Below are 193,713 nucleotides of genomic sequence, written 5' to 3' on the forward strand. Positions count from 1 at the left end.
GTGCCCGACGTCGCCCGCCGGTGCGGCGAGTGGTGGTACTCCAGCAGGGTGGTGGTGTTCGAGTCGACGACGAGACGGACGGAGCCGCCGTCACCGCCGTCGCCGCCGTCGGGCCCCGCCAGGGGCTTGAACTTCTCGCGACGGATCGAGGCACAGCCGTTCCCGCCGTTGCCTCCGACGGCGTGGAGCACCACCCGGTCCACGAAGCTGGCCATGTCTTGATCCTCTCAGGTACTGCTCGGGCGAGCGGCCCGGGGCCGCTCATGAAAAGGCGTAAGGGGGCGCACCGTCACCGGTGCGCCCCCCTTACGCGGAAGCCGGTACTTCCCGGCTCAGGCCTCGACAGTCACGATGTCGACGACCTTGCGGCCACGACGCGTGCCGAACTGCACGGCGCCGGCGTCGAGGGCGAACAGGGTGTCGTCCTTGCCGCGGCCCACGTTGCTGCCGGGGTGGAAGTGGGTGCCGCGCTGGCGGACGATGATCTCGCCGGCCTTGACGACCTGGCCACCGAAGCGCTTCACGCCGAGGCGCTGGGCGTTGGAGTCACGACCGTTGCGCGAGGAGCTCGCGCCCTTCTTGTGTGCCATCTGAAGAACCTGTCTTTCGGGACGAAGGAGAATCTGTATCGCACGCGGGCCCGTCGAGACGCGCCCGCAGCGGGAGTCACTTGATGCCGGTGACCTTCAGGCGGGTCAGCGACTGGCGGTGACCCTGGCGCTTGCGGTAGCCGGTCTTGTTCTTGTACTTGAGGATCGTGATCTTGGGACCCTTCTCGTCCCGCACGACCTCAGCGGTGACCTTGACCTTCGCGAGCTTCTTCGCGTCGGTGGTCACCTTCTCCCCGTCCACGAGCAGCAGGGCCGGGAGCTCGACGGTCTCACCGGGCGCCGACTGGACACGGTCCATGACGACGATGCTTCCGACGGACACCTTCTCCTGGCGGCCACCGGCCTTGACGATCGCGTACACCACGTTCAACTCATCTCTCTAGTCTTGGCGTGCGCGCACGACGGGATCCACCGGCTTCGCTGAGACTCGCTCCGCCGCGGCGGTCGAGTGCGGTGCGCCATGGGCACGCAGGACGGGTGCGCAGACAGCACACCGAAGAACCAGGTTACGCGATGCCCCTTGCGGGGACAAACCAGCGGCGGCGTGGCCTTGCCCACGCCCGGAACCATATCGGCCCGGCCATGAACTGACCTCTCGGAAACCAAGCAGAATTCACCCGTCTGCTAGCGTGCATGACTGTTTTTTGACCGAGACTTCGTCGCCGCACGAGAGGAACCTCCGATGGCGAGCCGCAAGAGCACCGGCAAACCGACCGCCCATCCCGCACTCCTGCCCGGTCTGGGCGTCGAGAGCACCCGCAACAGATTCGGTACGAGCTGGGGCGTGTTCGCCTTCGCGGCCGTCCTGGTCGCAGGTGTGATCATCTGGGGTGCCGCCGCGCCCGACAGCCTCGCCGCGGCGTCCGGCGCCGGCCTGGCCTGGGTCTCCGGATCGTTCGGCTGGTTGTTCGGCCTGCTCACGTGCGCCGTCTTCCTCTTCATGATGTGGCTCGGCTTCGGCCGCTACCGCGCCATCCGGCTCGGCCAGGACGGCGAGAAGCCGGAGTTCTCCACGGGTTCCTGGCTGGCGATGCTGTTCTCCGCCGGGATCGGGATCGGCCTGCTGTTCTACGGCCCGTACGAGCCCATGACCTACTTCCTCGACCTGCCGCCGGCGTACGAGAGCCTCGACCCGGGCAGCAACCCGGCCATGCACGCCGCCCTGGTGCAGACGCTGTTCCACTGGGGGCCCATGGCGTGGGCCTACTACGCGCTGGTCGGCGGCGCCGTGGCCTACGCCGCCTACCGCAAGGGCCGCAGCCCGCTGATCTCCTCGCTGCTGGAGCCCATCTTCGGCGAGCGCACCAAGGGCTGGCTGGGTGCCGTCGTCGACTCGTTCGCGATCATCGTGACGCTGTTCGGCGTCGCGGTCTCGCTCGGGATCGGCGCGCTCCAGATCGGGCGCGGCGTCGAGATCGTCGCGGGGACCGGGCCGCTCGGCAACGGCGCGATCATCGGCATCATCGCCCTGCTCTCGATCGCGTTCATCGTGTCGGCGGTGTCGGGGGTGAAGCGCGGCATCCGCGCCCTGTCGAACATCAACATGGCGGTGGCCGGGCTGCTCGGCGTCTTCGTCTTCGTCGTCGGGCCGACGGCGTTCCTCCTCAACCTGCTCCAGGGCACCTTCATGCAGTTCGTCGGCGACTCGTTCCGGCTGATGGCGCAGACGGCGGCCACCGCACCCGACGCGCAGGCGTTCATGGACACCTGGACCACGTACTACTGGGCATGGTGGGTCTCGTGGACGCCCTTCGTGGGCCTGTTCATCGCCCGCATCAGCCGGGGCCGCACCCTGCGCGAGTTCGTCACGACCGTGATCGTGACGCCGAGCGTCGTGTGCCTGGTGTGGTTCACGGTGCTGGGCGGCACGTCGATGTGGATGGAGCAGGCGAACGGGGCGCTGAGCTCGGCCGAGTCGCCGCAGGACATGCTGTTCGCCCTGCTCCACGAGCTGCCCGCCGGCACCTTCACGTCGATCGTCGCGATGATCTCGATCGTCATCTTCTTCGTGACGAGCGCCGACTCCGGGTCGATCGTCATGGCCAGCCTGTCCCAGCGCGGCAACCCGAACCCGAGCCCCTGGGTCACGATCACCTGGGGCGTCGCGCTGGCGGCCATCGCCGCCGTCCTGCTCGTGGGTGGCGGGTCGGTGGCGCTGAACGGACTGCAGAGCCTGGTCATCATCACCGCACTGCCGTTCGCCCTGGTGGTGGTCCTCGTGATGGTCGCGTGGGGCAAGGACCTCGCCCGCGACCCGCTCACGCTGCGGCGCCGGTACGCCCGCGAGGCGATCGTGCAGGGCGTGCGCACGGGCATCGAGGAGCACGGCGACGACTTCGTCGTGGGCGTGGTGCGCACCGAGGGCGCCGACAAGGGTGCCGGCGCGTGGCTCGACTCGGACGACCCCGCGCTCACCGCCTGGTACCAGCCGGAGCAGGTCACGGTCACCGAGGGTTCTCGCGACGCCGGGGAGCCGGAGCCGGTGGGCTCCCGCTGAGCCGCCTGCCCGCCCCGGGGTAGCGCACCTGGCGACCCCGGAGCGTCTGTGCCTACCCTGGCAGCAGGTGATCCTGATGGTCTCTGAGCCGGCAGCCGAGCACGACGACATAGGGCGGGCGATGCGGGCGGTGCCCCGCCGGGACTTCCTGCCCCGGTCCCAGCGTCCGTTCGCCGGCCAGGACCGTCCGCTGCCGATCGGGCGGGGCCAGACGTCCTCGCAGCCCTCCACGGTCGCGGCGATGCTCCGCCTGCTGCGCGTCCCGCTGGGCGCACGGGTGCTCGACGTCGGCGCGGGCTCCGGCTGGAGCACCGCGCTCCTGGCCTTCCTGACCGGCCCGCAGGGCGGCGTGCTCGGCGTGGAGCGGGACGAACGGCTGGCGGCGTGGGGCGCCGCGAACGTGGAGCGCACCGGCATGAGCTGGGCGCAGGTGGTGCAGGCGGAGCCGGGCGTGCTCGGCATGCCGCGGGAGCACGGGTGGGACCGGATCCTGGTGTCGGCGTCGGCCCCGGCGCTGCCGCGCGCCCTGGTGTCGCAGGTCGGGTACGGCGGCCGCATGGTCATCCCCGTACAGACGTCGCTCCTGCTCATCGAGCGCCTGCCCGACGGCCGCACCCGGGCCACCGACCACGGGGGCTACCGGTTCGTGCCCCTGATCGAGGACTGAACGAAGACCGCTGGGCTCAAGCCACGGCAAAGACAACGCCTTGAACTCTCCTCGGAGCGTCCACAACTGCCTCGCGCGACCACAACCTACGGTCCCGTAGGCTCAAGGAATCTGCACGATGGGCGGTACCGTCCGACTCCACGGCTGGGAAGTCGACTCCGAGCACGTGAGGACCCCATGCCCCGACCCGCCCCCTCCGTCCGTGACGGTTTCCGCCCGACCCGGCCTCGCGATCCCGACGGCGTAGCCGCGACCAGCACGTACACCGCTCTGGCCCGGACGGTGCGCGAGGCCGGCCTGCTCCGCCGCGCCCACGGCTACTACGCATGGACGCTCGGCGCCCTCGGGGTGGCGCTCGGCGGCATCGCCACCGGCTTCGTGCTTCTCGGCGACTCATGGCTGCAGCTACTGATCGCCGCGGCGCTCGGGCTGGTGCTGACACAGTTCGCCTTCGTGGCGCACGAGGCGTCGCACCGCCAGGTCTTCGAGTCCGGCCCCCGCAACGACTGCCTCGGCCGGCTGCTCGCCAACGTCGTGGTCGGCATCAGCTACACGTGGTGGATGAGCAAGCACAACCGGCACCACGCCAATCCCAACAAGATGGGCAAGGACCCGGACATCGAGAACGACACCATCGCGTTCACGGAGGACGGCGTGCGACAGCATCGCGGCGTGAAGCGATGGATCAACCGCTACCAGGGCTGGCTGTTCTTTCCGCTGCTCACGCTGGAGGGCGTGAACCTGCACGTCACGTCCGTCCGGTCTCTGCTGGCGGGCGGACCGGACACGCTCCGGACCCGACTGCGCGAGCTCGGGACCATCGCGCTCCGGCTCGCCGCCTACGTCGCGGTCCTGTTCTGGGCGCTCCCGCCAGGCCTGGCCTTCTCGTTCCTCGGTGTGCAGCTGGCGGTGTTCGGTGTCTACATGGGGGCGTCGTTCGCGCCGAACCACAAGGGCATGGCCGTCATCCCCGCGGACAGCCGGCTCGACTTCCTGTCCAAGCAGGTGCTGACCTCCCGCAACATTCGCGGCGGCCGCGTCATGAACGTCCTCATGGGCGGGCTGAACTTCCAGATCGAGCACCACCTGTTCCCGAGCATGCCCCGGCCGCACCTCATCCGGACCGCCGAGATCGTCCGGGAGCACTGCGCGACCGTCGGCATGCCCTACACCGAGACGAGCCTGGCGCAGTCCTACCTGATCGTGGTCGCATACCTGAACCGCGTCGGCCTCGCGGCACGCGACCCGTTCGACTGCCCGCAGTACCGGCTGATGCGCTAGGTCCGGACCGCCGTGGCATGCCTCCGGCAGCGCGCCTCGTAGGACTCGGCCCCACCGACGTGGGCTGCGACCGGCACGAGCGCACCACCCGGGCGGACGGCGTCGTCGCCGGGCGGTGCGGGTGCGTCCTGGATCCGGACGTGGAACGCGGCGTCCGCGCCGCAGACCGAGCAGACGGCGGTGAGCTTCTCGACCGACTCCGCGAGCGCCATGAGCTCGGGCAGAGGCGAGAAGGGCTGGCCGTCGAAGGTGACCGACAGCCCCGCGACGACCACCACGAGGCCGCGGTCGGCGAGGTCCGTGGCCACGGGAACGAGCCCGGCGCCGAAGAACTGCGCCTCGTCGATCGCGACGAGCTCGACCGGCTCGCCGCCGTCCGCGGTCCCGTCCGGGCTCGGGGCTCCGGTCGCCAGGAGCGCGGGGATCTCCGCGGCGTCCGACACGGTGCGGGACGGCAGCCCGGCCCCGGAGTGCGACGTCACCCGCCCGCTCCCCCGCCGGGTGTCGAGGGCGTGGCTCACGACGAGCACGCCGCGCCGCGCGATGCGGGCGCGGCGCACCCGGCGCAGCAGCTCCTCCGACTTGCCCGCGAACATGGGACCCGCGATGACCTCGAGGCGCCCGGCGCCCAGACCGTCCGTCATGAGCGCCAGTCAAGCACCCCGGGCCAGGGGTCACAGCACGCGCGCCACCCCCGGCACCCGACGGAGCAGGTGAGCGGCCAGCCAGCACAGGGGTACCGACAGGACGAGCAGGACGAGGAACTTGACGCCTGCGGGCGCCGTCAGCGGCGCGAGCAGCACCGCGACGCCGACCAGCACGAGCGCGTGGACCACGTACACCGCGAAGGCGTTCCGTGCCGCGAACCTCGCCCATGCCGGCTGCCCGGAGAACTTCTCCCGGAAGAGGACCAGCAGGCCCACGATCATGCTGACCGCGAAGACGCTCTCGGCGAGGCTCGCGCCCACCTGGGCGAGCATGCCCGCGCGGGGCGCCGTCGCGAGGGCCACCGTGCCGAGCGCCGGACCGACGGCGGCGACTGCGACGATCAGCGCGACCCGGCCCTGGCGCGCCGTGAGGCCCGTGAGCCACCCGCGGCGCGACGCCAGCACCCCGACCACGAAGAGGATCACGTACTGGGGCAGGTAGGCCGGGGTCGGCAGGCCGCCGAGCTCCCAGTAGGTGCCGGTCGGTACGGCGAGCCGCCACAGGAACGCGGCGACGGTCAGCACCCCGACGAGGACCGCGATGCCGCGGAGGCTCACCGGGCGCCCGGCGACGGCACCGGTCCCGGCCGGGAGGGATGCGCGCGAGCGAGCGCGGAGCGCGCGGAAGGCCGCGTAGGCGAGCGACATGACGAGCAGCACCTCGACGAACCACAGCGGGCCCGGGTCGCCCACGGTGAACCAGAAGTGCAGGAAGGTCTCGCCCTCGGCGCGCGCCGCCGGCCACTGCGGCAGGGACAGGACCGGCCGCGCCACCAGCAGGAAGGCGACGAGCGGCACACCGAGCCGGATCACCCGGTCCCGGGCGAAGGCACCGGGGCCCTTGCGGTCGACCGAGCCGGCGACGAACAGGCCGGAGAGCAGGAAGAAGGCGCCCATGAACCAGAACTGGTTCACGATCACGAACAGCATGAGCGCGATGCCGGACGGGCTGGTGCTCGGCTCCGCCCAGTACCAGACCGGCAGGGCGCCGTAGGTGACGGCGCAGTGGTGCGCGATCACCAGCACCGTCAGCAGCACGCGCAGGTTGTCGATGTATCCCAGCCGGGTGGTGGGTGGTGCGGTGGTGGTCGTCGTCATCACGGCTCCGTCGTCCGGGGATCTCCTGGATCCTGGTTCGGTGGTTCATTACTCGACTAATGAACCATAGAACGTCGACGGTCCGCAAGGAAGTTCTCGCCCGGACACACGAAACGAGGGCCGCCACCGGATGGTGGCGACCCTCGTCGGGATCAGGTCAGAGGCCGAACAGCCTCGCCCAGAAGCCCTTCTTCTGCTCAGGCGACCTCGTCGCCAGCTCCTTTGGGCGGTTCCGGCTGCCCGGTGCCGGAGCCCCCCTCCGGCGTGTCGTCGGTCGTCGGTCGCACGTCGTCGGACGCGCGCGAGGGCGGGTCGGCGGGCGCACCGTCAGATGCTTCCGCGGGAGCGGCTGCCGAGGCCGAACCAGCCGCGGGGAGCTGGATCTCGTCCAGGGTGGCGGGACCCTCCGGGGCCGGTTCCTTCGGCTCGTGCGCGTGCTGCGCCGCGGCGGCGATGGTCGCGAGCGTGGCCTTGACGGCCTCCCGCGCCTCGGACCGCTCCTCGGGAAGGCTGGCGACCGGGGCGGCGGGCTCCTGCGCCGACGCCTTCTCCTTGCCCCGCTTGCGGCGCGCCCGCGCGGAACGCGGGCCCTCCTCGGAGGACGCCACCGAGGCAGCGGCCGAGCCGCCCGCCGACTTCTCGATCGGCTCCTCGTGCACGATGAACCCGCGGCCCTTGCAGTGCTCGCAGGTCTCGGAGAACGCCTCGACCAGGCCCTGGCCCACGCGCTTGCGCGTCATCTGGACCAGGCCCAGCGACGTCACCTCGGCGACCTGGTGCTTGGTGCGGTCCCGGCCCAGGCACTCGACCAGGCGACGCAGCACCAGGTCCCGGTTGGACTCGAGCACCATGTCGATGAAGTCGATGACGATGATGCCGCCGATGTCGCGCAGGCGCAGCTGCCGCACGATCTCCTCGGCCGCCTCGAGGTTGTTCCGCGTCACGGTCTCCTCGAGCGTGCCGCCCGCACCGGTGAACTTGCCGGTGTTGACGTCCACGACGGTCATGGCCTCGGTGCGGTCGATGACCAGCGAGCCGCCCGAGGGCAGCCAGACCTTGCGGTCCATACCCTTGGCGAGCTGCTCGTCCACCCGGTGCACCGTGAACACGTCGGTGTTCTCGACCCACTTGGACACGCGCTCGCGCAGGTCCGGGGCGAGCTCCTCGACGTAGTGCGCGATCTCGTCCCACGCGCCCTCGCCCTGCACCACCAGCGACGAGAAGTCGTCGTTGAAGATGTCGCGGACCACGCGGATCGCCATGTCCGGCTCACCCTGCAGCAGGGCCGGGGCGGACGCCTTCTTGGCCTTGGCCTGGATGGCGTCCCACTGGCCCTGCAGCCGCTCGACGTCGGCGCGCAGCTCGTCCTCGCTGGCCCCCTCCGCGGCGGTGCGCACGATGACGCCCGCACCGTCCGGCACGACCTCGCGCAGGATCTTCTTGAGGCGCGACCGCTCGGTGTCGGGCAGCTTGCGGCTGATGCCGGTCATGCCGCCGCCCGGCACGAACACCAGGTACCGGCCCGCCAGCGTGATCTGGCTCGTCAGGCGGGCACCCTTGTGGCCGATCGGGTCCTTGGTGACCTGCACCAGCACGGAGTCGCCCGACTTCAGCGCCTGCTCGATCCGGCGTGGCTGACCCTCCAGGCCGGCCGCGTCCCAGTTGACCTCGCCCGCGTACAGCACGGCGTTGCGGCCCTTGCCGACGTCGACGAACGCCGCCTCCATCGAGGGCAGCACGTTCTGCACGCGGCCCAGGTACACGTTCCCGGCCATGGACGCCTGCGACTGCTGCGAGACGTAGTGCTCCACGAGCACGCCGTCCTCCAGCACCGCGATCTGCGTGCGGCCGTTCTTCTCGCGCACGATCATCGACCGCTGCACCGACTCGCGGCGGGCCAGGAACTCGGCCTCGGTGATGATCTGGCGACGGCGGCCGTGGTCGCGGCCCTCGCGACGCCGCTGCTTCTTGGCCTCCAGGCGCGTGGAGCCCTTGAGCGCGGTGACCTCGTCGCTGCGGCTGGACCGCGCGGCAGCCGCCTCGGCACGCTCGCCACGGGTCCCCCGGCGGCGCCGGCGACGACGGCGGCTGCCACCGTCACCCTCCGCGGCGTCCTGCGCGTCGTCCTCGCCGTCGGCGTCCGTGTCGACGTCCTCGTCGGAGGACGCCTGCGCGCCCTCGTCCTGGTCGTCGTCCTGGTCCTCGTCGGCGGAGTCATCCTGGTCGTCCCCGCGTCCGGCGCGGCCACCGCGCCGGCCGCGCCCACCCCGGCGACGACGACGGCGCGACGGGCGCACCTCCTCGTCGTCGTACTCCTCGAAGTCCTCCGGGGCGAGCTCCTCGAGCTCGACACCCTCGGCGACGAGCTCCTCCTCGATGGCGCCGACCTCGTCGACGGCCGCGGCGTCGTCCTCGCTCAGCTCCGCGGCGACGAACTGCGGCGCCGCCGGGACGCTCGGCGCGACGGCGGTCGCGTCGCCCGCGGGCTCGGCGCTCTCCTGCGCGGCGGCCTCGGGCTCGGGACGGGTCGCCGGGTCGGCGCTCGGACCCGTACCGCGGACGGCTCGGCGCGAACCGGACCGGCGGGTCCGGGGCTCGGCGGGCGCCTGCGCCGCCTCGGCGGCCTGCTCGACCTGCTCGGCGACGGCCTCGGCCGCCGGGGCGGCCGGCGCCTCGGGAGCAGGCTCGGCCGGACGCTCGGCGGTGCGGGGCACCGGACGGGCGAACTGCGGCGTCAGGTCCTGCGGACGCGGCGGGCCGGCGGGGGCCTGCGCACGCCGCGAACGGCGTGCGGCGGAGTCGTCCGGCGCCTGGAACAGCAGCGCCGTGGTGGCCAGGCGCGGCACGCGCGTGCCCGAGGTGGTCGCCGCGGGCGACACCGGGGCCTGCGCGGCCGGGGCCTCGGAGGCCTGGGCGGGCTCGGCGGCCTGCGTGGTCTCGGCCGGGGTCGAGGTGGCACGACGGCTGCGGCGCGCGCGGCCCTTCGGGGCCTGCTCCGCGGGCGCGTCCGCCACGGTCTCCTCGGTCGCGACGGCGCGCGGGGCGGACTCCTCCGGCGCGGGCTCGGCGACCTGGTCGGCGGTCTCCGCGACCGGCTCGGTCACCGGCTCCGCAGCCTTGCGCCGCGAGCGACCGCGCTTGGGCGCCGCCTCGGCCTCGGCCTCGGGTGCGGCGTCGGCCGGCTCCGCCTTCCGGCGGGTGCGCCGGCGGGGCGCGGCTTCGGACTCCTGCGCCGGGCCACCGGGCAGCACGATGTCGTCGAGGCTCGCGACCTCACGCACGGGCGCCTCGGCGGGGGCAGCGGGCTCCGGCAGCACGATGTCGGCCGGTCCGGGCGCGTCGGCGCCCTGCTCGTCAACAGGCTCGTCAACGGGCTCGTCAACGGGCTCGTCGACGGGGGCGGCGGGCTCGGCCTCAACCTCGGCAGCCTCGGCCTCGACAACGGCGGCAGGCTCGGCGGGAGCGGCAGGCTCTGCTCCGGCAGGCTCCGCCGGCTGCGTCCCGGCAGTGAGATCCGTCTCATCCGGGGCGACGGTCCCGGCCGGGGCGGACTGCTCGTCCGCCGTCGGGCCGGCGTCCACGACGGGTGCCGGGGAGGAGACGCCGCGCGTGGCGCGGCGACGCGGACGCTTGGTGGCGGTCTCGCCGGCTGCCGGGGCCGCGGGCGCGGCCACCGCTGCGGTACCGCCCGTGGTCACCGGCTGGGCCTCGGCCGGGGCCGAGGAGGTGTCGGACGAGCCGACGACGATGGGGCCGGCACTGGCCGTGGAGACCACGGACCGGGTGGCCCGACGACGCGGGCGCTTCACCGGCGCGCTGTCCGCCGGGGCCTCCCCACCAGTGGTGACCTGGGCGTTCGCCTCAGGTGCGTCGTGATCATCCTGTGACCCGATGGTCGAACCGGTGGTGCTGGAAGGCGTCACGTGAGGTGCTCCTGTAGCCGGCGCCCGCTCCACACCACGCGGACCGCCAGGCGGTCGGTCGTCCGGCGATGCGTCGCGGCGAAGCGGCACACCCGAACGGAAGTCTTGGCTGCGGCCCTCTGCCCGTCGTCTTCGCGGACGCCTGCCACCACGTTCTGTCGTGACAGCGGCACCGCGTGCGGATCACGGGCAGTGCTGGACTCTGCAGGCCACGCAGGGATGTGGGCCCGCGCGGGTTCGACCAGTATCGCACAGGAGGCGGCACCCGCCCTGCCTGGACCAAAGCGTGGTTCAACAGCGTGTACAGTTCCTTGTGAAGACATTCACAAGCGACGGAATCACCCCGCGGCGGCGCGCGGACCTGCTCGATCAGGCCTAGCGTCCCCAGGGACAGAGCCGTTCGAACACCTCACAGGAGCCCGGAGTGGAAGCCCTCGACCTGGCACGCTGGCAGTTCGGCATCACCACCGTCTATCACTTCATCTTCGTGCCGCTGACGATCGGCCTGGCGCCCCTCGTGGCGATCATGCAGACGGCGTGGGTCCGCACCGGGAACGAGCGCTGGCTGCGGCTGACCAAGTTCTTCGGCAAGCTCTTCCTGATCAACTTCGCGCTCGGCGTGGTCACCGGCATCGTGCAGGAGTTCCAGTTCGGCATGAACTGGAGCGAGTACTCGCGGTTCGTCGGTGACGTGTTCGGCGCCCCGCTCGCCATGGAGGCGCTGGCCGCCTTCTTCGTGGAGTCGACGTTCCTGGGCCTGTGGATCTTCGGCTGGGACCGCCTGAACAAGAAGGTGCACCTGGCGTGCATCTGGGCCGTGGCGGTCGCCGTGAACCTGTCCGCCTTCTTCATCCTGGCCGCCAACTCCTGGATGCAGCACCCCGTGGGCGCCCGGTACAACCCCGAGACCGGCCGCGCCGAGATGGAGTCGATCTGGGCCATCCTCGCCAACAACACGCTGTGGGCCGCGTTCCCGCACGCCGTCGCGGCCGCGTTCCTGACCGCGGGGACGTTCGTGGCCGGGATCGCCGCCTGGTGGATGGTGCGCCTGGCCCGGACCAGGCGGCCGGAGAACGTGGAGCTGGCGCGCGACGTCTACCGCCCGGCCGTGGTGCTGGGCACCGTGGTCATGCTGGTCGCCGGCGTCGGCGTCGCGCTGACGGGTGACGCCCAGGGCAAGCTGATGTTCGAGCAGCAGCCCGGCAAGATGGCCTCCGCCGAGGCCCTGTGCGAGGGCGAGGAGGCCGCCAACTTCTCGATCCTCACCATCGGCGACCTGTCCAACTCCTGCGAGGGCGTGCGGCACATCCTGGAGGTGCCCGGCCTGGCCAGCTACCTCGGCACCGGCCACTTCTCCGGCCCGGACAGCTTCCTGCCCGGTGTCAACGACGTGCAGCAGGAGTACTCCGAGCGGTACGGCGAGACCGACGACGCCGGCAACGCCATCTCCTACACCCCGAACCTCGCCGTCACCTACTGGAGCTTCCGGCTGATGATCGGCTTCGCCGCCGGGTCGGCGCTGCTCGCCCTGGCCGCCCTCTGGTTCACGCGCGGCGGCCGGGTCAGCGACAACACGTGGCTCGCCCGCATCGGTATCGCGGCGATCCCGACGCCGTTCCTCGCGTCGTCGTTCGGGTGGATCTTCACCGAGATGGGGCGCCAGCCCTGGGTGGTGGCGCCCAACCCGACCGGCATCGACCAGATCCGGCTGCTCACCATGCGGGGCGTCTCCGAGGTGGTGAGCCCCGGCATGGTGCTCACCTCGATGATCGTGTTCACCCTGCTCTACGGCGTGCTCGCCGTGGTCTGGTACCGGCTCATCCACCGCTACGCGATCGAGGGCGTCCCCGCCACGGTGCGCGACGAGTCCCCCGAGGCGGCGGACGACGACACCGACCGGCCGCTCTCGTTCGCCTACTGACCCCTCTGACCTCCGCCAGAACCAAGACTGACAAAGGACATGGCCGTGGATCTCGCGCTCGTGTGGTTCCTCATCATCGCGGTCCTGTGGACCGGATACCTCGTGCTGGAGGGCTTCGACTTCGGCGTCGGCATGCTGATGTCGTTGCTGCCCCGGGGTGACGGCGCGCACCGGGAGAAGGAGCGGCGCGTGCTGGTCAACAGCATCGGGCCCGTGTGGGACGGCAACGAGGTGTGGCTGCTCACCGCGGGCGGCGCCACCTTCGCGGCGTTCCCGGAGTGGTACGCCACCCTGTTCTCCGGCTTCTACCTGCCGCTGCTGCTCATCCTGGTGGCGCTCATCGTCCGGGGCGTCGCCTTCGAGTACCGCGGCAAGATCGCGGACGCCGTCTGGGCACGCCGCTGCGACGTCGCGATCCAGGTCGGGTCCTGGGTGCCCGCCGTGCTCTGGGGCGTGGCGTTCGCCAACCTCGTGCGCGGCGTGCAGCTCGACGAGGCGCACCAGTATGTAGGCGGGTTCTGGGCCCTGATCAACCCGTTCTCGCTGCTCGGCGGCGCCACCACGCTCGTGCTCTTCCTGCTGCACGGCTCGGTGTTCGTCGCCCTCAAGACGGACGGCGAGATCCGGGCGCGCGCCCGGCGGTTCGCCGGCGTGCTGTCGGTCGGTGCCCTGCTGGTGGCCGGCGGCTGGGCCCTGTGGGCGCAGCTCGCGTTCTCCGTCACCTGGACCTGGGCCGCCGTGGTGGTCGCCGCGCTGGCCCTGGTCGGCGTCGTGCTGACCAACCGCGTGGGTCGCGAGGGCTGGGCGTTCGGCCTGTCCGCCGTGACGATCGTCGCCGCCGTCGTGCTGATCTTCGGGTCCATGTTCCCGGACGTCATGCCCGGGCTGGACGGCGGCCCGTCGCTGAGCATCGCCGAGGCGGCGTCCACCCCGTACACCCTCACCGTCATGACCTGGGTCGCCGTGGTGCTCACCCCGCTGGTGATCCTCTACCAGGGCTGGACCTACTGGGTGTTCCGGCGCCGGCTGACCGTGGACCACATCCCCGCGCCGGCCGGGCTGACCTGGAAGAAGATCAAGGAGTCGGCCTTCTAGGCCGAGGAGCACGCGTGAAACCCCTGGACCCCCGGCTGCTGCGGCAGGTGCGGGCCGCCCGCTGGTACGTGGCGCTCACCGTCGGGCTCGGCATCGCCGCGGCCGCACTGATCGTGGCGCAGGCCCTCCTGATCGCGGCGTTGCTGACGCCCGTGGTGCGTGGGGACGGCGTGTCCGGCCCTCTGCTGGTGCGCACCTTCGCCGGGCTGGCGCTCGTCGTCGGCGGTCGGGCCGCCGTCGCCTGGGCGCAGGAGCGCTACGCGCTGCGCGCCGCCGCCCGGACCGTCGCCGAGCTGCGGCGGGCGGTGGTCGAGGCGTGGGCGCTGCGCGGGCCACGGGCGGCCTGGCCGACGGCGGGGAACGCGGCCGGCGCGGCCAGCCCGGAGGCCGAGGTCGCGACCCTCGCGACGCGCGGGCTCGACGTGCTGGAACCGTACCTGGTGCGCTACGTGCCGCAGCTCGTGCTGACGGCGCTGCTCACCCCGGCGCTCGTCGTCGTGGTGCTGGGCCTGGACTGGGTCTCGGCGCTGATCGCGATCGTGACCCTGCCGCTCGTGCCCGTGTTCATGGTGCTGGTGGGGCGCCTGACGGCCGGGACGTCGGAGCGGCGCCTCGCCACCGTGGAGCGGCTCGGTGCCCAGGTGCTCGATCTCGTCGCCGGGCTGCCGACCCTGCGCGCCTTCGGCCGGTCGGCCGGCCCGGCCGAGCGCGTGCGCGCCCTGGGCGACGCCTCCCGCAAGGCCACGATGGGCACCCTCCGGGTCGCGTTCCTGTCCTCGATGGTGCTCGAGCTGCTGACCACGCTGTCGGTCGCGATCATCGCCGTCGGCGTCGGGCTGCGGCTCGTCGAGGGGGCCATGGACCTGCAGCCGGCGCTGGCGGTGCTCGTGCTCGCGCCCGAGGTGTACCTGCCGCTGCGGCGGGTGGGCGCCGAGTTCCACGCGTCGGTCGACGGGATGGCGGCCGTGGACCGGGCGTTCACGTTGCTCGGGCCGCATCCGTCGGTGGCGGTCACGGAACGCCCAGCCGCCCGAGGCCGTTCCCGGTCGGCGGGCGGCACGCTGGTGCTGGACGGGGTGTCGGTGCAGGCCCCCGGACGCGGCGTGGTCGCGCCCGCCGGGCTGTCGGCGCGGATCCCCCTGGGCGACGGCCGGCCGGGCAGCGGCCGGGTCGTCGCCCTGCGCGGACCGAGCGGGTCGGGCAAGTCGACCGCGGTGCTCGCCGTCCTGGGCCTGCTCACGCCCGACGCCGGGCGGGTCGGCGTGGTACCGGACGGGCACGACGACGGTGCGCTCCGCGACCTCGCCGCCCTCCCCCCGGACGACCTCGACGAGTGGTGGTCCGGCCTCACCTGGGTGCCCCAGCGGCCGGCGCTCCCCCCGGGGCGGCTCCGCGACGTCGTCCGGGACGGCCTGCCCCACCCCGTCGACGACCGGGTGCTCGCCGACGCCGCGCGCCGGACGGGGCTGGACGCCGTCGTCGGCGCCCTGCCCGAGGGGTGGGACACGCGGGTCGGGCTCGGTGGCGTGGGACTGTCCGTGGGCCAGCGGCAGCGCGTCGCGCTCACGTCCGCGCTGCTCGACGACGCCGCCGACCGGCCGCTGGTGGTCCTCGACGAGCCGACCGCGCACCTCGACGCCCGCGGGGAGCAGACCGTGCTCGACACGGTGCGGGCCTGGCGGGACGCCGGCCGGACCGTGCTCGTCGTCGCGCACCGGGCGTCGCTGCTGGCCCTGGCGGACCAGGTGATCGACGTGCACGCGGCGGCGGAGCCGACCGCGGACCGGGCGACGGCCGTCCCCGCCGCGCGCCCGGCGACCGACGGGAGGACACCGTGAACGCTCCGGCGACCCGCGACCGGCCCCGCACCGGCTCCCCGCTGCGGGGCGCGGGGAACGATCCGCTGCGCCGCGTCCTGCCGCTGCTGGAGATCCGCCCGGGCAAGGTCGCCGCGGCGATCGCGCTCGGCGTGCTCACCCTGGGCTGCGCCATCGGGCTCGCCGCGGCCGCCGCCTGGCTCGTGGCGCGCGCGTCGCAGATGCCGCCGGTGCTCACGCTCTCGGTGGCGGTGGTGTCCGTGCGGGCCTTCGGCATCGGACGTGGCGTGCTGCGCTACTGCGAGCGCCTCGCGTCGCACGACGTCGCCCTGCGGGGCATGGCCGCCCTGCGCGCCAACCTGTACGCGCGGCTCGCCGCCGACGACCGCCCGGTCACGGTGCGGCGTGGCGAGCTGCTGGCACGGATCGGCCAGGACGTCGACGACGTGGGCGACGTCGTGGTGCGCGCGCTGGTGCCGGCCGGGGTCGCGGTGGTGACGTCGCTCGGTTCCGTGGTGCTGCTGGGTGTGCTGCTGCCTGCCGCGGGGGCGGCGCTGGCGGTGTGCCTGGTCCTCGCGGGGATCGTGACGCCGTGGCTGGCGGCCCGTGCGGCCGCCCGGACCGAGGTGCGGGGTGCGGCGGCCCGCGGCGAGGTGACCGCGCTGGCCCTGGAGCTCCTGGAGCAGTCGGCGCAGCTGCGCGTCGCCGGCCGGTTCGGCGCGCGGCTGCGCGACCTGGACGCCGCGGACGCGCGCCTGTCCGCCGTGTCGGACGACGGCGCCCGCACCTCCGGGCTCGCCGCCGGGCTGGGGGCGCTGGCGCAGGGGCTGGCGGTGCTCGCGTCGCTGGCGTTCGGCATCCCGGCGGCCCTGGCCGGGACGCTGTCGCCCGAGGCGCTGACCGTCGTGGTGCTGACGCCGCTGGCCGTCTTCGAGGCGACGGCGGGTCTGCCCGCCGCGGCGGTCCAGCTGCACCGGTCGCGTGCGGCAGCAGGCCGGCTGGTCGCGCTGCTGCCGGCAGACCCGGGTGCCGGCGGGTCACGGACGGAGGTGGGCACGGACGCGTCCGGCGCACCCGCCGACCACGACGACGACCGCCGGCTGCTCGTGCTCGACGACGTCGCCGCGGGCTGGCCCGGCGCGGACGGGCTGCCGCGCGCCGCGGTGGCCGGCGTGTCCCTCGCGCTGGAGCCGGGGTCGGTCGTGGCGCTGGCCGGCCCGTCCGGCGTCGGCAAGACGACCCTCCTGATGACGGCGGCACGTCTGGTCCCGCCGGTCGCCGGGGCGGTCGGCGGACGGTCGGGCGCGGGCCTGTTCGTCGCCGAGGACGGGCACCTGTTCGACACCACCGTGCTGGAGAACCTGCGGGTCGCGCGGGGTGACGTGACCCCCGAGGAGGCCCGCGCTGCGCTCGACGCCGTCGGGCTGGGTGCGTGGCTCGCGGCGCTCCCCCGGGGCCTGGAGACGGTGGTCGGCACGGACGCGGCCGCGGTGTCGGGTGGGGAGCGGCGGCGGCTCCTGGTGGCGCGTGCCCTCCTGGCGCCGGCCCGGGTGCTGCTCGTGGACGAGCCGGCGGAGCACCTGGACGGCGACACGGCGGACGCCCTGGTCCGCGCGGTCGCGGCGCACGCCCGCGCGACCGACCGGGCGGTGCTGCTGGCGACCCACCGGCTCAGCCCGCTGGCGGTCGCGGACGAGGTGCTGTTCCTGGGGCGCGGCGCGGGCGGAGGCGTGCCGGGGCCGGCCGACGTCGTCGCACGGGGCCGCCACGAGGACCTGCTCGCCTCGGATCCGGCGTACGGCTGGGCGGCCGCGCAGGAGCGGTGACCCATGGTCACCGTGCCTGGTGCTGCGCGTCGTGCGCCGGGGATCAGGAAGCCGGCAAGCTCTTGTCGAACTTCTTCGCGCGCTGCTCGTACCCCAGCCGCTCGTAGAAGGCGTGCGCGCCCTCGCGCCGGAACGCGGAGGACACCGTGATCCGGACACAGCCGTGGGCGAGCGCCCAGTCCTCGACGGTCGCCACGAGCGCCCGCCCGGCGCCGGTGCCGCGCCGTGTCTCGTCGACCACGAGGGCGGTCAGCTCAGCCACGGGCGCGTCGAGCTCGAACGGACTGCGGACGTGGCCCGCGGCGAACCCGGCCACCGCACCGGACGGGTCCTCCACAGCCACCCAGGCCGCGTCGTACGGGCTCCCGGCCACGCGCGCGAACCGGGCGTCGAGATCAGCGGCGGTCGTGGGGTACCCGAGCTGGCCGAGCAGCGGGGCGACCGCGGGTGAGTCGGCCGGGACGGCGCGTCGGATCTGCACGCCTCATCGTAGGCGGCGTCATCGTGGACGGCCTCAGCCGTCGCCCAGCAGCGCCATCGCCGCCGCCCGGCCGGGGATGCCGCTCACCCCGCCGCCGCGCCGGGCGCCCGCACCCGCCAGCAGCACCCGGCGGTGCTCCGTCTCGACGCCCCACCGCCCGGCGTCGTCGGCGGACTCGGCGAACGGCCAGGCCAGGTCGCGGTGGAAGATGTGCCCGCCGGGCAGCCCGACGTCGCCCTCCAGGTCCACCGGGGTGCGCACCTCCAGGCAGGGCACGCCGTCGGCGTCGTGCGCCAGGACGTCCTCGACCGGTTCGGCCAGCACCGAGTTCAGCGAGGCGAGGGTGGCCGCGAGGGCCCGCTCGCGGGCCCCGTCGGGATCGGCGCGGAAGAGCCGGGCGGGCATGTGCAGCCCGAACAGCGTGATGGTCTGCGCCTCGGTCGCGGCCAGGTCCGGGCCGAGGATCGACCGGTCGGACAGCGTGTGGCAGTAGATCTCGCTCGGCGGCAGGTCGGGCACCCGGCCCGCGGCGGCCTGCGCGTACGCCGTCTGGAGCTGGGTGAGGGACTCGTTGACGTGCAGCGTGCCGCTGAACGCCGCGACCGGGTCCACGCCGTCGCGCAGGCGGGGCAGCCGGTCGAGCAGCATGTTCACCTTGAGCTGCGCGCCCTCGGGGTACGCCGGGGACGTGGTGGCCCCCGCCACGTCCCGCCCGTCGGCCGTGCCCCGGCCGGCAGCGGCCAGGAGCCGGTCGAGCTCGGCCGGCGCACACCCGGCGAGCAGGTGCCCGGCGGTCACGCCCCGGGTGCGCCCGTCGGCGCCGGTCCAGGTGACCTCCACGCCGGTGGCCCCGGGGTCGACGGCGGTGACCGTCGCCGAGGTGACGATCGTGGCGCCGGCGGACACGGCGGCGTCGCGCAGGGCGCCCGAGACGGCGCCCATGCCGCCCACCGGCACGTCCCAGTCGCCGGTCCCGTTGCCGATCACGTGGTACAGGAAGCACCGGTTCTGGCGCAGGGACGCCTCGTCGATGTCGGCGAAGGTGCCGATGAGGCCGTCGGTGGCGGCGATGCCGCGGACCACGTCGTCGGCGAAGGTGCGCCGCAGCAGCGCGCCGAGCGGCTCCTCGAACAGGGCTCGCCAGGCCTCCTCGCCCACGCCGTCGACCACGAGGTCCCGCACGGCCGAGCGTGTGAGCAGGGGTTCGGTGAGCGTCGGCGCGAGGCGGCGGGCGACCTCGGCGGTCGTCGCGTAGAAGCGGCCCCACGCCTCGAAGTCCGCGTCGGCTCCGGTCAGGCTCCGGAACGAGGCCCGCGTGGCGGCGTCGTCCCCCGTATCGACGAGGAGGCCGCCGTCGGCCACGGGCGTGTAGGAGGACCAGCGCCGCCGCCGCAGCGTGACCGGCAGCCCGAGCTCGGTGACCACGCGCCGCGGCAGCAGCGAGACCAGGTAGGAGTAGCGCGACAGGCGCGCGTCGACACCCGCGAAGGGGCGGGCCGAGACGGCGGCGCCGCCCACGTGGTCGGCGCGCTCCAGGACGAGCACCGACCGTCCGCTGCGAGCGGCGTACGCCGCGGCGGTGAGGCCGTTGTGCCCGCCGCCCACGACGACGGCGTCGTACCGGGAGTGCAGGCGCGGGGACGCGGTGGGATCGACCATGGCGGACATGGTGACACGGAACTCATTGCCAAGAGAGTTCCATCACAGGACGGTATGTGACCTAATCGTGACATTTGCCAGGGACCCCGGTACGGTCGGTCTCACCTCTCCAGAAGCGGGGAGGTCCAGGTCCGGACGCCGAGCCCTGTCACCGGACCTGAGCAGCTACGACGTGACAGGGGCGGGGGAACCAGGTAAGCCGGGCACGCGAGTGTCCTCGGGGTGAAGCCTCGTACGAGGCCGGGTGATCGAACTCCCCATCCGAACCCGACAGCTCACCTCGTAGGCGTCCGAGGAGATCACTGGTGACCGTACTCACCGACCGCACCCACGACTGGGCGGACGACCAGGCAGACCGTCCCGCCAGCCGGGGTCGGCACCGCGCCGAGGGCCCCGCTCTCACCCCCTTCACCGCACTCACCCAGACCGCCGCCGAGAATGCCGCCCGCACGGGCGCCATCGCGGTCGTCACCTCCGGCATGCTGGCCTCGGTCTTCACCCAGACCGCCCACACCGCGCCCGCCGAGTCGCACACCCAGGCCACGCTCGCGAACGCCACGCCGGTCAGCAACACCGTCGACACCACGATCTCGGCCGGCCTGGCCGAGAACCTGGTCACCAAGGTCAAGGTCACGCAGAACGCCGACTTCTGGGCCGAGAGCGGCCGCGTGTCGGTGACCCCGTACGCCGAGACCGAGGAAGGCATCGCCGAGGCGAAGGCGAAGGCCGAGGCCGAGGCACGCGCCAAGGCCGAGGCGGAGGCCAAGGCCCGCGCCGAGGCCGAGGCCGCCGCCGCGGCGGAAGCAGCGGCCGCCGCCGCAGCCGCTGCGGAGGCCGAGGCGGAGGCCGCTGCGGCAGCAGCCGTGGAGGCCGAGGCGGAGGCCGCTGCGGCAGCAGCCGTGGAGAGCTCCGCCGACCTGGGCCAGCAGGCCGTCAACCTGGCCCTCGAGTACGTGGGCGTGCCCTACGTGTGGGGCGGAGCCTCCCCCAGTGGCTTCGACTGCTCCGGGCTCATCCAGTACGTCTACGCGCAGCTCGGGATCGACCTCCCGCACAGCTCGAGCTCGATGGCGACCGTGGGCTACCAGGTCTCCGCCGCCGAGGCGCAGCCCGGTGACATCGTCTGGACGTCCGGCCACGTCTCCCTCTACGCGGGCGACGGCATGGTGGTCGAGGCCCAGCAGGAGGGCGTCCCCGTGCACTACACGGAGATGTGGCAGAACAACCCGGTCTACATCCGGGTGACGGGCTGACCCTCCCGGTCCCGGAACGCCCGCCTGGTCCCCCGGCCCGGCGGGCGTTCCGCGTCGTGGGTGCACACCCGCGCCCGTCCGGTAACGTCCCCGGCGTGAAGATCCTCGTACCGGACGTACCGTTCGACCTCGACTTCCCGTCCCGCCTGCCCGACGGCGGAGCCTCCTTCGCGCCCGGCGGCCCCGACAGCGTGGTCGCCTACGCGATGAACGAGCCGGTCCCCGAGGAACACACCGACGCCGACGTGCTGGTCACCTGGTCCAGCCCGCCGAAGGTCGTCGCCGACGCCGCCCGCCGGCTCACCCGCGTGCGCTGGGTGCAGACCCTGACCGCGGGGCCGGACGTCGTGCTCCGAGCCGGGTTCGCGCCCGACGTCGTCGTCTCCTCGGGCCAGTCGCTGCACGACGACACCGTGGCCGAGCACGCCCTCGCCCTGATCCTGGCCACCGTGCGCCGCATCGACGTCTCGCTCGCCGCCCAGCAGGAGCACCGCTGGGCCAAGGAGATCACGTTCGCCCAGGCCGACCCGGTCACCGGCCGCGAGTACACGCTCGACGAGGCACGGGTGACGATCTGGGGCTTCGGCTCGATCGCCCTGCGGCTCGCCCCGCTGCTGACCGCGCTCGGTGCCCAGGTCACCGGCGTCGCCTCCCGTGCCGGTGAGCGCGCCGGGTACCCGGTGGTCGGAGCAGACGGTCTGGAGGCCCAGCTCGCCGAGACCGACCTGCTGGTCTCGCTGCTGCCCGCCCTGCCCACCACCCGGTACATCCTCGACGCCCGCCTGCTGGGCCTGCTCCCGCCGACCGCGCGGTTCGTGAACGTGGGCCGGGGCGCGACCGTCGACGAGGCCGCCCTGGAGGACGCGCTGCGCTCCGGGCGGCTCGCCGGTGCCGCCCTGGACGTCATGGAGACCGAGCCGCTGCCCGCGGACTCGCCGCTGTGGGACGTGCCGAACCTGATCCTCACCCCGCACGTGGCGGGCGGGCGCCCCCGGCGAGCGGCTCAGTTCCTGGCCGACCAGCTCACGGCCTGGCGGGCGGGCAGCCCGATCCGCAACGTGACGGCGCGATAGCGCGGGGTGGCTCGACGGGGCGGGGCGGGGCGGGGCAGAGCGGGGGGCAAGGTGACGGGGCGGGGCCCGTGGCGTCGGAGCGGGCCCAAGGCGTCGGAGCGGGCCCAAGGCCACGGGGCGGGCCCAAGGCGACGGGGCGGGCCCAAGGCGACGGGGCGGGCCCAAGGCGACGGGGCGGGCCCAAGGCGACGGGGCGGCAGGCACGGGCGGACGCGCTCGACGCTCCCCGCCGAGTCCGGCGCGCTCGACGCTCCCGGCCGGGCGGGTGTGGCAGGAGGTGCGCTTCTACCCAGCGATTAGGCCCAGAAACGGCAATGATTCTGGGCACAATCGCTGGGTAGAAGCGCACTCTCTGCGTTCGGGCGTCATCTCGGCGTCTCTGCCGTTCAGGCGTTATCTCGGCGTGCGGGGGCGGGGCTGGCAGACGGGGCACGTGAACGACGACCGGTTCATGAACGGGTCACGGCGGATCAGCGCGCCGCAGCGGCGGCACTCCGCGTTCTCCCGGCCGTACACGGCCAGCGACCGGTCGAAGTAACCGGACTGCCCGTTGACGTTGACGTACAGGTCGTCGAAGCTCGTGCCGCCCTGGGCCAGCGCCTCGCGCATCACCTCGGCCGCCGCGTCCAGCACCCGGCGCACGTCCGCGGCCCGGAGCCGGTCGGTCGCACGCGCCCAGTGCACCTGTGCGCGCCACAGCGCCTCGTCGGCGTAGATGTTGCCCACGCCGGACACGACCGTCTGGTCCAGGAGCGCGCGCTTGATCTGTGTCCGACGCCGGCGCACCCGCCGGACCAGGCTGTTCAGGTCGAGGTTCGGGTCCAGCAGGTCGCGGGCGATGTGCGCCACGGGCTCCGGGAGCAGCGGGAGGTCCGAACCGTGACCGGCCGGGGCGGATGTGATCGACGGAGCGGGCAGGGCAGACGCTCCGGCCACGGCCGAGGCGACGGGCGAGGCGACAGCCGAGGCGACGGGCGAGGTGACGGGTGAGGCCGCTCCGTCCGGCACGAGATCCTGGACGCTCAGGTGCCCGAACGTGCGCTGATCGACGAAGTCGAGGTAGCGCGCCCCGGACGGCGCGCCGGTCAGGTGCAGGCGGACGCGCAGGTGCGGGTGCCGCCAGTCGTCGGCCGGGGTGGCACCGTCCGGGCCGACGGCGGCGTCGCCCGGCGTGGGGTCGCCGGTCGTCGCCCCGCGCACGAGGAGCTGACCCGACATGCCCAGGTGCGCCAGCAGTGCAGCGGCCGGCAGCGCGGTCTGCAGCGTGGTCGGGAGCGCACGCCCAGCGTCGGCCGGGGCGCTCGCCTGGATGCCCGGCCCGGCCGCACAGTCCCCCGGCCCGGCCGCACGGTCCCCTGGCCCGGGGAGCTCCAGCGGCAACCACAGGAACTTGCCGCGGCGCACCGCCGCTGCCAGGCGCCGGCCCACGAGCTGGTCGCGGAACGAGCCGGGGCCGCCGTCGTGCCGGCGGACGCTGTACTCGCGGAACACCTCGACGTCGCGCACGACGGCGCCGACCACCAGGCGGTCGAGGCCGTCCCGGACGGTCTCGACCTCGGGAAGCTCAGGCACCGGCGGCCGACGCCTTGCTGCCGGACGTGTCCCCGGACCCCGGGAGGGGGAACTTCTGGAGCAGCGCCCGGTAGGTCTCCTCGGCAGCGCCCTGCTCCGCGTGCTTCTTCGCGGACCCGGAACCGGAGCCGTAGGTGACCCCGTCGATCACGACCGTCGAGTGGAAGATCCGGGCGTGCTCGGGTCCCTCGAACGTGGCGACGTACTCCGGTGCGCCGAGGCCGCGCTCGGCGGACGCCTCCTGGAGCGACGTCTTCCAGTCGAGCCCGGCGCCCAGGCCCGCCGCGACGTCGAGCGTCGCGTCCACGAGCCGGTGCACGAGCGCGCGCGACGTCTCCAGGCCGTGCGACAGGTAGGTGGCACCGATCAGGGCCTCGACCGTGTCGGACAGGATCGAGTCCTTCTCGAAGCCGCGCGTGCGGATCTCACCCTTGCCGAGCAGCACGTACTTGCCCAGGCCCAGGGTGCGCGCGACGGCGGCCAGCGCGCGCTGCGACACCGTCGCCGCCCGCATGCGCGCCAGATCGCCCTCGGAGAGGTCCGGGTGACGCCGGTAGAGCGCCTCGGTGACCACGAGCCCCAGCACGGTGTCGCCCAGGAACTCCAGGCGTTCGTTCGTGGGGATGCCACCGGCCTCGTGCGCGAACGACCGGTGGGTCAGTGCCAGCACAAGAAGCTCGGGGTCCAGATGGACCCCGAGCTTCTCGAGCAGCGCGGTAGGTTCCGGCCGTGCCGGCGACGTCCCGCCCTTGGCCACGTCAGCCCGCGTGAACGGTCTTCAGGGCGTCGCGGTAGGTGCGACCCTTGTAGGTGCCGCACGTGGGGCACGCGGTGTGCGGCAGCTTGTTGCCCTGGCACTGCGGGCAGGTGGTGAGGGTCGCTGCGGTGGTCTTCCACTGCGAGCGACGCGCACGGGTGTTGCTGCGCGACATCTTGCGCTTCGGAACAGCCACGGCTAGCTCTCTTTCGTCTCGTCCGACACGCTCGTAGATTCGAGCATGCTCTGCAGCGCCGACCAACGAGGGTCGACTACGTCATGGTGATGACCGGGGTCGTCGGCCAGACGCGCTCCGCACTCGGAGCACAGGCCCGGGCAGTCCTCCCGGCACAACGGTTGAAATGGTAGTGCAGTGACGACCGAATCCCGAAGCGGAGGCTCCAGGTCGGCCAGATCGTCCTCCAGGACGGACTCCTCGTCCTGGACCTCGTCGTCCCCCGCCTCGGCCGACGCGGCGGCCTTCTCGGGGTAGGCGAACAGCTCGGTGACGTCGACGACGGTCTCGTACGAGATCGGGTCGAGGCAGCGGCTGCACTCCCCCTGGACCGTGCCGCGGACCGTCCCGGAGACCAGGACGCCCTCCATCACGGCCTCGAGCCGGAGGTCCAGCTCAAGGTCGGAACCCTCCGGGATGCCGATCACGGCGGTGCCGAGGTCGGCAGGTGCCTGCACGGTCGCGGTGTGCGTCCGTGACGTTCCGGGACGCCGAGACAGTTCGTGCGTGTCGAGCACGAGCGGCGAGTTCGGTTCGCGGGAAATGGCAGGCTCCGAGGAAGACGGTTGTCCGGGCGGACGGGGAAGGGGGTGGACCGGCGCGCAACCGCACGCCAGGGACCAAAAGCCAATCCTACGACATCGGGCGAGCGGCACGCGCACCGTGCGGGGTGACAGCCCTCACGACCCGGCGGGCGAGACCCCCAGCGCGGACCGCAGCGCGTCCACGACCCCGGCGGGCACCAGGTCGTCGACCGGTCCGCCGTGCCGCACGATGTCCTTCACCAGCGACGACGCGATGTGCGCGTACCGCTGATCACCCGGCAGGAAGATCGTCTCCACACCGGACAGGTGCCGGTTCATCAGGGCCATCGGCTGCTCGGCGTCGAAGTCCGCGCCGCCGCGCAGCCCCTTGACCACGGCGACCGCCCCGGCCTCCCGGCAGAAGTCGACCAGCAGTCCGGGCACGACGGCGACCCGCACCCGCGCCATCGCCGGATCCGTCTGCGCTGCGCCGTGCACCGCGGCGCGCACGAGCGAGGCGCGCGTCTCCAGGTCCAGCAGCCCGGACTTGCCGGGGTTCTTCGCGATGCCGACCACGACGTCGTCGAACATCGTGGCGGCGCGGCGCACCACGTCGAGGTGGCCGAGGGTGATGGGGTCGAAGGACCCGGGGCAGACGACGGTGGTCACGCGCTCACGCTATCCGACGGATCCGCGGGGCCGGCGTCCGGGACCTCCGGCTCCGCGTAGTACACGACCGTCTCGCCGTAGTCCTTGCGGGCGAACCGCTCCAGACCGTCGGGCCAGGCCGGTTCCGGCGTCCGGGTCGACCGCTCCACGACCACCACCGCGCCGTCGGCCAGGACGCCGGGCACGGCCAGGTGTGCGAGCACGACGGCGAGCGCGTCCTCACCGAGGTCGTAGGGCGGGTCGAGGAAGACGAGGTCGAGCCCGGGGCCTGCAGCCCGCCCCGGCCCGGCGAGCGCCGCCGCGAACCGCTCGGCGGTGTCGGTGACGACGCGCACGCCGGTCAGGCCGAGCGTGGCGACGTTCCGGCGGGCGACGTCGGTCGCGGGGCGGGCGCTGTCCACGAGGGTCACCGTGGCCGCGCCGCGGCTGGCGGCCTCCAGCCCGAGCGCGCCCGAGCCGGCGTAGAGGTCGAGCACCCGGGCGCCGTCGAGCACGTCGAGGTGCTCCAGGCGGGAGAAGACGGCCTCGCGGACCCGGTCGCTGGTCGGCCGGGTGCCCTTCGCGGGCACCGCGATCGACCGCCCGCCGACCACCCCCGCCACGATCCTGCTCACGCCCCCGACCCTAACCCGCCCCCGGCACCGTTGAGTGCGGGATATTCGCCCCTCCGGCACGCGAAGAAGGGCGAATGTCCCGCACTCAACGGTCGTGTCGGGTCAGGAAGAGGGGGTGTCGATGCGGGCCAGGATCGGGAGGTGATCGCTCGGGGTGCGGGGCAGGGCGCGGGTCTCCGTGACCGTGGCGCCGCGGGCGAGCACGTGATCGATCTGCACCACCGGGAAGGTCGCCGGGTAGGTGAGCTCGAAGCCCGTGGTCGGCGCGGTGACGAGGTTGGTCAGAGGCGCGATCGCGTCGTCGGCGAGCACGGCGTTGAGGTCGCCCGCGACGAGCACCGCCTCGCTCTCCTCGGCGGCCACGGCGTTCGCGAGCTGCAGCGCGCTCGCGTTGCGCAGCCCGGTCTCGAACCCGCCGCTCCCGAACCGGACCGACGGGAGGTGCGCCACGAACAGCGTGACGGCGGCATCCTCGCGCCGGATCACCACGCGCAGGCACCGGTCCCAGGTCGCCTCGACACCCTCGGGCCGGATGTCCACGGGGGTCGCGTCACGCAGCGGGTACCGCGACCAGACGCCGACGGTGCCCTGCGTCTCGTGGTGGGGCAGCGCCTCCCCGAACGCGCGCGTGTACTGCTCGGCCGTCTCCCGGGAGACCTCGGTGAGGGTCACGACGTCGGGTTCGGCGGCGAGCAGCACCTCGGCCGTGCCCGCCACGTCGGTGTTGGTGTCGCTCGCGTTGTGCTGCACCACCGTCAGGTCCGCGGGGGCCGGCTCCGGCGGACGGATCTGTGGCAGGAAGACCCAGATCCAGGCGACGAGCGGCAGCAGGACGACGAGGATCGCGAGCGCCGACCGCCGCACCAGGGCGGCGAGGATGCCCAGCGGTACGGCGAGCCCGAGCCAGGGCAGGAAGGTCTGGACCAGGCTGCCGAGGTTTCCCCACCGGTTGGGCACGAGCTCGTGGCCCAGCAGCAGCGCCGCCACCAGCACGGATCCGAGCGCCAGCAGCCTGCCACGCTGCCACGCGGTCTTCGCGGGCCTGTCGCTGTGTATCGCATGCCTCGCGTCGACCGTCATCGGCGGGGACTCTATCGTTTGCCTGTTTCGAACGTAAGGCGTGGGTCATCCCTTTCACCCGGTCCTCACGTGCGTTCCAGGAACTCCTCCTGGTCCTCGTCGAGCTGTGCCCGGATCGCGGCGGCGAGCTCCGGGAACTCCGTCAGATCGGGCGACGCCCGCACGACGTCGGTGGCCGCGGTGCGGGCCTCCTCGATGAGCCCGGCGTCCTTGACCACCCGCAGGAGCCGCAGGGAGCTCGCCCGGCCGGACTGGGCGGCCCCGAGCACGTCGCCCTCGCTGCGCAGCTCCAGGTCCAGGTTCGCGAGCTTGAAGCCGTCGGTGGTCTGGGTCATCGCCTCCAGGCGCGCGAAGGCCGGCGTGCCCGGCTCGGCGTCGGACACGAGGAGGCACAGGCCCGGGTCGGTGCCACGGCCCACGCGGCCACGGAGCTGGTGGAGCTGGGAGATGCCGAACCGGTCGGCGTCGAAGATGACCATCGCCGTGGCCTCGGGGACGTCCACGCCCACCTCGACCACGGTGGTCGAGACGAGCACGGGCGCCTCGCCGGAGGCGAACGCGGCCATGGCCGCGTCCTTCTGGTCGGGTGGCATCTGCCCGTGCAGGACGCCGATCTCGACGCCGGCCAGCTCGGGCCGCGAGCGCAGCTCCTCGACCACCTCGAGCACGGCGCGCAGCGGGGGCCGGTCGGCGGCGCCGTCGGTGCCCGGGTCCGCCGGGTCGAGGAACTCGGGCACGTCGTCGAAGTCCTTCGCCGCGGCCCGGCCGCTCACGCCGGCGGCGCCCGCCTGGTCCTCGTCCGGGTGGATCCGCGCGCACACGACGTAGGCGCGGCGGCCGGCGTCGACCTCCTCGCGGACGCGCGCCCAGGTGCGGTCGGTCCAGCGCACGTTGCGGGCCGGGACGGCGACGGTGGTGATGCCCGCGCGGCCGGCCGGCACCTCGGTGAGGGACGACGTCTCGAGGTCGCCGAACACGGTCATCGCCACGGTCCGCGGGATGGGCGTGGCGGTCATGACCAGCAGGTGCGGCGACACGCGCCCCTTGGCCCGCAGCGCGTCCCGCTGCTCGACGCCGAACCGGTGCTGCTCGTCTACGACCACGAGCCCGAGGTCGGCGAACTGGACGTGCTCCGACAGCAGCGCGTGCGTGCCGACCACGATCCCGGCCTCCCCGCTCGCGGCCTGCAGCAGCGCCTCCTTGCGCGCCTTCGCGCCCAGCGAGCCGGTCAGCAGCGCCACGCGGGTGCTCGCGCCCGTGCGTTCCGCGCCGAACAGCGTGCCGCCCTCCGCCAGGGGACCGAGGAGGGTGCGCAGGGTCCGGGCGTGCTGCGCGGCCAGCACCTCGGTGGGTGCGAGCAGCGCGGCCTGGCCGCCGGCGTCGACCACCTGGAGCATGGCGCGCAGCGCGACCACCGTCTTGCCGCTGCCCACCTCACCCTGGAGCAGGCGGTGCATGGGGCGGGGGTCGGCGAGCTCGGCGGCGATCTCCTGCCCCACGGAGCGCTGGCCGTCGGTGAGCGTGAACGGCAGCGACGCGTCGAAGTCGGCCAGGAGGCCGGGTGTGCCCGCGGGCAGCGGCGGGCGGGCGGTGGCGTCCTCGGCCGCCGTGCGCGCGCGGCGCTGCGCGAGCGCCGCCTGCAGCACGAACGCCTCCTCGAACCGCATCCGGTGCCGCGCCTGGTAGGCCTCCTCCATGGTCGCGGGCCGGTGCAGGCTGCGCAGGGCCGCGGCCCGGCCGGGCAGGCCATGGCGTTCCCGGACCTCGTCGGGCACCGGGTCGGGCACGTCGGCATCGGTCAGGGTGTCCAGCACGACCCGCAGGGCGCCCTGGATCTTCCAGCTCGGGATGCCGGCCGCCGCCGGGTAGATCGGGATCGGCTTGGTGGCGTGCTCCAGGAGAGCCTCGTCGCTGTCGAGGTCGGACTCCTCCCCCATGAGCGTGAAGTCCGGGTGCGTGAGCTGGCGTGTGCCCCGGTAGAGCCCGACGGTGCCCGTGAACAGGCCCTTCGCGCCGGGCACGAGCCGCTTCTCGTGGCTGTAGAGCGAGCCGCGGTGCTTGCCGAAGAAGGTGAGCGAGAGCCGGCTGGTCCCGTCCGTCACGACCACCTCCATCAGCGCCCCGTTGCGGTTGCGCATGGGCCGCACGGTCGCCTGCTCGACCTTGGCCAGGATGGTCACGTGCTCACCGACCTGGAGGGCCGCGATGTCCTCCAGCGCACCCGGGTCCGCGTACCGGCGCGGGTAGTGCCCGAGCAGGTCGCCCACGGTGCGCAGCCCGAGCTTGCCCAGCGCCGTCGCGGTGCGCTTGTCGAACGCGCACTCCAACCGCTCCTCCACCCGTGCGGTCATGCGTCCCCCTCCGTCTCCTGCCCGACGCCGGACTCCACGCCCAGGCGTACGCCGTCGCCCGGGAGGCCGGTCGCCAGCACCACGAGCTCGGCGTCCGGTGCGCGCCCGGCGAGCGTCGCCGCGAGACGCTCGGGCAGGTCGTCCGGGACGCCGGCGTCCAGCAGAGCCGTCACGACCGTGGTCGCGGGGCCGGCCGCACCGTGCAGGACGCCGGTCGCACCGTCGGCTCCCGCCGTCACCACGACGAGCCCGTCGAGCGCGTCGGTCACCACCCTGCGCGCGTCGACGCCGGGGTCGGCCGGCGCGCCGAACGGCAGCACCGTCCCGAGGGCCGCGAGCGCCACCACGGCGTGCACGTCCGACGGCGTCGTCACGGCCACCACCTCGTCGACGTCGAACGGCGTGCCCGCGCCGGCCGCCACCGCATCGGCCGCCACCGCATCGGCCCTCGCTGCATCGGCCGCCGCCGTGTCCGCGACGCCGGGCGTCCGTTCGCCCGCGGGCGCCGCCCCCGGCCCGAGGAACAGCACCCGCCGCGCGCCGGTCGACCCGGCGGCCCGCCCCACGTCGTCGGGCGTCAACGGCTCCACCACGGCCTCGACCCCGCCCGTCAGCAGCACGACGGCGCCGGCCCGCGCCAGCTCCGCCGCCAGCGACGGGGCCGCGGTGGCCGCGACCACGCCCCACTCGTGCTGCCCGGCCGCCTCCAGGTGCCGCACGTGCACCTGGGCGAGCGTCCCCGCGCGACCGGCGGCCGCCGCGACGGCGAGCGCGGCGTCGAGGCGGTCGGTGTGGACGTGCGCCTGCCACACACCCGTGCCCGTGCCGGCGTCCCCGCCGACCACGACCACCGAGTCGCCCACCTCGGCGAGCGCGGTGCGCAGCCCGGCCGCCACGGACTCCGGACCGTCGCCGACCGGGCCTGTGAGCACGAACATCAGCTCCAGCGCGCCGGTGCCGTGCGGTGCGCCGTGCGGCTCCGCGGGCCGGGGCACGGGGAGCCCCGCGGCGGCGTCCAGCAGCTCGTCCAGGTTCACGGTGTCCATGCTGCCGCCCGCCACTGACACTCCGGCGGGCGCCGGCTCCGCCCCGGGAGCGGCCGGCCGCCCGGACACCGCCGCCACCAGCGCGTCGAGCACGAGGACCAGGCCGAGCGCCCCGGCGTCGAGCACGCCCGCCGTCCGCAGGGCGTCGAGCTCGTCCCGGCTCGACCGGGCTGCGGCCCGGGCCGCGGCCGCCGCTGCGGCCACGGCGGCGGTGTCCCCGCCCGCGCCGCTGCCAGGCCCGGCCTCCGGCCCGCGCACGGCGCCGGCCGCTGCGTCCCCCGCTGTGTCCGCTGCGACGTCCGGCGCCACACCGAGTGCGGCGTCCGCCGTCACACTCGCCGTCACACTCGCCGCCGCATCCGCCGCCGCATCCGCCGCCGCATCCGCCGCCGCATCCGCCGCCGCATCCGCCGCCGCATCCGCCGCCGCATCCGCCGCGGTGAGGATGGTCCCCTCGGCCGGCCGCTCGACCGCGGACCGCGCGGACACCGCGGCCCGCCGGAGCAGGTCGGCGGCGTCGCCCCCGCGCCGTGCGGCGACCGCCAGCCCGCGCAGCCACTCGCTGAGGATCACGCCGGAGTTGCCGCGGGCGCCCAGCAGGGCCGCCCGCGCGAGCGTCGCCAGGAGCTCCGGTCCGCTCGCGTCCGCGGGCGCACGCTCGACGGCTCGCTCCCCCTCCCGCAGGGTCAGGTAGAGGTTGGTGCCGGTGTCGGCGTCCGCCACAGGGAAGACGTTGACCTGGTCGATCGCGCCGCGCTCACGCCGCAGGGCCGCGGTCGCGCCGCGGGTCCAGGAACGCACCACTGCCGGGTCGTCGAGACGGACGCCGGCGGGGAACGGCCCGGGTCCGGTCGCCCTGCTGCCGCTGTCGACGTCGGTCACGCTCTGCCCTCCTGGACGTGGCACGGGACGGGCCGCGCGCGGGCACGGCACCGGACGCCCCCGGGCACCTGCCCGCGGACGGATCCCACCGTACCCAGCGGCCGGGGCACTCGCGTGCGACGATCCACAGCCCCGTCCGGCGCCAGGTGTGACGCACCACCTCGGCGCTACGGTTTGAGGGCCCGGCCCGCGATCGGGTACTCTGTCGAAGTTGCCTGGTCGGCCGAGAAGCGTTGTTCGCTCCGAGGTGTCCGGGCGTCCCCCTTAGACCATCCATCACGTCGTGCTGTCGTTCTGCACAGGCGTGCACGACATTCAGGAGACACCGTGGCTGCCAACTGCGACGTCTGCGGCAAGGGCCCGGGCTTCGGGCACAGCGTTTCGCACTCCCACATCCGCACCAAGCGCCGCTGGAACCCGAACATCCAGCGCGTCCGCGCGATCGTGGGCGGTACCCCGAAGCGTGTCAACGTGTGCACCTCCTGCCTCAAGGCCGGCAAGGTCACGCGTAAGGTCTCGGCCTGACGCTGCCGCAGCCGGGTCGCTGACGCGATCCGCACAGCTTTTCCCGAAGACGCCCACCCGGAACGCCTGGTGGGCGTCTTCGGCGTTCCCGTAACCTTAAATCTGGACCCAAGAGGTGGTTGCGCCGGCCACCACCGGGTGAAAAGGTGAGGTCATGATGGCACCGGAAGACGTGACCATCCGCCCAGCGACACGAACCGACGCCGAGGCCATCGCCCGCGTCGACATCGCGTCCTGGCGTGGTGCTTACTCCGAGATCCTGTCCGACTCCTACCTGGCGTCGCTCGACGTCACGCAGCGCGCCGGCCAGTGGACCTCCGCCGTCGGCGCGCGCGACACGACGGTGCTGGTCGCCGAGGACGAGCAGGGCACGGTCGGCTTCACGAGCGTGGGACCGTGCCGCGACGAGGACGCCGACCCGGGCGACCTCGAGATCTACGCCATCTACCTGCATCCGCGCGCCTGGGGCAGCGGCGTGGCCCGCGACCTGATGCGCACGGTGCTCGACGGGCTGGCCCCGGGCACCGTCGTGAGCCTCTGGATCCTGGAGGGCAACGAGCGCGCCCAGCACTTCTACCGCCGCCACGGCTTCCAGCACGACGGCACGGAGCGCATCGACGACATCGGCGGCCGCCCGCTCAAGCAGCTCCGCTTCCGCAAGGGCTGAGGTCGGCACGCTCCTGGCGAGGTCGGCACCTTGCTTCGAAGTCGGCACAGGCCTGTACCGATCTCGGTGCAAAGTGCCGACCTCGCCAGGATGGTGCCGATCTCACGCCCGGAAGTGGTCCCAGCCCGGGGTCGCCGTCGGTGCCTCGCCACCGATCGTGACGTCCCCGATCACAGCGGACCCGGCCACAGCAGACCCGGCCACAGCAGACCCGGCCACAGCAGACCCGGCCACAGCAGACCCGGCCACAGCAGACCCGGCCGCAGCAGACCCGGTCACAGCAGACCCGGCCGCAGCAGACCCGGCCGCAGCAGACCCGGGATCCAGCACCCGGCCGACGGCGGTCCAGCCCGCCGGCAGCACCGTCCCGGCCGGGAACGTCGCGAGCAGCCCGTGGTCCTCCCCACCGGACCAGACCCACGCGTCGGTCAGCCCGTCGACGTCCGAGCGCCCCGGACCCCACCCCGGGTCGCCCAGCCCCGTGGCGGCCGCGACGGCGCGCGCCGCCGACCGCAGCTCCGCCCGGCCCGCGGGGAACGCGTCCGGGTCGAGGTCGAGCCGGACACCGCTCGCCCGGGCCACCCGGCCGGCGTCCCGCAGCAGGCCGTCCGAGACGTCGAGCATCGCCGTGGCCCCCGCCCGGGCGGCCGCGATGCCCGCGGCGAGCGGCGGGTCCGGCCGCAGGTACGCGGCGACCAGCCGCTCCCAGGCGTCCTCGAGCACCACGCCGTCGGTGACCTCCAGCGGCGCCGGCGACAGCGGGGCCTGCACCAGCCCGGCCTCCAGGAGCGCCAGCCCCGCAGCGGACCAGCCCTGCACCCCGGCGTGCGCGACGACGTCGCCCGGCCGGGCCCCGGACCGCAGCACCGGCGCCCGCTCCTCCAGGTCACCGTGCACCGTCACGCTCACCATCAGGCAGGGTCCGCCCGCGAGGTCCCCGCCCACGGCCCCCGCCCCGACCGGTGCACAGCCGTCCGCCAGGCCCCGGGCCAGGCCGGTCACCCACTCCAGGTCGGTGTCCCCGGGCACCACCAGCGACGTGACCAGCGCGGTGGGTCGCGCGCCCATCGCCGCGACGTCGGCGAGGTTCTGCGCGGCGGCCCGGCGTCCGACGTCGTACCCCGTGGACCAGCGGGCGCGGAAGTGCCGGTCCTCGACGAGCACGTCGGTCGAGACGACGAACCGGCCGTCGGGCGCCGCGAGCACCGCGGCGTCGTCGCCCGGGCCGACCAGCGTGGCATCGCCCCGGGGCAGCAGGGGCACGATGTGCTCGAGGATCTGCTCCTCGGAGAGGTCACGGACGCGGAGTGTGGGGGCACCGTTCACTGGTAGACCATAAGGGACGTCCACCATCGGGGGCCGGGTAACGTATCTCCGTGCCTGCCGCCCGATTCCTCGCCGCATCGACCGCCGCCGTCCTCACCGTCGTGGCGCTGGCGGGGTGTGCGCGGACCATCGGCGTGGAGGCGGCGCCGCACGCCGCGGACCCGAAGTGCGCGGAGGTCATGCTCGCCGTGCCGGACGAGCTGGGCGGCGATCTGCCCAAGGTTCCCACGGACTCCCAGGCCACGGCGGCCTGGGGCGAGCCCGGCGGCGCGGTCACCATGCGGTGCGGCGTGGCCCAGCTCGGCCCGTCGGCCGACTGCCAGCACGTGGACTCCGGCGACGGGACCGCCGTCGACTGGATCGTCACGACCGACGACAAGGGCACGTGGTCGTTCGTCACCTACGGCCGCGAGCCCGCGGTCGAGGTGGTCGTGCCGCCGGCGGTCACCGAGGACCACTCGACGTCGTTCATCGCGGACCTCGCATCGGCCGTCACGCAGGTACCTGCCACGAAGGAGTGTCAGTGAGCCCAGCACCAGCCCCCACCGTCCCGCCCGTCCAGTCGCGGCGCGAGCGGCTGCGCGACGAGCTGCGCCGCGACGTGCTCGCCGCGGCCCGCCACCAGCTCGCCGGGCAGCACGGCCTGAGCAAGCTCACGATGGCCGCCGTCGCCAAGGAGGTCGGCGTCACGCCGCCCGCGCTGTACCGGCACTTCGAGAACCGGCAGGACGTCATCGCCCAGCTCTGCGCGCTCATCGTCGAGGAGGTGCTGGACCAGCTCGGCGCCGCCGTCGCGCGGCAGGAGCCGGGGGACGTCGCGGCCGCGCTCGTGGCCTCCTCGCGGGTGTCCCTCGACTGGGCGGTCCGCAACCCGGCCGAGTTCGACCTGATCATCGGCTCCGGCATCCGCGCGGAGCTGCCGGACGGCACCACCAGCCACACCCTCCAGCGCCGCATGGCCGAGATGGTCGGGGGCCACTACGTACCGCTGTTCCGCACGCTCGCGGCGTCGGGCGTGCCGCACCCGGCCGACGACGACATCGACCCCGCGCTGGCCGACCAGGTGCGCCGGTACCGGGACGCGGTGGGCGGGCCGGACCTGCCGCTCGGCGTCGCGCACCTGATGGTCACGGCCTGGCGGCAGGTCTACGGGCTGCAGTGCATGGCCGTGTACGGGCACCAGGAGTTCGCGTTCGGCGACCACGTGGCGCTGCACGAGGACATGGTCTCCGCGCTGCTGGCGCAGATGGGGCTGGACCCGCACCCGACGGTGCGCTGACCCGCGCTCACCGCACCATCGAGTCCTTGCCGGCCTCCATGGTGTGCAGCGCGTCGGCGTTCGTGATGAGCAGAACCGTGCCGCTGTAGGAGATCGACGGGTCCTTCATCGCCGCGCTCACCAGCTCCGCCAGCGCCGCCAGGTGCCGGGAGTCGTGCGCGCAGAGACGGTGCACGTGCTGCGAGGCGGTGACCATCTGCAGGGCGAACACCGGGTACTTCCACACCGGCTTCCAGAACCCGGTCCGCTGCCACAGGCGGGCCGCGGGCCACGCCGCGCCCGCGCACGCCATCGCGAGCGCCGCCTCCCACGGGATGCCGTCCGCCCCTGCCATCCGCAGCAGCAGGACCACCACCGCGACGATGCCGAACGGGTACGCGACCTGGTTGGCCCAGGCGCCGATGGGCTGCGGCTTGGCCACGCCGATCACCTCGAGCCGCATGACGTTGCCGAGCGCGAACGAGGTCAGCCCGACGGTGAGCACACCGTTCGCGACCCGTACCTCACGTACCGCGTACTTGTAGCGCGGCTCGCCCAGCATCCTGCCTCCTCAGCGCCCCGCCGGAGGGTCCCGGCCGTGGTCAGAGGCAGGGTACAGGCGATCAGCGCAGGCCGGTGGGCCGTTCGAGGGCGAGCTGGACGAGCTCGTCGATCAGCTCCGGATAGCTCATCCCGGAGGCCTGCCACATGCGCGGGTACATCGAGTACCGCGTGAAGCCCGGCATGGTGTTGATCTCGTTGACGACCACCCGCTCGTCCGGCGTGACGAACACGTCCACGCGGGCCAGCCCTTCGGCGTCGACCGCCTCGAACGTGCGCACGGCGATCTCCTGGACCTCCTTGGTGAGGTGGTCCGGCAGGTCGGCGGGGCAGCTCAGCTCCACCGCGGACTCGTCGAAGTACTTGGACTCGTAGTCGTAGAAGTCCTTGGACTCGTCGGTGACCACGATCTCGCCCGGCAGGGACGCGCGGGCCCGCTCGCCGTGGCGCCCGCCGAGCACCGAGCACTCGATCTCCCGGCCGACGATCGCGGCCTCGACGATCACCTTCGGGTCGTGCCGGCGGGCCTCCTCGACGGCGGCGGGCAGGTCGTCGAGCGTGTCCACCCGGGTCACGCCGAGCGACGACCCGGCGCGGGCCGGCTTGACGAACACGGGCAGGCCCAGCGCCTCGACGGAGCGCAGCACGTCGTCGTGCCGCCGCTCCCAGTCGCCCGGCTTGATCACCGCCCAGGGGCCGACGGGCAGGCCCTGCGCGCCGAGCACCATCTTCATGAAGTGCTTGTCCATGCCGACGGCGGAGGCCAGCACGCCGGACCCGACGTACCGGGCGTCGGCCAGCTCCAGCAGGCCCTGGAGGGTGCCGTCCTCGCCGTACGGGCCGTGCAGCAGCGGGAACACGACGTCGACGTCCGCGAGGGCGGACGGCACCTGGCCCGGTTCCATGACGCGCAGCGCGGAGTCGCCGACGGTCAGCGGGAGCACCACCTCGGCCGCGGACGCCGGGACCTCCGCGGCCTGGCCCTCGGTGATCGCCCAGCGCTCGGGCTCGTCGGCCGCGATGACCCACTGCCCCTGCGACGTGATGCCCACGGGCACCACGTCGTACTTCGAGCGGTCGATCGCGCCCAGCACGCCGCCGGCGGTGGCCACGGAGATGCCGTGCTCCCCGGAGCGCCCGCCGAACAGGATCACCACGCGGGTCCGCCCGGCGGCGTCGGGCGTGCCGGCGGCCGGCGTGCGGTCGTCGGCCGGCGCCGGCACGAGGGACTCGCCGTCCCCCACGGAGGCTGGTTCGGTGTGCTGCGACATCGCGCCGAGACTACCGGAACCGGCTATCCCGCGGTCGCCCGGAGGTCCTTGCGCAGGATCTTGCCGGACGCCGACTTCGGCACCGCCTCGATGAACTCCACCGCGCGCACCTTCTTGTACGGGGCCACCTGCCCGGCGACGAACGCGACGACGTCGGCCTCCGTCAGCGTCGCCCCCGGCGCGGTCACCACGAAGGCCTTCGGGATCTCACCGGCCTCCTCGTCGGGTACGCCGATCACCGCCGCGTCGGCGATCCCGGGGTGCGTCAGCAGCAGCGCCTCCAGCTCGGCGGGCGGCACCTGGTAGCCCTTGTACTTGATGAGCTCCTTGAGCCGGTCGACCACCCGGAACACACCGCCGGCGTCGACCGTCACGATGTCGCCCGTGTGCAGGAACCCGTCCGGTTCCAGGGTGTCCGCCGTCGCCTGCGGGTTGCCGAGGTACCCGCGCATCACGTTGGGCCCGCGGCACAGCAGCTCACCCGGGTCGGAGACGCCCTGCGCCGGCTGGTCGATCTCCGTGCCGGTGGCCGGGTCGACGATCCGCGCCTCCATGCCCGCCACGAGCAGGCCGACAGCGCCCGGCGAGATGTCCGGGCGGTCGAACGGGATGCAGTGCGAGACCGGCGACATCTCCGTCATGCCGTAACCCTGCAGCACCCGGACGCCGAGCCGGTCGGCGACCGCCGCCGCGAGCTTCTCGTCCAGCGGCGCGGCGCCCGACAGCACGGCCCGCACGCTGCTCGTGTCGTGCTCGCCGACCAGCGGGTGCTTGGCCAGGGCGAGCGCGATGGGTGGCGCCACGAACAGGAAGGTCGCCCGGTGCTCCTGGATCACCCCCAGGTACTGCCCCAGGTCGAACCGCGGGAGGGTCACCAGCCGCGCGCGGGTGCGCAGGGCCAGGTTGAGCAGCACCGTCATCCCGTAGATGTGGAAGAACGGCAGCACGCACGGCACCACGTCGTCCCGGCCGACGCCGATGGCCAGCGTCTGCGCCACGTTCGCCACGAGGTTGGTGTGGGTGAGCATGACGCCTTTGGGCCGGCCCGTGGTGCCCGACGAGTACGGCAGGACGGCGAGGTGGGTGGCGGGGTCGAACGACACGTCCGGGGCGGGGTGCGGATCGGCCAGGAGGTCGGCCAGGGAGAGGTGACCGTCGGCGCCGTCGAGCACCACGATCTGGTCGTCGCCCAGGCCGGCGCCCCGGGCCCCGGCGCCGCCCGCCGCGAGCAGCGCCGAGACGGTGATCAGGAGCCGCGCACCGGAGTCGGCGAGCTGCTTGGTCACCTCGGGGGCGCTGGCCAGGGCGTTCACGGTGGTCACGGTGACCCCGGCCCGCAGCAGGCCGTGGAACACGGTCACGTACGCGGGCACGTTCGGCGCGTGCAGGGCCACGACGTCACCGACGCCGAGACCGCGGGCCGCCACCGCGCCCGCCACCGCGTCGATCTGGGCCAGGAGCGAGCGGAACGTCGTGACCGACCCGCTGACGCCGTCGACCACCGCCACCCGGTCCTGGTCCTCGGGAGTGATGTCACCGAACAGGTACTCGTGGACGCTGACGGACGGGATCTCCACGTCGGGCAGCGGGCTGCGGACAACCATCTTCGGTCTCCTTGCGGTCGGGGCGCCGGACCTCGTCGTCCGGCGCACGAGCATGACGCACCAGCATGACGCACGAGCATTGTCGCGGCAGACGGCGCCGCGCGCACGGACCGGCGCCCGGCGTCGCCCCCGCGGTCGGGCCGCCGGTGCCGGCGGACCGGCCGCGGTGACGGGCCGTCAAGCCCGGAACGCCGCGAGCAGCACCGGCACCAGCCGGCCCCACGACGGCGCCGCCGCGTACCGGGTCAGGGCCCGGCCCGTCTCGGTGCCGCTGCGGGAACCGCTGAACCACGGCGGCTTCGGGAAGAGCGAGAGCTCGCCGCGCAGCACGCTGCGCGGGAACGGCCGGAACGGGCCGGTCAGGACGGTCCGCTCCGGCCCGGACAGCAGGTGCCCGTTGTGCACCACGTCGATGCCGGAGCCGACGTCGGCGAGCGTGTGCCCCGGGTACGCGCCCCAGGTGGCACCCGGCAGCAGGAAGCTCACGCCCGTCCACGCGTTGATCGCGACGGTGCCGTAGCGCAGGTCGGCGATCAGCCCGTCGAACGCCGGGCCCATCGCCCGGCGGTCCTGCGGCCGCACGACGACGTTGGCGCCGAGCGTCCCGGACAGGGAGTCGTTGGCGAGGCCGACGGCCGCGCGCAGGAACTCGGCCCCGTGTCCCGGCACCTCGATCCACGCCAGGACGGCCGCGAAGTACTCGTCGGTGCAGGCCGGGTCGCCCGGCTCGACCCGGGTCAGGATCCGGCCGGCCAGGTGCTCCGCCCGCGGGTGGGCGTCCCGGGCCCGGGCCACCTTCGCGTCCGTGCCCGGGTACCAGGGGTCGCGGGCGGGCATCCGCGCCAGGGCGGCCCGCAGCTCCGCGAGGAAGTCGTCCTTCTGCGCCCAGTCGGCCGACAGCACGACCACCTGGCCCGCCACGCAGTTGTGCCCGGCGTTGTGCAGGCGCATGGACACCAGGTGCTCGGCCTGGAACCGCAGGTCGGCAGCGCTCCAGCGGCCCGGCACCACGATCATCGGGGCCACGCCGCCCAGCTCGCTCGTGATCGGCACCGTCAGCTGCGGGTCGCCCGCGGCGCGGCGCCGCCCGGCCTCCTCGCCGGTGCCCCACACGATGGCGTCGTGCGTGCCGGCGGACCCGGTGACGTGCACCTTGTCGATGCCGTCGTGCCGCGTGAGGTAGGCGCCGACGGCGGCGTCGCCCGTGACCACCCGCACCACCCCCGCCTCGACCAGGGGCGCGAGCGCCGCACGGTAGACGTCCAGCAGGCCGTCGAACGTGGGGTTGAGCTTGACCAGCGAGGCGCGGTTGTGCGCGACGAGCTCGTAGAACGCGTCGAGCGGGGCGATGGACGAGATGTTGCCCGCACCGAGCACCAGCCCGACGCCGCCGTACTCCCCCACCTTGCCCGCACCCAGGCCGGCCTCGGCCCGCACCTGACGTCCGGGCACGCCCGGCGGCATCCACACCTCGGCCCGGAAGCCGTTGAACAGCACCCACTCCTGGGCGGTGCGCGGCAGCACCCGCACCGCCACCCGGTTGCCCGGGGCCACGCCGACGTGCAACCCGTCGAGCGGGGAACCGCCGGCCGCGAGCGCCTCGTAGGACCGCGCGTAGGCGGCGGCGCTCTCCAGGGCACCGTACGGGCCGGTCATCCACTCCTCGCCCGCGTAGGGGGCGGACGGCTCGATCTGCTTGGCCTCGACCGCGGCGGCCACCCAGTCCTGGGCGGCACCGGCGATCGACGCGTGGACCCTGCGGAACAGCGCGGCGCGGTCTGCGACCGGGGTGTGCGCCCACCGTTCGGCACCGACCTTGAGCTCCTCGACGGCCCGGTCGAGGTCGCGCCGTGTGCCGGCCTGCGTGTCGGTCACGCTCATCTGCTGTCTCCTTCGACCGCGGTCTCACTGACGCGTGCTCCAATAGTTCGCGGGCCCAGCCTAGAGGGCGGGACGGGTCGAGGGCGACACCGGCCGGCACACTTCCCGGCGGGAATTTCCACGCCGGGCATTGCGCACCGGGGCTAGCCTCATGGGGTGACTTTTCTCCTGTCCGAGGAACTGCTCGCCGGCATGCGGGACCGCGCCGGCGACTACGACCGCGACAACGCCTTCTTCGCCGAGGACCTGGCCGACCTCCAGGCCGCGGGCTACCTCGGCGCGATGGTCCCCACGGCCCTCGGTGGTTCGGGCCGCACCCTGCACGAGACCGCCCGCGAGCAGGCGCGCCTCGCCGCCCACGCGCCGGCGACCGCGCTGGCCGTGAACATGCACCACGTATGGGTGGGCGTGGGCCGCTACCTGCACGACCGCGGCGACTCGTCGCTGGACTGGCTGCTGGCGGAGGCCGCGGCGGGCGAGGTGTTCGGCTTCGGCTACTCCGAGCCGGGCAACGACCTGGTGCTGCTCGGCTCGCGCACCGAGGCCCGGCCCGACGGCGTGGGTGGGTACACGTTCCACGGCCGCAAGATCTTCACGTCCAACTCCCCCGCCTGGACGCGGCTGGGCGTGCTGGGCCTGGAGGCGCCGGACGGCAAGGGCGGGGACCCCCGGCTCGTGCACGCCTTCGTGACCCGCGACGGTGGCGGGTTCGAGATCCTCGACGACTGGGACACGATCGGCATGCGTGCGTCCCAGTCGCGCACCACGATGCTCGACGGCGCCCACGCGCCGGCCGCCCGGGTGCTGCGCCTGCTGCCGCCCGGGCCGTCGCTGGACCCGTACGTGCTCGGCATCTTCACCTCGTTCGAGGTGCTGCTGTCGTCGGTGTACGCGGGCATCGCGGACCGGGCGCTGGAGCTCGCCGTCGATGCCGCGCGGCGCCGCACGTCGATGAAGACCGGCACGGCGTACGCGCAGGACCCCGACGTGCGGCGGCGGATCGCCGACATGGCGCTCGCGCAGGACGCCGTCTGGCTGCAGATCGACGGGATCACGCGCGACCTGGACGCCTCGGCGGCGGATCCCGCCCTGGACCGCGGCGCGGGCTGGTTCCGGGCGACCGCCGGGCTGAAGGTGCGCGTCACCGAGGCGGCGCGCGAGATCGTGGACCAGGCGATCCGGGTCTCGGGCGGCTCCACCTACTTCAACGGCTCGGAGCTGGGCCGGCTGTACCGCGACGTGCTGGCGGGGATCTTCCACCCCTCCAGCGACGACTCGGCGCACGCGACGGTGGCGCAGTCGCTGCTGGGCCCGCTGGACTGACGGGTCAGGCGCGCAGCGCCCGGTCCAGGTCCACCCAGAGGTCCTCCACGTCCTCGATGCCCACCGACAGGCGCAGCAGGTCCTCCGGGACCGTCGTCGCCTCCGTGCCCCACCGGCGGCGGCGCTCCAGCATCGACTCCACGCCACCGAGCGAGGTCGCGGGGAGCCACAGGCGCACGGCGTCGACGACGGCGTCGGCCCGCGCCGCGACGTCGTCGGCACTCCCGGGCCGGGGCCGGGGGCGGACGCCGATGATGGCGCCGAACCCGGTCATCTGGGCCTTCGCACGCTCGTGCCCGGGGTCGCCGGGCAGGGAAGGGTGCCGCACCTCGGCGACCTCGGGGTGGTCCGCGAGGCGCCGGGCCAGCTCGGCGGCGTTGGTCTGGGCCCGCTCGAAGCGCAGCGCCAGGGTGCGCAGGCCACGTAGCGCGAGCCAGGCCTCGAAGGGTCCGGCGATGGCGCCGTGCAGCGTGCGGTGGTCGCGCAGGGTCGCGGCCAGGGCGGCGTCCCGCGTGACGAGCGCACCGAGCACCACGTCGGAGTGGCCCGCCAGGTACTTGGTCACCGAGTGCAGCACCACGTCCGCGCCGTGCTCCAGCGGGCGCTGGCCCAGCGGGGTCGCGAAGGTGTTGTCGACCACCGAGCGCACACCGGCCGCGCGGGCCGCGCCGAGCACGGCGGGCAGGTCCGCCACCTCCAGCATCGGGTTGGTGGGCGACTCGACCAGCAGCAGGTCCGCGCCGTCGAGGGCCGCGACCACGGCGTCCGTGTCCGCGATGTCGACGTACCGCAGGGTCACGCCGTGCCGCTCGGAGATCTGCCGCGCCAGCACCATGCCCGCCTGGTAGGCGTGGCGGGGCAGCACGAGCGTGCCGCCGTCGGGCACCAGCGAGAAGGCCGCGGCGACGGCGGCCATCCCGGACGAGAACAGGATCGCGGTGGCGGCGGCGCCCGGCCCGGACGCATCGCCGTCCGCCCGGCGGGCCGTCCCGGCACCGCCGTCCTCCAGTGCGGCGAGCGCCTCCTCGAACGGGTGCCAGGCGTCGTTGTCCCCGCGCGCGTACGACAGCTCGTCCGGGGTGACCACGCCGCGCGAGACGTACGTCGAGTTCATCGGCACGGACGGGTTGACGTGACCGCCCTGCTCGCGGGCCGGGCGTCCGGCGGCGACGGCGATCGTGGCGGGGGCGAGGGTGCCGGGCTCAGGGGTGGTGCTCATGGTCCGGAGAATACGGCCGCCCCGAGCCCGGCGCCCCGGCCGTCCGCGAGGCGATCCGGCGGGGTCGGGCCCGCAGGCCACCCGGACGCGTCATGCGCCCGACACCCGCGGCTGCCGGACGCGGCGGACCACCAGGGACATCAGCGCCGCTCCGGCGCAGAGGGCGCCCGCGCCGTACCAGACCGCGTCGTACGAACCCGTCGTGTCGCGCACCAGGCCGCCCGCGTAGGCCACCACCCCGGCGCCGACCTGGTGCGCGGCGAGCACCCAGCCGAAGACGATCGGCGCGTCCTCGCCGTAGAACTCGCGGCACAGGGCGAGCGTGGGCGGCACGGTCGCCACCCAGTCGAGCCCGTAGAACACGATGAAGAAGACCATCGGCATCTCCACGTGCGGGGCCATGAGCGAGGGCAGGAACAGCAGCGCCACACCTCGCAGCGTGTAGTACACGCCCAGCAGGACGCGCGGGGAGTACCGGTCGGTCAGCCAGCCGGAGCCGATGGTGCCGATCACGTCCACGACGCCGATCACCGCGAGCAGGCTCGCGGCCACCGTGATGGGCATGCCGTGGTCGTGCGCGCCGGGCACGAAGTGGGTGCGGACCAGCCCGTTCGTCGTCGCGCCGCAGATCGCGAAGGCGCCGGCGAGCAGCCAGAACGGTCCGGTGCGGGCGGCGTCGAACAGGGCGGTGACGGCGCGGCGGGCCGCGCCACGCGTGGGCGCGGGCTTGGGCGCGTACGTGCCGCCGTAGGGCGCCAGCCCCATGTCCGCGGGGTGGTCGCGCAGCAGGAAGAGCACGAGCGGGATCGCGACGAGCGCGGCGATGGCCACCGTGACCGACGCCGGCCGCCAGCCCTGGTTCTCCACGATCCACGCGAGCAGGGGCAGGAACACGAGCTGGCCCGACGCCGTGGCCGCCGTGAGCACGCCGCTGACCAGGCCGCGCCGGGCCACGAACCAGCGGCCCGTGACGGTGGCCGTGAACGCGAGCGCCATGCTGCCGCTGCCCACGCCGACCAGGAGGCCCCAGCCGAGCACGAACTGCCAGGGCTCCGACATCCACACGGTCGACAGGGCGCCGCCGGTGATGACCACGAGCGCGAGGCTCACCACGGGGCGCATGCCGAACCGGTCCATCAGGGCGGCGGCGAACGGCGCCGTCAGCCCGTACAGCACGGACTGGAGGCCGACCGCGAACCCGATAGTGGCGCGCGACCAGCCGAGCTCCGCGTGCAGCGGGTCCACGAACAGGCCGGGCGCCGCGGTGAAGGCCGCGGCGCACATGACGGTCACGAAGCTGACCAGGGCCACCCACCAGGCCGGGTGGATGCGGGGCGCGGGGCGCGGCGGCTGCGGGGCGTTCCGGCCCGCATGTGCGGGGACGTCTGTCTGGGTCACGGCATCAGCATGCTGTGACCTCTGCGCGCGGAACAGTGGCCCGAAGGACACGCATCGATAGGTTCGGGCCATATGCTGGGGCCATGGCCCAGAGCACCCTGTCCCCGGCGCCACGCCGGCACCGCGTCGCGGTCCTGATCCGCCCCGGCTTCATCCCGTTCGAGCTGGGCATCCCGCACCGCATCTTCGGCATCGCGCGCGACGCCGGGCACCGGCCCCTGTACGACGTGGTGACCTGCACACCCGGCGGCCCGGGCCTGGTGCGGTCGGACTCCGACGTGCTGGTCCACGTGGAACACGGGCCCGAGGTCCTGGAGACGGCCGACACGGTGGTGGTCCCGGCGTCGCACACCACGGGACCGGACGGCGCGGACCCGGCCGCCGGGGACGCGGGGCTGACGCCCGAGCTCGCCACGGCGCTCGCCCGGATCCGGCCGGGCGCACGGCTCATGTCCATCTGCACGGGCGCCTTCGTGCTCGCGGCCGCCGGGCTGCTGGACGGCCGCCCCGCCACGACGCACTGGCTGGAGAGCGACCGCTTCCGGCGGCTCTACCCGCGCGTACGGCTCGACCCCGACGTCCTGTACACGGACGACGGCGACGTGCTCACCTCGGCGGGCGTGGCCTCCGGCGTCGACCTCTGCCTGCACGTGGTGCGGCGTGACCATGGCACCGCGGTCGCCCAGGACGTCGCCCGGCGCACGGTGGTGCCGCCGCACCGCGACGGCGGCCAGGCGCAGTACGTCCGGCGGCCCCTGCCGGGACCTGTCCGGTCCGCCGGCGCCGGGACGGACGGCGCCGACGCGGGCACCGTGGCCACCCGCGCCTGGGCGCTGGACCGCCTGGAGCAGCCCCTCACCCTGGCCGCGATGGCCCGGCACGCGGCGATGTCGGTGCGCACCTTCACCCGCCGGTTCCGGGACGAGACCGGCGAGAGCCCCGCCCAGTGGCTCACCCGGCAGCGCGTGGAGCACGCCCGGACCCTGCTGGAGACCACGGCCCTGCCGGTCGAGCAGGTGGCCCGGCGCTGCGGGTTCGGCACGGCCCAGTCGCTGCGGGCCCACGTGCAGGCGGCGCTCGGGGTGACGCCGTCGGCCTACCGCCGCACGTTCCGTCGCGAGGGGGACGCCGCGGCGTGAACCGGCGGCGGGGTGGCGGTGCAGAGGTGACCGATCCGTGACCACCTCCGGCGCACGTCAGGACCTACGCTGGAGCCATGGGACGAGCCGGACTCCGCACTGCCCTGACAGCCGCAGTCGCCGCGCTGCTCCTGGCCGGCTGCACCGGCACCACCGAACCTGACCGGGGAACGGACGGGTCCGAGCCGGCGCCCGTCGCCTCGGTCCCGCCATCGGACGACGGCACACCGGACGACAGCGAGCCGGACGACGGCACGAGCGACGACGGCGCCGGCGCACCGGGCGACGGCACGCCCGACCCGACCGCCCCAGCGACGGAGACCGCGGCGGGCCCGCCCTTCGCCGCCGACACCCGGCCGGACACCGCGGAGCCCACGGGCGAGGGCGAGACGTTCCTGTCCGTCACGGACGTCCGCGTGGCCCGGCACGACGGCTACGACCGCGTGGTGTTCGACCTGGACGGCACGGGCAGCGGCAGGCCCGGCTGGCGCGTCGAGTACGTCGACGAGGCGACGGACGACGGATCCGGCCACGCCGTGCAGGTGGACGGCGACGCGATCCTGCGGGTGTCCCTGTCGGGCACCGCGGCCCCGACGGACAGCGGCGTCGAGGAGTTCGCCGGCGACCGCATCGAGCCGGAGGACACGGAGTCGGTGGACGAGGTCGTGTACCGCTACTGGTTCGAGGGGTACACGACGGCGTTCCTGGGCATCGACGAGGGCGAGCGGCCGTTCCGGGTGTTCCTCCTGGAGAACCCGACGCGCGTCGTGGTCGACGTCCGGCACTGACGGGTCAGCCCGCGACCTCCGACTTCTTGGGCCGTGCCAGCAGCGTGGCCGCCAGGTCGGACAGCGGCAGGGTGCCCGCCAGCACGTCCACGACACCGGCCGTGATGGGCATCTCGACGTCGTGCGCCCGGGCCAGCTCCAGCACCGACTGGGACGACTTGACGCCCTCGGCGGTGCCGCCGGTCGCCTCGATGGCCTCGGCGAGCGTGAGGCCCTCGCCGATGTGCTTGCCGAGCCGGTGGTTGCGGGACAGCGGCGACGCGCACGTCGCGGTCAGGTCGCCCATGCCGGCCAGCCCGGCGAACGTGGCGGCGTCGGCCCCGAGCGCGAGGCCCAGGCGCGTGATCTCCACGAGGCCGCGCGTGATGAGCGTGGCGAGCGTGTTCCAGCCGAAGCCCTGGCCCTGGGCCATGCCCGCCGCGAGCGCGATGATGTTCTTCACGGCACCGCACAGCTCCACGCCCACCACGTCGGTGTTGGTGTAGGGGCGGAAGTAGCCGGTCGAGCAGGCGTCGGCCACGAGCTGGGCCGTGGCCTCGCTGCGCGAGGCGACCACGGTCGCCGTCGGCTGCCGCGCCGCGATCTCGGGCGCCAGGTTGGGCCCGGAGACGACGGCGACACGCTCGTCCGGCAGCTCCAGCACCTCGGCCATCACCTGGCTCATGCGCTTGTCGGTGCCGAGCTCGACGCCCTTCATCAGGGAGACCACCACGGCGTCGGGCTCCACCAGGTCCTTCATCGACTCCAGCGTCGCGCGCGCGACCTGGGACGGGACCGAGACCACCACGACCGACGCGCCCTTGAGCGCCACGGCGGCGTCGGTGGTGCCCCGCATGGCGGGCAGCTGCACGCCCGGCAGGTACTTCTCGTTGCGGTGCGTGCGGTCGACGGCGTCGAGCACGGCGGTGTCGCGGCCCCAGAGGGTGACGTCGCAGCCGGCGTCGGCCAGGACCATCGCGAAGGTGGTGCCCATCGAGCCCGCGCCGAGCACGGCGACCCGGGGCTGGGCCTGCGTCGGGGCGCTCACGGGCGCTCCACCGGCGGGTAGGTGGTCATCTTGGCCTCGTAGTCGGGGTGCTTGCGCAGGTCGAACCGGGGACGCGGGGCCTTCTCGCCGCGGATCTGCTCCAGCTCGGCGGTGATGCCGTCCATGATGCGGCTCGTGGCCTCACGCAGCGTGGCGGTGTCCTGCGGCAGGTCGTACAGGTCGCTGAGGTCGACGGGCGGGCCGGTGCGGATGGTCACCTTCTTGCGCGGCCAGGGCCAGCGCGGCATGCCGTACCGGGGCATGATCTCCGTGACGCCCCACTGGGCGATCGGGAGCACCGGGAGCCGGGTGGTGAGCGCGATGCGGGCTACGCCGGTCTTGCCCTCCATGGGCCAGTAGTCGGGGTCCCGGGTCAGCGTGCCCTCCGGCAGGATGGCCACGCACGCGCCGTCACCGAGCTGGCTGGCGGCCTCCTGGAGCGACTCCGTGGCCTTCGTGGAGTCCCGGTCGACCGGGATCATCTTGGTGCCCCGCAGCGCCCAGCCGGTCAGCGGCGAGGTGAACAGCCCGCGCTTGGCGAGGATGCGCGGCTCGCGGCCGTTGTCGAAGAGGTAGTGCGCCAGGGTCAGTGCGTCGAGCTCCGTGACGTGGTTCGCCGCGGCGATGAACCCGCCCGTGGCCGGGAAGTTCTCCCCTTCCCCGCCCTTCCAGTCGTACTTGCACAGCGAGAACATCAGGTTCCGCACGAGGAACGCTATGAAGCGGTACATGCGGGACTCAGGACGAGGTGTCGACACGGCCGAAAGAATACTCGGCCGCGCCGACACCCCGTGCCGGGTCAGCCGCGGGTGACGTCCGCGCCCAGGGCCTCCAGCTTGTCCTGGAAGTTCTCGTAGCCGCGGTCGATGAGGCCGATGCCGCGCACCGTGGACCGGCCCTTGGCGGCCAGCGCCGCGATGAGGTGGGAGAACCCGCCCCGCAGGTCGGGCACCTCGATGTCGGCGGCCGACAGCGGCGTGGGGCCGGAGACGACGGCGGAGTGGTGGAAGTTGCGCTGACCGAACCGGCAGTCGCGCCCGCCCAGGCACTCCTTGTAGACCTGGATCGTGGCGCCCATCTTGCGCAGGGCGTCGGTGAAGCCGAACCGGTTCTCGTACACGGTCTCGTGCACGATCGACAGGCCGGTGGCCTGCGTGAGCGCGACGACGAGCGGCTGCTGCCAGTCCGTCATGAAGCCGGGGTGGACGTCGGTCTCCAGCACGATCGACTTGAGGTCGCCACCGGCGTGCCAGAAGCGGATGCCGTCGTCCTGCACCTCGAACCGGCCACCGACCTTCCGGAAGGTGTTCAGGAAGGTCATCATCTCGGGCTGGGTGGCGCCCTTGACGGTGATGTCGCCGCCGGTGGCCAGCGCAGCGGAGGCCCAGGAGGCGGTCTCGATGCGGTCGTTCAGCGCCGTGTGCGTGTAGCCCTCGAGGCGGTCGACGCCCTCGATGCGGATCACGCGGTCGGTGTCCACCGAGATGATGGCGCCCATCTTCTGCAGCACCGCGATGAGGTCCATGATCTCGGGCTCGATGGCCGCGCCCGAGAGCTCGGTGATGCCGTCCGCGCGGACCGCCGTCAGCAGCGTCTGCTCGGTGGCGCCCACCGACGGGTACGGCAGCGAGATCTTGGTGCCCTGCAGGCGACGCGGCGCGCGCAGGTGGATGCCGTTGGGCCGCTTGTCCACGACGGCGCCGAACTGGCGCAGGATGTCGAGGTGGTAGTTGATGGGCCGGTCGCCGATGCGGCAGCCGCCCAGGTCCGGGATGAACGCCTCGCCGAGGCGGTGCAGCAGCGGCCCGCAGAACAGGATCGGGATGCGGCTCGAGCCGGCGTGGGCGTCGATGTCGGCCACGTGGGCCGCCTCGACGTTGGACGGGTCGAGGTCGAGGATGCCGGCGTCGGTGTCGTACTTGACGTTGACACCGTGCAGGTCCAGGAGCCCCGAGACCACCTTGACGTCACGGATCTGCGGCACGTTCCGCAGCACACTCGGCGTCTCCCCCAGGAGGGAGGCCACCATGGACTTCGACACGAAGTTCTTTGCGCCTCGAACGGTGATGGTCCCGGTCAACGGGTTGCCGCCGTTCACATACAGCAGATCGTTCATATCCTCGTCGTCGTCTCGTTCGTTCGTTCCGATGATGGGTTTCCTGGCGGAGCCTCCGGGGGCGCCCGGTCGATCCTGCCCCTCGCCGCCGGTCGTGCCAACAGGCGCACGTGCGGGAGTATTCACCGTTCACTACACCTTCACTCGCGCCGCACGCCCGCGCAGTTCGACACGCCGCCGCGCCCCGTCAAGACCCCATCCATAGAATGAGACGGGGTTCCCGGATCGCGGACAGGTGCTTAGTGTCCAGAGCATGAGCACCGCATCATCGAGCGCCGGGACCGCCGCCGGCGAGCAGGATCCGCCAGCTGGGAACTCCCGCGGCCGCGTCGTCGTCGCCTCCCTCATCGGCACGTCGATCGAGTTCTACGACTTCTACATCTACGCGACGGCGGCCTCGCTGGTCTTCCCCGCGCTGTTCTTCCCGAACGCCGAGGACCCGACCACGCAGCTCCTGTCGTCGTTCGCCGTGTTCGGCGTCGCGTTCGTGGCGCGGCCGCTGGGCTCGGTGCTGTTCGGCCACTTCGGCGACCGCATCGGCCGCAAGGCGACCCTCGTGGCGTCGCTGCTCACCATGGGTGTCGCGACGGTACTCATCGGGCTCATCCCCGCCGCGTCCACCCCTGGCTGGTCGGTCGCGGCCCCGGCCGTGCTGGTGCTCGCCCGGTTCTGCCAGGGCCTGGGGCTGGGCGGCGAGTGGAGCGGCGCCGCGCTGCTGGCCACCGAGAACGCGCCGCAGGGCAAGCGCGCCGTCTACGGCACGTTCCCGCAGCTGGGCGCGCCGATCGGCTTCATCCTGGCCAACACGGTGTTCATCGCCCTGTCGAGCGCGCTGACGCCCGAGCAGTTCGCGAGCTGGGGCTGGCGCATCCCGTTCCTCGCCTCCGCGATCCTCGTGATCGTGGGCCTGTGGGTGCGCCTGTCGCTCCTGGAGACCCCCGCCTTCCGCAAGGTGCTGGAGGCCGAGGCGGTCAGCAAGGTGCCGGTGGCGCGCGTGTTCCGCAGCTCGTGGAAGCAGATCGTGTCCGGCACGTTCATCATGCTGGCCACGTACGTGCTGTTCTACCTGATGACGACGTTCACGCTGAACTACGGCGTCGCGCCGACCGCACCCACCGACGGCTCCCCCGCCGGCCTGGGCTACGAGAAGATCGACTTCCTGTGGATGCTGATCCTCGGCGTCGTGTTCTTCGGGGTCTTCACGCTGCTGTCCGGGCCCATGGCCGAGCGGTTCGGCCGCCGCAAGCACCTCATCTGGGTGACCGTCGCGATCATCGTGTTCGGCGGGCTGTTCGTGCCGCTGTTCGCCGGGGGCACGTTCGGCGTGCAGACGCTCCTCATCCTGGGCTTCACGCTCATGGGCCTCACGTTCGGCCCGATGGCCGCCGTCCTGCCCGAGCTGTTCCCCGCCAACGTGCGGTACACGGGTTCGGGCATCGCCTACAACCTGTCCTCGGTGCTGGGCGCGGCCGTGGCCCCGTTCATCGCCGTGTGGCTCTGGGCCGGCGCGGACGGCTCCCCCGTGCTGGTGGGCGTGTACCTGTCCGCCATGGCGGCCATCACCCTGGTCGCCCTGCTCCTGGAGCGCGAGACCCGCGACGTCGCCTACGCGGACAACGTCTCGGCCTGATCACCCCGCCGACGACGGCCCGCCGCACTGGTTCATCCCGGGGCGGCGGGCCGTCGCCGTGCGCAGGCCCACCACCGTGCACCCGACCGCCGACACCTCTAGGCTGTTCTACGTCGAACTGCCCGGGCAGCCAAAAGGCCCGCCGGTGGAGACCGACGGACCCAGTGGAACCGCTCGAACGGAGTGACCTGCCTCCGCCTTCGAGAAATACGCTAACCCGCCTCGGATGCCTGCACAAGATGACAACCGCTGCTGTCGCTCCGCTCTCGATCACTCGGTGGATCAGTCCGGCACGCTTCGCACCGTACGAGCGTGCGGCCTCCGGGAACGTGCGGCACGCCGTGCGCCTCTACGACTGGAACCGCGAGCTGTCGGGCGCTGTCTACGAGCTGCTTCACATGTTCGAGGTCGCTCTGCGGAACGCCATGGACGAGCAGCTCTGCGTCTGGAGCGCGCAGCAGCCGCGCTCCCACGGCATGGACCTTCATTCCGGAGCCTGGCTCCTCGACCCCGCCCCGCTCCTGAACCGCCTGACACGGAACGGGCAGGACATCCACAAGGCACGACGCCGAGCCACAGCCAGTTCGCAGTCCTGGCAACCGGTCCGCCAAGTGACCCACTCGGACGTACTCGCCCAGCTCTCCCTGGGGACGTGGCGCTACCTCCTGCCCAACCGGGACGCGGGACGGCAGCACCTCTGGGACGACGCGCTGCGGCACGCGTTCCCAAACCTGGGCGCACCCCCGCGAGTACTCACGGCGAAGGTTCACGACATCCATCTCCTCCGCAACCGGGTGGCGCACCTTGAGCCGCTGCTCCGCACCCAGGTGGTGCGTGCCCGCCTGACCGACGTGCTCACGGTGCTCCGAGCGATCGACACCGTGCCCGAGCAATGGGCAGCCGGACACCAGCGGGTGTCCCAGGTGCTCAAGGCACGCCCGCACTGAGCTAGCGTGGGCGGGTGGAGATCGGCGCGCTCGTGGCAGCCTGTGCAGCCGTTCTCGTCGGAGCCGGGCTGCAGCGGGTGGCCGGGATGGGGCTCGGGCTGGTGGCCGCGCCCGTGCTCACGGTCCTGCTCGGCGCGTCGGTGGGCGTGCTGGTCAGCAACGTCGCCGCCATCGTCACGGCGCTGTTGATCCTGCGGGCGCTGCGCGACGGCGTGGACTGGCGGCGCGTGATCACGATCCTGCCGCTGATGCTCGTCGGCTCGGTGCTCGGCGCGCTCACCGTCCGGGAGGCCGACACCGCCTGGCTGGACGTCATCGTCGGCGGCTCCGTGCTGGTCGCTCTCGCCGCCTCGGCGCTGCTGCGCCGGCGGGTGCGGATCACGGGCCGTCCCGTCGCCGTCCTCACCGGGCTGGCCGCGGGCTTCATGAACACGACGTCGGGCGTGGCGGCCCCCGCGTGGACCGCGTACGCGCTGGCCACCCGCTGGGAGCACCGGTCCTTCGCCGCGACGATGCAGCCGCTGCTCGTCGTCATGAACACCATGTCGGTGCTCACCAAGCTCGGGCTCGGCGCCATCCCCGCCGGGTCGGCCCCCGCGTGGTGGGTGTGGCCCGTGCTCCTGGCGGCGGTGCTCGCAGGCGTGGCGCTCGGCGCGTCCCTGGCCCGGCGTGTGCCGTCGCGCGTGGCATCGCGCATCGCGACCACCGTGGCCGTGGCCGGTGCGGTGACGGCGCTGGTGCGCGGCCTGCTCGGCCTCTGAGCTTTGGCCGCTCCGGCGCCGGTCCTCTTCGGTGTCAGTCCGCCTCGACGTCAGTCCTCCTCGGCGAACACCACGTCCCGCCTGCGGCGCACCATCGGCAGCACCGCCACCACCAGCGCCAGCACCGCCAGCCCGAGCAGCGCCGCCGAGATGGGCCGCGTGAGGAACACCGTCGGGTCGCCGTGCGAGATGAGCAGCGCCCGGCGCAGGTGGTTCTCCAGCAGCGGCCCCAGCACGAACCCCAGCAGCAGGGGCGCGGGCTCGCAGCCACAGCGCACGAGCACGAACCCGCCCACCCCGAGCACCGCCATGACCAGCACGTGGAACGGGTTCTGGTCGATCGCGTAGGTGCCGATGCACGCGAACGCGATGATCGCGGGGAACATGACCGAGTACGGCACGTCGAGCAGCTTCACCCACATGCGGATCAGGGGCAGGTTCAGCACCACGAGCAGCAGGTTCCCGATGAACATGGACGCGATGAGGCCCCAGACCAGCTCCGGCTGGGCCGTCATCACGCCCGGCCCGGGCTGGATGCCCTGGATGATCAGGGCGCTGAGCAGCAGCGCCATCACAGGGTGCGCCGGCAGCCCCAGGGCGAGCAGCGGGACGAACGACGTCTGCGCCGCCGCGTTGTTCGCCGACTCCGGCCCGGTGACGCCCTCGATCGCACCCCGCCCGAACTCGTGCGGGCGCTTCGAGACCCGCTTCTCCACCGCGTACGCCCCGTACGCGGCCAGCACGTGCCCGCCGCCCGGCAGCACGCCGAGCACCGAGCCCAGCCCCGTCGCGCGCAGCACGGGGCCGACCATCCGGCGCCGGTCCTCCCGGGTGGGCCACAGGTTCTCGACCCTGGCAGCCACCCGCACGCGGGTGCGGGGGTCGTGCAGGTTCTTCAGGATCTCGGCGATGCCGAACACCGCCACCGCGACGGACACGAAGCTCAGCCCGTCCCACAGCTCGCGCACGCCGAACGTGAAACGTGGCACCGCCGTGTACAGGTCCTGACCGATGGTGCCGAGCAGGATGCCGAGCACGATCATCGCGAGCGCCTTGAGCGCGGACCCGCTGGCCAGTGCGATGGACGCCACGAGGCCCAGCACCACCACCGCGAACATCTCGGCGGAACCGAAGGTGAGCGCCGCGGCCGCGAGCGGACCTGCGGCGGCCGCCAGCACGAACGTGCCGACGACGCCCGCGAAGAAGGAGCCGAGCGCCGCGGCGGCGAGCGCCACGCCGGCCCGCCCCTGCCGGGCCATGGGGTGGCCGTCGATCGCCGTCACGGCCGACGACGACTCCCCCGGGATGTTCAGCAGGATCGCGGTGGTGGAGCCGCCGTACTGCGCCCCGTAGTAGATGCCGGCGAGCATGATGATGGCCGACACCGGGTCGTCGAACCCGAAGGTCAGCGGCAGCAGGAGGGCGATGGACGCCGTCGGGCCGATGCCGGGCAGCACCCCGACGGCCGTGCCGAGCGCCACCCCGAGCAGGCAGAACAGCACGTTGTGCACGGCCAGCGCCTCGGAGAAGCCGAGCGCGAGGTTGTCCAGGAGATCCATGCTCACCCACCCAGCCAGTCGCCGAACAGCGGCAGGCGCAGCTGCAGCGCCAGCACGAAGACCACCCAGCACAGGGCGGTCAGGCCCACCGCGATCACGAGGGTCCGGCGCCAGGAGACGCCGTCGCGCGCGAGGGCCGCGAGCAGCACCGCCCCGAACGTGGCCGGGAGCACGCCCAGACCGTCGACGGTCAGCGCGAAGAAGACGATCGCCCCGGAGATCGCCGCGATCGGCCGCCACTCCAGGCCGGCGAGCGGGCGCGGGTCGGGCTGGTCGGCGGCGTCGGGTGCCGGGGTGTCCGGTGCGTCCGGGGCGACGTACGCCTTGACGACGCACGCCACCCCGAGCAGCGCCAGGAGCAGGCCCAGGGCGAGCGGCAGGTAGCCGGGCCCCATGTCGAGCAGGTCGCCCAGCTCGTAACCGAGCGCGCCCACTGCGAACGCCGCCCCGAGAACCACGAAGATCAGGCCCGCGACGAGGTCCCCCGTCGATCGGGGCCGCAGCGTGCGGATCTCAGCCTCCCTGCGTGCCGATGACGTCGGACCAGGTCGCGATCTGCTCGGTCAGCAGCTCGGTGTGCGCCTCGGGGGTGGCCCGGTCGAGCTCCACGGGCGTGGTGCCGAGCCCCGCCATCTGGTCGATGACCGACTGGTCCGCCAGGGCGGTCTGGAGCGCCGCGGTGAGCTTCTCCACGACCTCGTCGGGCGTCCCGGCCGGCACGTACAGGCCGTGCCACACCGACACCGCGATGTCGGGCTGCCCGGCCTCGGCCGTGGTGGGCAGGTCGGGCAGGGCGTCGATCCGCTCCGGCGTCGTGACGGCGTACGCCTTGACGGTGCCCTCCGTGATCTGGGTCGTCGTGTTGGTGGTCTGGTCGCACATGAAGTCGACCTGCTTGCCCACCAGGTCCTCCATGGCCGGGCCGGTGCCGTCGTAGGGCACCACGGTGACCTCGACCCCGAGCGCGCTCGTCAGGAGGCGTCCGCACAGGTCGGAGGCGGCGCCCTCGCCGGCCGTGGCCATCGTGACCTCGCTCTCGTGCTCCTGGACGTAGGTCACGAAGTCCTCGAGGGTGTCGGGCTCGAAGTCGCTGCGGGCGATGATCGTCATGGGCACCTCGGTGACCAGGCCGACCGTCCTGAAGTCCGCGACCGGGTCGTACGCCAGCGCGTCGCCGTAGAGGGCGGGCGCCGTGGACATCCCGATGTGGTGCATGAGCACGGTGTACCCGTCGGGGTCCTCCGCGGCGACCTGCCCGGCGGCGACCGTGCCGCCCGCGCCCTCGACGATCTGGACGCCCAGCTCCTGCGCCATGGGCTCGGCGATCATGCGGGTCACGGTGTCGGTGGGGCCGCCGGCGGCGAAGGGGACGACGATCTCGACGTCATCCTCCGGGTACGCGGCCGGGTCGGCGCCCGACGAGCAGGCGGCGAGGGTGAGACTCAGGCCGGCCAGCGCACCGAGGTACGCGGCTGCCTTCCGGGGTCCGGGGGTCATGTCCGTCTCCGATCATCGTTGATCCGGTAGAGGTGGGGCTTGGCCGTGCGGGTGAGATCCGGTCGAGACCGTGACAGTACCGCCGCGCATGTGACGTGCGCCACAAGGTTTCGACGGCTTGACCGAACGGTGACCTGGGTGCACGAGCGCGCCAAGGCCCGCGCGCACCACCGGCACCGGGCTCAGCCGGGCTCAGCCGGGCTCAGGCGGACCCTGACCCGCCGGAGTCAGGCCGGGTGCTCGTCCGGCACCCGTTCCAGCACCGCCCGGGCCGGCCGGTCCGCGTCGTACCGCACGGCCACCTCGTCGCCGACCGCGTGCGCGGCGCCCCAGCCGAGCTCGGTGAACGTCTGCTCGCCCGCGAACGGGTGACGCCAGGTGACGGTGGTCGCGGTGCGCGGACGGCCGTTCAGCACGACCTTGCCCGCGCGCTCCACCGTGGTCACGGTGCCCGTCGCCCGCTCCCCCGTCCGGGCCAGCCGGTTCCGCGCCGCCGCACGTGACCGGAGAACGACCAGCACGCCGCCCACCGCACACAGCACCAGGGCCACCAGGCCGAAGACGGTCTCCAGCCAGTACGCGTAGCCCTCCTGGAGCCGGGCCTCGTCCGGGGCCCCGGGGTCGTAGAGCACGGTGACCCGTTCCCCGACGTCGTACGCCGGCGGGCTGGTGCCCGTCCTGCCGGTGACGGTGTGCTCCTGCCCGCCCACCTCGTAGGCCACCACGGGGTGGTAGACGGAGCGTGTCCGGCCGTCGCCGTCGCGACTGAGGTCCTCGTCCAGCCCGACGACGACGCCGTCGGCGGGCCGTGCGCTCGCCAGGAACTCCGCGGTGCCGGCCGCCAGGACCCCGGCGGCCGTACCGAACACCGCCCCCATCGCGAGCAGGCCGATGCCGACGAGGAGCAGGATCCGGGATCTCACGGGGGTATCGAACCACGCCGCCGGGCGGGACGTCCCGGGACGCACGGGCGTCCGGACGCCGGGACCAAGGACCCTGCGGCGGCGACGCGCCGGCCGCCGCCTCAGGACTCCGCGGCCTCCGCCAGCAGCGCCTCGCGGTTGGCCCGGACGAACGCCTTCAGCGAGGCCGGTACGAGGTTGACGCCGGCGAGCGCCGCGTCGTCGCGCAGGTCGACGTGCTCGACGTCGTAGGTGCCCCGGACCGGCTCCTGGAACTCCGGGCCGGACCGCAGCGCCAGGTCCATCGAGACCAGGCGTGCCAGGAAGTAGTGGTGCACCGCGACGCCCGCGTCCTTGGGCTGCGAGGTGAGGAACACCTGCCGGACGATCTTCGCCGTCGCGCCGAGCTCCTCCAGGAGCTCCCGGTGCAGACCGTCCTCGACCGAGGTGTCGGTGGGCTCCACGCCGCCGCCGGGCGTGACCCAGTAGGGTGCCCGGCCCGGGACGGTCCGCCGCATCAGCACGAGCCGGCCGTCCTCGTCGAGCAGGAGTGCCCGGGCGCCGCGCCGCACCACCACGGCGGGTACCGCCGCCGGAGCCTCGTCGACCACGGGCGCCTGGCGCAGGTACCCCTCGAACAGGGGGCCGCCGGCCGCGTCGAGGGTGGCCCGGGCCACCTCGACCATCGCGTCGTCGTCGTACCGGGCGGCCACCCAGCGGCCCGCGTACCCCGGGTCCCACGCGCGCAGCTCGCGCAGCAGCCACTTGCCGCCACCGTCCCACCGCCCGGCGGCCGCCAGGGCGAGGTGCCCGACCCGTTCCCACAGCACCGACCGCACCACGTCCGCCTCGCCGATGTCGCGCGCGTACGCCAGGTCGTCCAGCAGATCGGTGACGCCGTACCGGGCGTCCTCCAGCACCGCCTCCGACGCCGGACCCGGGCCCGCCTCGACCAGCTCGCGGCACTCGGCCTGGAGCCCGGCCACGAGGTCCGGGTCACCCGCCACCGGCACGCCCAGGGCGATCATCCGGGCCAGCGTCGGCTTGCGGCGGGCCGTCTCGTTGGCGATGAACCAGCGGTGCCCGGCCTCCGTGTTCACGAACAGCTCCACGGGCCAGCCCCGCCAGCGGACGGCGTCACGGTGCCCCACGGCGTCGTCCGGCACGCACACCACGATGTCCAGGTCGGAGCCCGCCGTCCGGGACCCGGGGTCGAGCACGCTCCCGCCCAGGAGCGCCCACCGGGCGTCGGGATAACGGCCGGCGATCAGGGCGGCAGCATCAGCGACGGGGTCCACATCCGCCATCCTTGCGCACGATGCCGGACCTACACATTCGTTTCCGTGAACCCCGGCCCTCGGTCTCGTGAACCCCCGTCCACGATCGGACGAACCGTGCCCGTCACGTGCCCGTCACGCCGTGCGCGTGCGCTCGTAGTGGCGGCGGGCCTTCATGCGGTTGCCGCACAGCGCCATCGAGCACCACCGTGCCCGGTTCGGCTTGCTGTGGTCGACGAGGAACCGCGCGCACTCGGTGTTGGCGCACGGGCGCAGGCGCCCGGGGCTGTCCCGGCGCACCGCGTCCCAGGCCAGCACGGCCCGGACGGCGGGACGGCGCGCCTCGGCCACGTCGACCTCCCACCCGACGCCGTCGTCCGTGAGGGCCGGGCGCCGCCGGACGCCGTCGAGCAGCGGGGCGAGCGCCGCGACCTGCTGCTCGCCCCGCACCAGCGCCTGGAGCACGCCACGGGCCTCGGCCGTGGCCCGCCGCTCGGCGGCCGTGCCCGTGCCGCCGCGGGCACGCAGCCACGCCGCGTCCAGCTCGTCGCGCGGTTCGCCGTCGACCACGGGCGTGGTGTTGAGCAGGTCGAGCAGGAACGTCTCGTCGTTCGTCACACCTAACCTCCAAACCTCACTTGACAGGTTACACGACGATCTGCTGTCGTTCTAACCACCAAACCAATCGAAAGAGGTTAGAGATGGGCGCCGTCCACCACCGCTGGGCCACCGTCGCCGGACAACGGCTCTTCTACCGGGAGGCAGGCTCGGCCGACGCGCCCGTGATCGTGCTGCTGCACGGGTTCCCGGCGGGCTCGCACATGTTCCGCGAGCTGATCCCCCGGCTCGCGGACCGGTACCACGTCATCGCCCCCGACCACCTCGGGTTCGGCCTGTCCGACGCCCCGCCGGCCGACCAGGTCGACTACACGTTCGACCTGCTCACGGACCTGACCCAGGGGCTGCTGGCGCAGCTCGGCGTCAGGCGGTTCGCGATCTACGTGCAGGACTACGGCGCGCCCGTCGGCTGGCGCCTCGCGCTGCGCGACCCGGGGTCCGTCACCGCGATCGTCACCCAGAGCGGCAACGGCTACGAGGAGGGCTTCGTCGAGGAGTTCTGGCGCCCCGTCCGGGACTACTGGCGCGAGCGGACGCCGGAGACCGAGGCCGGGGTGCGCGGCGCACTCACCCTGGAGGCGATCCGCTGGCAGTACCTGACGGGCGAACCCGACCCGACGCTCGTCAGCCCGGACACGTGGCACCACGACCACGCGCTGGTGTCCCGCCCGGGCAACGACGCGGTGCAGCTCGCCCTGTTCGGCGACTACGCGAGCAACCCGCCCCTGTATCCGCGGCTGCACGCCTACCTGCGCGAGAGCGGCGTGCCGGTGCTCGCGGTGTGGGGCCGGGGCGACGAGATCTTCGCACCCGCCGGCGCGGAGGCGTTCGCACGGGACGCGCACGACGCGGAGGTCCACCTGCTCGACGGCGGGCACTTCCTGCTGGAGAGCGCCGGCGCCGAGGTGGCGGACCTGATGCTGGACTTCCTGGGGCGCCGGCTCACCCCGGCGTCCTGACGGGCCGCCCGCGTCGGGGACGGCGGCCTCGCCGTCAGGACGGCAGTGTGTCCGTCAGGACGGCGGCGTCGCCGGCCCGTAGAGCGCCGCGGGCGCACCGGTCACGAGCGCCCAGTACCGGTCGCCGTAGGACCAGTGCCACCACTCGGTCGGGTAGTTGACCATCCCGGCCGAGCCCAGGGCGTGGGCCAGCACGCCCCGCAGCGCCCGGGCCTCGGGCGAGATGTCCGGCGCGTCGAAGTAGCAGCGGCCGCCGGACTGCTCCGGGGTGGCGTCGATCGGCGTGCCCATGTCGAGGGGGCCGTCGGCGTCGGCCAGCGTGAGGTCCGTGGCGGCGCCCGCCACGTGCGGCGCCACGGCGATCGGCGAGACGAAGCGGCTGGTCAGGATCTCGAGCCGGTCGGCGTCGATGCCCGGGTGCTCGGCGGTCACCTCGGCGGCGTAGGTGTCGATGATGCGCTGCTGGTCGTCCGGGTGCCGGTGTCCCTCGACGACCTCCAGGTGCAGCCCGTCCGGCAGGAGGCCCTGCGCCCGCCGCAGCCGGGTGGCGACGCTCGCGCGGACCAGGGCGCCGGCCGGGCCGAAGCTCTCGTCGAGCACCACCAGGGGCTCGTCGGACTCCTCGACCGGGATCCGGGACACGCGCGAGTCGGACAGCAGGACGATCTCGCCGTCGCCACCGGGTGCGGGGAGCGTCGCGACGCGCGGCGTCTCCTGGCCCGAGGGAGCGGCGGGCAGGCTGGAGGTCATGAGACTCCTGACAGGTCGGTGCAGGCGCGGAGCCCGTCGTAGTTGTGCCGGGCCAGGTCGGCCCGCCAGCCGGTGAGCACCTCGGGCTGGCCGGTGCTCGTCATCACCGTCGGGACGAACTCGGAGTCGACCACCTCGCGCCCCTGCACGGTCAGCCGCAGCACCCCGGCCCGGGCGCTGTACGGCTCGTCCAGGCCTTCGCTGTACCAGAGGAAGTTGCCCAGCCCGTACGCCACGTAGGCGCCGTCGAGGTAGCCCGCGCCCTGGAGCACGTGGGCGTGCGAGCCCACGATGATGTCGGCGCCCGCGTCGACCAGGCCGCGGGCGAACTCGGCCTGGCGGCCGGTCGGGCAGGCGTCGTACTCCGCGCCCCAGTGCGGCAGCACGACCACGAGGTCGCTGTCCGCCCGCGCCTCGCGCACCGCCGCGTAGGCCCGCTCGGTGTCGAACGCCATCGCCATGCCGGCCCGGTCCGGGGTGGCCGCCCACTCCTCGGCGAGGTCGTCGACCTGGCTGAACGCGAGGATCGCGACGTCGACGCCCTGGACGGTCCGGTGCACGGCCGCGTACGCCGCGTCGGCGTCCGGCCCCACCCCGACGGTGGTCAGCCCGCCCGCGGCGGCCTTGCGTACGGTGTCGGCCAGACCGGGCAGCCCGTAGTCCATGGTGTGGTTGTTGGCCAGGCTGACCACGTCGACGCCCGCCTCCGTCAGCGCGGGCACCGCGGCGTCCGGCGCCCGGAAGAGGTAGTTCTTGTCCTCGGGCACGCCCCGGGACGTGATCGGGGTCTCCAGGTTGAGCAGGGTGAGGTCGCCGTCCGAGAGCTCGTCGGCCACCGGACCGAACGCGGTGGCCGGGTCGTCCAGCAGCTCGGCCACGCGGTCCTCGAAGTGCGCGTCCCCCGCGAACGTCAGGGTGATCTCGGGCGGTTCAGCGGGTTCGGTGCCTGCCGACGCCGTGGCGCAGCCCGCCAGGGCCAGCAGCGTGGCACCCGCCACGAGCGCGGCCGCCGGACGGGCGGTCCGTCGTGCGGTCATCGGTCCACCTCCGAGAGAACGGGCGCGGGGTCCGGGACGGTGGGCGCCGAGCCCGCGCCGCCGCGCGGCCGCAGGCGCCGGGTCACCACCTCCACGAGCGCCGTGTCCACCACGCCGCACAGCACGACGACGGCGGTGAGCACCAGCGGCTCCAGCACCGCCACGGCGTACTGCGCGCCCTGCCCCACGTACCCGAGCCGGGCCAGCGCAGCGTGGTCGACGAGCGCGAGCACCGGGATCTGCACCAGGTAGATCGCCACGGCGGCGGTGCCCACGCGGGTCAGCCCGCGGTGGCCGAACCGGCCCGCGGAGATCCGCGCGACCAGGGTCAGGGCGAACGGCAGCACCGCGAGCCCCGCCACCACGACGGCCAGGTCGTCGGGGAAGCGCGGGACGCCCAGCACCGAGGCGCCCACGAGGGCGACGGCACCGCGCTGCACCAGCGCCCGCCGGTCGGCCGTCTCCGCGAGGCGGTCGGCCACCGCGCCCAGCCGCAGGCCGGCCAGCAGGAAGACCAGGAAGGTGACCGCCGGGGTCAGCAGCGTGAGCGCGGCGAGGCCCGCGACCACGACGGCCGTCGGCAGCCGCCAGGTCAGCCGCGCCACGAGGGGGGCCAGGGCGAGCGACCAGAGCAGCGAGTACTCGGGCGGGGGCAGCAGCACGAGCGGGACGATCTCGGGCAGGCCCCGGGCCGGGATGCCGGTGAAGCCGGAGTTGAACTGGCGCAGCACGACGAGCGTGAACCCCAGCCACGCGACGTGCGCGACGAGCAGCGGCAGCGTCCAGCCGAGCAGCAGGCGCCGCCAGCTCCCGATGGCCGGCTGCTCCACCGCCCGGCCCAGCGAGGTGAGCAGCAGCGGCAGCCCGAGCACGCCCAGGACGGCGCCCAGCCACCACCACACGACGGGGACGGGCAGGTCGATCACCCACGCCACCTGCAGGTAGTGACGCTCGACGAGGAAGGCGACGACGACGGCGACCACGCCGACGGCCGCGCTGGCGGTCCGGGTCACTGCTGCGGCTCGTATCGCCGGGGCACGCGCTGGCCGATGCCGGTCAGGATGTCGTTCGTGTTGGTGCCCGCCCAGCGCGCCCAGTCGTGCACCGTGGGCTCGCCGTGGTCCCCGGGACCGAACATGACGGCCACGTCGCCCGCACGCACGGGCAGGTCGCCGACGTCGAGCACCACCTGGTCCATGGCCACCCGGCCCGCGACCGGGCAGCGCACCCCGTTGAGCTGGAACTCCGCCACGCCGGCCGCCTGCCGCGGGACGCCGTCGGCGAACCCGAGCGGCACGAGCGCGAGGGTCGTCTCGGCGCTGGTCACGTAGTCGAGGCCGTAGTTGACGCCGGTGCCCGCCGGGACGCGCTTGGTGAGCACCACCTGGGCGCGCACCGTCATCGCGGGGCGCAGGCCGTGGCTCACCCCGGCCACGGGCTCGACGCCGTACAGGCCGATGCCGACCCGCTGGAGGTCGAACCGGCTCTCCGGCAGGCGCAGCGCCGCCGCGGAGTTGGCCACGTGGACGATCTCCGGGTCGAGCCCGGCGTCGGCCGCCAGCCGGCGTGCGACGTCGAAGGACAGGAGCTGCTCCGGGAGCCCGTTCATCTCCGGCTCCTCGGCGCTGGCCAGGTGCGACCAGATGCCGCGCACCCGCACCGCGCCCTCCCGGTGCAGCAGGCTGGCGCGCTCGAAGAGCGGCTGCCAGTCCTCGGCGCGGGCACCGCCGCGGGACATGCCCGTGTCGAGCTTGAGGTGCACGTTCGCGACGTGCAGGGTGGCCCGCGCCGCCTCGGCGACCGTCTCCAGCGCCTCGGTGGTGGCCACCGACACGTCGATCCCGGCCAGGAGCACCTTCTCGAAGGTCTCGGTCGGCGGGTACAGCCAGACCAGCATGGGGGCGGTGATGCCGTCGGCCCGCAGGGCGAGCGCCTCGGTGGGGCTGGACACGCCCAGCCAGGTGGCGCCGCCCGCCAGGGCGGCCTTCGCCGCCCGGGTCGCGCCGTGGCCGAACCCGTTGGCCTTGACGATCGCCATGACGTCGGCCCCGGTGCGGGAGACGAAGGTGCGCGCGTTGTGCGCGATGGCGTCCAGGTCGACCACCGCCTCCGCCATCACGTCCATCGGCCGGGAGATCGCGTCCGTCGCCCGAGGCGGGGAGGTCGGTACTTGCACGGCGGCACCCTTCCGGAGGTTTCTGCTCACACTCCAGTCCGTTCAGTGTTCGTCGCAGTGATCAGACGGGGAGCAGGTGCCCGATCTTCGGTGTCAGCGAGAGTCACAGAGTCTAGGGTATTTTCTCCGGTGAGCCGTGAACCGGGCAGTACGTCGCCTTGAGGTCGAGCGGTGCCTTGCACGAGGATCCGGGCCCGGGGCGCCCACGCGCGCCCCGTCGTGCGCGGCCGCCGAGGCCGTGGTCGCGTGACCGGACATGTCCCGAGATTGAGAGACCGATGCCGAGAAGAACCCGTGTCGTCGTGCTGTTCGGCGGACGCAACACCGAGCACGAGGTCTCGTGCCGCTCCGCCGCCAGCGTGGTGCAGCACCTCGATCGCAACCGCTACGAGGTGGTGCCGATCCGCATCACGACCACGGGGCACTGGGTGGTGGGCGCGGACGCCGGCCCGGCCGACGTGGACGACGCCGCCCTGCGCGCGATGACGCCGGAGCCCGCCGTGCTGCCCAGCGTGGTGGAGAGCCTCGCGCGCGCCATCGACGCGGTGCGCGACGCGGACGTGGTGCTGCCGATCCTGCACGGGCCGTTCGGGGAGGACGGCACGGTGCAGAGCGTGCTGGAGCTCGCCGGCGTCCCGTACATGGGCAGCGGCGTGCTCGCGAGCGCCACCAGCATGGACAAGGACTTCACCAAGCGGGTGCTCTCGACGCGCGGCATCCCCGTCGCGCCGGGTGCGGTGCTGCGGACGGCGGACGACGAGCTGTCGCCGCAGGACATGGAGCGCATCGGCCTGCCCGCCTTCGTCAAGCCGTCGCGCGGTGGCTCCAGCGTGGGTGTGACCCGCCTGGACGACTGGGCCCAGCTCCCGGCCGCGCTGGAGACGGCGCGCGAGAGCGACACCAAGGTGCTGGTCGAGGCGGCCGTCCCCGGGCGGGAGATCGACCTCGGCGTGCTGGAGCTCCCGGACGGCCGGCTGCTGACCAGCCCGCCCCTGGAGATCAAGGTGGTCGACGACCACGGCTGGTTCGACTACGAGGCCAAGTACGAGGCGGGCCACACCGACTTCGTGGTGCCGGCCGACCTGGACCCGCGCATCGGCGACCAGCTCGCCGCCGTGGCGGTCGAGGTGTTCCGCGAGCTGGGCTGCTCCGGCCTGCTCCGCGTGGACTTCTTCCTGCCCGAGGTGGACGGCGAGGTGGTCCCCACGGTCAACGAGGTGAACACCATCCCCGGCCTGACCTCCATGTCGCAGTTCCCGCGGATGTGGAAGGCCGTGGGCACCGAGTACCCGGAGCTGCTGGACATCCTGATCGACACGGCGCGGGCACGGGGGCCGGTCCCCGCCATCCTGTCGTGAGCGCACCCGGTCAGGCCGCGGAGACCATCCCGATCCCGGTGGTGGCCCCCGCGGCCGCGAGCAAGAAGCCGCGGGCGGGGTGGGCCGACGTCGCCAAGGGTGTCTGCATCCTGCTCGTCGTGCTGTGGCACGTGATCATGAAGATGTACCTGGCGATCGACTGGCACCTGCCGGTGCCGCTGCCGGGCCTGTGGGGTGCGTTCGGCGACATGCTGCTGCCGCTGCGCATGCCGGTGTTCTTCATGATCTCCGGCATGTTCGCGCTGTCGGCGACGGCGCGGCCGTGGTCGGTGGTGGCGCGCAGCCGGATCGCGCGGTTCTACTACCTCTACCTGCTGTGGTTCGTGGTGCACACCACGGTGCTGTCGATGGTCCCGGACTTCGACACGCTGTCCGCCCGCAACGCCCTGGACGTGCTGGAGCAGATCACCATCACGCCCACCAACCTCTGGTACCTCCTGGCGCTGGCGGTGTACTTCGTCATCGCCAAGGTGACTCGGAAGCTGCCCACCTGGGCGGTACTCGTGCCCGCGCTGGCCCTGTCGGCGATCGCCTCGGCGGGCCTGCTGGACGCGCCCGGCAACCGCGGCCAGCTCTACCAGAACCTGTTCTTCTTCCTGCTCGGCCTCCGGTTCCGGCCCCTGGTCGAACGCTGGGCCCAGGTCACCAAGCTCTGGCACCTCCTGGTGGGCGGGGCCGTCTACGTCGTGCTCATGGTGGCCATCCAGGTGCTGGACGCCAAGTACGTGTTCGGCGTGTGGCCGGCGATCTGCCTGTTCGCGGTGGCCCTCGGCGTCGCCGCCGCCGTTCAGCTCGACCGTCTGCGCCGGGTGGGCCCGCTGCTCGCCCGGCTCGGTCAGCAGACGCTGCCGATCTACGTGATGCACATGCCGCTGCTGGCGCTGGTGGCGGCGGCCCTGGTGGGCCCGTTCTCCGCGGCGGGCACCGGCGTGCAGCTCGTGCTGGCGGTGGTGCTGCCGATCGTGCTGGTGGCTTTGCTGGTCAGCGTCTGCCTCACGCTGCACTCGTGGCTGATGGACGCGGGCGCGACCTGGCTCTTCGACCTGCCGACGTTCGGCCGGGCGGGTCGTCGCGGGTCTCCCGCCACCACGGCGGGTTCGCCGGCACCGGTGGCTGCCGGCCCTGGTGCCGCGGGTACGTCCTGAACGGAAACCCTCACCACGCTCGGCGGCGATCTCCTGCGTGAGGTGCGCCGCCGAGCGGCGGGACCGGGTGGCTCGGGTCCTGGCCATCGGCCAGGCATGTCGAGGAGACGTCCCGGGACGCGAGACCAACGTCCCGCGCATCAGGGCCGTCCGTCCCTGCCCTGACGGCGCCGGACGGCGCACCCTGCGGTCAGGTGACCTGATCCGTCCCCGGGGAGGTGCGCCATGTCCGTCACCCGCACGTTCGTCCGAGCGCTGGCCGCGCTCGGCGGCAGCCTGGCGCTCGTCCTCGCCGGGTTCACGGCCCCGGCGTCGGCCGAGCCCGAGACGCCGATCGTCTACCCGTCCGGCTCGACCGTGACGCGCGCGAACCGCCTCGGCTTCGACGCGTGCACCGCACCGTCGCTCGCCACGCTGAACGCGTGGAAGGGCACGTCGCCCTACACGGCGGTGAACATCTACTTCGGCGGCAACAACCGCGGCTGCGCGCAGCCGAACCTGACCGCCGCGTGGGTGCGGGACGCGACGGCGGCGGGGTGGCGGCTGCTGCCCACCTACTTCGGGTACCAGCCGTCGTGCATGTTCGGCGACAAGCCGAACCGCTACTACCCGTCCAACGCCACCGCCCGGGGCAGCTCCGACGCAGCGGACGCCGTCGCCAAGGCCCAGAACCTCGGCCTGCTGCCGGGCAGCGGCCTGTACGCCGACGTCGAGCACTACGACCGCACCGACTCCGGCTGCCGCACCGCGGTGCGCCGGTACGTCTCGGCGTGGACGAAGTCCCTGCACGCGGCGGGCTACGTGGCCGGCGTCTACGTGCACCAGGACTCGGGGCTGCGTGACCTGTCCGAGTCGTACAACTGGACCTCCTACGCCCGCCCGGACGCGGTGTGGATGGCCCGGTGGGACGGCAACAGCTCGCTGACCGGCTGGCCGACGGCGCCCAACTGGCAGTGGGGCGCCGCCCAGCGCGCCAAGCAGTTCCAGGGCGACCACGACGAGACCTGGGGCGGCGTCACGCTCAACGTGGACTCCGACGCGATCAAGGCGCCCGTGGCGTCGGTCGCCCGCGCCTACGAGGTGACGAGCAGCAGCGCGCTGACGGCGCGTACGGGGCCGCGCACCACCGCCACCGCCGTACGCACCTACGCCCCGGGCGCCACGCTCCCCGTGGTGTGCCAGACCGTCGGGCAGCAGGTCGGCACGACGACGGTGTGGGACCGGCTCACCACGGGCGCGTGGGTCACGGACTACTTCGTCTCGACGCCGTCGAACACGGGCTTCTCCCCCGAGGTGCCGCGCTGCACCTATCCCGGGCAGGTGACCACGGACTCGCTCAACGCCCGGACGGGACCCGGGGCGTCGTACCCGACCACGGGCAGCCCGCTGCGGCGCGGGGCGCTGGCGGCGGTGATGTGCCAGAAGTCGGGCAGCCGGGTGGGGACGACGTCGGTGTGGGACCGGCTGGCCGACGGGCGGTGGGTGAGCGACTACTACGTGTCGAACCGGTCGAACACGAGCTGGAGCGTGCCCGTGCCGCGGTGCTGGTGAGGGGTTCTGTGCCGAGGCGGCCACGGCTCTGGGCAGTGCCGGGGCGTCGGTGCGGCGACGACGTCGTCGTCGGAGTGGTGGCGTCGACGCCGTCGGAGTGGTGGCGGCGGCGTCGGAGTGGTGACGCCGACGTCGGAGTGGTGGCGGCGGCGTCCGGGCTGCTCGGTGAGGGGCGGACGTCGTGCCCGCCCCTCACGCGGGGTCAGAGCACGCGGATGAACGTCGGGTTGGACTGCCAGATCTGCGTGTACCGGACGGTCTGGCCCGGGACGGGCGCCTCGATCTGCATGCCGTCGCCGGCGTAGATCGCGATGTGCCCGGGCGACCAGATCAGGTCGCCCGGCTGCGCGTCGGACCAGGACACCACGGGGCCGGCGTACCGCTGCTCGGACGACGTCCGGGGCAGGTCGATGCCGACCTGGGCGTACACGTAGGACGTGAACCCGGAGCAGTCCATGCCCGCGGGCGTCGAACCGCCCCACACGTAGGGCACGCCGAGGTACCGCATGCCGATGGACACCACGGCGGCGCCCGCCGCCTTGGCCTCAGCGGCCGCCTGCGCCTCGGCCTCGGCGGCGAGCTCCGCCTGGTACGCCTCGTTCTCGGCCGCGGAGACCACCGAGACGGCCGCGCTCTCGACCTTCAGCTCCGCGTCGGTGGCGACCGTGACGACGGGTGCGGCGGCGACGGCCTGCTTGGCCTGGTCGGCCAGGGCGTTGATGTCCGCCGTGTTGAGAGCGCCCTGGACGGGGCTGCCGGCCAGCTCCGTGGCCGGGGCGGCGTGGGCCGGCGCCGCGACCAGGGAGAGCAGCACGCCGGAACCGGCCGCGGCCACCACGGCCGTGCGGCCGGCGATCGCGCCGGCCTGCTCGGTGGCGGCTCGGGCGACGTCGGCCAGGAGGGGGCGGCGCGCCGCCCGGTGACGACCCCGGCCGCTCGCGGCCGGGTGGGGGTTGAAGCTGGGCTCCATGAAGGCTGGGACCTTTCGGATCGGGGTAGAACCACGGGCGCGGCCTGGGATCAGGGCGCGCGTGACCGGCCGACACCGGGTGTGGGCGTGGCGTCGGCGGGTGGGGTGGTCTACGTCCGGGAGATCCCGAGGGCGTGGAGCGACGGGGCGGCCGAGAGGACGGCGTAACCGGTCGCGCGGGCCTGGTGAGGTGCTGGGGCGGGCAGCAGCCAGCGTGGGGCGGGGTTGGTCGCCGCGGTCACGTCGAGGGCGAGGGACGCCGTCCGCTCGTAGCGGGCGGAGGTCGGGCGGTCCTCGGCGCAGTCGCTGGGGTCGTGGCCGTGGCCGTGGTGGCCGGGCGTCGTTCCGTGGTGAGCGGCGGGTGGCGCGTGGTGGGCCCTGGTGTGCTGGGCGGCCGTCGGGTCCTGGGCGGGCGTCGCGTGGTGGGCGGACGTCGCTTGCTGGCTCGACATCACGGGCTGGCTCGACGTCGCGTGGTGCGCGACGGAGGCGGCCGGGTGGGCGTGTCCCGCGTCGGGGTGGATGCCGCACAGCACCTGGACGCCCAGGACGGTGAGCACGAAGGCCATGACCGCCAGGACACCCGTGATCTCTCGCCGGGGCGCGGCGAGCAGCGGGCGGGGGTGGCGTGTCGGGTTCATTCCAAGCGGAAGGGTAACGGAACGGAGTCGGTGGTGGGTGGTGCCGCGGTGATGACGGTGGGCGGTGCGGTCGGGTAGCGGCTCAGCCCTCCTGCCAGCCCCGAACGCGGTGCACGACAGCGGTCTTCGGGTAGCCGCCGCCCGGCGAGCCGATCTCGAACAGGTCGACCATGAGGAACAGCGGGTACCGCGGGCTCTGCGGGATACGGCGCAGCACGGTGCCCTCGCAGCCGATCACGGTCTCCCCCGCACCCCAGATCGCCGTCCACGTATGGGGCCGGGTGGCGTCGAAGGGCAGCGCGACCTCGGCCATGTCGGTGGTCAGGCCCGGGTCGTGGTGCGCCTTGAGGCCGGTGCGGGCGGTGGTGGTCGCACCGATCGCGGCGGCGTCGATCTCGACGACGCAGACCTCGCCGGACGCGCGCTCGTCGTCGTGCTCGGTGCCCACGAGCCAGGCGGCCAGCATGCAGCCGGGGTCACGGCTGGCGCTGACCGTGAGGTCGACCCGTCCGGCCGACGGTGCCCAGAGCAGGCGCGTCGGCGTCGGCGTGCGGACCACGAGGCCGTCGTCCCGGTGCCGGTGGGTGCCCCTCGGCGAGCCGACGGGACCCGAGAACGTACCGGTCTGCAGGTTGGAGACGCGTAGCGGGGCGTCCTCGGGGCGCCAGTCCGGCTGGTCGGCCTCGATGCGGAGCTCCAGGCCATGCGGGGTCGTGCGGTAGCGGGCGGCGGAGCGGTCGGGGGTGGTCCAGTGCGGGAGGTAGTGCGGCACCCAGAGCGCGGGGTCGGGGCCGGCGGCGAAGTCGTCGTCGACGTCGGGGGCGCGGTGGGGTGGGGCGGGTAGCGGGGTCATGTGGTCTGTGCCCATGCGGGCCGCACGGACTGATGGATTGCACCCATGGTCGGCCGACGAGTGCGTCGTGCAGGTATCGCTGCGGTAGAACTGGTCACGCACGGCCTCCTGGCAGTCGGAACTGTGGTCCTAGCAGCGTCCGGGATCACGACGCGGTGAACGGTCGACATGCCGAGCACTGTGGCAGGACCGAGACGTTCACTCCGGTCTATCAGCCGAAGGGTACGAGACGGGCGCGGCTCGACTGGTGACGGACCGTTCAGTCTCGCGCATGCGCGGGCGATGCTCGAATGCGAGCGGGAGGCCTTCGACAGCGGTGTCGAATGAGGTGCAGGTGATGCAACAGCCGGTGCTCAGGCCATCGAGGCACGACAAGCAGATGCGGCGGTCCGACGCGCCTGGTGCGCAGCGCGCACCAGGCGCCTCTGCAGAGCAGCTTGCAGGCGACGTACGCCGGGACGCCGAACCAGCAGCCGCAGCTCGATCCAGAAGCCTGAATCGCAACCACCGAGATGACCCACCAGCAGCTGGACGGACGGGTCACGACCCGCGCCGCCCTCGGCTGCGAACGGCCGAGCCGCCGCCGGATCAAGGCAATGGGCCAGGATGCCCGGAAGCACCCGCCCGAACGGGCACGTACGGGTGAATCGCGAAGTTTGCGATGCGCAACCAGGACGTGCCCGGCTAGCCTAACCAGACATTTCTCCCGCGCACCTGCGTGCGCCACGCCGGAAGGGCCGACGATGCCCACGATCACGTTCCAGCCCGTCCTCCGGGACATCAAAGACATCCTCAAGTCCGACTACTACGAGATCCCACGGTTCCAGCGCCCGTATTCATGGGGGCAGGAGCACCTCGAAGAATTCTGGACTGACGTAGTCGATAACAACGACGACGGATACTTCATCGGCCCGATGGTTGCGTACAAGACTCAACGTGACACATTCCAGATTGTCGACGGACAGCAGCGAATAACAACACTGACGCTGATGCTCTGCGCCTTGCGCGACGCCTTCATCAGAGTAGGCAGGATCGATCTCGCTGACGGCGTGACGAAGTACATCGAGCGCACCGACGACGACAATATCGAGCATTACGTACTCAAGTCGGAACCAGCGGGACTCTTCCTTGCCTCACAAGTCCAGGTGCGCGCACCACGAACGGTCACCGCACCGTCAAACGAAGATCAGGCAAACATTAAGCGGGCCTTCACGGACATCACGAAGCGGCTCACGCTAGAGTTTCCCGACACCGCTCCCGAGGAGCGTCTCGAGGACGACCACGGATACATCGCCAAACTGAAGATGATCAGAGATCGCGTCCTGGCTCTCCAGGTCATCTGGATCGTGCTCGACAACATCGACGACGCGTACATGATATTCGAGACGCTCAATTCACGGGGCCGCGATCTCGATGTCGTTGACCTCTTGAAGAACCATCTGATGTCGCAGCTCAAGGCGGAGAATGGCGACCTGGACCTACCCGCTCAGCAATGGCGCGAGATGCGAGAGACTCTGGCAGGTCCGGGCAACGGCGTAAATCCTAACGCATACATCCTGCACTGGTGGCTGTCCCGTAATGCATATGTCTCAGAGCGCAAGCTCTTCCGTCGGATCAAGGACGACGGGTTCGGAAGCGCGAGCACGGTCGAGACGATCGATGCCCTGGTCGAGGAGGCCGTGCTGTATGCACGGATCGCTAATCCGACCGGTTGGTCGTGCTCGCCGGAGGAACGCGAGGTCAAAGACTCGCTGGTGGCACTCGAGACATTTGGAGTAAGACAACCCCGTCCACTCCTCCTCGCCCTTCTTCGTTCACACAAAGAAGGGCTCATCAAGTTGAAAAAGCTCCGACAGGCGCTCACGTCCGTCGAGCACTTCCACTTCGTGACAACCGCGGTCGTCGGTGTCAGCAGCACAGGCGGACAGAGCCAGATGTACGCAAGGTATGCACGCGAGTTAGCGTCAACGTCAAATCCTCAGGACGCAGGCCTGATCGTCGACAAGCTCGCAAAGCAGCTGCGCTCCTCGATTTCTGCCGCGACGACGTTCGAGACAGAGTTTGAGCGAGTACTGAACTTCACCGAAAAGTCGCCCCGCGCCAAGCGGCTCGTCCAATACACGCTACGCAAGATGCACGACGCTGCAGGCCTCCATCCTGCGCTTGACCACGGAAAGTGCAACATCGAACACATCGCTCCACAGAGCAATGGCGACCCCTGGGTTGGGATGATCGGTAACCTGCTGTGGCTGGACGAGAAAGTAAATAGCGGGCTGGGCAACTTGCCGTTCACCGAGAAGAGGGCAGTCCTAGGGGGGTACTCGACTCTGTACGACGTCGCCGACATCATCGCCGAGCGAACGTGGGGCGAGCACGAAGTCAGGGCTCGGACCAAGCGTATGGCGAAGCGCGCCTACGAAGAGGTGTGGAAGTTCTAGCCGCGAGCTCGTTGGCATTCAGTCAGCAATGTATCCACCTCTGGCCTTCTGCCCTTGCACCGTGCTCCTGTGCGCCGAAGCCAGGTTCACTGTGCAAGCGTCAGAGGGTCTGGGGTAGGTGGCATACCCAGCGCGCCGATCAGGAGCGGCCCCCTGCTGCCGGAGACGTCCCATCGCACGAGACTGGACACGTAGACCTGTGCACGGGCGATTCACGACAGCGAGCGGCTGCGGACAAGCTCCTCGACAAGGTCAGCCGCACTAGTGCTGGGCTCGTGCTCCCAAACTCGCAGGACCTCCCACCCGAGGGCATTGAGCGCCTGATTGGTGTCAGCATCACGGGCAGCATTGGCGGCGAGCTTCTCCCGCCACCACGTGGAGTTCGATCGAGGCCTCGTGCCGTGCTCTGGACAGCCATGCCAGAAGCAGCCGTCTACGAATACGGCGACCCTTACCCTCGTAAACGCGACGTCGATCGACCTGCGACGCTGGCCCGGCACCGGAAACGCTACGCGATATCGGAGCCCTCGCGCGTGGAGCTCCTGGCGCAATGCGATCTCGGGCGCCGTGTCACGACGCCTCGCCCGCGACATCCGCGCAGAGACGTTCGTCGAAGACGACCCCGGGTGTGCCGAGACGCGTTGAGGTACGAGCGTGTATCCAGCGACCGGCACATCATCCTGTGGCATGCCAGCCATTAGGCCTGCGGCTCAATTGACTGGGCCTTCGCCTGGCCTCGAAGAACAGCCTCGGCGACCTTCCCTCGAAGGTCGCCCCCAGTCTCGGCCATCGTCTTACGGACAGCGTCGACGACAAGTTGCCCTCTCTCGTCAAGCTCGAGGAACCATGCATCCCGTTCGATCTGCGCCGCCAGCGCCTGTGCAACGATCCCGCTGTTGACGCCATTGCCGAGCTGCTTCCAGGTGGCGGCTTCCTTCTGACCAGCCCAGGAGAACTCCATCGGGAGCCCCTGTAGGAGCGCACCCTCCTGAATCGTCAGACGGCGCTTGAGCGGCCCGATGATCGGCGTCTGAGAGATCGCGACGAGAGCTGGCAGATGCGTCAGACGCTTGACACGCAGACCTGACGGACGCATCGAGATCACACAGTCGCGGATCGACTGAGCCTGCTGCGCCTGCCACTCCAACTTCTGACGAGACTCGGGGAAGCCTCGCGTGACGCCCAGCCATCTTGCGGTCCACTTCGAGTCGAAGGCGCGAAGCCGGTCGAACAGCTGGTAGTTGTTGGTGAGGTGGCTGACCTTCCACGCCATGCCTTCTGCCTTGCGGAGTTCCTCAGCCCGTTCGGCTTCGCTCGTCGTCCACATGTTTGCCCAGATCGGGAACCCTGGCAGTTCCTTCGCGACGCGCCCCTCGGCGTCAGCCTCGTGCGCGAGCATCTCGCGGGCCTTCTGGACGAAGGCGTCCCAGTGGTCGATCCAGGTCCATTCTGCCGGCGACACACTCGGCCCGCCGACGTTGTCTTTGTCGAGCGGAAGGTCCTCCATGAGGTCCCACTCGCGTGTCATCTTGATGTGGTCCAGGGAGATCGGCTCGACCTCGTCCAGCGGGTTCGGCAGTACGATCTTCTCGCTCTTGATCACGTCCGCCCCGGCAGCGGTCAAGTGCTCAGGCGCGACGCGCGTCGCCGCGATGAACACTCGGTCCCTGGTCTGCGGGTGCCCTCCGAACTCGGGCGCGACCTTGACTGGAGACAGCACGGCAGCGGTGTGGCTCACGCGGTAGCCCCGCGTACGCAACCTGTCGATGATGATGTCCCACTCGTGCGTGTGACGCGGTCCCGCCAGGTTCCTGACGTTTTCCAGCAGCACAACGGCCGGCTTCCGGTCTTCGACGATGCGCATGATGTCGAAGAACAGGGTGCCTCGAGTCTCGTCCATACCGCGCTGCGCGCCAGACTTGGAGAACGGTTGGCAGGGAAAGCCCGCTACCAAGACGTCATGGTCAGGGACGTCCACCTCGCTCGCGCTCTGGGTATCGATCGTGATGTCGCCCTTGTGATTCCGGCCGAGCGGCTTCGTCCCCCAGTTGGCTTCGTAGACACGTTGCGCTGCGGGGTCGATCTCCACCGCATACACGCACTCGCCGCCCATCGCGTCGAGCACAGCGTGAAACCCGCCGATGCCGGCGAACAGGTCGATGTACTTGAAGGCCGGCTTCACGGGCTGGTCGTCGTTCACGGGCGCTCCGTCGATGGGCTCTGGTTCGAACACGTGTTTAGCTAACCTCATCTAGCGCCCGAGCGCAAGCACCGCCGCGGGGTTGTCGTGAGGACGGCGCCAAGTCTCCCACGATCCCGCCCCCACCGCGCCTGTGCCAGGCTGGTCACGTGACCGAAGCCACCACCTTCAACCCAGCGGCGTCGATCCCCGAGGCAAGCGCGCGCATGTTCGCCCTCAGCGCCGCTCAAGACGCTGGAACACGAGGTCCCAAACGATCTCTCGTGGCGCTTGCTCAGAGCCTCGGACTCGACGTGGACCTGGCAGCAGTCAACGCCGAACTGGGAGGACAGATTGCCCAAGCACTCGACGCTGACTGGCACGCCGACGTCGACTACCGCGATCTCCAGATCACCTTGGTCGGCATGAACCGTCTGCTGCGTGCAGCGACCGAAAATCTCGCGGCGCTGTCGCACGCTGCCACCGTGTCCTCGAACGCGACCGCCGCCCAGGTCCTCAAGGCCTTCTCCGGCTTCAAGCCCGCCCAGCGCAAGCAGGAGGCTGTGAACCGGCTCTCCGACCTAGCCGGCGTCGAGCGGGACACGCTGGGTCCCGGCGGCAAGGAGCACATCTGGACGCTGCAAGATCTCGCCCGCCGTCTTGCCCCACACCTCCTCGATCGGAAGCTGACCAAGCACGAGCTCGCCGCTGCCCTGTGCGCGGACTTCGGTGTGCCGTGGATCGACACAGCAGGCTCGACCGGCGCAAGCATCACGCTCGAAGGACTGAACCTGCTGCTGGCCGGGGCCGAGCGTCGGGCAAACGTCGCCTCGTCTGCATGGACCACCGCCGAAGAAGAAGCCGCAGCCTTGGTCCGTGTCCTTCGAGACGGACTGCCTGCGCGCTGGGACGGCAAGGACTGCATCCAATGGATGCGCGACAACGGCTCCACGCAGTGGCGTCAGATGGAATGGGCCGGCTTCTACTTCGAGGAGAAGGCCCGCGAGCTCTTGAACGAGGCATATCCCACACCCCCTGTCGGCGGACCGCGCACCCGGTTCGGCAACACAGTCTTCGATTACGCCTCACCGACGCGTGTCTGGGATGCGAAAGCGCACACTTCCAAGACCACCAGCGTCCCGTCAGACGGGCAACCACCTCGACGTGCCAGCGCTGGCATGTGGCTCAATGACTCACGGGCTGTGCGCAAGTGCGTCGAGGAGCAAGGACTTGGATTTCTGATCATCGACGGTCTGGCTGGCCTCGACACACTGGGGACGTTCCGAGCCTGGCACAAGGAATACGCTGAGTCAGACGGACGCCCGCTCAGCGGATATGTCGCGAGCACGGGCACGTCTCGCCCCCGCAAGGCCACCTGGGCCCCTCTGCACCTGCAGGCCATCTGGATCGAGAACATGCTCGAGCTCGATGCAGGCATTGCTGCCGGCTGGATCTTCCAGAAGAGCCAGCCTCATTGGGGTGCTGCGGAATCTCGACGCAAGCGCAACGACAAGTTCCAGGCCAGGCCAAGCCTGGCCGCGGACTGGCAGGTCGCGTCGCACTCGTGGGAAGCACCCGCCTGAGGTCCCCTCGCAGAGACTCCGGGATTACCTACCGCTCGTCGACAACTCCGTTGATCTCGACAGCACTCTTCTCCCACCGGCGGACGGCGGCGTTGGAGACGCCGAGGTTCCTCAGCCACTGGGCGTACGACCGCGTAAACCGGTCCACGAACTGAGGCGCCACCCAGGGATGGCTCCACAAGAAGCACAGATCGAGCAGCTCCTGCACCGACGTGACGATCTTGATCAGGGTGTTGTGGCGCTCGGTCAGTACAGGCTCGAGATGACGCAGGTGGTCGTTGCCGCGTCCGAGCGCGAAGTAGATCGCTCGGGTGTAGTTGAGGCGGTCCAAGGTTTCGACGAAGGCAGCTACCTCGGACTCAGAGACGTCGTTGCGGTGCTTGGCCTCGCCGATGAAGGAAGGTTCGCCCCCGTCGATGACCTGCACGTCACCAGGCCACCGGAAGCTCGGGTCGTGGATATCCCCGGAACGCACTGAATCACCGAAGGCAGTTGCCAGCGCGGCGGTCAGGAGCGCTTGGCACCGACGCCCGTCCTCACCGGCGTCCTTGAGGAAGCCTTCCAATGCGCCGATGAGGGCCTCACGCTTGAGCCCGACCAGCTCACCCCCCGTCCGCGCACTGTGGGCCCCGAACTCGTTCTCGGTGATCGCAATGCGCAACAGGGCCGCAAGCGCTTCCTGCGCCTCGTCGGGCGCAAGTGCAGACACGGCGGTCAACAGCCCCTCGAGGATCCTGTAGTCCTCGTCGCCCGCGCCTACCGTGGGATCGAACCGTGCCTTGTCCACCCACGGGTTGTTGTTGAACGGCGCGCGCTTGAGCCCTCGTAGGTCGAAACCCTTCCCAGCCAGCGCGTCACCGACGGAGCGGGTTAGGCCGTTCGCGTCGTACCCGCCGCGGCCGGCCTTCGCCTTGATAGAGAACACGTCGGCATCGGCCGTCTGTGCCCTGGCGGTAAGCGCAGCGAGGTAGAACGCGAAGTCCGTCTTCCGACGAAACCCGTAGGCGGTGATCGCGTTCGCGGTCCACTCAGCGCTCAACGACTGCTCGGATCGAGCGCGCTCGGCCGCGGCCAGAACCACCGCCCGCGTCGCTTCCTTTCGGAACACCAGGCTCCCATGCTCTGTCACGCGCACGGCCTGAGGCAGCCCGCCGTCCACAGACCGCAACTCTTCAGCCGACATGCCGCCCCTTCAGACAAGACTCAGGCCAGCGGCCCGGGACACGTCACCATACCCGCAGGTCAGCTGTAGGAACCCGTCGACCACGTCTTGCGTCATGGCCTCACGGCTCCAGACCGAGCAGCCATGCGGCGATCTCGCCGACGCCGTCGGCCGTCAGCCCGACAGACGACTCGACCTGGAACAGCAGCGCAGGCCCAGGATGCTCCAGCTCGACGAACCAGCGGTCCGTCTCCGTGATGACGTCGTCGACCCACACGAACGGCCGGCCTGCCGCGACCCGGACCAGGGCACGTGTCTTCCACCCCAGACCGTTCGGGTCACCCTCGTCGTAGGGCGGCAGGTCCGCGACCGCCAGCTCCGGTAGCCCGACTCGTGGTGCGATCACCTCGTTCGCGTCGCCCATCCAGGCTGTCGCCCACACCAGGTCGCAGGCCAGACCCAGCAGGAGCGGACCGAGAGCCGGATCGATGAAGCCAAGCTCCGGGCGCGGCGCGTCGGGGTCCTCAGGCCTGCCGTCGCGAGGCAGAGGCAGCATCCCCGGCCCGCCGAACGGCAAAAGGGTTCCGTCGACATCAAGGAACAGCAGCGGGTGGGAAGCAGTCACGCCCGCACGATAGCGGTCCACAAACGGCGGGCGGCATCTGGCGCCCCTGCCTTGGACGGAGCTCACGGATGCCATGCCAGTACGTCGAGGGCGAGACTGAGCCCCTGCGATGACGGGCCCCAGCGTTCAGCCAGCCGCCCAGTCGACAGCACCTCGGTAGACACCGTCCTCATCGACAAGGGTGGCGAAGTCACTGAGATCGGCGTTGGCGAGCACGAGGTCGGCCTCCACCTCGAACACGCCCTGTGGTGCGACGCGGAAAGTGTCGAGGTAGGTCTCGGAGTCGTCCCACAAGTCGACCACCAGGAGAGTGCCATCGGCCATGGACTGACTGTCTGCCACGAACGCGAACGAGTCGACCTCGACCAGCCCGGTCAGACGATCGGGCTGAACGCCCGCGAGCCGGGGGTCATCGATGACGAGCAACCGCGCGGCGTAGGTGGGATCCGGGCCTACCTGTTGACGTGCTTCGGCCAGCACCTGCGCGAAGCGCTCGTCGTCGGTGTAGTCGGTTCTCACCAGCGCCCCTGATAGATCAAGCTCATCGGCGGGCGGCGCGATCTTCGGATGGTGGTTCACGACAGGCACGATAGGCGGGCCGGCCATGACACCCAAGGATGTCCACTCGCTGCGCGACTATCGGCCGGGTTCCCGCCGGCCGCGGCCGGATCAGGCCCGCCACACCCCACTGACCGCGATCACCACCCCGATCAGCGCCAGCGCCCCGTAGAACGGCAAGATCGACCACGACTGCCAGACGCTCCACCCAGGCAGCCAGGGCCGCCCCGCACCCGACGGCCGACCTGGCCGCGCCGCCCCACCGACTCCGGTGGGGTCCAACGAGAAGGCCTTGACCGGCGCAGCGCCCCGCGCGACGGCGTCGTAGAGCCGCCGGTACTCCCGCTCCACCCGCAGATAGTTGGCGTCGATGAACATCAGCAGGAGCACCGTAGCCAGCCCGAGCAGTGCCAGGCCTGCCGACCGTTCGGTCACGCCGAACCCGTACAGAGCGGTGACCACGGGGAGCAGCCACGTCTTCACGTTCGCCGAGGCGCCGGCCATGCGAGTCACGACGGCCTCGATGAGCTCGAGATGCTTGCGACGGTCCTCACCGCTCGGCCCGTCACCCACGGCCACCCCGGTCCGGCATGCCTCGCGCAGCAGCGACCACATCTCGTCTTTCTCGGCCTCCGAGTAGTTCGTCTCCGCCGGCCAGATGCGTCCCATCGCATCACCGGCCCGTCGCGGCACGAGGTGCACGTGCAGGTGGAACACCGTCTGCGACGCGACCGCACCGTTCGACTGGATGACGTTGAGGCCCTCGGGGTCCAGGGCCTTCCGCACGACGCCGGCGAGCCGCACGCAGACCCGCCCGAGGTAGGCGGCCTCGCTCTCGTCCAGCGCCCAGATGTCGGGCACGTGACGGCGCGGGACGACCATGACATGCCCGACGACCGCAGGCTTGGTCGGGAAGAAGGCCACTACCCGTTCGTCCTCGTAGATCACGCGGGCGTCAGGATCGTCCCCGCGCACGATCCTGCAGAACGAGCAGCCGTCGGACGTCGTCAAGGTCGGCACCTCTCCGCGCAGGACAGGGCGCGGCCTCACCGCCGACCGCGTCCCGGATGTCACCTTCGTGACGATCCTTCCAGAATGTTCGCATCGCGGAAACAAACTCCATCGATGGTGGCGCCGGGCGATGCCGGTCAGGGAGGATGACGGGCACCAGGCATCTCCACCCAGGTCAGAGGAGTGCGATGACGCGGGACGTGTACCAGCTCGCCGAGGTCTTCAACGAGTCGAAGGCGTCGGGCATCACGTACGTAGCGCCGGCCGAAGCACAACGGCTCAAAGGTTCGCTCCTGACGCCGGGCAAGCACGTCACGCTGGTCGGACCGTCCGGCAGCGGCAAGTCGACAGTCGCCACGCGGGCACTCGAGGCGGCCGGGTTCGACCCCGGCCGGGTCCTCTCCTTCAGCGCGCGGGCCCATACCGAGACACAGAACCTCTTCACCGTCCTCGGCGCCGAGCTCGGCGTCGGGCGGACGGCGAAGGCGGTAGAGCCGAGGCTGCGGGAGCTCGACCTGATCAAGATCGAGGACGTCCACCGCCTCTCGCTCAAGGCACGCACCCAGCTCGCCGAGCGCCTCAAGCTCTGGCACGAGAGCGACATCCGCGTGTTCATGATCGGGATCGCGAAGACGAGCGAGGCCATCCTCGGCCACGACCCGGAGCTCGCGATCCGGAACGACACCTGGCACCTGGGCACGCAGAGCGACACGTTCATGGACGCGCTCATGACGCAGGGGGAGCACGCCCTCAACATCCGGTTCGACGAGGCGACCCGTGGTGCGGCCATCAGGGCCGCCAGGGGGTCGCCGTCGATCTTCCAGGCGATCTGCCGGGCAGCCTGTGTCGAGGCCGACGTGATGTGGACGGCTCCGGAGCCGCGGCAGGTCGCCATCGACCTCGCCGGCATCACGTCGCGGATCGCCAAGCAGTTCGACGGTCGCTACATCCGCAGTCTCGTCCACCTGACACAGGGGCGGCGTTCTGTCCATAACGTCTACTTCAAGCTCGTCCAGCGCGCCGCGGCCGGCCCGGGATTCCGCACCACCTACAAGGAGCTGGAGGCCGCGATCGTCGGAACCGCCGACCCGGCCGACAGAGGCCGGGTCAGGAGTGCGTTCAACCGCGCCGTCGACGTCCTCCCGGATCTGATCGAGACGAGCGGCCTGGACGAGACCCTCACCTACGAGCACCGGACCCTGCGGATCGACGACCCGGCCTTCCGCTTCTACCTCGACCACCTCGACCTCACCCAGGTGAGCTCCGAGATGGTCCCCCGCCGGTCCAGGTACAAGTACGACGTGGCCGTGTCATTCGCGGGGAACGACCGGTCGATCGTCGAGAAGTTCGTCGAGGTGCTCGAGGAACGGCACATCAAGGTCTTCTACGACTACAACCAACAGGCGGAGCTCTGGGGGAAGGACCTGCGCCGCGGGCTCGCTCAGATCTACGGGGAGCAGGCACAGCTCATGATCATCTGCCTGTCCGACGACTACCCCGAGCGCGACTGGACGACGTTCGAGTTCGAGGTCGGCAGGAACGCGGCGAACAAGCGGACCGAGGACTACCTGCTGCCCCTCGTCGTTGGAAATCGGCCACCCATCACGGGGCTGCCAGCGACCTACGGCTTCCTCAGCCTGCAGGACCTGCCGATGGAGAAGGTGGCGGACTTCGTGGAGGAGAAGCTCGCCGCGGGCGGGGAGATCTCCCCGAGCGCCCTGCGGCTACGACGGGCACCCTGACATCGGCGAGCCGGTGACAGCCGATCGATCCTGAGCCGTCCGCGAACGGCCGGGAGGCTGCGCGACAAGACATGAGGCTCAGAGGACTGACGTGATGTGGCACACGCCGGAGCGCTATCGTCAGCGCGTGTCGTCGCGCCGCGAGTTCCATGTCGTTCGCCCCGAGCTGCCGAGTCCGATCAAGGTCGCAGCGATCTGCTCGGTACTGCTCGCCGCCGGAGCCGGGATCATCGTCTGGGTCTCTCTCGACCCCCAGGGATCCCTGTGGCCGGCGTCGGCACAGCGCGTGATGGCATACGTCATCGCGGCCCTCCTCGTCGTCGTCGGCATCGCTGTACTTCTTCTTGACAGGAAGCGACGGCGACGTGTGCCGGACCAGGCGCCCGAGCTCGTGCTCGACGAGCAAGGATTCACTGCATGGGGCGGCCTCCGGGTCCGATGGCTCGATGTCGCCTCCTGGGAGGTGTTCCACCACAACACGACCTATGACGACGATGTCCCGGAAGGCCATCCCGACTACACCGGCCCGATGCAGATCGACGAGTTCCTCATCCTCGTCCACGTCGACCACCCCGAGGCGCTCCTGCGCCGGCTCGCCCCCGATGTCCGTGCCGCCTACGAGGACGACGCCTTCGGCGACGACGAACGTTTTCCTACACCGATCAGGATCGGGGCCGACGGCCTGGACGCTCCCACCGACGAGGTCATCGCCGAGTTCGAGCGCTACAGCAAGACACCGCCACGTTCCCGGTGACAGAGCGGTTGCCCCACATCGTGCTCAGCGCTGCACGCACGCTCACCGCGCTCTGAACGACTCCGCTTGGTCCCGTCGACAGGACGCGGCCCCAGGGTGTGACCTGGCTGACGATGACGGCGTCGACGGCAACCGAGAACATAGCCTGTCTCCGGACGACGCCGGCACAGCCCACGCCCGAAGGAGCACCACGATGTACGACGAGTGCCGAGGACCGGCATGATCGACCCGCTCGTCGCGACCTTCGCAATCCTGGCGCTGGCGGTGCTCGGCTTCGCGACCAACCGGATACCGCTCGTGATCGTGGCGATGTTCGTCCCGGTGGCGCTGTGGGCCACGGGCGTGCTGCCGCTGGACGAGGCGCTGAGCGGGTTCAGCGACCCGGTCGTCCTGTTCATCGCGACCCTGTTCGTGCTGAGTGAAGCGTTGGCGACGACCGGGATCACCGCGTGGATCGGGATGCAGCTCGAACGGTGCTCGACGCTCGGGCGTACCGGCCTGCTCGCGACGATGGTCGGCGGGACGGCGCTGCTCGCCGCCGTCATCAGCATCAACGGGGCGGTCGCCGCTCTGCTGCCGGTCGCCGTCGTCGCCGCCGCGGGGGCCGGCGTCGTGCCCTCGAAGATGCTGATCCCCGTGGCGTTCGCAGCGAGCGCCGGGTCGATGCTGACGCTGACCGGCACCCCGGTGAACGTCATCGTCTCGGAGCTCGCCGCCGAGTCGGGCGGCCGGGAGTTCGGGTACTTCGAGTTCGCGCTGGTGGGACTCCCGCTCGTCCTTGTCACCATGCTCCTCGTGGTCACCCTCGGCGACCGCCTCCTGCCGGAGCGCGCTCCGGAGCGACTGGTCGACGTCGCAGGCGACCCCCACGAACGGGTGCGCTCGTGGCAGGAGAGCTACGCCGCGGAGCTCGACGCGGGCCGGCTCTTCACGGACTCCGCCGGGGTGGTGGAGGTGCTCATCGCGCCGCGCTCGACCCTGATCGGCCGCCGGGTCAGCCCGGGGATGACCACGCGGGACGAGAACCTCGTCGTCGTCGCGCTGCGCCGGGCGACCGACACGCCGAGCGGTTCGTCGTCGTCGGCCCCGCTGCCGCTGCAGGCCGGTGACTCCGTGCTGGTGCGCGGACCGTGGGACGCGCTGCACCGGTACACGCAGTCGCCGGACGTCATCGCCGTGGAGGCTTCGCAGAGCCTGCAGCGCAGCGTGCCGCTCGGGGCCGGCTGGAAGCGGTGCCTCGGGGTGCTGGTCGCGGCGATCGCGCTGCTGGCGACGGGCGCCGTGCCACCGGTGGTCGTCGGGCTGCTGGCGGCGGGGGCGCTCGTGCTGCTGCGGGTGATCACCGTGCCCCAGGGGCTGCGTGCGGTGTCCTGGGACACAGTGATCCTCATCGCGGCGCTGATCCCGTTGTCGGCGGCGTTCGTGTCGTCCGGTGCGGCGGACATGCTGGCCGAGCTGCTGATGCGGTTCACCGGGAGTGCGTCGCCGCACCTCGCGCTGCTGGCGCTGTGCGCGCTCACGCTGGTGCTGGGGCAGTTCATCTCGAACGTGGCGACGGTGCTGGTCATGGCGCCGGTCGCGGTGTCCTTCGCCCAGACGCTGGACGTGAGCGTGCAGCCGTTCATGACGGCCCTCGCGGTGGTGGGGGCCGCCGCGTTCCTGACGCCGATCGCGACGCCTGTGAACCTGATGGTGCTGCAGCCCGGGGGTTACCGGTTCGGGGACTACTGGCGGCTCGGGTTGCCGCTCGCGCTGCTCTTTCTCGTGGCGGCGGTGTGGTACGTGCCGGTGGTGTGGCCGTTCTGAGCGGCCGCTGCCGGGCCCTCGCTACTCAACGCCACTCCGCCGCCCCATGCCATGTCGTCGGTTGGACTCGCCGTGCGTGCATCCGGACTCGGGCCCCGCAGCGTCCACCACTCTCTTGAGCTCGTCCGCACCGTTGGTACCGGTGGGCGATCCCTGTTGACCACTCCCCCAACAGGTCAGCAGTAGGCCCGCTCTCCCGGTGGCTCCTGCTCACGGCGCCAGAACGTCGGACGCCACCAGTACAGGTCGGTCGAGTCGTTCGGCCACGGACTGGCCTTGACACCCCGAGGCTCGAACGAGTCGATGGCCAGGTCGATCGGTCGCCACACCGCCTCGACCGGCTCGTCGTCGGCCGGCTGGTGCACCAGGCTGGTGAACCGGGACTCCATCGCGCCCAGTTCGACGTACGTCTGCTGCGCCTCGATCAGCGACGGACGGTTCGCCCCGCCTGCCCAGTCGGGCCAGCGCAGCTGGACGGCGTCGTCCTCCCAAAAGCAGATTCCGCAGATGTCGTACGAGCCGGGTGGTTCGTCGAACACCAGATGCCCGCAGCACGGGCACGGGAACCGGACACTCATCGGTACTCCGCGACGACAACGATCGTCCCGACGATGTTCGCGTTGAGCTCGTCCATCAGAACCGTGATCGAGTCACTCTCGACGGCACCGCTCATGGATCTCGGTGACGAGCGCCCGTTCTCGCGCATTCGCGTCACCGTCTACCGCCGCCACCCGACTGGCAGCAGACGCAATGTCGCTCAGATCGCCCGGCTCGGCATCGACACGCTTCCACACCTCCTCGGGGTCGACATCCACGAGACGGGCGAGCCGGTCGTCAACGACGTCGTGCTGCTCCCGCACGAGCCGAACCAGGTGCCGCATCAGGAGGGCTTCGCCGTCGGAGATCTTGCCATCGGCCCGGACCACGAGCCACGCGACCCACAGCATCAACTCTGGGTGCTCGGTCCGCTCGGTCAGTGCCTCGGCGACCTCGATCACCCGCGCCTCGTTCCGAAAAGTCGCCTGCGCGTGCCGGCCCGCGACCAGGGTGGTGTATCTGTTCAGGAGCGCTGCGAGCGGGACGCCGACCAGCGGGATGCCGATCTTGATGACGTTTCGCTGGAGCAGGTACTTTCCGACGACTGGCAGCCCCCTCGCGGCGTGAAGCACAGGTCCTGAGAAGAACTTCTTGACCAGGGGGCGGACCACAGCGGGCACCGCTTTGAGGGCGGTACCGCTGACCGCTTCACCCCCCTTGATCGTGAAGGCCACGCGGATCAGCTTCCACATGTCCTCGGGATCAGGCAGGTCGAGCGGGACGCGGTACAGAACAGCGATGTCGTAGGCCAGACGAAGCTGGAGCTGCGAGAGATAGACGACGTCGACCATGACGGTCGCGAAAGCGGCCGGTACGGTCAACGGTGAAGCCCCTCCAGCGCTTCCGATGGTTGCGGCGACCGCTCCCGTGTATGCGCTGGCGGAGAGCCCGCCCTCGATGGCCGCGTAGCGGGCGGCCATCTTGATCCGCTGATCCACGATGGCGTCAGCAGGGACGCCCTCGTACTTCTCCTGGAAGTACCGCCAGTCGACCTTCTCGGTGTACGTGCTCAGGGCATGCCGGAGCAGTCGGACGAACCATCCGCCCGACTTGATCTCGGTGAGGCTGAGCCCGGACACGAACTCTCGGAGCTCGTCGCGCTCCTGCTCGACAGCGGCCCGGGCCGCCGCTTCGTCGGCTCCCGGATCGTCTCCGAGGCCGTCCGGGACGGCGTCGTCCTGGCCTGCGTCGTCATCTCCGCCTGGCCGGGAGACGAACCCTTTGATCTTGTCTGCTGTGTCGGTCAGGGCTCTTCCGCCCTCGTCCCCAACGCTCGCCACCAGGCCCCTCACCTTGCCGACCGTTCGAGCAAGTGGCGTTGCCGCCGCTGAAACTCTTCCGCCGTTCTCGGTTCCCACGTGGCTACTTCTCCTGTCTCTGCCCCGCACCGAGCTCTTCGGTCGGGTCAGCGAGAGAACGATCCTGACAGACGGCCCAAGTCGTGCGGAACCTGTCGAAAGGGTGAGCCAATGGACGCCACTTCGTCGTGGCCCGCAGACCACAAGAGACCCGGTAGGTTGCGCGTCGTGAACCCTGACGGAGCCCGCGATCAGCTGGCCGAGGCAATCTGCCTGTTCCGCGACGAGAGCCGCCCCGCGACCCGTGAGGCGCTCGTCGACGCAGCAGTTCAGGCGCTGGTCGCCGGCCTTGATTCTCCGGCGCTGGCGGAACTCGCCGGACGGTACCCGGATGACCCGTGGTCAGTCCTCGATCAGACGGTCGACGCCGTCGTGCACGAGCTCGAACTGGCAGTGCCCACGGTCGAGCAGGCGCACCTGGTGCTGTTGCGACGTCGGCTCGAGGCGCTGCTCGACGGGAAGCTCACTGCGCGCGAGCTGACGGCTTGGGCTCATGCGGAGTTCGGTCATGAGGGCATCGACGCTGCTCAGCCGTTCGTCACGGCCCACGAGGAATACGACACCGAATATAGCCATCGTTCCACCGGTGAAATCGACGCGTGGGTTCGGAATCAGGCCCGGGCCGCTGTCGGGCCTTTGGGTACAGGGCTAGGTGCGGTACCGGACATGGAGTCTTCCGAAACGTTCCCGCTGGCGGTCATACGAGGTGACGACGTCGAAGAGGCATGGCTACTGACCATGGTCGAGCATGATGACGGCTACATGCTGCGCCTGGAAGATCCGGGCGGATCGATCTGGGACGTGGCAGACGTCGACGCCTGGCTAGCCCTGAGAGCGCTGCGCGGGATCCTGGACCCGCTCGGTCTACGACTGTGCTGCCAGGGGGCCCGGGTCGACGCCCGCGTCTCGGGGATGAGTGGCTCGATGTCAGGTGGGCGGCTCGCTTACATCCTGCGTTCCTGGCGTGCGCCACGAAGCCGGGACCTCGTCGACATCTTTGACCCCGCACCCTCGCGAAAGATCGGGACAGTCTCCGAACAGGACCTGCACTTCGAACGCTGGCTCGCTCGGACCTGGATGCGGATCTTGTAGCACACATTTTCGCCACCACGCCACGCACGAATGGTCTAGCTTGCCCTTTCACGATGCCCCGGCACCGGGGCATGCCGCCATCTGCTGCACGCGTTGAGAAAGTCCGTCGACGCGCAGCGGCCGTCGTCGTCCATCAGGCAGCTCCACAGCGCGGCACTGAACAGGGCGACCAACTCGGCGCGGTGTCCCGGAACGTACTCGTCGGCCCAGCCAGCCAGCAAGTCGAGGAAGCCTCGCAGATCGCCCTCGACATCGACCATCCGTTCACGCATCTCTGCTTCGGACGTGTCGATCTGCCCCGCCTCGGGACGTTCGTCGTCGACATGCAGCCGGAGAACGCCGTCGCCGATGCGCTCGGCGGAGGGGCTCGGGTCGTGTCCGTGGAAGCCCCAGACGCGCCCACCAGCGAGGAAGTCGTGGACGCACGACAGGATGTCGAGGTCCGCGCAGCATCCCGGCAGGACTACCACTCCGGTCCGACTGTCGGTGATGCGCAACCCACCGTCCACGGAGGGAACGTCATTCTCTGGGTGCCGGGTTGCGAGGGCCAGGCTCACGTACTCCTCGGGTGTGCGAGCCTTCGTGGCTGACTGGAAGTACAAGCTCGACAGGAATGCCTCCACCGTGGCCCCGACCTCGGCCTCGAGCATCTCTCCGGAGGCACGAAGGTACGGACCGCCGGCGGATACCTGCGTCGGCCACAGGTCGAAGTCGGCAGACGCGTGGACCTCGAAGACCACTTCCACGGTCAGCGGCATCGATCCCGCCGTCACCGCATCCCTTCTTCCGTCAGGGTGGCCCGCACGGTGACCGGACGTACGAACGCCTTGTCGCGAGGCGACAGGTCACCGACGGGAGCGGCTGCGCGCAGGATGACGTCGAGCGCAGCGTCGACGTCGGACAGGTAGATCCCTGACGCCCATGCCGCGTTGGCTTCGATCACCACGAGCCGGTCGTCGAGCATCCCGACATCCACGACGATCGCCGACGGCAACGTCTCAACCACCTCGCCGATCAGCGCGGCCGCAGCGGGGATGAGCTCGGCAGGCAAGGGCCCGAGATGCAAGCGGCCGTGGACTGCGTACTGGCTGGAGGCGTGCATCATCCCGTCCAAAACGTGGAGCCGGAATTCCGCGGCAAAGGAGACGATCTCGGCCACCAGGACGAGCGTGTCCGGGTCGACGGCATCGACACCGGGTAGGCGGGTACCGTCGGTGTAGACCATGGCCCGCAACGTCTTGTCGTTCGGAGCTTTGACGAACGCCGGGTAACGCAGGGCCCAGGCGTCTCGGATCGGCATCGCGGTGATGGTTCGTCCGACGACGTCGTACGGCAGGTCCGCGAGCCAGGCCGGCGGTGCTTCGAGGCACGCTATGCCAGAAGCCGGTGCGACCACGTCGGCGAACGTCGGGCCGGCATGGAGGTGGTCAGCTGCCAGGGCTTCGGGGAGGTGGACCGCCGCAGGTTGCACCGTCGTCAGGCCACGCGCGTCGGCGGTCGCGCGGACAGCCTCCGCGGACGCCGTCAGGCGAGAAGGAAACAGCATGGTCCGAGACACCCGCCGAGGATGTCACATCGCGAGGTCTGGGCACCCGTTCTTTCAGCGCCGAAGCGCGCAGGACCGCTCGCAGAAATCTGGCCACCTCGGTCTGTTGGGCTGCTGGACCCGTCAGCGAGCCTGGCGTATCAGGCCCGTGCCGGTGCTGACGGCGCCACAGAAAGCACTCGCACGACGTCGCTGATCCCCTCCGCCTCCGCGTCTGCGTGCTCCCAGTGGGGATAACGCGTCGACGCGTCCTCGAGGATTGCCCGCTGCAACGTGACTGCCTGCCATCCGATGCGACGCACCGCGGACGTTACATGCCCTCGGATCTTGAACTGCCCGACGGCGACGCCAACCGCCGTCTGCGCCGTCGACTGAACGAAATGGTCATCGGCACCGGCGGCACAGGCCCAAGCACGAGCCGCGTCAGAGTCTGCAGACCAAAGGTGGGCTGATGGCGGATACCCGTATCCGGCAAGCGTGTCGATCAGGAACTGCGGCACGCCGTCATCCTGGCCACCTGTTGTGTGCCACTCCTCAAGCGCGCCCAGGATGTCGCTGCCGTTGTCATTGCCGAACGGCGCAAACTCGTCAGCCCCGTCGTAGAACGACTCAGGCGCGACCGCAACGAACGCCGGATGACTGTTTTCTCGCGTACGCCCTCCGACGTACACGCCGTGCACTCGCCACCATGCTCCGCTCCGCACGGCGCCGAGCGTAACAGCGGGGGGACGTCAGGCCGGGTCCGGAACGAGCCCAAGTGATGCGTTGGGGTGCTACGCCCCCGTGTCGATCACGACCACGATCGCTGTTGGCGTCCCGGCGGCGTCGAGTTCCAGCTGCACGGGAAACTCACCGTCACCGACTGACGTCATCGCCATCATGATGTCGGCGCCGCCGACCGAGATCGTGCCCGCCTCATGCTCGTCCGCGCGGACCTTGGCCATCACCTGCCAGTGGTGCGAATGCGGCCGGAAGTCGAAGTTGAACATCACCTGCCTGCTCGATCGCCGGCGCGACTCCAGATCGCGCGCGCGGTCCAGCGCGTCCTGGAACGGCAGGTCCACCCAGCCGTAGCCGACGTCGCCCGGGTCAGTCAGGCGCGGGGCGTCGAGCTCGACTGCGAGCTGCGCCTCGTCCCGACCCCAGAACACGACGTCGACCAGGCCATCTATCGAGTCCTCGTGCACCCACGAGCTGAGTGCGTCGGCGTCGCCGATCACGAGGCGGGCATGATCGACGCGCAGGTCGCCGAGCTCCCGGGTCTGGGCGGTCGATGCAGTGCTGAGCACGATGCGGATCTGTGTCCAGCCCCAGTCACCGGCGGTCGCGGTCACGCGAAACGCGCTGCTGGTGGAGATACCGCCGACGGAGATCACCGGCACACCGAAGTTCAGGAAGCTGTGGTCACCGCTGGTGATCGCGTGCCGAACCCGTTCACGATGCGGGACCTGGTACGGCATGGTCTGTAGGCCGGCATCGAGCCCCGCCTTCTTGCTGTGCTTGGCGAACGCGTCGGTGATCTCCTCGACGCCGTGGGCCGGGACGTCATAGAGCCTGGTCCCGGGCTGCCGGCCGAACGAACGTGCCGCGGCGCTCGCATCGGGTCCGACGATCTCCATGTCCGCGGCGGGACCCGGCCGCGCCGGGACGTCCTCGGGACGACGGTCACCCGACCACAGGCTGAGGTAGCCGCCATCGGTCAGCACGAGCTGGCCCGAAGGGCAGGTGATCTTGCCGAGTTCAACGACGTCAGCCATGTGCCGGGAGTCTAGGGCTCATCGCGGTGTCCCCAGGCTTCCAGGTGCGAGCCACTCGACGTCCCAGCCGTCCTCCGTCATGCCAAGCTCGAATTCACTCACGTCGGCGAACCACCAGTCGCCGATCGTGGTCAGAGAGCCGGGTTGCCCCTCGCAGATGATCGCGATGATCGAGCCGCTCTCGTCCGCCTCGGCAACGACGAACTTGCCCCGGTACGGGCCGGCCGTAAAGCGGGCGTCTCGCCGACTCGTCGAACTCGTTGCGTGGATCGACATGTTCCTACTGCTTCGCACTCTGCGTGGGGGCGTCTTGACCGACCGCGCGGTCACGGAACGCCTGGAAGTCGGCCCATCGCTGCCGCCGTCCTCGATGAAATCACCGGACGAGCAGTCGAACGCACGACATCCGAGCACGCGCGCGGTCTCGCGGATCACCTGGACGGCGTCGTCCCCGCCACCGCGCACGTGCAACATGATGGACTCGACCGGGTCCTTACGACCGATGTTGAACTCGATTACGCAGCCCGGGCGCACGAGGTCGCCCCACGTCGGGTCGCTCAGGTTCAGGTCCGCGAACGTGACCTGCAGCCGGTCGAGGATCTCCGCGACCGACCCGAGTGGCGCCGGGTCGTAGTCGTGCGGGATCTCCTCGATCGTGACCCCGGATGGTGCGTTGAACAGGCTGATGTCCCAGCTCATCGTGCAGTTCCTTGTCGATCTCTCACAAACGACTCGCACCGTAGCGGCACCCACTGACATTCAGACCTCTCGCTCGCCTCGTCAGAGCACGTCTCCGGACGCTCGCGACACACCTACGTGGCAGACCGAACGGCTCGAAAGGAGACCCCATGCCGCACCACGACATCACTCCCACGCGCGACGCTCGCCTCGTCACCCTGGCCGACGCCGCCGAGCACTTCCACGTATCGGTCAAGACGCTGCGCCGCCGTATCGCCGACGGCACGATCACCGGCTACCGCCTGGGCCGCCTGATCCGGGTCGACCTCAACGAACTGACGCAGCGCCTCGTCGTCACAATCCCATCGGCCCGTTCGGTGTGAATCCGCACCGAAAGATGCTTGGCCGCTGAGGCTCGCCCTTGCCGCCCTGGTGCCAATGGAACGAGTTGGACAAGCTCTTCGGACACCCTGAGGATTGCGTGGTGCAGATCAAGGTGTGGTACTCCGACTGGCAACTGCAGTGCTGTGGTGCGCCCTTCGCTGTGGGAGATGACATCGAGTGGGGGATCTCCCATGGCGGTCACGATGAGGTCCTGGAGGACATCTTCGACGAGACAGTGGCAGCCCAGTGCTTCGGCAGCGAAGAGCACCACAGCGATGTCGCCGAGACGATCCAGGGAACAGTGATTGCGATAGCAGTTGTGCGTGCACAGCTCAAGCAATCGGTGAACGATCCTCGGACGTACTTCGCCGCGCCAGGGACCGGAACTGCCGATCCGGCGCAGCGAGCCCACGGCCGTGAAGGCAACCGTGGCGATCACCACCTCTTCGGGTACCTGGTGGACATCGATGTCGCGAGCAAGGGCGCTTAGCACCCTCGCTCGTGCCATCGGGCCTGATCAGTGCCCAGTCATGTCAGCCGACGTCATGACCCCCGCTCTTGATGCGTGCTTCCTCCAGCCGGATCTCCTCCCCCGCCGTCACACTCATCCGCGCAGCGAGCTCGATGTCTCGGGCCATCGTCGCCTTCTGGTACCGCAGCACCACGGTCACATCGGAGTGCCCGCCAAGTCGCATGAGCTCGGCGAGCGTGGCACCCTCCTGGGCGATTCGGGTCAGCCCTGTGTGCCGCAGGTCGTGGAACCGATAGCCGTCAGGCAACCCCGCGACGACACCCCGAGCACCCGCCCAGATGCCGTTCCATCGCGACGCCGACAGGTACTGGCTACCCCGCGCACCACCGGCGCCGTCCGCCCCCGCCCCACGTGCTGGTCGAGGTGCTCCCGCAGCCGCTCGATCATGAGCGGAGGCACGGCCATGGACCGGCGGCCGCTGTCCGACTTGGGATCGGTGAGCTTGCCCGTACTCCCGTTCTTCTGCCGCCGCACGTACAGAGTCGCCGCGGTCCGGTCGCTGTTCCAGACGATGTCGTGTCGCTGCAGCCCCAGTACCTCCCCACGTCGCAGCTGGCACCACGCCGCGAACAGCACGGCGATCCGCCAGGGCTGAGGTACAGCCTCGTAGAGCGCATCGACCTGAGTCGGCGTGGCGACGTCGTCCTCCGGCGTGTGGGAGTCGTCGTGCCGCACGGACTTGCGGGTCGGTGTCGGCACGTCCGGCATCTTCCCAAGCAGCCCGTCACGCACCGCCGCCCGGAGGATCATCTTCAGCACGTCGACAGCGTCGCCCGCGATGCCATTGTGCTTGGCGTCCTCCTTGAGCACCGAGGGCATGGCGACGAGCTCGATCACGAGAGTGCGCACCCGCTCCGTGTCGATCTCCCGGACCTTCATGTCCCCGAGCGGGGCCATGAGGTAGTTGCGCACCCGCCCTCGGTACGCGAGCACGGTGCCCGGCCGGCGGAGCTTGCCGCCCTTGCCTGGCTCCGTCGCGATGCGCTCCAGCCACCGCTCGGCGTACTCGCGGAACGTCACGTCCCGCGCGGCTGCAGCCTCGGCGGCGGCCCGACGCCGTCGGACGGCCTCTGCGGGCGGGAGCCACTCCCCTCGGCTGATCGCCGCGTGCACCCCGTTGAGCCACTCGCGAGCGTCGCCCTTGGCGAGGAACGTCAGCGGCTTGTCGTCCTCGGTCCGCGCCGAGTAGGTCTTGTCGTCCGGCCCCGTGTAGCGGGCCTGCCACCGCTTCGAGGGCAGCCTCCGCAGGCTCCCCCACGCCTCGCGACGCTGCCTGGCCGTCGTATCGTTCCTGGTCATTCCCATCGGTCAACCTCCTGGTTCGTGTCCGTCGTCGTGCCATCCCCGTGCCATAAGTGGCGGCAATTTCGGACCGTTCACGTCCATAGGTGTCCACGACACCCCAGGACGCAAAGAGGCCCGAATCCGCGGAGTTCCGCGGATCCGGGCCTCTGACCAGGCCGACCGCCCAAAGGCGGCCGAGCGACCAACTAGAAGTTGATCATGTGCCCCGCAAGCCCATGAATCGACTCCTGCACCGACTCCGACAGCGTCGGGTGCGTGTGCACGTTCCGCGCCACCTCGTCCGCCGTCAGGTCCCACTTCTGCGCCAGCGTGAGCTCCGGCAGCAGCTCGGAAACATCCGGCCCGATCAGGTGCCCGCCGAGCAGCTCGTTGTACTTGGCGTCGGCCACGAGCTTGACGAAGCCGGTGGTGTCGCCCAGGCCGTGCGCCTTGCCGTTGGCCATGGTCGGGAACGAGGCGACCTTGACGTCGTAACCCTCGTCGCGGGCCTGCTGCTCGGTGAGGCCGAACGAGGCCACCTGCGGCGAGCAGAACGTCGCGCGCGGCATCATGCGGTAGTCGCCCAGCGTCTGGGTCTCGGCCCCGGCGATGGTCTCGGCGGCCACGACGCCCTGCGCCTCCGCGACGTGCGCCAGCATGAGCTTGGCGGTGACGTCACCGATGGCGTAGATGTGCGGCACGTTGGTGCGCATGTAGTCGTCGATGTCGATGGCACCGCGGTCGGTGAGCTGCACGCCCGTGTTCTCCAGGCCGAACCCGCTGACGTTGGGCGCGAAGCCGACGGCCATGAGCACCTTGTCGACCACGAGCTCGCCCGGCTTGTCGTCCTTGACGCCCTTGTACGAGACGGTCACCGACGAGCCGTTGTCCTTGACGGTCTGCACGGCGGTCGAGGTCAGGATGTTCACGCCGAGCTTCTTGTACTGCTTGGCGATCTCCTTGGAGACGTCCGCGTCCTCGTTCGGCAGCGCACGGTCGAGGAACTCGATGATCGTGACGTCCACGCCGTAGTTCTTCAGCACGTAGCCGAACTCCATGCCGATGGCGCCGGCGCCGACGATGGCGATCGACTTGGGCAGGTCGCGCGTGAGGATCTGCTTCTCGTAGGTGACCACGTTGTCCGAGAGCTCGACGCCGGGCAGCAGGCGCACCTGCGAACCGGTCGCGATGATCACGTTGTCGAAGGTCACGGTCTCGCTGCCGCCCTTGTTGAGGGCCACCTCGATGGTGTTGGCGTCGCGGAAGGTGCCGCGGCCGTCGTACTCGGTGATCTTGTTCTTCTTCATCAGGAAGTGGACGCCCTTGACGCGGCCGTCCGCGACGGTTCGCGAGCGGTCCCAGGCCTTCCCGAAGTCGAACGAGACGTCCCCGGCCATGCCGAAGAAGTCCTTCTGGTGGGTGAAGATGTGGGCCAGCTCGGCGTTGCGGAGCAGAGCCTTGGAGGGGATGCAGCCCACGTTGAGGCAGACACCACCCCAGTACTTCTCCTCGATGATCGCGACGGACTTGCCGAGCTGGGCAGCGCGGATGGCGGCAACGTAGCCGCCGGGGCCCGCGCCGAGGAGAACGACGTCGTAGTGGGAAGCCATGGGTCAAGGGTATTAGGGCGCGCCAATCGTGGTGACGTGACGTCGGTCTCGTTGTCCGGACGTGCCCCGACCTGCGTCAGCGCACGCTGTCGACGCCCTTGTTCGCCAGGGCGTCGGCCCGCTCGTTGCCCGGGTCTCCGGCGTGGCCCTTGACCCAGACCCAGCTCACCTGGTGCTCGGCCACCTCGGCGTCGAGCGCCTGCCAGAGGTCCACGTTCTTGACGGGCTGCTTGCTGGCCGTCTTCCAGCCGTTGCGCTTCCAGCCCGCGATCCAGGTCTTCATCCCGTTCATCACGTACGACGAGTCGACGTGGATGATCACGGTGCTCGGCCGCGTGAGCGCACGCAGGGCCTCGACCACGGCGGTGAGCTCCATGCGGTTGTTGGTGGTGACCTTCTCGCCGCCGAACAGCTCCTTCTCGTGCTCGCCGAAGCGCAGCAGCGCGCCCCAGCCGCCCAGGCCGGGGTTGCCCTTGCACGCGCCGTCGGTCCACATCTCGACGGTGCCCCGCAAGGGGGTCGTGCTCTCGCTCACGCTGGTGCCGTTCTTCTCGGCGGTGCTGGTCACGGCCTCACCCTAACCGTGTCAGTGGTGCCGCGTAGCGTGGTGGCAGACGTCGGAGGACCAGCCCCAGGCCAACGGAGGAACAGCATGAAGTTCGGGTTCATCAGCAGCTTCGGCACGATCGACCAGCACGTCGCGCTCGCCCGCGAGACCGAGGAGCACGGCTGGGACGGCTTCTTCACCTGGGACGCGATCAGCATGGACGGCGAGTGGGCCATGCCGGTCTACGACCCGTTCGCGGTGCTGGCCGCCGCGGCGACGGTGACGGAGCGCATCAGCCTCGGCGCCATGGTCTTCGCGGTCCCCCGGCACCGGCCGTGGGAGCTCGCGCAGCGCGCCCTCACGGTGGACCGTCTGTCGGGCGGCCGCCTCGTGCTGCCGGTCGGCGTGGGCGTGCCCGACGACCGCGGCTTCACCTCGGTCCCCGGGCAGAGCACGGACCTGAAGAACCGCGCGGCCCTGCTGGACGAGACGCTGGAGTGGCTCGAACGCTCCTGGTCCGGGGAGGACTTCGAGTTCGACGGCGCCCATCTCACCACCGGCCCGTTCCGGTTCCCGGAACGACCCGTCAACGGCCGCATCCCGGTGTGGCCGGTCGGCGTCTGGGACGCGGAGCGGCCGCCCGCCCGAAACCTGCGGCGCACGCTGAGCTGGGACGGCATCGTCCCGCAGCTGCGCGGCAGCGCGGACGACCTGACGGTGGACGACATCGCCGGCCTGGTCGCCTGGCTCACCGAGCACCGGTCCGAGGTGGAGCGGCACGGCGGTACCGACCGGCCCTTCGAGGTGATCCTGCAGGGCAAGCTGTCGGCCGACCGCGAGGAGGCAGCCAAGCAGGCCCGTGCCATGGCCGACGCCGGGGTCACGTGGTGGATCGACTCCTGGTGGGACCCCCAGAGCGACACCCCGGAGGGGCTGCTGGAGAAGGTGCGCCAGGGACCGCCGAGCCTCTGAGGTCGACAACGGCAGGGCAGCTCGCAGAACAAGCAGCCCGTAGAACAAACAGGTCGAGCCTGCCCGGACCCAAAGGCCCCGACAGGCTCGACCAGCAGCAGACGCTCGGCTCCGGGCGACAGCAGCCGCCCCGCCGTCAGACCGGCCGCGCCGCCTCGATCTCCACCGACGGCAGGTGCCGCGCCGGCAGCGTCTTGGGCCGCCACGCCGCACGGGTCTGCTCGAACGCGGTGATGTCGGCCTCGTTCTGCAGGGTGAGGCCGATGTCGTCGAGCCCCTCCATGAGCCGCCAGCGCGTGTAGTCGTCGATCTGGAACGGCACCGTGACGTCGTCGGCCGTGGCGGTCTTGGCCTCCAGGTCGACGGTCACCTCCGTGCCCGGCTTGGTCTCCAGGATCTTCCAGAGGATCTCGATGTCCTCGGGCGAGACGATGCCCGTGACCAGGCCCTGCTTGCCCGAGTTGCCGCGGAAGATGTCGGCGAACCGCGAGGACAGCACGACGCGGAAGCCGTAGTCCTTGAGCGCCCAGACGGCGTGCTCACGCGAGGAGCCGGTGCCGAAGTCGGGGCCGGCCACGAGCACGGAGCCCGCGGAGTAGGCGTCCTGGTTGAGCACGAACGACGGGTCGCCGCGCCACGCGGCGAACAGCGCGTCCTCGAACCCGGTGCGCGTGACCCGCTTGAGGTACACGGCGGGGATGATCTGGTCGGTGTCCACGTTGCTGCGCCGCAGCGGGACGCCGACGCCGGTGTGGGTGGTGAACTTCTCCATGGTCAGCAGTCCTCTCAGCGCGCGACGGGCAGCGGCAGGTCGACGACGACGGTCTCGCCCAGCGGCGACGCCCCCACACCGTCGAGCGGCGTGCCGTCGAAGGTGGTGATGTCGACGTCCTCGGGCAGGTCCAGGTCGCCCACGCTGGACAGGGTGCCCCGGATCGCCGTGGCGGCGGCGACCAGCGGCGAGACCAGGTGTGTGCGCCCGCCCTTGCCCTGGCGGCCCTCGAAGTTGCGGTTCGACGTGGAGGCCGACCGCTCCCCCGGCGCGAGCTGGTCGGGGTTCATGCCCAGGCACATGGAGCACCCGGCGTTGCGCCACTCGGCGCCGAACTCCTTGAAGATCACGTCGAGGCCCTCGGCCTCGGCCTGCAGCCGCACGCGCGCCGACGACGGCACCACGAGCACCCGCACGTCGCTCGCCTTCTCGCGGCCCTTGACGACCTTGGCCACCGACCGCAGGTCCTCGATGCGGCCGTTGGTGCATGAGCCGATGAACACGGTGTCGACCTTGATGTCGCGCAGCGGAGTACCGGCGTCCAGGCCCATGTACTCCAGGGCCCGCTCGGCGGCGACGCGCTCGGACTCGTCCGAGATCTCGGCGGGCACCGGCACGGCCGCCGACAGCGGCAGGCCCTGGCCAGGGTTGGTGCCCCAGGTGACGAACGGCTCCAGGTCGGCCGCCTCCAGCACCACCTCGGCGTCGAACTGCGCGTCGTCGTCCGACCGCAGGGTCTTCCAGTACTCGACCGCCTCGTCCCAGTCCGCGCCCTCGGGCGCGTGCGGGCGGCCCTTGAGGTACTCGAAGGTGGTCTCGTCCGGCGCGATCATGCCGGCGCGGGCGCCGGCCTCGATCGACATGTTGCAGATGGTCATGCGGGCCTCCATGGACAGCGCCCGGATGGCCTCGCCGCGGTACTCGAGCACGTAGCCCTGCCCGCCGCCGGTGCCGATCTTGGCGATGATCGCCAGGATGATGTCCTTGGACGTGGTGCCCGCGGGCAGCGTGCCGTTGACGGTGATCGCCATGGTCTTGAACGGCGCCAGCGGCAGCGTCTGGGTCGCGAGCACGTGCTCCACCTCGGACGTGCCGATACCGAACGCGAGCGCGCCGAACGCGCCGTGCGTCGAGGTGTGCGAGTCGCCGCACACGACGGTCAGGCCCGGCATGGTCAGGCCGAGCTGCGGCCCCACCTGGTGCACGATGCCCTGGTCGGCGTCGCCGAGGCTGTGCAGGCGGACGCCGAACTCCTTGGCGTTGGCGCGCAGCGTCTCGATCTGCGTGCGGCTCGTCGCGTCGGCGATCGGCCGGTCGATGTCGAGCGTGGGGGTGTTGTGGTCCTCGGTGGCAATCGTGAGGTCGGGCCGCCGTACCTGACGCCCGGCGAGGCGGAGCCCCTCGAACGCCTGCGGGCTCGTGACCTCGTGCACCAGGTGCAGGTCGATGTAGAGAAGATCGGGCGAGCCGCCCTCGCCCCGGCGCACCAGGTGCGCTTCCCAGACCTTCTCTGCCAGCGTGCCGGCCATGGCGGTTCGCCTCCTCATCAGAAACAACTTCGGGCCTCGACTTGCAATCTCACGTTCCGAGACGGCAATATCGCGGTATGGACGATACTAGCGGAGTCGGCGTCTTGGACAAGGCGGCGTCCGTCCTCGGGGCACTCGAGGCCGGTCCGGCCACCCTGGCGCAGCTCGTCTCCTCCACCGGCCTGGCTCGCCCGACGGCGCACCGCCTGGCGGTGGCCCTGGAGCACCACCGTCTCGTGGCACGGGACATGCAGGGCCGTTTCGTACTGGGCCCGCGCCTCAACGAGCTGGCCACCGCAGCGGGTGAGGACCGCCTCCTGGCGGCCGCGAACCCGGTGCTCATCGCGCTGCGCGACCACACGGGCGAGAGCGCACAGCTCTACCGCCGGCAGGGCGACCACCGCGTGTGCGTCGCCGCCGCCGAGCGCCCGGTGGGTCTGCGCGACTCCATCCCCGTGGGGGCCACGCTCAGCATGAGCGCGGGCTCCGCGGCGCACGTCCTGCTCGCCTGGGAGGAGCCGGACCGGCTGCACCGCGGCCTGCGCGACGCCACCTTCACGGCGACCATCCTCTCCGGCGTCCGACGCCGTGGCTGGGCCCAGTCCGTCTCGGAACGTGAGCTGGGCGTGGCGTCGGTGTCGGCGCCCGTGCGGGGCCCGTCGGGCCGGGTCGTGGCCGCCGTCAGCGTGTCCGGACCCGTCGAGCGGCTCTCCCGCCAGCCCGGCCGGCTGCACTCGGCCGCCGTCGTCGCCGCGGCGAACAAGCTGACCGAGGTGCTGCACCGCTCCGGCGAGTGACGACGGCTCCCGACCGCTCGCGGTGCACACGGGGTGTGCGGTCCGTGAGCGGTCGGTGAGCGTTGGCCCGCCACGCCGAGGCTGGTGATTCCCCAGGTCCCGCCTGTGTCAGTAGTGTCACCCGGGACGTGTGCACACCGGGTGCGCACGCACCTACGTCGGAGGAATCTGATGCCGCCTAAGGTGAGACTCATCATCATCTGGGTCGTGGTGATCTTCTTGCTCTACTCGGTCATCAACGACCCCGAGCGCTCCGCCGACGTCGTGCTCGCCCTCTGGGACGTGATCTGGGGTGCCATCGCGAACATCGGCACCTTCTTCGAGGAGCTCTTCACCGGGTCGATCGGCCGGTGACCGCGTAGGGTCGGCGACGAGAATTCCGACCGCATCCTCCGGGGAGGCCGCCATGAGCACGACAGCGGACTTCGTCCCGAACCGTGCCCTGCGGCGGTACATCCTGGCGGACGAGCGCATCGTCGTCGCCACCCACCGGCACTGGGCCAAGCTCTGGGAACCCATCCTCACCACCGCCGGTGCGTTCGTCCTGGCCCTGGCGCTCCTGGTCGCCGTGGACCCGAACGTCCGCGACGACATGGGGTGGGTGTGGCTGCCGTTCCTCGTCCTGGGGGCGCGGCTGCTCTACAAGTGGCTGGACTGGCGGGCCGAGTGGTTCGTCATGACCGACCGCCGCCTGCTGCTGCTCGACGGGTTCCTGGTGCACCGGGTGGCGATGATGCCGTCCGAGAAGGTGACCGACCTCGGCTACGAGCGCACCCCGATGGGCCAGCTCCTGGGCTACGGCACCTTCATCTTCGAGACGGCGGGGCAGGACCAGGCCCTGGACCGGGTCACGTGGATCCCCCGGCCCGACTCGCGGTACCGCCTGATCATCGCGAACCTCTTTCACCCGGACGCCGCTGACGCCGAGGCCGCCGCCCAGGGCGGTCCCGCCGCGGCGGCACCGGCCGCACCGCCGGTGGAGGTACCGCCCACCACCCCGCCGCCCGCGCTCATGCCGCGGATCGGACGGCGCAGCAACCCGCCGACGCAGCGCATCGAGCTGCCGGTCGCCCGGATCGAGAGCGGCGTCGCGGACACGCCCGCGGACACCACTGCCGATGACGAGAACCTCCGGCCGACGGCGGGCGGGCTGCCGGGCATGACCGGCGCGCCGGCGTACGGGGCACCGGGCGGGGCGTCCGCCGGGGCGGCAGCGTCCGGCACCTTCGGGGGCACGACGCCGGGCGGCTCGGACCCCGCGCCCGGCACGCCCCGTGACGGCGCCCACCGCGACGCAAGCCACCGCGATGCAGGTCACCGTGATGCCGGCCACCACGACGGCGGCCATGTACCCGGCGGCCCCACCGCCGCCACGGACGACCCGGAGCTGCGCCCCAAGCCCTTCATCGAGGGCGGCGACCCCAAGATCCGCTGAGTCCCGCCCGGCCCGACGGGGCGAACGTAGGGTCGATCGCCCCATGAGGCACCAGAAGGCGACGAGCCCGACGTTCGCCCGCAGATGCCTGCCACGGTCGCCACATCGGGTGCGCGCAGGAGACGTCGCCACATCGGGTGCGCGCCGGAGACACCGCACCGGAGACACGAAGAAGGCCCGGTCCGCGTGAGACCGAGCCTTCTTGCTGTACCCCCAGCGGGATTTGAACCCGCGTTACCGCCGTGAGAGGGCGGCGTCCTAGGCCGCTAGACGATGGGGGCCTGAACTGATCCGCCGGCCGGAGCCGGAAGACCTGCGTACCCCCAGCGGGATTTGAACCCGCGTTACCGCCGTGAGAGGGCGGCGTCCTAGGCCGCTAGACGATGGGGGCCTGAACTGTTACTGCAACGTGCGCTGGGGTACCAGGACTCGAACCTAGACTAAGTGGACCAGAACCACTCGTGCTGCCAATTACACCATACCCCATGGGGGTAACGGCCCCGAGATGCACCTGTCTCCGACAGGCGTTCCGTGGACCCCTTACCGCTGGAGAACATTACCTGACCTCGGACGGTGCGCAAAACGCAATGGGCGTGCCGTCCGTCACCCGCGCGTGTCCCGGTCCGGTCCGGGCCCCGTCACCGCGGTCGAGCGGCCGCCGGACCGTAGCCGAGCGCCGCCGGGAGCTCGGCCAGCGTCCGGATGACCAGCACGCCCGCTGCCCGCAGAGCCTCCGGATCCTGCGGGTCCCGGCCGCCGTCGGAGGGCCCGCCGTATCCGGGACCACGCCGGTGTCCCGCCCGGTCCAGCCAGACGCCCGTCAGGCCGGCCTCGCGGGCCGCCAGGGCGTCCACGGTGGGCTCGTCGCCCACGTACGCGGTCCGCACCGGATCGGTCCCCAGCAGGCGGGCACCCTCGAGGAACACCCGGGGGTCGGGCTTGCCGAAGCCCAGCGTGTCGACGCCCACCAGGACCGGCAGGTCGGCCAGGCCCGCGAGCTTCAGCTTGCGCTCCCGCAGCTCGGTGGCGGCATTGGTCACGACGCCGACGCGCAGGCCCGCCGCGACGGCGTCGTCGACCGCAGCACGGGCGTCGTCGTGCGCCGTCCACGACCGCTCGAAGGTGCCCCAGAACAGGGCGTCCCAGGCCTCGAACGTCGCGGCCGTCACGGACGGGCCGCCGAACGTCTCGTGCAGCCGCACCGCGCGGTACCGGCGCTGCGTGTCGTGGTCCAGCTCGCCGCGCGTGTAGCGGGCGTAGTAGCCGCCCGGGTCGGTGCGCCAGTGCGCCAGGATCTCCGGGTCGCGCTCGGGCAGCACGTGCGGCAGGTACTCGGCCCGGATCGCCTCCAGGGCCACCGCGAAGGCGCCCTTGGTGTCGACGAGGGTGTCGTCGACGTCGAACAGGATCCCGTCCGTGGTCATGCCGTGCCTCCGTTCACCGGACCGGCGGCCGGCCCCGCGGTCGTGACTGCTGCCGGGGTGGGTACCGGACCCGCCACGGGCCGTGGCGCCGGGTCGACGACCACCACGGCGGGATCCCGGCGTCGCGCCCACCACAGCACCACCGCCGTGGTGACGAGCGTGACGCAGATGCTGACCGCGCCCTCGGCCGGAGCCACCTCGGTGATCAGGAGCGACTCCGCGAAGCCGTCGTAGGCGATGGCCAGCCCGAAGGCCAGCAGGTTGTTCGCCACGTGCAGGGCGACCGCGAGCTCCAGCCCGCCCGTGCGCCAGACGACCAGGCTCGCGACCAGGCCGAACACGAGCCGGTCCGCGAAGAGCCAGGGGCTCTGCGCACCGTGCGCCAGCGCGAACAGCACCGCGGTCACCACGGCGGGCACGACGACGGCGAGCCACCGCCACCGCAGCAGGCTGCCGAGCCACTGCGACGCCCAGCCGCGGAAGAAGTACTCCTCCCCCGCGGCCTGCAGCGGTGTGGTCAGCAGGATCACCAGGCTGAGCGCCAGCCAGCCCGACGCCGGCGTCAGGGGCCACAGGCCGTCGTCGGACCCCGGGGAGGCGTCGCCGGCCAGACCGAGCTGCGACACGAGGACGCTGCCCGCCAGCGTGAGCGGCACCAGGAGCAGCAACGACACCCCCAGGCCGCCGAGCAGCAGGCGCCAGCGCACCCGGCCCAGCACCGACGACACCAGGCCCGCGCGCCCGGACTGCGCCCAGGTCGCCACCAGGGCGACCGGGATGCCGAGCGCGAGCCCGAGGTTGGTCACCAGCATGCCCGCCGGCGAGACGAGAAAGGCGTCCGACGCCGGGTCCGGCAGCTGCGCGCCCACCGCCTGGGCGAGCACGAACCCGAGCGTGGCCAGGAGCACCATCCCGAAGACCACCACCCCGGAGCCCGCGACCGCGAGCAGCCCGAGCAACGGACGCCACCACCGGTACCACGGTCCCCGCAGGGCCTGCGGGTACTCGCGCGGTCCCGTGGCCGCGACGGGCGGCTCCCAGACCGACGGCGTCGGCGCAGGTGGTTCGGGTGAGGGCGGCGCGGCGTCAGGTCTCATGGCGTCGGTCACGTCTCACACGCTACAACGTGGGTGAACTGGGGGTTCGCGGGGACATCGGACCGGCCCGGGCAGGCGCGTCGCGTGCCCGGGCCGTGGCGTCACTCGGCGGTGGCGGGCACCTCGGCGTCGGACGGCGTCGCCGCCTGAGCGAGGCGGGCCAGCGCCGCGTCGATCCGCACGAGCGTGCGCTCGCGACCCAGCACCTCCAGCGACTCGAACAGGGGCAGACCGATCCGGCGACCGGTCACGGCGACCCGGACCGGGGCCTGCGCCTTGCCCAGCTTCATGCCGTGCGCCTCGCCGACCGTGGTCACGGTGTCCTTGAGCGCCTCGGCCTCCCAGGCGACGTCGGCGAGGGCGGCGCGGACGTCCGTGAGGAGCCCGGCGGCGCCCGTCTTCATGGCCTTGTTCCAGGAGTCCTCGTCGATGATCGGGGCGTCCAGGAACAGGAAGTCCACGTTGTTCGTGATCTCGGACAGCAGTGCGACCCGGGAGTGGGCGAGCGGCGCGACGGCGTCGAACACCTTCTGGTCGAACTGCTCCGGGGCCCACGGGGCGGCCGGGGCCTGGAGCCACGGCGCGCAGGCGGCGGCGAAGTCCTCGACGCTCAGGGCGCGGATGTACTCGCCGTTGAAGGCGGTGAGCTTCTTGACGTCGAAGAACGCCGAGGAGGAGTTGATGTCCTCGACGCGGAACCGGCGCACCAGCTCGTCGAACGGCAGGATCTCCTCGTCGTTGCCCGGCGCCCAGCCGAGCAGCATCAGGTAGTTGACCATCGCGTCGGGCAGGATGCCCTCGGCCAGGTAGTCCTCCAGCGCCACCTTGTCGCGGCGCTTGGAGAGCTTCTGCCGCTTCTCGTTGACGATCACCGGCATGTGCGCCCACTGCGGCGGTGTGTGGCCCAGCGCCTCCCACAGCAGCTGCTGCTTCGGGGTGTTGGGCAGGTGTTCCTCGGCGCGCATGACGAGCGTGATGTTCTCGTCGATGTCGTCCACCACGTTGGCCAGCAGGAACACCGGGGAGCCGTTGCCGCGAGCGATGACGAAGTCCTCGAGGTTGGCGTTCGGGAACGTCGGGTTGCCGCGGATCAGGTCGACGACCTGGGTCTCGCCCTCGTCGGGCGTGCGGAACCGCAGCGCCCGACCCGCGGCGTACTCCAGGCCGCGGTCGCGGCAGAACCCGTCGTAGCCGGTCTGCTGGTTGCCCGTGCGCGCGATCAGGGCATCCCGCGTGCAGTCGCAGTAGTACGCCTTGCCCTCGGTGAACAGCCGCTGGGCAGCATCCTTCTGGATGCCCGCGTTCTCGGACTGGTAGTACGGGCCCTCGAACGCCGGGTCGTCCTTGCGGATCCCCAGCGCCTCCATGGCCGACAGGATGCCGTCCACCCACTCGGGCTGGTTGCGCGAGGCGTCGGTGTCCTCGATGCGCAGCACGAAGGTGCCGCCCTGCTGCTTCGCCACGGCCCAGTTGAACAGGGCGGAGCGCGCACCACCGACGTGGAACATGCCGGTCGGGGACGGCGCGAAGCGGACACGGGTCGAAGAGCTGCCAGGAGCGGGAGATGTCACGCCCCAAGCCTAGGCCCACCACCGGCCCTGAGCCGCGGCCACGGTCACCCCGCCTCGTTCCGTGCGGCGACCACCCGGTCCCGTCGGCCCAGAACCAGCAGCCCGACGGCATAGCCCAGCCAGGCCGGTACCGACGCGACGGCGGAGCCTGTCACGTACAGGAGGTTCCATCCCTCGTCGTCAGGGGGCAGCGACGCCGCGACGAGGGCATAGGCAACCGTCGCGGTGACGACGGCCAGAACGCAGGCCGCGCCCAGCACGGCCCAGGCGTTGCGCACGCGCAGCAACCGGAGCAGGCCCGCCGCGGCGAGGATCAGCACGAGTACCCCGGCGGTCACCGCGAGCGCCGTCAGGAGGGCGATCCCTACCGTGGCGAGCGAGAGGTTGCCGGCCGTCATGAGCGGCAGCAGCACTGCTGCGGTGATCGCGAAGGCCGCGGGTGTCAGGACCAGGAACCGCCGGATCGTCTCCATGCGTCCATGGTGCGCGCGGGAGGCCCGAACCGGCCACGAATGTGCTCGCCGGGGCGCCCGCCACCCGCGTCGCCTACTTCGGTGCCAGCACCGAAGGCTTCACCGGACGATCCCGCCCGGTCATGCTCCTCCGACACGGGTCCGGGCCAGAGCCACGAGCTCCGTGAGGTCCGGGTCGGGGAGGGCGTCGGCGGGCCACCAGCGCACGTCGAGCGACTCGTCGGAGACCACGGCCTCGGCGCCCGGCGCCGCGACGGCGACGAACCGGACGTCGAGGTGGTGCACGGGCCGGTCGGGGTCGCCGGTGCCCGGCCGGCAGAACGGTACGACGTGCTCGTCCAGGTGCACGGCCACCGGGTCCACGGTCAGCGCGAGGCCCGACTCCTCGCGTGCCTCGCGCTGCGCCGCACCCGCCAGCGTGCGGTCCCCGGGTTCCAGGTGCCCGCCGAGCTGGAACCACCGCTGGGCCTTGGCGTGGAGGGTGAGCAGCACGTGGGCGCCGTCGTGGGAGAGCACGACGGCCGACGCCGTCAGGTGGTCCGGCACCGACTCCCGGAGCACCCCGGCGCCCGGGTGCGTCGCGGGGTCGTGGGCCTCGAGGTGGCGCACGTACCGGACGCGGAGCCGTTCCTGCTCAGGCGTCGGCGCCGGCCAGCCGCGCAGCGCCTGCAGCGCGTCGGCACGCAGGGCGTCGCCGGGCACGACCGGACCAAGCACGACCGGACCAAGCACGACCGGACCAAGCACGACCGGGCCAAGCACGGCCGGGTCAGGTACGGCCGGGCCAGGTACAGCCGGGCCGCCGTGCACGGGTGCCTCCGTCACGTCAGTTCCGCCGCAGCACCGGGTTGGACAGCACGCCGAGCCCCTCGACCTCGCACTCGACGCGGTCGCCGTGGTCGATGGTGCCGACGCCCGCGGGCGTGCCGGTGAGGATGACGTCGCCGGGCAGCAGGGTCATCGCCTCGGAGATGTAGGACACGAGGAACGGCACGTCGAACACCATGTCGCGGGTGCGGCCGTCCTGGCGCAGGTCGCCGTTGACGCGCGAGCGCACCCCGACGTCCTCCGGGTTCACGTCGGTGTCGATCCAGGGTCCCAGCGGGCACGACGTGTCGAAGCCCTTGGCCCGGGCCCACTGTCCGTCGGTGCGCTGGGCGTCCCGCGCGGTGACGTCGTTCGCGACGGTGTAGCCCAGCACGTAGGACGGCGCGTTCTCGGGCGTGACGTCCTTGCACACCTTGGAGATGACGACGGCGAGCTCGGCCTCGTAGGAGACCTCCTGCGTGAAGTCGGGCAGGACGATCGGGTCGTCCGGTCCGACGACCGCCGTGTTGGGCTTGAAGAACAGCAGCGGCGTGCTCGGCACGTCGTTGCCCAGCTCCTTGGCGTGGTCCACGTAGTTGCGGCCCACGCACACCACCTTGGAGCGCGGGATCACCGGGGCGAGCAGCCGGACGCCGTCGCCCAGCTCGATGCGCTCGCCGGTCGGCATGGCCGGCATGTAGAGGGGGTCGCCACCCAGCACGGCGAGGAAGGTCTTGCTGCCCTCCTGCTGGACGAGGGCGAAGCGGGGGTCGTCTCCGGTGGTGAATCTCGCGATACGCACGGGCTCAGGGTATGCCGACGCCACGGTGGGCGGCGCGCACGCGGTGCTCAGGGGCACCTCAGGGATGGTTCAGGGCCTCGGCCCAGGTGATCCCCGATGCCCGGGACCCGTGCCGGTCCCTAGCGTGTCGCACGAGACGCCCGGCCGTGGCGGCGGGGCACCGACGAGGGGCTCGTGACGATGATCGACCGGACCAGGACGCGACGACCGGCGGGCGTGCGCGGCGTGCTCGTGACGGCGGCGGTGGCCGTGCTCGCGGTGGCACCCGCGCTCCCGGCGGGGGCGACCGTCCCGGCCGCGGCCACCAGCCGCGCGGATGCCCTCACCTCGAACGACGAGGCGGTCGACCGGGCGGTGGACGACGGTCTCGACGAGTACGTCCGGGTTCACCGGACCCCGGGCCTGGCGCTGGTGACCCTCGTGGGCGGCGAGGTCCGGGTCCGCGTGCACGGCGTGACCGGGGACGGCGCACCTGTCGACGAGAACACGCCGATGCGCATCGGCTCGATGACCAAGGCGTTCACGGCGCTGGCCGTGCTGCAGCAGGTCGACGCGGGCCGGCTGGCGCTCGACGACGCGGTCGCCGAGGTGCTCCCGGAGCTGCGCCTGGCCGACGAGCGCTACCGCGACATCACGGTGGAGCACCTGCTCACCCACCGGTCGGGCCTGGCCGCGACGGACCTGGAGTACTCGGCCGACCCGGCGCGCAGCGCCGCCGAGACCGTCGCCCGGCTGTCCGGCGAGGAGCTGGCGAGCGACCCCGGCACGGTCACCCTGTACAGCAACGCGGGCTATGACGTGCTGGCGCGCCTCGTGGAGCGGACGGCAGGCGTCGCCTTCGACGAGTACCTGGCCGAGCAGGTACTGACGCCGCTCGGCATGGACGCCACCCTGGTCACGAGCCGGTGCGACGTGTCGCCCGCCGGCCTCGCCCGGGGTTTCTCGCTCCTGGGCCCCGTGCGGGTCGCCGTGCCGGAGCTGCCGCAGGCCTGCACGGGCAGCGGCGGCATCGTGTCCACCGCGCACGACATGGCGGCCTGGCTGCGGTTCCAGGTCGGGGACGGCACGACCCCGGACGGCGAGCGCCTGCTGCGCCCGGAGAGCTTTCGTGCCTTCCACGACGTGCCCACGGACCCCGCCGGCTACGGGTTCGGCTGGCACGGCACGGCGTCCGACGGGGAGACCGCCCCGCTCGTCGGGCACGGCGGCACGCTCGCGACGTTCGCGTCCGGCATCGAGTTCTCCCCCGTGACGGGCACCGGCGCCGTCGTGCTCGCGAACGCGGCCGGGGACCCGATGGCGCTGACGCACGACGCGATCGTGGCGGCCGACGGCGGCACGCCCCGCGGCACCACGAACCCGTTCGACCCGTTCAACGCGGTGGTCGTCGGCATCGCCGCGCTGGTCCTGGTGGCCGGGGCCGTGGTGGTCGGGCGCGCCCGTCGCTGGGCCGCACGCCGTTCCCTGACGTCACGGGGCAGGATCACACTGCGACTGCTCCCGCTGGCGCTGTTCCTCCTGCTCGGCCTGGCGCTGCCGTGGCTCGGGGCAACGCTCATGGGCCTGACGGATCCCGCCGCGGCGTACCGGGTCGTGCTCTGGCTCTACCCCGCCGTCGTGCTGCTCGGCGCGGCGATCGCGCTTGCCGCGGGCGCCGGGCTGCTCGCCCGGCTCGCACGGCTGCGGGCCGCACGGCGTGGCACCGCACCGCACAGCACCGCCCGGCCCGACGACACCGGGGTCAGGCCCGCGCCAGCACCTCGCCGTTGAGCACCGCGAACCAGCCGTCCGGGGCGGCGGCCCACTCCCGCCAGCCCTGGGCGAGCTGTTCGAGGGCGACGTCGTCCGCGAGCGCCGAGTCCTTGGCCTGGACGGCGAAGTTCGACTCGGTGCACCGCTCGGCCCACAGGCCGCCCCACCAGGTGCGGTCGTCGGGGGTGGCGTAGCACCAGACGCTGGCGCCGGGTTCGATCGTGGCGGGGTCGAAGCCGGCGTCGCGCACCCAGGAGGCGAGGCGGCGTCCGGCGTCGGGCTCGAAGCCGTAGGTGTGCGTGACCTCGTGGTAGAGCATGTTCCACTCGGTGAGCTCCGGGGACTGGGGGTACCAGGCCATCGCGGCGTAGTCGGCGTCGCGGACGGCGACGAACCCGCCGGGCTTGGCGACGCGCCTCATCTCGCGCAGGGCCGCCACCGGGTCGGAGAGGTGCTGCAGGAGCTGGTGGGCGAACACGACGTCGAACGAGTCGTCCTCGAAGGGGAGCTCGTAGGCGTTGGCGTGCTCGAAGGTGATGTTCTTCGTGCCGTGGGCGTCGGCGAGCCCGCGGGCCGACTCCAGCACGTCGTCGGACGCGTCGACGCCGACGACGCTGCCCTGGGTGAGGCGTTCCGCGAGGTCGACGGTGACGGTGCCGGGGCCGCAGCCCACGTCGAGCAGCGTCATGTCGGACAGGAGGTGCGGCAGCAGGAACGCGGCGGAGTTGGCCGCCGTCCGCCGTCGGTGGGAACGCAGCACGGACTCGTGGTGCCCGTGGGTGTAGGACTCGGACTCCTTGGTCAGGTCCTTCACCGCGCCGGGGTTGTTCTGGTCCTGGCCGCTGAGGCGGGACAGGCTGCTCGGCGCGTCCACGGCGTCGATGGGGTCGGTCCCGGCGGGCTGGTCGGCGCCGCGCGCGGCGTCCGGGGCCGGGCCGGGGACGGGCTCGCTCGTGGTGCCGCCGTACGGGTGGCGGGGCGTGTCGCTGCGGGCCGAGTGGTACTCGTTGGCGCTGCCGGTCATGGCGGCACTGTATGTGCGGGGTGCGGGCGCGCACACCTGCGTTCTCATCCCTCGGGACGGCTGTCCGCCGGCCGGGCGGGCGGCGTGGCCGCGCGCGCCGCGGACGACGACGCGGAAGGATGCCCGCATGTCCACGATCGCTCAGCCGTCCGACCGGTCTGCCGCGACCCCGGTCCGGGCCTCGCACCCGGGGCGCCGCCCGCTCGACCGGGTGGGCCGCAACCTGCTCGGCGGGCCGGACCGGGTGACCGGGGCGGACCTTGCCCGGGGCATCGCGGTGCTCGGCATGTTCGCAGCGCACGTCGGCATCACCTCGGCGGACCTCGGTACTCCGGAGGGCTGGCTGGGCCTGGCGCACGGTCGCTCCTCGATCCTGTTCGCGACCGTCGCGGGCCTGTCCCTGGCGCTGGTCACCGGTGGTTCGGCGCCGCTGGCGGGCACGGCGCTGCGCACCGCTCGCGGCCGGATCCTGGTGCGGGTCGTGCTGCTGCTGGCGCTGGTCGCCGTGCTGGACCTGTTCGGCACGCGGGTGCTGCTCATCCTCGGCTTCTACGCCGCGTACTTCGTGCTGGCGCTGCCCTTCCTGCGGGTACCACCCGCGCGGCTCGCGGCGACGGCGGTGCTGATCGCCGTGATCGGGCCGTTCCTCGTGTACTACGGGCCCGAAGCCCTGGCCCGGGCCGGGCTCCGCGCGCCGCACGACGGGTCCGGGGCCGCGACCGACTTCCTCCTCACCGGCCACTACCCGGCGCTGGTCTGGATGGCGTACGTGCTCGCCGGGCTCGCCGTGGGGCGCAGCGACCTGCGGTCGCCCACGCTGCAGCTCGGCCTGGTCGCGGGCGGGTTCGGGCTGGCCGCGATCTGCTCGCTCGCGTCGTCGGTGCTGGTGGCCGGGGCCGGGGGCACGGCCACGATCGAGGGGCAGGTCGCCGTCACGTCGTCCGCGTACGTGACGCCCGCGCCCGGCTGGTCCGACCCGTGGCCGCCGCTGGCCGGCCTCTACCTGGAGGGGCCGCACGACGACACGATGTTCGAGGCCCTGGGATCGGGCGGGTTCGCGCTCGGGGTGCTGGGCCTGTGCCTGCTGCTGGGCCGCGTGGTCGACGGCGGCGCCCGGCCGGGCGGCGCTGAGGGCGCAGGGGGTGCGGGCGGCGCGGGGTGGTTCGGCCGGGCCGCGCGGTGGGTGGTGCTCGTGGTGGTGACGCCGCTGGCCGCCGTCGGCGCGCTGGCGCTGACCATCTACTCCGCGCAGATCATCGCGATCTGGTGGTGGACCCGCACCTACTGGGACCTGCTCGATCCCCCGACGAACGAGCCGCTCGGCTGGATGGTGCTGATCAGCCTCGTGGTGGCGACGCTGTGGCGGGCGCTGCTGGGACGCGGGCCGCTGGAGCGGCTGTTCGCCGCGGTCGCCCGGAAGGTGTTCCCCGGGGGGACGGGTCACTCCGGGTAGACGTTGTCTACGCGGAGTGACCCGTCCCCGCGGGGGACACCGGGTCAGAGAGACCGCCGGACCGCACGCGACGCCCCCGGGTCACGCGTGCGGCCCAGGTCAGAGGTCGACCTGCCCCGCGATGGTGGTCACGGTGTCGCCGCCCACCCACACCGCACCGTCGGGCAGCTTCTCGACGTGCACGCGCCCGGCGCGCCGCAGCACCGTCCCCTGCGCGGCCACGTACGACGCCGGCAGCACGTCACCGGCGAGCCACTGCCCGAGGCCCGCGTTGAGGCTGCCGGTCACGGGGTCCTCCCCGTCCCCGAGCGACGGCGCGAAGGCCCGCACCTCGACGGCGGGGGCGTCGGCCGCCTGCGGGCCGGCGTGGTCACCGTCCCCGACCGGGTACGCACCGACCACGCCGACCTTGAGGTCCCCCATCGCGACGTGGTCCGGTTCGAGCGCGAGCACCGCGGCGGCGTCGCGGAGCTGGACCGCGACCCAGCCGGGGCCGTTGTCGACCCAGGCCGAACGGACGACGTCGGCCGGCTCGATGCGCAGGGCGCGCGCGATCCGGGCGAGGTCGGCGTCGTCGACCGGCCCCGAGCGCGCCAGCGGCGGCGCCGCGAACGCGAGGCGCTGCCCGTCGCCGACCACATCGCGCCGCAGCCGCACCAGGCCCACGCCGCACTCCTGGACCACCTCCGGACCGCCGGGGACGCCGCCGGACTCCAGCCACGCGTGCGCGGTGCCGAGCGTGGGGTGCCCCGCGAACGGCAGCTCGCCGCCCGGGGTCCAGATCCGCACGCGGTAGTCGGCGCCGCCCGCGCGCCCCCCGGGCGTCGGGGCGAGCAGGAACGTGGTCTCGGACAGGTTGGTCCAGCGGGCGAAGGCGGCCATCTGCTCGTCGGTGAGCCCGTCGGCGTCGTGCACGACGGCGACGGGATTACCGCCGACCGGCAGCGGCGAGAAGACGTTGACCTGGTGAAAGGCGCGGTTCATGCGGCTCACGCTACCGACCCGGTCAGGCCGGGAAGATCTCGTCGAGCTCCGCGAGGTCGTCCGCCGTCGGCGTCCACGTCCAGGCCTGGGCGTTGGCACGCACCTGCTCCGGCCGGGTGGCGCCGGCGATCACCGAGGACACCTCGGGCCGGGACAGCAACCACGAGAACGCCACGACCGTCTCGGTGGTCCCGCGCTCCCGGCAGAACGCCGCGAACCGGTCCAGTGCCGCCCACGGCGCCGTCTCCAGCAGGTGCCGCTTCTCGTTCACGAGGCGCGTGCCGTCGGGCCGGGCACCGCCGGAGTACTTGCCCGTCAGCAGGCCGTCGGCCAGGGGGAAGTACGGCAGGAAGCCGATGCCGTACGCCCGCGCGGCCGGCAGCACCTCCCGCTCGACGCCGCGGGCCAGCAGCGAGTACCGGTCCTGCGCGGAGACGAACCGCGTGCCGCCGGCGGCCCGGGCCACGTGCTCGGCGTCCGCCATCTGCCAGCCGGGGAGGTTGGAGTGGCCCACGTAGCGCACCTTGCCGGCGCGGACGAGGTCGTCGAGCGCGGCGAGCGTCTCGTCCACCGGGGTCTGCGGGTCGGGCGTGTGCAGCTGGTAGAGGTCGATCCAGTCCGTGCCGAGCCGGCGCAGCGAGGCCTCCGCGGCCCGCACCACGTACCGCCGCGAGCCGCGCGCCCCGAAGTCGGCGCCGTTCACGCCGCGCATGTCGAGGCCGAACTTCGTGGCCACCAGCACGTCGTCGCGGCGTCCCTTCAGCGCGGCACCGAGCAGCTCCTCCGACAGCCCGGGGCGCGCACCGTAGCGGTCGGCGGTGTCGAAGAAGGTCACGCCCGCGTCGATGGCGGCGTCGACCACGGCGGTCGCGCCCTCCTGCGTGGCGGTGGCGGTGCCGGTACGGCCCAGGTTGTTGCACCCGAGACCGATCACCGGGACGGACAGGCCGGAGCGCCCGAGACGGCGCAGGGGAAGGTCGGACATGGTCGCACCCTACGTCGGCGGGCGGGGCGGACGTCGCCGCCGCCTTACCCTGGAGCGGTGACCACAGTCCTCGGCGAGACGGCCGCTCCCGGTGCGCACGACGCCGTCGCGCACCCGGGCGAGCCGGCGACCACGCGGATGCTGCTGCCCGAGGAGTGGGCGCCGCGGGCCGCCGCGCACGCCGAACGGGCCGACGCCCTCACGGCCGTGTGGCGCGAGGCCCGGGCAGCCGGGCGCAAGCACGCGATCGAGGACTTCCTGTTCACCTACTACCCCACCCGGGTCACGCACCTGCGGCGCTGGCACCCGGGGGCGGGCATCGCCCTGCGGCTGCCGGGCACCCACCCGTCGGCCGACGACGCCGCCGGCCGGGCCGAGACCGACCCGGACGACCGCACGGCCTGGCGCTGGCACACCGTCCTCGACGCCGCACCCGACGCCGCGGCCGTCGTCATGCTCGACGTCGGCGCCTTCCTCGCCGACCGCGGCGACACCGTCCGCTACGTGCGGGACCTGCTGTCGGCGACGGCGTCGCGTCCCGGCACGTTCGGCTGCTTCGGGCTGCACGAGTGGGCGATGGTCTACCGCGACCGCGAGGCGGGTCGCGACCACCGGCACCCGCTGCCGCTCCGGCTGGGCCACGCCGGGACCGACGCCGTGGTCGAGGCGAACCCGGTGCGGTGCTCGCACTTCGACGCGTTCCGGTTCTTCACGCCGGAGGCGACCGGGCGCAACCTGCTGCAGCCGACGCGCGCCACGCAGGTGGGCCTGGAACAGCCGGGCTGCCTGCACGCCACCATGGACCTGTACAAGTGGTGCCTCAAGCTCGGCCCCGCCGTCCCGGGCGACCTGCTGCTCGACGCGTTCGAGCTGGCCCGCGACGTCCGCTGGACCGACATGGCCGCCTCGCCGTACGACGTGTCGGAGTACGGCGTGGCCGCCGTCCCGATCGAGACGCCGCAGGGCAAGGCGGAGTACGTGCGGCGGCAGCGGGCGTTCGCCGAGCGGTCGGCGCTGCTCCGTGCGCGTCTCCTCGACGTCTGCACCACGCTGCTCGCCGCAAGCCCGGCCGGATAGCTCTCCGGACACGGTGCGGGACCGGGCCGCACCCCACGCGGGAGCACCGTCGTCCACGACGCTCCGCATCGATCACGAACCGGCCACGTAGGTACGTAGTTGCCCTACTTGTCCCCTGCCCACGCGGGTTTCTAGCGTCAGAGGGTCCGACCCGAACACTCAGGAGCACTCCAGGAAACATCCAACTTCACACCCGAGGTGAGCCCCATGAGAATCACCGCACCGCGCACATCCGCCACCAGGGTCCTGCTCGGCGTCCTCGCCGTCGTGGCCCTGACCCTGACGGCGCTGGTCGCCGCACCGAGCTCCATGACACCCCGGGCCGAGGCCCACGGCTGGGTGGTCTCGCCGCCGAGCCGCCAGGACCACTGCGCCAAGCGGACCGTGAGCTGGACCTGCAACGGCGTCGAGTGGGAACCGCAGAGCGTGGAGGCCCCCAAGGGCTCGATGCTCTGCTCCGGCGGCAGCCGGTTCACCACCCTCGACAACAGCTCCCTGGCCTGGCCGCGCACCACCATCGGCAGCACCCACACGTTCCAGTGGACGCTGACGGCGTTCCACCGCACGGCGAGCTGGGAGTACTTCGTGGACGGCCGGCTCTTCAAGACGGTGAACGACAACGGGGCCACGCCACCGCCCACCGTCACGCACACGCTGACGGGCCTGCCCGCGGGCAACCACACGATCCTCGCGCGCTGGAACGTGTACGACACCGCGATGGCGTTCTACGCCTGCATGGACGTGAACGTCGGCGGCACCGCGAGCACGGGCGGCCACCTGGCCGCCAGCCCGCTCTGATCCCACCTGCACCCAGCGGCGAGGTCGTGACCCCACGGCCTCGCCGTCGTGCTGCCGGGCGGGTCCCGGATACGGGGAAGCGCGTACGAATTCACCCTCATTGTCAGCAAAGCTGACATTTCCTAGGTTCGATGCCACCGATATTTCACCCGCTCGCCGACGGAGGCATCACCGTGAACCGTGCACGCACCGCAAGCCCGCCCAGCCGTCTCCTGCTGTCCGCGCTCGCCGCCCTCGCGCTCGCGGCGGCGTTCCTCGTCGCCGCGCCCGGCGCCCTCCTGCCGCAGGCGCAGGCGCACGGCTGGATCACCAACCCGCCCAGCCGCGCCGACCACTGCGCCACGGGCACCGTCAGCTTCGACTGCGGCGGCCTGCAGTACGAGCCCCAGAGCGTCGAGGCCCCGAAGGGCTCCATGGAGTGCTCGGGCGGCAGCGGCTTCACCGTCGTCGACGACGACTCGCTCGCCTGGCCCCGCACCACCGTGGGCAGCGAGGTCACGTTCCGCTGGCAGATCACCGCCCGGCACTCGACGTCCACCTGGGAGTACTTCGTGGACGGTCAGCCGTTCAAGACCGTGGACGACGGCGGCGCCCAGCCCGGCGCGACCGTCGAGCACACCCTCAGCGGCCTGCCCGCCGGTGACCACACCGTGTTCGCCCGCTGGAACATCGCCGACACCGTGAACGCGTTCTACCAGTGCGTCGACATCACCGTGGGCGGCGCTGCCGCGGCCGGCCCCGTGGCACCGCAGGGCCTGCCGGGCATCCTGGCCGCACCGGGCGTCCGCAGCGCGGTCTGACGCCGCTCCGACACCCCTCTGACACCGTGGGAGACCACGGGACCGTGTCGGCCGGTGCCCTCGGCCACCACGAACCAGGAGCACTTTTTCACCCGCTCCGTGGGACGATGGTGGGGTGTCGAGCGCACTGGTCGGCATCGGTCCGACTCCCGTCGAGGTACCGCCCGTCGTACACACCCTGGCCGCACGGCTCCGGTCCGGGGCGGCGGTCGTTCCCGTGTGGCGCAACGAGTACGGCGGCCTGACGGTCCGGCTGGGCTCGATCCCGGCCCCGCCCCGCACCACGAGCTCGTACCTCAAGTGGGTCCCGGACGACTCCGCCTGCCCCGACCCTCTCGCCGAGGCCGACCGGCTCGTCTGGGCCAGCTCGTTCACCCGCGTGCCCCACGTGCTCGACGCGGGCCGTGACGCGCACGGCTCCTGGCTGCTCACCGCGGCCGTCGAGGCCGACGGCGACGTCGCGACGTCCGCCGTCGAACCGCGCTGGCGGGCCTACGCCGAGCGGGCGGCGATCGCGATCGGCGTGGGGCTGCGCCGCTTCCACGACGCTCTCCCCACCGACACCTGCCCCTTCGTCCGGACGGCGCGGATGCGTGTCGACGCCCTCACCACGGACGAGACCGCACCCCTCGCCCATGCCGAACGCGCCACGATCAGCGCCGCCCTGGGCGACCCGCCGCCCGTCGACCGGCTGGTGGTGTGCCACGGCGACGCCACCGTGCCGAACACCCTCCTGGACCAGGTCGGCCGGTTCGCCGCCCACGTCGACGTCGGGGACCTGGGCGTGGGCGACCGGTGGTCCGACATCGCGGTCACCACGCGCAGCGTCACCCGGCGCTACGGCGCAGGGCTGGAGCCGCTCGTGCTCGCCGCCTACGGCGTCGCCCCGGACCGCGAGCGCACCACCTACTACCGCGCCCTGTGGGACGCGGAAGAAGCGGTCCGCGCCCGCCGCACGCCCCCCGACCACCAGCCCGCCGGCCGCTAGGCGACCGATGCCGCCCGGTCCGCGCGCCGGGAGTCGTAGACCCGGTGCATGAGCAGCTCGATCGGGCCGCGTGGCCAGCGGCGCAGCCACAGCGGCGCCGCGATCATCAGCACCGCGGAGATGCCCGCCCAGAGCGCCACGACCTGCCAGGTGGCACCGCCGGCGAGCCCGAGACCCCAGTCGTAGCAGAGCACCGACGCGAGCACGTTCTGGAGCACGTAGCAGGACAGCGCCGTCCGCCCCACGGCCTCGACCCCGCGGCGCAGCAGGCCCGGCGCCCGGCCGGCCCGCACGCGCCCTACCAGGGTGGTGCCGAGCGCGAGGATGCCCACCGCGACGAGCGGCGGCACCAGGTAACGGTCCACGAGCACCCAGTCGGGCCCCGCCCACGTGGTCAGGGCGTTGAGCGGCACCCCGGCACCCAGCCCGGCCCACGCGAGCCGGCGGCGCAGGCGCGCACCCTCCGGGGTCGAGGTGAACAGGCCCGCGCGCACGAGGCGGGAGCCCACGACGAACAGCACCAGGGCCGAGGGGACGATGAACAGCAGCTCGATGCGGAAGACGGCGGCGTGCTCCAGCCGCACCAGCACCTGCTCCGGCCAGCTCGCGGTCGACGGGAGGGGCACGGCCCCTGCTTCCCCGGATGCGGGCCCGGCCGTCACCAGGAGCGCGGTGACACCGGCGATCACCAGCACGTAGACGGCGGCCACGGCGGTGCTCCAGGCCCGCACCACCCGGTCGGAACGCCCGATGAGGTAGGCGGCCAGCACGGACGCGATGGCGTACCCCATGAGCACGTCGAACTCGAAGACGAGCACGTAGTGCAGCAGGCCCTCGACGAACAGGATCGCCGCCCGCAGCCCGTACCGGCCCGGCCACCGCAGCCCGCGCCGGACCATGGACCGGTACTGGAGCTCCAGCCCCACGCCGAACAGCAGGGTGAGCAGCCCGAGGAACTTCCCGTTGGACAGTGCCTGCAGCGCCGTCCGGACCGGGTCGTCCGTCACGAACCCGCCGGAGAACAGCGCGGCAGGCCCGCCCGGCATCGTGAACAGCCAGATGTTGCTGGCGAGGGTGCCGAGGATGGCCACCCCGCGCAGGACGTCGAGGGCGGCGATCCGGCCGCCGCCGGGACCGCCCGGCGCAGCGACGGGTGCTGTGCTCGCCGAGTTGCTCGCCGAGGTGCTCGCTGAGGTGTGTGCGGACATGGTCCGACCCTGCCGGTGCCCGGCCCTCGCCCGCGTCGGCCGTCCGGGCGATCTCTGGTCCGCGGCGTACATCCTTTGACGGACCCGCCCCGACGCCGGCCAAGGAGCCGGGGCACCCGCCGCACCGGCACCGCACGACACCGCACGACACGACACCGCCCGGCACCGCCCGGAGCGAAATCAGATCGTGGCCGCACCGCCCGGTCTGCGACGCTGGGCCCATGACGATCCCGACCGAGCCGGTGGCGGTGCCCGATCTCGTCCGTGAGCTCGCCGGTGCCGGTGAGCTCACCCTGGCCTGGCGCAACGAGCTGGGTGGCCTCACGTTCCGCGTCGACCCGCCGGACCCGGCCGAACCCGTCACGTTCGTGAAGTGGTCACCCCGCACGGACCGCGCCCTGACCGAGTGGATCGACCTCGTCGAGGAGGCGGCGCGCATGCGCTGGGCGGAGCCGTGGACCACCGTGCCGCACGTCCTGGAGGCCGGCAGCGACGGCGAGGTGGACTGGCTCGTGACCACCGCCCTCGACGCCCGCTCCGCCGTCGACCCGCGGTGGCTGGCCGAACCCGAGACCGCCGCCCGTGCCATCGGCGTGGGCCTGCGGGCCATGCACGACGCCCTGCCGGTCGACCGGTGCCCGTGGACCTGGAGCATCGAGGACCGGATCGCGGTCGCGGAGGACCGGGCGGCCAGGGGGCACGCGGCCGCCGGCTGGTCGGCCGAGGCCCGTGCCCGCCTGGCGGACGCGCCGGACCACGACCGGCTGGTGGTCTGCCACGGCGACGCCTGCGCTCCCAACACCCTGCTTGCCGACGACGGCACCTGGTTCGGCCACGTCGACCTCGGGTCCCTGGGCGTGGCCGACCGCTGGGCCGACCTCGCGGTCGCGACCTACAGCCTGGGCTGGAACTACGGCCCCGGCTACGACCACCTGGTCTACGAGGGGTACGGCATCGACGAGGACCCCGAGCGTGTCGCCTGGTACCGCATGCTCTGGGACCTGGGATGACGGACGCCGCGACCCTCCTGGTCGTCACGGGGCCGCCCGGCTCGGGCAAGTCGACGGTGTCCGCGGCCCTGGCCGAGCTGTGGGAGCCGAGCGCGCTCGTGGAGGGCGACGCCTTCTTCACGTTCCTGCGCCGCGGCTACGTCTCGCCCTGGCTGCCCGGGTCGCACGCCCAGAACGACACGACGACCCGTGCGGCCGCCGCGGCGGCCGGCACCTTCGCGCGTGGCGGCATCCACGTGGTGTACGACGGCGTGATCGGCCCGTGGTTCCTGCCCGGCTTCGCGGCCCTGACCGGGCTGGCGGCGATCGACTACGTGGTGCTGCTGCCGCCCGTGGAGACCTGCCTGCACCGGGTGGCCACGCGCACCGGGCACGGGTTCACCGACCTGGGGGCCGCCCGGCACATGCACGAGGAGTTCGCCCGGGCCACGGCCCGGATCGCACCGGGCACGGCGCCACCCGCCGACGACGACGCACCCGACGCCACGCCCGACGCCACATCCGCCGGCACCACATCCGCCGGCACCACGCCCGGCGTCGTCCTCACCGACCTCCCGGACGACGTCGCCGGGGTGGCCGAGGCGATCCGCGCCGCCGTGGCGTCCGGGGCGACGCGCTACACCGTGGCGGGCTGACCCGCCCGGTCTGCCTGCCGCGCCCGGTGGGCGGCCTGGGCGTTGCGGTTGCCGCACGTCGTGGAGCAGTAGCGGCGGGACCGGTTCCGGGAGAGGTCCAGGACGATCCCCGCGCAGTCGTCGTCGGCGCAGACGGCGAGGCGGGAGTGCTCGTCCTCGCGGACGACGTCGATCATCGCCATCGCGGTCTCCACCAGGACGCGGGTGGCGAGCGGGGCGTCGGCCGGTACCGCGTGGACGTGCCAGTCCTCCGGCGGGTGGCGCACGAGCCGGGGCACCGCACCGGCGTCGGCCAGCATGTCGTTGACCAGGCCGGCGGCCACGTCCCGGTCGGCCAGCAGGAGCTCGCGCAGGCGCGGCTGGAGGGCCAGGACGTCGCGCAGCTCGGCCTCGGTGCCGTCGTGCCGCCCGGTGTAGCCGTGCCGCGTGAAGAACGCGTCGAGGTCGGCCACCGTCGTGACGGTGACCGGTGGCTCGGCGGCGTTCACGAGCGCGACGGCGGCCTGCAGCGACTCCTCGGTGTCATGAGCGAAAACCACGTTGACACATTACCCCGTCACCCCTAGCGTCAGGACCCATGGGCGCAGTGACACCTGACACCGGCGGGTCGGCAGCGACCGACCCCCTGGCGGCCGGAGCGGGCAGGACCGGAGCGGGCACGATCGGAGCGGGCGCAGCCGGAGCAACCGTGGCCGGAGCAGGCACGACCCCTGCCCGCCGCCTGACGTCCGGGCTGGTGCTCGCGGGGGTCTCCGCCGCGGCGTTCAGCCTCTCCGGGGTGTTCGCCAGCGGGCTGCTCGACACCGGCTGGAGCCCCGGCGCCATGGTCCTGGCGCGCGTGGCGATCGCGGCCCTCGTGGTGCTGCCGCTCGGCATCGTCTCGCTGCGGGGCGACTGGGGACCGGTGCGGCGCAACCTGGGGCTCATCGCGGTCTACGGCGCGGTGTCCGTCGCGGGCTGCCAGTTCGCGTACTTCTCCGCCGTCCAGTACATGCCCGTCGGGCCCGCCCTGCTGATCGAGTACACGGCACCGGCCGCGGTGGTGCTCTGGTTCTGGCTGCGGCACGGCCAGCGCCCGACGGTCGCCACCGTGCTCGGCACGCTCCTGGCCGCCGTCGGGCTGGTGCTCGTGCTGGACCTGGCCACCGGTGCGGGTGCCGGGGCCACCGATCCGGCCGGCGTGGCCTGGGCCCTGGTGGCGATGCTCGGCGTCTCGACGTACTTCGTCATCAACGCGAACGCGGAGACCGGCCTGCCGCCGCTCGCGCTGGCCGCCGGTGGCCTGACGACGGCGACCCTCGCCCTCGGCCTGCTCGGCGCCACGGGCCTGATGCCGCTGGACTACAGCACGGCGGCGCCCGTCTACGCGGGCACGGCCGTGCCGTGGTGGCTGCCCGTGATCGGCCTCGGCGTCGTGACGGCGGCGCTCGCCTACGTGGCCGGCATCGCGGCGGGCCGCCTGCTCGGCCCGCGGCTGTCCTCCTTCGTGGGGCTGTTCGAGGTGGTCGCCGCGATCGGCTTCGCCTGGCTGCTGCTGGGCGAGCTGCCCCGGCCGGTCCAGCTCGTCGGCGGCGTGCTGATCCTCGCGGGGGTGGTGGCGGTCCAGGCGGGCGAGAAGCGCACGCGCGGCGACCGGCCCGCCGGCTGACCGCCGACCTCACCCACCCCCGCACCCGCCTGCAAGAATGGGCGGACCATGACGGCGCCCTCCTCGACCACCGCGACCACCTTCTCCTCGACCAGCCAGCCGGGTACCCCGAAGCCCGCCGGCACCCTGATCCCGTACCTGCCCGCACCCACGGGCAAGGACCCGGACCCGGACGTCCTGTTCGAGAGCTTCGGCGAGTGGGCCGCCGCGGGCGGGCGCGCGCTCTACCCGCACCAGGAGGAGGCGCTCCTGGAGGTCATGACGGGCTCCCACGTGATCCTCGCGACGCCCACGGGGTCCGGGAAGTCGATGGTGGCCATGGGTGCCCAGTTCGCCGCGCTCGCGGCGCACCGGTCGGGCCGGGGCGGCCGCACGTACTACACCGCGCCGCTGAAGGCGCTGGTCAGCGAGAAGTTCTTCGACCTGGTGGCCGCGTTCGGCTCGAAGAACGTGGGCATGATGACGGGCGACTCCGCCGTCAACCCGGACGCCCCGATCATCTGCTGCACCGCGGAGATCCTGGCGAACCTCGCGCTGCGCCGGGGCAACGGCGACGGCGGACGGGGCGCGGACGCCGACGAGGACGCCGTCGCGCAGGTCGTCATGGACGAGTTCCACTACTACGGCGACCCGCAGCGCGGCTGGGCGTGGCAGGTGCCGCTGCTGGAGCTCAAGGACACCCAGTTCATCCTGATGAGCGCCACGCTCGGTGACACGACCCGCCTGCGGGAGGACCTCGAGGAGCGCACCGGCCGGCCGGTGGCCGAGGTAGCGGGCGCCGAGCGCCCGGTCCCGCTCACGTTCTCCTACGTGGTCGAGCCGCTCACCGAGGTGATCCAGGAGCTGGTGACCACGCACCGCGCCCCGGTCTACGTGGTCCACTTCACGCAGAAGGACGCCGTCGACCGCGCGCAGTCGCTGCTGTCGATGAACGTGGCGAGCAAGTCGGAGAAGGAGGCCATCGTCGCGGAGATGGGCGCCTTCCGCTTCGGCACCGGGTTCGGCAAGATCCTGAGCAAGTTCCTGCGGCACGGCGTGGGCGTGCACCACGCCGGGATGCTGCCCAAGTACCGCCGGCTCGTGGAGCGCCTGACGCAGAAGGGCCTGCTCAAGGTCGTGTGCGGCACCGACACGCTCGGCGTCGGCATCAACGTGCCGATCCGCACGGTCCTGCTGACCAGCCTCGTCAAGTTCGACGGCGAGCGCATGCGCCACCTGAGCGCCCGTGAGTTCCACCAGATCGCCGGGCGGGCGGGCCGCGCCGGGTACGACACGGTGGGCGAGGTGCTGGTCATGGCGCCCGAGCACGTCATCGAGAACCGCAAGATGCTGGCCAAGGCCGGTGACGACCCGAAGAAGCTCAAGAAGGTGGTGCGCAAGAAGGCGCCGTCGGGCAGCGTGAACTGGACGGACGCCACCTTCGAGCGCCTGCGCGACGCCGATCCCGAGCCGCTGGTCTCCCAGTTCCGCGTGAACCACGCGATGGTGCTCAACGTGCTGGCCCGCGCGTCGGCGGGCACCACCGACCCCGTCGACGCCATGCGCCACCTGCTGACCGCGAACCACGACACGGAGACGCAGCAGGCCGAGCACGTACGCCAGGCGTTCCGGATCTACCGTTCGCTGCGGGTCGCGGGCGTGGTCGAGAAGGTCCGCGTGCCCGACGCCGCCGGCACCCTGCGCCCGTCGGCCCGCCTCATGGTCGACCTGCCGCGCGACTTCGCGCTCAACCAGCCGCTGTCGCCGTTCGCCCTGGCGGCCATGGACCTGCTCGACGTCGAGAGCCCGACGCACGCGCTCGACGTCGTCTCCGTGATCGAGGCGACCCTGGACGACCCTCGCCAGGTGCTCATGGGTCAGCAGAACAAGGCCCGCGGCGAGGCCGTGGCCGCGATGAAGGCCGAGGGCATCGAGTACGAGGAGCGGATGGAGCTGCTGGAGGAGGTCACGTGGCCCAAGCCGCTGGCCGACCTGCTGGAGCCCGCGTTCCAGGCCTACCGCCGCAGCAACCCGTGGGTGGCCGACCACGAGCTCTCCCCCAAGTCGGTGGTGCGGGACATGGTCGAGAAGGCCATGACGTTCGCCGAGACGGTGAGCGTGTACGGGCTGGAGCGCACTGAGGGCGTGGTGCTGCGCTACCTCGCCGACGCCTACCGGGCCGTGCGCCAGGTGGTGCCCGAGGAGCACCGCACCGAGGAGGTGCAGGAGATCGTCGAGTGGCTCGGCGAGCTGGTGCGCGGCGTCGACTCGTCGTTGCTCGACGAGTGGGAGCGCTTGGCCAACCCCGTGGACGACGATGCCGACCTCGTGACCGACGGCGAGCTGGCCGACGCCGGGGCCGAGGCACCCGCCCGGCCCGTCACCGGCAACCCGCGCGCGTTCCGCCGGCTGGTGCGCAACGCGATGTTCCGCCGCGTCGAGCTCGCCGCCCGCGAGTCCTACCCGGCGCTGGCGGCGCTGGGCGGCGGATGGGACGCCGACGCCTGGGCGGACGCCCTGGACCCGCTGTTCGAGGAGCAGGGCGACGACGCGATCGGGATCGGCCCCCAGGCTCGCTCGGCCGCGCTGCTGACCATCCTGGAGCCGGGCGCGGAGCTGCCGGGCGCCGCCACGCAGGACGGCGGCCGCGTGGAACCCGGCACCTGGTGGGTACGACAGGTGCTCGACGACGCCGACGCGCACCGCGACTGGGCGATCACCGCGCAGGTCGACCTGGCGGCGAGCGACGAGGCGGGCGAGGTCGTGCTGACGGTTCTGGACGTGGGTCAGATCTGAATTTGCCGATCATTTACCTTTTTCCGGGATTGGCGTAAACTCCTTTTATTAGAGTTCCGGTCAGCAGTGCCACCGGCGCTGCCTGGACACAGGAGTGCCAATGACGACGCACCTGCGAACGCTCGGCCACCTCACCCTCGGCTTCCTCGCCTCGCTCGCCCTCGTCGCCACCGCGACACCGGCCACCGCAGCGGCCCTGCCCGCCGCACCCCTGCCCACCGTGCCGCTGTCCACCGCGGCCCTCTCCACCACACCGTTGCCCGCCGACGGTCCCGGCGTCGGGACGCCCTGGGTCGTCACGCTCGGCGACTCGTACATCTCCGGGGAGGCCGGCCGCTGGGCCGGCGCCTCCAACAGCGACTACCGCCGCGCCGACGCCCTGGGCCCCACCGCCTACTTCGACAACCCCGGCGGCACCGGCGAGCTCATCCCCCGCTGCCACCGTGCGTCCTCCGCCGAGGCCTACATCGGCGGAGGGACCAACGGCCTCAACCTCGCCTGCAGCGGGGCGACGACCGCCACCTCGGCCGGCTCCCCCTTCAAGCCCGGCATCGACTTCTACTCCAGCGGCGGGAACAAGGGTCAGGCCCTCCTGCTGCAGGAGGCCGCCGCCACCCGGAACGTCAGCATGGTCGTGGTCTCGATCGGCGGCAACGACTTCGAGTTCGCGAGCGTCGTCCAGACCTGCGTGGTCAACTTCCTCACCTCGCCGTCCTGGTGGAAGAACTACTGCCACGACGACAGCTCGGTCGCGGCCAACTTCACCGCCGCGAACGTCGCCGCCGTCCGCGCCCGGGTCACCACGGCGCTGCGGAACGTCGCGACCGCCATGAGCAACGCCGGCTACCGCACCGACCAGTGGACCCTCGTGGTCCAGACCTACCCGTCGCCCGTGCCGGACGGGTCCGGGTTCCGGTACGCCGAGTCCGGGTACACCCGCCAGTCCGTCGGCGGCTGCGGCCTCTGGAACCGGGACGCCGACTGGGCCAACTCCACGGCGCTGCCCACCATCAACGGGGCGCTGCTGGGCGCGGCCTCCGACGTCGGGCTGCCGAACGTCCGCACCCTCGACATGACGCACGCGTTCGACGGCCGACGGCTGTGCGAGACCGGCGTCGGGCTGTACGAGGAGGTGGGCCTGCCCGACTGGCGGTCGGCGGGCGCCGTCGACCGGACCGAGTGGGTCAACCAGATCCGGACGGTCACCACGATCGGCGACTCGCCGTACTACGTCCAGGAGTCGCTGCACCCGAGCTACTGGGGACAGCTCGCCATGCGCAACTGCCTGCGGCAGGTCTGGAACGGCGGAGCCCCGCGCAGCGGGAGCTGCACGGTCGGCAACCTCGGGACGGCCCGGCTCACGGCGTCGGGCGAGCCGGCGATGGTCCTGGGGCCGCTCGACCAGGGGTGAGCCGACGGCGGCCGGGTGTCAGGCGAGCAGGCCCACCAGCCCGCGCGTCAGGGTGGCCAGGCCACCCACGTAGGCGAGCACCACCAGCACCTTGCGGGTGGCACTCGCCGACACCCGGCCCGCCAGCAGCTCCCCCGCCCAGACCCCGCCGGCCAGGGCGGCGCCCACGACCAGCCACTCCCACCAGTCGAGCGGCGGCAGCACGACGTCGGCCACGGTCACCTTCGCGACGATCGCCGCCACCGCGTTGGTCATGAAGAAGGGCTGGGCGGTCGCGGCGAACGCCCGGGGATCCCACCGGTCGAGCACCGAGTAGACCGCCAGGGGCGGGCCGCCGATGCCGGCGGCCACGCTGCCGAACCCGCTCGCGACACCGGTCAGCAGCAGCGGCCAGCGGGCGCGCTCCGCGAACGGCCGGCGAGCGCCCCGCAGCCGGTTGGTGACCAGGGCGAGCGTCATCGCCACGACGATGACCAGCCCGACCACCAGCTCCAGCGCGGCCGAGCTCGCGTCGCGCATCAGGTACGCGGCGGGCACGCTGGTGGTGACCGACGTCGCGACCAGCCACCCGTAACGGCGCCAGTCGATGTGGGGGAGCATGCGCCAGAGCACCACGAGCGCCATCACCGCGCCGACGACGTTGACGAACAGGACGCCCTCCCGCGCCCCGAGGAGCAGGACGATGAACGGGCCGGCGACGAGCCCGAACCCCATCCCGGCGACGCGTTGCAGGGAGCCCCCGACGAGGATGGCGAGGACGAGGAGTACGAGCACGCCCCCCACGCTAACGGCGTAGATTCCGACCGGGTTGGCCGGGTTTCACCCGCCCGGCGGGTCCGCACCACGAAATTGCTGCGCCCCTGGCCCGCCCGCGCGGCACAATCGCGTCGTGGCCAAGAACTCGAAGTCCGCCCGCGCCAGCCACGGGACGCCAGCCGTGGTGGCCCTGGAGAAGTCCGGGCTGCCGCACACGCTGCACCCGTACGAGCACGACCCCGCCAGCGACCTCGGCTTCGGCCTGGAGGCGGCCCGCGCCATCGGGGTCGATCCGCCCCAGGTGTTCAAGACGCTGCTCGCCGACGTCGACGGCAAGCTCGTGGTGGGCATCGTGCCGGTGGACCGCAAGCTGGACCTCAAGGCCCTGGCCCGCGCGGCGGGCGGCAAGAAGGCGGCGATGGCCGAGCCCGCGGCGGCCGAGCGCGCCACCGGCTACGTGGTGGGCGGCATCTCGCCGCTGGGACAGAAGACGCGGCACACGACGGTGCTGGACGAGTCGGCGCAGGCGTACGACGTGGTCTACGTGTCCGGGGGCCGACGCGGGCTCGACGTCGGCCTCGCCCCGGCCGACCTGCTGACCCTCACGGGCGGGACGACGGCGCCGATCGCCCGCGACTGAGGGCGCGGGCGGGCGCCGACGGCGCAGGGCCCGACAGCGCTGCGCCCGACAGCGCTGGGCCCGACAGCGCTGCGCCCGACAGCGCTGCGCCCGACAGCGGCCGTGGCCGACGGCGCCGGCGGCGCTGGGCCGAGCGCCGCCGGCGACGGGCTCAGGCCGCCGCGCCCTGCTTCCGGTACGTCGGCAGCAGGGCGTCGCTGGAGACGATCTGCTTGCCGAGCGGCATCAGCGACACCGGGATGAGCTTGAGGTTGGCCCAGGCCATCGGGATGCCGATGATCGAGATGACCAGCGGGATCGCGGTGACGACGTGGCCCAGGGCCAGCCACCAGCCCGCGACGATCACCCAGATCACGTTGCCGATGAGCGCGAACGCGCCGGAGCGGGGGTGCTCCACCACCTCACGCCCGAACGGCCACAGGGCGTACCCCGCGATGCGGAAGGACGCGATGCCGAACGGGATGGTGACGATGAGCAGGCAGCAGATGATCCCCGCGAGCATGTAGCCGACCCACAGCCCGAACCCCGCGAAGATGACCCAGATGATGTTCAGCAGCGTCTTCATGGTTGCATCCTTCCGCAGACCGGGAGGCTCGCGGTACCAGGAACCCCCCTGAACCGACCCTGAACCTCCCGCGGCGGACACGCCACCCGGGGTACCGACGGGCCGAAATAGACTCGCCCCGTGCCCGAGCAGCTGCAGTCCCCCTCCTCCGTCGTCGGCCGTCTCGCCGTCGTCCGCGAACGGATCGCCGCCGCCGCGCGCGCCGCCGGGCGGGAGCCCGGCGAGGTGCGGCTGCTGGTCGCGACCAAGACGCAGCCGGCGGAGGCCGTGCTGGAGGTGCTGACGGCGGGCGTGGACCTGATCGGCGAGAACCGCGTGCAGGAGCTCGTCGCGAAGGCGCCGGCGGTCGCGGACCAGGTCGCGGACGGCACGCTTCAGGTCCACATGATCGGTCACCTGCAGCGCAACAAGATCAACCAGGTGCTGGCCACCGCCACGGGCCTGGAGACGCTCGACTCGCTCGACCTCGCCCGGGCAATCTCGGACCGGCGCGTGCGCGACGGCCGCACGCTCGACGTGATGGTGCAGGTCAACGTCACGGGTGAGGCGAGCAAGTCCGGCGTCGGGCCCGAGGACGCCGTCGCGCTCGCCACCGCCGTCGCCGCCCTGCCGGGCCTGCGGCTGACGGGCTTCATGACCATCGGCGCGCACCTGGAGGGTGCGACCGAGCAGACGGTCCGGGCCGGCTTCGCCCGGCTGCGCGCCATCCGTGACGAGGTCGTGGCGTCGGCCGCCCCGGGCACCTCGGCCGCGCAGGAGCTCTCGATGGGCATGACGAACGACCTGGAGCTGGCCGTGGCGGAGGGTGCAACCGTGGTGCGTGTGGGTACGGCGGTCTTCGGCCCCCGCCCGCCCCTCTGACCGCGGCCCCGGCGGTCAGGGTCGGCAGCTCCACTCGGTCGGCAACTCCGCTCGAGGTCGGCAACTCCGCTCGAGGTCGGCAACTCCGCTCGAGGTCGGCAGTTTGCGTCGAGGTCGGCAGCTCCGCCTGAGGTCGGCAGCTCCACTCGAGGTCGGCAGCTCCACTCGAGGTCGGCAGCTCCACTCGAGGTCGGCAGCTCCACCCGAGGTCGGCAGCTCCACCCGAGGTCGGCAGCTCCACCCGAGGTCGGCAGCTCCACTCGAGGTCGGCAGTTTGCTTCGAGGTCGGCACAGGCCTGTACCGACCTCGACGCAAACTGCCGACCTCGCAGGAAAGTCACGACCTCACAGGGCAGGCACGACCTCGCGCGCACGCGCCTACCGAGACGTGCCTACCGAGACAGGCCTACCGAGCAGCAGGACGGGGTCAGCGCGGGGTGACGCCCAGGCGGGAGAGGGCCTCGCGGACCGACGGGGTGCCGAAGCTGCCCGGGGCGGGCGCGAGCGCCGCGAACGCCGCCGAGCGGTCGACGCCCGCGACCAGCATCACGAGGGCGGCCCGCAGGTCGCCGTCGGTCGCGGCCAGGGCGTTCTCGCAGACGTCCGGCTCCAGGTCGGTGGCCTGCGTGAGCAGGCGGACCAGGCGACGGCGCAGCTTGGCGTTGGTGGCGAGCACCTCGACCATGAGGTTCGAGTAGGTCTTGCCCAGCCGCACCATCACCGCGGTCGAGAAGGTGTTCAGCACCATCTTCTGGGCGGTGCCGGCCTTCATGCGGGTGGACCCCGTGATGGCCTCCGGCCCCGTGTTCACCAGGATGGGCACGTCGGCCTTCGGCGCCAGGGCCGCGAACGGGTTGGACGCGAGCAGCACGGTCCGCGACCCGCGCGAGCGGCCCATGTCGAGCGCGCCACCGACGTACGGGGTGTTGCCGCTGGCCGCGATGCCGAACACCATGTCGGCGGGCCCCACGTCGGCGACGAGCGCGGCACCGGCGGCGCCGTCGTCCTCGGCGCCCTCGACGGCCTTCTTGAAGGCGCCGAGGCCGCCCGCCAGGTGCGGCACGAACATCTCCTCGCCCACGCCGTAGGTGGGCAGCAGCTCGGCGGCGTCGAGCAGGCCCATGCGGCCCGAGGTGCCCGAACCGACGTAGTGCACGCGCCCGCCGGCCCGGATGCCCTCCACGGCCAGGTCGACCGCCTCGACGATGCGCGGGTGCGCCGCGCGGACGGCGGCGATCACCGCGGCGTCCTCGTCGGTGATCATGCGCACCATGTCCGCCGTGGAGACCACGTCGATGTCACGGGTGCGCGGGTTGCGCTCCTCGGTGGGTGAGACCGGGCGTGGCGCCGACTGTGCGTGCCGTTGGAATCCCGCCTCCGCGATCATCGGCGTGCCCCTTTCCCTCGCTGATCCTGTGCTCTGTCTCGCTGTGTCCGTAGTTCATCGCCCCTGGAGGCGCGCGACGGCGGCCGCCGCGTTCGCACGACCCGTCCCGCACGCCACCACGACCGCCGGCCCCCCGTCACGCAGCCTCCCGAACCAGTCCTCGACCGGTCCCGGAAGGCCCGTGTGGACCGCGACGAGGTCCGGCCGCACGGCCCAGAGCTGTTCCAGCCGGGCCCGTTCGGCCGAACCCGGGACGGGTTCACGGGTGATCACGACGAGTGGTTCGCGGCGCGGTGCCGTGTTGGACAAGTGTCCAGGAAATTCTGCACCACGTTCGAGCCTGCTTCTGTCGAGATCCGCCGATACACCGTACCGGGTGAATCGGGCAATAAGCACGGCAAGTCCGCGTTCATCCAGGCCGAGTTCTGCGGGCATCTCCCCGGCAGGGCTCTGACCAGGGATGACACCCGCGGACGAATCGTCGGCGGCACGCAGGTCGCCCGTCTCCGGCGGGTCCGCGGCTCCCTCGGCACCGCTCTCCAGATCACCCTCGGCGGGGAGCTCCTGGGCTCCCGGCCAGGCCGCCGCGAGCGCCGACTGCACGTGCCGCGCCGTGCGACCCGCCGCGTGGTCCAGCCGGGTCCGCAGGTCCACGACGTCGGGCGACGCGTCGGGCGGCAGCGGCACCGGGCCGGCGCCCCGCACGTGCACGACGACGTCCGCGATCCGCGCGCCGACCTCGGCCAGCTCCGCGAGAGCCGCCCGGGCGGGGGCGGTTCCCGTCGTCGTCCCTGCCGCCGCCCGACGGCCGCGGACGTCCGCCGCCAGTGCCCGGTTCCGGCCCGCGGACTCCTCCAGGCGCTCGACGGTCAGCCGGCCGGATGCGACGGCGGCGGTGAGCGCGTCGTACGCCTCGGTGTAGAGGGCCGGGTCCAGGCCGAGGCAGAGCAGGTCGGCGCCGGCCTCGACGGCGCGCACCGCGGCCTCCCCCACCGTGCCGGTGAGCCGGCGCAGGGCGCCCATGTCGAGCGCGTCGGTGACGACCGGCCCGTCGTGGCCGAGCTCGCGCAGCAGCCGCGTGGCAGCGGGTTCGACGGAGGCGGGCGCGGGCCCGATCGCGGGGAAGAGCACATGGGCGGTCATGACGGCGTCGAGCCGGGACTGGTCGCGCGGCCCGGCTCCGGGAGCCTGGCCGCCGTCGGTGCACAGGGCGCGCGCGAACGGGACGAGGTCCCGCTCCCGGACGACGGCGAGGGGCGCGTCCACGACGGGCAGCCCGATGTGGGAGTCCACGGTGGTGGCGCCGTGCCCGGGGAAGTGCTTGCCGCACACGCCGACGCCGGCGCTGCGCACGCCGCGGGCGAAGGCGATGCCGTGCTGCGCGACGACCTCGGGCGTGGTCCCGAAGGCCCGCACGCCGACCACGGGGTTGTCGGGCTCGGACACGACGTCGAGCACCGGGCCGAGCAGCAGGTCGACACCGGTGGCCGCCAGCAGCCGGCCCAGTGCACGCCCGGCGTCGAGCGAGACGGCGGGCCCGCCGGGGTGGACGCCGAGCGCGGCCGCCCCGGGCAGCGAGGACCCGCTCGCGGCCTCCAGGCGCGACACGTCGCCGCCCTCCTCGTCGACGGCGACGAGCAGGTCGGGCGAGATCGCGTGCAGCACCGCGGAGAGCGCCGCGGTGGTCTCGACGTCCGGCGTGTTCCGGGCGAAGTAGACGACACCGGCCAGGCCGGCGCGGGCGGCGTCGGCCAGCCAGCCGGGGACGTGCCCGCCGGGGCTCTCGAAGCCCGGCAGGAGCACGCCGTTCACGGCCCGCTCGAGGCGGCCGCCGGGCTCCGCGCTCATGCCTTCACGGCCCCCGAGGTCAGACCGGAGGCGAGGCGCCGCTGGACCAGCACGAAGAAGATCATCACGGGCACGGTGATGATCGTGGAGGCCGCCATGATGGCGCCCCAGTCGTTGGCGTGGATGCCGAAGAACGACCGCAGCCCGATCGCCACGGTGTAGCTCTCGGTGGCACCGCCGAGCATCGTCATGGCGAAGATGAACTCGTTCCACGCCGTGATGAAGCCGAAGATGCTGGTGGCCACGAGCCCGGGCGCCACGAGCGGCAGCAGGACCGACCAGAACATGCGGCCCCAGCTCGCGCCGTCGAGGTAGGCGGCCTCCTCCAGCTCGACGGGGACGGCCGCGACGAACCCGCGCAGCATCCAGATCCCGAACGGCACCGCGAGCGCCACGTAGACCACGACGAGGCCGAGCAGGGTGCCGAGCAGCTGGAGGTCGCGCACCTGGACGAACAGGGGGATGACGAGCGCCTCCAGGGGCACCATCTGCACGATCAGCACGAGCATGAGGATCTGGGTGCGCATGCGGAACCGGAAGCGGGCCACCGCGACGGACGCCAGCAGCGCGAGCAGCGACGAGACGAGCACGGTGCCGAGCGCCACGAGCAGCGAGTTGCGCAGGAACGTGCCGAACCCGCCCTCGGTGAGCACGAACGTGTAGTGGTCGAGGGTGGGCTCGGCCGGCCAGAAGCTGCTGGTGTGCCCGGCCTGCGCGTCGAGCGAGCTGTTCAGCATCCAGTAGACGGGGAACAGCGTGAACACGAGCAGGAGGGCGACCAGCACCCCCTTGGTGACCTGGCGCAGCGGGGACCGTCGTGCGCTCATCGTTCCTCCTCCGCCAGCACGGTGCGGACGTAGACCGCGGTGATCGCGAGCAGCAGCAGCGTGAGCAGCACGGCGATGGCCGAGCCGAACCCGTACCGGTTCTGCCCGAACGACTCGACGTACGACCACACGCCGAGGTTCAGCACCGACCGGTTCGACCCGGCGCCGCCGGGCATGAGGTACACCTGCGCGAACACCTTGAAGTCCCAGATGGTCGACAGGATGATCACGACGGCGAACACCTGCCGCAGCTGCGGCACGATGATGGAGAAGAACCGCCGGAACGAGCCTGCGCCGTCCATCTCGGCGGCCTCCAGCATCTCCTTGGGCACGCCGAGCAGGCCGGCGAGCACGGTCACCGCGACGAACGGGAAGCCGTGGTGGATCACGTTGAGCAGCACGATCGCGTAGAAGGTCCACCGGCCCGTGAACCAGTTGGTGGGGTCGTCCAGGAGCCCGAGGTTCATCAGGGTGTCGTTGAAGACGCCGCGGTCGGCGTCGAAGATCCAGACCCAGACGTACGTGCCGGTGACGGCGGGCATGGCCCAGGCCGCCATGATCGCGCTGGAGGTCACGGTGCGCCAGAACGTGCCCAGGGAGGCGAGCAGCACCGCGACGGCCGTGCCGAACGCGACCGTGCCGGCCACGGACAGCACCGCGAAGCCCACGGTGTTGGGCAGCACCACGGTCCACAGCTCGGGGGCGGTCAGGATCTCGGTGTAGTTCCGCAGGCCGATCCAGTTCGGTTCGCCCGTGGTGATCTCGCGCAGGCCGTAGTCCTGCAGGGAGAACAGGAACACCCGCACCAGCGGCCACAGCAGCAGCACCGCCAGGACGAGCAGGGCGGGGGCGAGCAGCAGCCAGGGCCGCGCGGCGGCGGCCCTGGCCCTGCCCGACCAGCTACCCGACCGCCCGCCGGCGGTCCTGCGGGCCGCCGGGCCGGCCCCCGTCGGGACCGGCCGCGGCGTGGGTGGGGCCGACGCCGTCATCCAGCGCCGTTCAGCACGTTCGTCATCTCCTCCGCCGCGGCGGCCGACGCCGTGGCGACGTCCGACTCCCCGGAGAGGATCGACTGCATCATCGTGCTCGTCGTCAGCTTCGCCTGCACCGCGCCGTAGGTGGGGGCCGCGGGCACGGACGCGCCGCCGTCCACGAACTGCTCGGCGAACGGCGCCACCAGCGGGTCGGTGCTCGCCAGGGTCTCGTCCAGCAGCGACACCTGGCCCGGGAAGTACCCGGACTGCTCGGCCCACTGCTGTGCGAACTCGCCGGTCGTCATCATCTCGATGAACGTCCAGGCGAGGTCCTTGTCCTGCGCCGTCTCGAACATGCTCAGGTGCGAGCCGCCCAGCACCGACGGCGCGATGCCGCCGTCCTGCCCCGGGATCGGCACGGCGGCGAACTTGCCCTCCATGTCGGCGTTGGCCTCGACGATCGCGCCGGGGGTCCACGAGCCCATGACGGCCATGCCCACGTCGCCCGCGGCGAACGCGTCCAGCACGTCCGTCTCGCGCCACGTCGTGGCTCCGGTCGACGAGTAGCCGCCCTCGGTGGCCAGGCCCGTCCAGAACTCGATGCCCTCCTGCGACTCCGGGCTGTCCAGGCCGGACGTCCAGGTGTCGCCGTCCAGCGTCGCGACCTCACCGCCCGCGCCCCAGACCCACGGGTACACCGTGAACTCGGCGTCGCCGGGTACCGCGACCGCGATCTTGTCGGGGAACTCCTCCTTGAGCCCCGCGGCCGCCGCCTCCAGCTCGTCCCACGTGGTGGGCGGCTCGACGCCGGCCTGCTCGAACATCTCCGTGTTGTACACGAGCGAGCGCACGCCGGCGTACCAGGGCATGCCGTAGAGCTGCTCGTCGTACGTGCCCGCCTCGACCAGGCCCTCGACCAGGTCGTCGGTGACCCCGGCCTCGTCCACGTACTCGTCGAGCGGAGCGAGCGCGCCGGCGTCGGCGAACTCGGGGGTCCAGGTGGTGCCGGTCTCCGCGACGTCGGGGGTGGTGCCACCCGCGATGGAGGTGACGAACCGGTCGTGGGCGTCGCCCCACTCCACGAACTCCACGTCGAGCGTCGCGCCGGTCTCCTCCTCGAACGCCGCGGCGACGTCGTCGAAGAACGCGTCGGCGTCGGGGTTGGTGCCCTGCATGATCCAGACGCTGAGGGAACCGTCGCCCTCGGTGTCCCCGCCGCTACCGCCGCCGCACGCCGCCACCGTGGCCGCGAGAAGCACCGCGCCCGTGGCCGCTGCCACCGGCCGCCGCATCGCTCGATTCATCGTTCGGCTTCCTTTCGCTCGGTGCCGCGAGAGTAGCCAGGTGATATTTCTGAGAAATGAACTTCCCAATACGCGGCATTGCGTGGAGATTACTGACGCACTGATGTATCTGCTAGGGGTGTTACCAAACCGTGATTGCCCATCATGGCACGGTCTGTCCGTACCGGCCCTAGGGCACGCGCGCCGTCCATTCCGGGGTGCCGAACTTCGACTCGACGAGCTTGTCCGCCAGCTCCCACTCCCGCGTCGTGACCTCTCCGGTGACCGTCCGGTACCGCGCCCGGAACGCGGCCTCCAGCGCGTCGATGACCTCTGCCCGGCCCAGCCCGGTCTGCGAGCGCAGCGGGTCCACGCGCTTGTTCGCGCTGCGGGTGCCCTTGTCGCTGAGCTTCTCGCGACCGATCCGCAGCACCTCGGTCATCTTCGTGGCGTCCATGTCGTACGCCATGGTCGCGTGGTGCAGCACGGCGCCCCCGGCGAGCCGCTTCTGGGCGGCGCCGGCGATCTTGCCGGCGGGCGAGGCGATGTCGTTGAGCGGCACGTAGGTGGCGTCGATCCCGAGCCCGTGCAGGGCGCCGATCACCCAGTCGTCCAGGAAGGCGTAGGACCGCTCGAAGCTGAGCCCGTCCACGAGCGAGCCCGGCACGTACAGCGAGTAGGAGATGGTGTTGCCAGGCTCCATGAACATGGCGCCACCGCCGGAGATCCGCCGGATCACGCGGGCCCCGTGCCGTGCCGCGCCCTCGGTGTCGACCTCGTTGCGCAGGGACTGGAACGAGCCGATGATGACGGCGGACTCGTCCCACTCCCAGAACCGCAGGGTGGGCCCACGGCGGCCGGCGCCCAGCTCCTCGGTCAGGACCTGGTCGAGCGCCACGTTGAGCAGGGGCGAGACCGCGGGGGTCCGGATCACCTCGAACTCGTGGTCCTCCCAGGCGGTCGCACGGCCGAGCGCCCGCCGGGTGGCCACGGCCACGGCGTCGGCGTCGAACCCGACGGCGGTGGCCCCCTCGAGGGCACCCCGCACGGCCTCGGCGAGCTGGGCCTTGGAGGCGTCCGCGGGCATCCCGTCGAGCGCCTCCCCCATGGCCTCCAGCGCCTCGTCGGGCTCGAGGAAGAAGTCTCCGCTCACCCGCGTCCCGGCCAGCCGCCCGGCGGCCAGACCGGTCTCGACACGAACCAGCTTTCCCGATGGAACCTTGTACTCTCCGCGCACGTGTTCACAGTAGGCGACGGTGCCTGCGGTGTCCGACGCCGGTCCCCGCCTTAGGTACGGAAGGTGGGGTTCCCGGCGTCGGGCACATCCGGACTTTTGGCGAGAAGGCACCGCAGATCAGGCCAGAATTTACTCCTTTCTTTAGACAACCTTGCCCTGGTTTCGTGTCAGAATGACCGGGTGTCCGAACTCGCACTGGGTATTGATGAGACGGCGGTCGACGCCTGGGTCGTCGCGCTCGACGTAGGCGGCAGCGGCTCGCGCCTGGTCGCCGAGTTCGGCAACTCCGTGAACCCCGAGCGCATCAGCCTGAACGGCCGCGCCGTCAAGGTGAACCACCGGGGCAGCGACGCCCCGGCGGTCGTCGCCTCCCTGTGCCAGTCGTTCAACGCGTGGGCCGCCCGGATGGGCGTGGACGGCATGAGCGACGGCAGCACCGCGCCCGTCGCGTCCGCCGCCGTCGGCATCACCGGCCTGACCTCGCTGGTCGAGAAGCCGCTCGAGGTGCACGACATCCTCGCCCGCGAGCTGCGGACCAACCGCACCGCCGTCGCCGGTGACGCGCTCACCGCCCACCTGGGCGCGCTGCGCGGCCGCGCGGGTGCCGTGCTCTCCGTGGGCACGGGCGCCGTCGCGTTCGGGTACGACGGCGTGAGCCGCTGGCGCCGCGCCGACGGCTGGGGCCACCTGCTGGGTGACCTGGGCGCCGGTGTGTGGGTCGGCGGCGAGGCCCTGCGCGCGGCGGGCCGCTACCACGACGGCGCCAGCCGTGGTGGCTCGAAGCGCCTGCTGGACGCCGCGGTCGCCAAGTTCGGCCTCATCGAGAGCTGGCCCAACCAGTTCTACAAGAACACCCAGCGCGCCCGGCAGCTCGCCTCGATGGCCCCGGAGGTCATCATCGCGGCCGCCGAGGGGGACGGCGTCTCGATCCGCATCCTGGAGGAGGCGGGCCGGCACCTCGCCGACACGCTGTCCAGCGCCCTGGGTCGCGGCATCCCGCCCCTGGCGTCCACGACCGGCCGCCTGGTGCAGGAGGAGTCGCCGCTGACGGTGTCGCTCACCAAGCACCTCTCGGAGGACCGGCCGGACGTGTCGCTCGTGCCGAGCGGTGGCACGCCGCTGGACGGTGCGCTCCACCTGGCCCGCCGCCTGCGCGACACCCCGCAGTCGGTGGCCGGCTTCCGGCCGTGGCTCACCGTCCGCGTGGACGGTCACCACACGCTGCGCGAGTCCGCCGAGGACGCGAACGCGAACGACATCCTCACTGCGGAGCTGTCGGCCACCGAGCTGCCGGGTGACGACTTTCAGTGACGCCGAGCCGTCGGCTGCCTCCTTCACACCCCGTTGTGCCCGAATCCCCGGTACGGGTGTATGTTCCGAGCCCTAGGCCTACCACCCGATCTGCGGGAGATGCGACATGACAGGTGACGTTCTCGTCCGACTCAGGCGCGCACTGCCGACGCTGCGCCCAGCGGAGGCGCGTGTGGCGCAGACGGTGCTCGACGACCCGAACACGGTCGTCGCCTCGACCATCACCGAGCTCGCCGGTCACGCCGACACGTCACAGGCCACCGTGGTGCGGTTCTGCCGCGCCGTCGGCTACGCGGGCTACCCCGAGTTCCGGATCGACCTGGCGCAGGCGACCAGCCGGCGCGAGGTGGAGATGGAGCGGTCCGGTATCGCCGAGGGCGAGATCAACCAGACCGACGACATCGAGGCCGTCGTCTCCAAGATCGCGTTCCACGAGGCGCGGACCATCGAGGAGACGGCCCGCATGATCGACACCGCGGCGATCGAGCGCGTGGCCGTGGCCATCTCGGAGGCCAAGCGGGTCGACGTGTACGGCGTGGGCTCCTCCAACCTCGCCGCCGCGGACCTGGCGATGAAGCTGCAGCGCATCGGCGTCTTCGTGTTCAGCTCCCCCGACCCGCACCAGCAGCTGGCCTCCTCGGCGCTGCTCGAGCCGGGCAACGTCGCCGTGGCCGTCTCGCACTCGGGCCAGACGCGCGAGACCAACCAGGCCCTGGAGATCGCGCGCCGGCGCGGCGCGCTGACGGCAGCCATCACCAACTTCCCCGACGCCCCGATCGGCCTGGTGTCCGACGTGGTGCTGGCCACCACGGCACGCGAGACGCAGTTCCGGGTGGGCGCCATGTCCAGCCGCATCGCGCAGCTCACCGTGGTGGACTACCTGTTCGTCCGCGTCGCCCAGCGCACGTACGACCGGTCCTCGGCCGCGATCCGCGCCACCTACGAGGCCGTCCGCGACCCGCAGCTCCACGTCGGCGCCGCCAAGCTGGACCGCCCGGCCGCCGTCTGACCACGTCGCCGAGAACAGAACGGTGGGGGGGGCGGGGCCCCCCCGGGGGGGGGGGGCCCCCCGCGGGGGGGGGGGCGGGCGGCCCCCCCCCCGGGGGGGGCCCCCCCCCCGCCCCCCCCCGCGGAGCGTAGCCCCCCGGGGCCCCCCCCCCCCCGCCGGGCGCGGGCCGGGGGGGGGGGGGGGGGGGGGGGCGCGGGGGGCGCCCCCCCCCCCCCCCCCCCCCCCCCCCCCCCCCCCCCCCCGCCCGGTCCAGGTCACCGGCCAGGGCGGCCCCGGAGGCCGCCTGGGCGAGGCCGAGCCGCAGGACGAGGGGCGCCCCGGACGTGCGGCCGTTCTTCAGGAGCCACTCGACGATCGTGGTGTGCAGTCCCGGGTCCCACAGCTCGGAGGCGAGCACGACCGCGAGCGCCGGGTGCCGGGTCCAGAGCGCCCCGTCGGCACCGTCGAACGCCTCGCGCAGCAGCGGGACGGCGGCCCGGTGGCCCTCCCGGGCCAGGACGGCCAGGGCGTCCAGCACGTCGGGCTGCCGGGCCGGTGCCGACGTCGCCTGCGCGGCGCGCAGCACCCGGTCGGTCGCCCCGCCGGCCCGGCCGACGAGCAGGCTCGTCTCCAGGGCGTCCAGGTAGCTCGCGCGCGACCGTGCGGGGTCGACGGCCGCGAGGCGGGTGGCGGCGCGCAGCATGTGTGCGGTCCCGTCCCCGTCGCCCACTCGGGCGAGCGCGATCCGGCCGCGCATCAGGTCTGTCTCGGCGCGTCGGGACTCGTCCAGGTGGCGGTCGTCGATGGTGCCCAGCAGCTCCGCGGCGCGGTCCGGTGCACCCGCGTCGAGCTGTGCGGCCACCGCGGCCAGCGTGCGGACGGTGCGGGGGCCGGGTTCCGGGGTCAGCTCGGCCGCTCGCTCGAGGAACGCAGCGGTGGCCGCGACGCCGCCCCGGGTCCGCGCCCGGGAGGCGGAACGTTCCAGGGCGGCGGCGAGCCCGGCGTCGGGTGCCACGGCCGCCTGCGCTCCGTGCCAGGCGTGGCGGTCCGGGTCGGTGCCGGCGTCGGTGACGTCGGCGAGGAGGCGGTGTGCCAGCCGTCGTCGGGCCGGCTCTGCCGTGTCGTAGGCGACGGCGCGGGCCAGGGGGTGGTGGAAGCGGACGCGGGTGCCGAGCTCCACCAGCCCGGTGGCGGCAGCGGCGTCGGCGGCGGTCTCGACATCGAGGCCGTGGGCCTCGGCGGCGGGCCACAGCAGTGCGGGGTCACCGGTCGGGTCGGCCGCGGCGATCGTCAGGAGCATCCGGGCGTCGTCCGGGAGGCGGGCGAGCGATGCCGCGTAGCTCCGTTCGACGCGGCTGCGGGCGGTGGCGCCGTCGGGCGGTGCGAACCCGCCGGCACGGGGCAGCGTGAGGAGTGCGAGCGGGTTGCCGCGGGCCTCGACCAGGAGCCGGTCACGGACGCGTTCGTCGAGCACCTCGTGGCTCAGCGTCGTGAGCAGAGCCGTCGCGTCGGCGTCACCGAGCGGGCCGACGTCGAGGCCGGGCAGCACGCCCAGCCCGGTCGGCTCCTCGGGCAGGCGTACGGCGAGGACGAGCGTGACGGGCTCGGCGGAGATCCTCCGTGCGACGAACGTGAGCGCGCGGGAGGAGTCCGCGTCGAGCCACTGGGCGTCGTCGACCAGGCACAGCAGGGGCTGCCGGCCGGCGGCGGCCGACAGGAGGCCGAGCGCGGCCAGGCCGACGTGGAACGGGTCCGGCGGCGCCGTGCCGAGGCCGAAGGCACCCGCGAGCGCTTCGCGGTGCGGCGCGGGCAGCTCGGACAGGTGGCCGAGCAGGGGGTGGCAGAGCTGGTGCAGCGCGGCGAAGGGCAGCCCGGCCTCGTGCTGCACCCCGGAGACCCGGAGCACGCGGGATCCCGCGGCCGTCCGGCCGGCGTGCTCGAGCAGGGCGCTCTTGCCGATGCCTGCCTCGCCGCGCAGCACGAGGGTCCCGCCCCGCCCGGCTCCCGCCGCGTCGATCAGCTCGTCGAGCCGTCGTCGCTCCGTCTCGCGGCCGACCAGCGGCCGGCGTGCGGGTGCCGCCGACGTTCGCATGTGCGTAGGTTATCGGCCGCCGCGGACTGGTCGACGCCGAGGGCGGCGACCGCGGGAGGCGTGGTCCACCACCCGGCCCTGCGCCGCCGATGTCCGAATAGTGAGAGCAATCGCCCAGGCTCTGGTCAGGCCGGGAACTCGCGCCTATACCTCGCCCTCGCCAGGAGAACCGGCCACGACGCGAGGAGCTCGCCATGACCGCACCACACCAGCGATCGGACGCCCCGATACCCCACCACCCCGGTGCCTCGGCCACGAGCCGGGGCGCCCTCACCGCCACCGTGACCGCCACCGTGGCGGCCCTGGTGCTGCTCGCCTCGGGCTGCGCCGTCGGCGCGCAGGCGGACGACGACGCCGCCGGAACCCTCTCCCTCGACGCCGAGCTGCCCACCGAGGTCCCCCCGGGCACCACGCTCGCGATCGGCGACCCCACGACGCAGAAGGCGTTCGAGCTGGCCGGCGACGAGATCGACTCGGACTTCGACTTCGAGATCGAGTGGGCCAACATCTCCGGCGGCCCGCAGACGGTCGAGGCGTTCAACGCGGGTGTCCTCGACATCGGCTCCGTCGCCGAGATCCCGCCGATCCACGCGGCCTGGACCGGTCTCGACGTGCAGGTCTACGCCTCCCAGTACCGGGAGGACTGGGCGGATCACCCCGTCTACGAGCTCGCCGGCGCTCCCGGTGTCGAGCTCGACGACCTGTCGGACCTGCGCGGCAGGCGCATCGCGTTCAGCCCCGGGCAGGCCCAGGGCGCGCTCGTGCTGAAGGCCCTGCGGTCGGCCGGCCTCGACCAGGACGACGTCGAGCTGGTGGAGCTCCCGTCCACCGGCGACGTGTATCCCACCGCGCTGGCCGCGGGCGAGATCGACGTGGCCCCCGTCGGCGGCACCGCGCTGCTGCGCTACCTCGACAAGTACGCCGCCGACGGCGCGACGTCCCTGCGCCACGGTCTGCGGGACGACCCCAGCCACCTCTACGGCCCCACCGACGTGGTGCGCGACCCCGCCAAGGCGGCCGCGCTGCGCCAGTACGTCGCCGCGTGGGCCCAGGCGCGGGTCTGGATCTACGAGCACCCCGACATCTGGAAGGAGAAGTACTACATCGAGGACCAGGGGCTGACCGAGGACGACGCTCAGTACCTCGTGGACACGGCGGCGCGGCCCGAGGTGCCGTCCGACCTCACGGCTGGCATCGAGCGCACCCAGGACACGATCGACCTGCTCGCCGCCGAGCTCGACCGGCCGGAGCTGCGGGCCGCCGATCTCTTCGACGAGCGGTTCGGGCCCGTCGCCGGGGAGTCCGCCGAGCAGGCCTGGAGCGCGTCATGACCGCCGTGGTCCAGGCCGGCCGGGCCACCGTGCCTCGTGCGGCGGGCGGGCCCGCGGCCGACGTCCGCCCGCAGGTCCGCCGGCTCGGCCTGCGCACGCCGGTCCCCCTGGCCGCGGGCTCAGGCGTCGCACTGCTCCTGGCGGTCTGGGCCGTCGGCTCGGCCACCGGTCTGGTCGACCCGCGGGTGCTGTCGGCCCCGTGGACGGTCGTGACCACCGGCGTCGGCCTCGCGGTCGACGGCAACCTGCTGGAGAACCTCGGCGTCTCGCTGGCCCGGGCCGCGCAGGGCCTGCTCTGGGGAGTGCTGGCGGGCGTCGTCCTGGCGCTGGTCTCTGGCCTGAGCCGCGCCGGTGAGGCGCTGCTGGACGGTCCGATCCAGGTCAAGCGCGCCGTCCCGAACCTGGCCCTGCTGCCGCTGCTCATCCTGTGGTTCGGCATCGGCGAGGAGATGAAGGTCGTCACGATCGCGCTCGGCGTGTTCATCCCCGTCTACATCCACACCCACAACGGGCTGCGGTCCATCGACAAGCGGTACGTCGAGCTCGCCGAGACCCTCCGCCTGGGGCGCCGGCAGTTCGTCACGCGCGTCGTCCTGCCCGGCGCGCTGCCCGGCTTCCTGCTCGGGCTGCGCTTCGCGGTGACGGGCTCGCTGCTCGCGCTCGTCGTGGTCGAGCAGGTCAACGGCACCGCCGGCATCGGCTACATGATGGAGCTCGCGCGCACCTACGGGCAGACCGAGGTCATCGTGGTGGGCCTCGTGGTCTACGGCGTCCTGGGCTACACCGCGGACTGGAGCGTCCGCCTGCTGCAGAGGAGGGCGCTGACATGGCGACGCACGCTGGAGGACTGAGCGCGGCCGTGGCCGGGCGGCCCACCGGGGCGAGGCACCCCGCCGTCGTCGTGCGCGACCTGGTACGGACCTACGGGACGCCCGCCGGTGTGCTCGACGGGCTCGACCTGGAGATCGCCGAGGGTGAGTTCGTCGCGATCCTCGGCCGGTCCGGGTCCGGCAAGAGCACGCTGCTGCGGGCGCTCGCAGGGCTCGACCACGACGTCCGGGGATCGGGCGAGGTCCAGGTGCCCCGCAACGTCTCGGTCGTCTTCCAGGACTCGCGGCTGCTGCCCTGGGCACGGGTGCTCGACAACGTCGTGCTCGGCCACGAGGCCCCGCCGGCCCGGGCCCGCGACGCCGGCCGCGCGGCGCTGGCCGAGGTGGGGCTCGCCGGGCGGGAGCGGGCCTGGCCCAACGAGCTGTCCGGTGGCGAGCAGCAGCGCGTGTCGTTGGCGAGGTCACTGGCCCGCAGCCCGGAGCTCCTGCTCGCCGACGAGCCGTTCGGCGCGCTGGACGCCCTGACCCGGCTGCGCATGCACGACCTGCTGCGCGACCTGCTGCGGCGGCACCGGCCCACGGTGCTGATGGTCACCCATGACGTCGACGAGGCGATCGTGCTGGCCGACCGCGTGGTCGTCCTCGACCAGGGACGGATCGTGCTGGAGCGCCGCACCCCGCCCGCCGGCCCGCGCACCGCTCCGCACACCGCTCCGCACCCCGCCCCGGCCGACGACGTCGACCAGGGACCGCACCGCACCCTGCGGGCCGAGCTGCTCGGCGCGCTCGGCCTGGACCGAGAGGACACCCCATGACCGCGAACCACCGCCCCGGACGGCTCCACCTCAACGCGTTCCTCATGAGCAGCGGCCACCACGAGGCGTCCTGGCGCCTCCCGGAGACCGGACCCGACGCCACCGGCCACGACATCGCCCACCTGCGCCGGCTCGCGCAGATCGCCGAGGCGGGACGGCTCGACTCGATCTTCTTCGCCGACGGGCCGGGGCTGCAGGGCGACGTCGGACGGCGCCCGTCGGGCACGCTCGACCCGCTCATCGTGCTCACCGCCCTCGCGGCGGCCACCGAGCGGATCGGGCTCGTCGCGACGGCGTCGACCACGTATAACTCGCCCTACAACCTGGCGCGGCGGTTCGCGTCGATCGACCACGTGTCCGCGGGCCGCGTGGGCTGGAACGTGGTCACGACCGCCGGCCCGGACATCGCCCGGAACTTCGGGCTGGACGACCAGCCCGCGCACGCCGAGCGCTACGCGCGCGCGGCGGAGTTCCTGGAGGTGGCCCTCAAGCTCTGGGACTCGTGGGAGGACGACGCCATCGTCGCCGACAAGGCGGCGGGCGTCTGGGCCGACAACGCCAAGATCCACCCGCCGCAGCACGTGGGCCGGTACTTCTCGGTCGCCGGGGCGCTCAACGTCCCGCGGTCGCCGCAGGGCCGGCCACTGATCGTGCAGGCCGGGTCGTCGCAGGACGGCAAGGACCTGGCGGCCCGGTACGCAGAGGCCGTCTTCACCGCGCACCAGACGCTCGGCGACGCCCAGGCGTTCTACCGGGACCTCAAGGCGCGCGTCGTCGCGGCAGGCCGGGACGCCGACGGCGTCCGCGTCCTGCCCGGCATCGTGCCGGTGATCGGCGCGACCGAGGCCGAGGCCCGCGCCAAGGAGCGTGAGCTCGACGAGCTGATCCTCCCCGAGTACGCGCGGCGGCAGCTCGCCCGCACGCTGCGGCTGGCGCCCGAGGACCTCCCGCTGGACCGCGAGCTGCCGGCCGACCTGCCCGACGAGGACGAGATCGAGGGCGCCAAGAGCCGCTACACGCTCGTCGTGGGGCTCGCGCGGCGCGAACGGCTCACGGTCCGCCAGCTCATCGGCCGGCTCGGCGGCGGCCGCGGTCACCGCACCTTCGCGGGCACCCCGGAGCAGGTCGCCGACACCCTCCAGGACTGGTACGACGCCGAGGCCGCCGACGGGTTCAACATCATGCCGGCCGCGCTGCCGTCCGGGCTGGAGCAGTTCACCACCCACGTGGTGCCCGTGCTGCGCGAGCGCGGGCTGTTCCGCACCGAGTACGAGGGCACCACGCTGCGTGAGCACTACGGGCTGGAACGGCCTGCCAACCGGTACGCGACAGCCGGCACGACGACGGGAGCCTGACGTGGCCGACGACATCCTCTGGTACATCCCCAACCAGACCTACCCCGGCCACCGCGGTGACGACGCCACCCACGGGCACAACAGCCTGGACACCCTGACCGAGCACGCGGCACGCCTCGAGAAGCACGGTTGGGACGGTGCGCTGCTCGGCACCAGCTGGGGCCGCCCGGACACGTTCACCGTTGCCACGGCCCTGGCCGCCCGGACCACGACGTTCGAACCGCTGATCGCCGTCCGGCCGGGCTACTGGCGCCCGGCCCACCTGGCGTCGTCGGCGGCCACGCTGGACCATCTCTCGGGCGGACGGGTGCGGATCAACATCGTCTCGGGCCAGGACCACCTGGCCGCGTACGGCGACGCCGAGGGCGACCAGGCGCACCGGTACGCGCGCACCAAGGAGTTCCTCCAGATCGTGCGGCGGCTGTGGACGCAGGAGTCGGTCACCTACACGGGCGAGCACTTCCAGGTCACGGACTCCACGCTCGACCTGCGCCCGGTGGCCCGGGCGGGGCGGCCCCACCCGAGGCTCTACTTCGGCGGGGCGTCGGCGGCGGCCGAGCGAGTCGCCGCCACGGAGGCGGACGTGCAGCTCTTCTGGGGCGAGCCGCTGGACGGCATCGCGGAGCGGATCGACCGCCTGCGCACCCTGGAGGCGGAGCTGGGCCGGGAGCACCCGCCGCTGGAGTTCGGCCTGCGCATCACCACGTTCGTGCGGGACACGACCGACCAGGCATGGGCCGACGCCGAGGCGAAGGTGGCGCAGCTCGCCGCACAGGCGGACCACGAGCAGCCCGGTGGTCGCGCGTGGGGCCGCGCCTCCGCCGTCGGGCAGCGCCGGCTGCTGGAGCTGGCGGAGCGGGGCGACGTCCTGGACGACATCCTCTACACGGCGCCAGGACGCGCCGGAGGTGGCGGGGCCGGGACCACCTGGCTGGTCGGGACGGCGCAGGAGGTCGCGGCGGCGCTGCGGCGGTACGAGCGGCTCGGCGTGACCCACTTCGTGCTGTCGGACACCCCGTACCTGCCCGAGATCGAACGGCAGGGCCGCGAGCTGGTGCCCCTGCTCCGGGGCGAGGCACCCACGGGGTGATCCGGCACGAGGTCGTCCGGCACGGTCAGGGACGCACGACGATCTTGCCGTGGGTGTGCCGCTCAGCCTGCCGGGCCACGGCGTCACGGACCTGATCGATGGAGAACGACTCCGCGATCGGCACGGTGACCGTGCCGGCGAGGATCGCGTCGGTGATCTGCTCGAGGGCGCGGGGGTCGGCGGCATGGGCGCCCGTGGCGTGCACGCCGGCCGGCGTGGGGCCGCCCGCGACCGACGAGATCCGGTCCGGCGGCACGCCGAGCGTCAGCGCCGCATCGACGGTCTCGGTACCGAACAGGTCGATCGCCGCCGAGACCCCGCCGGGGGCCAGCGCAGTCGCCCGGTCGGCAAGGCCAGGGCCGTACGCCACGGGTACCACGCCCAGGCCCCGCAGGAAGTCGAAGGTCCCCGGAGAGGCCGTGCCGAGCACCGTCGCCCCCCGGAGCCTGGCGATCTGAGCCGCCAGGACACCTACGCCGCCCGCGGCGCCACCGATCAGGACGATGTCACCGGGGCGCGGACGGACCGCGTCCACGGCCGCGACGGCGGTCAGCCCGGGTGTGGGCAGCGCGGCGGCCGTGTCGTCGCCGATGCCGTCCGGGGTGTGGAACAGGACGTCGGGGGCAGGCAGCGGCACCGGGAGGACCAGGTGGTCGGCAGCGGCGCGGGCCAGGACCCCGCCGTACACGCGGTCCCCCGCCGCGAACCCTGCGACACCGGGCCCGACCTCGTCGACCACCCCGGCGAGGTCGCACCCGAACCCGCTCGGGGTCGGGACGCCGAACGCCGCCGCCAGGCCGGGCGCCGACGCGAGCTGCCAGTCCAGCGGGTTGAGCCCGACGGCCCGGACCCTGACGCGCACCTCGCCACGACCCGCGTGCGGTTCCGCGACGTCGCGCACGTGGAGCACCTCGGGACCACCGAACCCCTCCCGGACGACGGCGCGGCTCATGCGACGCTCCGGGCGTCGCCGACGAGCGCTCCCCCGATCAACCTGCCGTACATCCGCACCGACAGGCGACGGGGCATGAGGTACCTGCTCATGAGGTCCGCGACGTTGTTGACGACGCCCGGGACCACGTGGGCACGCCGGCCGAGCCCGTCCAGGGCAGCGCGGACCACCCGGGACGGGTCCATCTTCCGGCCCACGAGCCTGTCGAAGTCGATCCCGGGGGTGTTGTCCAGGCCCTCGGTCCGGGTCTGGCCGGGAGACAGGACGAGCACGTCGACGCCGTCCCGCTTGAGCTCGTGGTTCAGCGCCTGCCCGAGCGACGACACGTAGGCCTTCACGGCCGCGAAGTTGGCCTGGTACGGCACCGGGACCGCAGCGATCATCGACGACAGGAGCACGACCGCGCCGCGGCCGCGGCGGACGAAGTCCTGTCCGAAGCCGTGGGCGAGCTGCAGGGTCACCGTGCCGTTGAGCGTGAGCACGTCGAGCTCGTCGGCCAGCGAGTGCTCCGTGAGGACGCCCGGTACCGACGTACCGGCGTTCGCCACGACCATGCCGACGTCCAGGTCGGCGACGGCGGCCCGCAGTTCCGCCACCGCGCCGTCGTCGAGGAGGTCGAGCACCACGACTCTGCTGGCGGTGCCGTGCCGGTCGGCGAGCTCGGCGGCCAGCGCCGCGAGGCGGTCGCGGCGACGGGCCACCAGCACCAGGTCGAGCCCGGCGGCGGCCAGCTGGCGCGCGAACTCCGCCCCGATGCCCGAGGACGCCCCGGTCACGACAGCGTACGAGCCGTACGCACGAAGGTCTTTCATCTCGTCTCCTGTCCTGGGCGGTGCCCCGTGGCACACGCCGTCCTGCCCGCCCGGCCTGCGACTGCCCAGCCGTGTCACGACTTCCGTGCGGGCGTTCCAGAATTAACGTAGGACTTCTTGGACGAGCAGTCAAGATGTCGTAGCCTGGGCCCATGGCAAGGACGGGACGACCGCGCGGGTTCGACACGGCGGTGGCGGTGGACCGTGCGCGCGGCATCTTCTGGGCGTCGGGCTACGGGGGCACGTCCATCCAGGACCTGGTGGACGGCCTCGACGTGGAGCGTGGCAGCCTCTACGCGGCGTTCGGCGACAAGCGGCTGCTCTACCTCGAAGCCGTGAAGCTGTACTGGGCGGAGTACGAACGAGCCCTGGAGACCGCACTGGCCAGCGTGCCGCTGCTGCCCGCCCTGCGCGAGCTCCTGGTCATGCCGGCGCAGCTCGGCGGCGCGGCCGACGATCCCGGCGCTCCCCACGGCTGCATGATGGGCAACACCGCGGTCGAGCTCGTGCCCTACGACGCGGAGGCGACGGCGATCGTCAGACAGTCGTTCGACCGATTCGTGCAGCACGTGTCGGAGGCTCTGCGCGCCGCCCAGAGCCGTGGCGAGGTGACCGCAGCGTCCAGCCCCGAGGCGCAGGCGCAGCTCCTTCTCGTCCTGGCCGAGGGAACGTCGCTGCTCGCGCGCACGGGTGCGGATCCCGCAGCTGCCACCGCAGCGATCGACGCGGCGCTCAGCGGGTTGCGCGGAACCAGCCCCGACGGTCCCTGACGCCGGCATCACGCCCGGCGCCAGGGACAGGCCGAGCCTGAGACGCCGGCGTCAGGCCCACCGGGAGAAGAAGCCGTGCAGCGCCTCGAGCAGCAGCTCCGGCTGCTCGTCGGGGATGAAGTGGCCGGAGCCGCTGATGCGGACCCCCGTGACGTCGGCGGCGATCGGGCGCAGGGCCGCCGCCATGTCCGGGATCGAGCCCTGCTCGCCAGAGACGGCCAGCAGCGGGACGCGGACCTGCCCGCGCTCCGCGAGCTCGCGGTTCTGCGCGGCGGACAGCGTGATCGCGCGGTAGTACGCGAGGACGGCCCGCAGACCGCCGTCGGCGGCCAGGAGCCGCGCATAACGAGCCACGTCCTGCACGCCGAACGTCCCGGGGACGGCCGACTTGCGGGTGAGGAACCACTCCACGTACTCGCGCTCCCGGCCGGCGATGAGCGTCTCGGGAAGGTCGGGCACGGCATGGAACGCGAAGTGGGCGAGCTTGGCCGCCCGCTCGTCGAGCGGAACGGCCTCCGGGAGGCTCACGCCGGGGATCCCCGCGTCCATCAGCACGACGCCGAGGAGCGCGGTCCCGTCGCCGCGCAGCGCGTAGGGGGCGGCGACCCACGCGCCCACGTCGTGCGCCACGAGCCAGTAGCGCGTCAGGCCGAGCTCGTGCACGGCCGACCGGATGCGCGACGCGACCGTCCCGGTGTCGTAGCCGTCGACCGGGCGGCCGGAGTGGCCCTGGCCCGGCAGGTCGAAGGCGATGACGCGGTACGTCCGGACCAGGTCGGTCATGACCTTGTGCCACGCGTACCAGGTCTGCGGGAAGCCGGCGAGCAGCACGATCGCGGGCGCCGTCGGGTCTCCCCCGTCCACGAGGTGCAGCCGCACTCCCTCGACGTCGAGCGTCCGGTGCCGGAACCCGGGCACGTCGTCATGGGGCACATCAGCCACGGTGGTCGGCGTCGGGGACGCGCCGGACGCCGCCGCCTCCGGGACCGCGGAGGGCGTTCGTAGAGTCGTCACGAACACACGGTAGCCATCTTGAACCGATTGGTCCAACATGTATCGGACGCGCCGCACCCGGCGCGGACGGACCGCCAGAGAGGACCCGACCATGGTCGGCAGGAAGCAGTTCGACGTCGACGCCGCGCTCGAGCAGGCGATGCTCACCTTCTGGCGCCAGGGCTACGCCGAGACGTCCCTCGGGGACCTCACCACCGCCACCGGGCTCAACCGCAGCTCGCTCTACGCCACGTTCGGCGACAAGAGCCAGCTCTTCCTGAGCTGCCTGGAGCGGTACGCGCAGCGCTACGGCGAGCGGTACGACCGCGCGCTGGCGACCGCTGCCGACAGCCCTCTCGACGCGGTGGCCAGGTTCTACGACGTCACGCTCGACCGCATCGCCGATCCAGCCCTGCCCACCGGCTGCCTCGTGGCGCAGTCCACGATGGCGGCCCCCGCCCTTCCCCCGGGGATGGCCCGGCGCACCACACAGGCCCTGGGCGCACAGCGTGACCGCCTGCGCGCAGCCCTCGCGCACACGCGGCTCGACCCCCAGGAGGCGGACCGGCTCGCCCTGCACCTGGCGGCGGTCAACCAGTCGCTGGCCGTGCTGAGCCGCGCGGAGGTGCCCGCCCGGCAGCTGCGGTCCGTCGCCGACGTCGCCGTCGCCACCCTGGCCCATGCCCTCGACGCCGCCGGGCAGAGGTAGGCCCCTCGGCGACGACGCCGCCGAGGGGCCTCCGCGATGACCGTGCGCGCTCAGCAGCGCGTCAGTACAGGATGGACGCCTGCTCGCGCGGCCACGCCAGGGTGGCGTAGATCTGCACCATGGCCGCCTGCTCCAGCAGCTCGGTGTGCTCGTCCCCGGCGTTGAACAGCCCGGTCGCGCGTTCCCGCTCCGTGCGCCACTGGTGGTCGGCGTAGTCCGCCATGGCGTTGCGGTACGTCGTGCCGCCGGTCACGGACTCCAGCAGCAGGAGGTTCTTGAACCAGATGGAGTTGAAGAACATCGGCTGGCCGTCCAGCCGCCCCTCGGTGACGTAGTAGCGGTAGGACGCCGCCGCGATCGCCTTGGCCTTGTCCAGGTACCGCTCGTCGCCCGTCGCCTCGTAGAGCAGGGTGTAGGTGCCCACCGGGACACCCTGGTTGTACGACCACTGCGTGCGGTCGACGGACCCGTCGAGCTTGATGTTGTCCCAGTAGAGGCCGTTCGGCGCCAGCAGGTGCTCGTCGGTCCACCCCACCATCCGCAGCGCCCAGTCGAGGTAGTGCCGCTCCCCCGTGATCATGTACAGCCGGGTGGCGAGCTGGGCGCCGGGCATCGTGGAGACGGTGTTCCGGTCGGTGCTCCACGTGGCCTGGGTCCAGAACACACCTCCGGGCGCCGGGTGGGACGGATCGGTGTCCCACCCCGAGACGACGAGGTCGAAGATCTCCTCGGCGCGTGCCAGCGCCGCCTCGTCGCCGGTCGCCAGGTGCTGCTGCACCTTGGCGAGCGCGACCCACTCGTTGTCGTCGTAGAACATGTCGCCGCCACCGCCGTACGGGGCGCGAGGGTACGAGTCGTAGCCGGGCAGCCCCGTGGTGCCGCCGTCGGCGTTCCAGAAGTGCTCCTGCCCGCGGGCGACGTCCGCGAGGTCGTCCTCGAACGACCGCCCCAGCGGCCCGGCCAGGCCGGTGAGGTCGAGCGTCGCGACGTGCGCCTGGGAGTGCGGCCACTCGAACGAGTAGGTCCGGTCCTCGGCACCGCTCGGGTACCGCTCGCGGTAGAGGCCGGTGCCGGCGTCCGCGGCCATGTACTCCTGCATCGCGTCGTACGACGCGATGGCCCGCTGCACCTGCGTGCGCTGCGACGTCGCGGCGGTGGCCTGCGCGCCGGCAGGGGTCGCCGCCCCCAGCGCGCAGGCCACCGCGACGACCGTGGCGGCAGCTCTGGTGAACCTCATCGTTCGCTCCTTCGTTCGGTGGTGCTCGGTCGTTCGGTGGTGCTCGGCCCTCCGGTGGTGCTCGGCACGAGCCCCACATCCCCGCAGCGGTGGATGTCAGCGCTGTCATCCCGACGTGCAGACATCCACGTGCTCAGTTCCCTGTGCCACACCGGGAGTCCCGGCGATCCCGTCGGCCACGTGCTCGGCCGCGGACGGTGCGGTGGTCGGACGCAGCCCCGCGAAGTCTTCTTCGACCCGGTCCTGCAGACGCCCTCGCCAACCGGCCGCCAGCCTAGGTGCCCTGACCTGCCCGGTCAACGACACCACCTGGCCGGCGGCCCCTGAGGCGCTACGGGGCGGGCGCGTCGGCCCCCGCCTGGCAGGCGAGGCAGAGCAGCGTCGACTCGACGACACCGCGGCGCACGAACCGCTGCCCCAGCTCGACGGCGAACTCGTCGCACTCCGGACACGTCCAGGGTCCGTTCGCGCCCTCGTGCACCGACGTGATGATGTCGTTCCACCCGTAGCTCACGGCGGGGACTCTATCGGCAGGTGACCCGGGAGCCGGTCTGAGCGAGCGCCCCCTTCCCGGTCGAGATCGCGGACGCTAGCCTTGCTCAATCGGTCTAGCACAGTCGCCCGACCGTCAGTGTGCACCGTTCCCGCGCCGTCGAAGGAGACCCGCATGCGCGCATCACACCGTCGCGTCCACCCTCGAACCCGGCCCCTGGCAGCAGTGCTGGCCGCCGTCCTCGTGCTGGGCGGGGCCACCGCGGCACAAGCCGCCGCACCCCCGACGGCGGACCGGAGCGCCCGGCACGAGGTCCTGGGCGTCACACCCGTGACGGAGGTGGGTTCGTTCGGCCAGCAGGTGACCAAGGTCGTCGTCGAGTACCCGACGAGGGTCGACGGCAGGAGGCTCACCCCGTCGGCGTTCCGTGTGGAGGACTCCGGGTACAACTTCCGCTTCGACCCGGCGTCCGAGCTCGGAAACCTCGTGGACCGGCGGATCGCAGACGTCTACACGACGGACGACCCCGCGCGGCTGCTCGACACCGACCGGCCCCGCCGGCCCGGGCGCTACGTGGTGCTCGAGCTGGCCGACGACCCGAACGGCGGCTGGACCGTCATCACCTCGCTGTGCCCCACGTTCCTGTGCTCGGTGCGCGTCAACCCCGACCAGCTCACCCAGGTCACCCAGCTCGCGGACGTCATAGGCCCGCGCGGCACCGTGGTCTCGGCCGCCGCGCCGCAGACCGCGCACCGGATCACCGAGGAGCCGATCGACCGTGAGGTCGACCAGTTCCGCAGCGGGTCGCTGGAGACCGAGACCGGTGAGCTCCTCTACGACTACCGCCTGCCCGACCGCTACGACCCGCGCAAGCGGTACCCGCTCGTCGTCGCGCTGCCCGGCCACGGTATGGGCTACGACGGGCAGAACCGCGGCGTCCAGCTCGCCTCGGACATGCTCGCCCTGGCGTGGAACCAGCGCGAGTGGACCAGGACGCACGAGGACGTGATCGTCGTCGCCCCGCAGAACCGGCGCGTCGGCAAGACCGTCGAAGGCGCGCAGGTCGTCGAGCTGGTCGAGGACCTCACGTCCCGCCTCGCGGTGGACCGACGGCGCGTGTACGCGACCTCGGTCTCGTACGGCTCGCAGCTCATGTGGGAGGCGTTCTCGACGCGACCGGACCTGTTTGCCGGCGGACTGCTCACCGGAGGCTTCCCCGCGGACGCCGACGAGCTCGCGCCGATCGCGGCGGCCGAGGTACCGATGTGGATCACCCACGGCACCGGTGACCACCTGCTGCCGGTCGCGAACGCGCGGGCGTCGTACGACCGTCTCGTCGCGGCGTACGAGGCCCGCGGGCTGAGCCAGAAGCGCATCGCCCACCTCGCCCGGTGGACCGAGTACGGGGACGACGCGTTCTCGCTGCCGGACCGGCACCTCGCCGCCGCTCCGACACTGGAGGACCCGGAGACGCTCCAGTGGTTGCTCGCCCAGCGCAAGCGGTCGTGACGCCGGGCGTCGGCTGAGAAGGCAGTGGCCGGCGCCCCGCGACGGGCGCCGGCCGGTCACGTCGGGTCAGCCCTTGACCGCGCCCTGCATGAGCGCCGCCACGAAGTGCCGCTGGAACACCAGGAAGACCGCCAGCGTCGGCGTCAGGATCAGCAGGGACCCCGCGCACAGCAGCGGGATGTCGGTCCCCCACTGGCCCTGGAAGGCGCCGAGCGCGCCGGCCATCGTGCGCTTGGTCGGGTCGTCGACGAGCACGATGGCCAGGAGGAACTGGTTCCACGTCCACAGGAACAGCAGGATCGCCAGCGAGGACAGCGCGGGCATCGACAGGGGCACGTGGATCCGCGTGAAGAGCTGCCATGTCGAGGCGCCGTCGAGGCGCGCGGCCTCGGACAGGTCCTCGGGCATGTTGACGAAGTGCGCCCGCATCCACATCACCGCGAACGGCATGTAGAGGCCGATGAGCGGCAGGATGATCGCCCAGCGCGTGTTCAGCAGGCCCAGGTCGCGGATCTGGTAGTAGAGCGGTACCACGACGCCCTCGAACGGCAGCGTGAGCCCCAGGAGGAAGGCGATGAAGATCGCCCGGTGTCCCGGTGGACGCAGGTGCCCGAGCGAGAACCCGGCCAGGGTGCCGATCAGGAGCGCGACGGGCACGACGCCCAGCTCGATGAGCACGCTGGAGACGAGCATGTCCGCCATGTCGGCCGATTGGAACGCCGTGACGAAGTTCCCCCAGTAGGGGGTCTCCGGCAGTGCGAGCCCTCCCGGGTACGTGCCCGGTTCGTGCAGCGCGGTGATGAACAGGCTCACGAAGGGCACGATCGTGAACGCCATGAGCAGGACCAGCAAGATGCGGCCGGTCAGCTTCTCGCGTGCCGAGGTGATCATGACTCCCTCCCGCGGGTGACCCGCTGGAGCGGCAGCACGACCGCGAGGACGAGGACCATCAGGACGACCGCGAGCGCCGAGGCCTGGCCGACCTCGCGCTCGAAGAAGGCCAGGTAGTAGATCTCCAGGCCGGGTACGAGGGTGCTGTTGCCCGGCCCGCCCTGGGTGGAGATGTAGATGATGTCGAAGCTCGCCAGGGCGCTGATCACGGTCACGGTCAGGCACACCGCGAGCTCCTGGCGCACGCTGGGCAGGGTGATGGCGAAGAACTCGCGCACCGCTCCGGCGCCGTCGAGCCGTGCGGCCTCGTACAGCGCCGGGTCGATCTTGGTCATCCCCGCCAGCAGCAGGACCATGCACAGCCCGAGCGAGACCCAGGCCCCGATGAGGCCGACGGCGGGCAGCGCGGTGTCGAAGTCACCGAGCCAGGCGCGGGCGACCGACCCGAGCCCGACCAGGCGCAGGAGCTGGTTCACGAGGCCGTCGGTGGACAGGAGCCAGGTCCACATGATGCCCGCCGCCACGAGCGGGATGACCTGGGGCAGGAAGAGGATCACGCGCGCCACCACGGCGACCCGGCTGGTCGCGAACTTGCGGATGGTCGCAGCGGCGAGCAGTCCCAGGCAGACGGGAACGAGGCTGAAGTACACGATGAGCTCGAACGCGTGCAGGATCGGCCCGAACAACTCCGGGTCGGTCAGGATGCGGGTGTAGTTCTGCAGGCCCACCCAGGTCGACGGCGAGATGCCGTTCCAGTCGTAGAACGAGTACTGCATCGTGGTGAGGATCGGGCGGATCACGAACATGCCGTAGGCCACCGCGGCGGGCACGAGGAGCAGCAGGGCCGTGCCGGCCTGGCGCCGGCGCCGCGTCCGGCCGGCGCGACGCCTGCTGACCGGCGGCATGACGGGTCCGGCCGCGCGGCGGTCCGGCGCGAGGCCGGCGTGCGCTGAGTGCGTCATGGTGTGGCCTAGCCGCCGATCTGGCTCTCGTAGTCCGACTGGACGGAGCCGAGCAGTCCGGCCGGGTCCTGCTCGCCGGCGACCAGCTTCTGGAGGTTCGGCGTCCAGCTCTTGGCGTAGATGGAGCCGGTCGCGTTGGCGATGAAGTCCATCGCGCCGTTGTTCTCGCCCACGGCGGCGCCCGCCTGGAGCGTCTGCGCGGTGACGGTGTCGGGGTCGACCTCGGGCATGAAGGCGTCGGTGGGGCCCATCGGGTGCGAGCCGCCGACCTCGACGGCGATCGTGCGCGCCTCGTCGTTCGTGGCGATCCAGTCCAGGAAGAACGCCGCGCAGTCCGGGTGCTCCGCCCGGGCCGAGATGCCGTAGGTCAGCGGGGCGGACATGGCGCCGATCCCGCCGTCCTCCTCGACGGGCGGCACGAGAAAGAAGCCGACCTGGCCGGGCATCTGCTCGTCGAGGTTTCCGGACTCCCAGTCGCCGTTGAACATGAAGACGCTGCGGCCGTCGATGAACCGGCTCATCATCGTGGCGTAGTCCATCGAATTGATGTCCTCGGCGAAGTAGCCGGCGTCGATCCAGCGCTGCAGGTGCTCGGCCGCCTCACGGCCGGCCGGGGTGTCGATCGTCGCGCCCGGCTGCTGGTAGATCCACGAGTTGATCTCCGCGGGGTCGCCGTAGGACGCCATGAGGCCCTGGAGCGGGAAGGCGAGGCCGCCGGTGGCACCGCCGTTGAACTGGGCGGCGGGAGTCAGGTCGGCGTCCTTGGCCGCCTGCATGAGTGCGTCGAGCTCGGCGAGCGTGGCCGGGGGCTCGTCCATGCCGATCTGCGCCGCGAGGTCCTTGTTGTAGAACACACCGGTCATCGAGAAGTTGAGCCCCATGGCGTACAGCGGGCCGTCCCCACGTCGTCCCTCGTCGTCGACCCGCATCTGCTCGAGCTGGGAGGACGGCCACCGGTCCCAGCCGAGCGCCTGCGCGTAGCCGTCGAGGTCCAGCAGCAGGCCGTCCGCGGCCAGCTCGGACACCTGGGGCAGCCGCATGAGGTCCGGCGGGTCGTCCGCCAGGACGCGGGGCGCGTTCTGGGTGAGCACCGCGAACTGGTCCTCGCGGATCTCGAAGGTGACGTTCGGGTGCTGTGCCGTGAACTCGTCCGCGAGCGCCTTGAACAGCGGGAAGCCCGTCTCGATGTACGAGTCGAGCGTGACGTCCTGCGAGCCGCAGGTGGGCGCACCGGCGGCGGTCTGCCCGGACGGCGCGGCCCCGCCGGGCTCCTCGGAGGTGCTGCCCCCGGGTGGCGTGCAGGCGGACAGCACCAGTGCGGTGGTCAGTCCCAGAACGGGCACGGCCGCCAGCCGTGTGCGCATGCTTCCTCGTCGACGAGACACCGTCATCTCCCTCTGCTCGGGCTCCAGAGCTTCCTTGCCTGGATTGCTAAACCGACTTAGCATCGCCAAATATGGGCGCGGTCGCTCGAACCTGTCAAGTGTCGGGCGGGCGATCCTCGGACGGGCGCGGCACCGGCAGGGCCGCCGGTCTGGCTACTATTCAGGCGACGGGAGGAGGGCCGTGGGACACAAGCGGGTCACGCTCGCCGACGTCGCGCGGGCAGCGGGGGTGTCGTCGTCGACGGCCTCGCTGGTCATGACGGGTCGTGGTCGCCAGCTGCGGATCTCCGAGGCGGTGCACGCACGAGTGCGTGCCGCGGCCCAGGACCTGGGCTACCGGCCGAACGCCGTGTCGGTCGGGCTGCGCAAGGGCACCACCAGGACGCTCGGGTTCGTGTCCGACAGCGTGGCGTCCTCCCGCCTCGCCGGCGACATGATCAAGGGCGCGATCGAGGCCGGCCGGGAGCAGGGGTTCATGCTCTTCATCGGCGAGACCGGCGGCAAGCCGGCCGAGGAGGCCAAGCTCGTCGAGGCGATGCTCGACCGGCAGGTCGACGGGATCATCCTGGCCTCGATGTTCACCCGGTCCCGGCCCCTGCCCGAGGACGTGGACCGCATCCCCGCCGTCCTGCTCAATCTCGTCGCCCCGGCCGGGGCGAGGGTCCCGAGCGTCGTGCCGGACGAGGAGCGGGCCGGGCGTGAGGCCGCCCAGCTCCTCCTCGACGCGGGCCACCGGGAGATCCACCTGATCGGCGCCGGCCCGGGAGCGGACGACTGGCCCGCGGTGTCCGTGGCCGCCCACCAGCGGCTCACCGGGATCCTGGGCGCCCTGGAGGCCGCCGGCGTCCGGCCCAGCTCCGGGTACGAGGATCCCGCGTGGCTCCCGCAGCAGGGCTGGGACGCGTTCCAGCGGATCGTCGCCGGAGGCGGCGGCCCGCCGCGCGCGCTCATCTGCTTCAACGACCGCCTCGCGTTCGGCGCGTACCAGGCCGCCCAGGAGGCCGGCCTGACCATCCCCGACGACGTCTCCGTCGTCTCGTTCGACGACGCCTCCGTCGCCGGGTGGCTCAGGCCCGGGCTCACCACCTTCGCGCTCCCCCACCGCGCTCTCGGGCGACGCGCCGTCGAGCTGCTGCTGGAGCTGGTGGCCCAGGGGAACGACGCCGCCCCCGCCACGGCCGCTCCCGTCGTCCACCGCCTGCCGATGCCCCTGCGGGCACGAGGGTCGGTCGCCGCCCCGCGGGCGGCGGGTGCCTGACCCCTGGCCGTCTCCTCTCAGGACGAGCGCGACGTCGCCGTCCGCGCCCGGTCGATCTCGGCGATGTGCTCCTCCGCCCACTCACGCAGCACCTCCAGCGGCCCCGACAACGAGCGGCCCAGCGGCGTGAGCGCGTAGAACACGCGCGGCGGCACGGCGTCCTCGACCCGGCGCGCCACCAGTCCGTCCGCGCCGAGCGACCGGAGCGTCTGCGACAGCATCTTGTGCGACACCCCCGGCATGAGGCGGTCGAGCTCGGCGAACCGCAGCTCCCGGCCGCCGTCCTCGGCGAGCAGCTTGACGATCATCACGGTCCACTTGGAGCCCACGCGGTCCAGGAGCTGCCGGGTCGGGCAGGCCGGGTCGAACAGGTCCCCCCGACCGGTGCCCGCACCACTCGTCGTCACCACCGGGTAACCACCTTTCACCGAAGTGCGCTCTTCCGCGCCGGCACCACCCTACCTACGGTGACGTTGTCACCAATGGTTACCGGAGGACGAGAGATGACCGGCATCGATGTACGGACCGTGACCGCCCACGGCGCCGACCTGAACGTCGCGATCGCGGGCTCCGGCCCGGCGGTCCTGCTGCTGCACGGCTTTCCCCACACCTGGGCCGTGTGGTCGCCAGTGATCCCCCGGCTCGCCGCCGCGCGCACGGTGATCGCGCCCGACCTGCGCGGGCTGGGCGACTCGCAGCGCACGGCCGGCGGGTACGACGCCGCGACCACGGTGGCGGACGCCGTCGCCGTCCTGGACGCCCTCGACGTCGCCACGGCAGACGTGGTGGGCATCGACCTCGGCGCCTCGACCGCGACGCTCCTGGCCCTGACCGCGCCCGCACGCGTCCGCCGGCTGGTCGCGATGGAGGGACTGGTGGGCACCCTGCCGGGCGCCGAGGACTTCCTGCGCGACGGCGCCCCGTGGTGGTTCGGGTTCCATGCCGTGCCGGGCCTGGCCGAGCACGTCCTCGCGGGCAACGAGGCCCCCTACCTCGACTTCTTCCTCCGGGCGGGCACCCGCGGCCACGGGGTCGACGCCACCTTCCGGGCCGAGGTGCACCGCACCTACGCCGGGGCCGGCTCGCTGCGGTCCGCGTTCGAGTACTACCGGGCCCTGCCCGCGAGCGCGGCACAGATCGCCGACGCCGCTGCGGGTCGGCTCACCATGCCGGTCATGACAGTCGGGGCCGCCCCCGTCGGGGACGCGACGTTCCGTCAGCTCAGCCGTCTCGCCGACGACATCGTGGGCCACGTCATCCCGGACTGCGGGCACATCATCCCCCAGGACCGGCCGGGCGAGCTCGCCGCACTGCTGGAGGCCTTCCTGACCTGAGCCGCTGCTGCCCGCACGCGGTGCCCGGCGGGCACCCGCCGCCGCCCGCTCGCGTGTCACGGTGCAGGCTCCGACGCGGGGAACCGCTGCCGTCGCCCTACGTGATCCGGTCCGTCGCGCTTCCCTACAGCACGCGGGAGACGTGGTAGTGGCTGATCAGCCAGCGTCCGTCCCGCTCCACGGCGACGACGGTGAGGTGCACGCGCACCGGCCCGTCCGGGCGGCGGAAGGTGACGTCCGCGTATCCGAGCGCGGCGCCCGGTGCGACCTCGCGGGTGTGGAGCACGGTGTGATCGGCGGTGAGCCCGACCGGCTGCTTGCCGTAGTAGGCCATGACGGCGTCGCGGCCGAAGGCCGGCTCCGGGTCGAAACCCTGGAACAGGGCGTCCTCGGTGAACTGGGCGGCGATCTGCTCGAGATCGCGGCGGCGGATGCCGTCCGCCCAGCGGTCGAGCAGCGCCGAGATCGTGGCGGTGGCGGTTTCGGGGTGGGTCATGACAAGGGTCTCCTGGTTCGGTCGTTCGACGACGGGATGGCGGGCGGGACCTACGGGGCGGCCCGGCGGGCCGCCCCGTCACGGCTCAGTGGCCGGCGATCTGCCCGCCGTCGATGTGCAGGAACTCGCCCGTCACGAAGGGCGACTGCTCCAGGTAGACGACGCCGCGGGCGACGTCGTCGATCTCGCCGAGGCGGCCCATCGGGTGGAGGCCGGCGAGCGCCTCGTGCGTCTCCTCGGGGTGCATCGGGGTCTTGATGACGCCGGGCGAGACGGCGTTGAAACGGATGCCCTGCGCCGCGTACTCGATGGCCAGCGCGCGGGTCGCCGAGGCGATACCACCCTTGGTCACGGAGGCCAGGGCGGAGGGGAACACGGACAGCGCGCTCTCGACGAGGGTGGTGGTGATGCTGACGACGTGTCCGCCACCAGACCCCTGCATGTGCGGGATGACGCGCTGGGTGAGGTGGAAGAAGCCGCCGACGTTGATGGCGACCATGGTGTCGAGGTCCTCGGCGGTGTACTCGGTGAACGGCTTGGCGATGAAGACGCCGGCATTGTTCACGAGCGTGTCGACGCGCCCGAAGCGCTCGACGGCGGTCTTGACGATCATGTCCGCCGTCGCCGGGTCCGAGATGTCTCCCGCGACGACCGCGAGGTCGTCCGCCTCCTCCTGGTCGATGGTGCGCGAGCTGGCCACGACGGCGTACCCGAGCTGCCGGTACGCGACCACGAGGCCTGCACCGATGCCCTGGGAGGCCCCCGTGACGATGGCTACCTTGCGAGTGCTCATTGCCTGAGCTCCTTGTCGTTCGATCTAGTAGACGGTCGGTCAACTACCGACCGCTTCCCGTTATAGTTGACCGGTCGTATACTGTCAACATGCCGAGAAGCTCAGATGGTCGAGAACGCCTGATCCAAGCGGGCGTGGAACTGTTCTCCCAGCGCCCCTACGGCTCGATCGGCGTCGCGGAGCTCTGTGCGCACGCCGGCGTGAACAAGGGGTCCTTCTACTACTTCTTCCCGTCCAAGGAGGCACTGGCGCTGGCCGTCATCGACCGCCACTGGTCCTGGCAGCAGGGCGTCTGGGCGCAGATCCTGGACGGCCCTGGCACGATCCTCGAACGGCTGCGCGGGCTGTTCGACGCCACCGCCCAGATGCAGATCGACGCCCGCGCGGGCACGGGGTGGGTCACGGGCTGCCTCTTCGGCAACCTGGCACTGGAGGTCAGCTCCCAGAACGAGCCGGTACGGGTACGGCTCCAGGAGATCTTCGACGAGCAGATCGACATGATCCGCACCCGCCTCGCCGCGGCCGTCGAGTCGGGCGACCTGGAGCGCCCCGTCGAGGACGTGGACGGCGCCGCCAAGGCGATCGTCGCGCAGCTCGAAGGGCTCGTGCTCTTCGCCAAGGTGTTCAACGACCCCTCGCACCTGGACGCCCTCTGGCAGAACAGCCTGCTGCTGCTCGGGCTCACACCGGCGAACGCGGCCTGACGCCGGCGGACCTGAGGCGTTCCTGACTAATCGTACACTGTTCATTAACAATCCATTGCCCTTTTCTGGAAGTGCCGCCTATAAAGGTACAGACCGGGTCATCAGGGGTGACCCGGCATACCTGCGGGGGTGCTGTCCATGAAGCGACACCTGTTACGCATCGTCGGAGCCATCGCGGCGACCGGCCTGGCCACCATCGGACTCACGGCGACACCGGCGCCGCCGTCGTACGCCGCCGGCGAGTCCTACGTCGCCCTCGGCGACTCCTACTCCTCCGGAACCGGCACCAGGACCTACATCGACGACGGCACCGAGTGCCTGCGCTCGACCTACGCCTACGCCAGCCTCACCGCGGCGGCCAAGGGCTACACGCTCAACTTCCGCGCCTGCTCGGGCGCGGTCGTGGCCGACGTGCAGAACACCCAGCTCAGCGCCCTGAGCTCCAGCACCCGCTTCGTGACCATCTCGGTGGGCGGCAACGACGCCGGTTTCGCCGACGTGCTCACCGAGTGCGCCCTCCCGGCGTGGGCCAGCGACTGTGCCGGTGCGGTGGCGGGTGCCCGCTCGTTCATCAACGGCACGCTCCCAGGCCGGCTGAGCGCCGTGTACGGCGCGATCCGCACGCGGGCACCGAACGCGAAGGTCGTCGTGGTGGGCTACCCGAAGATCTTCATGGGTGAGGACTGCAACCTCGCGACCTTCTTCAGCCCCGAGGACCAGACGGCGCTCAACAACGCCGTCGTGCTCATCAACTCGGTCACCTCCTCCGCGGCGTCCGCGCGGGGGTTCACGTTCGTCAACCCGGTCAGCCGGTTCACCGGCCACGCGGTGTGCGACTCGACCGAGTGGATCAACGGGTTCTCCAACCCCGTCCAGGAGTCCTACCACCCCAACCGGCTCGGCCACTCCACCGGTTACCTCCCGCTCGTCAGCGGTGTACTGACCGGGACGAGCAGCGTGGCGACCGACGCCGTCCTCACCGCGGCGCGGGCCGGCGCCGCGGATCAGGCGGAGCTCCAGCGGAGGTACGCCGAGCAGGACCGCTCGATCAGGCCGAAGCTCTTCCGGCCGCCGACCGAGGACCGGCTGCGCGAGCTGGCGAAGGAGAAGGGCGTCGACTACGACGCCTGGCGGGCGACCGGGTCCCACGCCTAGGACGCGAGCCCGTCCGGCCCACGGGCCGGACGGGCTCCGTCGCACCCGACAGCTCACCCCGTTCGGCCAGAGGGGTTGAAACGTTTTCGACACACGGGCGTCACGGCAGTGGTCAGGACGCATGCCAGCGTCTGCCCGACAGGTCCGGCCTTCCGCGCGGACCACACTGCGTGAACCCTGGAGATCGTCGTGAGAACGAGAAGATCAGTCGTCGCGGCCACGGTCGCCGCACTCGTCGTGGGCGTCCTGCCGACGGCGGCCGCCGAGAGCCCCACGCCACCGGACGCGGCCGCGAGCGCGGCGTCGCCGCCCGCGGTCCCCGACGCCGACGTCGTCCTCGTGACCGGCGACCGCGTCACCACCGGCACCGGCGCCGACGGCTCTCCGACCGTCGGGTTCGAGGCCGCACCCCGCCCCGACGGCCGCCCGGTCACCTACGAGGCCTTCGGCGACGCGGCCGGCCACTACTTCGTCGTCCCCTCGGACGTCGCGCCCCTGGTCCCGGACCGGCTCGACCTGAGGCTCTTCGACGTCGCCGCGCTCGACGCGGCGCAGGACGAGGGCACCGACCTGCCCGTGATCGTCGGGACCACCAGCGCCCGCGCCGCGCGGGCCGGCGCGCCGGCCTGGAAGACCCTCGGCGTCGACGTCGACCGGTCCCTGGAGTCCATCGACGCGGTCGCCGGCGACGTCCCGGCCGACGACGCCCGCGAGCTCGTCGACGCCGCCGAAGAGGGCGAGACCGTGACCAAGGTCTGGCTCGACGCCCCGCTCGAGACCTCGGACGCCGACTCGGCGCCCCAGATCGGCGCGACCGACGCGTGGGACGCCGGCGTCGACGGCACGGGGGTCACCGTCGCGGTCCTGGACTCCGGCATCGACACGAGCCACCCCGACCTCGACGGCGGCGTCGTGGCCCTCGAACGCGACTTCACCGGGTCGGGCAGCGCCGGCGACGCGCTCGGCCACGGCACGCACGTCGCCTCGATCATCGCGGGCAGCGGCGAGGCGTCGGACGGAGAGAACCGCGGCATGGCCCCGGGTGCCCGGCTGCTCAACGGCCGCGTGCTGAACGACGAGGGCGAGGGCGAGGAGTCCTGGGCCATCGACGCGATGGAGTGGGCGGCGGCCAACGGGGCCGACGTCATCAACATGAGCCTCGGCGTGCGCGGTGCGTACACCGACGGGACCGACCCCGCGGCCCTCGCCGTCGACGCGGTGTCCGAGCGCTACGACACGCTCGTGACCATCGCAGCGGGCAACGAGGGCAACTGGGGCACGCCGTTCACGGTCACGACGCCCGGCACGGCCGACAGCGCCCTGACGGTCGGGGCCGTGACGGACTCGGACGCCATCGCGTACTTCTCCTCGATGGGGCCGCGGGCCGGCGACCACGCGATCAAGCCGGACATCGCGGCCCCCGGCGACGGGATCGTCGCCGCCCGGGCCGCGGGGACCAGCCCGGAGGTCCCGGTCGGCGACCACTACGCGGCCATGTCCGGGACCTCGATGGCGACACCGCACGTGGCGGGCGCAGCCGCGCTGCTCAAGCAGGCACGCCCGGGCCTGGACGGGGAGGCCCTGAAGTCGGTGCTCATGGGCTCCGCCCAGCCCGCGGGCAACTCGGTGTTCGCCGAGGGCGCCGGCCGCGCCTGGGTGCCCGGCGCGATCGCCGAGACCGTCTACGCCACGCCGGCGTCCCTCTCGTTCGGCCTGTTCGACTCGCCCCGGGCCGACCAGGAGCCGCGGACCGAGACGGTGACGTACACGAACGACTCGGACACGGCCGTCGAGGTGGACCTCGCCCTCTCGGTCAACGCGGCCGACGGCGAGCCGGTCCCCGCGGGTCTGGCGTCGCTGTCCGCCGACTCCCTGGCGATCCCGGCCCACGGCACGGCGTCGGTCGACGTGACGATCGACCCGCGCGTCGACGATCCCGACGTCTTCGCCGGGGTGCTGCGCGCGAGCGGGGCCGGCTTCCCCGCCGTCCGGACCGTGCTGGCCTTCCAGGTCGACCCCGACATGTACACGCTGCGCATCGAGGCGAGCCGCCTGGGCGGGCTGCCCGCGGGCAACCCCGACGCGGGCTGGGTCCACGGCATCGACGACCCGAACGTGAACCAGTGGTTCCAGTTCACCGACGGCGTGGCCGAGGTGCGCCTGCCTGCCGGCCGGTACGCGGTCCTGGGCCAGCTCTTCGACGCGGTGTCGCCCGAGGCGGCCTTCCTGGACGGCGTGGTCAACTTCGCCCGGGACGCCGACCTGACGGCGGGCGACGTGACCCTCGTGCTGGACGGCAGCACCGCCGTGCCGGTGCGGATGGACACGCCGCAGAAGGTCGCTCCCCGCGCCCTGTCCTCCGAGCTGGTCCGCGACCTGCCCGGTCGCGTCGGTCCGGTGGTCACCGACGTCTCGTTCAGCACCGGCGACTACACCGGCGGCATGGACCTCACCGCCTACGTGCTGCCGGGCGACGGCCCTCTGACGGGCGGGACCACGGTCGCGTCGCGCTACCTGCTCGACCAGCCGCTGCTCGACGTCTCCGCCACCGGCCGGGGCAAGCCGCTCGACGTGTCCCGCGAGCTCGGCTGGGCGGTCCGCTCGCCGCGGTACGAGGGCCGGATGGCGGCGCGGCTCGTGGACGGGGGGACGGGCACGCCCGAGGAGCTGGCCGAGGTACGGGCCCAGGGCGCGGTCGTGCTGGTCGAGGACACCGGGGACCTGTCGCTCAACCCGCAGTCCCGGGCCGCGAAGGACGCCGGCGCGGTCGCGCTGATCGTGTACGGGTCCACACCCGGCCCGTTCTACCACCAGGTGGACAACCGGACGATCAACACCATGGAGGACCAGGCCCTGCCGACGCTCACGCTCGAGCGCGACCTCGGGCTGGCCCTCGTGGACGCGGCACACCGCGGTGCGACCCTGCGGGGCACGGGCCGCGCGACGCCGTCCTACCAGTACGTGCTGGGCTACACCGAGGACGGCACGACGATCCCCCGCTCGCTCACCTACCGGCCCTCGGCCAGGGACCTCGCCGCCGTCGAGACCGAGCTGCGGTCGTTCAAGCCGTTCGCGCCCGGGCTCCGCAACGCGGAGCGGGTCACGATCACCAGCGGCAGCACGATGAGCGGCTGGCAGCAGTCGTGGACCACCGGAGCCGTGCGCGACCGGACGGTCTACTACTCGACCGAGCCCGGCGTCCAGTTCCAGCGCGGCGCCACCGCCGCGCAGGGCCTGAACGCCTGGCCCGCGTGGGTGGACGGCACGGCGACGACCTACTCCCCCGGGCGGCAGCCCCAGGAGACGTACAACGCCCAGGTGCACCACGGCGGGTTCTGGGAGTCACCGGCAGCGCCGCAGGACGCCGCCGTCCACCGCGACGGCAGCACGCTGGCGATCGACCTGCCCTACCGGGTCGACGGCGCGGGCCATGCCCAGGAGTGGGGTCCCGACGAGGCGTCGACGGGCCGGTTCCGCGTCTGGCGGGGCGACGAGCTGCTCACCGACGACACGTTCGGCACCTTCGCCACGCACGACGTCGGCTCGGCCCGCGAGCGGTTCCGCATCCGGCTGGACACGCAGCGCGAGACCCCCTGGTGGCCGCTGTCCACCGACGTGACGACCGAGTGGGGCTTCACCTCGGGAGCGACCAGGACCCCTGAGGTGCTGCCGCTGCTCCAGCTCGACTACGGGGTGCGGGGGCTGGACGAGTACAACACCGCGGACCGGCGCACCACGGCGCTCGACCTCAGGGTGTCGCACCAGGACGGCGCGACCGGCACCGCACGCGTGACGAGCCTGAAGCTGTGGTTCTCCGCCGACGGCGGCGCGCACTGGGCGCCTGTCCGCGTCACCCCGACGCGGACGGCCGGCGCCTACACCGCGAACGTCACCGTCCCGCGCAGGGCGACGACGGTCTCGCTGCGCTCCGAGGCGCGGGACGCGGCGGGCGCGACGTTCTCCGAGACGGTGATCGACGCGTTCGCGGTGGACGCCCGCCGCTGAGCCGTCCGGCGTCGGTACGCGACGGAGGCCCCCGCCAGGTGGCGGGGGCCTTCGTCGTTCGGTTTCGTGGGTCTCCGGGTCCCGCTTGACTTCAAGCGCTTGAGGTATCGGAGGCTGTCGGCATGGCAGGAGCGACCAGAGAGCACACCGCGGATCTCACCATCCAGCAGATGGCCCGGAGGTCCGGTTTCAGCGAGCCGACGCTGCGCTACTACGAGCAGATCGGCCTGCTGGGCGAGATCCCCCGGGACGGGTCCAGCGGCCACCGCCGCTACGGCCCCGAGGCCGTGGACCGCATCGAGGCGCTGGCCTGCCTGCGCTCGTCGGGCATGACCGTCGACGGCCTGCGCCGCTACCTGGACCTGCTCGCCCAGGGCGCCTCCGCCGCTGCCGAGCAACGCGACCTGTTCACCACGCAGGCGGGCAAGCTCGCCGCCGAGATCGAACAGCTCCAGGTGCGCCTGAGGTACCTGCGCGGCAAGGCAGACATGTGGGACGCCCGCGTACGCGGCGACGCGGACGCCGAGGCGCAGGCGATCGACGCCGTCACGCGCGTCATGCACGACATCACCAGCGCTCACCTCGAATCCACGACGAAGGACCGATCACGTTGAGCACAGAAGACCTCATCACCCCGTCCCCCGCTGAGCCCGGTACCGTGCTCGTCACGGGCGGCACCGGGTTCCTCGGCAGTCACACGGTCGCGCGGCTGGTGCGCGAGGGGCACCGCACCCGCGTCACGGTCCGCGGGCCCGAGCAGCAGGCCACCGTGCTGTCCGCGCTCCGCCAGACCGACGTCGAACCGGCCGGCCGGCTGGAGTTCGCCGTCGCCGACCTGAGCGACGACCGCGGCTGGGCGCAGGCCATGGACGGCGTCAGCCACGTGCTGCACCACGCCTCACCCTTCCCGTTCACGCCTCCGGAGACGGAGGAGGAGCTGATCCGCCCCGCACGTGACGGCGCGCTGCGGGTCATCGCCGCGGCCCGCCGGGCCGGGGTCCCGCGCGTCGTCATGACGTCCTCCTATGCCGCCGTGGGCTACACGCTCAAGCCGGACGACCACTACTCGGAGCTGGACTGGACCGACCCGCAGACTCCCGGGCTGCCCGCCTACCACCGGTCGAAGGTGCTGGCCGAACGTGCCGCCTGGGACGACGTCCGGGCCCACGGGGACATCGAGCTGACCGTGATCAACCCCACCGGCATCTTCGGTCCCCAGCTCGGTGACCGGCCGTCGGCCTCCGTAGGACTGGTCAAGGCCATGCTGACCGGACAGATGCCGGTGGTCCCGGTCATGTACTTCGGCGTCGTCGACGTCCGCGACGTCGTGGACGCCCACCTGCGTGCCATGGTGCACCCGAAGGCCGCCGGTGAGCGCTTCATCGCCGTCGGCGGACCCGCGATCAGCTTCTTCGACATGGCGCAGATCCTGCGCGAGCACTACCCCGCGGCCGCCGACCTGCTGCCCGCCACCGAGCTGACCGTCGAACAGGTCCGCGAGGCCGCCCGGACCGACCCGGCGCTGGCCGACGCCGCAGCACTCCAGGGGCGCATCCCGGTCATCAGCAACGACAAGGCCCGGTCCGTGCTGGGCTGGGAGCCCCGCGACGTCCGCGACACGATCGTCGCGACCGCCGAGGGGCAGATCCGGCTGGGCCTGACCCTGCCCGACGGCTCCTGACGCTCCTCACCCTTCGCCGCGCGCGGGAGACCTGGCCGTCAGGGTCGAGCACGCCGCGGCGCCATGGCCGGCGCCGCGGCGTCTCGCGCCCGCCGTGTCAGGCGGGCGTCCCCGGGGTCTGTTGGCCGAGCCACTCGGCGAACGTCTGCGTACCCCGCGGACCCTGCCCCGTGGGCAGCAGACCACCGCGGCTCATCCCGCCGGGAAAGTACACCGGCAGCACCGGACGCCGCCGGGCACGACCCGCAGCCATCAGCCGGCGCGCCATGTCGGCCAGCGACTCGACCTGCGGGCCGGCGAGCTCGGGCGCCATGGCTCGCGCCGGCTCGACGACCAGGTCGGCAAGTGCCTGCGCCACCTCACGCACCGCGACGGGCTGCACCTTCGCCGTGGGCACCACCGCGACCGGCCCCGCGACGCTGCTGAGCATCTGGCCGGCGAACTCGTGGAACTGCGTGGCACGCAGGATGGTCCACGGCACCGACCCGTCACGGACGATCTCCTCCTGGCGCAGCTTGCCGTCGTAGTACGGGGTGCGCACCCGGTCGACGCCCACGATCGACAGGGTCACCAGGTGTCCCACCCCGGCCCGCCGCGCCGCATCGAGGAGGTGCCGCCCCGCCCGGTCGAAGAAGCCGACGGCGACCGCCTTGCGCATCGTGATCACGTTGCTGACGTCGATGACGGCCTCGGCCCCCTCCAGCGCCCGGTCCAACCCTGCCCCGGTCAGCAGGTCGACGCCCTGCCCACGCGAGAGCACCACCGGGACGTGCCCCCGCGTCCGGAGCTCCTCCACCACCAGCCGTCCGGCCACGCCGGTACCACCGGCCACCGCGATCCTCATCGTCACTCCCGTCGCTCGATGCCGTGTACACCACATCGACCACGCGGGCACGCGGTTCGTGACAGGGGCCCGGCGTGACCGGAGTCACACAGCATGGCGTCGGCGCCGTGTCACCGATCGGCGGTGCGCGTTGTCTGACGGGTATGACACCTGGACCTTCCACGACCTGGCTTCGGGCAGGGCTCCTCCTCCTGGCCGTGCTGCAGACCCTCGTCTCGGTCTGGCAGTACTTCTTCCCCCGCTCGTTCTACGACGACTTCCCCACCGTGCGCCTCGATCCCCCGTACAACGAGCACCTCGTCACCGACATCGGCGGGCTCGGCCTGGCCCTGACCGCCGTCCTCTACGTCGCCGCCCGGACGCTCGACCGGAACGTGGTCCTGTCCGCCCTCACCGGCTACCTGATCTACGCCGCCACCCACTTCGCCTTCCACGTCCGCCACTTCGCCCACTTCTCGCTGCGCGACGCCGTCGGGGTGGGCACGGGGCTCGGCATCGAGGTGGCACTGGCGCTCGTCCTGCTCCTGGTCGCCTGGCGTGCCCGCCGGACAGCACCTGCCGGATCGAACGGGGACGCGGCCACCAGCCCCGGCACCTGAGGCCACGATCCGTCTGGCCCGCGGGTGCGGCTCCGGCACGGTGGCCCGGCCACCCCTGATCAGGGGTGTCCGGGCCACCGGCGATGGCCGCCTCGGCCCTCAGTGGATGGCCGTGAACCGGGAGCGGTGGTGCTCCGGTGTGTCGACCTCGTCGAGGACCGCCAGCGCCAGGTCGGCTGCGGAGATGGTGGAGGTCCCGTCGTCGGCCCGGAGCAGCACGTCGCCACCCAGCACGTAGGTGCCCTTGTCCGGGGTGCCGAGCCACGCGCCGAAGTCGGCGGGCGGGCTCACGTAGAACCAGTCCAGGCCCGCCGGGCTGGAGCGGAGCAGCTCGAGCGCGGCGAGGCCGGTCTGGATCTCGGGCTTGGTCTCGGCCGGGATCTGGTCCTCGGTGACGTCCCACAGCCGAGGCCCGCCCTCGGTGACGTGGAGCGAGGACGCCCCGCCCACGTAGCCCAGCCGGGTGGGCGTGCCCGCGAGCCGCCCGATCAGGTCCTCCACCACGCCTTCGACCCGCCCGGCCATGTCGCCCCGCGGCGACAGCGCGACCACGACGACGTCGCGCCCTGCGGTGACGGCATCCAGGACGTCGGCGTCGAGCACCGAGCCGGTGACGTACTCGACGTCCTGCACCGGGGCGTCGGGTGCCGTGCGGCTGACCGCCGTGACCTCGTGACCGCGCCGCTGCGCCTCCGCGACCAGGGCGGCGCCCGCGTAACCGGTACCACCCAGGACTGTGATGCGTGCCATTTCCTGCTCCCTCACTCGTGTTCCGGTCGTGAAGCCTCAGACCAGCATGATCAGATCAGCGTGAATCCGCCGGTCCAGGGGGTCTTCTCGGCGGCGGCCAGCGTGATGCCGAGGAACGCGAGAGCCTCCAGCTCGCGCGCCCGCTTGAGCGCACCGGCGTCCACGGCCCGCAGGCCCGCGGCCGTCACCAGGTCGACCACCGTCTGCTTCGCCGCGCCGTCGTCGCCCGCGACCAGGACCGCCGTCACCAGCGGACCCGCCTCGCCGGTGGCGATCGTGGCCCCGAAGTTGGCGTTGAAGGCCTTGACCACGTGCGCGTCGGGCACCGCGTCCTGGATGACCCGGGTGGCCGAGGAGTCGGCGGGCACCACGAGGTCGTCGAACGTGGAGAAGTCGACCGGGTTGGTCACGTCGACCAGCGTCTTGCCCGCCAGCCGGCCCTTGTACTGGTCGAGCACCTCGGCCACGGCCTGGTACGGCAGCGCCAGCACCACCACGTCGCCCGTCATCGCGTCCCCTACCCGGCCTGCCTCAGCGCCCAGCGGTGCGGCGACCGTGGCCGCCTTCTCCGGGTCCCGGGCGAGCACCTGCACACCCGCCCCCGCCTTGCTCGCCAGCGCGGCGACCGCGCCGCCGATGTTGCCTGCCCCGATGATCGTCACCGTCGTCATGTCTTCCATCCTTTGGTTGTTGCGACAACTATGGGTCGAACGCCCACACGGTCGCACACACTTGGTTGTCGCATCAAGTAACGTACGATGAGGCCATGGCATTCCAGGTCGCCCGCATGACCAAGCAGGAGTCCGACGCCTGGCTGGGCATCGTCACCGTGTGCCAGCTGCTCCCCACGGCCCTGGACTCCCAGCTCCAGCGCGACTCGGACATGACCCACTTCGAGTTCTTCGTGCTCAGCGCCCTGCGCTTCGCCCCCGAGAGCACGCTGCGCATGACCGCCCTCGCTGAGACCACCAGCGCCACCCTGCCGCGGCTGTCGCACGTGTGCTCACGACTGGAGAAGCGCGGCCTCGTCCACCGCTCGCCCGACCCGGACGACCGGAGAGCGACCAACGTCCAGCTCACGCAGACCGGCCGAGCGGCACTGGTCCGCGCCATGCCCGGCCACCTCGCCACCGCACGGCGCCTCGTGATCGACGCGCTCACCCCGGAGCAGCTCGACGCCCTGGCCGAGGTGACGGCCGTCATCCGGGACAGGCTGGACGGGCACCTGCCGTTCGACACGGCCGGATGACGGCTCGGGCTCGCGGGATCGGTGCGACGACGTGCGCTCTCGTGGTCGAGGCACAGGCCCGTGACCCCAACCAGAGCCCGTCCACCAGCACCGAGCCGGGTGGGCTCGGAGATCGAGCCATAGGATCGACGAGATGGTCGTCAGACCACCCCAGGTGCACGACAGGAGACAGCACGATGACCGCGGACGCCCGATACGAAGCTCTCCGAACCGCTCTCGAACAGGACCCGGACCTCGACGTCACGGTGCGCGACGGAGCCCTCGTGGTCCGCCAGACAGCATTCGCCTTCCTGGCGGGCACCTCGCTCGCCGTCCGCCTGCCCGCCGGCCGCGCGAAAGATCTCATCGAGCGCGACATCGCGGTGCTCCTCAGGCACGACCCTGGCGCCGACTGGGTGACGGTCTCGGACCCCGAGGACTGGCCGGAGCTCGCCGCCGAGGCCCACGAGCTCGCCAGCGGCCACCAGCCCGGCAACAGGTCGTGACGCTGGTCCGGTGTCCGGCACGGCCACCGGAACCAGAGGCTCATCAGGCACGATGGCACAGAGCAACGACATGCTGGCGACATGTCGTGGAGACGAAAACGCCCCCGCCTGGAGCAGGGCAGGGGCGTCATACGCGTAGCGGTGAGTACACGAGGTGCTCACATGAGACCCGGAACTCAGCGTCTCCGCAGGTCATCAGTGGTGTCCGGAGGGGGACTTGAACCCCCACGCCCGATAAAGGGCACTAGCACCTCAAGCTAGCGCGTCTGCCATTCCGCCACCCGGACAGGTGGACCGATCCCGGCGTTTCCGCCGTCCCGGTGCGTGGAAAAACATAGCACGCAGGACGCGTCGGTTCCGAATCGAAAAGCGTGTGACCTGGGCCGCGCGCCAGGATCCGCCTCAGCGCGCGCCCGGCGCCGTCGAGACCTCCCCGCACGCCGGCCCCTGGTCGCCCCCCTCGGCGAGCACGCCGGCCACCAGCAGCTGGGCCAGGCGCGACGCGTCGTAGCGCAGCGCGTCGCACCCGCCGATGGACAGGTTCCCGATGCCGCGCATGAGCATGTAGCCGGTCACGCGGCCCGAGGCGGCGGGGCCTACCGCGGCCTCCAGCAGCGCATCGCACACCGGCACGAGCCGGTCGATGAAGTACTCGTGCAGCGCGTTCGCCCCCTCCCCCGCGTCGGCCCCGAGGGCATCGGCCAGTCCGTGCTTGGTCACGAGGAAGTCGACGAAGCCCGCCACCCAGCGGCGAAGGGCCTGGCCCGCGTCCCCCGCCTCGCGCAACAGGACCGGCCCGGCCTCCGCGAGCGCCTGCACCTGATGCCGGTAGACGGCCACCACCAGCGCGGGCCGGGTCGGGAAGTGCCGGTAGATCGTGCCCATGCCCACCCCGGCACGGGCGGCGATGAGCCGGACGGGGGCGTCCACGCCGTCCGTGACGAACACGGCGGCCGCGGCGTCCAGGAGCGCCTGCTCGTTGCGCCGGGCGTCGGCACGTCGCGCGCGGGAGGTCGTGCCGGCCGGGGTGGGGTCAGACGTCGTCATGGGTCACCTTCGTCGATGCTTGCTAAACGGAACAGCGCTCCGTATGATCCGGAACGGCGCTCCGCTTCCATTCTCCCGGGCGGAGGCCCTCCATGCAAAGGACGGCACACCCACCATGAGCACCACCCCCGCAACAGCCATCGGTACCCCGATCGTCCGCGCCCTGGACGACGTCGTCGGCCACGGCGAACCCGTCGTCTCCGTCGCGCCGGTCACGCTCGACTCCCCCGGCCGCGCCCGCCCGCTCGAGGTGCGCGTCTCCGCCCCCGTCACCGGCACGGACCTGCCGGTGCTCCTGTTCTCCCACGGCAACGGCTGGTCCTACGACGGGTACGCGCCCCTGACCACGTTCTGGGCCTCCCGCGGGTTCGTCGTGGTGCAGCCCACGCACCTGGACTCGCGTCGCGACGGCATCGCGTTCGACGACCCCCGGTTCGGTCAGGTCTGGTCCCGGCGACGCGAGGACCTCGTGAGCGTCCTGGACCAGCTCGGCACCGTCGAGGACGCCGTCCCGGGCCTCGCCCGCCGGGTCGACCGCGACGTCGTGGCCGCGGCCGGCCATTCCTGGGGCGGGCAGACCGTGCAGATGCTGCTCGGCGCGCGCGTCCTGGACGAGGCCGGCCGCCCCGGTCCGGACTGGACGGACCGGCGCGTGCGCGCCGGCGTCCTGCTGGCCACGGCCGGTCTCGCGGGTGACGAGCTGCACCCGTTCGCCCGGGAGCACTTCCCGTTCATGAACCCGTCCTTCGCCGAGCTGACGACGCCCACGCTGGTCGTGGCCGGCGACGCGGACCAGTCGCAGCTCACCAGCCGGGGGCCGGACTGGTTCACCGACGCCTACACCCACGCGCCCGGGGCCACCGACCTGCTCACGTTGGCCGGGGCGGCCCACGGCCTGGGCGGCATCTCGGGCTGGGAGGCCGCAGAGACCACCGACGAGAACCCGGAGCGCGTGGCGGTCCTGGCCCGCCTGACCACGGCGTACCTGCGCACCGCGCTGGACCCGGCCGATCCCTCGTGGACACGGGCGAGCACGGCTCTGGCCGACGTCGGCGGCTCGGTCGGTCACGTCGAGTCCAAGTAGCCGCCCGGACACGTGCTGCGCCACGCCGTACACCCCGGCTCGGTGGACGTCGACCGTTGTCCACAGGGTCCACGCCACCAGGGCGGCCGGTGTCACCGGCTCCTGGCACACTGGCGGCCATGACTTCACCGGACGGCGCCCCGACCGCACCCGCGCTCGACCTGGCGCCGACCCCGCTGGACGTGCTGCGTGACGTGTTCGGCTACGACGCCTTCCGCGGCGACCAGCAGGAGATCATCGAGACCGTCACGGGCGGCGGTGACGCCCTCGTGCTCATGCCGACCGGCGGCGGCAAGTCGCTGTGCTACCAGATCCCGGCCCTGGTCCGGCAGGGCACGGGCGTGGTGATCTCACCGCTGATCGCCCTCATGCAGGACCAGGTCGACGCACTGGCGGCGCTCGGCGTCCGGGCCGGGTTCTTCAACTCCACGCAGAACCCGGACGAGCGACGCGAGGTGGAGCAGGCCTACCGGTCGGGCGAGCTCGACCTGCTCTACCTCGCGCCCGAGCGCCTCGGCGTCGAGTCGACCGCCCGCCTGCTCGACCAGGGCACCATCGCGCTGTTCGCGATCGACGAGGCGCACTGCGTGTCCCAGTGGGGCCACGACTTCCGCCCCGACTACCTGCGCCTGAGCGAGCTGGCGGAACGCTGGCCCGGCATCCCTCGCATCGCCCTGACCGCCACGGCGACCCGGCACACGCGCGAGGAGATCGCCACGCGCCTGGGCCTGACCGACGCGCGGCACTTCGTCGCGAGCTTCGACCGGCCCAACATCACCTACCGCGTCGCACCCAAGGACAACCCCGGCCGGCAACTCCTGGACCTGCTGCGCACCGAGCACGCGGGTGATGCGGGCATCGTCTACTGCCTGTCGCGCGCATCCGTCGAGAAGACGGCCCACCAGCTCACCGAGCAGGGCATCCGCGCGCTGCCGTACCACGCGGGGCTACCAGCCCCCGTGCGTGCCGCCAACCAGTCGACGTTCCTGCGCGAGGACGGCGTCGTCATGGTCGCCACCATCGCGTTCGGCATGGGCATCGACAAGCCGGACGTCCGGTTCGTCGCGCACCTCGACCTGCCCAAGTCGGTCGAGGGCTACTACCAGGAGACCGGCCGCGCGGGGCGCGACGGCCTGCCCTCGACGGCATGGCTCGCCTACGGCCTGGCCGACGTGGTGCAGCAGCGCAGGATGATCGCGGAGTCGGAGGGAGACCTCGCCCACCGCCGCCGACTCTCGGCGCACCTGGACGCCATGCTGGCGCTGTGCGAGACCGTCGAGTGCCGGCGGGCCCAGCTCCTGCGCTACTTCGGTCAGGACCATCCGGGCGGGTGCGGTGCGTGCGACACGTGCCAGAACCCGCCGGAGGCGTGGGACGGCACCGTCGCGGCCCAGAAGCTGCTGTCCGCGGTGTACCGGCTGGACCGCGAGCGCAACCAGCGGTTCGGCGTCGGGCACGTGGTGGACATCCTGCGCGGCAGGGCGACGCCGAAGATCACGCAGTGGAGGCACGACGAGCTCACCGTGTTCGGGGTCGGGGAAGACCTCTCGGAGGCGGAGTGGCGCTCGGTGGCCCGCCAGCTCCTGGCCCAGGGGCTGCTGGAGGTCGACTCGAACCACGGCACCCTGCTGCTCACGGAGGCCAGCGGTGAGGTCCTGGGCCGGCGCCGTGAGGTGCGGATGCGGCGCGACCCGCGCCCCCAGGGTGGCGCCCGCCGGCCGGCCCGCGCGGGCGGGACACGCCCGGAGGGCGCGGCACTGTCGGACGCCGACCAGGGCGTCTTCGAGCGGCTGCGCGCGGCGTGCGGCGGCCGCCAAGGAGCAGGGCGTGCCCGCCTACGTGGTGTTCCACGACGCGACGCTGCGCGCGGTGGCCACCGGACGGCCGGCGGACCTGGACGCGCTGAGCGGGATCAGCGGCGTGGGACAGGCGAAGCTGGACCGCTACGGCGCGGGCATCCTGGCGGCGCTGCACGCCACGGACTGACCGGGGCCACGCTCACAGGTCGTGCTCGGCGAGCTCACGGAACTCGTCGGGCACGACGCCGCCACGGCGCAGCACCACCGGGAGGTAGCCGACGGCGTCGGTGCCGAACCACGAGCGGATCGCGTCCACCGACTCGTCGACCGCACTGCGCGCCACGCCCGGCCCGGAGCCGGGCCGCCACGGGTCGGGCGGTTGGAGGTCGAGCTCGAGCTGGACCGCCGTCTGGTCCACGATGTTCGAGACGGAGACGCCGAGCAGCGTGATCTCGCACGGGGCCGCGTCCTCGATCGCGGACCAGGCCAGCCGCACCGCGACCTCGGTGAGGGTGAGCGTGGCGGCGACCGGGACCGGCAGCGTGAGCGACCGCGTCGCCCGCTGCATCCCCGCGAAGCGGACCGCCACCGTCACCGTGCGCCCCGCGCGCTGCTTGGCCCGCAGGCGCCGCGACACCCGGTCGGACAGGTGCGCCAGGACCGCCCGGACGCCCTCGGGCTCCGGAGCGCGCCGGCTCAGGGCCGACTGGGCTCCCACGGAGCGGGCGCGGCGGCTGGTCACGACCCGGCGGGCGTCCTGGTCCTGCGCCATCGCGCTGATCTTGTGGCCCACGGCGTGCCCGAGGATGTGCTCGACCGCGGACGACGGGGTGCGCGCCAGCTCGCCGATCGTCCGGATGCCGAGGTCGGCGAGCCGCTGCCCGGTCACGGGACCCACGCCCCAGATCAGGCCGACGGGCAGCGGGTCGAGGAACTCGCGCTCGGCGCCCGGGTCGACGACGACCAGCCCGTCCGGCTTGGCCACCTGGGAGGCGATCTTGGCGAGGTGCTTGGTCCGTGCGGCACCGACCGAGATGGGCAGACCCACCTCGGCACGGACGCGCTCACGGATCCGCGCCCCGATCGCGGCGGGCGGGCCGAACAGGTGCGTCGCCCCCGACACGTCGAGGAACGCCTCGTCGATCGAGATCCGTTCGACCGTCGGCGTGACGTCGGCCAGGACCGCCATCACGGCGTCACCCAGGCGCTGGTACTCCCCGAAGTGGCCCCGCACGAACACGAGGTCCGGACAGAGCCGGGCCGCTCGCCAGCCCGGCATCCCGCCCTGGACCCCGTGGACCTTGGCCTCGTAGGAGGCCGCGAGCACCACGCCCCCGCGCGGCCCGCCCCCGACGGCGATCGGGCGCCCGCGCAGCGCAGGGTCCAGCAGCTGCTCGACCGACGCGTAGAACGCGTCCAGGTCGGCATGCAGGATCGTGGCGCCGCGCGAGGACATACGGGCAGTCTACTCGAACACCCGTTCGAACGCCGGCGAGGCCGTCAGGGATTGGCGTACATCTGCACCAGGACCCGGTCGAACCGCTCCGCCTCCAGGTCCTGGCGCGTGATCGTCCAGTACAGGACGCCCATCGGCACCCCGATCCACTGCGCGAGCACGACCCAGTCCTCGGGGCGGGAGCGGTGCTCGCCGGAGCTCTCGTGCGCCGAGGCACGAGCAGGGTCCCCGTACCCGTCGAAGTCGTAGGCGTGCCCGCCGAGCTGCCACTCGCCACCGCCGTCGGACTGCTCGGACCAGACCTCCTGGAGCACGCTCGCCCAGGGGTGCCCGGCGGCACTCTCGGCGTCGAGCGGGCAGGCGGGCAGGGACACCCCGGGGACCAGCCGAAGGTCACCGGTCCGGCGCAGGGTCGCGTCCAGGTCTGCGGGCGAGTCGAACTCGTACGGCTCGTAGTCGGGCGCGGCCTCCCGCGCCTCGACCGGAGTTCCCGCCGGGACGTACACGGCGCCGCCCGGCAGCACCACGTCGTCCAGCTCGACGTTCGCGAACAGGAGCACGTGGCCGCCGGGCGGCAGCGGCAGGTCGGTGGCACCCGGCGGGATCGCCGCGAGGTCGAGCGTGACGACGAGCTGGTACTCGTCGGAGCGGTCGGGTCCGTACACCGTGGCGGGCGTGGGGACGTCCGGCGGGAGCATCAGGGGCGTGCCGAGGCGGCCCACGGCCGGGCCGTCGCCGTCGGGCGCCGTCCGCAGCGTCGGCCGGGCCAGGCCCAGCCACCGGTCGACGTCGGCCGCCGGGACGCCCCGGTCGATCGCCTGCTCACGAAACCGGTCCAGCCACCACAACGTGCCGGCCGGAAGGTGCCGCACCGACCCGGGCAGCACCCCGGCACCCACCCTCCGGCCCGCCTCCCGCCTGCCAGCACTGCCCTGACCTGCCACTTCCCCATCGCCTCTGTGCATATCGGGAGTTTACGGACACCCTTCAGGTGCCGGCCGACAGCCGCCCGGCCCACCCCGCTGAGGTTCGTTCAGCAGGCCACGGGCGACCGTCGAGCACCCGACAACCGCCACCGGCGTCCTGCTGAACGACGGTCGGGACCAATCATCTCCCGCCGTCATATATGATGTACGACGTGACCACGACTTCCCCGGCCGCTCTCCCCTCCCGGACCGAGCACGCGCTCGCCACCATCAAGGAGGGCATCCTCAGCGGCCGCCTCGCCGCCGGACAGCCGCTGGTCGAGGCCGAGATCGCGACCGAGCTCGCCATGTCCAAGACACCGGTCCGCGAGGCGCTCAAGACCCTGGAGATGAGCGGGCTCGTCGTCGTGCGGCCCTACGTCGGGGTGCGGGTGCGCGAGCTGACGCAGGAGGACGCCGTGGCCATCTACGAGACCCGCCTGCTGCTGGAGCCCGAGGCCACCCGCCGCAGCGTGCTGCGCGGTATGGACACGGCTGCGGCCCGTGCCGCCCTGGAGCGTGCTGCCCGGGCGACGGAACCCGCGCAGCGCAGCCTGGCCAACCGGGCGTTCCACGCGGCGCTGTGGGGCGCGTCCGGCAACACGATCCTGATCGGCATGCTGGAGGGCCTGCGGGACCAGACGGCGCTCGCCGCGGTCACCACGTGGGCCAGGCAGCCGAGCTGGGGCGACGAGGCGCAGGAGCACGAGCGGATCCTCGACGCCGCCGAGACGGGCGACGCAGACCTCGCTGGCGACCTGACCCGCCGGCACATCGCCGGCTTCCTCGACCGGCTCCACCAGGGAGGTGCGACCGACTGACCCGCAGGATCTGAGCCGCGAGCGCCGGCCGGCCACAGTGCCCCAGGCCGGCAGGAGCGGTACGCACGCGAGGTGCAGCCCGTTCACCGCCAAGTTCCCGGGCCGCACCTCTGGAACGTGTGCTCCATGGCGGAGCACGCACGTCACTCGATGGAGGAGCAACGATGCTCAATAGTACAAAGCAGCCCGCGCCCGTCGCGGCCCGCGCCCGGCGCAGCCAGATGCGCTGGACGATCGTCGCGTTCTCGGCGCTCGGGCTCACGATCGCCTACCTCGACCGCGCCGCCCTGAGCGTGGCACTGCCGTTCATCGCGGAGGACTTCCACATCAGCCCGGCCGTCCAGGGCGTGCTGCTGTCGTCGTTCTTCTGGACCTACGCCCTGTTCCAGGTTCCGTCGGGCTGGCTCCTGGACAAGTTCGGACCGCGCGTCATCTACCCCATCGCCGTGGGCTGGTGGTCTCTCTGGACGGCGCTGACCGCCGTCGCGACGGGCGTGACGAGCCTGATCGTCTTCCGGCTCGGCCTGGGGATCGGCGAGGCACCGGTGCAGCCGGCGAACATCAAGGTGGTCTCCACCTGGTTCCCGCGTCGGGAGCGGGCCTTCGCCTCCAGCCTGTTCGACATGGGTCAGCAGATCGGGTCGGCCCTGTCGATCCCGATCGTCACGTCGATCGCGGTCTTCGCCGGGTGGCGCTGGACCTTCGTGGTGATCGGTGCCGTGGGCCTGCTCTGGATCGTGGGCTGGCTCGCCATCTACCGCGCCCCGCAGGACCACCAGCGCGTCAACGCCGCAGAGCTCGACCACATCCGCTCCGACCAGGCCGAGATGGTGCGGCACAGCGGCGAGGAGGTGCGCTGGAGCACGCTGCTGCGCGACAACCAGACCTGGGCGCTCCTGCTGGGTTACGTCTTCCGGTCGCTCGCCGGTGCGTTCTTCCTGACCTGGTACCCCAGCTACCTGCTCAACGAGCGCGGGTTCACCGAGGCCGAGTTCGGCATGGTCGGCGCCCTGCCCGCCGTGATCGCCATCGGTTCGACCGTGCTGGGCGGCATCGTCTCCGACCGCATGCTCGCGAGCGGCCTGTCCCCGAACGTCGCGCGCAAGGTGCCGATCATCTCGGGCCTCGTGCTCAGTGCGTGCATCGGGTTCAGCCCGTTCGTGGAGAGCAACGTGGTGCTCATGGTGATCCTCACGGTCTCCAGCGCCGCGCACTCCTTCGCGGGTGCCGCGATCCTCAGCCTGCCGGCCGAGGTCTCCCCCAGTCCCGAGCGCGTGGGCTCGCTGGCCGGCTTCCAGAACTTCGGCTCGCAGCTCGGCAACCTGATCAGCCCGATCGCCATCGGCCTGGCCCTGACGGCCTCGGACGGCTCCTACCTGTGGCCGCTCGTCTTCGCGGCGATCAGCTGCCTGGTCAGCGCCGCCGTCTACGGCTTCTGGGTGCGCATCAAGCCCGTCGAGCAGCAGGACACCCCTCAGAACGGAGAATCATGACCGGGTACCACGACATCGTCGAACGCCTGCGGACGGTCGTCGGCATCCCCGTCGTCCCCTACGCGGCCGACGGTTCCGTCGACCTCGCCCTGACCGGGCGGCTCGCCGGGCGCCTGGTCGACGCGGGGCTCGGCGCCATCACGCCCAACGGCAACACCGGCGAGTTCTACGCCCTGAGCCCGCGGGAGCGGGCCGACGTCGCCCGCACGGTGACCGACGCCGCGGGCGACCGGGCCGTGGTCGTCGTCGGCGTGGGGCTGGACCCGGCCACGGCGCAGGCCGAGGCGCGGGCGGCCGCTGAGCTGGGCGCGCACGCCGTGATGGTGCACCAGCCGGTACTGCCGTACATGTCACGGCAGGGCTGGGTCGAGTACACGGCCGCCGTCGCGCACGCCGCGGGTGGCCTCGCCGTACTGCCGTACGTGAGCTCCCCCGTGATCCGCGGAACGGACATCGCGGCGCTCGCACAGGCCGCGGACAACGTGGTGGGCATCAAGTACTCCGTGCCGGACCCGGTGGCGTTCGCCGAGACGGTGCAGAACACGGACGCCGACCTGCTGTGGATCGCCGGGCTCGCCGAGTCCTACGCACCCTCGGCGTGGCAGGCGGGCGCCCGCGCGTTCACCTCGGGCCTGGTCAACGTGGCGCCCGACGTCTCGTTCGGCCTCCTGGACGCCCTGCGGCAGGACGACGCCGCCCGCGCGTCCGCGGTGTGGCGGCGCATCCGGGAGTTCGAGCAGCTCCGGGCCCGGGACCGGTCGGCGGACAACGTGTCGGTGGTCAAGGAGGCCATGCACCAGATGGGCCTGTGCGACCGTTCCGTGCGGCCGCCCAGCACCACCCTGGGCGAGCCCGACCGCGCCGCGATCACGCGCATCCTCGACGACTGGAAGGCCTCGGCATGACCACCGGAACGAAGATCGCCCGGCTGACCACCTACCTCCAGCGGGTGGGCAACCGCCCGCGGGTGCTGCTGCGGATCACCACCGACGGCGGCCTCGACGGCTGGGCCGAGATCTACAACCACGGCCCGGACCTCGCCTACCCCGCGATCATCGAGTACATCGCGGACCAGGTCACGGGCCTCGACGCGACCCGCGTCGCCCACGTGAACCAGCTGCTGCACCAGTCGGCACGGTTCCCGCAGGGAGCGCTGGGCCTGGCCGCCATCGCCGCGGTGGACCACGCCCTGTGGGACATCGCCGCGAAGGCCGCCGGCGTGCCCGTGTACCAGCTGCTCGGCGGCGCCGTCCGCGACCGGGTGCGGGTGTACGCGGGCCTGTACGACGCGCCCGACGTACCGCAGCTGGTCGAGCGCACGGCCGCGCTGCACGAGCACCACGGCGTGGACGCGTTCAAGCTCAGCCCCTACCGCCGCGACCTGCACCGGTCGCGGTTCGGGCTGGTCGCCCGCGAGCTCGGCGACTGGTTCGGGCAGATCCGCGAGAGCCACCCCGAGGAGTGGGAGTTCGCGTTCGACGCCCACGGCTGCCTCTGGGAGCCGCGCCAGGCCGTGGACCTCGCGGCAGCGCTCGCGCCGAACGAGCCGCTGTTCCTCGAGGAGCCCATCCGCCCCGAGTACCTGCCGGCGTGGGGCCGGATCCGCGCGGAGATGACGGTGCCGCTCGCCACGGGCGAGTCCCTGTACTCGCCGAACGAGTTCCTGGGCCTGCTGACCGTGCAGGGCGCCGACATCGTCCAGCCCGACATCGCCGTGGTGGGCGGGCTGACCCAGATGCGCAAGATCGCCACGCTGGCCGAGGCGCACGACGTGCCCGTGGCGCCCCACAACCCCATGGGCCCGCTCGCGACGGCGGCCAACGTGCACTTCGCGGCGGCCACGTGGAACTTCTCGATCCTCGAGTACAAGCCGGACGACGTCTCCTGGTGCCACGACCCGTACGTGCCGGTCGACGGGCACCTGGAGCTGCGGCCGGACCGACCGGGCTGGGGCATCGAGATCGACGAGTCCGCGCTGGCCACCGACGACTGGGTGCACTGGGAGCGCACGGTGCCCGTGCGCCGGGACGGGTCGACGGCATGGATGTGACGACGCCGGGCGCGGCGCCCGATCCGCACGCCGTGACCAGCCGCGACGCACGCACGGGTCAGGTCGTGGAGCTGCCCGTGCGGGAGACCCTGCCCGCTGCCCTGGACGAGGTGGCCCACCGGGCCGCCGCGGTCGCCGACGAGCTCGCCGCGTGGCCCCGCGCCCGGCGCGCGGAGCTGCTGGACGCGCTCGCCGACGCCCTCGACGCCGAGCGTGCCGCCCTGGTCGCCGAGGCCGACCGGGAGACCGCCCTCGGGCCCGCGCGGCTCGGCGGCGAGCTCACGCGCACGGCCTATCAGCTGCGCACGTTCGCGCGCGTGGTGCGCGACGGCGGCTACCTGGAGGCGACGATCGACCACGCGGGCGACACCCCCATGGGCCCGCGCCCCGACCTGCGCCGCATGCTGGTGCCGCTCGGTCCCGTGGCCGTCTACGCGGCGAGCAACTTCCCGTTCGCGTTCTCCGTGCTGGGCGGTGACACCGCCTCGGCGCTGGCGGCGGGCAACCCCGTCGTGGTCAAGGCCCATCCCGGGCACCCCGCGACGTCGGAGCGCGTGGCGCGGCTGGCCGAGCGGGCCGTCGCGGCAGCCGGTGCGCCCGAGGGCACGTTCGCGCTCGTGCACGGGTTCGACGCGGGAGCCGCCCTCGTGTCGCACCCCGCGATCCGGGCGGCCGGGTTCACGGGGTCGCTAGCCGGCGGGCGGGCCCTGGCCGACGCCGCCGCCGCGCGGCCCGCGCCCATCCCGTTCTACGGGGAGCTGAGCAGCATCAACCCCGTCCTGGTCACGCCGGCCGGCGCGCGGGAGAACGCCGACGGCTTCGGCACGGGGCTCGCGGCGTCGGTGCTCCAGGGCGGCGGGCAGTTCTGCACCAAGCCGGGGCTCGTGCTGGTGCCCGCAGGCGACGCCGGGGATGCCCTGGTGGACGCGCTCGGCCGCGCCGTCCAGCGGGCGCCCGCCCTGCCCGCCCTCACGGCGGGGATGGCCCGGGCCTACGCGGACGGGGTGGTGGCCCGGTCGGCAGACGCCGCCGTCGTCGCACGCGGGCGGGACGACGGCGGGCACACCGGGTCCGACGTCGCGGCCGACGGCGGTGCGCCGCACAGCCAGGACGTCGGGTCGACCCGCCCGGCCCTGCTGGAGGTCGCCGCGGGGTCGGTCACGCCACGTCTGGTCGAGGAGTGCTTCGGCCCTCTCGCCGTCGTGGTGCGCTACCGCGACGAGGCCGAGGCGGTCGCCGTCGTCGAACGGGTCGAGGGGTCCCTCACCGGCAGCATCCTCACCGGGGGTGCCGCCGACCGGGACCTGCCCGCCGCGCGCGCCGCGCTCACCCGACGCGTCGGGCGGGTGCTGTACGACGGCTTCCCCACCGGGGTCGCCGTCACCTGGGCCCAGCACCACGGCGGACCCTGGCCGTCGACGAACACGCTGCACACCTCCGTGGGCGCGACGGCGATCCGCCGGTTCCTGCGCCCGGTCGCCTGGCAGCAGGCGCCCCAGCACGCCCTGCCACCGGAGCTGCGGGACGGACCGGCGGTCGTGCCCGTCCGGGTCGACGGGGAGCTGGTGCTGCCCGGCGGGTCCACTTCACCCGCTGCCCCGGGGGCGCCCCTGGGCTCCCCGGCGTAGCGTCGCGGGTACCGCAGCACCAGGCGGTGCGCCCGGACCCGACCCGCGGCACTGCCGCGCACCGGCCCGGCGCGCCCGCCCTGGTCCGTCCCCGCGGAAGGCTCCGCGGCCGGGCGCAGCGTCGCCGGCCGCGCGGTGGGCTCCGTGGAACGCCTGCGCGCACCACGCCCGGGCGCGACCGTGAGAACTCGACGCGAGCGGCGTCCGGTCCGTCGACCCGCCCCAAGATCGCCGGGACCCCGCGATCGAGCGAGCCACCGATCCCGTACGGCACGGTCCCACCCGGCGGCGCCCTCGCGCGGCTGGAAGGAGAACGGGATGAGCTCCGAGAACCGTCGGGCCGGAGGATTGAGCCCGCAGGCCTGCGCAGTGATCCTCGGCGTCGCCGGCATGTGCGCCTGGGTGGCGCACGACGTCCTGACCGGTACCGCAGCGGCGTCGCCCGCGGCCGCGGCCACCGCGCCCGCGGGCGACGTCTACGTGACGACGCCGGGCGCACCACCGGCGGACACGCCACCGGTCGTGCTGATGCTCGCGCCGGACGGCTCGGCCCGGCCCGCCGAGACCACCTCCGCGCCGGCCCAGGCCGCACCCGCCCCGGCCGCACCCGCCCCGAGCGCCGGGCGCGCCCGCACCGCGCCGTCGGCCACGCATACCGGGCCCCAGGCCGCACGTACCAGCGGTGCGGCCCCGCTCACGGAACCGCCGCAGGCCGCGGGCACGCCACCCCGCCCGGTGCGCTCCGCACCCGACCAGGGGCGAACGACCGACGCCGCAGGCCCTGCGGACCCCGTCGTCGTCGTGCCCATGGGACGGGCGCCCCGGAGCGGCGGTACGCACGGCACCACCTACCAGGTGCTCGCGGCCGACGGATCGATCGTCTACATCGGCGAGGACGGTGAGCTGGTGGCCAACACCGGCGCGGTCACCTCCAGCGGTGTCCTCTCCCTCGGGTCCGACGGCTCGTCGCTGCGGTCCGGGCAGTCCACGACAGGGTCGCACCAGAACGACACGTTCGGCGGGCTGCTCCTGGGTTCCGCCGGCGACCGGCCCATCGCGATCAGCGGCTTCGAGGACCACTCGGTCAGCGTCGTCGGCGACGACCAGGTGGTGACCTACGACGACTCGAACGTGTTCCTGGGCCGGGACGGCCGGATCAACGCGAACACGGGCGACACCGACTCCAGCGGTCTCAACGCGGTCGACGTGACCGGGTCGGTGGTCCGGTCGGGCAACTCGGGGGACGCGGAGGACACGGAGGACGAGGAGGAGGACGAGCAGGAAGACGACGAGCAGGACGACGGCGACGACGGCGAGGACGAGGAGGTGACCGCCCGGCAGAGCACCGGGAAAAGTGGTGCCCACCGCGACCGGGGCGGTCCCGCCGGAGCGTTCGTCGGCCCTGTCGCCGGCCCTGTCGCCAGCCCTGCACCGGCCGGGCAGGCCACGGTCACCGACGAGGGCGAGTCCTCGGCCACCGGGCGCGGTGCGCTCGTCGTCGGGGCCGACGGGTTCGACGACGTCTCCGTCCGGAGCCGGGGTCACCGCAACGTCGTCACCTACGACGACTCGAACGTCGTGATCGGCGGCACCGGCCCGGTCAACACCCAGATCGGGGACAGCGACACCGGGGGCGCCGTCGTCATGGGCGTGCACGGCTCGGACGTGCGGGCGGGCTGCGAGGGAGACCTCTGCTACTCCGACTGACCCGCACCGACGCGCGGGTCCGCGCCCGCCCGCCACCGACGCGCTGGCGGGCGGGCGCGGACCGGCGACATCTCGTCCCGGAGCGGGATAGCCCCGGCGCCGCCGTCGACCTACGCTGGAGGAGTCCCCCTTCCGCGACGACGACGTGGCGGTGACGATCGATGGTCTGGACCTTCCTGACGCGCCCGAGGCCGGCGCCCGACCCGCTGGTGACCCTGCGGCTGCAGTCGCGGCTCGGCCAGCTCGCGACCGAGCTGCGCCGCGTCGAGCAGGACCCCGGCCTGTACGCGCGCGCCCACCACTGGTTCGCGGTGCAGAACGCCTACGACGCCCTGCTGCGCGAGGCGTGCCGCCTGGCGGAGCTGCCGACCGACGCGGACCCGCTGCGCGCGGACCAGCGGTCCGCCGCGGACGAGCGGCTCCGCGAGGAGCTGGAGCTCAGCGCGCGCGGCTGGTCGTGGTGACGCGCGCGACGCACCCGGCCGCCGCCGGACCGGAGCAGGCCCGCCTAGAGTCAGCACATGCTCCCCTGGCTCGAGATCGCCGGCTGGGTCGGTTCCGCCCTCGTCGTCCTGTCGCTGACGCAGGCCCGCGTGCTCCGCTTCCGCTGGCTCAACCTCACCGGCTCGGTCGTGGCCACGGCCTACAACGCGATCGCCGGCATCTGGCCGTTCGTCGCGATGAACGCCGCGATCAGCCTCATCAACGTCTACTGGCTGTGGCGCCTGAACCGCGAGCGGCACGACGCCGCCGTCTACGAAGTGGTGGAGGTGGCGCCCGACGACGCGTACCTGCTGCACGTGCTGCGCACGCACGCGGCGGACATCGCGGGCTTCGCGCCAGGGTTCGTGGCCGTCCCGGAGCCCGGTGAGGAGCGGTCGGCGTTCCTGGTGCAGCGCGGCGACGAGACCGTGGGCGTCGTCGAGGTGCGCGACGCCGGGGACGGCGCGGGCGTGGTGGAGCTCGACTGGGTGTCCAAGCGGTTCCGCGACCTGACACCGGGCGAGTTCGTGTACCGGCGCAGCGGCATCTTCGCGGCCAAGGGCTTCGACCGCGTCGTCGTGCCGCAGGCGGCACCGAGCGAGCACGCGTACCTGAGCGGCGTGGGCTTCCGTCCGCAGGACGGGGCGTGGGTCCGGGACGTGACGGCGGACAGCGGACGCTGATCCCGCGGCGCCGATCCCGCGGCCGGCGCCCGCGCCGCACCCGGCCCGGTCGTGCGTCAGACCGCCTCGGGGTCGGCGCCCTGGGCGGCTCGTCCCCCGTCGACGGGCAGTACGGCGCCGTTGACGAAGCCCGCCTGGTCGGAGAGCAGGAACGCGACGACGTCGGCCACCTCGCGCCCCGTGCCGACCCTGCCGAGCGGGTGCAGGGCGGCCATCTGCCGGTCCACGTCGGGGTGCTCCTGCCGGTACCGCTCGTAGCGCTCCGTCTCCACCGACCCGAGGGCGACGGCGTTGGTGCGGATCGCTGCGGGCCCGTGGTCGACGGCGACCGCGCGGGTCAGCGCCTCGATCGCGCCCTTGGCGGTGGCGTAGGGCAGGGCACCGCGCACCGGGCGCTGTGCCTGGTGGGAGGAGACGTTGACGACGGCGCCCGGCCGCCGGTACCGCAGGAAGTGGCCGACGGCGGTGTGGCAGCCGGTGATCGCCAGGGCGAGGTTGGCGCTGACCGCGGCGAGCACCTCGCCGGGCGGTGCGGTGACCGGCAGGTCCCGGAAGACGGCGGCGTTGTTGACCCAGCCGGCCAGGGGTGCCCGGTCCTCCGCCGCGTCGGCCGCCCGGCGGGCCGTGACGGGGTCCGCGGCGTCGCCGCGCACGAGCGTGACGCGCGGGTCGTCCGTGAGCCTCCTGATGTCGCCGCTGGGCGGCTCCCCCGGCTCGCCCACGAGGTCGAGGACGACGACGTGGCCGCCCTGGGCCAGCCGCTCCACGACGGCACGTCCCACACCACGACCGCCTCCAGTCACCACGAACGAGCGCATCCAGGCCTCCCCTGTGTCGCGTCCACCGACGACATCACACCTTGACACCGGAGCGCACCCCCGAAAAACTCACGGCAGCATCCGTCTGCATCGAGGCAACCGGATCCCCAGCTGCGACACCGACGTCCGGGAGAGAGAACAGTGGATACACCTTCGCGAGCTCAGGCAGGCCGGCGACGCCGGTACAGACCCCACCCCGCGGCGGCGTTGACCGCGGCGACGACCGCCGTGCTGCTCCTCGGCCCGGCGGTCGTCGCCGCCGGGGCTCCCGCCGTACCCGGCACGAGCGCCAGCGCCGTCACGGCGCAGGACCGGGCCGGCACGCTCGACGGACACCGGGTCGCGTCACCGGACAGGTCGATCGAGGCGACCGTCGGCGTCGTGGACGGCACGCTGACGTACGAGGTCGTGCGGGACAGGACCACGACCGTCGTGGCGCCGTCGGGTCTCGGGCTCACGCTGCGCGATCCCGCGGTCGACCTCACCGCGGGCCTGAGCATCACCTCCACCGACCGCGACGAGGTCGACGAGACCTGGACCCCGGCCTGGGGCAACGACGCACGGGTGCGCAACCACGCCAACGAGCTGACGGTCCACGCCGTGCACGAGGCCTCGGGCGTGGAGCTCGACGTGGTCCTGCGCGTGTTCGACGACGGTGTCGGCCTGCGCTACCGCCTCCCGCAGCAGGAGGCACTGGGCGACGGCGTCGTCGTGGCCGGGGAGACCACCGAGTTCGCGCTGCCCGCCGACGCCACGGCGTACTCGATCCCCGCGGGAACGAGATGGAGCGCCGACGAGCAGCACTACCGCACGCAGCCCCTGCCCGACGTGGCCTCGGCGCAGACCCCGATCACGATGTCCCGCTCCGACGACCTGTTCCTGGCCGTGCACGAGGCGGCCCTGATCGACTTCCCGAGCATGACCGTGGTCCGTGGCGGCACGCCCGGCACCCTCGTCTCGGACCTGATCGCGCTGCCGAACGGTGACAAGGCGGTGATCGACGTCGACGCCGACGGGTTCAGCACGCCCTGGCGCACCGTGACCGTCGGCCGCACCGCCGGTGACCTCGCCGGGTCGCACCTGATCGAGAACCTCAACCCGCCGTGCGCCATCTGCGACGTCGACTCCGACGGCGACGGCACGGCGGACACGACCGACTGGATCGACCCCGGCACCTACGTGGGCGTGTGGTGGGAGCTGCAGCGCCGCGACACGACGTGGAACGCGGGGCCGAAGCACGGCGCCACCACGGAGCGCATCAAGGAGTACGTGGACCTGGCCGCGGAGGCCGGCGCCAAGTACGTGCTGGCCGAGGGCTGGAACCAGAACGCGGGCGGCGAGTGGAAGGGGCAGGACTTCGTCACGCCGCAGGCCGACGTCGACATCGACGAGGTGCTGGCCTACGCGGAGGCGAACGGCGTCGGCTTCATGGCGCACAACGAGACGCGCGGCTACGTCGACTACTACGACGAGCACATGGACGAGATCTTCGACCAGTACCAGGAGTGGGGCATCCACGCCCTGAAGACCGGGTACGCCACACGGTTCGAGCTGGGCGGCGTCAACCGCAGCCACTACGACCAGGAGGCGGTCAGGCACTACCAGCGCGTCATCGAGTCGGCGGCGCAGCACGAGATCTCGGTCAACGCGCACGAGGCGATCAAGCCGACGGGGCTGTCACGCACCTACCCGAACATGATGACGGGCGAGGGCGTGGCGGGCATGGAGCAGCACAACTACATGGGCGCGGGCGGCAACCCGCCCGAGCAGGCCACCATCCTGCCGTTCACGCGGTGGATGGGCGGCCCGGCGGACTACACGCCCGGCGTGCTGGCCGTGACCTGGGACCCGGCGAACCTCAAGACGCGCGTGCAGACCACGACGACGGCGCAGCTCGCGCTCTACCCGACGTTCTCCAGCCCGCTGCAGATGCTCGCGGACACCCCGGAGAACTACGCGGAGCACGCGGACGCGTTCGACTACCTCAGGGACATGCCCACGCGCTGGGACGAGTCGCACGTGCTGGACGCCGAGCTCGGCGACCACACCGTCACGGCACGCCGCAGCGGCCCGGTCTGGTACGTCGGCTCGATCACCGACGAGCACGACCGCGCGGTCCGCGTGCCGCTCGGGTTCCTGGACCGCGGCACCACCTACGTGGCCGACATCTGGTCCGACGCCGCGGACGCGTCCTGGAAGGGCAACCCGACGGCCGTCGAGGTGAAGCGCGCGCTCGTGGACCGGACCGACACGATCGAGGCGGCCATGACGGCCGCCGGCGGCCAGGCGGTCCGGCTGCGCCCGGCCACCGCCACCGACCTCGCGGAGCTGCCCCGCTACGCGGCCCCGACGTTCCGGCTCCAGGGGTCGCCCGAGGCGTCCTACGACCCGGTCGCGGAGGTCGTGACCGTCACGGCGACCGTCCGGAACAGCGGCACCACCGTCGGCCAGGCAGGGCTCGCCGTGGACGGAGAGGCCGTCGACGGGGCCACGGGCCGCGTCGCGGGAGGCGGCACGAGGACGTTCACCGCCCGGATCCCGGCCGACGACGTCACCTACGACGCCCGCAACGCGCTGAGCGTCGTCGACGCCGCGGGGAACGCCGGCCGGGCCGTCGACGTCGCGCTGCTGCCCTACCCCGACGCGGACCTGCTCGACCTGGTGGGCGACCGCCGTGTGGCGCCGGACCGGTCCGCGCTCCTCGTGCGGCACGCGCGACGTGCCCTGGAGGCAGCCGAGCGGCACGACCTCGCGACGACCCGGCTCGCCCTGCAGGCGGTGCGTCACGTCGCGCTCACCTCCGGTACCGACGACGTCCCGGCCGACGTCGGCGCGGCCGTCGACGCCGCCGTCGTCCCGTACCTGGGCGAGGCCGTGGGCGTGTTCGGCGTGCTGTCGCTGGTCCGGGACGCGGAGCAGGCGGGCGCCGTCGACCACCCGACGGCAGCCGCCCTGCGCGAGCCGGCGGCGGCCGCGGCCACCCACGCCCGCACGGGCGACGCCGCCGCGCTGGCCGGGTCGCTGGACGATCTCGCGGAACGGGTCGCCGGCGCCGCGGGCGACGCCGCTGCCCTGGACCGGCTCCGGGCCGCCGTCGGGGCGCTGCGGGCCGAGCACGTCGCCGAGGCCGAGACCGCCACGCTGGTGGGCGGCGCGCGGATCACCACGGAGCACCCGGGCTACACGGGGACCGGGTTCGTCCGTGACCTGACCCGCACGGGAGCCGGGGTGCGGTTCACGTACGAGGCGGCCGCTCCCTCGGCCGTCGACATCTCGTTCCGCTACGCCAACGGCATGGTGGTCGCACCGCTCGACCGGCAGCTCTCCGTGTCGGTCGACGGCGGACCGGACCGGCCAGTCACCTTCCCCAACCTGGGGCAGGACGCCGACCGGTGGCGGCGCTGGGGGCACTCCCCCGCCCTGCAGGTCACCCTGGCGCCCGGGCGGCACGAGATCCTGCTGCACCACACCGCCACCGACACGGGCAACATCAACCTCGACCACCTGCGCGTGGAGGCGACGCCGGGCGTGCGGCCCGAACCCGCGCTCCCGGCCTGGTCGGCCACGGAGACCTACACGGCGGGCGCCCAGGTCGTGTTCGAGGGATCGGTGTGGCTGGCATCCTGGTGGACCCGGGGCGAGACACCGGGCACCTCGGCCCACGGCGCGTGGCAGGAGGTCACCGCGGCCGTCGACGGCACGGCGGTGTGGACACGGTCCCGGATCTTCGTCGCCGGCGACTTCGCGGTGCACGACGGCAGGCTGTACGAGGCCCGCTGGTGGACCCGCGGGCAGGTGCCGGGCGCCGCGGACGGCCCGTGGCGCCCGGTGGCCTGAACGAGCCGAGGCAGGCCGCGGGGCTGCGTGGACGTCGTCCCCGCAGCCCCGCGGCCGTCGGGTCGTGGCGTTCTACCCCGGGTAGGGACGGAACGTCTGGGTGCGGTCGAGGAACGCCTCGGAGAAGTACTCGCTGCCGGCCGTGCCCTGCTGCACCCCGCGCAGGAAGTCGGTCGTCGTGATCTCGAGCCGCTCCCAGTCGCCGTCGGCGCTCTGGACGTACAGCGGGTACGACGCCGGGGCGACACCGGGGTCGACCCGCCAGAACAGGGTGGCGCCGGTGCCCGTGCTCGCCCACGCGATCAGCTTCGTGTCCTCGCCGATGTCCTCCGGCGGGTCGGAGAAGCCGTTGTCCCAGAAGATCTTGAGGTCCTCGAACACGCCGAGCGAGTCGAGCAGGTTCCGGTCCTCGTACCGCTCACCCGGGGCGTAGACGCGCACGTAGTCGAACCACAGGCCGGCGCCGCCGGCGTCGACCAGGGCCCGGTAGTCCTCCGGGAGGGCGACCTGGAGGGTGGCCTCGGCCTGCTCCCAGTCGTAGGCGTCGGCGGGGGGAACCAGTCCGCCCGCGTCGATGAGTTCGTCCAGGCTTGCCATCTGTTACCTCGTCCCGAAGAGAAAGCCGTGCTGGTTCACGGAGATGTTCCCGGCCTTCATCTCCTGGCTGAGCAGGGGAAGGTTCGAGTTCGACAGGGTGTAGTCGAGCTGGTACCCGTTCGACCCCTGACCGCTGAAATGAATCGAGTGGGGAATCTCCGACGCTCCGTCATACTGCGGTGTCACCTTATACACGACGTCCTCGCCGTTCTCGACGACCTTGCGCACCTCGCCCTCGATGGCCCGCTGCCAGGGATTGTTGGACCTGTTGTACTGCGAGACGAAGTTGGCGGCATGGTCGTTCGGACCGCCGAGCTGCGCGCCGTGGAGGTGACCCGCCTGATGGATGGACGGGTCGTACCCGAGCGGCTTGACCGAGGGGTTGGTCTTGCCACCGATGGAGCTCTTGGTGAGCTTGACGTCGATCCCGGCGGGACGGCCGAGACCGTCCACCTTGTAGCTGCCGCCGTTGATCTTGTACGTGTGGTTCTTCTTCAGGGCGTTCGCATGAACGGCGTTGTGGACGAGGATGCTGATCTCACCGGCGTGGACGTAGTAGGTGGTGTAGGTCTCGACGTGGAAGTTGTAGACCGTCTCGACCTGATCCTCGGGCCGCTGCTCGATCTCGATGGCCTGAACGGGTGTGGTGGTTCCCTCGGGGGTGACCAGCAGGTCACCTTCCTTCAGGAACGCCGCATCGGTCCACCCCCGCCCGTGCACCATGAACGGATGCTCCGCCGTGGTCGAGACGACCTGGTCGTTGATCCTGAGGTGGAACAGCTCGTCGGTGGTCCGCACGAACGTCTCGACCACCAGACCCAGCTCGTCCCGACCGGTGACCGTGTCATGAGCCCAGACCTTGTCCCCCACCCGGATCTCCTCGATCGGGCGCGGACCGTCCGGAGTCCGGACCATCGTCCCGGCCACGAAACACTTCCCGAACCCGAACTTGCACCACCCGTTCTTCAACCCCTGCTTGAACGTGCCCTTGGCGATGCTCTTGGACAACCCCATCGCAGCCTTCGCGGCACCACCCAGACCGATCAGAGACAACGCCGCACCCGCGATCGCGATCCCCGCCTCCGCCCACGACCGCTCACCCGTGGCAGCCAACGTGATATTCGC

176 protein-coding genes, 4 tRNA genes, 2 pseudogenes and 1 riboswitch (1 of these 183 cut by a window edge) are annotated in these 193,713 nt (G+C 72.5%); of the genes and pseudogenes, 79 read left to right on the forward strand and 103 right to left on the reverse strand.

From position 1 onward, the window contains the following. From obgE to rplU, 3 genes are all read right to left on the reverse strand, one after another. Positions 1-215 carry the beginning of a GTPase ObgE gene (gene obgE, locus ACIBBF_RS05780; RefSeq protein ID WP_397411416.1) on the reverse strand. The gene continues 1,303 nt to the left of window position 1, outside the view, so the window shows 215 of its 1,518 coding nt (coding positions 1-215); the start codon lies at positions 213-215; its stop codon lies beyond the left edge, outside the window. A gap of 117 nt (positions 216-332) precedes the next feature. Next, positions 333-590 (reverse strand): 50S ribosomal protein L27, encoded by a 258-nt coding sequence (rpmA, locus tag ACIBBF_RS05785; RefSeq protein WP_119143073.1) that lies wholly within the window; start codon positions 588-590, stop codon positions 333-335. A 76-nt stretch (positions 591-666) separates the two neighbouring features. Beyond that, complete coding sequence (gene rplU / locus ACIBBF_RS05790; protein WP_119143071.1) at positions 667-975, reverse strand: 50S ribosomal protein L21; 309 nt, start codon at positions 973-975, stop codon at positions 667-669. 318 nt (positions 976-1,293) lie between these two features. Between rplU and ACIBBF_RS05795 the strand changes: the two genes are divergently transcribed. The 3 genes from ACIBBF_RS05795 (at position 1,294) to ACIBBF_RS05805 (ending at position 5,056) form a co-directional block, all read left to right on the forward strand. Further along, a complete protein-coding gene (locus ACIBBF_RS05795) occupies positions 1,294-3,108 on the forward strand; it encodes a BCCT family transporter (protein WP_397411420.1) in 1,815 nt (604 codons plus the stop codon). 76 nt (positions 3,109-3,184) lie between these two features. After that, positions 3,185-3,775 carry a protein-L-isoaspartate O-methyltransferase gene (locus tag ACIBBF_RS05800; protein WP_397411422.1) on the forward strand — a complete coding sequence of 197 codons (591 nt, stop codon included), beginning with the start codon at positions 3,185-3,187 and terminating at the stop codon, positions 3,773-3,775. A gap of 177 nt (positions 3,776-3,952) precedes the next feature. Further along, positions 3,953-5,056 (forward strand): fatty acid desaturase family protein, encoded by a 1,104-nt coding sequence (locus tag ACIBBF_RS05805; RefSeq protein ID WP_397411424.1) that lies wholly within the window; start codon positions 3,953-3,955, stop codon positions 5,054-5,056. Here ACIBBF_RS05805 and ACIBBF_RS05810 read toward each other — a convergent pair. The 3 genes from ACIBBF_RS05810 to ACIBBF_RS05820 all read right to left on the reverse strand — a co-directional run bounded on the left by ACIBBF_RS05810 (position 5,053) and on the right by ACIBBF_RS05820 (position 10,784). Continuing rightward, entirely contained in the window at positions 5,053-5,700 is a 648-nt protein-coding gene (locus tag ACIBBF_RS05810) for a thymidine kinase (RefSeq protein ID WP_397411425.1), read from the reverse strand. The genes ACIBBF_RS05805 and ACIBBF_RS05810 overlap by 4 nt on opposite strands. Positions 5,701-5,730: 30 nt before the next feature. Continuing rightward, on the reverse strand, positions 5,731-6,861 hold the full coding sequence (locus ACIBBF_RS05815; RefSeq protein ID WP_397411427.1) for an acyltransferase family protein: 1,131 nt from the start codon (positions 6,859-6,861) through the stop codon (positions 5,731-5,733). 197 nt (positions 6,862-7,058) lie between these two features. Further along, positions 7,059-10,784: an Rne/Rng family ribonuclease gene (locus tag ACIBBF_RS05820; RefSeq protein ID WP_397411429.1), complete on the reverse strand. Its 3,726-nt coding sequence runs from the start codon at positions 10,782-10,784 to the stop codon at positions 7,059-7,061. A gap of 424 nt (positions 10,785-11,208) precedes the next feature. Here ACIBBF_RS05820 and ACIBBF_RS05825 point away from each other — a divergent pair, with 424 nt between their 5' ends. From ACIBBF_RS05825 to cydC, 4 genes are read left to right on the forward strand one after another with little or no spacing between them, the layout of a single operon-like run. Then, positions 11,209-12,705 carry a cytochrome ubiquinol oxidase subunit I gene (locus ACIBBF_RS05825; RefSeq protein ID WP_397411431.1) on the forward strand — a complete coding sequence of 499 codons (1,497 nt, stop codon included), beginning with the start codon at positions 11,209-11,211 and terminating at the stop codon, positions 12,703-12,705. 45 nt (positions 12,706-12,750) lie between these two features. Further along, the gene (gene cydB / locus ACIBBF_RS05830; RefSeq protein ID WP_397411433.1) at positions 12,751-13,800 is read left to right on the forward strand and encodes a cytochrome d ubiquinol oxidase subunit II; all 1,050 of its coding nucleotides are present in this window, start codon (positions 12,751-12,753) and stop codon (positions 13,798-13,800) included. Between the two features lie 14 nt (positions 13,801-13,814). Continuing rightward, entirely contained in the window at positions 13,815-15,638 is a 1,824-nt protein-coding gene (cydD, locus tag ACIBBF_RS05835) for a thiol reductant ABC exporter subunit CydD (RefSeq protein ID WP_397411435.1), read from the forward strand. After that, the gene (cydC, locus tag ACIBBF_RS05840) at positions 15,635-17,443 is read left to right on the forward strand and encodes a thiol reductant ABC exporter subunit CydC (protein ID WP_397411437.1); all 1,809 of its coding nucleotides are present in this window, start codon (positions 15,635-15,637) and stop codon (positions 17,441-17,443) included. Before cydD ends, cydC begins: the two co-directional genes overlap by 4 nt. A 43-nt stretch (positions 17,444-17,486) precedes the next feature. Here the strand turns inward: cydC and ACIBBF_RS05845 are convergent, their stop codons facing one another. Continuing rightward, positions 17,487-17,924 (reverse strand): GNAT family N-acetyltransferase, encoded by a 438-nt coding sequence (locus tag ACIBBF_RS05845; RefSeq protein ID WP_397411439.1) that lies wholly within the window; start codon positions 17,922-17,924, stop codon positions 17,487-17,489. A 33-nt stretch (positions 17,925-17,957) separates the two neighbouring features. Continuing rightward, positions 17,958-19,583: a phytoene desaturase family protein gene (locus ACIBBF_RS05850; protein WP_397411441.1), complete on the reverse strand. Its 1,626-nt coding sequence runs from the start codon at positions 19,581-19,583 to the stop codon at positions 17,958-17,960. Positions 19,584-19,709: 126 nt separating this feature from the next. Next, a riboswitch (cyclic di-AMP (ydaO/yuaA leader) is annotated at positions 19,710-19,888 on the forward strand. Between ACIBBF_RS05850 and ACIBBF_RS05855 the strand changes: the two genes are divergently transcribed. Both ACIBBF_RS05855 and ACIBBF_RS05860 read left to right on the forward strand, forming a co-directional pair. Then, positions 19,889-20,836, forward strand: a complete 948-nt coding sequence (locus tag ACIBBF_RS05855) for a C40 family peptidase (protein ID WP_397411443.1) — start codon at positions 19,889-19,891, stop codon at positions 20,834-20,836. A 95-nt stretch (positions 20,837-20,931) separates the two neighbouring features. After that, positions 20,932-21,909 (forward strand): NAD(P)-dependent oxidoreductase, encoded by a 978-nt coding sequence (locus ACIBBF_RS05860; RefSeq protein ID WP_397411445.1) that lies wholly within the window; start codon positions 20,932-20,934, stop codon positions 21,907-21,909. A gap of 393 nt (positions 21,910-22,302) precedes the next feature. Here ACIBBF_RS05860 and ACIBBF_RS05865 read toward each other — a convergent pair whose 3' ends face one another. The 9 genes from ACIBBF_RS05865 to ACIBBF_RS05905 form a co-directional block, all read right to left on the reverse strand. Next, entirely contained in the window at positions 22,303-23,481 is a 1,179-nt protein-coding gene (locus tag ACIBBF_RS05865) for a DNA-formamidopyrimidine glycosylase family protein (protein ID WP_397411447.1), read from the reverse strand. Next, the gene (gene rnc / locus ACIBBF_RS05870; protein WP_397411449.1) at positions 23,474-24,238 is read right to left on the reverse strand and encodes a ribonuclease III; all 765 of its coding nucleotides are present in this window, start codon (positions 24,236-24,238) and stop codon (positions 23,474-23,476) included. The genes ACIBBF_RS05865 and rnc overlap by 8 nt, the downstream gene beginning before the upstream one ends. A gap of 1 nt (position 24,239) precedes the next feature. Continuing rightward, positions 24,240-24,434: a 50S ribosomal protein L32 gene (gene rpmF / locus ACIBBF_RS05875; protein ID WP_108495103.1), complete on the reverse strand. Its 195-nt coding sequence runs from the start codon at positions 24,432-24,434 to the stop codon at positions 24,240-24,242. A gap of 2 nt (positions 24,435-24,436) precedes the next feature. Further along, positions 24,437-24,991 carry a YceD family protein gene (locus ACIBBF_RS05880; protein WP_397411451.1) on the reverse strand — a complete coding sequence of 185 codons (555 nt, stop codon included), beginning with the start codon at positions 24,989-24,991 and terminating at the stop codon, positions 24,437-24,439. Between the two features lie 162 nt (positions 24,992-25,153). Continuing rightward, positions 25,154-25,666, reverse strand: a complete 513-nt coding sequence (gene coaD / locus ACIBBF_RS05885; protein WP_397411453.1) for a pantetheine-phosphate adenylyltransferase — start codon at positions 25,664-25,666, stop codon at positions 25,154-25,156. Next, positions 25,663-26,280 (reverse strand): 16S rRNA (guanine(966)-N(2))-methyltransferase RsmD, encoded by a 618-nt coding sequence (gene rsmD / locus ACIBBF_RS05890; protein WP_397411455.1) that lies wholly within the window; start codon positions 26,278-26,280, stop codon positions 25,663-25,665. The genes coaD and rsmD overlap by 4 nt, the downstream gene beginning before the upstream one ends. A 102-nt stretch (positions 26,281-26,382) precedes the next feature. Further along, positions 26,383-27,360: an endonuclease/exonuclease/phosphatase family protein gene (locus ACIBBF_RS05895; RefSeq protein ID WP_397411457.1), complete on the reverse strand. Its 978-nt coding sequence runs from the start codon at positions 27,358-27,360 to the stop codon at positions 26,383-26,385. A gap of 65 nt (positions 27,361-27,425) precedes the next feature. Next, on the reverse strand, positions 27,426-29,711 hold the full coding sequence (locus tag ACIBBF_RS05900; protein ID WP_397411459.1) for an ATP-dependent DNA helicase RecG: 2,286 nt from the start codon (positions 29,709-29,711) through the stop codon (positions 27,426-27,428). Then, positions 29,708-31,639 (reverse strand): DAK2 domain-containing protein, encoded by a 1,932-nt coding sequence (locus tag ACIBBF_RS05905; protein WP_397411461.1) that lies wholly within the window; start codon positions 31,637-31,639, stop codon positions 29,708-29,710. Before ACIBBF_RS05905 ends, ACIBBF_RS05900 begins: the two co-directional genes overlap by 4 nt. Positions 31,640-31,966: 327 nt before the next feature. On the opposite strand from ACIBBF_RS05905, the gene rpmB reads away from it, so the two are divergent. Together rpmB and ACIBBF_RS05915 are read left to right on the forward strand one after the other, a co-directional pair. Next, complete coding sequence (rpmB, locus tag ACIBBF_RS05910; RefSeq protein ID WP_119143026.1) at positions 31,967-32,164, forward strand: 50S ribosomal protein L28; 198 nt, start codon at positions 31,967-31,969, stop codon at positions 32,162-32,164. 154 nt (positions 32,165-32,318) lie between these two features. Then, complete coding sequence (locus tag ACIBBF_RS05915) at positions 32,319-32,831, forward strand: GNAT family N-acetyltransferase (RefSeq protein ID WP_397411463.1); 513 nt, start codon at positions 32,319-32,321, stop codon at positions 32,829-32,831. A 102-nt stretch (positions 32,832-32,933) separates the two neighbouring features. On the opposite strand, the gene ACIBBF_RS05920 is transcribed toward ACIBBF_RS05915, so the two are convergent. Then, positions 32,934-34,184 carry a thiamine-phosphate kinase gene (locus tag ACIBBF_RS05920; RefSeq protein WP_397411465.1) on the reverse strand — a complete coding sequence of 417 codons (1,251 nt, stop codon included), beginning with the start codon at positions 34,182-34,184 and terminating at the stop codon, positions 32,934-32,936. 23 nt (positions 34,185-34,207) lie between these two features. Between ACIBBF_RS05920 and ACIBBF_RS05925 the strand changes: the two genes are divergently transcribed. Together ACIBBF_RS05925 and ACIBBF_RS05930 are read left to right on the forward strand one after the other, a co-directional pair. Continuing rightward, entirely contained in the window at positions 34,208-34,684 is a 477-nt protein-coding gene (locus tag ACIBBF_RS05925; protein WP_397411467.1) for a DUF3515 family protein, read from the forward strand. Continuing rightward, positions 34,681-35,436, forward strand: coding sequence for a TetR/AcrR family transcriptional regulator (locus ACIBBF_RS05930; protein ID WP_397411469.1), 756 nt, complete (start codon positions 34,681-34,683; stop codon positions 35,434-35,436). The genes ACIBBF_RS05925 and ACIBBF_RS05930 overlap by 4 nt, the downstream gene beginning before the upstream one ends. 7 nt (positions 35,437-35,443) lie before the next feature. On the opposite strand, the gene ACIBBF_RS05935 is transcribed toward ACIBBF_RS05930, so the two are convergent. The 4 genes from ACIBBF_RS05935 to ACIBBF_RS05950 all read right to left on the reverse strand — a co-directional run bounded on the left by ACIBBF_RS05935 (position 35,444) and on the right by ACIBBF_RS05950 (position 40,732). Further along, positions 35,444-35,977 (reverse strand): hypothetical protein, encoded by a 534-nt coding sequence (locus ACIBBF_RS05935; RefSeq protein ID WP_397411471.1) that lies wholly within the window; start codon positions 35,975-35,977, stop codon positions 35,444-35,446. 61 nt (positions 35,978-36,038) lie between these two features. Continuing rightward, positions 36,039-37,247 (reverse strand): D-alanine--D-alanine ligase family protein, encoded by a 1,209-nt coding sequence (locus ACIBBF_RS05940; RefSeq protein WP_397411473.1) that lies wholly within the window; start codon positions 37,245-37,247, stop codon positions 36,039-36,041. Positions 37,248-37,270: 23 nt separating this feature from the next. Then, entirely contained in the window at positions 37,271-38,851 is a 1,581-nt protein-coding gene (locus ACIBBF_RS05945) for an AMP-binding protein (protein ID WP_397411475.1), read from the reverse strand. A gap of 177 nt (positions 38,852-39,028) precedes the next feature. Beyond that, entirely contained in the window at positions 39,029-40,732 is a 1,704-nt protein-coding gene (locus ACIBBF_RS05950; protein ID WP_397411477.1) for an aldehyde dehydrogenase family protein, read from the reverse strand. Between the two features lie 192 nt (positions 40,733-40,924). Between ACIBBF_RS05950 and ACIBBF_RS05955 the strand changes: the two genes are divergently transcribed. Further along, the gene (locus ACIBBF_RS05955) at positions 40,925-42,055 is read left to right on the forward strand and encodes an acyl-CoA dehydrogenase family protein (RefSeq protein ID WP_397411766.1); all 1,131 of its coding nucleotides are present in this window, start codon (positions 40,925-40,927) and stop codon (positions 42,053-42,055) included. Between the two features lie 4 nt (positions 42,056-42,059). Here the strand turns inward: ACIBBF_RS05955 and ACIBBF_RS05960 are convergent, their stop codons facing one another. Both ACIBBF_RS05960 and ACIBBF_RS05965 read right to left on the reverse strand, forming a co-directional pair. Further along, a complete protein-coding gene (locus tag ACIBBF_RS05960; protein WP_397411479.1) occupies positions 42,060-43,274 on the reverse strand; it encodes a trans-sulfuration enzyme family protein in 1,215 nt (404 codons plus the stop codon). Positions 43,275-43,364: 90 nt separating this feature from the next. Further along, a complete protein-coding gene (locus ACIBBF_RS05965; protein WP_397411481.1) occupies positions 43,365-44,672 on the reverse strand; it encodes an MFS transporter in 1,308 nt (435 codons plus the stop codon). A gap of 83 nt (positions 44,673-44,755) precedes the next feature. On the opposite strand from ACIBBF_RS05965, the gene ACIBBF_RS05970 reads away from it, so the two are divergent. Next, positions 44,756-45,811, forward strand: coding sequence for a GlxA family transcriptional regulator (locus tag ACIBBF_RS05970; protein ID WP_397411483.1), 1,056 nt, complete (start codon positions 44,756-44,758; stop codon positions 45,809-45,811). A gap of 77 nt (positions 45,812-45,888) precedes the next feature. Next, positions 45,889-46,599, forward strand: coding sequence for a hypothetical protein (locus tag ACIBBF_RS05975; protein WP_397411485.1), 711 nt, complete (start codon positions 45,889-45,891; stop codon positions 46,597-46,599). 4 nt (positions 46,600-46,603) lie between these two features. Here ACIBBF_RS05975 and ACIBBF_RS05980 read toward each other — a convergent pair whose 3' ends face one another. From ACIBBF_RS05980 to murA, 3 genes are read right to left on the reverse strand one after another with little or no spacing between them, the layout of a single operon-like run. Beyond that, on the reverse strand, positions 46,604-47,626 hold the full coding sequence (locus ACIBBF_RS05980; protein WP_397411487.1) for an NAD(P)H-dependent glycerol-3-phosphate dehydrogenase: 1,023 nt from the start codon (positions 47,624-47,626) through the stop codon (positions 46,604-46,606). Next, positions 47,623-48,384 (reverse strand): lysophospholipid acyltransferase family protein, encoded by a 762-nt coding sequence (locus tag ACIBBF_RS05985; RefSeq protein ID WP_397411489.1) that lies wholly within the window; start codon positions 48,382-48,384, stop codon positions 47,623-47,625. Before ACIBBF_RS05985 ends, ACIBBF_RS05980 begins: the two co-directional genes overlap by 4 nt. Positions 48,385-48,425: 41 nt before the next feature. Continuing rightward, positions 48,426-49,742 carry a UDP-N-acetylglucosamine 1-carboxyvinyltransferase gene (murA, locus tag ACIBBF_RS05990; protein WP_397411491.1) on the reverse strand — a complete coding sequence of 439 codons (1,317 nt, stop codon included), beginning with the start codon at positions 49,740-49,742 and terminating at the stop codon, positions 48,426-48,428. 253 nt (positions 49,743-49,995) lie between these two features. Between murA and ACIBBF_RS05995 the strand changes: the two genes are divergently transcribed. The 3 genes from ACIBBF_RS05995 (at position 49,996) to ACIBBF_RS06005 (ending at position 53,080) form a co-directional block, all read left to right on the forward strand. After that, positions 49,996-51,372 carry an MFS transporter gene (locus tag ACIBBF_RS05995; RefSeq protein WP_397411493.1) on the forward strand — a complete coding sequence of 459 codons (1,377 nt, stop codon included), beginning with the start codon at positions 49,996-49,998 and terminating at the stop codon, positions 51,370-51,372. 239 nt (positions 51,373-51,611) lie between these two features. Further along, positions 51,612-52,319 (forward strand): hypothetical protein, encoded by a 708-nt coding sequence (locus tag ACIBBF_RS06000; protein ID WP_397411495.1) that lies wholly within the window; start codon positions 51,612-51,614, stop codon positions 52,317-52,319. Positions 52,320-52,333: 14 nt separating this feature from the next. After that, entirely contained in the window at positions 52,334-53,080 is a 747-nt protein-coding gene (locus tag ACIBBF_RS06005) for a sulfite exporter TauE/SafE family protein (protein WP_397411497.1), read from the forward strand. Between the two features lie 50 nt (positions 53,081-53,130). Here ACIBBF_RS06005 and ACIBBF_RS06010 read toward each other — a convergent pair whose 3' ends face one another. The 6 genes from ACIBBF_RS06010 to ACIBBF_RS06035 all read right to left on the reverse strand — a co-directional run bounded on the left by ACIBBF_RS06010 (position 53,131) and on the right by ACIBBF_RS06035 (position 58,933). Next, a complete protein-coding gene (locus tag ACIBBF_RS06010) occupies positions 53,131-54,639 on the reverse strand; it encodes a tripartite tricarboxylate transporter permease (protein WP_397411499.1) in 1,509 nt (502 codons plus the stop codon). 2 nt (positions 54,640-54,641) lie between these two features. Continuing rightward, positions 54,642-55,151: a tripartite tricarboxylate transporter TctB family protein gene (locus ACIBBF_RS06015; RefSeq protein ID WP_397411768.1), complete on the reverse strand. Its 510-nt coding sequence runs from the start codon at positions 55,149-55,151 to the stop codon at positions 54,642-54,644. A 1-nt stretch (position 55,152) separates the two neighbouring features. Beyond that, positions 55,153-56,136, reverse strand: coding sequence for a tripartite tricarboxylate transporter substrate-binding protein (locus ACIBBF_RS06020; RefSeq protein ID WP_397411501.1), 984 nt, complete (start codon positions 56,134-56,136; stop codon positions 55,153-55,155). A gap of 227 nt (positions 56,137-56,363) precedes the next feature. Beyond that, positions 56,364-57,059 (reverse strand): DUF3592 domain-containing protein, encoded by a 696-nt coding sequence (locus ACIBBF_RS06025; protein ID WP_397411503.1) that lies wholly within the window; start codon positions 57,057-57,059, stop codon positions 56,364-56,366. Between the two features lie 101 nt (positions 57,060-57,160). Next, a complete protein-coding gene (locus tag ACIBBF_RS06030) occupies positions 57,161-58,336 on the reverse strand; it encodes an NUDIX domain-containing protein (RefSeq protein ID WP_397411505.1) in 1,176 nt (391 codons plus the stop codon). Between the two features lie 114 nt (positions 58,337-58,450). After that, positions 58,451-58,933, reverse strand: coding sequence for a CGNR zinc finger domain-containing protein (locus ACIBBF_RS06035; RefSeq protein ID WP_397411507.1), 483 nt, complete (start codon positions 58,931-58,933; stop codon positions 58,451-58,453). A gap of 83 nt (positions 58,934-59,016) precedes the next feature. On the opposite strand from ACIBBF_RS06035, the gene ACIBBF_RS06040 reads away from it, so the two are divergent. Next, on the forward strand, positions 59,017-59,892 hold the full coding sequence (locus ACIBBF_RS06040; protein WP_397411509.1) for an alpha/beta fold hydrolase: 876 nt from the start codon (positions 59,017-59,019) through the stop codon (positions 59,890-59,892). Between the two features lie 54 nt (positions 59,893-59,946). On the opposite strand, the gene ACIBBF_RS06045 is transcribed toward ACIBBF_RS06040, so the two are convergent. From ACIBBF_RS06045 to alr, 4 genes are read right to left on the reverse strand one after another with little or no spacing between them, the layout of a single operon-like run. After that, a complete protein-coding gene (locus tag ACIBBF_RS06045; RefSeq protein WP_397411511.1) occupies positions 59,947-60,642 on the reverse strand; it encodes a M15 family metallopeptidase in 696 nt (231 codons plus the stop codon). After that, entirely contained in the window at positions 60,639-61,679 is a 1,041-nt protein-coding gene (locus tag ACIBBF_RS06050) for a CapA family protein (RefSeq protein WP_397411512.1), read from the reverse strand. The genes ACIBBF_RS06045 and ACIBBF_RS06050 overlap by 4 nt, the downstream gene beginning before the upstream one ends. Further along, entirely contained in the window at positions 61,676-62,692 is a 1,017-nt protein-coding gene (locus tag ACIBBF_RS06055; protein ID WP_397411514.1) for a hypothetical protein, read from the reverse strand. Before ACIBBF_RS06055 ends, ACIBBF_RS06050 begins: the two co-directional genes overlap by 4 nt. Further along, positions 62,689-63,855 (reverse strand): alanine racemase, encoded by a 1,167-nt coding sequence (gene alr / locus ACIBBF_RS06060; protein WP_397411516.1) that lies wholly within the window; start codon positions 63,853-63,855, stop codon positions 62,689-62,691. Before alr ends, ACIBBF_RS06055 begins: the two co-directional genes overlap by 4 nt. 278 nt (positions 63,856-64,133) lie before the next feature. On the opposite strand from alr, the gene ACIBBF_RS06065 reads away from it, so the two are divergent. The 3 genes from ACIBBF_RS06065 to ACIBBF_RS06075 all read left to right on the forward strand — a co-directional run bounded on the left by ACIBBF_RS06065 (position 64,134) and on the right by ACIBBF_RS06075 (position 67,930). Beyond that, positions 64,134-65,213, forward strand: coding sequence for a D-alanine--D-alanine ligase family protein (locus ACIBBF_RS06065; protein WP_397411519.1), 1,080 nt, complete (start codon positions 64,134-64,136; stop codon positions 65,211-65,213). Next, complete coding sequence (locus ACIBBF_RS06070) at positions 65,210-66,379, forward strand: acyltransferase family protein (protein WP_397411521.1); 1,170 nt, start codon at positions 65,210-65,212, stop codon at positions 66,377-66,379. Before ACIBBF_RS06065 ends, ACIBBF_RS06070 begins: the two co-directional genes overlap by 4 nt. A 225-nt stretch (positions 66,380-66,604) precedes the next feature. After that, positions 66,605-67,930, forward strand: a complete 1,326-nt coding sequence (locus tag ACIBBF_RS06075; RefSeq protein WP_397411523.1) for a glycoside hydrolase domain-containing protein — start codon at positions 66,605-66,607, stop codon at positions 67,928-67,930. Between the two features lie 202 nt (positions 67,931-68,132). On the opposite strand, the gene ACIBBF_RS06080 is transcribed toward ACIBBF_RS06075, so the two are convergent. From ACIBBF_RS06080 to ACIBBF_RS06090, 3 genes are all read right to left on the reverse strand, one after another. Further along, positions 68,133-68,900, reverse strand: a complete 768-nt coding sequence (locus tag ACIBBF_RS06080) for a C40 family peptidase (RefSeq protein WP_397411526.1) — start codon at positions 68,898-68,900, stop codon at positions 68,133-68,135. A gap of 110 nt (positions 68,901-69,010) precedes the next feature. After that, positions 69,011-69,541 (reverse strand): hypothetical protein, encoded by a 531-nt coding sequence (locus tag ACIBBF_RS06085; RefSeq protein ID WP_397411528.1) that lies wholly within the window; start codon positions 69,539-69,541, stop codon positions 69,011-69,013. 82 nt (positions 69,542-69,623) lie between these two features. Beyond that, the gene (locus ACIBBF_RS06090) at positions 69,624-70,394 is read right to left on the reverse strand and encodes a hypothetical protein (RefSeq protein WP_397411530.1); all 771 of its coding nucleotides are present in this window, start codon (positions 70,392-70,394) and stop codon (positions 69,624-69,626) included. Positions 70,395-71,137: 743 nt separating this feature from the next. Between ACIBBF_RS06090 and ACIBBF_RS06095 the strand changes: the two genes are divergently transcribed. Further along, the gene (locus ACIBBF_RS06095; RefSeq protein WP_397411533.1) at positions 71,138-72,832 is read left to right on the forward strand and encodes a DUF262 domain-containing protein; all 1,695 of its coding nucleotides are present in this window, start codon (positions 71,138-71,140) and stop codon (positions 72,830-72,832) included. A gap of 212 nt (positions 72,833-73,044) precedes the next feature. Here the strand turns inward: ACIBBF_RS06095 and ACIBBF_RS06100 are convergent, their stop codons facing one another. Beyond that, complete coding sequence (locus ACIBBF_RS06100) at positions 73,045-73,530, reverse strand: very short patch repair endonuclease (protein WP_397411536.1); 486 nt, start codon at positions 73,528-73,530, stop codon at positions 73,045-73,047. Further along, positions 73,530-75,032: a DNA (cytosine-5-)-methyltransferase gene (gene dcm, locus ACIBBF_RS06105; protein ID WP_397411539.1), complete on the reverse strand. Its 1,503-nt coding sequence runs from the start codon at positions 75,030-75,032 to the stop codon at positions 73,530-73,532. The genes ACIBBF_RS06100 and dcm overlap by 1 nt, the downstream gene beginning before the upstream one ends. Before the next feature lie 149 nt (positions 75,033-75,181). On the opposite strand from dcm, the gene ACIBBF_RS06110 reads away from it, so the two are divergent. Next, a complete protein-coding gene (locus tag ACIBBF_RS06110; RefSeq protein ID WP_397411541.1) occupies positions 75,182-76,594 on the forward strand; it encodes a hypothetical protein in 1,413 nt (470 codons plus the stop codon). A gap of 28 nt (positions 76,595-76,622) precedes the next feature. On the opposite strand, the gene ACIBBF_RS06115 is transcribed toward ACIBBF_RS06110, so the two are convergent. From ACIBBF_RS06115 to ACIBBF_RS06130, 4 genes are all read right to left on the reverse strand, one after another. Beyond that, positions 76,623-77,777, reverse strand: coding sequence for a restriction endonuclease, SacI family (locus ACIBBF_RS06115; protein WP_397411543.1), 1,155 nt, complete (start codon positions 77,775-77,777; stop codon positions 76,623-76,625). Positions 77,778-77,877: 100 nt separating this feature from the next. Further along, complete coding sequence (locus ACIBBF_RS06120) at positions 77,878-78,381, reverse strand: hypothetical protein (RefSeq protein ID WP_397411545.1); 504 nt, start codon at positions 78,379-78,381, stop codon at positions 77,878-77,880. Positions 78,382-78,507: 126 nt separating this feature from the next. After that, a complete protein-coding gene (locus tag ACIBBF_RS06125; protein WP_397411547.1) occupies positions 78,508-78,960 on the reverse strand; it encodes a DUF6924 domain-containing protein in 453 nt (150 codons plus the stop codon). Positions 78,961-79,050: 90 nt separating this feature from the next. After that, positions 79,051-79,959: an HIT family protein gene (locus tag ACIBBF_RS06130; RefSeq protein WP_397411549.1), complete on the reverse strand. Its 909-nt coding sequence runs from the start codon at positions 79,957-79,959 to the stop codon at positions 79,051-79,053. Positions 79,960-80,138: 179 nt separating this feature from the next. Here ACIBBF_RS06130 and ACIBBF_RS06135 point away from each other — a divergent pair, with 179 nt between their 5' ends. The 3 genes from ACIBBF_RS06135 to ACIBBF_RS06145 all read left to right on the forward strand — a co-directional run bounded on the left by ACIBBF_RS06135 (position 80,139) and on the right by ACIBBF_RS06145 (position 84,252). Further along, the gene (locus tag ACIBBF_RS06135; protein ID WP_397411551.1) at positions 80,139-81,692 is read left to right on the forward strand and encodes a TIR domain-containing protein; all 1,554 of its coding nucleotides are present in this window, start codon (positions 80,139-80,141) and stop codon (positions 81,690-81,692) included. A 94-nt stretch (positions 81,693-81,786) separates the two neighbouring features. Then, complete coding sequence (locus ACIBBF_RS06140; protein WP_397411553.1) at positions 81,787-82,446, forward strand: hypothetical protein; 660 nt, start codon at positions 81,787-81,789, stop codon at positions 82,444-82,446. Positions 82,447-82,665: 219 nt separating this feature from the next. Then, positions 82,666-84,252, forward strand: a complete 1,587-nt coding sequence (locus ACIBBF_RS06145; protein WP_397411555.1) for an SLC13 family permease — start codon at positions 82,666-82,668, stop codon at positions 84,250-84,252. 176 nt (positions 84,253-84,428) lie between these two features. Here the strand turns inward: ACIBBF_RS06145 and ACIBBF_RS06150 are convergent, their stop codons facing one another. Beyond that, the gene (locus ACIBBF_RS06150) at positions 84,429-84,830 is read right to left on the reverse strand and encodes a CPCC family cysteine-rich protein (RefSeq protein WP_397411557.1); all 402 of its coding nucleotides are present in this window, start codon (positions 84,828-84,830) and stop codon (positions 84,429-84,431) included. Positions 84,831-84,902: 72 nt separating this feature from the next. Next, complete coding sequence (locus ACIBBF_RS06155) at positions 84,903-86,207, reverse strand: hypothetical protein (protein WP_397411559.1); 1,305 nt, start codon at positions 86,205-86,207, stop codon at positions 84,903-84,905. A gap of 168 nt (positions 86,208-86,375) precedes the next feature. On the opposite strand from ACIBBF_RS06155, the gene ACIBBF_RS06160 reads away from it, so the two are divergent. Further along, entirely contained in the window at positions 86,376-87,299 is a 924-nt protein-coding gene (locus ACIBBF_RS06160; protein ID WP_397411561.1) for a hypothetical protein, read from the forward strand. A gap of 35 nt (positions 87,300-87,334) precedes the next feature. Here ACIBBF_RS06160 and ACIBBF_RS06165 read toward each other — a convergent pair whose 3' ends face one another. The 5 genes from ACIBBF_RS06165 to ACIBBF_RS06185 form a co-directional block, all read right to left on the reverse strand. Continuing rightward, positions 87,335-88,072, reverse strand: coding sequence for a hypothetical protein (locus tag ACIBBF_RS06165; protein WP_397411563.1), 738 nt, complete (start codon positions 88,070-88,072; stop codon positions 87,335-87,337). Continuing rightward, positions 88,069-88,857, reverse strand: a complete 789-nt coding sequence (locus ACIBBF_RS06170; protein ID WP_397411564.1) for an ATP-grasp domain-containing protein — start codon at positions 88,855-88,857, stop codon at positions 88,069-88,071. Before ACIBBF_RS06170 ends, ACIBBF_RS06165 begins: the two co-directional genes overlap by 4 nt. Positions 88,858-88,985: 128 nt before the next feature. Next, complete coding sequence (locus ACIBBF_RS06175; RefSeq protein WP_397411566.1) at positions 88,986-89,525, reverse strand: hypothetical protein; 540 nt, start codon at positions 89,523-89,525, stop codon at positions 88,986-88,988. A gap of 93 nt (positions 89,526-89,618) precedes the next feature. Beyond that, positions 89,619-90,602: a hypothetical protein gene (locus ACIBBF_RS06180; RefSeq protein WP_397411567.1), complete on the reverse strand. Its 984-nt coding sequence runs from the start codon at positions 90,600-90,602 to the stop codon at positions 89,619-89,621. A gap of 18 nt (positions 90,603-90,620) precedes the next feature. After that, the gene (locus tag ACIBBF_RS06185) at positions 90,621-91,301 is read right to left on the reverse strand and encodes a hypothetical protein (protein WP_397411569.1); all 681 of its coding nucleotides are present in this window, start codon (positions 91,299-91,301) and stop codon (positions 90,621-90,623) included. Between the two features lie 149 nt (positions 91,302-91,450). On the opposite strand from ACIBBF_RS06185, the gene ACIBBF_RS06190 reads away from it, so the two are divergent. Then, positions 91,451-91,663, forward strand: a complete 213-nt coding sequence (locus ACIBBF_RS06190) for a helix-turn-helix domain-containing protein (protein WP_397411570.1) — start codon at positions 91,451-91,453, stop codon at positions 91,661-91,663. Positions 91,664-91,764: 101 nt separating this feature from the next. Further along, the gene (locus ACIBBF_RS06195; RefSeq protein WP_397411572.1) at positions 91,765-92,154 is read left to right on the forward strand and encodes a DUF6578 domain-containing protein; all 390 of its coding nucleotides are present in this window, start codon (positions 91,765-91,767) and stop codon (positions 92,152-92,154) included. Between the two features lie 43 nt (positions 92,155-92,197). Here ACIBBF_RS06195 and ACIBBF_RS06200 read toward each other — a convergent pair whose 3' ends face one another. The 4 genes from ACIBBF_RS06200 to rnhA all read right to left on the reverse strand — a co-directional run bounded on the left by ACIBBF_RS06200 (position 92,198) and on the right by rnhA (position 95,604). Beyond that, positions 92,198-92,443 carry a tyrosine-type recombinase/integrase gene (locus ACIBBF_RS06200; RefSeq protein ID WP_397411574.1) on the reverse strand — a complete coding sequence of 82 codons (246 nt, stop codon included), beginning with the start codon at positions 92,441-92,443 and terminating at the stop codon, positions 92,198-92,200. After that, entirely contained in the window at positions 92,398-93,495 is a 1,098-nt protein-coding gene (locus tag ACIBBF_RS06205) for a tyrosine-type recombinase/integrase (RefSeq protein WP_397411576.1), read from the reverse strand. Before ACIBBF_RS06205 ends, ACIBBF_RS06200 begins: the two co-directional genes overlap by 46 nt. 191 nt (positions 93,496-93,686) lie before the next feature. Further along, positions 93,687-95,090: a dihydrolipoyl dehydrogenase gene (gene lpdA / locus ACIBBF_RS06210; RefSeq protein ID WP_397411578.1), complete on the reverse strand. Its 1,404-nt coding sequence runs from the start codon at positions 95,088-95,090 to the stop codon at positions 93,687-93,689. A gap of 76 nt (positions 95,091-95,166) precedes the next feature. After that, a complete protein-coding gene (gene rnhA / locus ACIBBF_RS06215) occupies positions 95,167-95,604 on the reverse strand; it encodes a ribonuclease HI (protein WP_397411770.1) in 438 nt (145 codons plus the stop codon). Positions 95,605-95,742: 138 nt separating this feature from the next. Here rnhA and ACIBBF_RS06220 point away from each other — a divergent pair, with 138 nt between their 5' ends. Further along, a complete protein-coding gene (locus tag ACIBBF_RS06220; RefSeq protein ID WP_397411580.1) occupies positions 95,743-96,609 on the forward strand; it encodes an LLM class flavin-dependent oxidoreductase in 867 nt (288 codons plus the stop codon). Positions 96,610-96,745: 136 nt separating this feature from the next. Here ACIBBF_RS06220 and leuD read toward each other — a convergent pair whose 3' ends face one another. Both leuD and leuC read right to left on the reverse strand, forming a co-directional pair. After that, positions 96,746-97,381, reverse strand: coding sequence for a 3-isopropylmalate dehydratase small subunit (gene leuD, locus ACIBBF_RS06225; protein ID WP_397411582.1), 636 nt, complete (start codon positions 97,379-97,381; stop codon positions 96,746-96,748). A 14-nt stretch (positions 97,382-97,395) separates the two neighbouring features. Further along, positions 97,396-98,910 carry a 3-isopropylmalate dehydratase large subunit gene (gene leuC, locus ACIBBF_RS06230; RefSeq protein WP_397411772.1) on the reverse strand — a complete coding sequence of 505 codons (1,515 nt, stop codon included), beginning with the start codon at positions 98,908-98,910 and terminating at the stop codon, positions 97,396-97,398. Positions 98,911-98,987: 77 nt separating this feature from the next. On the opposite strand from leuC, the gene ACIBBF_RS06235 reads away from it, so the two are divergent. The 3 genes from ACIBBF_RS06235 to ACIBBF_RS06245 all read left to right on the forward strand — a co-directional run bounded on the left by ACIBBF_RS06235 (position 98,988) and on the right by ACIBBF_RS06245 (position 101,142). Continuing rightward, positions 98,988-99,707 carry an IclR family transcriptional regulator gene (locus tag ACIBBF_RS06235; protein WP_026365378.1) on the forward strand — a complete coding sequence of 240 codons (720 nt, stop codon included), beginning with the start codon at positions 98,988-98,990 and terminating at the stop codon, positions 99,705-99,707. 207 nt (positions 99,708-99,914) lie between these two features. After that, on the forward strand, positions 99,915-100,061 hold the full coding sequence (locus ACIBBF_RS06240) for a hypothetical protein (protein WP_229785626.1): 147 nt from the start codon (positions 99,915-99,917) through the stop codon (positions 100,059-100,061). Positions 100,062-100,113: 52 nt separating this feature from the next. Next, a complete protein-coding gene (locus ACIBBF_RS06245) occupies positions 100,114-101,142 on the forward strand; it encodes a PH domain-containing protein (RefSeq protein WP_397411585.1) in 1,029 nt (342 codons plus the stop codon). Positions 101,143-101,350: 208 nt separating this feature from the next. Here ACIBBF_RS06245 and ACIBBF_RS06250 read toward each other — a convergent pair. The 9 genes from ACIBBF_RS06250 to ACIBBF_RS06290 form a co-directional block, all read right to left on the reverse strand. Then, positions 101,351-101,423, reverse strand: a tRNA-Glu gene (locus tag ACIBBF_RS06250). A 37-nt stretch (positions 101,424-101,460) separates the two neighbouring features. After that, a tRNA-Glu gene (locus ACIBBF_RS06255) sits at positions 101,461-101,533 on the reverse strand. 23 nt (positions 101,534-101,556) lie between these two features. After that, positions 101,557-101,628, reverse strand: a tRNA-Gln gene (locus ACIBBF_RS06260). 152 nt (positions 101,629-101,780) lie between these two features. Further along, entirely contained in the window at positions 101,781-102,566 is a 786-nt protein-coding gene (locus ACIBBF_RS06265) for an HAD family hydrolase (protein WP_397411588.1), read from the reverse strand. Beyond that, positions 102,563-103,675, reverse strand: a complete 1,113-nt coding sequence (locus ACIBBF_RS06270) for a lysostaphin resistance A-like protein (protein ID WP_397411590.1) — start codon at positions 103,673-103,675, stop codon at positions 102,563-102,565. The genes ACIBBF_RS06265 and ACIBBF_RS06270 overlap by 4 nt, the downstream gene beginning before the upstream one ends. An 89-nt stretch (positions 103,676-103,764) precedes the next feature. After that, the gene (gene gltX / locus ACIBBF_RS06275) at positions 103,765-105,234 is read right to left on the reverse strand and encodes a glutamate--tRNA ligase (RefSeq protein ID WP_397411593.1); all 1,470 of its coding nucleotides are present in this window, start codon (positions 105,232-105,234) and stop codon (positions 103,765-103,767) included. 44 nt (positions 105,235-105,278) lie between these two features. Next, positions 105,279-105,707, reverse strand: coding sequence for a hypothetical protein (locus ACIBBF_RS06280; RefSeq protein ID WP_397411595.1), 429 nt, complete (start codon positions 105,705-105,707; stop codon positions 105,279-105,281). A 120-nt stretch (positions 105,708-105,827) separates the two neighbouring features. Next, positions 105,828-106,424, reverse strand: a complete 597-nt coding sequence (locus ACIBBF_RS06285; protein WP_397411597.1) for an NUDIX hydrolase — start codon at positions 106,422-106,424, stop codon at positions 105,828-105,830. A gap of 109 nt (positions 106,425-106,533) precedes the next feature. Further along, entirely contained in the window at positions 106,534-107,316 is a 783-nt protein-coding gene (locus tag ACIBBF_RS06290) for a fumarylacetoacetate hydrolase family protein (protein WP_397411600.1), read from the reverse strand. A gap of 180 nt (positions 107,317-107,496) precedes the next feature. Here ACIBBF_RS06290 and ACIBBF_RS06295 point away from each other — a divergent pair, with 180 nt between their 5' ends. Then, positions 107,497-109,086 carry a serine hydrolase domain-containing protein gene (locus tag ACIBBF_RS06295; RefSeq protein ID WP_397411774.1) on the forward strand — a complete coding sequence of 530 codons (1,590 nt, stop codon included), beginning with the start codon at positions 107,497-107,499 and terminating at the stop codon, positions 109,084-109,086. Here ACIBBF_RS06295 and ACIBBF_RS06300 read toward each other — a convergent pair. Then, the gene (locus tag ACIBBF_RS06300) at positions 109,058-109,873 is read right to left on the reverse strand and encodes a class I SAM-dependent methyltransferase (RefSeq protein WP_397411776.1); all 816 of its coding nucleotides are present in this window, start codon (positions 109,871-109,873) and stop codon (positions 109,058-109,060) included. The genes ACIBBF_RS06295 and ACIBBF_RS06300 overlap by 29 nt on opposite strands. A 346-nt stretch (positions 109,874-110,219) precedes the next feature. Here ACIBBF_RS06300 and ACIBBF_RS06305 point away from each other — a divergent pair, with 346 nt between their 5' ends. Next, on the forward strand, positions 110,220-111,545 hold the full coding sequence (locus ACIBBF_RS06305; RefSeq protein WP_397411603.1) for a heparan-alpha-glucosaminide N-acetyltransferase domain-containing protein: 1,326 nt from the start codon (positions 110,220-110,222) through the stop codon (positions 111,543-111,545). A gap of 99 nt (positions 111,546-111,644) precedes the next feature. Here ACIBBF_RS06305 and ACIBBF_RS06310 read toward each other — a convergent pair whose 3' ends face one another. Both ACIBBF_RS06310 and ACIBBF_RS06315 read right to left on the reverse strand, forming a co-directional pair. Next, positions 111,645-112,529: a PhzF family phenazine biosynthesis protein gene (locus ACIBBF_RS06310; protein ID WP_397411606.1), complete on the reverse strand. Its 885-nt coding sequence runs from the start codon at positions 112,527-112,529 to the stop codon at positions 111,645-111,647. Between the two features lie 22 nt (positions 112,530-112,551). Next, positions 112,552-113,514: an aldo/keto reductase gene (locus ACIBBF_RS06315; RefSeq protein WP_397411609.1), complete on the reverse strand. Its 963-nt coding sequence runs from the start codon at positions 113,512-113,514 to the stop codon at positions 112,552-112,554. A 57-nt stretch (positions 113,515-113,571) separates the two neighbouring features. On the opposite strand from ACIBBF_RS06315, the gene ACIBBF_RS06320 reads away from it, so the two are divergent. From ACIBBF_RS06320 to ACIBBF_RS06335, 4 genes are all read left to right on the forward strand, one after another. Continuing rightward, positions 113,572-114,591 carry a 3-methyladenine DNA glycosylase gene (locus tag ACIBBF_RS06320; protein WP_397411612.1) on the forward strand — a complete coding sequence of 340 codons (1,020 nt, stop codon included), beginning with the start codon at positions 113,572-113,574 and terminating at the stop codon, positions 114,589-114,591. 207 nt (positions 114,592-114,798) lie between these two features. Then, on the forward strand, positions 114,799-115,389 hold the full coding sequence (locus tag ACIBBF_RS06325) for a lytic polysaccharide monooxygenase auxiliary activity family 9 protein (RefSeq protein ID WP_397411615.1): 591 nt from the start codon (positions 114,799-114,801) through the stop codon (positions 115,387-115,389). Positions 115,390-115,562: 173 nt separating this feature from the next. Next, the gene (locus ACIBBF_RS06330; RefSeq protein ID WP_397411617.1) at positions 115,563-116,189 is read left to right on the forward strand and encodes a lytic polysaccharide monooxygenase auxiliary activity family 9 protein; all 627 of its coding nucleotides are present in this window, start codon (positions 115,563-115,565) and stop codon (positions 116,187-116,189) included. A 115-nt stretch (positions 116,190-116,304) separates the two neighbouring features. Beyond that, on the forward strand, positions 116,305-117,177 hold the full coding sequence (locus tag ACIBBF_RS06335) for a phosphotransferase (RefSeq protein WP_397411619.1): 873 nt from the start codon (positions 116,305-116,307) through the stop codon (positions 117,175-117,177). On the opposite strand, the gene ACIBBF_RS06340 is transcribed toward ACIBBF_RS06335, so the two are convergent. Next, positions 117,174-118,385 (reverse strand): DUF418 domain-containing protein, encoded by a 1,212-nt coding sequence (locus ACIBBF_RS06340; protein ID WP_397411621.1) that lies wholly within the window; start codon positions 118,383-118,385, stop codon positions 117,174-117,176. The two genes, ACIBBF_RS06335 and ACIBBF_RS06340, sit on opposite strands and share 4 nt — an antisense overlap. 221 nt (positions 118,386-118,606) lie before the next feature. Here ACIBBF_RS06340 and ACIBBF_RS06345 point away from each other — a divergent pair, with 221 nt between their 5' ends. Then, the gene (locus tag ACIBBF_RS06345; RefSeq protein ID WP_397411623.1) at positions 118,607-119,395 is read left to right on the forward strand and encodes a phosphotransferase; all 789 of its coding nucleotides are present in this window, start codon (positions 118,607-118,609) and stop codon (positions 119,393-119,395) included. Then, positions 119,392-120,030: an AAA family ATPase gene (locus ACIBBF_RS06350; RefSeq protein ID WP_397411625.1), complete on the forward strand. Its 639-nt coding sequence runs from the start codon at positions 119,392-119,394 to the stop codon at positions 120,028-120,030. The genes ACIBBF_RS06345 and ACIBBF_RS06350 overlap by 4 nt, the downstream gene beginning before the upstream one ends. Here ACIBBF_RS06350 and ACIBBF_RS06355 read toward each other — a convergent pair. After that, positions 120,012-120,569, reverse strand: a complete 558-nt coding sequence (locus ACIBBF_RS06355) for a CGNR zinc finger domain-containing protein (RefSeq protein ID WP_397411627.1) — start codon at positions 120,567-120,569, stop codon at positions 120,012-120,014. The two genes, ACIBBF_RS06350 and ACIBBF_RS06355, sit on opposite strands and share 19 nt — an antisense overlap. 38 nt (positions 120,570-120,607) lie before the next feature. Here ACIBBF_RS06355 and ACIBBF_RS06360 point away from each other — a divergent pair, with 38 nt between their 5' ends. The 3 genes from ACIBBF_RS06360 (at position 120,608) to ACIBBF_RS06370 (ending at position 125,864) form a co-directional block, all read left to right on the forward strand. After that, positions 120,608-121,678, forward strand: coding sequence for an EamA family transporter (locus ACIBBF_RS06360; RefSeq protein WP_397411628.1), 1,071 nt, complete (start codon positions 120,608-120,610; stop codon positions 121,676-121,678). Between the two features lie 48 nt (positions 121,679-121,726). Continuing rightward, positions 121,727-124,453, forward strand: a complete 2,727-nt coding sequence (locus ACIBBF_RS06365) for a DEAD/DEAH box helicase (protein WP_397411631.1) — start codon at positions 121,727-121,729, stop codon at positions 124,451-124,453. A 100-nt stretch (positions 124,454-124,553) separates the two neighbouring features. Then, on the forward strand, positions 124,554-125,864 hold the full coding sequence (locus ACIBBF_RS06370; protein WP_397411633.1) for a hypothetical protein: 1,311 nt from the start codon (positions 124,554-124,556) through the stop codon (positions 125,862-125,864). Between the two features lie 18 nt (positions 125,865-125,882). Here the strand turns inward: ACIBBF_RS06370 and ACIBBF_RS06375 are convergent, their stop codons facing one another. Then, on the reverse strand, positions 125,883-126,638 hold the full coding sequence (locus ACIBBF_RS06375) for a sulfite exporter TauE/SafE family protein (RefSeq protein ID WP_397411635.1): 756 nt from the start codon (positions 126,636-126,638) through the stop codon (positions 125,883-125,885). Positions 126,639-126,753: 115 nt separating this feature from the next. Between ACIBBF_RS06375 and ybaK the strand changes: the two genes are divergently transcribed. Next, positions 126,754-127,260: a Cys-tRNA(Pro) deacylase gene (gene ybaK / locus ACIBBF_RS06380; protein WP_397411637.1), complete on the forward strand. Its 507-nt coding sequence runs from the start codon at positions 126,754-126,756 to the stop codon at positions 127,258-127,260. A gap of 151 nt (positions 127,261-127,411) precedes the next feature. On the opposite strand, the gene ACIBBF_RS06385 is transcribed toward ybaK, so the two are convergent. Further along, positions 127,412-127,825 (reverse strand): YccF domain-containing protein, encoded by a 414-nt coding sequence (locus tag ACIBBF_RS06385; RefSeq protein ID WP_397411639.1) that lies wholly within the window; start codon positions 127,823-127,825, stop codon positions 127,412-127,414. A gap of 120 nt (positions 127,826-127,945) precedes the next feature. Here ACIBBF_RS06385 and ACIBBF_RS06390 point away from each other — a divergent pair, with 120 nt between their 5' ends. Next, positions 127,946-128,686 (forward strand): YggS family pyridoxal phosphate-dependent enzyme, encoded by a 741-nt coding sequence (locus ACIBBF_RS06390; protein ID WP_397411641.1) that lies wholly within the window; start codon positions 127,946-127,948, stop codon positions 128,684-128,686. A gap of 427 nt (positions 128,687-129,113) precedes the next feature. On the opposite strand, the gene murQ is transcribed toward ACIBBF_RS06390, so the two are convergent. The 6 genes from murQ to ACIBBF_RS06420 all read right to left on the reverse strand — a co-directional run bounded on the left by murQ (position 129,114) and on the right by ACIBBF_RS06420 (position 136,242). Continuing rightward, positions 129,114-130,073, reverse strand: a complete 960-nt coding sequence (murQ, locus tag ACIBBF_RS06395; RefSeq protein WP_397411643.1) for an N-acetylmuramic acid 6-phosphate etherase — start codon at positions 130,071-130,073, stop codon at positions 129,114-129,116. 54 nt (positions 130,074-130,127) lie between these two features. Continuing rightward, entirely contained in the window at positions 130,128-131,921 is a 1,794-nt protein-coding gene (locus ACIBBF_RS06400) for a glycoside hydrolase family 3 N-terminal domain-containing protein (RefSeq protein WP_397411645.1), read from the reverse strand. Further along, positions 131,918-132,748, reverse strand: coding sequence for a carbohydrate ABC transporter permease (locus tag ACIBBF_RS06405; RefSeq protein ID WP_397411647.1), 831 nt, complete (start codon positions 132,746-132,748; stop codon positions 131,918-131,920). The genes ACIBBF_RS06400 and ACIBBF_RS06405 overlap by 4 nt, the downstream gene beginning before the upstream one ends. Next, positions 132,745-133,737, reverse strand: a complete 993-nt coding sequence (locus ACIBBF_RS06410; protein WP_397411649.1) for a carbohydrate ABC transporter permease — start codon at positions 133,735-133,737, stop codon at positions 132,745-132,747. Before ACIBBF_RS06410 ends, ACIBBF_RS06405 begins: the two co-directional genes overlap by 4 nt. Next, positions 133,734-135,026 carry a sugar ABC transporter substrate-binding protein gene (locus tag ACIBBF_RS06415; protein ID WP_397411651.1) on the reverse strand — a complete coding sequence of 431 codons (1,293 nt, stop codon included), beginning with the start codon at positions 135,024-135,026 and terminating at the stop codon, positions 133,734-133,736. Before ACIBBF_RS06415 ends, ACIBBF_RS06410 begins: the two co-directional genes overlap by 4 nt. Positions 135,027-135,195: 169 nt before the next feature. Continuing rightward, a complete protein-coding gene (locus ACIBBF_RS06420) occupies positions 135,196-136,242 on the reverse strand; it encodes a biotin/lipoate A/B protein ligase family protein (protein ID WP_397411653.1) in 1,047 nt (348 codons plus the stop codon). A 180-nt stretch (positions 136,243-136,422) separates the two neighbouring features. Here ACIBBF_RS06420 and ACIBBF_RS06425 point away from each other — a divergent pair, with 180 nt between their 5' ends. Together ACIBBF_RS06425 and ACIBBF_RS06430 are read left to right on the forward strand one after the other, a co-directional pair. Beyond that, positions 136,423-137,553, forward strand: coding sequence for an N-acetylglucosamine kinase (locus ACIBBF_RS06425; protein WP_397411655.1), 1,131 nt, complete (start codon positions 136,423-136,425; stop codon positions 137,551-137,553). A gap of 106 nt (positions 137,554-137,659) precedes the next feature. Next, on the forward strand, positions 137,660-138,562 hold the full coding sequence (locus ACIBBF_RS06430) for a MurR/RpiR family transcriptional regulator (RefSeq protein WP_397411657.1): 903 nt from the start codon (positions 137,660-137,662) through the stop codon (positions 138,560-138,562). A 1,630-nt stretch (positions 138,563-140,192) separates the two neighbouring features. Here the strand turns inward: ACIBBF_RS06430 and ACIBBF_RS06435 are convergent. Next, positions 140,193-140,633 (reverse strand): annotated as a pseudogene (locus tag ACIBBF_RS06435) (ATP-binding protein); the annotation flags it as partial. A gap of 194 nt (positions 140,634-140,827) precedes the next feature. Between ACIBBF_RS06435 and ACIBBF_RS06440 the strand changes: the two are divergent. The 5 genes from ACIBBF_RS06440 to ACIBBF_RS06460 are packed head-to-tail and all read left to right on the forward strand — an operon-like array spanning position 140,828 to position 146,054. Further along, the gene (locus tag ACIBBF_RS06440) at positions 140,828-141,964 is read left to right on the forward strand and encodes an ABC transporter substrate-binding protein (protein ID WP_397411659.1); all 1,137 of its coding nucleotides are present in this window, start codon (positions 140,828-140,830) and stop codon (positions 141,962-141,964) included. Then, positions 141,961-142,815: an ABC transporter permease gene (locus ACIBBF_RS06445; protein WP_397411661.1), complete on the forward strand. Its 855-nt coding sequence runs from the start codon at positions 141,961-141,963 to the stop codon at positions 142,813-142,815. The genes ACIBBF_RS06440 and ACIBBF_RS06445 overlap by 4 nt, the downstream gene beginning before the upstream one ends. Beyond that, complete coding sequence (locus tag ACIBBF_RS06450) at positions 142,791-143,609, forward strand: ABC transporter ATP-binding protein (RefSeq protein WP_397411663.1); 819 nt, start codon at positions 142,791-142,793, stop codon at positions 143,607-143,609. The genes ACIBBF_RS06445 and ACIBBF_RS06450 overlap by 25 nt, the downstream gene beginning before the upstream one ends. Beyond that, the gene (locus tag ACIBBF_RS06455; protein ID WP_397411665.1) at positions 143,606-144,964 is read left to right on the forward strand and encodes an LLM class flavin-dependent oxidoreductase; all 1,359 of its coding nucleotides are present in this window, start codon (positions 143,606-143,608) and stop codon (positions 144,962-144,964) included. Before ACIBBF_RS06450 ends, ACIBBF_RS06455 begins: the two co-directional genes overlap by 4 nt. A 1-nt stretch (position 144,965) precedes the next feature. Beyond that, a complete protein-coding gene (locus ACIBBF_RS06460) occupies positions 144,966-146,054 on the forward strand; it encodes an LLM class flavin-dependent oxidoreductase (protein WP_397411667.1) in 1,089 nt (362 codons plus the stop codon). Positions 146,055-146,079: 25 nt separating this feature from the next. Here ACIBBF_RS06460 and ACIBBF_RS06465 read toward each other — a convergent pair whose 3' ends face one another. After that, positions 146,080-147,006, reverse strand: coding sequence for an NADP-dependent oxidoreductase (locus tag ACIBBF_RS06465; protein ID WP_397411669.1), 927 nt, complete (start codon positions 147,004-147,006; stop codon positions 146,080-146,082). Next, positions 147,003-147,818: an SDR family NAD(P)-dependent oxidoreductase gene (locus tag ACIBBF_RS06470; RefSeq protein WP_397411671.1), complete on the reverse strand. Its 816-nt coding sequence runs from the start codon at positions 147,816-147,818 to the stop codon at positions 147,003-147,005. Before ACIBBF_RS06470 ends, ACIBBF_RS06465 begins: the two co-directional genes overlap by 4 nt. 152 nt (positions 147,819-147,970) lie before the next feature. Here ACIBBF_RS06470 and ACIBBF_RS06475 point away from each other — a divergent pair, with 152 nt between their 5' ends. Further along, the gene (locus tag ACIBBF_RS06475; protein ID WP_397411673.1) at positions 147,971-148,588 is read left to right on the forward strand and encodes a TetR/AcrR family transcriptional regulator; all 618 of its coding nucleotides are present in this window, start codon (positions 147,971-147,973) and stop codon (positions 148,586-148,588) included. 51 nt (positions 148,589-148,639) lie between these two features. Here the strand turns inward: ACIBBF_RS06475 and ACIBBF_RS06480 are convergent, their stop codons facing one another. Beyond that, positions 148,640-149,602 (reverse strand): alpha/beta fold hydrolase, encoded by a 963-nt coding sequence (locus ACIBBF_RS06480; RefSeq protein ID WP_397411675.1) that lies wholly within the window; start codon positions 149,600-149,602, stop codon positions 148,640-148,642. Positions 149,603-149,693: 91 nt separating this feature from the next. Between ACIBBF_RS06480 and ACIBBF_RS06485 the strand changes: the two genes are divergently transcribed. Further along, complete coding sequence (locus tag ACIBBF_RS06485; protein WP_397411677.1) at positions 149,694-150,290, forward strand: TetR/AcrR family transcriptional regulator; 597 nt, start codon at positions 149,694-149,696, stop codon at positions 150,288-150,290. A gap of 61 nt (positions 150,291-150,351) precedes the next feature. Here ACIBBF_RS06485 and ACIBBF_RS06490 read toward each other — a convergent pair whose 3' ends face one another. After that, positions 150,352-151,527 (reverse strand): glycoside hydrolase family 76 protein, encoded by a 1,176-nt coding sequence (locus ACIBBF_RS06490; protein WP_397411679.1) that lies wholly within the window; start codon positions 151,525-151,527, stop codon positions 150,352-150,354. 331 nt (positions 151,528-151,858) lie between these two features. Further along, positions 151,859-152,041 (reverse strand): hypothetical protein, encoded by a 183-nt coding sequence (locus ACIBBF_RS06495; RefSeq protein ID WP_397411681.1) that lies wholly within the window; start codon positions 152,039-152,041, stop codon positions 151,859-151,861. Between the two features lie 153 nt (positions 152,042-152,194). Here ACIBBF_RS06495 and ACIBBF_RS06500 point away from each other — a divergent pair, with 153 nt between their 5' ends. Further along, a complete protein-coding gene (locus tag ACIBBF_RS06500) occupies positions 152,195-153,529 on the forward strand; it encodes a hypothetical protein (RefSeq protein WP_397411683.1) in 1,335 nt (444 codons plus the stop codon). 66 nt (positions 153,530-153,595) lie between these two features. Here the strand turns inward: ACIBBF_RS06500 and ACIBBF_RS06505 are convergent, their stop codons facing one another. From ACIBBF_RS06505 to ACIBBF_RS06515, 3 genes are all read right to left on the reverse strand, one after another. Further along, a complete protein-coding gene (locus tag ACIBBF_RS06505; RefSeq protein ID WP_397411684.1) occupies positions 153,596-154,420 on the reverse strand; it encodes a carbohydrate ABC transporter permease in 825 nt (274 codons plus the stop codon). Beyond that, positions 154,417-155,325 carry a carbohydrate ABC transporter permease gene (locus tag ACIBBF_RS06510; RefSeq protein ID WP_397411778.1) on the reverse strand — a complete coding sequence of 303 codons (909 nt, stop codon included), beginning with the start codon at positions 155,323-155,325 and terminating at the stop codon, positions 154,417-154,419. Before ACIBBF_RS06510 ends, ACIBBF_RS06505 begins: the two co-directional genes overlap by 4 nt. A gap of 65 nt (positions 155,326-155,390) precedes the next feature. Further along, positions 155,391-156,746: an ABC transporter substrate-binding protein gene (locus ACIBBF_RS06515; protein ID WP_397411686.1), complete on the reverse strand. Its 1,356-nt coding sequence runs from the start codon at positions 156,744-156,746 to the stop codon at positions 155,391-155,393. A 202-nt stretch (positions 156,747-156,948) separates the two neighbouring features. On the opposite strand from ACIBBF_RS06515, the gene ACIBBF_RS06520 reads away from it, so the two are divergent. Then, the gene (locus ACIBBF_RS06520; RefSeq protein WP_397411688.1) at positions 156,949-158,025 is read left to right on the forward strand and encodes a LacI family DNA-binding transcriptional regulator; all 1,077 of its coding nucleotides are present in this window, start codon (positions 156,949-156,951) and stop codon (positions 158,023-158,025) included. A gap of 17 nt (positions 158,026-158,042) precedes the next feature. Here ACIBBF_RS06520 and ACIBBF_RS06525 read toward each other — a convergent pair whose 3' ends face one another. Next, positions 158,043-158,435 (reverse strand): winged helix-turn-helix transcriptional regulator, encoded by a 393-nt coding sequence (locus ACIBBF_RS06525; protein ID WP_397411690.1) that lies wholly within the window; start codon positions 158,433-158,435, stop codon positions 158,043-158,045. 93 nt (positions 158,436-158,528) lie between these two features. Between ACIBBF_RS06525 and ACIBBF_RS06530 the strand changes: the two genes are divergently transcribed. Continuing rightward, positions 158,529-159,359 (forward strand): alpha/beta fold hydrolase, encoded by an 831-nt coding sequence (locus tag ACIBBF_RS06530; RefSeq protein ID WP_397411692.1) that lies wholly within the window; start codon positions 158,529-158,531, stop codon positions 159,357-159,359. A 124-nt stretch (positions 159,360-159,483) separates the two neighbouring features. On the opposite strand, the gene ACIBBF_RS06535 is transcribed toward ACIBBF_RS06530, so the two are convergent. Together ACIBBF_RS06535 and ACIBBF_RS06540 are read right to left on the reverse strand one after the other, a co-directional pair. After that, positions 159,484-159,855, reverse strand: coding sequence for a YybH family protein (locus ACIBBF_RS06535; RefSeq protein ID WP_397411694.1), 372 nt, complete (start codon positions 159,853-159,855; stop codon positions 159,484-159,486). 85 nt (positions 159,856-159,940) lie between these two features. Further along, positions 159,941-160,648, reverse strand: coding sequence for an SDR family NAD(P)-dependent oxidoreductase (locus ACIBBF_RS06540; protein WP_397411696.1), 708 nt, complete (start codon positions 160,646-160,648; stop codon positions 159,941-159,943). A gap of 89 nt (positions 160,649-160,737) precedes the next feature. Between ACIBBF_RS06540 and ACIBBF_RS06545 the strand changes: the two genes are divergently transcribed. From ACIBBF_RS06545 to ACIBBF_RS06565, 5 genes are all read left to right on the forward strand, one after another. Beyond that, entirely contained in the window at positions 160,738-161,352 is a 615-nt protein-coding gene (locus ACIBBF_RS06545) for a TetR/AcrR family transcriptional regulator (protein WP_397411698.1), read from the forward strand. Between the two features lie 138 nt (positions 161,353-161,490). Next, positions 161,491-162,507, forward strand: a complete 1,017-nt coding sequence (locus ACIBBF_RS06550; protein ID WP_397411700.1) for an SGNH/GDSL hydrolase family protein — start codon at positions 161,491-161,493, stop codon at positions 162,505-162,507. A 189-nt stretch (positions 162,508-162,696) separates the two neighbouring features. Next, positions 162,697-166,512: a S8 family serine peptidase gene (locus tag ACIBBF_RS06555; RefSeq protein WP_397411702.1), complete on the forward strand. Its 3,816-nt coding sequence runs from the start codon at positions 162,697-162,699 to the stop codon at positions 166,510-166,512. A 122-nt stretch (positions 166,513-166,634) separates the two neighbouring features. Beyond that, positions 166,635-167,126, forward strand: a complete 492-nt coding sequence (locus tag ACIBBF_RS06560; RefSeq protein WP_397411704.1) for a MerR family transcriptional regulator — start codon at positions 166,635-166,637, stop codon at positions 167,124-167,126. Further along, on the forward strand, positions 167,123-168,193 hold the full coding sequence (locus ACIBBF_RS06565) for an SDR family oxidoreductase (protein ID WP_397411706.1): 1,071 nt from the start codon (positions 167,123-167,125) through the stop codon (positions 168,191-168,193). The genes ACIBBF_RS06560 and ACIBBF_RS06565 overlap by 4 nt, the downstream gene beginning before the upstream one ends. A gap of 97 nt (positions 168,194-168,290) precedes the next feature. Here the strand turns inward: ACIBBF_RS06565 and ACIBBF_RS06570 are convergent, their stop codons facing one another. Next, positions 168,291-169,037: an SDR family oxidoreductase gene (locus ACIBBF_RS06570; RefSeq protein ID WP_397411708.1), complete on the reverse strand. Its 747-nt coding sequence runs from the start codon at positions 169,035-169,037 to the stop codon at positions 168,291-168,293. Between the two features lie 143 nt (positions 169,038-169,180). Here ACIBBF_RS06570 and ACIBBF_RS06575 point away from each other — a divergent pair, with 143 nt between their 5' ends. Continuing rightward, the gene (locus ACIBBF_RS06575) at positions 169,181-169,636 is read left to right on the forward strand and encodes a hypothetical protein (protein ID WP_397411710.1); all 456 of its coding nucleotides are present in this window, start codon (positions 169,181-169,183) and stop codon (positions 169,634-169,636) included. Between the two features lie 99 nt (positions 169,637-169,735). Here ACIBBF_RS06575 and ACIBBF_RS06580 read toward each other — a convergent pair whose 3' ends face one another. After that, on the reverse strand, positions 169,736-170,386 hold the full coding sequence (locus tag ACIBBF_RS06580) for an NAD(P)-dependent oxidoreductase (RefSeq protein WP_397411712.1): 651 nt from the start codon (positions 170,384-170,386) through the stop codon (positions 169,736-169,738). Between the two features lie 50 nt (positions 170,387-170,436). Next, positions 170,437-171,057: an NADPH-dependent F420 reductase gene (locus ACIBBF_RS06585; RefSeq protein WP_397411714.1), complete on the reverse strand. Its 621-nt coding sequence runs from the start codon at positions 171,055-171,057 to the stop codon at positions 170,437-170,439. A 95-nt stretch (positions 171,058-171,152) separates the two neighbouring features. Here ACIBBF_RS06585 and ACIBBF_RS06590 point away from each other — a divergent pair, with 95 nt between their 5' ends. Then, positions 171,153-171,635, forward strand: a complete 483-nt coding sequence (locus tag ACIBBF_RS06590) for a MarR family winged helix-turn-helix transcriptional regulator (protein ID WP_397411716.1) — start codon at positions 171,153-171,155, stop codon at positions 171,633-171,635. Positions 171,636-171,811: 176 nt separating this feature from the next. Continuing rightward, positions 171,812-172,120 carry a hypothetical protein gene (locus ACIBBF_RS06595; protein ID WP_397411718.1) on the forward strand — a complete coding sequence of 103 codons (309 nt, stop codon included), beginning with the start codon at positions 171,812-171,814 and terminating at the stop codon, positions 172,118-172,120. Positions 172,121-172,319: 199 nt separating this feature from the next. Here ACIBBF_RS06595 and ACIBBF_RS06600 read toward each other — a convergent pair. Next, positions 172,320-172,407 (reverse strand) — tRNA-Leu (locus ACIBBF_RS06600). 115 nt (positions 172,408-172,522) lie between these two features. After that, entirely contained in the window at positions 172,523-173,167 is a 645-nt protein-coding gene (locus ACIBBF_RS06605; RefSeq protein ID WP_397411720.1) for a TetR/AcrR family transcriptional regulator, read from the reverse strand. Between the two features lie 115 nt (positions 173,168-173,282). Here ACIBBF_RS06605 and ACIBBF_RS06610 point away from each other — a divergent pair, with 115 nt between their 5' ends. Together ACIBBF_RS06610 and recQ are read left to right on the forward strand one after the other, a co-directional pair. Then, a complete protein-coding gene (locus tag ACIBBF_RS06610) occupies positions 173,283-174,251 on the forward strand; it encodes an alpha/beta hydrolase family protein (RefSeq protein ID WP_397411722.1) in 969 nt (322 codons plus the stop codon). 119 nt (positions 174,252-174,370) lie between these two features. Beyond that, a pseudogene (recQ, locus tag ACIBBF_RS06615) lies at positions 174,371-176,237 on the forward strand (DNA helicase RecQ). Positions 176,238-176,249: 12 nt separating this feature from the next. On the opposite strand, the gene dinB reads toward recQ, so the two are convergent. After that, positions 176,250-177,506, reverse strand: a complete 1,257-nt coding sequence (gene dinB, locus ACIBBF_RS06620) for a DNA polymerase IV (RefSeq protein WP_397411724.1) — start codon at positions 177,504-177,506, stop codon at positions 176,250-176,252. A 44-nt stretch (positions 177,507-177,550) separates the two neighbouring features. Beyond that, positions 177,551-178,471, reverse strand: coding sequence for a DUF1963 domain-containing protein (locus ACIBBF_RS06625; RefSeq protein ID WP_397411726.1), 921 nt, complete (start codon positions 178,469-178,471; stop codon positions 177,551-177,553). Positions 178,472-178,635: 164 nt separating this feature from the next. Here ACIBBF_RS06625 and ACIBBF_RS06630 point away from each other — a divergent pair, with 164 nt between their 5' ends. The 8 genes from ACIBBF_RS06630 (at position 178,636) to ACIBBF_RS06665 (ending at position 187,336) form a co-directional block, all read left to right on the forward strand. Continuing rightward, positions 178,636-179,292, forward strand: coding sequence for a GntR family transcriptional regulator (locus ACIBBF_RS06630; protein ID WP_397411780.1), 657 nt, complete (start codon positions 178,636-178,638; stop codon positions 179,290-179,292). A 164-nt stretch (positions 179,293-179,456) separates the two neighbouring features. Further along, entirely contained in the window at positions 179,457-180,785 is a 1,329-nt protein-coding gene (locus ACIBBF_RS06635) for an MFS transporter (RefSeq protein ID WP_397411728.1), read from the forward strand. After that, entirely contained in the window at positions 180,782-181,690 is a 909-nt protein-coding gene (locus ACIBBF_RS06640) for a dihydrodipicolinate synthase family protein (protein WP_397411730.1), read from the forward strand. Before ACIBBF_RS06635 ends, ACIBBF_RS06640 begins: the two co-directional genes overlap by 4 nt. Beyond that, positions 181,687-182,835, forward strand: coding sequence for a mandelate racemase/muconate lactonizing enzyme family protein (locus ACIBBF_RS06645; protein WP_397411732.1), 1,149 nt, complete (start codon positions 181,687-181,689; stop codon positions 182,833-182,835). Before ACIBBF_RS06640 ends, ACIBBF_RS06645 begins: the two co-directional genes overlap by 4 nt. Beyond that, positions 182,826-184,463 (forward strand): aldehyde dehydrogenase family protein, encoded by a 1,638-nt coding sequence (locus ACIBBF_RS06650; protein ID WP_397411734.1) that lies wholly within the window; start codon positions 182,826-182,828, stop codon positions 184,461-184,463. Before ACIBBF_RS06645 ends, ACIBBF_RS06650 begins: the two co-directional genes overlap by 10 nt. A gap of 318 nt (positions 184,464-184,781) precedes the next feature. Beyond that, complete coding sequence (locus ACIBBF_RS06655) at positions 184,782-186,170, forward strand: hypothetical protein (protein ID WP_397411736.1); 1,389 nt, start codon at positions 184,782-184,784, stop codon at positions 186,168-186,170. A 161-nt stretch (positions 186,171-186,331) separates the two neighbouring features. Next, complete coding sequence (locus ACIBBF_RS06660; RefSeq protein ID WP_397411738.1) at positions 186,332-186,634, forward strand: hypothetical protein; 303 nt, start codon at positions 186,332-186,334, stop codon at positions 186,632-186,634. A gap of 57 nt (positions 186,635-186,691) precedes the next feature. Continuing rightward, the gene (locus tag ACIBBF_RS06665) at positions 186,692-187,336 is read left to right on the forward strand and encodes a hypothetical protein (protein ID WP_397411740.1); all 645 of its coding nucleotides are present in this window, start codon (positions 186,692-186,694) and stop codon (positions 187,334-187,336) included. A 56-nt stretch (positions 187,337-187,392) separates the two neighbouring features. Here ACIBBF_RS06665 and ACIBBF_RS06670 read toward each other — a convergent pair whose 3' ends face one another. Next, entirely contained in the window at positions 187,393-188,154 is a 762-nt protein-coding gene (locus ACIBBF_RS06670; RefSeq protein WP_397411742.1) for an SDR family NAD(P)-dependent oxidoreductase, read from the reverse strand. A 207-nt stretch (positions 188,155-188,361) separates the two neighbouring features. On the opposite strand from ACIBBF_RS06670, the gene ACIBBF_RS06675 reads away from it, so the two are divergent. Next, complete coding sequence (locus tag ACIBBF_RS06675; RefSeq protein WP_397411744.1) at positions 188,362-191,991, forward strand: glycoside hydrolase family 97 catalytic domain-containing protein; 3,630 nt, start codon at positions 188,362-188,364, stop codon at positions 191,989-191,991. A gap of 72 nt (positions 191,992-192,063) precedes the next feature. On the opposite strand, the gene ACIBBF_RS06680 is transcribed toward ACIBBF_RS06675, so the two are convergent. Both ACIBBF_RS06680 and ACIBBF_RS06685 read right to left on the reverse strand, forming a co-directional pair. Beyond that, complete coding sequence (locus tag ACIBBF_RS06680) at positions 192,064-192,588, reverse strand: hypothetical protein (RefSeq protein ID WP_397411746.1); 525 nt, start codon at positions 192,586-192,588, stop codon at positions 192,064-192,066. Between the two features lie 3 nt (positions 192,589-192,591). Next, on the reverse strand, positions 192,592-193,713 hold a 1,122-nt coding region (locus tag ACIBBF_RS06685; RefSeq protein ID WP_397411748.1), incomplete at its 5' end, for a polymorphic toxin-type HINT domain-containing protein.

The sequence above is a fragment of the Promicromonospora sp. NPDC050880 genome, from assembly GCF_044456525.1.
GTDB lineage: Bacteria > Actinomycetota > Actinomycetes > Actinomycetales > Cellulomonadaceae > Promicromonospora.

What these genes read in the sequence shown, in the direction of transcription:
- ACIBBF_RS06610 (WP_397411722.1), top strand. Translation starts at nt 173,283, where the DNA reads ATGAGCACCACCCCCGCAACAGCCATCGGTACCCCGATCGTCCGCGCC.
- ACIBBF_RS06465 (WP_397411669.1), bottom strand. Translation starts at nt 147,006, where the DNA reads ATGAGCCGCGCCGTCGTCCGGGAGGGGTTCGGTGGTCCCGAGGTGCTC.
- ACIBBF_RS06010 (WP_397411499.1), bottom strand. Translation starts at nt 54,639, where the DNA reads ATGGATCTCCTGGACAACCTCGCGCTCGGCTTCTCCGAGGCGCTGGCC.
- ACIBBF_RS06220 (WP_397411580.1), top strand. Translation starts at nt 95,743, where the DNA reads ATGAAGTTCGGGTTCATCAGCAGCTTCGGCACGATCGACCAGCACGTC.
- ACIBBF_RS06485 (WP_397411677.1), top strand. Translation starts at nt 149,694, where the DNA reads ATGGTCGGCAGGAAGCAGTTCGACGTCGACGCCGCGCTCGAGCAGGCG.
- ACIBBF_RS06180 (WP_397411567.1), bottom strand. Translation starts at nt 90,602, where the DNA reads ATGGCTGACGTCGTTGAACTCGGCAAGATCACCTGCCCTTCGGGCCAG.
- ACIBBF_RS06560 (WP_397411704.1), top strand. Translation starts at nt 166,635, where the DNA reads ATGGCAGGAGCGACCAGAGAGCACACCGCGGATCTCACCATCCAGCAG.
- leuD (WP_397411582.1), bottom strand. Translation starts at nt 97,381, where the DNA reads ATGGAGAAGTTCACCACCCACACCGGCGTCGGCGTCCCGCTGCGGCGC.
- ACIBBF_RS06625 (WP_397411726.1), bottom strand. Translation starts at nt 178,471, where the DNA reads ATGCACAGAGGCGATGGGGAAGTGGCAGGTCAGGGCAGTGCTGGCAGG.
- ACIBBF_RS06515 (WP_397411686.1), bottom strand. Translation starts at nt 156,746, where the DNA reads ATGCGCACACGGCTGGCGGCCGTGCCCGTTCTGGGACTGACCACCGCA.
- leuC (WP_397411772.1), bottom strand. Translation starts at nt 98,910, where the DNA reads ATGGCCGGCACGCTGGCAGAGAAGGTCTGGGAAGCGCACCTGGTGCGC.
- ACIBBF_RS05920 (WP_397411465.1), bottom strand. Translation starts at nt 34,184, where the DNA reads ATGGTGGACGTCCCTTATGGTCTACCAGTGAACGGTGCCCCCACACTC.
- ACIBBF_RS06000 (WP_397411495.1), top strand. Translation starts at nt 51,612, where the DNA reads ATGACAACCGCTGCTGTCGCTCCGCTCTCGATCACTCGGTGGATCAGT.
- ACIBBF_RS06100 (WP_397411536.1), bottom strand. Translation starts at nt 73,530, where the DNA reads ATGGCTGGCATGCCACAGGATGATGTGCCGGTCGCTGGATACACGCTC.
- ACIBBF_RS06350 (WP_397411625.1), top strand. Translation starts at nt 119,392, where the DNA reads ATGACGGACGCCGCGACCCTCCTGGTCGTCACGGGGCCGCCCGGCTCG.
- ACIBBF_RS05945 (WP_397411475.1), bottom strand. Translation starts at nt 38,851, where the DNA reads ATGGTTGTCCGCAGCCCGCTGCCCGACGTGGAGATCCCGTCCGTCAGC.
- ACIBBF_RS05970 (WP_397411483.1), top strand. Translation starts at nt 44,756, where the DNA reads ATGGCCCAGAGCACCCTGTCCCCGGCGCCACGCCGGCACCGCGTCGCG.
- ACIBBF_RS06580 (WP_397411712.1), bottom strand. Translation starts at nt 170,386, where the DNA reads ATGGCACGCATCACAGTCCTGGGTGGTACCGGTTACGCGGGCGCCGCC.
- ACIBBF_RS06310 (WP_397411606.1), bottom strand. Translation starts at nt 112,529, where the DNA reads ATGAACCGCGCCTTTCACCAGGTCAACGTCTTCTCGCCGCTGCCGGTC.
- ACIBBF_RS06135 (WP_397411551.1), top strand. Translation starts at nt 80,139, where the DNA reads ATGACGCGGGACGTGTACCAGCTCGCCGAGGTCTTCAACGAGTCGAAG.
- ACIBBF_RS06505 (WP_397411684.1), bottom strand. Translation starts at nt 154,420, where the DNA reads ATGATCACCTCGGCACGCGAGAAGCTGACCGGCCGCATCTTGCTGGTC.
- ACIBBF_RS06545 (WP_397411698.1), top strand. Translation starts at nt 160,738, where the DNA reads ATGCCGAGAAGCTCAGATGGTCGAGAACGCCTGATCCAAGCGGGCGTG.
- ACIBBF_RS05915 (WP_397411463.1), top strand. Translation starts at nt 32,319, where the DNA reads ATGATGGCACCGGAAGACGTGACCATCCGCCCAGCGACACGAACCGAC.
- dinB (WP_397411724.1), bottom strand. Translation starts at nt 177,506, where the DNA reads ATGTCCTCGCGCGGCGCCACGATCCTGCATGCCGACCTGGACGCGTTC.
- ACIBBF_RS06045 (WP_397411511.1), bottom strand. Translation starts at nt 60,642, where the DNA reads ATGACCTCCAGCCTGCCCGCCGCTCCCTCGGGCCAGGAGACGCCGCGC.
- ACIBBF_RS06345 (WP_397411623.1), top strand. Translation starts at nt 118,607, where the DNA reads ATGACGATCCCGACCGAGCCGGTGGCGGTGCCCGATCTCGTCCGTGAG.
- ACIBBF_RS06150 (WP_397411557.1), bottom strand. Translation starts at nt 84,830, where the DNA reads ATGAGTGTCCGGTTCCCGTGCCCGTGCTGCGGGCATCTGGTGTTCGAC.
- ACIBBF_RS06665 (WP_397411740.1), top strand. Translation starts at nt 186,692, where the DNA reads ATGCTCCCCTGGCTCGAGATCGCCGGCTGGGTCGGTTCCGCCCTCGTC.
- ACIBBF_RS06660 (WP_397411738.1), top strand. Translation starts at nt 186,332, where the DNA reads ATGGTCTGGACCTTCCTGACGCGCCCGAGGCCGGCGCCCGACCCGCTG.
- ACIBBF_RS06430 (WP_397411657.1), top strand. Translation starts at nt 137,660, where the DNA reads ATGACAGGTGACGTTCTCGTCCGACTCAGGCGCGCACTGCCGACGCTG.
- ACIBBF_RS05940 (WP_397411473.1), bottom strand. Translation starts at nt 37,247, where the DNA reads ATGTCGCAGCACACCGAACCAGCCTCCGTGGGGGACGGCGAGTCCCTC.
- ACIBBF_RS06630 (WP_397411780.1), top strand. Translation starts at nt 178,636, where the DNA reads ATGTACGACGTGACCACGACTTCCCCGGCCGCTCTCCCCTCCCGGACC.
- ACIBBF_RS06680 (WP_397411746.1), bottom strand. Translation starts at nt 192,588, where the DNA reads ATGGCAAGCCTGGACGAACTCATCGACGCGGGCGGACTGGTTCCCCCC.
- ACIBBF_RS06530 (WP_397411692.1), top strand. Translation starts at nt 158,529, where the DNA reads ATGACCGGCATCGATGTACGGACCGTGACCGCCCACGGCGCCGACCTG.
- ACIBBF_RS06080 (WP_397411526.1), bottom strand. Translation starts at nt 68,900, where the DNA reads ATGGAGCCCAGCTTCAACCCCCACCCGGCCGCGAGCGGCCGGGGTCGT.
- ACIBBF_RS06490 (WP_397411679.1), bottom strand. Translation starts at nt 151,527, where the DNA reads ATGAGGTTCACCAGAGCTGCCGCCACGGTCGTCGCGGTGGCCTGCGCG.
- ACIBBF_RS06140 (WP_397411553.1), top strand. Translation starts at nt 81,787, where the DNA reads ATGTGGCACACGCCGGAGCGCTATCGTCAGCGCGTGTCGTCGCGCCGC.
- ACIBBF_RS06410 (WP_397411649.1), bottom strand. Translation starts at nt 133,737, where the DNA reads ATGACGGCGTCGGCCCCACCCACGCCGCGGCCGGTCCCGACGGGGGCC.
- murQ (WP_397411643.1), bottom strand. Translation starts at nt 130,073, where the DNA reads ATGATCGCGGAGGCGGGATTCCAACGGCACGCACAGTCGGCGCCACGC.
- ACIBBF_RS06040 (WP_397411509.1), top strand. Translation starts at nt 59,017, where the DNA reads ATGGGCGCCGTCCACCACCGCTGGGCCACCGTCGCCGGACAACGGCTC.
- ACIBBF_RS05955 (WP_397411766.1), top strand. Translation starts at nt 40,925, where the DNA reads ATGCGGGACCGCGCCGGCGACTACGACCGCGACAACGCCTTCTTCGCC.
- ACIBBF_RS05850 (WP_397411441.1), bottom strand. Translation starts at nt 19,583, where the DNA reads ATGGTCGATCCCACCGCGTCCCCGCGCCTGCACTCCCGGTACGACGCC.
- ACIBBF_RS06455 (WP_397411665.1), top strand. Translation starts at nt 143,606, where the DNA reads ATGACCGCGAACCACCGCCCCGGACGGCTCCACCTCAACGCGTTCCTC.
- ACIBBF_RS05810 (WP_397411425.1), bottom strand. Translation starts at nt 5,700, where the DNA reads ATGACGGACGGTCTGGGCGCCGGGCGCCTCGAGGTCATCGCGGGTCCC.
- ACIBBF_RS06570 (WP_397411708.1), bottom strand. Translation starts at nt 169,037, where the DNA reads ATGAGGATCGCGGTGGCCGGTGGTACCGGCGTGGCCGGACGGCTGGTG.
- ACIBBF_RS06370 (WP_397411633.1), top strand. Translation starts at nt 124,554, where the DNA reads ATGACGACGCACCTGCGAACGCTCGGCCACCTCACCCTCGGCTTCCTC.
- ACIBBF_RS06385 (WP_397411639.1), bottom strand. Translation starts at nt 127,825, where the DNA reads ATGAAGACGCTGCTGAACATCATCTGGGTCATCTTCGCGGGGTTCGGG.
- ACIBBF_RS06415 (WP_397411651.1), bottom strand. Translation starts at nt 135,026, where the DNA reads ATGAATCGAGCGATGCGGCGGCCGGTGGCAGCGGCCACGGGCGCGGTG.
- rpmA (WP_119143073.1), bottom strand. Translation starts at nt 590, where the DNA reads ATGGCACACAAGAAGGGCGCGAGCTCCTCGCGCAACGGTCGTGACTCC.
- ACIBBF_RS06360 (WP_397411628.1), top strand. Translation starts at nt 120,608, where the DNA reads ATGGGCGCAGTGACACCTGACACCGGCGGGTCGGCAGCGACCGACCCC.
- ACIBBF_RS06400 (WP_397411645.1), bottom strand. Translation starts at nt 131,921, where the DNA reads ATGAGCGCGGAGCCCGGCGGCCGCCTCGAGCGGGCCGTGAACGGCGTG.
- ACIBBF_RS06440 (WP_397411659.1), top strand. Translation starts at nt 140,828, where the DNA reads ATGACCGCACCACACCAGCGATCGGACGCCCCGATACCCCACCACCCC.
- ACIBBF_RS06535 (WP_397411694.1), bottom strand. Translation starts at nt 159,855, where the DNA reads ATGACCCACCCCGAAACCGCCACCGCCACGATCTCGGCGCTGCTCGAC.
- ACIBBF_RS06065 (WP_397411519.1), top strand. Translation starts at nt 64,134, where the DNA reads ATGCCGAGAAGAACCCGTGTCGTCGTGCTGTTCGGCGGACGCAACACC.
- ACIBBF_RS06500 (WP_397411683.1), top strand. Translation starts at nt 152,195, where the DNA reads ATGCGCGCATCACACCGTCGCGTCCACCCTCGAACCCGGCCCCTGGCA.
- ACIBBF_RS05995 (WP_397411493.1), top strand. Translation starts at nt 49,996, where the DNA reads ATGAGCACCGCATCATCGAGCGCCGGGACCGCCGCCGGCGAGCAGGAT.
- ACIBBF_RS06265 (WP_397411588.1), bottom strand. Translation starts at nt 102,566, where the DNA reads ATGACCACGGACGGGATCCTGTTCGACGTCGACGACACCCTCGTCGAC.
- ACIBBF_RS06640 (WP_397411730.1), top strand. Translation starts at nt 180,782, where the DNA reads ATGACCGGGTACCACGACATCGTCGAACGCCTGCGGACGGTCGTCGGC.
- ACIBBF_RS06635 (WP_397411728.1), top strand. Translation starts at nt 179,457, where the DNA reads ATGCTCAATAGTACAAAGCAGCCCGCGCCCGTCGCGGCCCGCGCCCGG.
- ACIBBF_RS06315 (WP_397411609.1), bottom strand. Translation starts at nt 113,514, where the DNA reads ATGTCCGACCTTCCCCTGCGCCGTCTCGGGCGCTCCGGCCTGTCCGTC.
- ACIBBF_RS06540 (WP_397411696.1), bottom strand. Translation starts at nt 160,648, where the DNA reads ATGAGCACTCGCAAGGTAGCCATCGTCACGGGGGCCTCCCAGGGCATC.
- ACIBBF_RS06550 (WP_397411700.1), top strand. Translation starts at nt 161,491, where the DNA reads ATGAAGCGACACCTGTTACGCATCGTCGGAGCCATCGCGGCGACCGGC.
- ACIBBF_RS06450 (WP_397411663.1), top strand. Translation starts at nt 142,791, where the DNA reads ATGGCGACGCACGCTGGAGGACTGAGCGCGGCCGTGGCCGGGCGGCCC.
- murA (WP_397411491.1), bottom strand. Translation starts at nt 49,742, where the DNA reads ATGAACGATCTGCTGTATGTGAACGGCGGCAACCCGTTGACCGGGACC.
- ACIBBF_RS05935 (WP_397411471.1), bottom strand. Translation starts at nt 35,977, where the DNA reads ATGCTGGGCGAGCCGCGCTACAAGTACGCGGTACGTGAGGTACGGGTC.
- ACIBBF_RS06075 (WP_397411523.1), top strand. Translation starts at nt 66,605, where the DNA reads ATGTCCGTCACCCGCACGTTCGTCCGAGCGCTGGCCGCGCTCGGCGGC.
- ACIBBF_RS06445 (WP_397411661.1), top strand. Translation starts at nt 141,961, where the DNA reads ATGACCGCCGTGGTCCAGGCCGGCCGGGCCACCGTGCCTCGTGCGGCG.
- ACIBBF_RS06085 (WP_397411528.1), bottom strand. Translation starts at nt 69,541, where the DNA reads ATGAACCCGACACGCCACCCCCGCCCGCTGCTCGCCGCGCCCCGGCGA.
- ACIBBF_RS06095 (WP_397411533.1), top strand. Translation starts at nt 71,138, where the DNA reads ATGCCCACGATCACGTTCCAGCCCGTCCTCCGGGACATCAAAGACATC.
- ACIBBF_RS06190 (WP_397411570.1), top strand. Translation starts at nt 91,451, where the DNA reads ATGCCGCACCACGACATCACTCCCACGCGCGACGCTCGCCTCGTCACC.
- ACIBBF_RS06475 (WP_397411673.1), top strand. Translation starts at nt 147,971, where the DNA reads ATGGCAAGGACGGGACGACCGCGCGGGTTCGACACGGCGGTGGCGGTG.
- ACIBBF_RS06365 (WP_397411631.1), top strand. Translation starts at nt 121,727, where the DNA reads ATGACGGCGCCCTCCTCGACCACCGCGACCACCTTCTCCTCGACCAGC.
- ACIBBF_RS05900 (WP_397411459.1), bottom strand. Translation starts at nt 29,711, where the DNA reads ATGACCGCACGGGTGGAGGAGCGGTTGGAGTGCGCGTTCGACAAGCGC.
- ACIBBF_RS06405 (WP_397411647.1), bottom strand. Translation starts at nt 132,748, where the DNA reads ATGAGCGCACGACGGTCCCCGCTGCGCCAGGTCACCAAGGGGGTGCTG.
- ACIBBF_RS06325 (WP_397411615.1), top strand. Translation starts at nt 114,799, where the DNA reads ATGAGAATCACCGCACCGCGCACATCCGCCACCAGGGTCCTGCTCGGC.
- ACIBBF_RS06655 (WP_397411736.1), top strand. Translation starts at nt 184,782, where the DNA reads ATGAGCTCCGAGAACCGTCGGGCCGGAGGATTGAGCCCGCAGGCCTGC.
- ACIBBF_RS06050 (WP_397411512.1), bottom strand. Translation starts at nt 61,679, where the DNA reads ATGACCGCACGACGGACCGCCCGTCCGGCGGCCGCGCTCGTGGCGGGT.
- ACIBBF_RS06280 (WP_397411595.1), bottom strand. Translation starts at nt 105,707, where the DNA reads ATGGAGACGATCCGGCGGTTCCTGGTCCTGACACCCGCGGCCTTCGCG.
- ACIBBF_RS06605 (WP_397411720.1), bottom strand. Translation starts at nt 173,167, where the DNA reads ATGACGACGTCTGACCCCACCCCGGCCGGCACGACCTCCCGCGCGCGA.
- ACIBBF_RS06245 (WP_397411585.1), top strand. Translation starts at nt 100,114, where the DNA reads ATGAGCACGACAGCGGACTTCGTCCCGAACCGTGCCCTGCGGCGGTAC.
- ACIBBF_RS06670 (WP_397411742.1), bottom strand. Translation starts at nt 188,154, where the DNA reads ATGCGCTCGTTCGTGGTGACTGGAGGCGGTCGTGGTGTGGGACGTGCC.
- ACIBBF_RS06585 (WP_397411714.1), bottom strand. Translation starts at nt 171,057, where the DNA reads ATGACGACGGTGACGATCATCGGGGCAGGCAACATCGGCGGCGCGGTC.
- ACIBBF_RS06340 (WP_397411621.1), bottom strand. Translation starts at nt 118,385, where the DNA reads ATGTCCGCACACACCTCAGCGAGCACCTCGGCGAGCAACTCGGCGAGC.
- ACIBBF_RS06650 (WP_397411734.1), top strand. Translation starts at nt 182,826, where the DNA reads ATGGATGTGACGACGCCGGGCGCGGCGCCCGATCCGCACGCCGTGACC.
- ACIBBF_RS06595 (WP_397411718.1), top strand. Translation starts at nt 171,812, where the DNA reads ATGACCGCGGACGCCCGATACGAAGCTCTCCGAACCGCTCTCGAACAG.
- ACIBBF_RS05815 (WP_397411427.1), bottom strand. Translation starts at nt 6,861, where the DNA reads ATGACGACGACCACCACCGCACCACCCACCACCCGGCTGGGATACATC.
- ACIBBF_RS06205 (WP_397411576.1), bottom strand. Translation starts at nt 93,495, where the DNA reads ATGACCAGGAACGATACGACGGCCAGGCAGCGTCGCGAGGCGTGGGGG.
- ACIBBF_RS05895 (WP_397411457.1), bottom strand. Translation starts at nt 27,360, where the DNA reads ATGACGGTCGACGCGAGGCATGCGATACACAGCGACAGGCCCGCGAAG.
- ACIBBF_RS06645 (WP_397411732.1), top strand. Translation starts at nt 181,687, where the DNA reads ATGACCACCGGAACGAAGATCGCCCGGCTGACCACCTACCTCCAGCGG.
- ACIBBF_RS05805 (WP_397411424.1), top strand. Translation starts at nt 3,953, where the DNA reads ATGCCCCGACCCGCCCCCTCCGTCCGTGACGGTTTCCGCCCGACCCGG.
- ACIBBF_RS06590 (WP_397411716.1), top strand. Translation starts at nt 171,153, where the DNA reads ATGGCATTCCAGGTCGCCCGCATGACCAAGCAGGAGTCCGACGCCTGG.
- ACIBBF_RS06145 (WP_397411555.1), top strand. Translation starts at nt 82,666, where the DNA reads ATGATCGACCCGCTCGTCGCGACCTTCGCAATCCTGGCGCTGGCGGTG.
- ACIBBF_RS06295 (WP_397411774.1), top strand. Translation starts at nt 107,497, where the DNA reads ATGATCGACCGGACCAGGACGCGACGACCGGCGGGCGTGCGCGGCGTG.
- ACIBBF_RS05975 (WP_397411485.1), top strand. Translation starts at nt 45,889, where the DNA reads ATGGGACGAGCCGGACTCCGCACTGCCCTGACAGCCGCAGTCGCCGCG.
- ACIBBF_RS05960 (WP_397411479.1), bottom strand. Translation starts at nt 43,274, where the DNA reads ATGAGCACCACCCCTGAGCCCGGCACCCTCGCCCCCGCCACGATCGCC.
- ACIBBF_RS06020 (WP_397411501.1), bottom strand. Translation starts at nt 56,136, where the DNA reads ATGACCCCCGGACCCCGGAAGGCAGCCGCGTACCTCGGTGCGCTGGCC.
- ACIBBF_RS06470 (WP_397411671.1), bottom strand. Translation starts at nt 147,818, where the DNA reads ATGAAAGACCTTCGTGCGTACGGCTCGTACGCTGTCGTGACCGGGGCG.
- ACIBBF_RS05800 (WP_397411422.1), top strand. Translation starts at nt 3,185, where the DNA reads ATGGTCTCTGAGCCGGCAGCCGAGCACGACGACATAGGGCGGGCGATG.
- ACIBBF_RS06185 (WP_397411569.1), bottom strand. Translation starts at nt 91,301, where the DNA reads ATGAGCTGGGACATCAGCCTGTTCAACGCACCATCCGGGGTCACGATC.
- ACIBBF_RS05950 (WP_397411477.1), bottom strand. Translation starts at nt 40,732, where the DNA reads ATGAGCGTGACCGACACGCAGGCCGGCACACGGCGCGACCTCGACCGG.
- ACIBBF_RS06090 (WP_397411530.1), bottom strand. Translation starts at nt 70,394, where the DNA reads ATGACCCCGCTACCCGCCCCACCCCACCGCGCCCCCGACGTCGACGAC.
- lpdA (WP_397411578.1), bottom strand. Translation starts at nt 95,090, where the DNA reads ATGGCTTCCCACTACGACGTCGTTCTCCTCGGCGCGGGCCCCGGCGGC.
- ACIBBF_RS06305 (WP_397411603.1), top strand. Translation starts at nt 110,220, where the DNA reads ATGTCCACGATCGCTCAGCCGTCCGACCGGTCTGCCGCGACCCCGGTC.
- ACIBBF_RS05795 (WP_397411420.1), top strand. Translation starts at nt 1,294, where the DNA reads ATGGCGAGCCGCAAGAGCACCGGCAAACCGACCGCCCATCCCGCACTC.
- ACIBBF_RS06510 (WP_397411778.1), bottom strand. Translation starts at nt 155,325, where the DNA reads ATGCCGCCGGTCAGCAGGCGTCGCGCCGGCCGGACGCGGCGCCGGCGC.
- ACIBBF_RS06235 (WP_026365378.1), top strand. Translation starts at nt 98,988, where the DNA reads ATGGACGATACTAGCGGAGTCGGCGTCTTGGACAAGGCGGCGTCCGTC.
- ACIBBF_RS06575 (WP_397411710.1), top strand. Translation starts at nt 169,181, where the DNA reads ATGACACCTGGACCTTCCACGACCTGGCTTCGGGCAGGGCTCCTCCTC.
- ACIBBF_RS06115 (WP_397411543.1), bottom strand. Translation starts at nt 77,777, where the DNA reads ATGTCGGCTGAAGAGTTGCGGTCTGTGGACGGCGGGCTGCCTCAGGCC.